Source organism: Cupriavidus sp. (genome assembly GCF_057315035.1).
Map to the genome: position 1 here is coordinate 1 of NZ_DBHKYV010000005.1, position 228600 is coordinate 228600.

General features: G+C 63.0%; 204 protein-coding genes, 2 tRNA genes, 1 other RNA gene and 1 riboswitch (1 of these 208 only partly in view). Of the genes, 116 read left to right on the forward strand and 91 right to left on the reverse strand.

What is annotated here, in order from left to right:
* Window positions 1–53: 53 nt before the first annotated feature.
* From glcF to ACO550_RS09920, 6 genes are all read right to left on the reverse strand, one after another.
* A complete protein-coding gene (gene glcF / locus ACO550_RS09895; RefSeq protein ID WP_315598419.1) occupies window positions 54–1322 on the reverse strand; it encodes a glycolate oxidase subunit GlcF in 1269 nt (422 codons plus the stop codon).
* Window positions 1323–1355: 33 nt separating this feature from the next.
* Window positions 1356–2459: a glycolate oxidase subunit GlcE gene (gene glcE, locus ACO550_RS09900; RefSeq protein WP_315598420.1), complete on the reverse strand. Its 1104-nt coding sequence runs from the start codon at window positions 2457–2459 to the stop codon at window positions 1356–1358.
* 45 nt (window positions 2460–2504) lie between these two features.
* Complete coding sequence (locus tag ACO550_RS09905) at window positions 2505–3431, reverse strand: ion transporter (protein WP_315598421.1); 927 nt, start codon at window positions 3429–3431, stop codon at window positions 2505–2507.
* Between the two features lie 60 nt (window positions 3432–3491).
* Window positions 3492–4994, reverse strand: coding sequence for an FAD-linked oxidase C-terminal domain-containing protein (locus ACO550_RS09910; RefSeq protein ID WP_315598422.1), 1503 nt, complete (start codon window positions 4992–4994; stop codon window positions 3492–3494).
* Between the two features lie 233 nt (window positions 4995–5227).
* Entirely contained in the window at window positions 5228–6118 is an 891-nt protein-coding gene (locus tag ACO550_RS09915) for a LysR substrate-binding domain-containing protein (RefSeq protein ID WP_315598423.1), read from the reverse strand.
* A 10-nt stretch (window positions 6119–6128) separates the two neighbouring features.
* A complete protein-coding gene (locus ACO550_RS09920; protein ID WP_315598424.1) occupies window positions 6129–7547 on the reverse strand; it encodes an FAD-binding oxidoreductase in 1419 nt (472 codons plus the stop codon).
* A gap of 199 nt (window positions 7548–7746) precedes the next feature.
* Here ACO550_RS09920 and ACO550_RS09925 point away from each other — a divergent pair, with 199 nt between their 5' ends.
* The 4 genes from ACO550_RS09925 to ACO550_RS09940 all read left to right on the forward strand — a co-directional run bounded on the left by ACO550_RS09925 (window position 7747) and on the right by ACO550_RS09940 (window position 13680).
* Window positions 7747–8301 (forward strand): cob(I)yrinic acid a,c-diamide adenosyltransferase, encoded by a 555-nt coding sequence (locus ACO550_RS09925; protein WP_315598425.1) that lies wholly within the window; start codon window positions 7747–7749, stop codon window positions 8299–8301.
* Window positions 8302–8472: 171 nt separating this feature from the next.
* Window positions 8473–10419: a molecular chaperone DnaK gene (dnaK, locus tag ACO550_RS09930; RefSeq protein ID WP_315598426.1), complete on the forward strand. Its 1947-nt coding sequence runs from the start codon at window positions 8473–8475 to the stop codon at window positions 10417–10419.
* Window positions 10420–10592: 173 nt separating this feature from the next.
* The gene (dnaJ, locus tag ACO550_RS09935) at window positions 10593–11732 is read left to right on the forward strand and encodes a molecular chaperone DnaJ (protein WP_315598427.1); all 1140 of its coding nucleotides are present in this window, start codon (window positions 10593–10595) and stop codon (window positions 11730–11732) included.
* 97 nt (window positions 11733–11829) lie between these two features.
* The gene (locus tag ACO550_RS09940) at window positions 11830–13680 is read left to right on the forward strand and encodes a chorismate-binding protein (RefSeq protein WP_315598428.1); all 1851 of its coding nucleotides are present in this window, start codon (window positions 11830–11832) and stop codon (window positions 13678–13680) included.
* A 166-nt stretch (window positions 13681–13846) separates the two neighbouring features.
* On the opposite strand, the gene panB is transcribed toward ACO550_RS09940, so the two are convergent.
* The 7 genes from panB to ACO550_RS09975 all read right to left on the reverse strand — a co-directional run bounded on the left by panB (window position 13847) and on the right by ACO550_RS09975 (window position 20187).
* Window positions 13847–14668 carry a 3-methyl-2-oxobutanoate hydroxymethyltransferase gene (gene panB / locus ACO550_RS09945; RefSeq protein WP_315598429.1) on the reverse strand — a complete coding sequence of 274 codons (822 nt, stop codon included), beginning with the start codon at window positions 14666–14668 and terminating at the stop codon, window positions 13847–13849.
* Window positions 14669–14778: 110 nt separating this feature from the next.
* Window positions 14779–15420, reverse strand: a complete 642-nt coding sequence (locus ACO550_RS09950) for a deoxynucleoside kinase (protein WP_315598430.1) — start codon at window positions 15418–15420, stop codon at window positions 14779–14781.
* Window positions 15421–15440: 20 nt separating this feature from the next.
* On the reverse strand, window positions 15441–15959 hold the full coding sequence (folK, locus tag ACO550_RS09955) for a 2-amino-4-hydroxy-6-hydroxymethyldihydropteridine diphosphokinase (protein ID WP_315598431.1): 519 nt from the start codon (window positions 15957–15959) through the stop codon (window positions 15441–15443).
* Between the two features lies 1 nt (window position 15960).
* A complete protein-coding gene (gene pcnB, locus ACO550_RS09960; RefSeq protein WP_315598432.1) occupies window positions 15961–17586 on the reverse strand; it encodes a polynucleotide adenylyltransferase PcnB in 1626 nt (541 codons plus the stop codon).
* Between the two features lies 1 nt (window position 17587).
* Window positions 17588–18262, reverse strand: a complete 675-nt coding sequence (locus tag ACO550_RS09965) for a histidinol-phosphatase (protein WP_315598433.1) — start codon at window positions 18260–18262, stop codon at window positions 17588–17590.
* Between the two features lie 89 nt (window positions 18263–18351).
* Window positions 18352–19065, reverse strand: coding sequence for a DnaA regulatory inactivator Hda (gene hda / locus ACO550_RS09970; protein WP_315598434.1), 714 nt, complete (start codon window positions 19063–19065; stop codon window positions 18352–18354).
* A 51-nt stretch (window positions 19066–19116) separates the two neighbouring features.
* Window positions 19117–20187, reverse strand: coding sequence for an AI-2E family transporter (locus ACO550_RS09975; protein ID WP_315598435.1), 1071 nt, complete (start codon window positions 20185–20187; stop codon window positions 19117–19119).
* Between the two features lie 204 nt (window positions 20188–20391).
* Here ACO550_RS09975 and purM point away from each other — a divergent pair, with 204 nt between their 5' ends.
* Entirely contained in the window at window positions 20392–21444 is a 1053-nt protein-coding gene (gene purM / locus ACO550_RS09980; RefSeq protein WP_315598436.1) for a phosphoribosylformylglycinamidine cyclo-ligase, read from the forward strand.
* A gap of 153 nt (window positions 21445–21597) precedes the next feature.
* On the opposite strand, the gene miaA is transcribed toward purM, so the two are convergent.
* Both miaA and mutL read right to left on the reverse strand, forming a co-directional pair.
* Window positions 21598–22551, reverse strand: a complete 954-nt coding sequence (gene miaA / locus ACO550_RS09985; RefSeq protein WP_315598437.1) for a tRNA (adenosine(37)-N6)-dimethylallyltransferase MiaA — start codon at window positions 22549–22551, stop codon at window positions 21598–21600.
* Between the two features lie 12 nt (window positions 22552–22563).
* Window positions 22564–24540: a DNA mismatch repair endonuclease MutL gene (mutL, locus tag ACO550_RS09990; protein ID WP_485994732.1), complete on the reverse strand. Its 1977-nt coding sequence runs from the start codon at window positions 24538–24540 to the stop codon at window positions 22564–22566.
* A 140-nt stretch (window positions 24541–24680) separates the two neighbouring features.
* On the opposite strand from mutL, the gene ACO550_RS09995 reads away from it, so the two are divergent.
* Window positions 24681–25322 (forward strand): VTT domain-containing protein, encoded by a 642-nt coding sequence (locus ACO550_RS09995; RefSeq protein WP_315597373.1) that lies wholly within the window; start codon window positions 24681–24683, stop codon window positions 25320–25322.
* A gap of 12 nt (window positions 25323–25334) precedes the next feature.
* Here the strand turns inward: ACO550_RS09995 and ACO550_RS10000 are convergent, their stop codons facing one another.
* Window positions 25335–26183 (reverse strand): SirB1 family protein, encoded by an 849-nt coding sequence (locus ACO550_RS10000; RefSeq protein ID WP_315597371.1) that lies wholly within the window; start codon window positions 26181–26183, stop codon window positions 25335–25337.
* Window positions 26184–26198: 15 nt separating this feature from the next.
* Window positions 26199–27749 (reverse strand): murein biosynthesis integral membrane protein MurJ, encoded by a 1551-nt coding sequence (gene murJ, locus ACO550_RS10005; protein ID WP_315597370.1) that lies wholly within the window; start codon window positions 27747–27749, stop codon window positions 26199–26201.
* A 378-nt stretch (window positions 27750–28127) separates the two neighbouring features.
* Here murJ and rpsT point away from each other — a divergent pair, with 378 nt between their 5' ends.
* Window positions 28128–28394 (forward strand): 30S ribosomal protein S20, encoded by a 267-nt coding sequence (gene rpsT, locus ACO550_RS10010; protein ID WP_315597369.1) that lies wholly within the window; start codon window positions 28128–28130, stop codon window positions 28392–28394.
* 178 nt (window positions 28395–28572) lie between these two features.
* Here the strand turns inward: rpsT and ACO550_RS10015 are convergent, their stop codons facing one another.
* Window positions 28573–28878, reverse strand: coding sequence for a DUF3579 domain-containing protein (locus ACO550_RS10015; RefSeq protein ID WP_315597368.1), 306 nt, complete (start codon window positions 28876–28878; stop codon window positions 28573–28575).
* A 468-nt stretch (window positions 28879–29346) separates the two neighbouring features.
* Here ACO550_RS10015 and argF point away from each other — a divergent pair, with 468 nt between their 5' ends.
* Together argF and ppnP are read left to right on the forward strand one after the other, a co-directional pair.
* The gene (gene argF, locus ACO550_RS10020) at window positions 29347–30270 is read left to right on the forward strand and encodes an ornithine carbamoyltransferase (RefSeq protein ID WP_315597367.1); all 924 of its coding nucleotides are present in this window, start codon (window positions 29347–29349) and stop codon (window positions 30268–30270) included.
* Between the two features lie 89 nt (window positions 30271–30359).
* Complete coding sequence (gene ppnP, locus ACO550_RS10025; RefSeq protein ID WP_315597366.1) at window positions 30360–30671, forward strand: pyrimidine/purine nucleoside phosphorylase; 312 nt, start codon at window positions 30360–30362, stop codon at window positions 30669–30671.
* Window positions 30672–30727: 56 nt separating this feature from the next.
* On the opposite strand, the gene murB is transcribed toward ppnP, so the two are convergent.
* Window positions 30728–31738: a UDP-N-acetylmuramate dehydrogenase gene (murB, locus tag ACO550_RS10030; RefSeq protein ID WP_315597365.1), complete on the reverse strand. Its 1011-nt coding sequence runs from the start codon at window positions 31736–31738 to the stop codon at window positions 30728–30730.
* Between the two features lie 108 nt (window positions 31739–31846).
* Here murB and ACO550_RS10035 point away from each other — a divergent pair, with 108 nt between their 5' ends.
* Window positions 31847–32332, forward strand: a complete 486-nt coding sequence (locus ACO550_RS10035) for a YajQ family cyclic di-GMP-binding protein (protein WP_315597364.1) — start codon at window positions 31847–31849, stop codon at window positions 32330–32332.
* A gap of 19 nt (window positions 32333–32351) precedes the next feature.
* Here the strand turns inward: ACO550_RS10035 and ACO550_RS10040 are convergent, their stop codons facing one another.
* The 3 genes from ACO550_RS10040 to ACO550_RS10050 form a co-directional block, all read right to left on the reverse strand.
* Window positions 32352–32810 (reverse strand): DUF192 domain-containing protein, encoded by a 459-nt coding sequence (locus tag ACO550_RS10040; RefSeq protein WP_315597363.1) that lies wholly within the window; start codon window positions 32808–32810, stop codon window positions 32352–32354.
* A 178-nt stretch (window positions 32811–32988) separates the two neighbouring features.
* Window positions 32989–33177 carry a hypothetical protein gene (locus tag ACO550_RS10045; protein ID WP_315597362.1) on the reverse strand — a complete coding sequence of 63 codons (189 nt, stop codon included), beginning with the start codon at window positions 33175–33177 and terminating at the stop codon, window positions 32989–32991.
* A gap of 128 nt (window positions 33178–33305) precedes the next feature.
* Window positions 33306–33917, reverse strand: a complete 612-nt coding sequence (locus tag ACO550_RS10050; RefSeq protein WP_315597361.1) for a pseudouridine synthase — start codon at window positions 33915–33917, stop codon at window positions 33306–33308.
* 120 nt (window positions 33918–34037) lie between these two features.
* Between ACO550_RS10050 and icd the strand changes: the two genes are divergently transcribed.
* Complete coding sequence (gene icd, locus ACO550_RS10055) at window positions 34038–35288, forward strand: NADP-dependent isocitrate dehydrogenase (protein WP_315597360.1); 1251 nt, start codon at window positions 34038–34040, stop codon at window positions 35286–35288.
* A 206-nt stretch (window positions 35289–35494) separates the two neighbouring features.
* On the opposite strand, the gene ACO550_RS10060 is transcribed toward icd, so the two are convergent.
* Window positions 35495–35704 carry a cold shock domain-containing protein gene (locus tag ACO550_RS10060; RefSeq protein WP_315597359.1) on the reverse strand — a complete coding sequence of 70 codons (210 nt, stop codon included), beginning with the start codon at window positions 35702–35704 and terminating at the stop codon, window positions 35495–35497.
* A 591-nt stretch (window positions 35705–36295) separates the two neighbouring features.
* On the opposite strand from ACO550_RS10060, the gene clpS reads away from it, so the two are divergent.
* The 4 genes from clpS to ACO550_RS10080 all read left to right on the forward strand — a co-directional run bounded on the left by clpS (window position 36296) and on the right by ACO550_RS10080 (window position 40909).
* A complete protein-coding gene (clpS, locus tag ACO550_RS10065; protein ID WP_049815983.1) occupies window positions 36296–36622 on the forward strand; it encodes an ATP-dependent Clp protease adapter ClpS in 327 nt (108 codons plus the stop codon).
* Window positions 36619–38916, forward strand: a complete 2298-nt coding sequence (gene clpA, locus ACO550_RS10070) for an ATP-dependent Clp protease ATP-binding subunit ClpA (protein ID WP_315597358.1) — start codon at window positions 36619–36621, stop codon at window positions 38914–38916. The genes clpS and clpA overlap by 4 nt, the downstream gene beginning before the upstream one ends.
* A 148-nt stretch (window positions 38917–39064) precedes the next feature.
* Window positions 39065–40069: a tripartite tricarboxylate transporter substrate-binding protein gene (locus ACO550_RS10075; protein ID WP_315597357.1), complete on the forward strand. Its 1005-nt coding sequence runs from the start codon at window positions 39065–39067 to the stop codon at window positions 40067–40069.
* A 3-nt stretch (window positions 40070–40072) separates the two neighbouring features.
* Window positions 40073–40909 carry a VOC family protein gene (locus ACO550_RS10080; protein ID WP_315597356.1) on the forward strand — a complete coding sequence of 279 codons (837 nt, stop codon included), beginning with the start codon at window positions 40073–40075 and terminating at the stop codon, window positions 40907–40909.
* Window positions 40910–41061: 152 nt separating this feature from the next.
* On the opposite strand, the gene dut is transcribed toward ACO550_RS10080, so the two are convergent.
* From dut to ACO550_RS10110, 6 genes are all read right to left on the reverse strand, one after another.
* Entirely contained in the window at window positions 41062–41556 is a 495-nt protein-coding gene (dut, locus tag ACO550_RS10085) for a dUTP diphosphatase (protein ID WP_315597355.1), read from the reverse strand.
* An 80-nt stretch (window positions 41557–41636) separates the two neighbouring features.
* The gene (locus ACO550_RS10090) at window positions 41637–42656 is read right to left on the reverse strand and encodes an MsnO8 family LLM class oxidoreductase (RefSeq protein WP_315597354.1); all 1020 of its coding nucleotides are present in this window, start codon (window positions 42654–42656) and stop codon (window positions 41637–41639) included.
* A gap of 18 nt (window positions 42657–42674) precedes the next feature.
* Window positions 42675–43874, reverse strand: a complete 1200-nt coding sequence (coaBC, locus tag ACO550_RS10095; protein WP_315597353.1) for a bifunctional phosphopantothenoylcysteine decarboxylase/phosphopantothenate--cysteine ligase CoaBC — start codon at window positions 43872–43874, stop codon at window positions 42675–42677.
* 126 nt (window positions 43875–44000) lie between these two features.
* Window positions 44001–44543, reverse strand: a complete 543-nt coding sequence (gene lspA / locus ACO550_RS10100) for a signal peptidase II (protein WP_315597352.1) — start codon at window positions 44541–44543, stop codon at window positions 44001–44003.
* Entirely contained in the window at window positions 44543–47422 is a 2880-nt protein-coding gene (ileS, locus tag ACO550_RS10105) for an isoleucine--tRNA ligase (protein ID WP_315597351.1), read from the reverse strand. The genes lspA and ileS overlap by 1 nt, the downstream gene beginning before the upstream one ends.
* Before the next feature lie 116 nt (window positions 47423–47538).
* Window positions 47539–48528, reverse strand: coding sequence for a bifunctional riboflavin kinase/FAD synthetase (locus ACO550_RS10110; protein ID WP_315597350.1), 990 nt, complete (start codon window positions 48526–48528; stop codon window positions 47539–47541).
* Between the two features lie 317 nt (window positions 48529–48845).
* On the opposite strand from ACO550_RS10110, the gene ACO550_RS10115 reads away from it, so the two are divergent.
* Window positions 48846–50636, forward strand: coding sequence for a hybrid sensor histidine kinase/response regulator (locus ACO550_RS10115; protein WP_315597349.1), 1791 nt, complete (start codon window positions 48846–48848; stop codon window positions 50634–50636).
* 87 nt (window positions 50637–50723) lie between these two features.
* Here the strand turns inward: ACO550_RS10115 and ACO550_RS10120 are convergent, their stop codons facing one another.
* Window positions 50724–51383, reverse strand: a complete 660-nt coding sequence (locus ACO550_RS10120) for a response regulator (protein ID WP_061952869.1) — start codon at window positions 51381–51383, stop codon at window positions 50724–50726.
* A 237-nt stretch (window positions 51384–51620) separates the two neighbouring features.
* Between ACO550_RS10120 and purN the strand changes: the two genes are divergently transcribed.
* The 6 genes from purN to nadC all read left to right on the forward strand — a co-directional run bounded on the left by purN (window position 51621) and on the right by nadC (window position 58725).
* The gene (purN, locus tag ACO550_RS10125; protein WP_315597348.1) at window positions 51621–52280 is read left to right on the forward strand and encodes a phosphoribosylglycinamide formyltransferase; all 660 of its coding nucleotides are present in this window, start codon (window positions 51621–51623) and stop codon (window positions 52278–52280) included.
* Window positions 52277–53665 carry a methyltransferase domain-containing protein gene (locus ACO550_RS10130; protein ID WP_315597347.1) on the forward strand — a complete coding sequence of 463 codons (1389 nt, stop codon included), beginning with the start codon at window positions 52277–52279 and terminating at the stop codon, window positions 53663–53665. The genes purN and ACO550_RS10130 overlap by 4 nt, the downstream gene beginning before the upstream one ends.
* Before the next feature lie 37 nt (window positions 53666–53702).
* Window positions 53703–55058: a mechanosensitive ion channel family protein gene (locus ACO550_RS10135; protein ID WP_315597346.1), complete on the forward strand. Its 1356-nt coding sequence runs from the start codon at window positions 53703–53705 to the stop codon at window positions 55056–55058.
* Between the two features lie 308 nt (window positions 55059–55366).
* Window positions 55367–56557 carry a DesA family fatty acid desaturase gene (locus tag ACO550_RS10140; RefSeq protein WP_315597345.1) on the forward strand — a complete coding sequence of 397 codons (1191 nt, stop codon included), beginning with the start codon at window positions 55367–55369 and terminating at the stop codon, window positions 56555–56557.
* A gap of 144 nt (window positions 56558–56701) precedes the next feature.
* Window positions 56702–57865, forward strand: coding sequence for a quinolinate synthase NadA (nadA, locus tag ACO550_RS10145; RefSeq protein WP_315597344.1), 1164 nt, complete (start codon window positions 56702–56704; stop codon window positions 57863–57865).
* Entirely contained in the window at window positions 57862–58725 is an 864-nt protein-coding gene (gene nadC / locus ACO550_RS10150; protein ID WP_315597343.1) for a carboxylating nicotinate-nucleotide diphosphorylase, read from the forward strand. Before nadA ends, nadC begins: the two co-directional genes overlap by 4 nt.
* A gap of 70 nt (window positions 58726–58795) precedes the next feature.
* On the opposite strand, the gene nadB is transcribed toward nadC, so the two are convergent.
* The 3 genes from nadB to rpmB form a co-directional block, all read right to left on the reverse strand.
* On the reverse strand, window positions 58796–60415 hold the full coding sequence (gene nadB, locus ACO550_RS10155; protein WP_315597342.1) for an L-aspartate oxidase: 1620 nt from the start codon (window positions 60413–60415) through the stop codon (window positions 58796–58798).
* Between the two features lie 224 nt (window positions 60416–60639).
* Window positions 60640–60810: a 50S ribosomal protein L33 gene (gene rpmG, locus ACO550_RS10160; protein ID WP_008644909.1), complete on the reverse strand. Its 171-nt coding sequence runs from the start codon at window positions 60808–60810 to the stop codon at window positions 60640–60642.
* Between the two features lie 13 nt (window positions 60811–60823).
* Window positions 60824–61057: a 50S ribosomal protein L28 gene (gene rpmB / locus ACO550_RS10165; protein ID WP_006575661.1), complete on the reverse strand. Its 234-nt coding sequence runs from the start codon at window positions 61055–61057 to the stop codon at window positions 60824–60826.
* A 384-nt stretch (window positions 61058–61441) separates the two neighbouring features.
* On the opposite strand from rpmB, the gene ACO550_RS10170 reads away from it, so the two are divergent.
* From ACO550_RS10170 to ACO550_RS10200, 7 genes are all read left to right on the forward strand, one after another.
* Complete coding sequence (locus ACO550_RS10170; RefSeq protein WP_315597341.1) at window positions 61442–61933, forward strand: FKBP-type peptidyl-prolyl cis-trans isomerase; 492 nt, start codon at window positions 61442–61444, stop codon at window positions 61931–61933.
* Window positions 61933–62925 carry a 4-hydroxy-3-methylbut-2-enyl diphosphate reductase gene (ispH, locus tag ACO550_RS10175; protein WP_315597340.1) on the forward strand — a complete coding sequence of 331 codons (993 nt, stop codon included), beginning with the start codon at window positions 61933–61935 and terminating at the stop codon, window positions 62923–62925. The genes ACO550_RS10170 and ispH overlap by 1 nt, the downstream gene beginning before the upstream one ends.
* Window positions 62926–63595: 670 nt before the next feature.
* A complete protein-coding gene (locus ACO550_RS10180) occupies window positions 63596–64801 on the forward strand; it encodes an ABC transporter substrate-binding protein (RefSeq protein WP_315597339.1) in 1206 nt (401 codons plus the stop codon).
* 219 nt (window positions 64802–65020) lie between these two features.
* Window positions 65021–65956, forward strand: a complete 936-nt coding sequence (locus ACO550_RS10185; protein ID WP_315597338.1) for an ABC transporter permease subunit — start codon at window positions 65021–65023, stop codon at window positions 65954–65956.
* Window positions 65957–65969: 13 nt separating this feature from the next.
* A complete protein-coding gene (locus tag ACO550_RS10190) occupies window positions 65970–67124 on the forward strand; it encodes an ABC transporter permease subunit (protein ID WP_315597337.1) in 1155 nt (384 codons plus the stop codon).
* A gap of 13 nt (window positions 67125–67137) precedes the next feature.
* Entirely contained in the window at window positions 67138–67914 is a 777-nt protein-coding gene (locus tag ACO550_RS10195) for an ABC transporter ATP-binding protein (protein ID WP_315597336.1), read from the forward strand.
* Window positions 67915–67940: 26 nt separating this feature from the next.
* A complete protein-coding gene (locus ACO550_RS10200) occupies window positions 67941–68657 on the forward strand; it encodes an ATP-binding cassette domain-containing protein (protein ID WP_315597335.1) in 717 nt (238 codons plus the stop codon).
* Between the two features lie 72 nt (window positions 68658–68729).
* Here ACO550_RS10200 and ACO550_RS10205 read toward each other — a convergent pair whose 3' ends face one another.
* Entirely contained in the window at window positions 68730–69917 is a 1188-nt protein-coding gene (locus ACO550_RS10205; protein WP_315597334.1) for an acetylornithine transaminase, read from the reverse strand.
* Between the two features lie 261 nt (window positions 69918–70178).
* A complete protein-coding gene (locus ACO550_RS10210) occupies window positions 70179–71234 on the reverse strand; it encodes a 2Fe-2S iron-sulfur cluster-binding protein (RefSeq protein WP_315598773.1) in 1056 nt (351 codons plus the stop codon).
* Between the two features lie 10 nt (window positions 71235–71244).
* On the opposite strand from ACO550_RS10210, the gene ACO550_RS10215 reads away from it, so the two are divergent.
* From ACO550_RS10215 to hutG, 11 genes are all read left to right on the forward strand, one after another.
* Complete coding sequence (locus ACO550_RS10215; RefSeq protein WP_315598774.1) at window positions 71245–72279, forward strand: NAD-dependent epimerase/dehydratase family protein; 1035 nt, start codon at window positions 71245–71247, stop codon at window positions 72277–72279.
* A gap of 296 nt (window positions 72280–72575) precedes the next feature.
* Complete coding sequence (locus ACO550_RS10220) at window positions 72576–73544, forward strand: ABC transporter substrate-binding protein (protein WP_315598775.1); 969 nt, start codon at window positions 72576–72578, stop codon at window positions 73542–73544.
* A 16-nt stretch (window positions 73545–73560) separates the two neighbouring features.
* Complete coding sequence (locus ACO550_RS10225) at window positions 73561–74424, forward strand: ABC transporter permease subunit (protein ID WP_315598776.1); 864 nt, start codon at window positions 73561–73563, stop codon at window positions 74422–74424.
* On the forward strand, window positions 74421–75200 hold the full coding sequence (locus ACO550_RS10230) for an ABC transporter ATP-binding protein (protein ID WP_315598777.1): 780 nt from the start codon (window positions 74421–74423) through the stop codon (window positions 75198–75200). The genes ACO550_RS10225 and ACO550_RS10230 overlap by 4 nt, the downstream gene beginning before the upstream one ends.
* Window positions 75201–75221: 21 nt before the next feature.
* On the forward strand, window positions 75222–75983 hold the full coding sequence (hutC, locus tag ACO550_RS10235; protein ID WP_315598778.1) for a histidine utilization transcriptional repressor HutC: 762 nt from the start codon (window positions 75222–75224) through the stop codon (window positions 75981–75983).
* A gap of 84 nt (window positions 75984–76067) precedes the next feature.
* Window positions 76068–77630: a histidine ammonia-lyase gene (gene hutH / locus ACO550_RS10240; RefSeq protein ID WP_315598779.1), complete on the forward strand. Its 1563-nt coding sequence runs from the start codon at window positions 76068–76070 to the stop codon at window positions 77628–77630.
* Window positions 77631–77704: 74 nt separating this feature from the next.
* A complete protein-coding gene (gene hutU / locus ACO550_RS10245; RefSeq protein ID WP_315598780.1) occupies window positions 77705–79402 on the forward strand; it encodes a urocanate hydratase in 1698 nt (565 codons plus the stop codon).
* Window positions 79402–79986 (forward strand): HutD family protein, encoded by a 585-nt coding sequence (locus ACO550_RS10250; RefSeq protein WP_315598781.1) that lies wholly within the window; start codon window positions 79402–79404, stop codon window positions 79984–79986. Before hutU ends, ACO550_RS10250 begins: the two co-directional genes overlap by 1 nt.
* A complete protein-coding gene (hutI, locus tag ACO550_RS10255; protein ID WP_485994755.1) occupies window positions 79983–81209 on the forward strand; it encodes an imidazolonepropionase in 1227 nt (408 codons plus the stop codon). The genes ACO550_RS10250 and hutI overlap by 4 nt, the downstream gene beginning before the upstream one ends.
* Complete coding sequence (locus tag ACO550_RS10260; protein ID WP_315592737.1) at window positions 81206–82612, forward strand: formimidoylglutamate deiminase; 1407 nt, start codon at window positions 81206–81208, stop codon at window positions 82610–82612. Before hutI ends, ACO550_RS10260 begins: the two co-directional genes overlap by 4 nt.
* Window positions 82613–82637: 25 nt before the next feature.
* A complete protein-coding gene (gene hutG, locus ACO550_RS10265; RefSeq protein WP_315592736.1) occupies window positions 82638–83453 on the forward strand; it encodes an N-formylglutamate deformylase in 816 nt (271 codons plus the stop codon).
* Window positions 83454–83506: 53 nt separating this feature from the next.
* Here hutG and ACO550_RS10270 read toward each other — a convergent pair whose 3' ends face one another.
* The 8 genes from ACO550_RS10270 to loiP form a co-directional block, all read right to left on the reverse strand.
* Entirely contained in the window at window positions 83507–84532 is a 1026-nt protein-coding gene (locus tag ACO550_RS10270; RefSeq protein WP_315592735.1) for a fimbrial protein, read from the reverse strand.
* 2 nt (window positions 84533–84534) lie between these two features.
* On the reverse strand, window positions 84535–87213 hold the full coding sequence (locus ACO550_RS10275; protein WP_315592734.1) for a fimbria/pilus outer membrane usher protein: 2679 nt from the start codon (window positions 87211–87213) through the stop codon (window positions 84535–84537).
* A 7-nt stretch (window positions 87214–87220) separates the two neighbouring features.
* Window positions 87221–87973 carry a fimbrial biogenesis chaperone gene (locus ACO550_RS10280; RefSeq protein WP_315592733.1) on the reverse strand — a complete coding sequence of 251 codons (753 nt, stop codon included), beginning with the start codon at window positions 87971–87973 and terminating at the stop codon, window positions 87221–87223.
* Between the two features lie 120 nt (window positions 87974–88093).
* Complete coding sequence (locus tag ACO550_RS10285; RefSeq protein ID WP_315592732.1) at window positions 88094–88627, reverse strand: fimbrial protein; 534 nt, start codon at window positions 88625–88627, stop codon at window positions 88094–88096.
* 217 nt (window positions 88628–88844) lie between these two features.
* The gene (locus ACO550_RS10290) at window positions 88845–90473 is read right to left on the reverse strand and encodes a bifunctional aspartate transaminase/aspartate 4-decarboxylase (RefSeq protein ID WP_315592731.1); all 1629 of its coding nucleotides are present in this window, start codon (window positions 90471–90473) and stop codon (window positions 88845–88847) included.
* Between the two features lie 38 nt (window positions 90474–90511).
* Entirely contained in the window at window positions 90512–92197 is a 1686-nt protein-coding gene (gene aspT / locus ACO550_RS10295; protein WP_315592730.1) for an aspartate-alanine antiporter, read from the reverse strand.
* A 79-nt stretch (window positions 92198–92276) separates the two neighbouring features.
* On the reverse strand, window positions 92277–92633 hold the full coding sequence (locus tag ACO550_RS10300) for a hypothetical protein (RefSeq protein WP_315592729.1): 357 nt from the start codon (window positions 92631–92633) through the stop codon (window positions 92277–92279).
* A 174-nt stretch (window positions 92634–92807) separates the two neighbouring features.
* Window positions 92808–93557 carry a metalloprotease LoiP gene (loiP, locus tag ACO550_RS10305; RefSeq protein ID WP_315592728.1) on the reverse strand — a complete coding sequence of 250 codons (750 nt, stop codon included), beginning with the start codon at window positions 93555–93557 and terminating at the stop codon, window positions 92808–92810.
* A 225-nt stretch (window positions 93558–93782) separates the two neighbouring features.
* Here loiP and ACO550_RS10310 point away from each other — a divergent pair, with 225 nt between their 5' ends.
* Both ACO550_RS10310 and ACO550_RS10315 read left to right on the forward strand, forming a co-directional pair.
* Window positions 93783–94142: an XRE family transcriptional regulator gene (locus ACO550_RS10310; RefSeq protein WP_315592727.1), complete on the forward strand. Its 360-nt coding sequence runs from the start codon at window positions 93783–93785 to the stop codon at window positions 94140–94142.
* 192 nt (window positions 94143–94334) lie between these two features.
* Window positions 94335–94685: an XRE family transcriptional regulator gene (locus tag ACO550_RS10315; RefSeq protein WP_315592726.1), complete on the forward strand. Its 351-nt coding sequence runs from the start codon at window positions 94335–94337 to the stop codon at window positions 94683–94685.
* 40 nt (window positions 94686–94725) lie between these two features.
* Here the strand turns inward: ACO550_RS10315 and ACO550_RS10320 are convergent.
* Window positions 94726–94810: transfer RNA gene (locus tag ACO550_RS10320), tRNA-Leu, on the reverse strand.
* A gap of 168 nt (window positions 94811–94978) precedes the next feature.
* Between ACO550_RS10320 and ACO550_RS10325 the strand changes: the two genes are divergently transcribed.
* On the forward strand, window positions 94979–95920 hold the full coding sequence (locus ACO550_RS10325; RefSeq protein WP_315592725.1) for an alpha/beta hydrolase: 942 nt from the start codon (window positions 94979–94981) through the stop codon (window positions 95918–95920).
* Between the two features lie 13 nt (window positions 95921–95933).
* Here the strand turns inward: ACO550_RS10325 and ACO550_RS10330 are convergent, their stop codons facing one another.
* From ACO550_RS10330 to ACO550_RS10340, 3 genes are read right to left on the reverse strand one after another with little or no spacing between them, the layout of a single operon-like run.
* Window positions 95934–96803: an NAD(P)-binding domain-containing protein gene (locus ACO550_RS10330; protein ID WP_315592724.1), complete on the reverse strand. Its 870-nt coding sequence runs from the start codon at window positions 96801–96803 to the stop codon at window positions 95934–95936.
* Window positions 96804–96829: 26 nt separating this feature from the next.
* Window positions 96830–97981: a class I SAM-dependent methyltransferase gene (locus tag ACO550_RS10335; RefSeq protein WP_315592723.1), complete on the reverse strand. Its 1152-nt coding sequence runs from the start codon at window positions 97979–97981 to the stop codon at window positions 96830–96832.
* Between the two features lie 26 nt (window positions 97982–98007).
* On the reverse strand, window positions 98008–98949 hold the full coding sequence (locus ACO550_RS10340) for a CysB family HTH-type transcriptional regulator (protein WP_315592722.1): 942 nt from the start codon (window positions 98947–98949) through the stop codon (window positions 98008–98010).
* 170 nt (window positions 98950–99119) lie between these two features.
* On the opposite strand from ACO550_RS10340, the gene ACO550_RS10345 reads away from it, so the two are divergent.
* Genes ACO550_RS10345 through cobA form a run of 7 tightly spaced genes read left to right on the forward strand, consistent with a single transcriptional unit; the run spans window position 99120 to window position 106141 of the window.
* Window positions 99120–99893: a TSUP family transporter gene (locus ACO550_RS10345; protein ID WP_315592721.1), complete on the forward strand. Its 774-nt coding sequence runs from the start codon at window positions 99120–99122 to the stop codon at window positions 99891–99893.
* A 31-nt stretch (window positions 99894–99924) separates the two neighbouring features.
* The gene (locus tag ACO550_RS10350; protein ID WP_315592720.1) at window positions 99925–101607 is read left to right on the forward strand and encodes a nitrite/sulfite reductase; all 1683 of its coding nucleotides are present in this window, start codon (window positions 99925–99927) and stop codon (window positions 101605–101607) included.
* 18 nt (window positions 101608–101625) lie between these two features.
* Window positions 101626–102204: a DUF934 domain-containing protein gene (locus tag ACO550_RS10355; protein ID WP_315592719.1), complete on the forward strand. Its 579-nt coding sequence runs from the start codon at window positions 101626–101628 to the stop codon at window positions 102202–102204.
* The gene (locus ACO550_RS10360) at window positions 102201–103001 is read left to right on the forward strand and encodes a phosphoadenylyl-sulfate reductase (RefSeq protein ID WP_315592718.1); all 801 of its coding nucleotides are present in this window, start codon (window positions 102201–102203) and stop codon (window positions 102999–103001) included. The genes ACO550_RS10355 and ACO550_RS10360 overlap by 4 nt, the downstream gene beginning before the upstream one ends.
* A gap of 25 nt (window positions 103002–103026) precedes the next feature.
* Entirely contained in the window at window positions 103027–103998 is a 972-nt protein-coding gene (gene cysD / locus ACO550_RS10365) for a sulfate adenylyltransferase subunit CysD (protein ID WP_315592717.1), read from the forward strand.
* A gap of 34 nt (window positions 103999–104032) precedes the next feature.
* On the forward strand, window positions 104033–105337 hold the full coding sequence (locus ACO550_RS10370) for a GTP-binding protein (RefSeq protein WP_315592716.1): 1305 nt from the start codon (window positions 104033–104035) through the stop codon (window positions 105335–105337).
* A 39-nt stretch (window positions 105338–105376) separates the two neighbouring features.
* Complete coding sequence (gene cobA / locus ACO550_RS10375) at window positions 105377–106141, forward strand: uroporphyrinogen-III C-methyltransferase (RefSeq protein WP_315592715.1); 765 nt, start codon at window positions 105377–105379, stop codon at window positions 106139–106141.
* 61 nt (window positions 106142–106202) lie between these two features.
* On the opposite strand, the gene ACO550_RS10380 is transcribed toward cobA, so the two are convergent.
* The 3 genes from ACO550_RS10380 to lptF are packed head-to-tail and all read right to left on the reverse strand — an operon-like array spanning window position 106203 to window position 108924.
* Window positions 106203–106622: a CbiX/SirB N-terminal domain-containing protein gene (locus ACO550_RS10380; protein ID WP_315592714.1), complete on the reverse strand. Its 420-nt coding sequence runs from the start codon at window positions 106620–106622 to the stop codon at window positions 106203–106205.
* A gap of 2 nt (window positions 106623–106624) precedes the next feature.
* On the reverse strand, window positions 106625–107809 hold the full coding sequence (gene lptG, locus ACO550_RS10385; RefSeq protein ID WP_315592713.1) for an LPS export ABC transporter permease LptG: 1185 nt from the start codon (window positions 107807–107809) through the stop codon (window positions 106625–106627).
* Complete coding sequence (gene lptF / locus ACO550_RS10390) at window positions 107806–108924, reverse strand: LPS export ABC transporter permease LptF (protein WP_315592712.1); 1119 nt, start codon at window positions 108922–108924, stop codon at window positions 107806–107808. Before lptF ends, lptG begins: the two co-directional genes overlap by 4 nt.
* A gap of 164 nt (window positions 108925–109088) precedes the next feature.
* Between lptF and ACO550_RS10395 the strand changes: the two genes are divergently transcribed.
* Genes ACO550_RS10395 through ACO550_RS10405 form a run of 3 tightly spaced genes read left to right on the forward strand, consistent with a single transcriptional unit; the run spans window position 109089 to window position 111540 of the window.
* Entirely contained in the window at window positions 109089–110618 is a 1530-nt protein-coding gene (locus ACO550_RS10395) for a leucyl aminopeptidase (protein ID WP_315592711.1), read from the forward strand.
* 23 nt (window positions 110619–110641) lie between these two features.
* Entirely contained in the window at window positions 110642–111076 is a 435-nt protein-coding gene (locus ACO550_RS10400) for a DNA polymerase III subunit chi (protein ID WP_315592710.1), read from the forward strand.
* Window positions 111073–111540 (forward strand): hypothetical protein, encoded by a 468-nt coding sequence (locus tag ACO550_RS10405; RefSeq protein WP_315592709.1) that lies wholly within the window; start codon window positions 111073–111075, stop codon window positions 111538–111540. The genes ACO550_RS10400 and ACO550_RS10405 overlap by 4 nt, the downstream gene beginning before the upstream one ends.
* A 159-nt stretch (window positions 111541–111699) precedes the next feature.
* Here the strand turns inward: ACO550_RS10405 and ilvD are convergent, their stop codons facing one another.
* Window positions 111700–113373 (reverse strand): dihydroxy-acid dehydratase, encoded by a 1674-nt coding sequence (gene ilvD, locus ACO550_RS10410; RefSeq protein ID WP_315592708.1) that lies wholly within the window; start codon window positions 113371–113373, stop codon window positions 111700–111702.
* 121 nt (window positions 113374–113494) lie between these two features.
* On the opposite strand from ilvD, the gene ACO550_RS10415 reads away from it, so the two are divergent.
* Both ACO550_RS10415 and lgt read left to right on the forward strand, forming a co-directional pair.
* On the forward strand, window positions 113495–114439 hold the full coding sequence (locus tag ACO550_RS10415) for a LysR substrate-binding domain-containing protein (protein WP_315592707.1): 945 nt from the start codon (window positions 113495–113497) through the stop codon (window positions 114437–114439).
* A 45-nt stretch (window positions 114440–114484) separates the two neighbouring features.
* Window positions 114485–115303 carry a prolipoprotein diacylglyceryl transferase gene (gene lgt / locus ACO550_RS10420; RefSeq protein WP_315592706.1) on the forward strand — a complete coding sequence of 273 codons (819 nt, stop codon included), beginning with the start codon at window positions 114485–114487 and terminating at the stop codon, window positions 115301–115303.
* A 5-nt stretch (window positions 115304–115308) separates the two neighbouring features.
* On the opposite strand, the gene ACO550_RS10425 is transcribed toward lgt, so the two are convergent.
* Both ACO550_RS10425 and ACO550_RS10430 read right to left on the reverse strand, forming a co-directional pair.
* On the reverse strand, window positions 115309–116334 hold the full coding sequence (locus ACO550_RS10425) for a M48 family metalloprotease (protein ID WP_315592705.1): 1026 nt from the start codon (window positions 116332–116334) through the stop codon (window positions 115309–115311).
* A 31-nt stretch (window positions 116335–116365) separates the two neighbouring features.
* Window positions 116366–117442: a DUF898 family protein gene (locus ACO550_RS10430; RefSeq protein WP_315592704.1), complete on the reverse strand. Its 1077-nt coding sequence runs from the start codon at window positions 117440–117442 to the stop codon at window positions 116366–116368.
* 834 nt (window positions 117443–118276) lie between these two features.
* Between ACO550_RS10430 and ACO550_RS10435 the strand changes: the two genes are divergently transcribed.
* The 5 genes from ACO550_RS10435 (at window position 118277) to ACO550_RS10455 (ending at window position 124002) form a co-directional block, all read left to right on the forward strand.
* A complete protein-coding gene (locus ACO550_RS10435; RefSeq protein WP_315592703.1) occupies window positions 118277–119005 on the forward strand; it encodes an FCD domain-containing protein in 729 nt (242 codons plus the stop codon).
* Entirely contained in the window at window positions 119002–120429 is a 1428-nt protein-coding gene (locus ACO550_RS10440) for a malonyl-CoA decarboxylase domain-containing protein (protein ID WP_315592702.1), read from the forward strand. Before ACO550_RS10435 ends, ACO550_RS10440 begins: the two co-directional genes overlap by 4 nt.
* Window positions 120430–120565: 136 nt before the next feature.
* Window positions 120566–121573, forward strand: coding sequence for a tripartite tricarboxylate transporter substrate-binding protein (locus ACO550_RS10445; protein ID WP_315592701.1), 1008 nt, complete (start codon window positions 120566–120568; stop codon window positions 121571–121573).
* A complete protein-coding gene (locus ACO550_RS10450) occupies window positions 121573–122355 on the forward strand; it encodes an enoyl-CoA hydratase/isomerase family protein (RefSeq protein ID WP_315592700.1) in 783 nt (260 codons plus the stop codon). Before ACO550_RS10445 ends, ACO550_RS10450 begins: the two co-directional genes overlap by 1 nt.
* A gap of 96 nt (window positions 122356–122451) precedes the next feature.
* Window positions 122452–124002, forward strand: coding sequence for an AMP-binding protein (locus tag ACO550_RS10455; protein WP_315592699.1), 1551 nt, complete (start codon window positions 122452–122454; stop codon window positions 124000–124002).
* 175 nt (window positions 124003–124177) lie between these two features.
* Here the strand turns inward: ACO550_RS10455 and ACO550_RS10460 are convergent, their stop codons facing one another.
* The 5 genes from ACO550_RS10460 to ACO550_RS10480 form a co-directional block, all read right to left on the reverse strand.
* Window positions 124178–124870, reverse strand: coding sequence for an SIMPL domain-containing protein (locus ACO550_RS10460; RefSeq protein ID WP_315592698.1), 693 nt, complete (start codon window positions 124868–124870; stop codon window positions 124178–124180).
* 90 nt (window positions 124871–124960) lie between these two features.
* Window positions 124961–125434, reverse strand: coding sequence for an EVE domain-containing protein (locus ACO550_RS10465; RefSeq protein WP_315592697.1), 474 nt, complete (start codon window positions 125432–125434; stop codon window positions 124961–124963).
* Between the two features lie 73 nt (window positions 125435–125507).
* A non-coding RNA gene (gene ssrS, locus ACO550_RS10470) (6S RNA) lies at window positions 125508–125725 on the reverse strand.
* A gap of 387 nt (window positions 125726–126112) precedes the next feature.
* A complete protein-coding gene (locus ACO550_RS10475) occupies window positions 126113–126436 on the reverse strand; it encodes a cell division protein ZapA (RefSeq protein WP_315592696.1) in 324 nt (107 codons plus the stop codon).
* Complete coding sequence (locus tag ACO550_RS10480) at window positions 126433–126756, reverse strand: hypothetical protein (protein WP_315592695.1); 324 nt, start codon at window positions 126754–126756, stop codon at window positions 126433–126435. The genes ACO550_RS10475 and ACO550_RS10480 overlap by 4 nt, the downstream gene beginning before the upstream one ends.
* A gap of 205 nt (window positions 126757–126961) precedes the next feature.
* Window positions 126962–127223, forward strand: a riboswitch (cobalamin riboswitch).
* A 74-nt stretch (window positions 127224–127297) separates the two neighbouring features.
* Here ACO550_RS10480 and ACO550_RS10485 point away from each other — a divergent pair.
* From ACO550_RS10485 to ACO550_RS10515, 7 genes are read left to right on the forward strand one after another with little or no spacing between them, the layout of a single operon-like run.
* Entirely contained in the window at window positions 127298–129259 is a 1962-nt protein-coding gene (locus ACO550_RS10485; protein WP_315592694.1) for a TonB-dependent receptor plug domain-containing protein, read from the forward strand.
* Window positions 129260–129262: 3 nt separating this feature from the next.
* Entirely contained in the window at window positions 129263–130270 is a 1008-nt protein-coding gene (locus tag ACO550_RS10490; protein WP_315592693.1) for an iron chelate uptake ABC transporter family permease subunit, read from the forward strand.
* Window positions 130267–131085 carry an ATP-binding cassette domain-containing protein gene (locus ACO550_RS10495; protein ID WP_315592692.1) on the forward strand — a complete coding sequence of 273 codons (819 nt, stop codon included), beginning with the start codon at window positions 130267–130269 and terminating at the stop codon, window positions 131083–131085. Before ACO550_RS10490 ends, ACO550_RS10495 begins: the two co-directional genes overlap by 4 nt.
* A complete protein-coding gene (cobO, locus tag ACO550_RS10500) occupies window positions 131082–131705 on the forward strand; it encodes a cob(I)yrinic acid a,c-diamide adenosyltransferase (protein ID WP_315592691.1) in 624 nt (207 codons plus the stop codon). The genes ACO550_RS10495 and cobO overlap by 4 nt, the downstream gene beginning before the upstream one ends.
* Window positions 131706–131760: 55 nt before the next feature.
* Window positions 131761–132801 (forward strand): nicotinate-nucleotide--dimethylbenzimidazole phosphoribosyltransferase, encoded by a 1041-nt coding sequence (gene cobT, locus ACO550_RS10505; protein ID WP_315592744.1) that lies wholly within the window; start codon window positions 131761–131763, stop codon window positions 132799–132801.
* 9 nt (window positions 132802–132810) lie between these two features.
* Complete coding sequence (locus ACO550_RS10510; RefSeq protein WP_315592690.1) at window positions 132811–133587, forward strand: adenosylcobinamide-GDP ribazoletransferase; 777 nt, start codon at window positions 132811–132813, stop codon at window positions 133585–133587.
* The gene (locus ACO550_RS10515) at window positions 133572–134150 is read left to right on the forward strand and encodes a histidine phosphatase family protein (RefSeq protein WP_315592689.1); all 579 of its coding nucleotides are present in this window, start codon (window positions 133572–133574) and stop codon (window positions 134148–134150) included. Before ACO550_RS10510 ends, ACO550_RS10515 begins: the two co-directional genes overlap by 16 nt.
* 151 nt (window positions 134151–134301) lie before the next feature.
* Here the strand turns inward: ACO550_RS10515 and ACO550_RS10520 are convergent, their stop codons facing one another.
* The 4 genes from ACO550_RS10520 to cobU are packed head-to-tail and all read right to left on the reverse strand — an operon-like array spanning window position 134302 to window position 137906.
* A complete protein-coding gene (locus ACO550_RS10520; protein WP_315592688.1) occupies window positions 134302–135195 on the reverse strand; it encodes a helical backbone metal receptor in 894 nt (297 codons plus the stop codon).
* A 5-nt stretch (window positions 135196–135200) separates the two neighbouring features.
* A complete protein-coding gene (gene cobD / locus ACO550_RS10525; protein ID WP_315592687.1) occupies window positions 135201–136205 on the reverse strand; it encodes a threonine-phosphate decarboxylase CobD in 1005 nt (334 codons plus the stop codon).
* Window positions 136202–137167 carry an adenosylcobinamide-phosphate synthase CbiB gene (gene cbiB, locus ACO550_RS10530; protein ID WP_315592686.1) on the reverse strand — a complete coding sequence of 322 codons (966 nt, stop codon included), beginning with the start codon at window positions 137165–137167 and terminating at the stop codon, window positions 136202–136204. The genes cobD and cbiB overlap by 4 nt, the downstream gene beginning before the upstream one ends.
* A gap of 7 nt (window positions 137168–137174) precedes the next feature.
* Window positions 137175–137906 carry a bifunctional adenosylcobinamide kinase/adenosylcobinamide-phosphate guanylyltransferase gene (gene cobU / locus ACO550_RS10535; protein ID WP_315592685.1) on the reverse strand — a complete coding sequence of 244 codons (732 nt, stop codon included), beginning with the start codon at window positions 137904–137906 and terminating at the stop codon, window positions 137175–137177.
* Window positions 137907–138065: 159 nt separating this feature from the next.
* Here cobU and ACO550_RS10540 point away from each other — a divergent pair, with 159 nt between their 5' ends.
* Window positions 138066–139547, forward strand: a complete 1482-nt coding sequence (locus tag ACO550_RS10540; RefSeq protein WP_315592743.1) for a cobyric acid synthase — start codon at window positions 138066–138068, stop codon at window positions 139545–139547.
* An 8-nt stretch (window positions 139548–139555) separates the two neighbouring features.
* On the opposite strand, the gene ACO550_RS10545 is transcribed toward ACO550_RS10540, so the two are convergent.
* Entirely contained in the window at window positions 139556–140110 is a 555-nt protein-coding gene (locus tag ACO550_RS10545) for a GNAT family N-acetyltransferase (RefSeq protein WP_315592684.1), read from the reverse strand.
* A gap of 191 nt (window positions 140111–140301) precedes the next feature.
* Between ACO550_RS10545 and ACO550_RS10550 the strand changes: the two genes are divergently transcribed.
* On the forward strand, window positions 140302–141489 hold the full coding sequence (locus ACO550_RS10550; protein ID WP_315592683.1) for a PepSY-associated TM helix domain-containing protein: 1188 nt from the start codon (window positions 140302–140304) through the stop codon (window positions 141487–141489).
* Window positions 141490–141506: 17 nt separating this feature from the next.
* Here the strand turns inward: ACO550_RS10550 and panC are convergent, their stop codons facing one another.
* From panC to ACO550_RS10565, 3 genes are all read right to left on the reverse strand, one after another.
* Window positions 141507–142349, reverse strand: a complete 843-nt coding sequence (gene panC, locus ACO550_RS10555; protein ID WP_315592682.1) for a pantoate--beta-alanine ligase — start codon at window positions 142347–142349, stop codon at window positions 141507–141509.
* Window positions 142350–142517: 168 nt separating this feature from the next.
* Complete coding sequence (locus tag ACO550_RS10560; protein WP_315592681.1) at window positions 142518–143426, reverse strand: segregation/condensation protein A; 909 nt, start codon at window positions 143424–143426, stop codon at window positions 142518–142520.
* A 26-nt stretch (window positions 143427–143452) separates the two neighbouring features.
* Window positions 143453–143644, reverse strand: coding sequence for a DUF3460 family protein (locus tag ACO550_RS10565; RefSeq protein ID WP_315592680.1), 192 nt, complete (start codon window positions 143642–143644; stop codon window positions 143453–143455).
* A 173-nt stretch (window positions 143645–143817) separates the two neighbouring features.
* Here ACO550_RS10565 and ACO550_RS10570 point away from each other — a divergent pair, with 173 nt between their 5' ends.
* The 3 genes from ACO550_RS10570 to bamE all read left to right on the forward strand — a co-directional run bounded on the left by ACO550_RS10570 (window position 143818) and on the right by bamE (window position 150472).
* Window positions 143818–145710, forward strand: coding sequence for a BamA/TamA family outer membrane protein (locus ACO550_RS10570; protein ID WP_315592679.1), 1893 nt, complete (start codon window positions 143818–143820; stop codon window positions 145708–145710).
* Window positions 145710–149858, forward strand: a complete 4149-nt coding sequence (locus tag ACO550_RS10575; protein WP_315592678.1) for a translocation/assembly module TamB domain-containing protein — start codon at window positions 145710–145712, stop codon at window positions 149856–149858. The genes ACO550_RS10570 and ACO550_RS10575 overlap by 1 nt, the downstream gene beginning before the upstream one ends.
* A 65-nt stretch (window positions 149859–149923) precedes the next feature.
* Window positions 149924–150472, forward strand: a complete 549-nt coding sequence (gene bamE / locus ACO550_RS10580) for an outer membrane protein assembly factor BamE domain-containing protein (protein ID WP_315592742.1) — start codon at window positions 149924–149926, stop codon at window positions 150470–150472.
* Here the strand turns inward: bamE and ACO550_RS10585 are convergent.
* From ACO550_RS10585 to ACO550_RS10595, 3 genes are all read right to left on the reverse strand, one after another.
* A complete protein-coding gene (locus ACO550_RS10585; RefSeq protein WP_315592677.1) occupies window positions 150469–150717 on the reverse strand; it encodes a hypothetical protein in 249 nt (82 codons plus the stop codon). The two genes, bamE and ACO550_RS10585, sit on opposite strands and share 4 nt — an antisense overlap.
* A gap of 154 nt (window positions 150718–150871) precedes the next feature.
* Window positions 150872–152938 carry a methionine--tRNA ligase gene (metG, locus tag ACO550_RS10590; RefSeq protein ID WP_315592676.1) on the reverse strand — a complete coding sequence of 689 codons (2067 nt, stop codon included), beginning with the start codon at window positions 152936–152938 and terminating at the stop codon, window positions 150872–150874.
* A gap of 304 nt (window positions 152939–153242) precedes the next feature.
* A complete protein-coding gene (locus tag ACO550_RS10595; RefSeq protein WP_315592675.1) occupies window positions 153243–153878 on the reverse strand; it encodes a YiaD family glycine zipper/OmpA-like lipoprotein in 636 nt (211 codons plus the stop codon).
* 337 nt (window positions 153879–154215) lie between these two features.
* Between ACO550_RS10595 and apbC the strand changes: the two genes are divergently transcribed.
* The 4 genes from apbC to ACO550_RS10615 all read left to right on the forward strand — a co-directional run bounded on the left by apbC (window position 154216) and on the right by ACO550_RS10615 (window position 159106).
* Entirely contained in the window at window positions 154216–155304 is a 1089-nt protein-coding gene (gene apbC, locus ACO550_RS10600) for an iron-sulfur cluster carrier protein ApbC (protein WP_315592674.1), read from the forward strand.
* A gap of 116 nt (window positions 155305–155420) precedes the next feature.
* Window positions 155421–155993, forward strand: a complete 573-nt coding sequence (locus ACO550_RS10605) for a superoxide dismutase family protein (protein ID WP_315592673.1) — start codon at window positions 155421–155423, stop codon at window positions 155991–155993.
* Between the two features lie 145 nt (window positions 155994–156138).
* Window positions 156139–156705, forward strand: a complete 567-nt coding sequence (dcd, locus tag ACO550_RS10610) for a dCTP deaminase (protein ID WP_315592672.1) — start codon at window positions 156139–156141, stop codon at window positions 156703–156705.
* A gap of 136 nt (window positions 156706–156841) precedes the next feature.
* The gene (locus ACO550_RS10615) at window positions 156842–159106 is read left to right on the forward strand and encodes an Orn/Lys/Arg family decarboxylase (protein WP_315592671.1); all 2265 of its coding nucleotides are present in this window, start codon (window positions 156842–156844) and stop codon (window positions 159104–159106) included.
* A 65-nt stretch (window positions 159107–159171) separates the two neighbouring features.
* On the opposite strand, the gene ACO550_RS10620 is transcribed toward ACO550_RS10615, so the two are convergent.
* The 4 genes from ACO550_RS10620 to ppc form a co-directional block, all read right to left on the reverse strand.
* Window positions 159172–160902 carry a TRAP transporter large permease gene (locus ACO550_RS10620; RefSeq protein WP_315592670.1) on the reverse strand — a complete coding sequence of 577 codons (1731 nt, stop codon included), beginning with the start codon at window positions 160900–160902 and terminating at the stop codon, window positions 159172–159174.
* Window positions 160902–161444 carry a TRAP transporter small permease subunit gene (locus ACO550_RS10625; protein ID WP_315592669.1) on the reverse strand — a complete coding sequence of 181 codons (543 nt, stop codon included), beginning with the start codon at window positions 161442–161444 and terminating at the stop codon, window positions 160902–160904. Before ACO550_RS10625 ends, ACO550_RS10620 begins: the two co-directional genes overlap by 1 nt.
* A gap of 161 nt (window positions 161445–161605) precedes the next feature.
* Window positions 161606–163015: an argininosuccinate lyase gene (gene argH, locus ACO550_RS10630; protein WP_315592668.1), complete on the reverse strand. Its 1410-nt coding sequence runs from the start codon at window positions 163013–163015 to the stop codon at window positions 161606–161608.
* A 208-nt stretch (window positions 163016–163223) separates the two neighbouring features.
* Window positions 163224–166244: a phosphoenolpyruvate carboxylase gene (gene ppc, locus ACO550_RS10635; protein ID WP_315592667.1), complete on the reverse strand. Its 3021-nt coding sequence runs from the start codon at window positions 166242–166244 to the stop codon at window positions 163224–163226.
* A gap of 171 nt (window positions 166245–166415) precedes the next feature.
* Between ppc and hemC the strand changes: the two genes are divergently transcribed.
* The 3 genes from hemC to ACO550_RS10650 are packed head-to-tail and all read left to right on the forward strand — an operon-like array spanning window position 166416 to window position 170745.
* Window positions 166416–167414 (forward strand): hydroxymethylbilane synthase, encoded by a 999-nt coding sequence (hemC, locus tag ACO550_RS10640; RefSeq protein ID WP_315592666.1) that lies wholly within the window; start codon window positions 166416–166418, stop codon window positions 167412–167414.
* Window positions 167415–167423: 9 nt separating this feature from the next.
* Window positions 167424–169550: a fused uroporphyrinogen-III synthase HemD/membrane protein HemX gene (gene hemDX, locus ACO550_RS10645; RefSeq protein WP_315592665.1), complete on the forward strand. Its 2127-nt coding sequence runs from the start codon at window positions 167424–167426 to the stop codon at window positions 169548–169550.
* A 4-nt stretch (window positions 169551–169554) separates the two neighbouring features.
* A complete protein-coding gene (locus ACO550_RS10650) occupies window positions 169555–170745 on the forward strand; it encodes a heme biosynthesis HemY N-terminal domain-containing protein (protein WP_315592664.1) in 1191 nt (396 codons plus the stop codon).
* Window positions 170746–170812: 67 nt separating this feature from the next.
* On the opposite strand, the gene ACO550_RS10655 is transcribed toward ACO550_RS10650, so the two are convergent.
* Window positions 170813–172366 carry a deoxyribodipyrimidine photo-lyase gene (locus ACO550_RS10655; protein WP_315592663.1) on the reverse strand — a complete coding sequence of 518 codons (1554 nt, stop codon included), beginning with the start codon at window positions 172364–172366 and terminating at the stop codon, window positions 170813–170815.
* A 51-nt stretch (window positions 172367–172417) separates the two neighbouring features.
* Between ACO550_RS10655 and ACO550_RS10660 the strand changes: the two genes are divergently transcribed.
* The 7 genes from ACO550_RS10660 (at window position 172418) to ACO550_RS10690 (ending at window position 178017) form a co-directional block, all read left to right on the forward strand.
* Entirely contained in the window at window positions 172418–173134 is a 717-nt protein-coding gene (locus ACO550_RS10660) for a pseudouridine synthase (protein ID WP_315592662.1), read from the forward strand.
* Between the two features lie 132 nt (window positions 173135–173266).
* On the forward strand, window positions 173267–173839 hold the full coding sequence (locus ACO550_RS10665) for a YqgE/AlgH family protein (protein WP_061952702.1): 573 nt from the start codon (window positions 173267–173269) through the stop codon (window positions 173837–173839).
* On the forward strand, window positions 173832–174269 hold the full coding sequence (gene ruvX, locus ACO550_RS10670) for a Holliday junction resolvase RuvX (RefSeq protein ID WP_315592661.1): 438 nt from the start codon (window positions 173832–173834) through the stop codon (window positions 174267–174269). The genes ACO550_RS10665 and ruvX overlap by 8 nt, the downstream gene beginning before the upstream one ends.
* A complete protein-coding gene (gene pyrR / locus ACO550_RS10675; protein WP_315592660.1) occupies window positions 174266–174790 on the forward strand; it encodes a bifunctional pyr operon transcriptional regulator/uracil phosphoribosyltransferase PyrR in 525 nt (174 codons plus the stop codon). The genes ruvX and pyrR overlap by 4 nt, the downstream gene beginning before the upstream one ends.
* Window positions 174791–174867: 77 nt before the next feature.
* Window positions 174868–175839, forward strand: a complete 972-nt coding sequence (locus ACO550_RS10680) for an aspartate carbamoyltransferase catalytic subunit (RefSeq protein WP_315592659.1) — start codon at window positions 174868–174870, stop codon at window positions 175837–175839.
* A 40-nt stretch (window positions 175840–175879) separates the two neighbouring features.
* Window positions 175880–177154, forward strand: coding sequence for a dihydroorotase (locus ACO550_RS10685; protein WP_315592658.1), 1275 nt, complete (start codon window positions 175880–175882; stop codon window positions 177152–177154).
* Between the two features lie 47 nt (window positions 177155–177201).
* Entirely contained in the window at window positions 177202–178017 is an 816-nt protein-coding gene (locus ACO550_RS10690; protein ID WP_315592657.1) for a lysophospholipid acyltransferase family protein, read from the forward strand.
* A gap of 37 nt (window positions 178018–178054) precedes the next feature.
* Here ACO550_RS10690 and ACO550_RS10695 read toward each other — a convergent pair whose 3' ends face one another.
* The gene (locus ACO550_RS10695; protein WP_315592741.1) at window positions 178055–178903 is read right to left on the reverse strand and encodes a symmetrical bis(5'-nucleosyl)-tetraphosphatase; all 849 of its coding nucleotides are present in this window, start codon (window positions 178901–178903) and stop codon (window positions 178055–178057) included.
* Window positions 178904–179163: 260 nt separating this feature from the next.
* Here ACO550_RS10695 and rfbB point away from each other — a divergent pair, with 260 nt between their 5' ends.
* From rfbB to ACO550_RS10790, 19 genes are all read left to right on the forward strand, one after another.
* A complete protein-coding gene (gene rfbB / locus ACO550_RS10700) occupies window positions 179164–180228 on the forward strand; it encodes a dTDP-glucose 4,6-dehydratase (RefSeq protein WP_315592656.1) in 1065 nt (354 codons plus the stop codon).
* Complete coding sequence (gene rfbD / locus ACO550_RS10705) at window positions 180218–181135, forward strand: dTDP-4-dehydrorhamnose reductase (protein WP_315592655.1); 918 nt, start codon at window positions 180218–180220, stop codon at window positions 181133–181135. Before rfbB ends, rfbD begins: the two co-directional genes overlap by 11 nt.
* Window positions 181136–181145: 10 nt before the next feature.
* Entirely contained in the window at window positions 181146–182024 is an 879-nt protein-coding gene (gene rfbA, locus ACO550_RS10710; protein WP_315592654.1) for a glucose-1-phosphate thymidylyltransferase RfbA, read from the forward strand.
* Window positions 182021–182572, forward strand: coding sequence for a dTDP-4-dehydrorhamnose 3,5-epimerase (rfbC, locus tag ACO550_RS10715; RefSeq protein ID WP_315592653.1), 552 nt, complete (start codon window positions 182021–182023; stop codon window positions 182570–182572). Before rfbA ends, rfbC begins: the two co-directional genes overlap by 4 nt.
* Before the next feature lie 71 nt (window positions 182573–182643).
* A complete protein-coding gene (locus tag ACO550_RS10720) occupies window positions 182644–183399 on the forward strand; it encodes an ABC transporter permease (RefSeq protein WP_315592652.1) in 756 nt (251 codons plus the stop codon).
* Window positions 183389–184753 carry a Wzt carbohydrate-binding domain-containing protein gene (locus ACO550_RS10725; protein WP_315592651.1) on the forward strand — a complete coding sequence of 455 codons (1365 nt, stop codon included), beginning with the start codon at window positions 183389–183391 and terminating at the stop codon, window positions 184751–184753. The genes ACO550_RS10720 and ACO550_RS10725 overlap by 11 nt, the downstream gene beginning before the upstream one ends.
* Window positions 184750–189147: a glycosyltransferase gene (locus tag ACO550_RS10730; RefSeq protein WP_315592650.1), complete on the forward strand. Its 4398-nt coding sequence runs from the start codon at window positions 184750–184752 to the stop codon at window positions 189145–189147. The genes ACO550_RS10725 and ACO550_RS10730 overlap by 4 nt, the downstream gene beginning before the upstream one ends.
* 116 nt (window positions 189148–189263) lie before the next feature.
* Window positions 189264–190823, forward strand: coding sequence for a hypothetical protein (locus ACO550_RS10735; RefSeq protein WP_315592649.1), 1560 nt, complete (start codon window positions 189264–189266; stop codon window positions 190821–190823).
* Window positions 190824–190831: 8 nt separating this feature from the next.
* Complete coding sequence (locus ACO550_RS10740) at window positions 190832–191761, forward strand: NAD-dependent epimerase/dehydratase family protein (protein ID WP_315592648.1); 930 nt, start codon at window positions 190832–190834, stop codon at window positions 191759–191761.
* Between the two features lie 11 nt (window positions 191762–191772).
* A complete protein-coding gene (locus ACO550_RS10745) occupies window positions 191773–193068 on the forward strand; it encodes an FAD-dependent oxidoreductase (protein WP_315592647.1) in 1296 nt (431 codons plus the stop codon).
* Window positions 193058–193483, forward strand: coding sequence for a GtrA family protein (locus ACO550_RS10750; RefSeq protein WP_315592646.1), 426 nt, complete (start codon window positions 193058–193060; stop codon window positions 193481–193483). The genes ACO550_RS10745 and ACO550_RS10750 overlap by 11 nt, the downstream gene beginning before the upstream one ends.
* Complete coding sequence (locus ACO550_RS10755) at window positions 193480–194388, forward strand: decaprenyl-phosphate phosphoribosyltransferase (protein ID WP_315592645.1); 909 nt, start codon at window positions 193480–193482, stop codon at window positions 194386–194388. The genes ACO550_RS10750 and ACO550_RS10755 overlap by 4 nt, the downstream gene beginning before the upstream one ends.
* Complete coding sequence (locus ACO550_RS10760; RefSeq protein WP_315592644.1) at window positions 194388–195374, forward strand: flippase-like domain-containing protein; 987 nt, start codon at window positions 194388–194390, stop codon at window positions 195372–195374. Before ACO550_RS10755 ends, ACO550_RS10760 begins: the two co-directional genes overlap by 1 nt.
* On the forward strand, window positions 195374–195997 hold the full coding sequence (locus ACO550_RS10765) for a hypothetical protein (RefSeq protein ID WP_315592643.1): 624 nt from the start codon (window positions 195374–195376) through the stop codon (window positions 195995–195997). The genes ACO550_RS10760 and ACO550_RS10765 overlap by 1 nt, the downstream gene beginning before the upstream one ends.
* Window positions 195994–197322, forward strand: a complete 1329-nt coding sequence (locus ACO550_RS10770; protein WP_315592642.1) for an FAD-binding protein — start codon at window positions 195994–195996, stop codon at window positions 197320–197322. The genes ACO550_RS10765 and ACO550_RS10770 overlap by 4 nt, the downstream gene beginning before the upstream one ends.
* A gap of 4 nt (window positions 197323–197326) precedes the next feature.
* Window positions 197327–198082, forward strand: a complete 756-nt coding sequence (locus ACO550_RS10775; RefSeq protein ID WP_315592641.1) for an SDR family NAD(P)-dependent oxidoreductase — start codon at window positions 197327–197329, stop codon at window positions 198080–198082.
* A 47-nt stretch (window positions 198083–198129) separates the two neighbouring features.
* On the forward strand, window positions 198130–199119 hold the full coding sequence (locus tag ACO550_RS10780) for a glycosyltransferase (RefSeq protein ID WP_315592640.1): 990 nt from the start codon (window positions 198130–198132) through the stop codon (window positions 199117–199119).
* Window positions 199120–199193: 74 nt separating this feature from the next.
* Window positions 199194–199931: a glycosyltransferase family 2 protein gene (locus tag ACO550_RS10785; RefSeq protein ID WP_315592639.1), complete on the forward strand. Its 738-nt coding sequence runs from the start codon at window positions 199194–199196 to the stop codon at window positions 199929–199931.
* Window positions 199931–201001: an MraY family glycosyltransferase gene (locus tag ACO550_RS10790; RefSeq protein ID WP_315592638.1), complete on the forward strand. Its 1071-nt coding sequence runs from the start codon at window positions 199931–199933 to the stop codon at window positions 200999–201001. Before ACO550_RS10785 ends, ACO550_RS10790 begins: the two co-directional genes overlap by 1 nt.
* A 230-nt stretch (window positions 201002–201231) precedes the next feature.
* Here the strand turns inward: ACO550_RS10790 and ACO550_RS10795 are convergent, their stop codons facing one another.
* Genes ACO550_RS10795 through ACO550_RS10815 form a run of 5 tightly spaced genes read right to left on the reverse strand, consistent with a single transcriptional unit; the run spans window position 201232 to window position 207218 of the window.
* A complete protein-coding gene (locus ACO550_RS10795) occupies window positions 201232–202329 on the reverse strand; it encodes a glycosyltransferase (protein ID WP_315592637.1) in 1098 nt (365 codons plus the stop codon).
* Entirely contained in the window at window positions 202326–203585 is a 1260-nt protein-coding gene (locus tag ACO550_RS10800; protein ID WP_315592636.1) for a lipopolysaccharide biosynthesis protein, read from the reverse strand. The genes ACO550_RS10795 and ACO550_RS10800 overlap by 4 nt, the downstream gene beginning before the upstream one ends.
* Window positions 203585–204715: a glycosyltransferase gene (locus tag ACO550_RS10805; RefSeq protein WP_315592635.1), complete on the reverse strand. Its 1131-nt coding sequence runs from the start codon at window positions 204713–204715 to the stop codon at window positions 203585–203587. The genes ACO550_RS10800 and ACO550_RS10805 overlap by 1 nt, the downstream gene beginning before the upstream one ends.
* A gap of 41 nt (window positions 204716–204756) precedes the next feature.
* Window positions 204757–206079 carry an exopolysaccharide biosynthesis polyprenyl glycosylphosphotransferase gene (locus tag ACO550_RS10810; RefSeq protein WP_315592634.1) on the reverse strand — a complete coding sequence of 441 codons (1323 nt, stop codon included), beginning with the start codon at window positions 206077–206079 and terminating at the stop codon, window positions 204757–204759.
* On the reverse strand, window positions 206076–207218 hold the full coding sequence (locus ACO550_RS10815) for a glycosyltransferase family 4 protein (RefSeq protein ID WP_485994789.1): 1143 nt from the start codon (window positions 207216–207218) through the stop codon (window positions 206076–206078). Before ACO550_RS10815 ends, ACO550_RS10810 begins: the two co-directional genes overlap by 4 nt.
* Window positions 207219–207497: 279 nt before the next feature.
* Here ACO550_RS10815 and ACO550_RS10820 point away from each other — a divergent pair, with 279 nt between their 5' ends.
* From ACO550_RS10820 to ACO550_RS10840, 5 genes are all read left to right on the forward strand, one after another.
* Window positions 207498–208883, forward strand: coding sequence for a phosphomannomutase/phosphoglucomutase (locus ACO550_RS10820; RefSeq protein WP_315592632.1), 1386 nt, complete (start codon window positions 207498–207500; stop codon window positions 208881–208883).
* Window positions 208864–209955 (forward strand): lipopolysaccharide heptosyltransferase I, encoded by a 1092-nt coding sequence (gene waaC / locus ACO550_RS10825; RefSeq protein WP_485994791.1) that lies wholly within the window; start codon window positions 208864–208866, stop codon window positions 209953–209955. Before ACO550_RS10820 ends, waaC begins: the two co-directional genes overlap by 20 nt.
* Window positions 209955–211229 (forward strand): lipid IV(A) 3-deoxy-D-manno-octulosonic acid transferase, encoded by a 1275-nt coding sequence (gene waaA / locus ACO550_RS10830; RefSeq protein ID WP_315592631.1) that lies wholly within the window; start codon window positions 209955–209957, stop codon window positions 211227–211229. Before waaC ends, waaA begins: the two co-directional genes overlap by 1 nt.
* 175 nt (window positions 211230–211404) lie before the next feature.
* The gene (locus ACO550_RS10835) at window positions 211405–212232 is read left to right on the forward strand and encodes a DUF4377 domain-containing protein (RefSeq protein WP_315592630.1); all 828 of its coding nucleotides are present in this window, start codon (window positions 211405–211407) and stop codon (window positions 212230–212232) included.
* Between the two features lie 89 nt (window positions 212233–212321).
* Entirely contained in the window at window positions 212322–213614 is a 1293-nt protein-coding gene (locus tag ACO550_RS10840) for an O-antigen ligase family protein (protein ID WP_315592629.1), read from the forward strand.
* A 7-nt stretch (window positions 213615–213621) separates the two neighbouring features.
* Here ACO550_RS10840 and ACO550_RS10845 read toward each other — a convergent pair whose 3' ends face one another.
* From ACO550_RS10845 to ACO550_RS10860, 4 genes are all read right to left on the reverse strand, one after another.
* Window positions 213622–215100, reverse strand: a complete 1479-nt coding sequence (locus tag ACO550_RS10845; RefSeq protein ID WP_315592628.1) for a TolC family outer membrane protein — start codon at window positions 215098–215100, stop codon at window positions 213622–213624.
* A 117-nt stretch (window positions 215101–215217) separates the two neighbouring features.
* Window positions 215218–215541 (reverse strand): rhodanese-like domain-containing protein, encoded by a 324-nt coding sequence (locus ACO550_RS10850; protein WP_315592627.1) that lies wholly within the window; start codon window positions 215539–215541, stop codon window positions 215218–215220.
* Window positions 215542–215554: 13 nt separating this feature from the next.
* Complete coding sequence (locus ACO550_RS10855; RefSeq protein WP_315592626.1) at window positions 215555–216208, reverse strand: protein-L-isoaspartate O-methyltransferase; 654 nt, start codon at window positions 216206–216208, stop codon at window positions 215555–215557.
* A 273-nt stretch (window positions 216209–216481) separates the two neighbouring features.
* Window positions 216482–217240: a TetR family transcriptional regulator gene (locus tag ACO550_RS10860; protein ID WP_315592625.1), complete on the reverse strand. Its 759-nt coding sequence runs from the start codon at window positions 217238–217240 to the stop codon at window positions 216482–216484.
* Between the two features lie 253 nt (window positions 217241–217493).
* Between ACO550_RS10860 and ACO550_RS10865 the strand changes: the two genes are divergently transcribed.
* The 3 genes from ACO550_RS10865 to ACO550_RS10875 all read left to right on the forward strand — a co-directional run bounded on the left by ACO550_RS10865 (window position 217494) and on the right by ACO550_RS10875 (window position 219340).
* Window positions 217494–217781, forward strand: a complete 288-nt coding sequence (locus ACO550_RS10865) for a YkgJ family cysteine cluster protein (RefSeq protein ID WP_315592624.1) — start codon at window positions 217494–217496, stop codon at window positions 217779–217781.
* Window positions 217782–217807: 26 nt separating this feature from the next.
* Complete coding sequence (locus ACO550_RS10870) at window positions 217808–218374, forward strand: DUF1439 domain-containing protein (RefSeq protein ID WP_315592623.1); 567 nt, start codon at window positions 217808–217810, stop codon at window positions 218372–218374.
* Window positions 218375–218458: 84 nt separating this feature from the next.
* Window positions 218459–219340: an undecaprenyl-diphosphate phosphatase gene (locus ACO550_RS10875; protein ID WP_315592622.1), complete on the forward strand. Its 882-nt coding sequence runs from the start codon at window positions 218459–218461 to the stop codon at window positions 219338–219340.
* 81 nt (window positions 219341–219421) lie between these two features.
* Here ACO550_RS10875 and trmB read toward each other — a convergent pair whose 3' ends face one another.
* From trmB to ACO550_RS10890, 3 genes are all read right to left on the reverse strand, one after another.
* Window positions 219422–220204, reverse strand: coding sequence for a tRNA (guanosine(46)-N7)-methyltransferase TrmB (trmB, locus tag ACO550_RS10880; RefSeq protein WP_315592621.1), 783 nt, complete (start codon window positions 220202–220204; stop codon window positions 219422–219424).
* 75 nt (window positions 220205–220279) lie between these two features.
* Window positions 220280–220354 (reverse strand) — tRNA-Gly (locus ACO550_RS10885).
* A gap of 44 nt (window positions 220355–220398) precedes the next feature.
* Window positions 220399–220803, reverse strand: a complete 405-nt coding sequence (locus tag ACO550_RS10890) for a hypothetical protein (RefSeq protein WP_315592620.1) — start codon at window positions 220801–220803, stop codon at window positions 220399–220401.
* A gap of 334 nt (window positions 220804–221137) precedes the next feature.
* Here ACO550_RS10890 and ACO550_RS10895 point away from each other — a divergent pair, with 334 nt between their 5' ends.
* Window positions 221138–221527 carry a DUF5594 family protein gene (locus tag ACO550_RS10895; protein WP_315592619.1) on the forward strand — a complete coding sequence of 130 codons (390 nt, stop codon included), beginning with the start codon at window positions 221138–221140 and terminating at the stop codon, window positions 221525–221527.
* A gap of 120 nt (window positions 221528–221647) precedes the next feature.
* Here ACO550_RS10895 and ACO550_RS10900 read toward each other — a convergent pair whose 3' ends face one another.
* Window positions 221648–222574 (reverse strand): aldose epimerase family protein, encoded by a 927-nt coding sequence (locus tag ACO550_RS10900; protein ID WP_315592618.1) that lies wholly within the window; start codon window positions 222572–222574, stop codon window positions 221648–221650.
* Window positions 222575–222811: 237 nt separating this feature from the next.
* Between ACO550_RS10900 and ACO550_RS10905 the strand changes: the two genes are divergently transcribed.
* Complete coding sequence (locus ACO550_RS10905; RefSeq protein ID WP_315592617.1) at window positions 222812–223297, forward strand: cupin domain-containing protein; 486 nt, start codon at window positions 222812–222814, stop codon at window positions 223295–223297.
* A gap of 33 nt (window positions 223298–223330) precedes the next feature.
* On the opposite strand, the gene ACO550_RS10910 is transcribed toward ACO550_RS10905, so the two are convergent.
* On the reverse strand, window positions 223331–224557 hold the full coding sequence (locus ACO550_RS10910) for a polyhydroxyalkanoate depolymerase (RefSeq protein WP_315592616.1): 1227 nt from the start codon (window positions 224555–224557) through the stop codon (window positions 223331–223333).
* 286 nt (window positions 224558–224843) lie between these two features.
* On the opposite strand from ACO550_RS10910, the gene ACO550_RS10915 reads away from it, so the two are divergent.
* A complete protein-coding gene (locus tag ACO550_RS10915; protein WP_315592615.1) occupies window positions 224844–225500 on the forward strand; it encodes a glutathione S-transferase N-terminal domain-containing protein in 657 nt (218 codons plus the stop codon).
* Between the two features lie 15 nt (window positions 225501–225515).
* On the opposite strand, the gene ACO550_RS10920 is transcribed toward ACO550_RS10915, so the two are convergent.
* A complete protein-coding gene (locus ACO550_RS10920) occupies window positions 225516–227516 on the reverse strand; it encodes an acetoacetate--CoA ligase (protein ID WP_315592614.1) in 2001 nt (666 codons plus the stop codon).
* Between the two features lie 106 nt (window positions 227517–227622).
* A protein-coding gene (gene ubiD / locus ACO550_RS10925; protein ID WP_315592613.1) for a 4-hydroxy-3-polyprenylbenzoate decarboxylase crosses the window boundary here: on the reverse strand, window positions 227623–228600 show its 3' portion. 540 nt of this gene lie beyond the right edge of the window; only the last 978 of its 1518 coding nucleotides appear in the window; its start codon lies off the right edge, out of view — the gene reads right to left on this strand; it ends in the stop codon at window positions 227623–227625.

A 228600-nucleotide genomic window follows, 5' to 3' on the forward strand; every position in this document is an offset into this window, starting at 1 on the left:
GCCCCTCTCCCACTTCATGGGAGAGGGGAGACAACCGTTGGAGACAGCAAACTTCACGCCGCCAAGGCCACTGCCGGTGCCAGCATCCTGTCCACCAGTTCCACCCAGTGCATCACCGGGGTTTCCGTACCGCTCTGCAGATGCGTGATGCAGCCGATATTGGCAGTGACGATCGAATCGGGCGAGGTGGCCTGCAGCTTGGCCAGCTTGTCGTCGCGCAGCCGGTAGGACAGTTCCGGTTGCAGCACCGAGTACGTGCCGGCCGATCCGCAGCACAGATGGCTGTCGGCGCACAGCCGTACATCGACGCCGAGCCGAGTCAGCAGTGCTTCCACCTTGCCGCGGATCTGCTGGCCGTGTTGCAGCGTGCAAGGCGGATGCCATGCCACGCGCCGGCCATCGCGCGGTACGGCGCCGGCCAGGCGATGCAGATCGTCGGCAAAGTCGGGCAGCAGTTCCGACAGGTCGCGGGTCAGCGCCGAAACGCGCGCCGCACGCTCCGCGTACTTGGGATCGTTGCGCAACAGGTGCCCATAGTCCTTGACCATCGCGCCGCAGCCCGATGCCGTCATCACGATGGCTTCCGCGCCGGCTTCGATATGGGGCCACCACGCATCGATATTGGCGCGCATATTGTCGAGGCCGCCATCATGGTCGCCGGTGTGGAAGCGGATTGCGCCACAACAGCCGGCCTCGCGTGCCACCACCAGTTGCACGCCAAGTTTGTCGAACACGCGTGCCGTGGCGGCATTGATGTTGGGCGACATGGCCGGCTGGACACACCCGTCGAGCAACAACATCTTGCGCGGATGCTCGTTGCGCGGCCAGGTGCCAGGGGGTGTCGGATGGGCCGGCACCTTGTTGCGCAGGGCCTGCGGCAACAGCGGACGCACGATCTGGCCAAGCTTCAGTGCCGGGCCGAACAGCGCCGGACGTGTCAGGCCTTCGCGCAGCATCCAGCGCTTGATGCGTTGCTGCGCGGGACGCTGCACGCCTTGCGCCGCCAGCCGGTCATCGACGATCTGCCGGCCAATGTCGACGAGCCGCCCATACGTGACACCCGACGGGCAGGTCGACTCGCAGTTGCGGCAGGTCAGGCAGCGATCCAGATGCAGGCGTGTGCTTTCGGTTACCGGATTGCCTTCCAGCACCTGCTTCATCAGGTAGATGCGGCCACGCGGACCGTCGAGCTCGTCGCCCAGCAACTGGTACGTCGGGCAGGTGGCGGTGCAGAAGCCGCAATGCACGCAGTTGCCAACGATCGACTTTGCCTCTTCGCCTTCAGGCGTATTGCGCAGGAATTCGGCCAGGGTGGTTTGCATGGTGGGGATCGTTATATTGGTTTGACCGGGGGATCAGAGCCCGTTGTACATGCGCTGCGGATTGAAGATGCCGGCGGGATCGAACTTGTCCTTGAGCCGCTTGTGGATCGCGGCCAGCGGTGACGACAAGGGCGTGAACACGCCCACCGACTTGTCGCCATTGCGGAACAGCGTGGCATGTCCGCCCGCGGCCTGCGCCGCGGCGCGCACCTGGTCGGCCGAGGCCGCGCTGTCGTCGGGAGCCAGCCACCAGCGCTGGCCGCCGCCCCATTCCACCAGTTGCGCGCCGGGCAGGTCGAGCGGCGCCGTCACCGTTGGTACGGCAATGCGCCACAGCGCACGGCCGGCATCGTGAGCCGGTGAGAAAAACGGATGCGTCTGCTCTCGCAATGCGGTCCACAATTGCTGTGCGTGGCTGCTGTCGACGACTTCGCCGCCGAGGCTGTCGCGTGCGGCACACACCGCCGCCGTGGCACCGCTGAGCCGTACATGCAGCGCGCCGTCATGCCATGCCGATGCCGCGATCGGCAGTGGTTTGCCGCCCCACTTGTTCAACTGGTCGATGGCCTCGGCCTGGTTCATCGCGAAGCGCAGCGTGGCATCGTCGAACGGCACTGGCAGTACCTTCAGCGAGACTTCGGTGATCAGCCCCAGCGTGCCGAGCGACCCGGCCAGCAGGCGCGAGACATCGTAGCCGGCCACGTTCTTCATGACCTGTCCGCCGAAATTGAGAATCTCTCCCTGGCTGTCCATCAACTGCGCCCCGAGCACGAAATCGCGCAATGCGCCCACCGATTGCCGGCGCGGGCCCGACAACCCCGCCGCCACGGCACCGCCCAGCGTGGCCGTGCTGGCCTGGCCTCGCGTGGCGAAGTGCGGCGGCTCGAACGCCAGCGACTGGCGACACTCGGCCAGCGCGTCCTCGATCTCGGCGAGCGGTGTGCCACAGCGCGCGGTGATCACGAGCTCGGCAGGATCGTAGTCGACGATGCCGCGATAGGCGCGCGTATCGAGTACGTTGCCAGCCAGCGCCTGGCCGTAGAAATCCTTGCTGCCGCCGCCGCGCAGGCGCAGCGGCGTGCGGCTGTCGCCGGCTTGGCGGATCGCATCGCGAAAGGCGTCGAGAGTGGCTTGCATGAGGACGTGTCGTGTTATGGAATCGGGGCGGAGACAGTAGCGGTCTCAGGGGCGTTTGCGCGGTGGCGGCGGCGCGTTGTCTAGTGCGCCTTCAAGCCGTGAATCGGACTGGTACTCGGGCAGCACCGTGCCGCAGTGCTTGCAGAACCTTGCATCGGGCTCGTGGCCTTCGGTCAGGCAGTGCTCGCAACTGCGCGTCGTCAGCGGTCGCTTGATGATGCTGGCCGCCAGCTCCGCGCCGACGATGCCGGTGGGGAACGCGATGATGCCGTAGCCGAGCAGGATCGTCAGCGACGTGATGAATTGCCCGACGGGCGTCTTGGGCACGATGTCGCCGAAGCCCGTGGTGGTCAGCGTGACAATGGCCCAGTACATGCTGAGCGGAATGCTGGTGAAGCCATGTTCGGGGCCTTCCACCACATACATCACCGTACCGAGGATCACCGTGATGATGAATACCGTGCCCAGGAATACGAAGATCTTGCGCCGGCTGTTGGACAGCGCGCGTGCCAGGATCTCGGCTTCCTCGAAGTAGACGGTCAGCTTCAGGATCCGGAACACCCGCATCAGCCGCAGCAGGCGCACATCGATCAGGAACGCCAGCTCTGGTACGAAGAACGACGCCCATGTGGGCATGATCGAGATGAAATCGATCACGCCATAGAAGCTGAACGCATAGCGCAACGGGCGCTTCACCACGCTGAGCCGCATGATGTACTCGGCCGTGAACAGCAGCGTGAACATCCATTCGAGTACCGTGAAGAACGGGCCCATCCGTTCATGGATGGACGGAATGCTGTCGAGCATCACCACGGCCACGCTGGCGACGATGGCGATCAGCAGCGCTACGTCGAACAGGCGGCCCTGGCGGGTATCGGCCTCGAAGATGATCGTGTACCAGCGCTGGCGCCAGCCCGATTCGGGTTGGCCCAGGCGCTGGCGGTTGAGTGCGTTAAGGTTGCGTTGTGGCATGTCGGACGATGTGGAGTGCAGGAGAGCGGTATGCCGTCATCCCGCAGCCATGTACGTCGATCAGAACCGCGGCAGGTCCGGATGCGGCAGCAGTCCGCGCCTGACGTGCATCTTGCCGTATTCGGCGCAGCGTGCGAGCGTGGGGATGGCCTTGTCCGGATTGAGCAGCCTGGCAGGGTCGAACGCGGCCTTCACGGCAAAGAACGCCTCGCACTCGGCGCGCGAGAACTGCACGCACATCGAGTTGAGTTTTTCCACGCCCACGCCGTGCTCGCCCGTCACGGTTCCGCCGAGTTCGACACAGGTCTCCAGGATGTCGGAGCCGAACAGCTCGGCGCGATGCCATTCATCGACATCGCCGCCATCGAACAGGATCAGCGGGTGCATGTTGCCATCGCCAGCGTGGAACACGTTGATGCATCGCAAGCCGTACTTCTGTTCCATCTGCTCGATGCGCTTGAGCAGCGTGCCGATATGCTTGCGCGGAATCGTGCCATCCATGCAGTAGTAGTCGGGCGAGATGCGGCCCGCTGCCGGAAACGCGTTCTTGCGGCCGCTCCAGAAGCGCAGCCGTTCGGCCTCGCTTTGCGACACCGTGATACGCGTGGCGCCCGACGCGCGCAGTACCTCGCTCATGCGGCCGATTTCCTCGGCCACTTCCTCGGGCGTGCCATCGGATTCGCACAGCAGGATCGCGGCGGCGTCGAGGTCATAGCCCGCCTTGACGAACTCCTCCACGGCGGCCGTGGCAGGCTTGTCCATCATTTCCAGGCCGGCCGGGATGATGCCCGCGGCGATCACGTCGGCCACCGCGTTGCCGCCTTTTTCCACATCGTCGAAGCTGGCCATGATGACCTGCGCCAGTTGCGGTTTGGGTATCAGCCTGACCGTAACCTCGGTGACCACGGCCAGCATGCCCTCGGAACCGATGACGGTGGCCAGCAGGTCCAGGCCCGGCGAGTCGGGGGCCTCGGAGCCGAACACCACCACGTCGCCCTCCATCGTCACCGCGCGCACGCGCAGCACGTTGTGCACGGTCAGACCGTACTTGAGGCAGTGCACGCCGCCGGAATTCTCGGCCACATTGCCGCCGATCGAGCAGGCGATCTGCGACGAGGGGTCGGGAGCGTAGTAGAGGTTATGCGGCGCGGCGGCGTCCGAGATGGCCAGGTTGCGCACGCCGGGCTGGACCACCGCCGTGCGCGAATAGGGATCGACCGACAGGATGCGCTTGAACTTGGCCAGCGACAGCACCAGTCCGCCGGCAACCGGCATGGCGCCACCGGACAGGCTGGTGCCGGAACCGCGCGGCACCACGGGTACGCCCAACTTGTGGCACAGGCGCAGTACCGCGCAAACCTGTTCCTCGGTATCGGGCAGCACCACGGCATCAGGTACCTGGCGGTACGCGGCCAGGCCATCGCACTCGTAAGGCACCGTGTCTTCGGCCTTCCACAGTACGGCGGACTCGGGCAGGATGCGCGCGAGTCCGGCCAGCAGCGTGGCACGGCGCGTCTCGGCGGATTCACCTGCAACAGTGTGGGCGTCTTGCGGGGCGTTCATGGCAACTCCTGTGACGGACCAGCCGCCGCGCATCGGATTCGCGCATGCAGCCGGGACGGCAGACTATAGCGCAGGCATCCCGCCAGGCGCGCTGCCGCGCACGTGAATTCGGCATGGCAACCCGATCAAAATGGTTCATGCCGGGTGCCAGTACCCAGAACACTGGAAGCCGCGGCCGGTGCCCGCTGCGGGTGCCGACAATGGTTGCCGATTCCAGCCTAGTGGCTTTGGCGCTACCAGTCCAGCCCGACCAGCCAGTCGATGAAGTAGCGTGCCTCGGGCAACAGCGGCGCGTGTTCGCGCTCGACGATGTAGTAGCCGTGCGGCGATACCGATTCGATATCGAGCAGCTTCACCATCTGTCCGGCTGCCAGCCACTGGCGCGCCATGCGCTGGCGTACCAGCCCGACCCCCTGGTTCGATACGATGGCTTCGAGCATCAGCCCGATATCGTTGAACTGTGCACCGGTCTGCGGCTCGGGCCAGTCCAGGCCGGCCGTCTCGAACCATGGGCGCCACGGTTCCAGCGGGCTGCGCAGCAGCGTCAGGTTGTGCAGGTCTTCGGCCCTGGTAATGGCGAAGCCGTTGACGCGCTCGTAGTATTCGCGTCCGCACGCCGGGAACACCGGTTCCACCAGCAGCCTGGTGGTCTTCAGGTCCGGGTAGCGGCCGGTGCCGTAGCGGATCTCGATATCGGTGTCTTCGGCCTTGACATCGAGAAACGGGACGGCCAGGTGCAATTCCAGGTCGATATGGGGATATAGCGCGCTGAACTCGGGCAGGCGCGGCACCAGGTGCTGGCGGCCGAACGTGGGCGGAATGGCCACGCGCAGCCGCGTGCGCAGCTTGTTGTACTCGGGGCGCGCGAGTTCATTGAGCGACTTCAGCGCGTCCTGCACATTGCGCTGGTAGCGCATGCCGGCCGCGGTCAGGCGCAGCGCCGCGTTCGAGCGCACGAACAGGTCTTCGCCCCACAACTCCTCGAGGTTCTTGATCCGGTGCGACACCGCGCTGGGCGTGACCGACAGTTCCTCGGCGGCGCGCGCGAAGCTGCCCAGCCGCGCCGCCGATTCGAAGGCGATCAGCAGGTGCAGGGGCGGAACGCGTTGGAAGACCGATGCCATGGCGGTGGTTTCAGCGCGTGGCGTTGAAGATCTTGCCCGGATTCAGGATGTGGTTCGGATCGAGCGCGTCCTTGATCGCCCGCATCAGGTCGAGCGCATCCTCGCCATGTTCCTGCACCAGGAAGCCCATCTTGTGCAGGCCCACGCCGTGTTCGCCGGTACAGGTGCCGCCCATCGCCAGCGCACGTTGCACGATGCGGCGGTTGATGTCCTCGGCTTCGGCCATTTCCGCTGCATTCTCCGGGTCGACCAGGATTGCCACGTGGAAATTGCCGTCGCCGACATGGCCCACGATCGGGCACGGCAGCGTCGATGCGTTGAGATCCTTTTCGGTTTCGGTCACGCAATCGGCCAGCCGCGAGATCGGTACGCAGACATCGGTGGTGACCGATTTGCAGCCCGGCTTCAGTTGCAGCATCGCAAAGTAGGCCGTGTGGCGTGCGTTCCAGAGACGCGACCGGTCTTCGGGGCGTGTGGCCCATTCGAAGCCCTGGCCGCCGTGGTCGGCCGCGATTTCCTGCACAGTCTCGGCCTGTTCGCGAACGCCGGCCTCGGTGCCGTGGAATTCGAAGAACAGGTGCGGGGTTTCCGGCAGCGTCAGATTGTCATGGCGGTTGATCGCGCGAATGGCCAGCGCATCGACAAATTCCACGCGCGCCACGGGTATCCCAAGCTGGATGGTCTGGATCGTCGCGCGCACGGCATCGCCCATGCTCGGGAACGCGCACACGGCGGCCGAGATCGCTTCGGGCTGCGGATACAGGCGTACCGTGACTTCGGTGATGATGCCCAGCGTGCCTTCGCTGCCCACGAACAGGCGCGTCAGGTCATAGCCGGCCGAGGACTTGCGTGCATGGGTGCCGGTGCGGATCACGCGGCCATCGGCGGTCACCACGGTCAGCGCCAGCACGTTCTCGCGCATCGTGCCGTAGCGCACGGCGTTGGTGCCCGAAGCACGCGTCGCGCACATGCCGCCCAGCGATGCATCGGCGCCCGGATCGATCGGGAAGAACAGGCCCGAATCCTTGATTTCCTGGTTCAGCTGCTTGCGCGTGACGCCGGGCTGGACCGTGACGGTCAGGTCCTCCGGATGCACCGCCAGTACGCGGTTCATTTGTGACAGGTCAAGGCTGACGCCGCCTGCCACGGCCAGCAGATGGCCTTCCAGCGACGAACCCGCGCCGTACGCGATCAGCGGCACGCCATGGGCGTTGCACAGCTTGGCAAGTTCGGCCACTTCCTCGGTGCTCTGGGCAAACACCACGGCATCGGGCAGGGCTGGCGGGAACGGCGATTCGTCGCGGCCATGATGTTCGCGCACGCCATTCGAGGTGGAAAAGCGCTCGCCAAAGCGGGAGGTCAGGGCATTGGCCAGCTCGGACGGAAACGGACGACGCGCCAGCGCGGCGGCAGGGGTAGGGTGGTTCATGCGGGTCTCCGGGCGGGGCCGTCTGGCTCTGTATGCAATCGAATGCCGCTATTCTACGACTGCCCCACGCCGTGCGCGTCACCTGAAGGTCTGGCTTTTTGTCGCCAACGGCCGATTAGCGGCCATGAGCGGCGTGAAGCAGTCCATAATTGCGCCACTTCGCGATCCGCGACCTGACCAGATTCCAAAGGAGACCGGCATGGGCAACCGCCTGTCCAAGATTGCCACGCGCACCGGCGATGCCGGCACCACCGGCCTCGGCGACGGCAGCCGGGTAGGCAAGAACAGCCTGCGCATCGACGCCATCGGTGATGTGGACGAGCTGAACTCCCACATCGGCCTGCTGCTGACCGAGCCGGACCTGCCGGCCGACGTGCGCGGCGCGCTGCTGCATATCCAGCATGACCTGTTCGACCTGGGCGGCGAATTGTCGATTCCGGGCTACACCCTGCTCAAGGCGCCCCAGGTGGTACAGCTTGACGACTGGCTGGCGCACTACAACGCCAGCCTGCCGCGGCTGGCCGAATTCATCCTGCCGGGCGGCAGCCGTGCTGCGGCGCAGGCCCATATCTGCCGCGTGGTGTGCCGCCGCGCCGAGCGCACGCTGGTGGAACTGGGTGCCGCGGAGGCGCTCAACGAGGCCCCGCGCCAGTACCTGAACCGGCTGTCCGACCTGATGTTCGTGCTGGCCCGCACGCTGAACCGGGCGGGCGGCGGCAGCGACGTACTGTGGCAGCGCGAACGCCAGTCCTGATTTGTGACGTTAGATTAACTTTTTACGCAAGCCTGAGCGGGGTGGCAGAAGTCGAGAAATTTACTCGGAATTGAACATTACACCCTTGAAATGGCCCGGTCCGGCCACATTTCGCACTCAGGATGAATTGCAGTCCCTGATGAGAGACAGGGCTCAATAGGAGAGAACACAATGGGTAAGATCATCGGTATCGACCTCGGTACCACCAACAGCTGCGTTTCCATTCTGGAAGGCAACACCCCGAAAGTCATCGAGAACTCGGAAGGCACGCGCACCACGCCGTCGATCATCGCCTACATGGAAGATGGCGAGATCCTGGTTGGCGCCCCGGCCAAGCGCCAGGCCGTCACCAATCCGCGTAACACGCTGTACGCGGTGAAGCGCCTGATCGGCCGCAAGTTCGAAGAGAAGGAAGTCCAGAAGGACATCGGCCTGATGCCGTACTCGATCGTCAAGGCCGACAACGGCGACGCCTGGGTTGGCGTGCGCGACCAGAAGCTGGCCCCGCCGCAGGTTTCCGCCGAAGTGCTGCGCAAGATGAAGAAGACCGCCGAGGACTACCTGGGCGAGCCGGTGACCGAGGCCGTGATCACGGTGCCGGCATACTTCAACGACTCGCAGCGCCAGGCTACCAAGGACGCTGGCCGCATCGCCGGCCTGGACGTCAAGCGCATCATCAATGAACCGACCGCTGCCGCACTGGCGTTCGGCATGGACAAGAACGAGAAGGGCGACCGCAAGATTGCCGTGTATGACCTCGGCGGCGGTACGTTCGACATCTCGATCATCGAGATCGCCGACGTGGATGGCGAGAAGCAGTTCGAAGTGCTGTCGACCAACGGCGATACGTTCCTGGGCGGCGAAGACTTCGACCAGCGCATCATCGACTACATCATCGGCGAGTTCAAGAAGGAACAGGGCGTCGACCTGTCGAAGGACGTGCTGGCCCTGCAGCGCCTGAAGGAAGCCGCTGAAAAGGCCAAGATCGAACTGTCGAGCTCGCAGCAGACCGAGATCAACCTGCCGTACATCACGGCCGATGCCTCGGGTCCGAAGCACTTGAACCTGAAGATCACGCGCGCCAAGCTGGAAGCGCTGGTGGAAGAGCTGATCACGCGCACGATCGAACCGTGCCGCACCGCGATCAAGGACGCCGGCGTCAAGGTCAGCGATATCGACGACGTGATCCTGGTGGGCGGCATGACCCGCATGCCCAAGGTGCAGGAGCAGGTCCGCGAGTTCTTCGGCAAGGAAGCGCGCAAGGACGTGAACCCTGACGAAGCCGTGGCCGTGGGTGCCGCGATCCAGGGTTCGGTGCTGTCGGGCGACCGTACCGACGTGCTGCTGCTGGACGTGACGCCGCTGTCGCTGGGCATCGAGACGCTGGGTGGCGTGATGACCAAGATGATCAACAAGAACACGACCATCCCGACCAAGCACGCCCAGGTCTTCTCGACCGCCGACGACAACCAGCCGGCCGTGACGATCAAGGTGTTCCAGGGTGAGCGCGAGATGGCCACCGGCAACAAGCTGCTGGGCGAGTTCAACCTGGAAGGCATTCCGCCGTCGCCGCGCGGCACGCCGCAGATCGAGGTCTCGTTTGACATCGACGCCAACGGCATCCTGCACGTGGGCGCCAAGGACAAGGCCACCGGCAAGGAAAACCGCATCACGATCAAGGCGAACTCGGGTCTGTCGGAAGACGAGATCCAGCGCATGGTCAAGGACGCCGAGGCCAACGCCGAGGAAGACAAGAAGGCCCGCGAGCTGGCCGATGCCCGCAACCAGGCCGATGCGCTGATCCACTCGACGCGCAAGGCGGTTACCGAGCATGGTGACAAGCTCGAGGCCGGCGAAAAGGAAAAGATCGAAGCAGCGATCAAGGAACTGGAAGACGCCGCACGCGGCGGCGACAAGACCGAGATCGATGCCAAGGTCAATGCGCTGTCCGAAGTCAGCCAGAAGCTGGGCGAGAAGGTCTACGCCGACATGCAGGCCAAGGCTGGTGAGGCCGGTGCCGCGGGTGCGGCCGGCGCAGCCGGTGGCCAGCAGCAGGCCCAGCCGCAGGATGACAACGTCGTGGACGCCGAGTTCAAGGAAGTCAACGACAAGAAGTAAGCGGGAAGGGGGGTAGCGGCGCAGGTGATGCCGGCGCCGCTACCCGTTCCCGACGCCGGGCGACGGTGGTCTGACTGACGGTGAAAACCAGGGTCGGACACCGCGCTCGGCTTTTTTGCTTATCGCGCGGCGGGTGTCATATGACCCGCCGGGCCAATCAGGTATGAGCCACCATGGCAAAACGTGACTACTACGAAGTGCTCGGGGTAGGCAAGAACGCGACCGACGACGAGATCAAGAAGGTTTATCGCAAGCTCGCGATGAAGTACCACCCGGACCGCAATCCGGACAACAAGGAAGCCGAGGAAAAATTCAAGGAGGTCAAGGAAGCATACGAGATGCTTTCCGACCCCGAGAAGAAGGCTGCCTACGATCAGTACGGCCACGCGGGCGTGGATCCCAACATGGCTGGCGGCTTCGGTGCCGGCGGTTTTGGCGGTGGCGGGTTTGCCGAGGCATTCGGCGACATCTTCGGCGACATCTTTGGCCAGCAGGCCGGCGGTGGACGTCGTGGCAACGGCCCGCAAGCCTACCGTGGCGCCGACCTGCGCTACAGCATGGAAATCTCGCTGGAGCAGGCCGCACACGGCCACGAGGCGCAGATCCGCGTACCGCACTGGGACAATTGCGAGCACTGCCACGGCAATGGCGCAGAACCCGGTTCGTCGGTGGAAACCTGCCCGACCTGTAACGGCGTGGGCCAGGTGCGTGTGTCGCAGGGTTTCTTCACGATGCAGCAGACCTGCCCGAAGTGCCACGGCAGCGGCAAGTTCATCCCGAAGCCATGTACCAAGTGCCACGGCCAGGGCAAGATCAAGTCGCAGAAGACACTCGAAGTGAAGATCCCGGCCGGTATCGACGAGGGCATGCGGATCCGTTCGTCGGGCAATGGCGAGCCGGGTATCAATGGCGGACCTCCGGGCGACCTCTACGTCGAGGTGCACATCAAGCAGCACGAGGTGTTCGAGCGCGACGGCGACGACCTGCACTGCCAGATGCCGATTTCGTTTGCCACCGCGGCGCTGGGCGGCGAACTCGAAGTGCCGACGCTGGGCGGCAAGGCGAGCTTCCCGGTGCCTGAAGGCACGCAGGCCGGCAAGACGTTCCGGCTGCGTGGCAAGGGCATCAAGGGTGTGCGCTCGGGCTATCCGGGCGACCTCTATGTTCATGTGAACGTGGAGACGCCGGTGAAGCTGACCGACGCGCAGAAAGACATGCTGCGCGAGTTCGACCGCTCGGTGCATGAAGGCGGATCGCGCCACAGCCCGCAGGAGCAATCCTGGCTCGACAAGGTGAAGAGTTTCTTCAGCTGATTTCGCGCACAGGGAAACTGAAAACGGCTACGGGGATAACGTAGCCGTTTTTTTTATGTATGGTAGGTGCTGAAAGCGTTCGACCTGCCAACCACGCATGCATCAAGTGCCCAGATCCCAAGAACCATTCGTCCTGCTCGACGACGCCCATGCGCCGGGCGTTGCCGCATCGCGCCTCTACACCGGTTACGCGCGCGAAGATGTGGTGCCCGCCGGAGCGGACGCGACGGCGCTCGACACCTTGCTGGCAAACGGTTGGCGCGAAGGCCTGCATGCGGCCATGTTTGCCCCGTACGAGTTTGGCGGATCGATAGTCGGCGCACCGGTGCATGTCGACGACGCACTGCCATTCCATGACGGTACGCTGCATCTGATGTGGTTCCGTACATTGACGATGCTCGATGCCGGTCAGGTGAGCGCGTGGATCGATGCACGCGCGTTGCCCGGTCCCGCGGGCTTGCTCGATGTCACCGGCAATCTGTCGCGCCTGGAGTATGTGGATGCCATCCGGCGCATTCACGACTATATCGAGGCTGGCGATACCTATCAGGTCAACTTCACGCAGCGGCTGCGTTTCGATGCGTTCGGTGATCCGGTAACGCTCTACGCGGCATTGCGCAATGCGCAGCCAGTACCGTTCGGGGTACTCGCGCAACTGCCTGGCGATGGCTGGGTGCTGTCACTGTCACCGGAATTGTTCGTCGCGCATGATGGCCAGGGACAATTGGTGGCGCGTCCAATGAAGGGAACCGCGCCGCGTTCGGGCGACGCGGCGCAGGACGCGCGCGCCGCGAAGATGCTGGCGGCCGATGCCAAGAATCGCGCCGAGAACGTGATGATCGTCGACCTACTGCGCAATGACCTGGGCCGCGTAGCGATACCAGGCAGCGTGACGGTGCCCGAGCGTTTCGTGGTCGAACCGTTTGGGCGCGTGTTGCAGATGACTTCGACGGTCACGGCCACGACCCAGCCAGCGACATCGTTCGGCGCGCTGATGCAGGCCTTGTTTCCCTGCGGCTCCATCACCGGCGCACCCAAACGCCGCACGATGCAGATCATCGCCGAGCTGGAGACGGCGCCACGCGGGCTCTATACGGGTTCGATCGGCTGGCTCGACGCGCCCGGCGATGGCGCGCAGCTCGGCCCCTTCGGTCTGTCCGTGGCGATCCGAACGCTGGTGCTGGGCGCCGCGGAGAACGGATTGCGCCATGGGGAAATGGGGGTCGGGGGCGGCATCGTGCATGACAGCATCGCCGACGATGAATTCGCCGAGTGCGGCTGGAAGGCACGCTTTCTTACCGCGCACGATCCGGGCTTCACATTGTTCGAGACCATGCGCGCGTGCGACGGTGTGGTACTGCATCGCGAACGACATCTGCAACGCCTCGCCGCTTCGTCACGGGCGTTTGGGTTTGCATTGGATCTGCCCGCCACACGCGCGGCGCTACAGGCTGAAGCCGCCCGCCTGGGCGATGGCGACTGGCGCCTGCGCATGAGTGTCGATAAACGCGGCGCGCTGGAATTTACCAGCGGCGTGCTGGTGCCATTGGACGAACCGGTGGTGGGCGTCGAGCTTGCCGAGGAACGCTTGGCCGTAGCCGACCCGCTGCGCCGTCACAAGCTTAGTGCGCGCGATACGTTCGACCAGGGCTGGCAAGCCGCAGTGCGTGCGGGTGCGTTTGATCGCCTGTTCTTCAACACGCGCGATCAACTACTTGAAGGTGGTCGCAGCTCGGTGTTCGTCAGGGTAAATGGCCAATGGCTGACACCGCCGTTATCGGCGGACATCCTGCCAGGTGTCATGCGTGCGGTAGTGCTGGAAGAGGGCGATGCGCTGGTCGACGGGCCTGTCAGCGAGACCGTTGTCACGCGGGCAATGGTGCTGCAAGCCGAAGCGATTGTTGTCGCGAACGCGTTGCGCGGGACGATGCAAGCGGAGTTGCGCTAGCTAATGCTGAGGGTTTGCGCCCCTCTCCCGCATGCGGGAGAGGGGCGGGGGAGAGGGCCAGCGCATCAAGACGCGACATCGGCAAATTGAACCGCATTGCCCTCTCCCCCAACCCCTCTCCCGCCTTGCGGGAGAGGGGAGCAAAACAGGTAGTCAAGCCAGACCCTCAAGCCGAAAACGTATGCTCCACGGCTGGGAAACTACCGTCCTTTACTGCTGCCACATACGCGCGTACGGCGGCCTCGATCGAGGTTTGGCCTTCCATGAAGTTGCGCACGAACTTGGCTTTGCGGCCCGGGTAGATATTGAGCATGTCCTGCAGCACCAGCACCTGGCCCGTGCAGTCGACGCCGGCGCCGATGCCGATGGTCGGCACGGTCAGTAGTGCGGTGACTTCGCCGGCCAGCTTCGCGGGTACCGCTTCCATCAGGATCACCTGCGCGCCAGCCTGCTGCAGTGCCTGTGCATCGCGCTTGAGTTGCGCCGCACCGGCTTCGGTCTTGCCCTGTACCTTGAAGCCACCGAACGCATGCACCGACTGCGGTGTCAGTCCGATATGCGCACACACCGGAATGCTGCGCTCCACCAGGAACTTCACGATGGGCACCAACCATTCGCCGCCTTCGAGCTTGACCATTTGCGCGCCGGCGCGCATCAGCGTGGCGGCGCTTTCGAAGGCCTTCTCGGGGGTGGGGTAGGTACCGAACGGCAGGTCAGCCACCAGCAGCGCGGTCTGGTTGCCGCGCGCGACGCATTCGGTGTGATAGGCCATGTGTTCGAGCGTGACGGGCAGCGTGGTCTGCTGGCCTTGCATCACGTTGCCGAGCGAATCGCCCACCAGGATCATTTCGACGCCGCAGAAATCGAGCAGTGCGGCGAAGCTCGAATCATATGCGGTCAGCATGACGATGCGTTCGCCTGCGTCGCGCATGGCCTGCAGCTTGGGAATGGTGACGGTCTTGCGGGAGGGGTCGAGAAGGTAACTCATGGCAGTGCCCGTAGGAGTGGCGGCCGTTGTTCGCACGAAAAGCTTCGGCGGCGGCCGTTGTCGTTATCGTGTGATGCTGCCCGGGGCCTTAGGCGCTTGTACGCAGCAACTCAGGACGCCGCGAGATTCAGGAAGGCCTTGCGGCCCCGCATGTTCTCGATGCGCGTCAGTAGTGTACGGAAATCAACGTCGTTGTCCACCGGATTGAAGTGGGCGGTATCGACGAACAATACCGGTGCGTCGTCGTAGCGATGGAACAGCTCGCCGTAGGCATCGTGCAGCTGCTGCAGGTACGCCTCGTCAATGCCGGTTTCACCTGGCAGGCCGCGCCGCAGGATGCGTTCGCGCAGCAGCGACGGGGTGGCCTGCAGCATGATGACAAGATCCACGCGCTGTGTCGGCACCTCGAGCTGCGCAGCCAGCGCATCGTAGAGCGCAAGCTCGTCCGCTTCGAGTGTCAGCGACGCATACAGCCGGTCTCGCGCGTACAGGAAATTGGTGATCATGCGATGGCCGGCGAGCATTGCCGCATGCCATTGGCGAAGCTGCGCCGCGCGCTGGTTCAGGCAGGCCAGCTGCATCGGCAGCGCATACCGCTGTGGTTCGCGATAGAAGCGTTCGAGGAAGGGATTGTGGCGCACGCCGTCGGGCAGTTCGCCAGCGCGCAGCGTTTGCGCCAGACGCTGCGCCAGCGATGTCTTGCCCGATCCGATCGGGCCTTCGACGACGATACGGCGCAGGTGGTCGAGCATGGATCAGATGCTCCGCGCGCTCACGCCTGCGAGCCGCCTTCCTGCAGGCGTGTGCACTTGCATGAGGAAAGCTTTTCGATGCGCTGGTTCTGTACCCCGGGCAGATGATCGGCCGCGCGGCCCCGGCCCGGGATTTCCAGCAGGGCGTCCAGCTCCACCAGCGGCACCAGCACAAACGCGCGTTCGGTGATGCGCGGGTGCGGCACCGTCAGGACTTCGGAATTGATCGACTCGCCACCAAACAGCAACAGGTCCAGGTCCAGCGTGCGCGGGGCGTTGTGAAAGGGCCGCTCGCGGCCAAACTGGTCTTCGATGTGGTGACAGATACGCAGCAGCTGCGCCGCGGTAAATGGCGTTTCCACCTTCACCACCGCGTTGACATAGTCGTTACCCGTGGCATCGACCGGTGCCGTGCGATAGAACGAAGACCTGGCAACCACCGTGATGCCGACCTGCTGGGCCAGGCACACAATGGCGTCTTTCAAAGCCTGGCGCGCATCGCCAAGATTGGCGCCGATGCCGATGAAGGCGAGCGTCATGTTATTCCTCCGGCTGGGCGCGGCGGGATTCCGGCTGCGGTTGGCCTTCGGCCGAATCTGCCTCGCTGCGGGAAGACACTGTATCTGATTTCCGCGGACCGCGCCGACGGCGCCTTTTGCGCACCGGGGCTTCGCTGCCGCCCTCGTCGCCACCGTGCTCGCCACCCTGGTCGGCCTGGTCGTCGGTGCCGTCCGCACCATCCTGGCCGCCGCCATCGTCACCCCGGGCGGCCTTGCCAGCCTTGGCGCCCTTGCCACCCTTGCCGCGCGCGGGGCGCACGGCATCGATCAGCGCTTCGCGCTCGTCGGGCGGGGAATTCTGGAAGTCGGTCCACCATTGGCCCAGCTCGGCAGGCTGTTCGCCGGCTTCGCAACGCAGTTGCAGGAAATCGTAGCCGGCCCGGAAGCGCGGTGATTCCAGCAGGCGGAACGGCATACGGCCGGTGCGCTTTTCGAAACGCGGCTGCATGCCCCAGATATCGCGCATGTCGGTGACAAAACGGCGCTGGATGGCCAACTGGCCGGTCTGCTTCTCGAGCACCATGTCCATTGCCGTATTGAGCGCGGCAATCGGGTGCTCGCCGCCTTCGCGCAGCTTGGTCCAGCGCTGCAGCACGTGATGCCATAGCAGCGATGCAAACAGGAAGCCGGGTGATACCGGCTTGCCGGCCTGGACGCGGCGATCGGTATTGTCCAGCGCCAGTTGCACGAAGCGCTGGCCCATCGGCTGTTCGATGGCCACGTCGAGCAGCGGCAGCAGGCCCTTGTGCAGGCCGGCCTTGCGCAGTTCCTGCAGCGACGCCCACGCGTGGCCCGACATCAGCAGCTTGAGCATTTCGTCGAACAGGCGCGCGCTTGGCACGTTGTGGATCAGCGGCGCCAGTTCACTGATGGGCACGCGTGTCTGTTCGTCGATACCAAAGCCGGTCTTGGCCGCGAAGCGCACCACGCGCAGCATGCGCACCGGGTCTTCACGGTAGCGCGTGACCGGATCGCCGATCATGCGCAACGTGCGTGCGCGGATGTCTTCCATGCCGTGATGGTAGTCATGCACGGTCTGGGCGGCCGGATCGTAGTACATCGCGTTGATCGTGAAGTCGCGGCGTTCCGCGTCTTCGGCCTGCGAGCCCCATACGTTGTCGCGCAGCACACGGCCGCTGGCATCGATCGCGTGGGTCTTGCTGTCGAGCTCGGCGCGCTTCAGGCGGCGGCCTTCGGGCAGCGTTTCGCTGGCCACGGCGTCAACCAGCGCGCGGAAGGTCGAGACTTCGATGATTTCCTGCTCGCGTCCGCCGTAGAACGTCACGTGCACGATCTGGAAGCGTCGTCCGATGATGCGCGAGCGGCGGAACAGGGCCTGCACCTGCTCTGGCGTGGCATTGGTGGCCACGTCGAAATCCTTCGGCTTGATGCCGAGCAGCAGGTCGCGCACCGCGCCGCCGACGATGAAGGCCTGGTAACCGGCCTGCTGCAGCGTGGCGGTGACCTTGACCGCGTTGCGCGAGATCAGCGTCGGATCGATCCGATGTTCTTCCACGCCTACCACGCGTGGGGTGTGGGCCCGGCCAGTGCGGCGCTGCTTGGGGCCCGGCTTGCCGAGCAGCCGGTTGATGAGCTTCTTGATCACGTCAGAACAGGTCCATGATGCGCCAGCCGGCCGCGGCAGCGTGGTTGCGCAGGCGGTCGTCGGGGTTGGCGGCTACCGGCTCGCTGACTTTCTCGAGCAGTGGCAGGTCGTTGGCCGAGTCGCTGTAGAACGTGGTGGTGCCAAAGTCTTCCCACTTGGCGCCCAGGCTCTTGAGCCAGCTATCCACACGCGTGATCTTGCCTTCGCGGAAGCTCGGCACACCGGCCACGTCGCCGGTGAACGCGCTGTCGGGTTTGCCGTCGATCGTCGCGGGTTCGGTCGCGATCAGGTGCTTGATGCCGAAAGCCTGGGCAATCGGCGCCGTCACGAAGCTGTTGGTGGCGGTCACCACCGCGCACAGGTCGCCGGCTTCCAGGTGCTTGTAGACCAGCGCCCTGGCTTGCGGCGTCATGACCGGCTCGATGACTTCGTGCATGAAGCGCACGCGCCATTGGTCCAGCCGGTCGCGCGGATTGGCGGCCAACGGGGCCAATGCAAAGCGCAGGAACGCCTCGATATCGAGCGTGCCAGCCTTGTATTGGCTATAGAACTCGTCGTTCTTGCGACGATACGATTCCTCGTCGACAACGCCAAGGCGGACCAGGAAGCGCCCCCATTCGTGGTCGCTATCGGTCGGGATCAGGGTGTGGTCGAGGTCAAACAGTGCCAGATTCATGGGGCGCGATTTTACATTAAGGTGCAACGGGCGGTCGGTTGGCCCGGATGAAGCGGAGCGGATTTCATGCCAGCTCCTTCAGATAGGGGCTACTCGCGGAACTCGGCAAACATCTCGCGCAGCAGTGGCAGCGTTACCGCGCGCTTGCGTTCCAGCGAATACATGTCCAACGCATCAAGCAATGCCATCAGGCTGGGCATGTCGCGATAGTGACGGGTGACAAGCCAGTGCGGGATCTCCGGTGACAGCTGCAGTCCGCGCTCGCGGGCGGCCTGGACCAGCGCGGCCATCTTGTCTTCGTCGGACAGTGACTGCAGCTGGTAGACCAGCCCCCAGCCCAGCCGAGTGCGCAGGTCTTCACGTATCGGCATGACACGCGGCGCCAGTCCGCCGGCCACCACCAGCGCGCAGCGCACGTGCGCGCGAACTTCGTTATAGAGCGAGAACACGGCAATCTGGCGCGCTTCATCGAGCAATTCCACGTCGTCCACGGTATAGAGCTGGCATGACGGGTCGAAGATGAAATCGGACAACGCGTGATGCGGGCTCAGGTAGCGGCAGTTCAGGCCGGTGTGGAATGCGGCATCGCAGACGGCATGCAGCAGGTGCGTACGGCCCGAGCCGACTTCGCCCCACAGGTAGATCAGGCGGTCGTTGGCCTGCTCGCGTGCCAGCAGGCCCGGCAGTTCGCGCAGCCGCTGCACGGGCTCGCGGTTGGCGGCCACGAAGAAATTCTCGAACGTGGAAGGCGGTGGGCTGCCCAGTTCCAGCGAGAGCTGCTTATGACTATGACGCGATGACATGACGAATCCAGTACTTGGCCTGATCTTTAGCCCGTTCTTTTGTCCGCCACATTAGTGGCGGTACAGGTCGCTAGCCAGGTAAACGCGGCGCAACTGCCGGGCGCCGACCAGCAGCACGGCACAGGTTGGCAGCGCCAGCAGCACACCGAAGAAGCCGAACAGTTGCCCAAATGCAAGTAGCGCGAAAATCACCACCAGCGGATGCAACCCGATGCGCTCGCCTACCAGGCGTGGCGTCAGATAGAAGCTTTCCACAAACTGGCCGATGCCGTACACCACGGCCACGGCGCCCAGGCCGTACCAGCTGCCAAACTGCAGCAGCGCGGCCACGATGGCCAGTGTCAGGCCAATGCCGAAGCCAATATAGGGGATGAACACGGCCAGGCCGGTAAAGATGCCCACCGGAATGCCCACGTCGAAGCCGGCGATGGTCAGGCCGATCGAGTAGATCGCGGCCAGGATCACCATGACCAGGATCTGTCCGCGCAGGTACTGCGACAGCAGGGCGTCAGTCTCGGCGGACAGTTCATGCACCTTTGGCACCCAGCGGCGCGGCACCAGGCGCTCGATACGGCGCATGACCATGTGCCAGTCCATCAGCAGGTAGAACATCAGGATCGGCACGATGAACAGCAGCCCGGCCACTTCCATCAGTGCCGAACCGGACACCTTGACGTAGTTGAACAGCACCTGCAGCAGGTCTTCGGGGCTGGCCGCGAAGCGGTCCTGCAGCATGCGGCGCAGGCCCGGGAAGTCGAATCGCACGCGCACGCCCAGGTCGGCCAGCTTCGGCGCCAGCACGCTGTTGAGCTTCTGCAACAGTAGCGGCACCTGTTCGCGCAGCTGCGGAATCTCGCGCTGGAGCACGGCGATCAGCAGCAGCGCCAGCAACACGAGGATCACACCCAGCAGGCCGATCATCAGCGCCACGCCGATAAAGCGCGGTACCCGGCGGCGCTGCAGCCAGTCCACGCCGGGATTGAGGATGTACGAAAAGATGAAGGCCACCAGGAATGGCGTCAGTACCGGTGCCAGCGCCAGGATCACGGCGAACAGCGCGGCGGCCACGACAATCCACAACAGGATGCGTTTGGTGTCTTGCGAAAGCAGGGGAGCGGTCATCGGAGGGGCCGGCGGGTCATGGGTTGGCAGTGTGGCAGGTGGAATCGTCCGCGATCACTGGTCGCCGGGAGCCTGTATCCGTTAAAATCGCGATTTTACTGGAGTCGCGCCCGTGCTCCGCGCCCGATTGGTCTCTTCGGCCCGGGAAGCGTTGCGATTGTGCTGCATTCCACACTTCACCTCCTCAAAGACAAGCAGGTTCTCATGAGCGCATCCTCGACCACCGGCCAGGCAGGCCTTTCCTACCGCGACGCCGGTGTTGACATCGAAGCCGGCGACGCACTGGTTGACCGCATCAAGCCGTTTGCCAAGCGCACCATGCGTGAAGGCGTGATGGCCGGCATCGGCGGATTCGGCGCCTTGTTCGAACTGTCGAAGAAGTTCCAGGAGCCCGTGCTGGTGTCCGGCACGGACGGCGTGGGCACCAAGCTCAAGCTGGCGTTCCAGCTGAACCGCCACGACACCGTGGGCCAGGACCTGGTGGCCATGAGCGTCAACGACATCCTGGTGCAGGGTGCCGAGCCGCTGTTCTTCCTTGATTACTTCGCCTGCGGCAAGCTGGACGTGGATACCGCCGCCACCGTGATCCAGGGCATCGCCCATGGTTGCGAACTGGCTGGCTGCGCGCTGATCGGTGGCGAAACCGCCGAAATGCCGAGCATGTACCCGGACGGTGAATACGACCTGGCCGGTTTCGCGGTTGGCGCCGTGGAAAAGAAGAAGATCATCGACGGCACCACGATCCAGCCGGGCGATGTGGTGCTGGGCCTGGCCTCGTCGGGCGCGCACTCGAACGGTTATTCGCTGGTACGCAAGATCCTCGACGTGGCCAAGCCGGACCTGAACGCCGACTTCCATGGCCAGCGCCTGCAGGACGCGATCATGGCGCCGACGCGCATCTACGTGAAGCCGCTGCTGTCGCTGATCGAGACGCTGCCGGTCAAGGGCATGGCCCACATCACCGGCGGCGGCCTGACCGAGAACGTGCCGCGCGTGCTGGCCGACAACCTGACCGCCGTGATCCAGAAGAGCGCCTGGACGTTGCCGCCGCTGTTCCAGTGGCTGCAGGCCCAAGGCAATGTGGCCGACGCCGAGATGCACCGCGTGTTCAACTGCGGTATCGGCATGGTCGTGATCGTGGCGAAGGAAGACGCCGAACGCGCGATCCGTCATCTGCAGGCGGCTGGTGAAGCCGTGTGGCAGATCGGTGAAATCAAGGAACGCGCCGAAGGTCAGGCGCAGACCGTAGTGGTCTGATACGTCGGTCCTCGCAAAAAAACCCGGTCGCACGACCGGGTTTTTTATTTTCTTCTCCCTGGTTTTCTCCCCTCTCCCGCGCGCGGGAGAGGGGCCGGGGGAGAGGGTAAGCGGTCGTTATGCCGATCCGGTATCAAGCAGGGGTTTGCACAATCACCACCCCGCAGCCCGCCCCACCTGCGCCACATAGTCCGGCGCCAGCCCATCCACACTGATGCGTTCCGGGGTGCTGCGCAGCCATGTCAATTGCCGCTTGCAGAGCTGGCGCGTGGCGGCGATGCCGCGCTCGCGCATGGTGGCGTAATCGCAGTCGCCATCGAGGTATTCCCAGACCTGCCGATAGCCGACGCAACGCATGGAAGGGAGGCCCAGATGCAGGTCGCCACGCGCGCGCAGGCGTTTGACCTCGTCGATCAGGCCGCCTTCGAGCATCGCATCGAAGCGCTCGGCAATCCGCGCGTGCAACACGGCGCGGTCCGACGGTTCGAGCGCGATCACACGGTAACGCGCGTCGGCGGCGCCAGTGAACGTGCGCGCATCGGCCTGCCGCGCCAGCAGCGCCGACATCGGCTGTCCGCTCAGGCGATGAATCTCCAGCGCGCGCTGGATGCGCTGCGCATCGTTCGGCGCCAGGCGCGCGGCGGTAACCGGATCCACCTCGGCCAGCATGGCATGCAGTGCCGGCCAGCCACGTTCGGCGGCCAGCGCATCGAGCTCGGCCCGTACCGTGGCATCTGCCTGCGGCAGGTCGTTGAGCCCCTGGGTCAGCGCCTTGTAGTACAGCATGGTGCCGCCGACGATCAGCGGCGTGCGCTGGCGTGCGCGGATTTCCCCGATCAGGCGCTGCGCGTCGGTCACGAACTGCGCGGCCGAGTAGCTGTCGAGCGGATCGATGATATCGATCAGATGGTGGGGCACGCTGGCCAGTTCATCGGCCGTGGGCTTGGCCGTGCCGATATCCATCTCGCGATAGACCAGCGCCGAATCCAGGCTGATGATCTCGACCGGCTTGCGCGCGGCCAGTTCGAGCGCGGCCGCGGTCTTGCCGGACGCGGTGGGGCCCAGCAGGCAGACGACTGGCGGGAATGCGGAAGACTGCGGTGACATCGTGTTACGTGATTACTGGCCGCGCAGGAACAGGCGGTCGAGCTCGGTCACGGTCAGCTGGACCCACGTGGGGCGGCCATGGTTGCACTGGTCGGCGCGTTCGGTCTGTTCCATCTGGCGCAGCAGCGCATTCATTTCCTCGACCGTCAGCTTGCGATTCGCACGCACCGCGCTGTGGCAAGCCAGCGTCGCGAGCAGTTCGTTCTGGCGCTCGGCCAGCACGCGCGAGCCACCGAATGCCTGCAGGTCGCGCAACACGTCGCGCGCCAGTGCCTCGGCATCGGCCTGCTTGAGCAGTGCGGGAATCGCGCGCACCGCCAGCGTGGTTGGCGAGACCGGGGCAATGTCGAAGCCAAGCAGTTGCAGCGTTTCCTGATGCTCCTCGGCTGCGCCGATTTCCACGGGATTGGCCGGCAAAGTGACCGGGATCAGCAACGGCTGCACGGCCAGGTCGCGCGCGTCGAGGCCGGCCTTGATCTGCTCGTAGAGAATGCGCTCGTGAGCCGCGTGCATGTCCACCAGCACCAGTCCGCGGGCGTTCTGCGCCAGCACGTAGATGCCATGCAACTGCGCAATCGCGTAGCCCAGCGGATGATCTGCCGAGCCGTCTTCGCCAGCGGTGCCAGGCAGTTCGGATACCCGCGCTGGCAGGCGGTCGAGCAGGCTCGGTGGCTCATCGGCGCGCGCGGCCTGCGCGTCGGCCAGCCAGGCCGGAGGCTGCGACGGTGCTTGCCATGGGCGCGGCGCATTTGATGACTGCCCACCGGTAGCGTCGCGCACCATGCCCAGATAGGCCTGGCGCGGTTGCGCAATGCCGAGCTCGGTCTGGCGCCCGGCTGAATAGTTGACCCATTGCGGCGCGGCACCGGGTACGCCTGCCGGGCGCGCGGCGGGCAGCGGTGCAATGCCGGCGCCATCGTCGGTATCGGAATGCAGGCTGTCGCCCTGTTCGCCAGCCTGGCGGGCCAGGCAGCGCTGCACTGCGTGATACACGAACTGATGCACCGCGCGCGATTCGCGAAAACGCACTTCGATCTTCGACGGATGCACGTTCACATCGACGAGTTCGGGCGGCAGGTCCAAGCACAGTACATAGGACGGGAAACGGTCGCCGTGCAGCACATCCTGATAGGCGCTGCGCACCGCGTGGTTCAGCAGCTTGTCGCGCACAAAGCGGCCGTTGACGAAGAAGTACTGCTGGTCGGGGCGTCCGCGCGAGGCGGTAGGCAGCCCGGCAAAACCGTACAGGTGCAGGGCATCGGCATCCTCGTCCAGCGGCAGCCGGGCGCGCGCAAAGTCGCTGCCGAGCACCTGCGCGGTGCGCGTGGCCACATCGCCGGCATTCCAGTGTTCGAGCGGCTTGCCGTTATGGTGGACCGAGATCGTGACATCGGGCCGGGCCAGCGCGGTGCGCCGGATCATTTCCATGCAATGACCGAGTTCGGTTTGTTCCGTTTTGAGGAACTTTCGGCGCGCTGGCGTGTTGAAGTACAGGTGCTGTACGTCAATCATCGTCCCGGTGCCGCCCGACGCCGGCTGCAGGTTGCCGGTATCGGCACTGATCTGCGTGGCATGCGTGGCGGTGGCAGTGCGGCTGGTCAGTACCAGATGCGAAACCGAGGCAATCGAGGCCAGCGCCTCGCCGCGGAAGCCGAGCGTCAGTACCGATTCGAGTTCGTCGAGCGATGCGATCTTGCTGGTGGCGTGGCGCATCAGTGCCACTGGCAGTTCGTCGGCGGGGATGCCGCAGCCGTTGTCGGTGATGACGATGCGCCGCACGCCGCCTTCCTCGAGTCGTACGCCAAGTTGCGTGGAGCCGGCGTCGAGTGCGTTTTCGAGCAGTTCCTTGACCACCGATGCCGGCCGCTCAACGACCTCTCCGGCGGCAATCTGGCTGATCAGTTGATCGGGCAACGGACGGATGGGACGACCGGGCTGGGCGGTGCGCAGGCTGGCCCGGGATTCGGGTTGTGTGGCGTCGGCAGGCATGCGGGCGATTATACGTGCGGGCGGACACGTTTTCGGCACAGCCATGGCCGGCACGTGACGGTTTGTCGTAATGGCTCTTGTATGATGAGAGCCTTCATTGAGAGGGGACTAGTTTGGATACCGCATTGCAACTGATGGACATGGTGCTTCATGTCGATAAATTCCTCGGTCAGTTCGTCCTGGACTATGGCGTCTGGGTCTACGGCATCCTGTTTGCCATCGTCTTCGCCGAAACCGGGCTCGTGGTGCTGCCATTCCTGCCCGGCGACTCGCTGCTGTTCATTGCCGGCGCCATGTGCGCGGCCGGTGCGATGAATGAATGGGTGCTCGCGGGCCTGCTGTTCGTGGCCGCCGTGACGGGCAATACGGTCAACTATTTCGTGGGTAGCTGGATCGGGCCCAAGGTGTTCGACCACCATTGGCGCTTTCTTGACCAGACTGCCTTGCGCAAGACGCATGATTTCTATGAACGCCACGGCGGCAAGACCCTGGTGATGGCGCGTTTCATCCCGATCGTGCGCACGTTTGCGCCGTTCGTGGCCGGTGTGTCGCAGATGACGTTCGCGCGCTTCCAGCTGTTCAATGTGATTGGCGCGGCTACCTGGGTGTTCGGCCTGGTGTTTGCCGGCTACTTCTTCGGCAACCTGCCGTTCATCAAACAGTACCTGAACCTGATCGTACTGGCCGGTATCGGCGCGGCCGTGGTGCCGCTGGTGCTGGGTGGCTTGTGGAAGCTGGTGCGCGGCAAGGGCCGTGCCTCGCGCGCACCGGTGGACCGGTAAGCAGCCTGGCGCTCAACTGAGGCTGCGGCTCATCATCCGCAGGGCCGGCATCCGGTCCCGGATCTGGGTGGTGTCGGCCGCATCGGGGCGGGCCTGGACATAGGCTTCCAGGTCTTCCAGCGCCGGCCGGAAGCATTCCAGGTTGGCATAGGCCAGCCCCCGGTCACGCACTTCCTCGATCGAATCGGGCAGCAGGATCACCAGGCGGTTCTGCACCGCCAGCAGCCGCTGCCAGCGTGATTCCTGCAGGTAGATCGCCTTCAGGTTGCGCAGCATGCGCGCAATGATCTCGCGGTGGCCCGCCACCTGCAGGAACAATCCCAACGGCACCTCGTTCGAACCGGTGATGCCTTCGCGTTCCAGGTAGGGATCGAGCATCTCCTGCAACGTTTCCCTGGACAACGTCTCGCCAGTCAGCGGATCGAGCACGACCTCGCCTGCGGGAATCGTCATGCGTACCAGGAAATGGTTCGGGAACGAGACGCCCTTGAGCGGCAGGCCGATCTGCTGGCCCAGTTCCATGTAGAGCACGGCCAGTGAGATCGGAATGCCACGGCGCTGCTTGAGCACCACGTTCAGGTACGAGTTGTCCGGATCGTAGTAGTCGTTCGCATTGGCGCCGAAGCCCAGGTCGCGGTAGAAAAAATGATTCAGCAGGCGCAGGCGCTGGATGGCTGGCGTGCCTTCGGCAATCCGGCGCTTGAGGCGCATGGCCAGCACGTCCAGTGCGGCCAGTTCCGCCTGCAGGTCGAGATCCGGGTAAGCATCCTGGGCGATCGCGAGCGCGGTTTCCGTCAGCGGGATTGCGTCGTCATCGGCCACGAGGCTGGCAAAGTAATCCAGGACTTTCGTGGAGGTCATGGGCGGAATTCCTGACTAGCCAGCGCGGCGGCGGAAGGCCGCATAGCGCAGGCCCATGAGCCACAGTGTACCGAAGTAGACCGCCGCCGCAAGTACCAGGCAGGCCCCCATCAGCGCGATGCGCAGGCCCGGCGTGGCACCCATGCCCACCCAGTCGAAATTGCGCGCAAGCCACAGCAGCACGCCCGCGAGGATCAGCACCGCCGCCACCAGTCGCAGCAGGAACATGCCCCAGCCCGGCTCCGGGTGATAGAAGCCACGGCGGCGTAGCCCGAAGAACAGCAGCAGGGCGTTGACCGTGGCGCCGAAACTGATCGACAGGGCCAGTCCCGCATGGGCAAACATCGGCACGAACACGTAGTTCGATGCCTGCGTGATTACCAGCACCAGCAGCGCGATCTTGACCGGGGTGCGAATGTCCTGGCGTGCATAGAAGCCCGGGGTCAGGATCTTGATCAGGATAAGGCCGAGCAGGCCGACGCCATAGGTGGCCACCGCCTGGCGCGTCATTTCCACCGCGTGCGCGTCGAACCTGCCGTAGTTGAACAGTACCGAGGTCAATGGCGTGCCGAATACGAACAGTCCCACGGCGCACGGCACGGCCAGCAGGAAGGTCAGGCGCAAGCCCCAGTCGAGCAGGCCCGAGTATTCCGCGCGGTCATCGTTGGCACTGGCACGCGACAGGCTTGGCAGCAGGATCGTGCCCAGTGCCACCCCCAGCAGTGCCGTCGGGAACTCCATCAGGCGGTCGGCATAGGTCAGGTACGAGACGCTGCCCGCGGCCAGGCGCGAGGCGATGTTCGTATTGATGATCAGGCTGATCTGGGCCACCGATACGGCCAGCAGCGCGGGCGCCATCTGCTTGACCACGCGCCGCACGCCCGGATCGGACCACGCGGCGCGCAGGTCGAGTGAAACGCGCGGCAGCACGCCGAGCTTGCGCATGGCCGGAATCTGGATGGCCAGTTGCAGCACGCCGCCCACCAGCACACCCCAGGCCTGGGCGTAGATCGGCTGGCTCATGTGAGGGCCCACGAACAGCGCGGCCACGATCAGGCAGAGATTGAGCAGCACGGGCGTGAACGCGGGTACTGCAAAGTTGCGCCACGTATTCAGGATGCCCGACGCCAGTGCCACCATCGAGATCAGGCCGATATACGGGAACATCACGCGCGTCATGAACACCGCCGCGTCATAGGTCTCGGCATCGCCACGGAAGCCGGTGGCCACCACCGTCATCACGATCGGCGCGGCAATCACGCCGATCAGCGAGACCGCCGCCAGTGCCCAGGCCATGACCGTGGCCACGGCGTCGATCAGGCGGTGCGTTTCGTCCGCGCCGCGCTTGCCGTGGTATTCGTTCAGGATCGGCACGAACGCCTGCGAGAAGGCGCCTTCGCCAAACACGCGGCGCAGCAGGTTGGGGATGCGGAACGCCACGTTGAAGGCGTCGGTCATGTCCGAGGCGCCGAACGCCCGGGCAATCAGGATTTCACGCATCAGTCCGGTGATGCGCGAAAGCATCGTCAGGCCGCTGATGGTGGCAAGCGCTTTGAGCAGGTTCAAGGTGATGAGTCGGGGTAGCTTCAGGTGCCTGGATGCCAGGTGCCCAGGATGCCGGAACGAGGCGCGGCACCGGTGGCAGACGCGGTTCAGACGCTCATGCGGTCATAAAGTTGCCGTGGCGCCACGCCTGTTGCGCGTATCGACGCCATATGTGGCGCTTATTATACGGATCGGCCGGCACGCGGAGGTCATGACGCGGGGTATACGAATCGGCCTTGCCTGCGTCGCTGGCATGTGTGTATAATCGCCGATTCGCAAGGACAGTCGCGTCCAGGATTCGTTTGTCGAAACATCCCGGGTCGCACGATGTGACTTAATTGTTGCGTCCCAATTTATTGCGTCGCCCCGGGCGCGCATTCTGAATTCAGGAAGAGATACATGGCAAATTCCGCACAAGCACGCAAGCGCGCGCGCCAAGCCGTCGCCGCGAACACCCACAACTCCAGCCTGCGCTCGCGTCTGCGCACCGCTGTCAAGGCCGTTCGCAAGGCCATCGCCGCTGGCGACAAGGCTGCCGCTGCCGAGATCTACAAGCAATCGCAAACGATCATCGACAGCATCGCTGACAAGAAGATCGTGCACAAGAACAAGGCTGCACGTCACAAGTCGCGTCTGTCGGCTGCCATCAAGGGCATGACCGCCTGATAACTGCCTCGGTCACTTCGGTGGCCCGCAGTTCAAAAAGCTCGTCTTCGGACGGGCTTTTTTGTTTTTGCAGTGCTGTGCGCGTGGCCCTCGGCGGCGGGCAGCAGCAGGCAACAAAAAACCCGGCGATCGCGCCGGGTTTTTTCATGGCATCGGTCAGCCTGGCTGTGGGGCGCGATCAATCGCCGACCGAGCAGGCCTCTACCACTTGCAGATTGTTGTCGCGCGCGAAGTTCAGCACGAAGTCCAGCGCCTTGGGCTCGATGGCGCGCAGGCGGGTATCGACCACCACGTTCTTGATGCCGGCGACGATCACCGGTCGCACATACGGCGAATAGGTCAGGCGGGGATCCCCGGTATCTCCCTCGGGGCGGAATTGGGCCATCACGCCGCAGAGTCGCTCAGCCCAGTCGCTGGGGCGGAAGGTCTTGCCTTCCGTGGTAACGCCTTGGATAAAGTATTCGCGAACTTGGGGGGTGGTCATGGGACTGCGGGGATCTGCTTTGTGACTCGACGGAAAACCCGCTGCGACGGGCAGCCCGTTTGACGTGTCGGCGGGCGATTGGTTCGCGCGCATCCGAACGTGAGCAGCGGGGCGATGGCGTCGGCGGGGGCACTTTTGATGCCGGGTGGCGGGCGGTGGCATGGGTATGCCGGGCCCCGCGTGAATCAGCAAGTATTATATCTTATATAAGACCTGCGCATATGGCGAAATCCTGTCGGGAACCTGTCAGTGGCCGCGTCCGCTCCGGCAAGAGCGGCATCCGCGCGGCCTGGCGAGCCTTTGCTACGTTATCGGCCCGGGCTCGCCAAAGCTGGAATAATCCCTTATGATCTTTGCAATTACATTGCGTAAGCGACGCGAAAGGCGACTCCGCGACACGCTCTGGCCTGACGGATGCCACCCTGGCAGACGGGCCAAGTGTCCCTGGCGAGCCGCCTTCTTTGTTTTATGAGCTCAACCCCGATCAAGCATTACCTCCAGTTCAGCGACCTCGGTGCCGACGAGTACGAGTACCTGCTGGACCGCGCGAGGATCCTGAAGGCGAAGTTCAAGAATTACGAAACATGGCACCCGCTGCACGACCGCACGCTGGCCATGATCTTCGAGAAGAATTCCACGCGTACGCGCCTGTCGTTCGAAGCCGGCGTCCACCAGCTCGGTGGCCATGCGGTGTTCCTGAACACGCGCGATTCGCAGCTGGGCCGTGGTGAGCCGATCGAGGATGCCGCGCAGGTGATCTCGCGCATGGTCGACATCATCATGATCCGCACGTATGGCCAGGACATCCTGGACCGCTTTGCCGCGCATTCGCGTGTGCCGGTGATCAACGGCCTGACCAACGAATACCACCCCTGCCAGGTGCTGGCCGATGTATTCACGTACATCGAGCAGCGCGGCAGCATTGCCGGCAAGACCGTGGCATGGATCGGCGACGCCAACAACATGGCGTACACCTGGATCCAGGCGGCCGAGCGGCTCGATTTCACCTTCCATTTCTCGGCGCCCCCGGGTTATCAGCTCGATCCAGCCATGGTGCCGGCATCGGCCGCGCCGCGTGTGAAGGTGTTCGAGAACCCGCTGGACGCATGCCAGGGCGCGCATCTGGTGACTACCGACGTGTGGACCAGCATGGGCTTCGAGGCCGAGAACGAAGCGCGCAAGCGTGCGTTCAAGGACTGGATGGTCACCACGGCGATGATGGACCGTGCCGCTGGCGACGCGCTGTTCATGCACTGCCTGCCCGCGCACCGGGGCGAGGAAGTGGAAGCCGCGGTCATCGACGGCCCGCGCAGCGTGGTCTGGGATGAAGCCGAGAACCGCCTGCACGTGCAGAAGGCGCTGATGGAATACCTGCTCTGCGGCCGCTACTGAGCCGCGTCGGAGCTAATGAAAGGGGGCCGCAAGGGCTCCCTTTTTTACGTCTTTGCGAAACCTGAACCGAACGATCCGAGGAGATTGAGATGAGCCAGTTCGACAACGTGTCTGTCGTCAAGAAGGCCAACCTGTATTTCGATGGCAAGTGCGTGAGCCACACGGTGGTGTTTGCCGACGGCACGCGCAAGACGCTGGGCGTGATCTTCCCGGCCGCGCTGACGTTCAATACCGGTGCACCGGAAATCATGGAAGTCAACGCGGGCACCTGCCGCGTACGCCTGGCCGGTTCGGACGAGTGGAAGACCTACGGCGCGGGCCAGCAGTTCGACGTGCCGGGCAATAGCAGCTTTGACATCGAAGTGACCGAGACCCTGGACTACGTCTGCCACTTCGGTTGAACTTGCCACTGTTTTTCTCCCCTCTCCCGCGCGCGGGAGAGGGGAGCGAATCCTTCCTACAAAATCACCGGCTCCGGTTCGATCCTTACCCCGAAGCGGGCCTCGACCGTATCCGCGATCCGTTGCGCCAGCTTCAGCAGCGCGGCACCCGTGCCACCGCCATGGTGTACCAGCACCAGCGCCTGCTTCCCATAGACGCCCACCGGGCCGTCGTCGACGCCCTTGAAGCCACACTGGTCGATCAGCCAGCCCGCCGCGAGCTTGTAGCGGCCATCGGGCTGTGCATAGCTGACCAGGGTCGGATGCTGCTTCAGCAAGGCATCGCGTTGCGCTGACTCGACGACCGGATTCTTGAAGAACGAGCCCGCGTTACCAATCTGCGCTGGATCGGGCAGCTTGCGAGAGCGAATGGCGATCACGGCATCGCGAATTTGCGCCGCGCTTGGAGTGGGCTGGCCCTCCAGTTCACGCGCCAGTTCGACATAGGCCAGTACTGGCTGCCAGGCCTTGGGCAGGCGCAGGGTTACGGCCGTGATGATGTAGCGATCGCGGCCGGTGTGCTTGAACAGGCTGTCCCGATAACCGAATGCGCAATCGTCCAGGTCCAGCGTGGCGAACTGGCCGGTCTGACGGTCGTAGGCGCGCAGCCGGGCGAAGCGCTCGCGCAACTCCACACCATAGGCGCCAATGTTCTGGATCGGCGCGGCGCCGGCCGTGCCGGGAATCAGGGCCAGGTTTTCGAGCCCTGGCATGCCGTCGGCCACAGTACGCCCGACCAGGGCGTGCCAGTTCTCGCCGGCGCCCGCAGTGACCAGCCAACTGGTACTGTCCTCGGCGATCTCGTAGCCGGGAATTTCCATCAACAGTACGCAGGCATCGAGGTCGCCGGTCAGCACCACATTGCTGCCGCCACCGAGCACAATGACCGGCAGGCCGCCCGCGCGCGGGTCGGACAGGGCTGAAACCAGGTCAGATTCGCTGCGGATATGCGCCGCCAGACGCGCGCGCGCATCGAAGCCGAATGTATTGTGGGTGCGCAGGGGATAAAATTCGTGGAAATCTGCCATGCAAGGACGGGGAAAGCACCCCGGACCGGGGCAGGCCCAGATTATACGTAACCGTTACGGACGGCCGCCGCATGTCGGCTACCGCCCCGCAATACCAGGAGAATCGATATGCCGTCGTTTGACGTAGTGTGTGAAGCCAATATGGTGGAAGTGAAGAACGCCGTGGAGCAGGCCAACAAGGAAATCTCCACGCGCTTCGACTTCAAGGGGTCCGATGCCCGTGTGGAGCAGAAGGAGGGCGAACTGACCATGTTTGCCGATGACAACTTCAAACTCGACCAGGTCAAGGACGTACTGATCAACAAGATGGCCAAGCGCAATGTTGATACGCGCTTCCTGGACTATGGCAAGGTCGACAAGGTCGGCGGCGACAAGGTCAAGCAGGTCATCACGATCAAGAAGGGCGTGACCGGCGACCTGTCCAAGAAAATCGTGCGCATGATCAAGGACAGCAAGATCAAGGTCCAGGCCAGCATCCAGGGCGATGCCGTGCGCGTGTCGGGCACCAAGCGCGACGACCTGCAATCGGTCATCGCGTTGCTGCGCAAGGACGTCGATGAAGCACCGCTGGACTTCAACAACTTCCGCGACTGATTCCGGCTGATTCCTTCAGCTACTGCGCCTGCCGCGGCCGCGGCAGGCCGCCAATCCTGGCGCCGGGCTTGATGCCCTTCTGCGCAAACCAGCCCTTGTTCATTTCCAGCGCGTAGCGCACGGCCGCGCGCGGACAGTGGTTATCCTCGGTCTGCGGCGCCATGTCCTCGATATTCACGATGCTGCCGTCATCGGCCAGGAAGGCGATCGACAGCGGCAGGTCCGTGTTCTTCATCCAGAAGCAATGTCCGGCCTTTTCATCGAAGATGAACAGCATGCCGGCGTTGGCGGGCATCGACTTGCGATACATCAGGCCACGTTCGCGCTGTTCGGGCGATGCGGCCACCTCGGCCTGGATCGCGTACATGCCGGCGGTCAGCGGTACGACGGGTAGCGCGGATTGGGCCTGGGCCGAACTGATCAGCGAGGCAGCCCCAATGGTGCCGATGGCGAGCAGAGACTTGAGCACGAAGTGCATGGCGGTTCTTGTCGTTGGGAGATCAACTGCAGGCGAGAGCATAGCGCAGGCGCGGCAGGCACGTGTTGCAGCGGTTGGGGGGCGGACATGAAAAAAGGCAGGACGCGCCGTGGCGTGCCTGCCTTTTCGATGCGCGCGGGCAAGCTGCCTGCGCGAACCGCCATGCCGCGAGAAAAACTTACTGTGCGGCCGGTGCCGAAGCTTCAGCCTTCTTGGCGTGCTTCTTGGTGTGCTTCTTCTTGGTGGTCTTCGCGGGCTTCGCGGCTTCCTTGGCGGCCGGCGCAGCGTCAGCAGCGGGAGCCGAAGCTTGGGCGAAGGCGCCGGTAGCGAACAGGCCAACAACCAGGGCAGCGATCAGTTTTTTCATTGCGAGTACCTCAAAGAGTTTTGTATCCAGGATCTGGAAGATCTGACGCGTATTGACGTGTCACCCGCAAAAACGGAGCGCCATCTTTTGGCGTTGACGTCATGTTTGTTGGTATTTGTAACCGGGTTTTACCTTCGCTCGCGTACTTGTATTGCGTGGCGTACAGGTGAATGGCGTGCTGAAAGTCCTAGTGCGCCGACATCGGTCTCGCACCATTGACCGGGCATCAGCCCAAGCGCCGGCAGTGACAGGTTGCCGATTGCCGCACGTATGAGGCGCAGGGTCGGAAAACCCACCGCAGCCGTCATGCGCCTGACCTGGCGATTCTTGCCCTCGCGGATTTTCAGCTCGACCCAGGTCGTGGGGATTGCCGCGCGATGGCGGATTGGCGGGTTTCGCTCCCATACCCACGCGGGCTCCGCAACGATTCGCACAATGGCCGGCAACGTGGTGAAATCTCCCAGGTCGACGCCGCCGCGCAACCGTGCCAGCGCGGCGTGGTCGGGCACGCCTTCCACCTGCGCCAGGTAGGTCTTGGTCAACTTGTGCTGCGGATCTGCGATACGCGCTTGCAGTGCGCCGTCGTCGGTCAGCAACAGCAGGCCCTCGCTGTCGGCATCGAGGCGGCCAGCCGGGTACACGCCGGGCACGTCGACGCAATCGGCGAGCGTCGGCCGCGACGGGTGCGCGGAAAACTGGCTCATCGTCTGGAAGGGCTTGTTGAGGGCAATCAGGGTCATGGGCGCGCATTATCCCCCAGTGGCGCGACGCCCGTTACAATGCCTTGGACAACACAATCGCATCGCCGGGCACCGCGTCCCGGTGCCCGTCATCACCCTGTTAGCAGTTGGAGACAAAACATGTATCAGCACATCAAGGTGCCGGCAGGCGAGAAGATCACGGTCAACGCCGATTTCTCGCTGAATGTGCCGGACAACCCGATCATTCCCTATATCGAAGGCGACGGCACGGGCGCGGACATTACGCCGGTGATGCTGAAGGTGGTAGATGCGGCCGTGGCCAAGGCCTATGCCGGCAAACGCAAGATCGCGTGGATGGAGGTTTTCGCGGGCGAAAAGTCCACCAGGGTCTACGGCCCGGACGTCTGGTTGCCCGACGAGACGCTCGACGTGGTCAAGCAGTATGTGGTCTCGATCAAGGGGCCGCTGACCACGCCAGTCGGCGGCGGTATCCGTTCGCTGAACGTCGCGCTGCGCCAGCAGCTCGACCTCTACGTCTGCCTGCGGCCGGTGCGCTATTTCAAGGGGGTGCCGTCGCCGGTGCGCGAGCCCGAAAAGATCGACATGGTGATTTTCCGTGAGAACTCGGAGGACATTTATGCCGGTATCGAATGGGAAGCGGAAAGCGAAGGGGCCAAAAAGCTGATCGCGTTCCTGCAGAACGAGATGGGCGTGAAGAAGATCCGCTTCCCGGACACCTCGGGCATTGGTGTGAAGCCCGTGTCGAAGCAGGGCACGCAACGCCTGGTGCGCAAGGCAATCCAGTACGCGATCGACAACGACAAGCCCTCGGTGACGCTGGTGCACAAGGGCAATATCATGAAGTTCACCGAGGGTGGCTTCCGCGACTGGGGCTATGAACTGGCCTTGCAGGAATTTGGCGCCGAACTGGTCGATGGCGGCCCGTGGTGCAAGTTCAAGAACCCGAAGACCGGGCGCGATATCGTGGTCAAGGATGCCATTGCCGATGCGTTCCTGCAGCAGATCCTGCTGCGCCCGGCCGAGTATTCGGTGATCGCCACGCTGAACCTCAATGGCGACTATATCTCTGACGCGCTGGCCGCACAGGTGGGCGGTATCGGGATTGCGCCGGGCGCCAACCTGTCGGATTCCGTGGCGATGTTCGAAGCCACCCATGGCACCGCGCCGAAGTATGCCGGCAAGGATTATGTGAATCCGGGTTCGGAGATCCTCTCGGCCGAAATGATGCTGCGCCACATGGGCTGGACCGAGGCAGCCGACCTGATCATTGCTTCCATGGAGAAGTCGATCCAGTCCAAGAAGGTCACGTATGACTTTGCGCGCCTGCTGGAAGGTGCGACGCAGGTGTCGTGCTCGGGCTTCGGACAGGTGATGATCGACAACATGTAAAACGCATGGTCCACCCATGAACAGAAACGCCCGGCACATGGCTGACATGTGCCGGGCGTTTTGCCGGATGCTTGGCGTACCGCTTGTGCGTGCCCCGGGCAGTCATTGCCTGCCGTGGCACAGGATCCCGTTCCGAAGGGGAGTGCATCCCCTTCACATCCGCATGGACCGACGCTGCTCTATGGCGCGTTCGGCCGCGGCGCACCTTACTGGGCAGCTTCCTGGATGTTCGTGGCTTGCTTGCCCTTCGGGCCTTGCACGACTTCGAACACCACGCGCTGGCCTTCCTTCAGCGTCTTGAATCCAGCCATCTGGATTGCCGAAAAGTGCGCAAACAGTTCTTCCTCGCCGTCGTCCGGCTTGATAAAGCCGAAACCCTTGGCGTCATTGAACCATTTGACGATACCGCTTGCCATAAACTCCCCCAACGAAAAAACTGATATCAAGCGGGGAAACCAATGGCCAGCTGAAAACCACCCAGACGGGCTTTGCATGCCGCTCCTGACGGACCGGTTGCAACAAGCGCCGCGCAAATGAAATTCGCGTGGCCAGCCATCTGGAACCCGTTCGAAAACGGGCTGCAAACAGCTGACCTACGCCGGTCGTGGGCCTCCCTGCTCACGGAAACATCCAGTCCGGCCTGTATGCTTGGCTCGCCGGCCAGGTCCGGATGTGCAAACGATTTTTCTGGCAAACCAAACTACTGTCAAGTTGGCAGATTCCCCACTCGGCGTGGGGTGTGGCAGGATTGAAACGGCAGTAAATGGTACCTTTATCGCTGTGGTGCACGGATTTCCGCGCGGCCCGCATGACGGAGGCCAATGCCGCCCCATGTCGGTCATTCACGCCCCGTGATTGACCGGGCAATGAGACGGCGTGCACCGCGAACGTGCGCCGGGCGGCCTTTGTGCGGCAGCCCACGCTAGGATTTTTCCGAAGGCTGGGCCTTGAATAAGGGCCCAGTTCCCCAAATTGCAGACTTGTGAGTAAGAGTTAGAATAAAAGCCATGGCGACACGGCTGGCGAACACCCCCCAACGCGAAGCAGGCACAGTGATCGAGCGGAAAGAGCAGCAGCTCAAGCCGCCGGCGATGTACAAGGTGCTCCTGCTCAATGACGACTACACTCCGATGGAGTTTGTAGTGATGATCCTGCAGCAGTATTTCAGCAGGGACCGGGAAACGGCGACGCAGATCATGCTCACCGTCCACCGGGAAGGTAAAGGCGTTTGTGGTATCTATACGCGGGATATTGCGGCGACCAAGGTCGAGCTTGTATCAACCCATGCGCGGCAGGCGGGCCACCCCCTGCAGTGCGTGATGGAGGAAGCATGATTGCGCAAGAATTGGAAGTAAGTCTGCATATGGCCTTTGTCGAGGCTCGCCAGGCACGCCACGAGTTCATTACCGTGGAACACCTGCTATTGGCCCTGCTCGACAACCCCACGGCAGCTGAAGTGCTGCGCGCCTGCGCGGCCAATATCGAGGACTTGCGCACCAGTCTGAAGAACTTCATTGCCGATAACACGCCCGTCGTGCCAGGCACGGACGAGGTGGACACGCAGCCCACGCTGGGATTCCAGCGGGTGATCCAGCGCGCCATCATGCACGTGCAATCGACGTCGAACGGCAAGAAGGAAGTAACCGGCGCCAACGTGCTGGTGGCGATCTTCGGCGAAAAGGACTCGCACGCGGTGTACTACCTGCAGCAGCAGGGCGTCACGCGCCTGGACGTGGTCAACTTCATCAGCCATGGCATCCGCAAGGACCAGGCCGAGCCCGCCAAGCATGGCGAAGGCAATCCCGAAGGCGAGGGCGGCGACGGCAAGGAAAGCCCGCTCGAGCAATATACGCAGAACCTGAACACGCTGGCCAAGGCGGGCAAGATCGACCCGCTGATTGGTCGCGACAGCGAGGTCGAGCGCGTGGTGCAGGTACTCTGCCGCCGCCGCAAGAACAATCCGCTGTTGACCGGTGAAGCCGGCGTGGGCAAGACCGCGATCGCCGAGGGCCTGGCCTGGCGCATTACCAAGAACGAAGTGCCCGACATCCTGGAAAAGGCGGTCGTGTACTCGCTCGACATGGGCGCGCTGCTGGCCGGCACCAAGTACCGCGGCGACTTCGAGCAACGCCTGAAGGGCGTGTTGAAGGCGCTCAAGGACAATCCGAACGCGATCCTCTTTATCGACGAAATCCACACGCTGATTGGCGCGGGCGCCGCATCGGGTGGCACGCTGGATGCGAGCAACCTGCTCAAGCCGGCGCTGTCGTCCGGCCAGCTCAAGTGCGTGGGTGCCACGACATTCACGGAGTACCGCGGCATTTTCGAGAAGGACGCGGCATTGTCGCGCCGTTTCCAGAAAATCGATGTGGTCGAACCAACCGTGGACCAGACCGTGCAGATCCTGCGCGGCCTGAAGTCGCGCTTTGAAGAGCACCATGGCGTCAAGTACGCGGCTTCGGCGCTGACTGCCGCCGCCGAGTTGTCGGCACGTTTCATCACCGATCGTCATCTGCCCGACAAGGCGATCGACGTGATCGATGAGGCAGGTGCGGCGCAACGTATCCTGCCAAAGTCGAAGCAGAAGAAGACCATTGGCAAGGGCGAGATCGAGGACATCGTCTCGCGTATCGCACGTATCCCGCCGCAAAGCGTGAACCAGGACGACCGCAGCAAGCTGCAGACGCTGGAGCGCGACCTGAAGTCGGTGGTGTTCGGGCAGGACCCGGCCATCGATGCGCTGGCGTCGGCCATCAAGATGTCGCGTGCCGGGCTGGGCAAGACGGACAAGCCGATCGGCTCGTTCCTGTTCTCGGGCCCGACCGGTGTCGGCAAGACCGAGGTGGCCAAGCAGCTCGCGTTCATCATGGGTATCGAGCTGCTGCGCTTCGACATGTCGGAATACATGGAGCGCCATGCGGTCAGCCGCCTGATCGGCGCGCCGCCGGGCTATGTCGGGTTCGACCAGGGCGGCCTGCTGACCGAGGCCGTGACCAAGAAGCCGCACTGCGTGCTGCTGCTCGACGAGATCGAAAAGGCGCATCCGGATATCTTCAATATCCTGCTGCAGGTGATGGACCACGGTTCGCTGACCGATAACAACGGTCGCCGTGCCGACTTCCGCAACGTGATCATCATCATGACCACCAATGCGGGAGCCGAGACGATGAACCGCGCCACCATCGGTTTCACGACGTCGCGCGAGCAGGGCGACGAGATGGCCGATATCAAGCGCATGTTCACGCCCGAGTTCCGCAACCGGCTCGATGCGACGATCAGCTTCCGGTCGCTGGATGAGGAGATCATCCTGCGCGTGGTGGACAAGTTCCTGATGCAACTGGAAGAGCAGTTGCACGAGAAGAAGGTGGAAGCCAGCTTCTCGGAGAAACTGCGCAAGTATCTGGCCAAGAAGGGTTTCGACCCGCTCATGGGGGCGCGGCCGATGCAGCGCCTGATCCAGGACATGATCCGCAAGGCGCTGGCCGACGAGCTGCTGTTCGGCAAGCTGGTCACGGGTGGCAAGGTGGCCGTGGATCTGGACGAGGGCGACCAGATCAAGCTGACGTTCTCGGAAGCCGATCCGGAGCCGCCCGAGGCACCGGAGAGCGAACAGCGCGCCGAGGTTTGAGCGTGCGCGCCGATTGTTCCATTTTTGGGCGATCAGCGACGGGCATTCCTGCAAGTTGAGCGATCATCGGGCAAAATACGGGGCGGCGGCATGCCGCCCCTTTCTTTTTTCGTTTGCGGCCGTGTTGGTCGCCTAGCTCCGAATCCTGATGTCTTCTCCCGAACGCATGCGGCTTCGCCGCCTGCTGCTCAAGTCGCTGCCGATGAGCGCCATGCCCGCGGCGTCGCTGGCCAGCCTTGCCCACGCCGCCGAACCTGCCACGAGCAGCCGGCCGATCTCGATGGTGCTGCCATTCCCGCCGGGAGGCAGCGTCGATATCGTCGCGCGACAACTGCAGCCGGGCCTCAAGACCAGCCTGGGCCAGACCGTGGTGGTGGACAACAAGCCCGGGGCCGGTGGCCTGATTGCCAGCAGCACCGTGGCGCGGGCCAAGCCCGACGGCAATACGCTGCTGATGGCGTTCGATACGCACGCCATCAACCCGTTCGCGTACAAGAACCTGCCGTACGACACCTTCAAGGATTTCACGCCGATTACGCAATTGGTGCGCTTCCCGCTCGTGATTGCCGCCAACCCAGCGCTATCGGCGTCTAACGTGCGCGAACTGATCGAGTTGGCCCGATCCAATCCGACGGCCGTGCGCTATGCCTCGTCCGGTATCGGCAGCCTGAACCAGCTGGCCGCCGAGGCGTTGGCCACCGAAGCCGGCGTGCATTTCCTGCATGTGCCGTACAAAGGTGGCGGTCCGGCCGTGCAGGCCGTGCTGGCGGGCGAGGTCGACCTGTTCTTCAGCAGCTACGCCGCGGTGCAGGCCCATATCGCGGCCAAGACGATCAAGGTGCTGGGTGTCACCGGCACCAGCCGCATCAGGCAACTGCCGCAGGTGCCAACCGTGGCGGAGCAGGGCTTCAAGGGTTTCGAGGCGTATTCGTGGATCGGCGTGTTCGGTCCGGCCCATATGCAGCCGGAAGCCGTGACCCGGCTGCACGACGCGCTTGCAGCATCGATCAAGCAGCCGAAGGTAGTGGAAGCGCTGATGGCCCAGGGATTCGAAATTGCCGTGGGCTCGCCAGCCGATCTGGGCAACCTGGTTCGTCACGAGCACGACAAATGGCAGGCCGTGGCCCGCAAGGCCAATATCCAGTTCGAATAAGCAATGCGTGCACTGCCTGAGCCGTTCGATCACGCGGTCATCGTCTGCGGCGACCTCGATACCGCTGTCACCCAATGGCGCGCGCTAGGTTTTACGCTGACGCCGCGCGGGTATCACACGCTGGGTTCACAGAACCACTGCATCATGCTGGCGCGCGACTATCTCGAGTTGCTGCATGTCACCGCGCCGAGCCCGAGCCGCCAGTATTACTGGGATGCCCAGCAACGCGGCGGTGGTTGCGCGGCGATGTCGTGCAAGAGCCGCGACGCTTTTGCCACGGCTGACCGGCTGCGTGCCGCCGGCTTCCAGCCTTCCGATCCGATCGAATTCTCACGCCCCGTACGGCTCGACGATGGTAGCGAGCATCCCGCCACGTTCCGCGTGACGGCGCTCGACCATGCCCCGGGCGCGCGCTACTTCGTCTGCGAACATCGCACACCGGAACTGCTATGGCGTCCGGAATGGATGACGCATGCCAATGGCGCGCAGGCGATTGCGGCAACGTATCTGGTGGTCGGGGCAGGGCAGGTGGCCAAGACGGCCGAGGCGTACGCCACGTTGACTGGGGCTGCGATGAGCGGGTCGGTGGGCGATTCGGCGACGCTCGATATCGCTGGCGCGGCATTCGTCGTGACGACGTCGCAGGCGCTGGCCGAGGCGACCGGGGTTCAAGCTGCCAAGCCTGGTTATGCGGCGATCCGGCTCGTGACCGATGATCTATCGAAAGCCCGCACGCACTGGCAGGCGCATGGTGTGCAGGCGATCGACCTGTCACCATCGATGTCGCTTGTCCCGGCTGAGCAGGCCAATGGAGTGGCGCTGATTTTCGAGCAGCGCTAACGATTCCTTGCTCCCCTCTCCCGCGTGCGGGAGAGGGGTTGGGGGAGAGGGCATGAGGTTCTGCTTGCCACCCAGCGCAATTTGAACCGCTGGCCCTCTCCCCCGCCCCTCTCCCACTGCGCGGGAGAGGGGAGAACCCCCTCAGTCGGACTTCACGCCTTCGCGTGTGCCACGCCGGTCGAGCCGAAGCCGCCGGCTCCGCGTACCGAATCTTCCGAGAACTCTTCCACTGTCGTGAACACCGGGCGCAGCACGGGCACGAACATCATCTGGGCGATGCGCTCGCCGGGCTGGATCACGATTGGCTCGGTGCCGGGCGCGTTGCGGTTCCAGACGCTGACCATGATCTGGCCCTGGTAGTCGGCATCGATCACGCCGATCGAGTTGCCCAGCACCAGGCCTTTCTTGTGGCCCAGGCCCGAACGCGGCACGATCGTCGCGCACATGAACGGATTGCCCATATGCACCGCAATGCCGGCCGGCACCAGTTGCGCGGCCGTGCCTGCCTCGATCGTCAGCGGGCCATCCACGCACGCGTGCAGGTCGATGGCGGCAGCCATGTCGCTCTGGTAGGCGGGCAGGCCCCAGTCGTTCAGGCGGGTGTCGAGCACCTTGATCTCGACGGTCGGATTCGCGGCTACGGTCATGGATTGGATTTCCTGCAATGCGTTGACGGACAAAGGCGGCATGATACCGCGCCGCCGACGCCAATCCGCCACTCGCAGGCTCACTCTTGCAGATCGAAGGCTTCCGCCAGCAACTGGTAGGTGCGCAGGCGCGCCTGGTATGAAGCGGTCACGCTCAGGACCACCAGCTCATCGGCGGCGAAGCGGTCTTTCACGGCCAGCATGCGTTCGGCTACCTGCGCGGGCGTGCCGCAGATCGTGCGTGGGCGTTCGCGCTCGATAATCAGGCGGTCGCGTTCGGTTGGGGTGAAGTCGGCCGCTTGTGACAGCGACGGAATCGGGGCGTTGACGCCATAGGCCATCTGCAGGCGGCGAATATCCACCGCGCGCTCCAGCTCTGCGGCTTCGGCTTCGGTATCGGCGCAGATGACGAAGATGGCTGCCGCGCTGTACGGGCGATCCTCATAGCCGGCTTCGAAATCCTCGCGGTATTGCTGTGCCACCGTATGCCCGCCATGCGCATTGATGAAATGCGCAAACGCAAAGCGCAGGCCGAGCCGGGCCGCCAGCGCACCGCCGAAATCGCTCGATCCCAGCACCCAGAGTTCGGGTTTGGTATCGATTGCCGGTTGCAGCAGTACCCCTTCGGCCAGATGGTCGGGCGGCACGTCGCCGCGCAGCAGGAACGACAGGTCCTGCACCTGCTGCGGAAACTGGTCGCCACGGTTGTACTGCCCCATGGCCACGGCCTGTGCCGTGCGCATGTCACCGCCGGGCGCGCGGCCCACGCCGAGGTCGATCCGGTTCGGAAACAGGCCTTCGAGCATGCGGAACTGCTCGGCCACCTTGAACGGACTGTAGTACGGCAGCATTACGCCGCCCGAACCGAGCCGAATGCGCGAAGTCACGCTGCCCAGGCGCGCCAGCATGACTTCGGGCGCCGGGTTGCAGACGCCTTGCAGGCCATGGTGTTCCGCGCACCAGTAGCGCGTATAGCCAAGGTCATCGGCCAGTTGCGCGAGTTCGACCGTGGCGGCCAGCGCGTCGCGCGCGGAGTGGCCGTGGATGACCGGGCTCTGGTCGAGAACCGAAAGACGCAACTTGGGACGGGTATCGCTCATGGCAGCAGGAACGGCGAGTTAGACAGGTTTGCGCGGCAGGCGCTGGCCGATTGCATTGACCAGCTCGCGCGCCAGCGACAGCTTGTCGGCACGCGGCAGGCGCGTCATGCCATTGGCATCGAACAGCACAATCTCGTTGTCGTCGAGGCCAAAGGTGTGATGGCCGATATTGCCCACCAGCAACGGTACGCGCTTGCGCTGGCGCTTCTGCTCGCCATACTGCTCGAGGTTCTCGCTCTCGGCCGCGAAGCCCACACAGTAGGGCGCATCGGCACGCGCGGCCACGGCGGCCAGGATGTCGGGGTTCTGCACGAACTGCAGCGTCGGCGTATCGCTGTCGTTGGCTTTCTTGAGCTTCTGCTGCGCGACTTCGGCGGGGCGCCAGTCGGCCACGGCCGCCACGGCCACAAAGACATCGACATCGCGCAGTTGCGCCATCACGGCATCATGCATCTGCTGGGCACTGCGCACGTCGGTACGCACCACGCCACGCGGCGTGGGCAATGCGGTGGGGCCAGCCACCAGCAATACGTCGGCGCCGGCCTCGCGCGCGGCGCGGGCAATCGAGAAGCCCATCTTGCCCGATGACAGATTGGTGATGCCGCGCACCGGATCGATGGCCTCGAAGGTCGGGCCGGCGGTAATCAGCACGCGCTTGCCGGTCAGCGGCTTGGGCTGGAAGAACGCGATCAGGTCTTCGACCAGTTCTTCCGGCTCCAGCATCCGGCCATCGCCGATTTCGCCGCAAGCCTGGTCGCCGGTTCCGGGCCCCAGAATTGCCACACCATCCGCGCGCAGCTGTGCGGCATTGCGCTGTGTCGGAGCCGCGGCCCACATCTGGCGATTCATCGCCGGCGCCACCAGCAGCGGACATTCACGCGCGATGCACAGCGTGGTCAGCAGGTCGTCGCAGAGGCCGTTGGCCAGCTTGGCCAGGAAATCGGTGGAAGCGGGGGCAATCAGGATGGCATCGGCCTCGCGGGAGAGGTCGATATGGGCCATGTTGTTGTCGATGCGGGCATCCCATTGCGACAGGAATACCGGGCGCCCGGACAGCGCCTGCATCGTGACTGGCGTGATGAAATGGGTTGCCGCCTCGGTCATCGCCACCTGCACGGTGGCGCCGGCCTTGGTCAGCAGCCGAACCAGCTCGGCCGACTTGTAGCAGGCGATGCCGCCGGTCAGGCCAAGGACGATATGCTTGCCGCGCAAATCCATGGGAAGGACTCTTCAGAAACTGGAGTTCCGCATGATACCGCTGGCAGGAAGGATGCGCAGGGAGGTGCGACTTGTTTGGCTCCCCTCTCCCGCAGCGCGGGAGAGGGGAGTACCGGAAGTGGTGCGTCAGTGCCGCCTTACGCGTCGCAATTCATCGACGATCAGCAGTACCGCGCCGACCGTGATCGCACAGTCCGCCACGTTGAAGGCCGGGAAGTGCGTGTTGCGCAGGTGAAAGTCCAGGAAGTCGATCACATGGCCGTGGATGATGCGATCCACGACGTTGCCAACGGCGCCGCCGAGGATCAGTGACACCGCCAGGCAAAACAGCTTCTGGCCCGTATGGCGATACAGCAGCCAGACGATGAACGCTCCCACCACCACGCCCAGCAGCGTGAAGAACCAGCGCTGCCAACCGCCCGCATCGGCCAGGAAGCTGAATGCGGCCCCCTTGTTATAGACCAGTACCAGGTTGAAGAAGCTGGTGACCGGGCGCGATTCGCCGTAGGTGAACGACCGCGTGATCACCACCTTGAAGAACTGGTCGATCATGACCACCAGCAACGCAAAGGCCATCCACAGCCACGGCGTGACGTTGCTGCTGCCCTTGCCCTTGCTCTTGCTGCGCACCGGGGTCGGGCGCGAGGAACGGGTGGAAGACGATGCCATCAGGCGTGGCTCCTGTGTTCACCGGCGCCGAACAGGTTGCTGTCGCAGCGGCCGCAAATGGTGGGGTGCTCGGGGTTGTGGCCCACGTCGGCGCGGTAGTGCCAGCAGCGCTCGCACTTGGCATGCTGCGACGGCGTGACCGTTACCAGCAGGTCGCCGCCTTCAGGCGCCGCGGTGACCTTGGCGGCCGATGTCAGCAGCACGAAGCGCAGGTCGTCGGCCAGGCTTTGCAGCGCGGCCAGTACCGGACCACCGGCGGCAATCGTGACCTCGGCCTGCAGCGACGAACCGATATCGCCTTCCACGCGCACGGCTTCCAGCTGGCGCGTGACTTCGGCGCGTACGGTACGGATCTCGTGCCACTTCTGCAGCAGGTTGTCGGCATCGTCCACCGACGGCACCTCGTAGTACGTGCTCGTGAAGATCGTGTCCGTGTGTTCGGTGCCATGGGCGAAGATCTGCCACGCTTCCTCGGCCGTGAACGACAGGAACGGCGCCATCCAGTGCAGCATCGCCTGGGTGATGTGATACAGCGCGTTCTGCGCACCGCGGCGTGCCTTCGAGTCGGCAGCGGTGGTGTACAGGCGGTCCTTCAGCACGTCCAGGTAGAAGCCGCCCAGATCTTCGGAGCAGAACGTCTGCAGCTTGGCCACTACCGGGTGGAACTCGTAGGCCTGGTAGTGCGACAGCACTTCCTTCTGCAGGCGCTCGGTCAGTGCCACCGCGTAGCGGTCGATCTCAAGCCATTCCGATGCCGGCAACGCGTGCTTGGCATGGTCGTAGTCGGCCAGGTTGGACAGCAGGAAGCGCAGCGTGTTGCGGATGCGGCGATAGCCTTCCACCACGCGCTTGAGGATCTCCTCGGAGATCGACAGTTCGCCCGAGTAGTCGGTCGACGCCACCCACAGGCGGATGATTTCCGCGCCCATCTTGTTGGAGATGTCCTGCGGTGCCACCGTGTTGCCCACCGACTTCGACATCTTGCGGCCTTCGCCGTCGACCGTGAAGCCGTGTGTCAGCAGCGCCTTGTACGGCGGCTTGCCGTACAGCATCGACGCGGTCAGCAGCGACGAGTGGAACCAGCCGCGGTGCTGGTCCGACCCTTCGAGGTACAGGTCGGCCAGGCGGCCGTCAGGCGTGTCGGCGGACGGATCATAGAGTTCGTCGCGGTGCGAGCTGCGGATCACGGTCCAGTGCGTGGTGCCCGAATCGAACCAGACGTCGAGCGTATCGCGGTTCTTCTCGTACAGCGCGGCTTCATCGCCAAGCAGTTCCTTGGGGTCCAGCGATTGCCAGGCCTCGATACCGCTTTTCTCGACGCGCTTTGCCACTTCCTCGAGCAACTCCGGCGTGCGCGGGTGCAGTGCGCCGGTTTCCTTGTGGATGAAGAAAGCCATCGGCACGCCCCATTGGCGCTGGCGCGACAGCGTCCAGTCCGGGCGGTTGGCGATCATGTTGTGCAGGCGCTGCTTGCCCCATGCGGGGTAGAACTCGGTGGCTTCGATGCCGGCCAGCGCGGATTCCCGCAGCGTCGGGCCGTTGTCGACCGGATCGACGTCCATGCCCGCGAACCACTGCGAGGTGGCGCGATAGATGATCGGCGTCTTGTGACGCCAGCAGTGCATGTAGCTGTGCTCGTACTTGTGCGAGTTGAACAGGTTGCCCGATTCGCGCAGTACTTCCACGATCTTCGGGTTTGCGGTCCAGATCGACAGGCCGCCGAACAGCGGCAGCGTGCTGGCGTAGACGCCATCGCCCATCACCGGGCTGATGATGTCGGCATCGGGCATGCCGTGCGCCTTGCACGACTGGAAGTCTTCCACGCCATAGGCAGGCGCCGAGTGAACGATGCCGGTGCCGGTGTCGGTGGTCACGTAGTCGCCCAGGTACACCGGCGAAGTGCGCGCATAGCCGGCGTCCATCTTTGCCAGCGGATGGTGGAAGCGGACTTCGGTCAGCGCATCGCCACGCGCGGTGGCCACGATCGAGCCTTCCAGCGCGTAGGTCTTGAGCTGTTCCTCGACGCGGTCCTTCGCCAGGATCAGGAAGCCGCGCGGCGTATCGACCAGCGCGTATTCCACTTCCGGGTGCATGTTCAGCGCCTGGTTCGACGGGATCGTCCACGGCGTGGTGGTCCAGATCACGATCCAGCCCGGCTTGCCTTGCAACTGCGCGAGCGGCACGTGGAACGCGTGGGCGATCTTGTCCGTCTCTGCGAACGGGAAGCCGACATCGATCGACAGGTCGACCTTGTCCTTGTACTCGACTTCCGCCTCGGCCAGCGCCGAGCCGCAATCGAAGCACCAGTTCACCGGCTTCAGGCCGCGGAACACGTAGCCCTTTTCCATGATCTTGCCCAGCGCGCGCAGCTCATCGGCTTCGTTGCTGAAGTTCATGGTCAGGTACGGATTGTCCCAGTCGCCGAGCACGCCCAGGCGTTCGAAATCCTTCTTCTGGCGGGCGATCTGCTCGGTGGCGTAGGCGCGCGCCTTGGCCTGGACTTCCTGCACCGGCAGGCCCTTGCCGAACTGCTTCTCGATCTGGATCTCGATCGGCATGCCATGGCAGTCCCAGCCCGGCACGTAGACGGCGTCGAGCCCGGTCAGGCCGCGCGCCTTGATGATCATGTCCTTGAGGACCTTGTTCACCGCATGGCCGATGTGGATATCGCCATTGGCATACGGCGGGCCGTCGTGCAGCACGAACTTCTTCGCGCCCTTGCGCGCGGCGCGGATCTTCTTGTAGAGCTGCTTGTCCTGCCACTGCTTGACCCACTGCGGCTCGCGCTTGGGCAAGTCGCCGCGCATCGGGAACGGGGTATCCAGCAGGTTGACCGGATACTTGCTTTTTTCAGGCTTGGCGCGTTTGTCGTCGGACATGTTCAATTCTCGAGGCAATTCGTTGGGCGCGGACCGGGGTAAGGGCCGCCGCGCGCGTGTCGTTTGGGGTCAGGCAGGGCGGGTTCCGGTAGTGCGCCGCGGCGCGCTACCGGCCGCTAGCTAATTCGGTCGGTGGCCGAGGTGGCAAAGTCGCGCTGTCCGCCGCGGGCATCGGGCGCAGTCAGGCCGAAGAACGCGCGGGCGTCCTCGGCATCCTTCGCAATCGCGGCGGTCAGCGCATCGAGCGAATGGAAACGCTCTTCATCGCGCAGCTTCTTCATGAATTCCACGCGCACCAGCTTGCCGTACAGGTTCTGGTTGACGTCGAACAGATGCACTTCCAGCAGCACGCGGCCCGCGTCCTCGACGGTCGGGCGTACGCCAATGCTGGCCACGCCCGGCAGCGGGTGGTCGGCAATACCATGCACCTGCACCACGAAGATGCCGTTGACGGCCGGGCGCTTGTGCGTGATCTTGAGGTTCAGTGTCGGGAAGCCGAGATTGCGGCCGAGCTTGCGGCCGTGAATCACGTGGCCGCTGATTGCGTAGCCATGGCCCAGCAGCCGGCGCGCATGTTCAAGGTCACCGTCGGCCAGGGCCTGGCGCACGGCCGAGCTTGAAATGCGGATACCGCCTTCGGATACCGAGCCCATCTGCTCCACATCGAAGCCGAACTGGCGGCCGGCCTCCTGCAGATAGGTAAAGTCCCCGGCGCGCCTGGCACCGAAGCGGAAATCGTCCCCCACCAGCACCCAACGTGCGTGCAGGCCGTGCCAGAGCACATTCTCGACGAACTGTTGCGGCGACTGGGCGGCAAAATGGGCGTTGAAATGCTCCACCACCACGCGGTCGACGCCGTTGCGGCGCAGCGCGTCGAGCTTGTCGCGCAGCAGGGCAATCCGGGTCGGCGCGTGCTCGGGCGCGAAGAATTCGCGTGGGTGTGGCTCGAATGTCATCACGCACAGCGGCAGGCCGCGTGCGTCGGCGGCAGCGCGCGCACGTGCGAGCAGCGACTGGTGGCCGCGATGCACACCGTCGAAATTACCGATGGTGAGCGCGCAGGGCGCCCGGCTTTCGGCGTTGGGCAGGCCGCGGAAGACTTTCACGAGGACGGCGGACGAGCGTTTTAGGGAAAGCGAGCATTATAAGGCGAATGGCCCCGCTTGCCGCCTGCTTGCCTGTTTTGTGGGCAGCGGCCCGGCGCCTTTGTATGCATGCTGCCCACAAACGGCGAATTTGTGCGCGATCGTGCCGCCCGGCAATGGCGCAGCGCCGCAAAAGGCGGCATGATATGCGCCATTCAGAACAAGAACCGCGCGATTCCTGCAACAGTAGCCTGTAACAGTCGCTCGCCTCGCCAGTCGCCATGAACTGGCGCAGCCGGTTGCAGCGGAATGTCGTCGCCTAACATGCCAGGCCACACTTGAACGCGCTGCTTAACAAGATCCTGCCACCCCCGGGGCCGCAACTAGATACCGAGACACGAGCCAAGCTGCTGGCCACCGTCCATCGCGTATCGCCCACCGCGATCGCCTCGTCCGTACTGCTGCCTGCCCTGACCACCTGGGCTTTCTGGAGCGAAGCGAGCCACGTTGCACTGCTGCTCTGGTGCGCAACCATGCTGCTGCTGACCGTGGGCGGTACCTGGTTCTACCTCGGCTACCAGCGCGATAGCGGCAAAATGAGCCGCTCAGCGCACACGCGCAAGTGGTGGAACAATATGCGGGCCATTGCGTTCCTGACGGGGATCACCTGGGGAAGCTCGGCGTTGCTTCATCTGTACAGCAGCTCGGTGGTGTTTTCGAGCGTGCTGTACCTTTTGACGCTGGGCGTGCTGGCCGGTGGCGCCACATCTCAGTCGCCGATTCCGTCCAACCTGGTGTTCGCCGGGGTGCCGATCCTGGTGCCGAACATCCTGCTGGCCGACTTCGCGTTTCCCAGCCATGGCGGGTTCGTGCAGTTCCTGCTGGTGGTCTATGCGCTGATGCTGGCGCGCCATTCGCTGAACCTGCGACACACGCTGGTGCGGGCGATCCAGCTCGAATCGGAAAGCCGTCGGTTGGCCAAGCAGTTCCAGGAAGAGAAGGAACGGGCACTGCATGCGAGCGAGGAAAAATCACGCTTCCTGGCGGCGGCCAGCCACGATCTGCGGCAGCCCGTGCATGCGCTGGTGATGCTGGTGGAAGCGTTGCGTGCGCGCAACCAGTCGAGCGCGCTGCATCCGCTGGTGGAGCAGGTGGCTGCGGGTACGCAGACCATCGACCTGCTGTTCCGCTCGCTGCTTGACCTGTCCAAACTCGAAGGCCGCAAGGTATTGCCAACGCTGGAGCCTTGCGAACTGAATTCGCTGATCAGTGATGTCATGAGCCAATTCGCGGCCGATGCGCGCGAAAGCGGGCTAACGCTGACGCCGCGAGTGCCCGACGAACTTTACGCAATGGCCGAACCGGTTCTGCTGCGGCGCGCACTGTTCAACCTCGTGCAGAACGCGCTGCGCTATACCAAGCGCGGCGGCATCCTGGTCACCGCGCGGCAGCGCCGCAAGCATGTGCGTGTTGAAGTCTGGGATACCGGCGCGGGCATTACCCCTGAACACCTGCCTGAGATCTTCTCGCCGTATTACCAGGTGCATAACCCGCAGCGCGATCCATCGCAGGGGCTTGGCCTCGGACTGGCCATCTTCAAGGAATGCGTGCGCCTGATGCGCGGGACCTATGGCGTGCGCTCTGTACCAGGCAAGGGTTCGGTGTTCTGGTTCGCACTGGCGCCGGTACCGAGCGAGACGGTTGCCAGCGTGCGCGCCATGCGCGCCAACGCGCAGGCCGAGGAAGCGCGGCAGGATCGCCTGCGTGGCACGGTGCTGGTGGTGGACGACGACAGCCAGATCCGCAAGGCATGGATCGCATTGATGGAAGCCTGGGGAATTCGCGTGGCATGCGCCGCGCACGGCCAGGAAGCCGATGTGCTGTTTGCCAAGGGCCTGAGGCCGGACATCATCTTCTGCGACCTGCGCTTGCCCGGTAACGAAAACGGCCTCGATCTGCTGGAACGCTGGCAGACCACGCAACCTCAGGCGCGTAGCGCGCTGCTGACCGGGGACCTGAAGTCGGCCGCGCTGCTGGCGGCCGAGGATGCCGGCTACTTCGTGCTACCCAAGCCCGTGGATCCGGCCAATCTGCGCCTGCTGCTGCGGCGCTGGCTGCCGGTGGGCTGAGCACCGCGAAAGCGGTCGGGATGTGGCCTGGAACAAATGCAAACGCCGCCCTCGGGCGGCGTTTTGCGTGTCTTGCGCTGTCTAGCGTTACTGACGCAGACGGAACCGCTCCATGCGCGACATCACCTGCATGCGCGTACGCACGCCCAGGCGTTGCAGGATCGCGGAAACATGTTCCTTGACCGTGTTTTCGGTCAGCCCAAGCTTGCGTGCGATGACCTTGTTTGGCAGGCCTTCCAGTACCAGTGCCAGCACCGAACCCTGGCGCGGCGTCAGGCCGAGTTCGGCGGGCGTGACCGGAATGCCGTGCGCGGGTCCGAAGGACTGCGAGCGGCCGGACAATGCCTCGTCTGACGGAAAGCTGGTATCGCCGGCCAGTACCTTGCGCACGGCGGCCGTGAAGGCGTTGGCATCGAGATGCTTGCCGACGAAGCCGCATGCGGACAGCGCACGTGCGCGCCCCACGATTTCAGGCGTGGCTTCGGCAGACATGAAAATGAACCGCGCGGCAGGAATCACGGTCTTGAATGCCTGCATGGCATCGAAGCCGGTTCCGTCGTTGAGCCAGATATCGAGTAGAACGATATCGGGGCGAAGTCCCTGGTTCAGCGTGTGGAGAGCTTCCTTGGCGCTGCCGGCAGCATGGACTGCGACGTCGGGCATCACCTCCGCAAGAAATGCGGTGGTGCCGGAAAGAGCCATAGGATGATCATCGACCACCAACAGAGTCGGTGCAGCGTTCGACATGCGTATTCCCGTCTAATTTCCCGTTTCGTCCTTGTTGTCACCGAGATCCTGAGATTCGGAGCGTGGACGTAGAGCCCACTCTAACAGAGCGGGGTGCGCGTCACAATCCGTCGCAATGGGGTATTTCCTGTTGCACAGATGGCTGAAAGCGTTGCGCAGTGCGCGTTTCGCGTTAATTAAGTGCCTAATGAGCACGGATTGCAAGCGTTTGGACAACAGCTTGGTAGAATCGCGGCGATGAAAAATATTGTCATATTGATTTCCGGGCGTGGCTCCAATATGGAAGCCATTGTCCGGGCCTGCGCGGCCGAGCAATGGCCGGCGCGCGTGGCCGCAGTACTGTCGAACCGGCCCGATGCGTCGGGCCTGCAGTTTGCCGCCGCACACGGTATTGCTACCGGTGTGGTGGACCACAAGCAGTTTCCCGATCGCGCGAGCTTCGATGCGGCGATGCGCGACGCCATTGATGCATATCAGCCCGACCTCGTCGTGCTGGCTGGCTTCATGCGGATCCTGACGCAGGAATTCGTTGAGCACTACGCGGGCCGGATGCTGAACATCCATCCGTCGCTGCTGCCGAGTTTTCCGGGCCTGCATACGCACCGGCAGGCGCTCGAGGCAGGCGTCAAGCTGCATGGCGCGTCCGTGCACTTTGTCACGCCCGAGCTCGACCACGGGCCTATCGTCATGCAGGCAGCACTGGATGTTCTGCCTGGCGATACTCCGGAGTCGCTGGCCGATCGTTTGCTCGATAGCGAACATGTCATATACCCGCGCGCTGTGCGCTGGTTCGTCGAAGATCGCCTGCATGTGCAGGACGGTGTCGTTCAAGTTCAACCGGCCGAACCCCAATGGTTCATGGCCATCTCGCCCGAAGCGGCAGGAAAACAGCCATGAGTCGTCATCCCGAAACCTCCCAGGACAACCGCCAACGCCCGCGCGGCAACAAAGGCAAGGCCAGTCCGATTCGCAAGGCGCGCACGCCGGGTGCCGACGGCTCCCGCACGCCGGGCGCCCTGCAGGCGTTCCATCTGCAGCATATCGACCGTCTGCTGGGCAAGGTGCTGCTGTTCGCGCGCCCGTCCGATGCGGTAGTCAGCTACTACTTCCGTGAAAATAGCAAACTTGGTCATCGTGATCGCGGAATCATCGCTGAAGCAATTTTCGCGGTGTTGCGTCGACGCGTCGAATTTGGTCAATTTGCCGAAAGCGGCACTGGTTCGACCACCCGTCGCCTTGGGTTGCTGGGCCTGGCGGCAACGCTGGGTCGCGACACGCTGACGCCATTCCTGCATCCCGATGAAGCCGAATGGCTCGATCGGCTGACCACGATCGAACGTTCGAGCCTGGCGCCACGTGTGCGCGCCAATCTGCCAGAGTGGCTCTACGACGACCTGGTAGCGCATCACGGCGAAGCCTTCACGGCAGCCATTGGCGATGCGTGGTTGCGTCCCGCACCGCTGGACCTGCGTGTGAATACCGCCAAGATGACGCGCGAAGAGGCCCTGGCTGAACTGGAGACGGCTGGCATTGCCGCCGAGCCGGCCCCGATGGTGCCCGCCGGGATTCGTCTCAAGGGCAAGCCAGCGCTGAACCAGCTGCCGCTGTTTATCAATGGCGGCGTGGAAGTGCAGGACGAAGGCAGCCAACTGCTGTGCCATTTGGTGGCGCCGCGCCGTGGCGAGATGGTGGTCGACTTCTGCGCGGGTGCCGGCGGCAAGACGCTTGCCCTGGGCGCGGCAATGCGTTCCACCGGCCGTCTCTATGCATTCGATGTGTCGGAAAAGCGCCTCGCCAACCTGAAGCCGCGCCTTGCACGCAGCGGTTTGTCCAACGTACATCCGGTGCTGATCGATTCGGAGCGCGATAGCAAGGTCAAGCGACTGGCGGGCAAGATCGATCGTGTGCTGATCGATGCACCTTGCAGCGGCCTGGGTACCCTGCGCCGCAACCCCGACCTGAAATGGCGCCAGAGCGCCGAATCGGTGGTGGAACTGAGCGCCAAGCAGGCGGCGATTCTGGAAGCTGCTTCCAAGCTCGTGAAGGGTGGCGGCCGGATCGTCTATGCCACGTGCAGCGTATTGGGTGCGGAAAACGAAGCCATCGTGAAGGATTTCCTGGCAAAGAACGAAAATTTCCGCCTGGTGCCGGTTGCGGAAGTGCTGGCCGAACAGAAGATCACCGTGCCCGATTTGCCGGCGGAAAGCGGCATGTTGGCGTTGTATCCGCACATTCACCAGACCGACGGCTTCTTTGCCGCGGTGCTGGAACGCACGCGTTGAGAGCTAATATGCGTGGATATTGGTGGAAAGCAGGCCGATGAACCCAAGTACGCTGGCAGACCTGACGCGCTCGCATTCGGTGCTGGGCAAGATGCTCGACGACCTGATTCATGACGCGGGCGGGCAGGGCTTCTTCTGGCAGGTCGGCCTGCTGGCTGTCTGCCTGCTGATTGCATGGCCGCTGGCCCGCCATGTGGTCAAACGCCTCGAAGCGCGCTACGAATCGTCAAGCTTTGCACTGCGCCTGGCCGCGGTCAGCCTGGAGCGGGCCATGTTCCCGCTGTTCGGCTGGCTGCTGGTGATGGTGGCGCGCTTTGCGCTGGCGCCGTTCGCTTCGGTCAGCGTGCTACGGCTGGCGCTCGTGCCGCTATTCGGCATTGCCTCGCTCTATATCGCGTTCTATATCCTGCGCCGCGTGATGTCCGCCAACGGGCAACTTCACGGCATGCTGGTGCTGGTGGAGAAGGTGCTCACCACGCTGGTCTGGATCGGCATGGCACTGTATGTGGTCGGGCTGCTGCCCGACGTACTGCAGTGGATGGAAGCCGTGCGCTTCCCGGTGGGCGGCAAGCATCCGATCAGCATCGCGGATGCGCTGCTGGGCGTGATCTGGATCCTGCTGACCGTGCTGGTGGCGATGTGGTTCGGTTCCTGGCTCGAGGAGCGCCTGATGCGCGCCCAGACCCTGGACTCGAACCTCAAGGTCGTACTGACGCGCATTACCAAGGCGTTGCTGCTGCTGGTATCGCTACTGCTGAGCCTGTCGCTGGTCGGCATTGACCTGACCGTGCTGTCGGTCTTCGGCGGCGCGCTGGGTGTCGGCCTGGGTCTGGGTTTGCAGAAGATCGCCAGTAACTACATCTCGGGCTTCATCATCCTGCTGGACCGCTCGGTCAAGCTGGGCGACCAAATCACCGTCGACAAGTACACGGGCATCGTGTCGCAGATTCGCACCCGCTACACCGTGGTGCGCAACGGCGACGGCGAAACGCTGGTACCAAACGAGCAACTGGTGGCGCAATCGGTGCAGAACCATTCGTTCTCCGGCACCAATGTGAGGGTAGCCGTACGCGTGCAGGCCGACTACGCCACCGACCCTGAAACCGTCATTGCGTTGTTGCAGGATTGTGTGCGCGATATTCCACGTGTGCTGCCTGAGCCGGTTCCCTCGGCGTTCCTGGTGGCCTTTGCGGACAGCGGTATCGAGTACGAAGTTGCCGTCAACATCGCCGATCCGCAGAACGGCAAGCTCGGGGTGCAATCGGCCATGAACCGTGCAATCTGGCGTACGTTCCAGCAACATGGCGTTTCAATCCCGTATCCGCAGCGTGAATTGCGCGTGCTGAACCCGGCTTCTGGTGCGTTATCGGCAACTTCCGTGGCGCAAGACTGAGTTGCTCACAAGCCACCTGCGGAACGAATCGCAAGGCAGTGTATCAAAGTCGGGGAAAAAGCGGATGTCCCTCTCGCTGCGATCCGGTAGAATGCCGGGTTGTCGTGGGTGTATACCGACTACCCGCAGCCCCACCCCAGACAACCGCCAGATTGCAGCGGTTCGTGCCTCGGCCCGGCCCCCTCAGGGTTACGCCTGCGCCAGAAAGCTATCGCAATCGTTGATTTTGCAGTCCTTTTTCTGCGCGACAGGTGCGCCGTACAGTAGTGCCGCGCTGCAACCATTCGTTTTACGACGGAGAACATAGTTTGTTCGACACAATTCTTGACTGGGCCGCCAACGGCCTTGCCAACTGGTCCTGGTGGGAGATCGTGATCTACACGCTCGTGATGACGCACATCACGATTGCCGGTGTGACGATCTTCCTGCACCGCTGCATGGCGCACCGGTCGCTGGATCTTCATCCGATCGCCCAGCATTTCTTCCGCTTCTGGCTCTGGCTGACCACGGGCATGGTGACCAAGGAATGGACCGCCATCCACCGCAAGCACCACGCCAAGTGCGAGACCGAGGACGATCCGCATAGCCCGCAGACGCGCGGTATCCGCAAGGTGCTGCTCGAAGGCGCCGAGCTGTATCGCGCCGAGTCCAAGAACAAGGAAACCATCGCCAAGTTTGGCCATGGCACGCCCAATGACTGGGTCGAGCGCAATGTGTATTCGCGCTTTGGCTGGCAGGGCGTGGGCCTGATGCTGATCATCGACCTGGCGCTGTTCGGCGTGATCGGCATGACGGTGTGGGCCGTGCAGATGCTCTGGATCCCGATCCATGCCGCCGGCATCATCAATGGCCTGGGCCACTGGTGGGGTTATCGCAACTATGACTGCGAAGACGCGTCGACCAATGTGTCGCCGTGGGGCTTCATCATCGGTGGCGAGGAACTGCACAACAATCACCATACGTATCCGACTTCGGCCAAGTTCTCGATCAAGTGGTACGAGATCGACGTGGGCTGGTGGTATATCCGCGCGATGCAGTCGGTAGGCCTGGCCAAGGTCAAGAAGACCCCGCCGAAGGCTCGCCTGATGGACGCCCGTCCGGTGGATCACAACACGCTGGAAGCAATCATCGCCAACCGCTACGACGTGATGGCGCGTTACGCCAAGGCGCTCAAGACCGCGTACAAGGATGAACTGCGCAAGCACAAGGAAGGTGGCTCGCCCGAGTACAAGAGCTACAAGCCGGCGCGCAAGTGGTTCCACCGCGAGGAAATGAAGCTGGCCGCACCGCAGCGCCAGCAACTGGCCAGCATCACCGAGCAGAACAAGATGCTGCACACGTACGTGGAAATGCGACGTGAACTGGCAGTGATCTGGGGCCGCTCGAACATGACGCGCGAGCAACTCCTGGCGCAACTGCAGGCATGGTGCCATCGTGCCGAGGCCAGCGGTATCCAGGCGCTGCAGGAGTTTTCGCTGCGCCTGCGCCGGTACGCCTGATACAATCGCCGACGCGCCCGTCATGGCTACAAAGCCCCGCCCCCGGCGGGGCTTTTCTTTTCGCTAAACTCCCCCATGTCATGGCACAGACCGCGCAATTGAGAGCGCGGCAGAGAAGCGGGTGCGCCGAGGAGTACTGCAGAGATGACCCCACAATCGACTCAATCGATCAAGACCGTCGAGTTCGAGAAACCGAACCTGGTGGATGCCGAAAATGGCGCGGGCGGCAGTTGTGTTGCCCACGCCTGGGCCAAGGTGCCGCCGGCACTCACGCCCGATGAACGCTCCGCGCTGAAGGACCGTATCCGCCGGCTGCTGAAGGAACGCAATGCGGTGCTGGTGGCGCACTACTATGTTGACGCCGACCTGCAGGACCTGGCCGAGGAAACCGGTGGTTGCGTTTCCGATTCGCTCGAGATGGCTCGCTTCGGCAGGGACCACGCGGCGCAGACGCTGGTAGTGGCCGGCGTGCGCTTCATGGGCGAGACCGCCAAGATCCTGAGCCCGGAAAAAACCATCCTGATGCCCGATCTCGATGCGACCTGTTCGCTCGATCTCGGCTGCCCAGCCGATGAGTTCACGGCGTTCTGTGATGCGCACCCCGATCGCACGGTGGTGGTCTATGCCAACACCAGTGCCGCGGTGAAGGCACGCGCGGACTGGATGGTGACATCGAGCATCGGCCTCAAGATCGTCGAGCACCTGCACGCACGCGGCGAGAAGATCCTGTGGGCGCCAGACAAGCATCTGGGCAGCTATATCCAGAAACAGACCGGCGCCGACATGCTGCTGTGGCAGGGCTCGTGCCTGGTGCACGATGAGTTCAAGGGCATCGAGCTCGACCTGCTGCGTCGCGAGCATCCCAAGGCAAAGATCCTTGTGCATCCGGAATCGCCGGCCAATGTGGTGGAGCAGGCCGACGTGGTGGGTTCCACGAGCCAGCTGATTGCCGCCGCGCAACAGCTCGACGCCAACGAGTTCATCGTGGCCACCGACAACGGCATCCTGCACAAGATGCGCATGGCCGCGCCGGGCAAGATGTTCATCGAGGCGCCCACCGCCGGCAATAGCGCTACCTGCAAGAGCTGCGCGCATTGCCCGTGGATGGCCATGAACGCCTTGACCAACCTGGCCGAGGTCCTGGAGACCGGCCGCAATGAAATTCATGTCGATGCCGATATCGGCCGTCGTGCCGTCGTCTGTATCGACCGCATGCTCGATTTCGCTGCGCAACAGAAGGCCAATGTGCGTCCCGCCGCAGACCTTGCCAAGGAAGCGGCGTTGTTCCAGGGAGTAGGTCCGGCATGAGCGTGAATCCGGTTTTCGACAGCTACGGCGCGGCGCTCAGGACCGCGCTGGAAGCCAATGTAAAAGCGGCGATCGCCGAGGATGTGGGTACTGGTGATCTGACCGGCTTGCTGGTGCCGGCCGACAAGCCCGTGCATGCGCGCGTGATCGTGCGCGAAGCAGCGGTATTGTGCGGTCGTCCGTGGTTCGAGGGCTGCATGAAGGCCGTCGACGAACGGCTGCAGGTGAAGTGGCTCAAGGAAGAGGGCGCGCGCATGGCGCCCGACGATGTGGTTTGCGAGATCACGGGCCCGGCGCGGGCGTTGTTGACCGCCGAACGTCCTTCGCTGAATTTCCTGCAACTGCTGTCCGGTGTGGCGACGGTGACCCGCCGCTATGCGGACCTGATCGCCGATACGCGTGCGCGCGTGCTCGATACGCGCAAAACGCTGCCGGGCCTGCGTCTGGCGCAGAAGTATGCAGTCAGGATCGGCGGTGGCGAGAACCAGCGGCTGGCGCTCTACGATGGCATCCTGATCAAGGAAAACCATATCGCCGCGGCAGGTAGCATCACGGCCGCCATGGAAGCTGCGCTGGCGCTGGGCACCGATGCGTCGATCCAGATCGAGGTCGAATCGATTGCCGAACTGGAAGAAGCGCTCAACGCGGGCGCGAAGTCGGTGCTGATCGACAACTTCACGCTCGAGATGATGCGTGAGGCCGTGGTTCTCAACCACGAACGTGCATTGCTCGAAGTGTCGGGTGGCGTGAACTACGAGACGATCCGCAAGTTCGCCGAGACTGGTGTCGACCGGATCTCTGTCGGCGCGCTGACCAAGGACGTGCGGGCCACCGACTACTCGCTGCGCATCATCGGTTAATCGTCGGTAACGGACGGATAACCGTCAGGCTGCCACGTGACCGGAAGCCGGCCACGTGGCAACTCGTCCGTCAGAACTCGTTCTTATGCCGACGATGGCGGGCCGCGCGGCCCGTCAGCGGTTGCAGCACGGTCGGCAGCGCCTTCGGCAACGTTTCCGGATAGTCGCGGCTGAAATGCAGGCCACGGCTTTCGTGTCTTGAGTACGCGCTATCGACGATCAGCGACGCTACTTCCACGAGGTTGCGCAGTTCCAGCAGGTCGCTGGTGACGCGGAAGTTCGCATAGTATTCGGCGATCTCCTCGCGCAGCAGGCCAATACGATGTTGCGCACGTTCCAGTCGCTTGTCGGTGCGCACGATCCCCACGTAGTTCCACATCATGCGGCGCAACTCGTCCCAGTTGTGCGAAACCACGACTTCCTCGTCCGCATCCGAGACGCGGCTCGCATCCCATGCCGGCAGCGCAATATCGGGTACGCCCGCCTTGCCTTGCGACGCAATATCGGTGGCCGCGGCCTGGCCGATCACCATGCATTCCAGCAGCGAATTCGAGGCCAGCCGGTTGGCGCCATGCAAGCCGGTGGAGCCGGTTTCGCCAACCGCATACAGGTTGCCGATGTCGGTACGACCCGCGGTATCGGTCACCACGCCACCGCATGTGTAGTGCGCGGCGGGCACCACGGGAATCGGCTGCTGCGTGATATCGATGCCCAACTCCAGGCAGCGCGCGTAGATGGTCGGGAAATGTTCCTTCAGGAACGACTCGGGCTGATGCGTGATGTCGAGATACACGCAATCGAGGCCGCGCTTCTTCATCTCGAAGTCGATGGCACGTGCCACCACGTCGCGCGGTGCCAGCTCGGCGCGGTCGTCGTGCTCGGGCATGAAACGGGTGCCGTCGGGTAGCTTCAACAGGCCGCCTTCGCCACGCACCGCTTCGGAAATCAGGAACGACTTCGCATACGGATGGTAGAGGCAGGTGGGGTGGAACTGGATGAATTCCATGTTCGACACCCGGCATCCCGCGCGCCAGGCCATGGCAATGCCGTCGCCGGTTGCGGTGTCCGGATTGGTCGTATAGAGATAGACCTTGCCCGCACCACCAGCGGCCAGCACCGTATGCGTGGCCATGATCGTGCGAACCTCGTCGGTAGCCACATCGAGCACATAGAGCCCGTAGCAGCGATTGCCCGGCAGGCCCAGCTTGGCCGACGTGATCAGGTCGATCGCGAACTGGTCTTCGAGGATCGTGATGTTCGGATGATTGCGGGCCTGTTCGGCCAGCGTGCTTACCACGGCGTGCCCCGTGGCATCGGCCGCGTGGATGATGCGGCGGCGGCTATGGCCGCCTTCGCGCGTCAGATGGAAGCCCAGTTCGGCCTGCTCGTCGCGCGTGAAAGGCACGCCGCGGTCGATCAGCCACTGGATCGCCGCGCGGCCATGCTCCACGATATAGCGCGTCGCTTCTTCATCGCAGAGCCCCGCACCGGCAATGAGCGTGTCCTGCGTATGCTCGTCATGGCTGTCACCCGAATCGAGCACGGCGGCGATTCCGCCCTGGGCCCAGTCGCTTGCCCCCGTCGTCATGGCACGTTTGCTGAGGATGACAACCCGGTGGGTGTCGGCAAGCTGCAGCGCGACCGTAAGGCCGGCCAGCCCGCTGCCGACGATCGCGACATCGAAGTTCATGGTGCAGGGGGATCGCACGGGGGCGAAAGAGCGTTGGGGGAAAGCTGGCAAGTCTACACCCGCTTGCAATACTCCTGACATCTTTCCCTTGTCCGACAAGGGTTGCAAGGGAGCGGCATTCGCGGGATGCGCCCATGACGGCGCTTGCAATCGCGTTCATCACGGCGCCAGAAAGCAAAAAGCCTCGCAAATTGCGAGGCTTTTGGCTGAAGACCGTAGATCAATTACTTGATCTTGGTTTCCTTGTAAGGCACGTGCTTACGGGCGACGGGATCGAACTTCGAGATCTCCATCTTTTCCGGCATGGTGCGCTTGTTCTTGGTGGTCGTGTAGAAATGACCCGTACCTGCGGTCGATTCCAGCTTGATCTTGTCGCGTCCGCCTTTGCTGGCCATGATGTACTCCTAATTAGACTTCGCCACGTGCGCGCAGGTCTGCGAGCACGGAGTCGATGCCTTTCTTGTCGATCAGGCGCAGACCGGCGTTCGAGACGCGCAGGCTCACCCAGCGGTTTTCCGATTCAACGAAGAAGCGGCGATTCTGCAGATTGGGCAGAAAACGGCGCTTGGTCTTGTTGTTTGCGTGGGAAACGTTGTTGCCGACCATCGGCGCTTTCCCGGTCACTTGACAGACGCGTGCCATGAAGCACTCCTAAATCTTATTCGTGGACAATGTTCGCAACAGATCAACAAAAGGCGCGCGGGCCCGGACTGCAGCGGTTGGTACTTCAGCGAAACGAGCATTATAGACCGGATTCGAGCGACGAATCAACGCCTTCCGGTAGATTCGGAAGCGGACTGTTGCGTGGTGACGCCTGCGTCACGTTGCTGCGACGCCTTGGAGGCCGGTCCTGCTCTGGGCATCGCGTGCTGCGCGATGCGGGCCACACTGTAATCGGGCGGCCCGCCGATGTCCAGCACCAGGCGGGGTGCGCGACAGTCAAAGATTTCCGACATGCCGGCGTAGCCGTCCCGGCGGCGGATGGTCCAGTCGCATACAATGGCGGCTGTTGACCGGTTGATTCCCATGACTCTGCAAAATATCGCGCCGGAAGCGGACCTCAGCGGCACGCCCACGCGCAAGACCGTCCAGGCCGATTCCTTCCTGACTCTTCATTACAGCATCTCCCTCGAGAACGGCACCGAAGTCGTGAGCACGTTCGAGGAGAAGCCCGCGACGCTGTTGCTGGGCCAGGGGCAGTTTGCTCCGACGCTCGAACAGGCGCTGCTGGGCATGCCCGAGGGTGACCGCACTACGTACCGCCTGGCCGCCGAGCATGCGTTCGGCCCGCGCAATCCTGAACTGCTGCAGTGGGTCTCGCTGGCCACGCTGCGCGAGAACAGCTCGTTCGAAGAGGAATACACGCCTGGCGATCTCGTCGAATTCAATGCGCCTGGCGGCGGCAAGTACGCCGGCGTGCTGAAGGAATACGGCGAGACCGCTGCACTCTTCGATTTCAACCACCCGCTGGCCGGACAGACGATCCTGTTTGACGTCCAGTTGATCGGAATTCTCTGATGTCTGCCGTGGCGATGGAACGCAGCATGACCGAAACTACTACCTCTGCCGAGGCCGAAATCCTGATGGCGCAGCCGCGCGGCTTCTGTGCCGGCGTCGATCGCGCGATCGAAATCGTGGAACGTGCGCTGTCGCTGTTTGGTGCGCCGATCTACGTGCGCCACGAGATCGTGCACAACGCCTATGTGGTGGCCGACCTGCGCAAGAAGGGCGCGATCTTCATCGACGAGCTCGATGAAGTGCCGGCCGGCTCCACGGTCATCTTCAGCGCGCACGGCGTGTCGAAGGAAGTGCGTGCGGATGCCACGCGGCGCGGCCTGACCGTGTTCGACGCTACCTGCCCGCTGGTGACCAAGGTTCACGTGGAAGTGGGCAAGATGCGCGCCGAGGGCTGCGAGATCATCATGATCGGCCACAAGGGGCACCCCGAGGTGGAAGGCACGATGGGCCAGTCCGAGCACGGCATGCTGCTGGTGGAGTCCGTGGACGATGTGAACCGGCTGGCCGTGGCCAATCCGGCGCAGCTGGCCTATGTCACGCAGACCACGCTGTCGGTGGACGAGACCGCCGAGATCGTGGCCGCGCTCAAGTTGCGGTTCCCGCAGATCCGCGAGCCCAAGAAGCAGGACATCTGCTATGCGACGCAGAATCGCCAGGACGCCGTGAAGTTCATGGTGCCGCAGGTGGAAGTGGTGATCGTGGTGGGGAGCCCGAACAGCTCGAATTCGAACCGCCTGCGCGAGCTGGCGGACCGTCTCGGCGTGCCGGCGTACATGGTTGACGATCCCGATCAGCTCAAGCCCGAGTGGGTGGCTGGCAAGCGCCGCATCGGCCTGACCGCCGGGGCTTCCGCGCCCGAGGCGCTGGCCCAGGCCATCGTCGAGCGCCTGCGCACGTTCGGTGTGAAGAATGTGCGCGCACTGGAAGGTGTGGAAGAGAACATGTCGTTCCCGCTGCCGCGCGGCCTGGCGAGCGTATCGGTCCAGTCCTGACCCGTTCCCGCCCTCTGCTTCACCGAACGCCGCTGGCTCCCGCCCGCGGCGTTTTCATTTGTACCCGCCCCGCGCCTCTTAAGCCGTTGCCTACGTCGCGGCACCGGTCTGGTGCCATGTGTAAATCCTGCCAGTCGCACACATTCTGTTGCGCAAACAACTACAGTCAATCTGGAACAACCGCAAAGCCGCATTTCCCTGATTATCCGCGGGGTGGCTGTACGCATACGCAGACAATATCAGGGTAATCCCGGGGAATGGGGTTTTCCCTATTATGGTGCGGCGCTACATTCTGCACATTAGAGTAAGTGCCTCGTATTTCGAATGAAATGCCTAATTAATACGAAAGCATTATAGGTGGCGCCGAAATGCCTTAATCGGTACCGCCGCGTGCCGTAAGCGCCTCTACAGGCGCAGCAGGCACGATTCTTGAAAGGGTAGCAGACGGGTCTGCCAAATGAGCGTTGATTGCCCCAATCGGTGCATTGGGGAAATTCCCTAGCTCAATTGGCGGGTAAATGGTTCAGGTTGTTGCGTCGCGTATTGCATCCGCAAAGAAAGGGGATACAATGCGCGCGTTTCAAATTGAAACTAAACAAAGGCGGTCCAGGGAATACGTCCGGGAGGCGTAGTTAATTTCCCTGTTTTTGTGAATCCTAGGAGATCACTCATGCAATTCACGTTTGCCAAGATTCTGCCGATCGCGGCCGCTGTGGCGCTGGTCGCTGCATGTGGCAAGAAGGAAGAAAAGCCGGCTGATGCGGCAGCATCCGCTCCGGCAGCCGCTGCGGCGCCCGCCGCTGCTGGTGGCGATATGGTCGTCAAGATCGGCCACGCCGCACCGCTGACCGGCGGCATCGCCCACCTTGGCAAGGACAACGAAAACGGCGCGCGCCTGGCCGTCGAGGAAGTGAACAAGACCGGTCTGGAGATCGGCGGCAAGAAGATCAAGCTGGAACTGGTTGGCGAAGACGACGCCGCCGATCCGAAGACCGGTACCTCCGTGGCCCAGAAGCTGGTGGATGCCAAGGTCGTGGCCGTCGTGGGTCACCTGAACTCGGGCGTGTCGATCCCGGCCTCGAAGATCTACAGCGATGCGGGCATCGTGCAGATCTCGCCGTCGTCGACCAACCCCGACTACACCAAGCAAGGCTTCAAGACCACGTACCGCGTGGTGGCCACCGACGCCCAGCAGGGTCCGGCACTGGCCAACTTCGCCGCCAAGAGCCTGCACGCCAAGAGCGTGGCCATCGTTGACGATGCCACCGCCTACGGCAAGGGCCTGGCCGACGAGTTCGAAAAGACCGCGAAGGCCGCTGGCGTGAACGTGGTGGCACGTGAAGCCACCAACGACAAGGCCACCGACTTCAAGGCCATTCTGACCAAGATCAAGGGCAAGAAGCCGGACGTGATCATGTACGGCGGCATGGATGCCACCGGCGGTCCGTTCGCCAAGCAGGCCAAGGAACTGGGCATCTCGTCGAAGATCGTCGGCGGTGACGGCGTCTGTACCGACAAGGTGGCCGAACTGGCTGGCGATGCAGTGAGCAACATCATCTGCTCGGAAGCTGGCCTGGCCCTGTCGAAGATGGAAACCGGCGCCGATTTCGAGAAGCGCTACCAGGCCCGTTTCAACTCGCCGGTGCAGATCTACGCACCGTTCACCTATGACGCCGTCATGGTGATCGTTGACGCCATGAAGCGCGCCAACTCGACCGAACCGGCTGCCATCCTGGCCGAAATGCCCAAGACGAACTACAAGGGCGTGATCGGCAACATCGCCTTTGACGAGAAGGGCGACATGAAGGAAGGCACCATCACGTTGTACGAGTACAAGGACAAGAAGAAGTCCGTCCTCGACGTCGTGAAGATGTAACCGGGGCTTACCGGCCCATACGAACGGCACCGTGAGCACCTTGCGGTGCCGTTCTTTTTAGTCTCGCCAACGTGTTATCAGCATCCTTACCATGGATGGAACAGGGCGGGCAGCACACCAGCAAACTGACTACCAAACTACCCGACCTATCCAACATTACCGTCCCATCCGCGGCATCCACACCATGCCGGCAGGAGCGGGGCTGAAGCAGGAGTTTTCATGGATATCTTTATCCAGCAGATCGTGAACGGTCTCGTGCTCGGCAGCATCTACGCGCTGATCGCACTGGGCTACACCATGGTCTACGGCATTCTGGGCATCATCAACTTCGCTCACGGCGACGTACTGATGATTGGCGCGCTGACCGCTTTGTCGGCAATCATGGGGCTGCAGAAATTTGCGCCCGGCCTGCCCGAATGGCTGACGCTGGTGATCGCCACGCTGATCGCCATGCCCGTCTGTGCAGTTCTCGCGTACACCATTGAACGCGTGGCTTACCGGCCGTTACGCAACGCGCCGCGCCTGGCCCCGCTGATCACCGCGATCGGTGTCTCGATCATTCTCCAGACCATGGGGATGCTGATCTGGTCGCGCAACCCGCTGACGTTCCCGCAGCTGCTGCCTTCGGAACCGATCGATATCGGCTCCACCGGCGCCACCATTACCGGCAAGGAAATGGTCATCATCGGCCTGGCCGTGATGGTCATGGCTGGCTTGCTGGCCCTGGTGAACCGCACCAAGCTCGGCCGCGCGATGCGCGCCACCGCCGAGAACCAGAAGGTGGCGGGCCTGATGGGCGTGAACCCCAACTTCGTGATTTCGGCCACGTTCATGATCGGCGCCGCGCTGGCGGCGCTGGCGGGCGTGATGATGGCCACCAACTACGGTAACGCGCACTTCTACATGGGCTTCATCCCGGGCCTGAAGGCGTTCACGGCCGCGGTGCTGGGTGGTATCGGCAACCTGGCTGGCGCCATGGTGGGCGGCATGCTGCTGGGGCTGATCGAAGCGCTGGGTGCCGGCTATATCGGCGACCTCACCAATGGTGTGTTCGGCTCGAACTACCAGGATGTGTTCGCGTTCATCGTGCTGATCACCGTACTTGTGTTCCGTCCGTCCGGCATCATGGGCGAACGCGTGGCAGACCGCGCCTGAGGAGAGCGAATCCATGAATACCCCGATTCCATCCACGGCCGTGGCCGCGCCGTCGCGCGTCCCGGCCAAGACGCTGGCCGCGCTGCTGGCCTTCCTGGTGGTGGCGCTGTGCGCGCCATTCTTCGTCCAGACCTTCGGCGGCAACTACTGGGTGCGCGTGCTCGACTTCGCGCTGCTCTACATCATGCTGGCGCTGGGCCTGAACATCGTGGTCGGCTTTGCCGGCCTGCTTGACCTGGGCTATATCGCGTTCTACGCGGTGGGTGCCTACAGCATGGCCTTGCTGGGGTCGCCGCACCTGTCCAACCAGTTCGAGTGGATTCATCAGCTGTTCCCGAACGGCATCCACCTGACGATGTGGTTGGTCCTGCCGTGCGCGATCCTGATCGCGGCCACGTTCGGTGTGCTACTGGGGGCGCCAACGCTGAAACTGCGCGGCGACTACCTGGCCATCGTGACGCTGGGCTTCGGCGAGATCATCCGGATCTTCGTGAACAACCTGGACCGCCCGCTGAACATCACCAATGGCCCCAAGGGGATCACGGCGGTGGACCCGGTGCATATCTTCGGCTTCGATTTCTCGAAATCGCACGAGATCTTCGGCATGAAGTTCACACCGGTGTTCATGTACTACTACCTGCTGGTATTTCTGGTCATCGTGATCGTGTTCGTGTGCCTGCGCCTGCAGAACTCGCGTATCGGCCGCGCCTGGGTGGCCATCCGTGAAGACGAGATCGCCGCCAAGGCGATGGGCATCAACACGCGCAACATGAAGCTGCTGGCGTTTGCCATGGGCGCTTCGTTCGGCGGCGCGTCGGGCGCGGTGTTCGGTGCGTTCCAGGGCTTCGTGTCGCCGGAATCGTTCACGCTGTGGGAATCGATCTACATCCTGGCCATCGTGGTGCTGGGCGGCATGGGCCACATCCCGGGCGTGATCCTGGGCGGCATCCTGCTGGTGGGTTTCCAGGAACTGCTGCGCGTGGTGGCGGAGCCGATGCAGACCGGCCTGTTCGGCCACGTCATCATCGATGCCGAAGTGCTGCGCCAACTGCTGTTCGGTCTGGCCCTGGTGGGCGTGATGCTGTATCGCCCGGCCGGTATCTGGCCGTCGCCACGCAAGGAAGACCGCCCGGTGGTGCGCCGCCCGGGCAGCGTGGGCCGTTTCTGAACAGGAGGACAACATGAGCAATTCCGATTTCCTCCTGTCCGTACAGGGGGTCAACAAGCGATTCGGCGGCCTGCAGGCGCTGTCCGAAGTGGGCCTGCAGATCAAGCCCGGTGAAATCTATGGCCTGATCGGCCCCAACGGCGCCGGCAAGACCACGTTCTTCAACGTGATCACGGGCCTGTACACGCCCGACTCCGGCGAGTTCGTGCTCGGTGGCCAGGCTTACGAGCCGACCGCCGTGCACGAGGTGGCCAAGACCGGCATCGCACGCACGTTCCAGAACATCCGCCTGTTTGGCGAGATGACGGCGCTCGAAAACGTGATGGTGGGCCGCCATGTGCGGACCAAGGCCGGCCTGTTCGGCGCCGTGTTCCGCCCGCCTTCGGTGCGCCGCGAGGAAGAGGGCATCGAGGACATGGCCCACGACCTGCTCGACTACGTGGGCATTGGCAAGTACGCCAACTTCACGTCGCGCAACCTGTCGTACGGCCACCAACGCCGTCTGGAGATTGCCCGCGCGCTAGCCACCGAGCCAAAGCTGCTGGCACTGGACGAACCCGCCGCTGGCATGAACGCCACCGAGAAGGTGGAACTGCGTGGCCTGCTCGAGAAGATCAAGAACGATGGCAAGACCATCCTGCTGATCGAGCACGATGTGAAGCTGGTGATGGGCCTGTGCAACCGGCTGACCGTGCTCGACTACGGCAAGGTCATCGCGCAGGGCCTGCCCCAGGAAGTCCAGAGTAATCCTGCCGTGATCGAGGCTTACCTCGGCGCGTCGGCGCACTAAGGCCAGAACGGCGGGAGCGAAGCAACATGACACAGACGATTCTTAAGATTGCGGGCCTGAAGGTGGCCTACGGCGGGATCCAGGCCGTCAAGGGCGTGGACCTGGAAATCGCCGATGGCGAACTCGTGACGCTGATCGGTGCCAACGGCGCCGGCAAGACCACCACCATGAAGGCCATCACCGGCTTGCAGGGCTGGGCCGGTGGCGACGTGCAGTACATGGGCAAGTCCATCAAGGGCGTGCCCAGCTACACGTTGCTCAAGCAGGGTCTGGCGATGGTGCCGGAAGGCCGCGGCGTGTTCGCGCGCATGACGATCACCGAAAACCTGCAGATGGGTGCGTACACGCGCAACGACGAGGCCGGCATCAAGGCCGATATCGATCGCATGTTCGAGACCTTCCCGCGCCTGAAGGAACGGGCCAACCAGCTGGCCGGCACGATGTCGGGCGGCGAGCAGCAGATGCTGGCGATGGCGCGTGCGCTGATGAGCCAGCCGAAGCTGTTGCTGCTGGACGAGCCGTCGATGGGTCTCTCGCCAATCATGGTCGAGAAGATCTTCGAAGTGGTACGTACCGTGTCAGCACAGGGCGTGACCGTACTGCTCGTGGAGCAGAACGCGCGCCTGGCGCTGCAGGCTGCGCACCGTGGCTACGTGATGGAGTCAGGGCTGATCACCATGAGTGGTGACGCCAAGCAGATGCTGGACGACCCGAAGGTGCGCGCCGCGTATCTGGGGGAATAAAGAACGCCCTCGGTGTTCGCCCCTCTCCCATGCAATGGGAGAGGGGAGCGGGTCAGCAGTATTTGAGCGGGCTTACGCCAGCTTCTTCAGCAGTTCGCGCAGCATGCCGATCATCTGGTCGATCTCTTCGCGCGTCACGTTCAGCGCCGGCATGAAACGCAGCAGGTTCGGACGCGGGGCGTTCAGCAGCAGGCCCACCGGACCCATCTCGCGCGCTTCTTCCACGATCTGCGGGCCAATGTCCTTGCCCAGCACCAGCGCGCGCAGCAAGCCTTCACCACGTTCCCCGCCGAGGCCGAATTCCGACGACAGCGCCAGCAGCTGTTCGCGCAGGTATGCACCCTTGGCCTTCACATCGTCCATGAAGCCCGGTGCGGTCAGTTGCGAAATCACCGAGCTGCCCACTGCGGTCATCAGCGGATTGCCGTTGTAGGTGCCACCCTGGTCGCCGGCCTCGAAGCTGGCCACGTCGGCCTTGCACAGCAGCGCCGACAGCGGCACGCCACCACCGATACCCTTGCCCAGCGTCATGATGTCCGGCTCCACGCCCGACAGTTCGTACGCGAACAGCGTGCCGCAGCGGCCGCAGCCGGTCTGAACTTCATCGGCAATCAGCAGCAGCTTGTGCTTGTCGGCCAGTGCACGCAGGCCCTGCATGAATTCGCGGCTGGCGGGAATCACGCCGCCTTCGCCCTGCACCGGTTCCAGCATGATGCCGACGGTCTTGTCGGTGATCAGCTTTTCCACCGAAGCCAGGTCGTTCAGTTCAGCCTTCGGGAAACCCGGCACCTGCGGCGCGAAGATGGTGTCCCAGCCGGCCTTGCCCGACGCGCTCATGGTAGCCAGCGTACGGCCATGGAAGCTGTGGTCCATGGTGATGATCTCGTACGCGCCGTTCTTGTGCTTGCGGCCCCATTTGCGCGCCAGCTTGATGGCGCCTTCGTTGGCCTCGGCGCCGCTGTTGGCGAAGAAGACCTTGTCGAAGCAGCTGTTGTCGGTCAGCTGCCTGGCCAGCTTCAGCATCGGCTCGTTGTAGAACGCCGGGCTCGGGTTCAGCAGCTTGCGGGCCTGCTGTTCCAGTGCCTCGATCATGCCTTCGTTCGAGTGGCCCAGTGCGTTGACTGCCCAGCCTTGCACGAAATCCAGATAGCGCTTGCCGTTATGGTCCGTCAGCCACGAGCCCTTGCCTTCGGTGAAGACCAGTTCGGGCCGGTTGGTGATGTACATCAGGGATTGGACGGGAAACTCAGCAAATGCCATGGCGGACTCCTGGGGTCGGCATGAAACGATGGACGGACAAAAACAAAAAGCCACGGGGGTTGCCCGTGGCTTGTTGACCTGAACAGACGCTGTCTACGGTCAGCCGCGCGGCACCCCGGAGGGGAGCAACGTACGTGCGCGGCGTCGGATCATGGCGGTGTTCATGGCGGCCAATATAAAACGCATGCGCCCGGGTGTCAAAGCGAAATATGGCGGACCCGGGTGGCATTGTTGTGTCGACGGAACGGCGGCGGGGCCAGTTCAGGCCGCGCCGGCCGGGTGCAGGTCGGCCTCGGACGTGAACGAATCGGCAAAGAATGCGTCCTCGTGCAGCTTGCACTGTGCCGTGAAATCGGTGCGTGCGGCATTGACCATGACCGGTGCGCCACAGGCGTAGACCTCGTGGTTCGACAGGTCCGGATGGTCGGCCATCACGGCCTGGTGGACGAAGCCGGTACGGCCGGTCCAGCCATCTTCGGCCTTGGCATCGGAAATCACCGGCACGTACTTGAAGTTCGGCAGGTCGCGCGACCATTGCTCGCACAGTGCGTGCATATACAGGTCGGCCGGGCGCCGGCCGCCCCAGTACAACGTCATCGGGCGCGTGATGCCGGTGTAGGCGGCATGCTCGACGATGGCCTTGATCGGCGCGAAGCCCGTACCCGAGGCCAGCAGCACGATGGGCTTGTCCGATTCCTCGCGCAGGAAGAAGCTGCCCAGCGGACCCTCGAAACGCAGGATGTCGCGCTCCTTCATGGCAGGCATGCCTTCCTTTGCGCCGAACACATAGTCGGTAAAGGCGCCGCCCGGCATATGGCGGATATGCAGTTCGATCGGGCCTTCCTCATGCGGCGGCGTGGCGATCGAGTAGCTGCGGCGCTTGCCGTCGCGCAGCAGGAATTCCACATATTGGCCGGCCAGGTACTGCATGCGCTCGGTGGCCGGCAACTGCAGCTTGATGGCGATCACGTCATCGGCCAGGCGCTCCAGCGTGCTGACACGGCACGGAATCTTCTTGATCGGGATATCGCCGGCGCCATGCACCTCACGGCATTCGATCGTGATGTCGGACGTGGCATTGGCGCAGCAGAACAGCGCACGGCCTTCGGCCTTTTCCTGTGCGGTCAGTGCCGAGGCGGCATGGTCGCCCTGCTGGATCGTACCCTCGACGACGCGGCCCTTGCAGGATCCGCACGCGCCGTTCTTGCAGCCGTAGGGCAGGCCGATGCTATGACGCAGTGCTGCGCCGAGGATGGTTTCGTCGGCAGCCACTTCGAACTTGTGGCCACTCGGCGTGACGGTAACTTGATAAGCCATAATCGGGTCTATGAACCAAATTCTGTCGCCGCAAGCGGCGTTGTCTATCCCACAGGGCATACGGCAGGGACGCCGGCTTGGCCGTCCGCGCCTGCTGATTGTCGGTTGTGGCGACGTCGGCACGCGCATCCTGCGCCTGCTGGCCACGCGCATGCGCGTGTTCGCCGTCACTTCGCAACCACTGCGTCGCGCCGAACTGCGCGACGCCGGCGCGGTGCCGCTGGTGGCCAATCTTGACCACCCCGCCACGCTGTCCCGACTGGCGCGTCTGGCGGATCGGGTCATGGACCTGGCGCCGCCGCCCGGTCAGGGTGGTGGCGATCCGCGCACGCAAGCCTTGCTTGCGGCACTGCGTCGTACGGCCTGGCGCCGCTCACGTACCACACGCTTTGGCGTCGGTTCGGGCGAGGCCGATATTCTACCCGAGCGGGGCTGGCACCGTGCGTTCGAGGCGGCGTCGCGCCATCGCTCGGTCGGGGCCTTCATCTACGCCAGTACTACCGGCGTCTATGGCGACCGGGGTGGGGCGCGCGTGCAGGAATTTCACGCGGTACGTCCGCAGACCGCCCGCGCACGGCGTCGCGTGGCAGCCGAAACAGCGGTGCGCGCATTCGGGCGCGACGCTGGATGGCGCACCAGTATCGTACGCATTCCCGGTATCTATGCCGAAGACCGCTTGCCGCTGGCGCGCCTGCGCAAGGGCACGCCGGCGCTGGCGCCGCAGGATGACGTCTACACCAGCCATATCCATGCCGATGATCTGGCGCGCGGCATGATCGCCGCGTTGTGGCGCGGCCGGCCGCAGCGCGTGGTGCACGCCAGTGACGACACCGAGCTGCGCATGGCCGACTACTTCGACCTCGTGGCGGACCGCAACGGTTTGCCGCGTCCCCCGCGTATCAGCCGCCAGCAGGCGCGCGAAACCATCGATCCTACGCTGCTCAGCTTCATGAGCGAATCGCGCCGCCTCGACAACCGCCGGCTCAAGCGCGAACTGCGGCTGCGGCTGCGCTTTCCCACCGTCAAATCGTTTTTCGACCGCTGAGCCCAGCCGGGCGCCCCGACGCCTGTCGGGGCGTCGGCGGGCACGCCCGGGCACGCCAATTGCTCGGCATTGCGGCAATCTATCCTGTCTATACAAGATCGGTGCATATGCAGCGAGCCGAGTGATGAATTGATCGTCCGCGGTGCAGCCGTCGCACCACTTCGCGGCTTCAGTGCGCTTCCACACGCGGATTCAGCAAGCTGCACATCGGCACTGGCTCAGGTAAACCCCGGGTTTGACTTGTATATACAGGCTTGCTAGATTGCCCACACCCCACGACTGATGGAGCCGACAGCATGTTGCTGCCTCGTTACGCCGTACCTCGCGCCGTCCTTGCTTCAACCCTTCTCGCCATCGCATTGGCAACCCCTGCAGCCCAGGCGCAGAACACGCCTGTCACGCTTGGCATGAGTGGCTGGACCGGCTTTGCGCCGCTGACGCTGGCAGACAAGGCGGGCATCTTCAAGAAGCACGGCCTGGACGTGGAAATCAAGATGATTCCGCAGAAGGACCGGCATCTGGCGCTGGCATCGGGCGCGATCCAGTGCGCGGCCACTACCGTGGAAACCCATGTGGCATGGAACGCCAATGGCGTGCCGATCACACAGATCGTGCAGCTCGACAAATCCTACGGGGCCGATGGCCTGGCCGTCCGTGGCGACGTGAAGACGTTTTCGGACCTGAAAGGCAAGACGATCGGCGTCGATGCGCCCGGCACCGCGCCGTACTTTGGCCTGGCCTGGATGCTGAAGAAAAACGGCATGACGCTCAAGGACGTCAAGCTGACCACGCTTTCGCCGCAGGCTGCGGCGCAGGCCTTCGTGGCGGGCCAGAACGATGGCGCTATGACCTACGAGCCATACCTGTCGACGGTGCGCGCCAACCCGGACAAGGGCAAGATCCTGGCCACCACGCTCGACTACCCGATGGTGACCGATACGCTCGGCTGCGCGCCGAAATGGCTCAAGGACAACCCCAAGGCCGCCCAGGCACTGGTCGACAGCTACTTCGAATCGCTCGAGATGATCCGCAAGGAGCCCGAGAAGTCGAACGAGATCATGGGCGCGGCGGTCAAGCAGACCGGCGAGCAATTCGCCAAATCGTCGGCCTACCTGCGTTGGCAGGACAAGGACGCCAACCGGAAATTCTTTGCGGGTGAACTGGCCAGCTTCAGCAAGGAAGCCGCCGACGTGCTCAAGGACATCGGCGTGATCCGCCAGGTGCCTGACGTCACGGCGATCTATGACGCCCGATTCCTCAAGTAAGCCGGAGGTCGCCGCCATGTCGCAAGCCACGACCACTACGCGCCCGCCCGCGCCCATCGCCGCACAGGCGTCCGATCGCGCGCCGCGCGCACGCCATCCATGGCTCTCGCCGCTGGTGCCGGTGCCTGCGCGTACGCGCTGGGTGCTCGGGCTGGCGTTCTTCGTCGCGTTCTTCGCCATCTGGGCCGTGGTCACGCTGGGCGGCTTCGTGCCGCGCACGTTCCTGGCCGATCCGTTGACGATGGCGCACGAGGGCTGGCTGCTGTTCACCGAGTATGGATTTATCGGCGATATCGGCATGACGGTATGGCGCGTGGTCGGTGGCTTCGTGCTGGCCGCGGTGCTGGCCGTGCCGCTCGGCATTTTCATGGGTAGCTACAAGGCGGCCGAAGCGTTTTTCGAACCGTTCGTGTCGTTCTGCCGCTACCTGCCGGCCTCGGCGTTTATTCCGCTGCTGATCCTGTGGGCTGGCATTGGCGAAACGCAGAAGCTGCTGGTGATCTTTATCGGCTCGTTCTTCCAGATCGTGTTGATGGTGGCCGTGACGGTCGGCGGGGCGCGCAAGGATCTGGTCGAGGCGGCCTATACGCTCGGTGCCACGCCGCGCGGCATTGTGCGGCGCGTGCTGATTCCGGGCGCGGCCCCCGAGATTGCCGAAACGCTGCGCCTGGTGCTGGGCTGGGCATGGACCTATGTGATCGTGGCGGAACTGATCGGGTCGTCCTCGGGCATCGGGCACATGATCACCGACAGCCAGGCACTGCTCAATACCGGGCAGATCATCTTCGGCATCATCGTGATTGGCTGCATCGGCCTGGTTTCCGATCTGGTATTCAAGCTGGCCAACCAGCGCCTGTTTCCGTGGAGTTCAATCAAATGAGCGCGCTGTCGATCCAGCAGGTATCCCGCACCTTCGAGAATCCGCGCGGCGGCAGCACGCAGGCATTGCTGCCGGTTGATTTCGAAGTCCGCGACAACGACTTCGTGACGATCCTCGGACCGTCCGGTTGCGGCAAATCCACGCTGCTGCGCATCGTGGCCGGGCTCGATACGCCCAGTGGCGGCCGCGTGCTGCTCGATGGCCAGCCCGTGGCCGGTCCGGGCGCCGACCGCGGCATGGTGTTCCAGTCGTACACGCTGTTTCCGTGGCTCACGATCGAGCAGAACGTGCGCTTCGGGCTGCGTGAACGTGGCATGAGCACGGCCGCGCAAAAGGAGCGCAGCGATTTCTTTATCGCCCGCGTCGGGCTGCGTGGCTTCGAACAACACTATCCAAAGCAACTGTCGGGTGGCATGCAGCAACGCACGGCCATTGCGCGCGCGCTGGCCAATGATCCGAAGATCCTGCTGCTCGACGAACCGTTTGGCGCGCTGGACAACCAGACGCGCGTGCTGATGCAGGAGTTGCTGCTCGGCATATGGGAGTCGGCGCGCAAAACGGTATTATTCGTGACGCACGATATCGACGAAGCCATCTTTATGGCCAACCGCGTGGCGGTGTTTTCCGCGCGGCCGGGTCGGATCAAGAGCGAAATCGCGGTGGATTTTCCTCATCCGCGCCACTACACGATCAAGACATCGCCCGAGTTCTCCGCGCTGAAGGCACGGCTGACCGAGGAGATTCGCGCCGAGGCCATGGCCTCGGCCGAGCATTGAACGGCAATCAGCAATCAGGTCATGAATCAGTCCGCCACACCGGCATCGTCCCCCTCCGCCGCACCCGCTGCGCTGTACCAGCAGGTCAAGGAGTACATCGCGCGCCAGATCCAGAGCGGCGCGTGGCAACCCGGTGACCGCGTACCGTCGGAGCAGGAACTGGTGAACCGCTTTTCGGTGTCGCGCATGACGGTCAACCGCGCGCTGCGCGAGCTGCAGGAGCAGGGCCGGGTGGTGCGCGTGGCCGGTGTGGGCACGTTCGTGGCCGAGCACAAGCCGCAATCGACGCTGCTGTCGGTGGTCAATCTGCAGGACGAGATTCGCATGCGTGGCCATGACTATGGCTGCGACGTGATCCTGGTCGAACGCGTGGCGGCTTCGATCGAGGTGGCCGCTGCACTGGAGTTGCGCACGGGCGAATCGGTGTTCCATTCGATCTGCATTCATCGCGAAGACGGCGTGCCGGTGCAACTTGAAGACCGCTACGTCAATCCGCGTGTCGCCCCCGATTTCATTGCACAGGATTTTGGCGATACCCAGCCTGGCGAATACCTGCTGCGCAACGTGCCATACGACCAGGTGGAACATGTGGTCGATGCCATCGCCGCCACGCTGGAACAGGCCACGCAACTGGAGATGCCGCCCACCCAGCCATGCCTGCTGCTGACGCGCCGTACCTGGACCAACGGCGTGCCCGTGACCTTTGTGCGCTGCCTGCATCCGGGCAACCGGTACCGGCTGGGCAGCCGTTTTCGCGCCGACGGCAACCCCGCCTTCGGCTAGAACTGGTACCTGAGGCCAGTCAAAAGCTGGCCATCAGGTTTTATTTTCGACTAACCTGTATAGACAGGCTCATACAACATAACGATGACTCAAGATTCCCGCTCTCTCCTGACCCTGGACCCAGGCCATGTCTCGCTGGACGACCTGCGCCGCATCTATCGTGGCGAAGTGCGCCTGGCGATGGCCGACTCGGCGTGGGCTGGTGTGCGTGCCGCGCAGGCCACCGTGCAGGACATCATCGACGCCGACGCCGTGGTCTACGGCATCAACACGGGCTTCGGCAAGCTGGCCCAGTCGCGGATCGCGCATGACAAGCTGGCCTTGCTGCAGCGCAATCTCGTGCTGTCGCACAGCGTGGGTACCGGCGCGGATCTGCCGGCCGACACCGTGCGATTGATCCTGGCCATCAAGGCGGTGAGCCTGGCGCGCGGCCATTCCGGCGTGCGCCCGGCCTTGATCGAGGCGCTGCTGGCGCTGGCCAACCACGGCGTGTCGCCGTGCATCCCGGCCAAGGGTTCGGTCGGCGCTTCGGGCGACCTGGCGCCGCTGGCCCATATGTCGTGCACGCTGATTGGCGTGGGCGATGTGATGATCGACGGCCAGCGCGTGCCGGCCGCGCAGGGCCTGGCCCATGCCGGGCTCGACGCCTTCACGCTGGGCCCGAAGGAAGGGCTGGCCCTGCTGAACGGCACACAGGTTTCCACGGCGCTTGCGCTTGCCGGCCTGTTCGCCGCCGAAGACGCATTTGCCGCAGGGCTGGTGGCCGGCGCATTGTCGCTGGAAGCGATCAAGGGTTCGGTCAAGCCGTTCGATGCACGCATTCATGAGGCGCGTGGCCAGGCTGGCCAGATCGCGGTGGCTGGCGCGGTGCGTGCGATGCTCGACGGCAGTGAGATCGTCGATTCGCACAAGGCCTGCGGTCGCGTGCAGGACCCGTATTCGATTCGTTGCCAGCCGCAGGTGATGGGCGCATGCCTCGACAACCTGGCCCACGCCGCGCGCATCCTGCGCATCGAGGCCAATGCCGCTTCCGACAATCCCCTCGTGTTTGCCGAGCAGGGCGATGTGGTCTCGGGCGGCAATTTCCACGCCGAGCCGGTGGCATTTGCCGCCGACATCATCGCGCTGGCAATTGCCGAGATCGGGGCCATTTCCGAACGGCGGCTGGCGCTGCTGCTCGATACCGGGTTGTCCGGCCTGCCGCCGTTCCTGGTGCGCGAAGGTGGCCTGAACTCGGGATTCATGATCGCGCAGGTCACGGCCGCGGCGCTGGCATCGGAGAACAAGTCGCTGGCGCATCCGTCGAGCGTCGACAGCCTGCCTACCTCGGCCAACCAGGAAGACCATGTATCGATGGCTACCTACGGTGCACGGCGCCTGGGCGACATGGCTGCGAACACGGCCGTGATCGTCGGCATCGAGGCCATGGCGGCCGCGCAGGGTATCGAGTTTCATCGACCGCTGCGGTCATCGCCGCTGGTGGAGCAGGAACTCGCGCGGATTCGCAGCCGCGTGGCATTCGTGGAATCCGACCGCTATCTGGCACCCGATATCGAGGCCATGAAGCAATGGGTGGTGCAGGGCGATGCCGGAGCAGGCTGGCCCGACGCCGTGCGGGAGATCCTGCCGACCAACGTTGCCATTTGATGCGCCAGCCCTGTCCCCTCCCGCAAGCGGGAGAGGGGAGTGAACCGACAGTACTTCAGACATACGAGACAACCATGAACGCCAACGAACACCAATTCACCGTGCGCGGCCAGCGCGAAATCCGCGCCCCGCACGGCACCGAGCTCCACTGCAAGAACTGGCTGATCGAAGCCGCGTATCGCATGATCCAGAACAACCTCGACCCCGACGTGGCCGAGCGTCCGCAGGACCTGGTGGTCTACGGCGGTATCGGCAAGGCCGCGCGCAACTGGGAGTGCTTCGATGCGATCCTCGAAAGCCTGCGCCGCCTTGGTGAGGACGAGTCGCTGCTGGTGCAATCGGGCAAGCCCGTCGGTGTGTTCCGCACGCATGCCGATGCGCCGCGCGTGCTGATTGCCAATTCCAACCTGGTACCGCACTGGGCCAACTGGGACAAGTTCAATGAACTCGACCGTGCCGGCCTGATGATGTATGGCCAGATGACGGCCGGCTCATGGATCTACATTGGCACGCAGGGCATCGTGCAGGGTACGTTCGAAACGTTTGTCGAAGCGGGCAACCAGCATTACAACGGCGACCTGACCGGCAAGTGGATTCTTACGGCTGGCCTGGGTGGGATGGGCGGCGCCCAGCCGCTGGCCGGCGTGCTGGCTGGCGCGTGCGTGCTGGCGATCGAATGCCAGGAGTCGCGCATCGACTTCCGCATCCGCACCCGCTACCTCGACAAGAAGGCCACCACGCTCGATGAAGCATTGGCAATGATCGACGCCGCCACCAAGGCCGGCGAGGCGATCTCCGTGGGTTTGCTCGGCAATGCCGCTGAAATCGTCCCGGAACTCGTGCGCCGCGCGCAGGCCGGCGGCATGCGCCCCGACATGGTCACCGACCAGACCTCGGCGCACGACCTGGTCAACGGCTACCTGCCCGAAGGCTGGACCGTGCAGCAATGGGAAGATCTGCGCCAGAGCGACCCCAAGGCCGTGGAAGCCGCGGCGCGCACATCGATCGTCAAGCATGTGGAAGCGATGCTCGCGTTCCAGCAGATGGGCGTGCCGACACTCGACTACGGCAACAACATCCGCCAGGTGGCCTTCGACGAAGGTGTGAAGAACGCGTTCGACTTCCCGGGCTTTGTGCCGGCCTATATCCGCCCGCTGTTCTGCCGCGGCAAGGGGCCGTTCCGCTGGGTTGCGCTGTCGGGCGATCCCGAGGATATCTACAAGACCGATGCCAAGATGAAGGAGCTGTTCCCCGAGGACAAGCATCTGCACCGCTGGCTCGACATGGCGCGCGACCGCATTGCATTCCAGGGCCTGCCGGCGCGTATCTGCTGGGTGGGACTCGACGAACGCCATCGCGCCGGTCTCGCATTCAACGAGATGGTGAAGTCCGGCGAACTGAAGGCACCAATCGTGATCGGGCGTGATCACCTCGATTGCGGCTCGGTGGCGTCACCGAACCGCGAGACCGAAGCGATGCGCGACGGCTCCGACGCGGTGTCCGACTGGCCGCTGCTCAATGCATTGCTCAATACGGCGGGTGGCGCCACATGGGTTAGCCTGCATCATGGTGGCGGCGTGGGCATGGGCTTCTCGCAGCATTCCGGCGTGGTCATTGTCTGCGATGGCACCGACGCGGCAGCCCGGCGTATCGAACGCGTACTCTGGAACGATCCGGCCACGGGCGTGATGCGCCATGCCGACGCGGGATACGACATCGCCATCGACTGCGCGGAGGAGAAGGGCCTGAACCTGCCGATGGTGAAACGCTGATGCCCGTGACGAAGTTCGCGCTCGATGCGATTGTGCCCACACCGTGGAAGAACGGTGGCGGCTCCACGCGCGAGATTGCCGTATGGCCGCCGGGTGCCGATATGGATAGCTTCGCGTGGCGCATCAGCGTGGCGGATATCGGCGCCGATGGGCCATTCTCGGCTTTTCCCGGCATCGACCGGCAGATCGTACTGATCGACGGCGCGGGCGTGCATCTGCAGGCCCACGACGACACGTTCTGCCACAAGCTCGTGCGTGTGGGCGAACCGTTTGCGTTTTCTGGCGATACCGCCGTGCATGCCACGCTGGTAGACGGGCCTACGCAGGATTTCAACGTGATGACGCGCCGCGACGTGTGCCGTGCCGAAGTCAGGCTGATGCGTCAGCCATTTACGGCGGTGCCCCATGACGCCACGGTGCTGCTGCTGGTGTTGCGCGGCACATGGGATACCGGCGACGGCCAGCATGTGGCAGCCGGCGAAGGCATCCTGATGTCCGCCGGCACACCGGCCATCACACTGTTCCACACCGATCTCTCCGCGCTGTGCCTGCGCGTGACCCTGAATATGGAGCGGGACCGATGAACTTCACCGACGCGCCATCTGCCGACGGCGTCTGGCATCATTGCAACCTGCTGCCCGATGCCGATCCCGCGCGGGCCATCCACGACGCTGCGCTGGTTGTGGAGCACGGACGGATCGCGTGGCTCGGCGCATGCGCGAACCTGCCGGAAGCGTATCGGCAGATGCCCAGGCACGACGCCAACGGTGCATGGATCACGCCGGGGCTGGTCGATTGCCACACCCATCTGGTCTATGGTGGCCAGCGTGCCGATGAATTCGCCATGCGGCTCGGTGGCGCGAGCTACGAGGAAATTGCGCGTGCCGGTGGCGGCATCGTGTCGACGGTGCGCGCCACGCGCGAGGCCGATGAAGCCACGCTGTTCGCGCAGTCTGCAGTACGTCTGCAAGCCTTGCTCGCGGAAGGTGTCACTGCTATCGAGATCAAGTCCGGCTACGGCCTGTCGCTCGATGCGGAACGCAAGCAGCTGCGCGTGGCGCGCCAGCTTGGCAGCGCATATGGCGTGACCGTGCACACCACGTTCCTGGGCGCGCATGCATTGCCGCCCGAGTACGCTGGACGCGCCGATGACTACATCGAACTGGTCTGCGACACGATGCTACCGGCACTGGCCGAAGAAGGCCTGGTGGATGCGGTCGACGCGTTCTGCGAAGGCATTGGCTTCTCACCCGCGCAAACCGCGCGCGTCTTTGCAGCCGCTGCGCGACATGGACTGCCGGTCAAACTGCATGCGGAACAGTTGAGCAACCTCGGGGGTGCTGCGCTGGCGGCGCGGCACAAGGCCCTGTCGGCCGATCATCTCGAACATCTGGACGAAGCCGGTGTGATTGCGATGGCCGAGGCGGGCACGGTGGCGGTATTGCTGCCGGGCGCCTACTATTTCCTGCGCGATACCCATCTGCCGCCGTTGGCGTTGCTGCGCCAGCATGGTGTGCCGATTGCAATTTCCACCGATCACAATCCCGGCACCTCGCCCACCACGTCGCTATTGTTGATGATGAATATGGCCTGCACCTTGTTCCGCATGACCGTGCCTGAAGTGCTGGCCGGGGTCACCGCGCATGCGGCGCGCGCCCTGGGCGCAGCGGATCGGCATGGACGGCTTGCCACAGGCCGTGCCGCGGATTTCGCGCTCTGGCAGGTAGCCTCGCCGGCCGAGCTGGCCTACTGGTTTGGCCGTAATCCATGCGCCGGTGTCGTGCGCCAGGGCAGGGTGTTCCGATGAGCGCCGGTCAACTGTTCGCAGCCCATGCGCTACTGCCCGAAGGCTGGGCGCGTGATGTGCTGCTGGAGTGGGACGCCCAAGGCGTCTTCACAACTGTCGCGCCGGGGACCGTTGCCTCCGCGGCCGTGCCGCTGGCGGCCGGCGCGGTGCTGCCGGGCATGCCGAACCTGCATTCGCACGCGTTCCAGCGCGGGTTTGCCGGGTTGACCGAGTACCGCAGCGTATCGCAGGGCGACGACCCGGCTGGTGGCGATTCGTTCTGGAGCTGGCGCACGCTGATGTATCGCTTCGCACTGCGCCTCTCGCCCGATGCGCTGGAAGCCATTGCGACGCAGCTCTATGTTGAGATGCTGCGCGCGGGTTACACCAGTGTGTGCGAGTTCCACTACGTGCATCACGATCCGGACGGCAAGCCGTATGCCGATCGCGCGGAGATGTCGTTACGGCTGCTGCGTGCGGCGCAGACCGCCGGCATCGGCATGACGCTGCTGCCGGTGCTGTACCAGACCGCGGGTTTTGGCGGCAAGCCGGCACAAGATGATCAGCGGCGCTTCCTCAACGATACCGACGCCATGCAGGCGCTGCTGGAAAGGCTGGCGCCACATTGCGCAGCCTATGGCGCTCGGCTGGGCCTCGCGCCGCATTCGCTGCGCGCGGTACCTCATGACGGTCTTACCAGGGCAGTCGCTGCGCTGCATGCGCTGGATGCCACGGCGCCCGTGCATATCCATATTGCCGAGCAGCAGAAAGAGGTCGACGATTGCCTGGCGTCGACCGGTGTCCGTCCCGTCGAGTGGTTGCTCGACCATGCGCCCGTGGACCAGCGCTGGTGCCTGGTGCACGCCACGCATATGGATTGGGACGAGCGACGCCGTCTGGCCCACAGCGGCGCGGTGGCTGGCATCTGCCCGACCACCGAGGCCAACCTTGGCGACGGCGTGTTCGAAGCCGCGCCATACCTGGCGCAGAAGGGCTGGTGGGGCATCGGCTCGGACAGTCATGCGAGCGTCAGCGTAGCCGAGGAGTTGCGCACCTTCGAGTACGGCCAGCGCCTGGGCCTGCAGCGGCGTAACGTGCTGGCATCGGAAACGCATGCGCAGGTAGCGGACCGGCTCTGGCTAGAAGCTGTGGCGGGCGGCGCGCGGGCGGCCGCGCGGCCGGTGGCCGGACTGGCGATCGGGCAGCGTGCCGATTTACTGGTGCTCGATGGCCAGCACCCGACGCTGGCCGGACTCGATGGCGCACGCGCGCTGGCCACTTACGTGTTCGCTAGCCACGGTCATGAGACACTAGCGGAAGTCCGCACGGGCGGCGTGTGCCGTGTGCGGCATGGCGTGCATCCACAACAGGTGGATGCGGGCCAGCGGTTTGCCGAGGCGCGTGCGCGCCTGCTTGCCGACTGACATTGAATTGCAGCCCCGAGACAAGATGTCCTTCACCACAGATACTCCCGCCTTCACCCTGCATCGCGGCACCCGTCCGTTGCTGGTGTCGATGCCGCACGTCGGCACCCATCTTCCCGCCCAACTGGCCGCACGTCTGACACCCGACGCGCGCACCGTGCCCGATACCGACTGGCACATGGATCGCCTGTACGACTTCGCGCGCGAACTCGGCGCGTCGATCCTGATGGCTACCCATTCGCGCTATGTGATCGACCTGAACCGGCCACCCGATAACGCGAACCTGTATCCGGGCCAGGACACCACGGGCCTGTGCCCCGTCGACAGCTTCGACAAGACGCCGATCTATGCCGATGGCACGAATGGTCCCGACGACGCCGAGATCGCGCTGCGACGCGACGCGATCTGGCATCCGTACCACAACGCGCTGCAGGAAGAACTCAAGCGCCTGCGCGATGCGCATGGCACGATCGCGCTGTGGGACGCGCACTCGATCCGTTCGGTGCTGCCCCGTTTCTTCGAAGGCAAGCTCACGGACTTCAACCTGGGGTCGGCCGACGGCAAGAGTTGCGATGCGGGCCTGGCCGCCGATGTCGTGGAAATTGCCAAGGCGGTGCCGCTCCATACCGCGGTGCTCAATGGCCGCTTCAAGGGCGGCTATATCACGCGCCAGTACGGCAACCCCGGTGACGGCGTGCATGCGATCCAGCTCGAACTGACCCAATCGTCGTATATGGAAGAGGTCTATCCGTTTGCCTACGACCCGGCCAAGGCCGCGAATGTGCAACCGGCGATCCGCAAGATGCTGGAAACCGTGCTGGCGTTCGTGGAAGCGCGATAACGCCTGCAACGTGATTGACGACGAGGGCCTGGTACATCGGTACCAGGCCTTTTTTACTGATAGCTCATCGTGAACGTCATCAGGCCCTGGACCGAGCCTGGCGTGACGGTGCCGGTGGCGATGTATTGAACCCTGAGCGGCATGCTCCGCGTGCTACCGGACGCGCCGACGAACCACGCATTGGTATTTCCTGCGGTGGCGGTATCGGGCCCGAAGCGGACCGGGCTGCCTGAGGCGTCCACGACGCGCAGACCGACATTGCGTGCCGTGGACGTGCTGGTGAGCGTAAGCCGGTCGGTGCGATTGCCGGGCGTGGTGGCGTCCGTCAACGTCGCGTACACATTGATGCCGGCGGGGCATGCCAGGCCGATCGAGAATGGCGTCTCGCCCGCTATCGAACCCGTAGTGCGCAGCCCGGAAAGGCTTACTGCTGGCAAGGCCACATTGATCGAAGGCGTTGTCACCCGGCAGGCATTGAACGCGATGGTCGTATTGGCAATGCCGATGGAAACCAACGGGTCGCTCTTGAGGTTGGCGCCGCGATTATGGCTCTGCAGGTCGAACATTTTCGCAACAGACGCCGGTCCCGCCTGGGTCATCTCCCCGGTCTTCACCAACTGGTAGTGCAGGATGTATGAGCGCGAGACCAGCGTCTCGGTTGTGATGTCTGGCGCGAAGTGTTGCTGGAGCCCGGCACCAATACTCGACATGCTCCTGTTGTTGAAGTATGCCGATGTCACCCGGACACCGACGCCAGGCGTTCCGGTGGCCCAGACGTCTGTGTGCCCTGGTGCCAGATCCAGTGCGGAAGTCAGCTGCAGATAGAAGCCCGCCACGGAATTGCCGTCCATTTCGAGCGAGTACGCTGCACACCTGTAGCGACCATAGGTGGACCTCCGTGGCCCGATGTTGGCACCAATGGGCAGGTTCCGCGGCACGCTGACGTTGCCAAACGAGACGCTCGTGGCACTGCTGGTGATGATGCATTGCGGATAAATCTCCTGGGCCTCTACGCGCATCGCCGCGCCAGCAAGCCATGCCATTACCGCGCTGCCGATAAAGAGTGAATGTCGTTTCATGATCAGCCGCTGAACTGTTCCATTTCCAGGTGCCGCGAGCCCGATCGCGTGCCTGGTGCAGTTCGGCTTGCGTGACAGACGGTGTCGACTTTTGGCCACGGCCGGGCATCCTGTTGCGGGGGCGGTAACCGGTAGTCCAGCGTGCATTGCTGTGCGTGGCCATGGCCCCATGCCACCGTGAGCTTGCCGGTGTCCTCAACGCCGCGGACAAAGATGCGCCCACCCTGGCCGACCATGCCAACTTCACTGGCCAGTGCATTGCGGACGATTGCACCGAATGGCAATGGCTTGCTGTCTGACCGCGTGGCGACGATCATGGCGGACCGCCCTCTACTGGCTTCGAACGGAATCATGACGACGCCGTTGGCACGAGGCGTGATCTCTGCCGAGGTGGACTTCAGTTCGACATTCATCGGCATGCCCCGGGGGTCCAGTTCGACCGTGTTGCGTGCATAGGGACTCAGGTACGGCACGACGGCGTAGCCAGCGTCATTGACGCGAACGCCGGGAGCATTGACGAGCCGCGCGCCAGCGGCGCCCTTGGCCTCGACAATGCCGATCGTGTCACCGAGAAAGTTGGCCAGCGTGACGCCACCGCGATGGGCTACGAGTGCACCGTGCAGCCCTGCCGAGTATTGCGAGTTGCCGCCGCCGCCACTGGCCGACGCCGATACCGTGGCGAACGGGCTCATGTACTGCGTATTGCCGCCGCCATTGAACGCACCGCGAGCGTGGCTGGCGTTCAGCCCGTAGCTGAGCGCATTGTCTTCCAGCGCGCTGCCGCCCAGTACGAACTGCTGCGAAGCGCCTGTCGCCTCATTGCTTGTCAGCCCCATCGACATGAGCGGCGCACGTTGCGTACGCCCGAGCGGCATCGAGACTCCTGCATGGAACTGATTGACCAGCGCGCCGGATGCACCTTGCCGCAGGCGTGAAGCAGAAAGATTGACCATCATGCTGGTATTGAACAGGCGCAACGCGTTGTTGTAGCCGATCTGGAACTGCGTCGTCGTTCCGCTATCGTTCCAGTAGTTGCGTGAGCTGCCGCTGATGTAGAGGTTGCCCCAGCGGCCCGGCAGGCTCTGGTTCAGTGTCAGTTGTAACTGGGTGCGCTGCCGTGCCACGGTACGGACATCGGAGCCGGCAGCCATGCGCTCGGTTGCAAGATAGGCATCGGGCATGGCCCAGAATCCACTCGACGAGTACCGGTAGGCCGCCACCGTCAGGTTGGTATGGGTCCGGGGCACGGACTTGGCATAGCTCACGCGAACACTCTGGCCCGTGGCGTTGTCGACCCCGGCAATATCGGCGCTTGCCTGCGTCACGTCCATGGCCAGTGTGCCGTACGACGTATTGAAGGCGGCGCCGAGCAAGCCCGCCGCATAGTTGTCGGCCACGGTTGCGCCCGCATATCCGGTCAGCAGGCTGCCGAAGCCATGTTGCACGGTGCCCTGCATCAGCTGGTATCGGCCAGTAAGCCGCGTGTCGCGCAGTTGCCCGATCGTCAGCGAATAGCGCGTGATGGCGGGACGCACGAGCTGGGATACCGATGCGTACGGTACGGTGAAGCGTTGCTCGTTGCCGTCCGCCTCGCTCACGGTGACCTCGAGGTCGCCGCCATAACCGGTGGCATAGAGGTCGCGGATATCGAATGGGCCGGGCGCCACCGTGGTCTCGTATAGACGGTTACCGTTCTGCGTGATCGACACGCGGGCATTGGAGCGTGCCACGCCGCGGATGCGCGGCGCATAGCCGCGCATGGAGTCAGGCAGCATGCGGTCATCGCTGGCCAGTTGCACGCCCCTGACACCAAAGCTGTCGAACACCGCACCATCGGTAAAAGAGTCGCCGAGCGTGAGCTGGCTGCGCAATGCGGGCGCATCACGCTGCACGAAGGTCGCGATGTTCTGGTATGCGAATCCTTTTGGCGCGGCGGGATCCCAGTTGAGGGCCGAGCGTTGCCGTACATGCCAGTTGCCGAGATTCAGGCCCGAGTCGATGCCCAGGTAAGTGCTCGTATTGCGCCAGCCGCCGCGCGTGTGCCATGTATTGAGCGTGTAGGCGAGGGTCGCGGAAGTCGTGCTGTCTTCCCAGTACTCCTGTCCGACATGATCGCGCGGTGTTTGCGCGAGCAGGGCTTGGGGAACGGTCAGGTCGAACTGGAGATCGCCAACGTCGAACGACCAGCTTACGCGGGGATCGATGCGGCCCGGATCGAGGCATTCTCCTGCCGCCGCACGGGTAAGCTCTGCAGCGCCTTGCGTGGTAAGCGCGTCCTTGTCGAGGTTCAGGTGGCGCATGAGCGAGCCCGCCGGACACGCCGTCACGAAGCCGCTGTGGTCGGTGAACCGGACCGCATGTCGTCCCAACGGCGCCCCGTTCAGGCTGACGTCGACAACGTACTCGCCGGGATGCACCGGATTGCCACGTGCGAAGCGGGCGACGTCGACAAGCCTGCCGCTGGGCCCGGCAAGCAGCGCACTGTTGAAGCGGACTTCCCGCATGCCGTCACGCACCGCGTCACGACTCCGCTCGTCTTCGATGGCAAGCGCGGGCAACGACAGCACGCCAGCGAGCAGGCCCATGATATAGCGGTAGCCGCGTGAGATCGCGTTGCCACGCGTCCATGGCGAAAGAAGGCGCAAGACCGGTGCAAGACAGGCGCAATGATCCGATGGCATGGTGCAGTCACTGCTTGTCGGCATTCTCGCGAGCCCCTTCCACGCCCGCGCCATAGTCGTTGACGAAGGTGTAGTCCACTCTGTCAGGAGACGCGTTGACGATCTCCGTTGCCGCTCCGATGTCGATGACGGCCGTCGCCCCCGGTGCCACCATGGCGCCAGCTTCGCTCTGATAGGTGGCGTCGCCGCTGCGCACGGCGATGCGCGAGAACGTGACGTGGTAAGGCGTTGGATTGGTGGCCGCCAATGCGTGGCGGCCGTTGCCGTTACGCAAGAATTGCCAGGTCACCGCTGCCGGTGCCGCAGCGGCATCTTCGGGCAGGCCGTCCGGACGATAGAACAGCTTGATGCGCGAGCGGAACGCCAATTGCAGCGAGTTGGCGCCTTCCGTGTCGGAGGATGGAGGAACCTGCAGCACATTAAGCCAGAACAGCGACTCGCGCTCGCCCGTGATTGGCTCGCCCGTATGTACGACGCGCAAGGTCTGCCCCTTGCCGGGGTCGAGTCGGAACAACGGCGGCATCGCCATGAAGGGCACGTTCGTGTCGTCGGGGATTGCGCTGGCGTCGCCGTCGTCGATCCAGGCCTGCACCAGTGCGGGGTCGGTGCCTTCGTTGCCGAGCCTGAGCGTGACCTCGCGCTCGGCGGCGGGGTAGATCACTCGGGTGCCACCGAGGACGACGGACGCCGATGCCGGTGTGGCGATGGCAGCCATGCAGGCGGTCAAGGTAATGGCGCGCCAGAGTGTGCGGAGAAGCATTGCGGAATCTTGTATGAATTAAGCGCGCAGGAAGGCTGACGCGGCACCGATGACGCGCCGCGTAGAGGACAGAAAGACTGGAAGCCGTCGAGAGTGTCGAGGACGTCGAGGACGCGGCGGTTACTGGTAGACGATCGAGTAGAGCGTCGCGGTGGTAAGGTCGCCCGCGGTGGCGGCACCGGTGGCGACATACTCGGCAAAATAGTTCAACGTTGCGCCACCGTTGTTCAATGTCACGGGGCGTGAGTTCTGCGAAGCGTGGGCGGCGCCGAGCCGAATATCGGAATAGTCGGAATTCTTCAGACCGACCTGCACGTTGCGGGCACCAGTCCGGTTCGAGTTCACGAGTCGGCCGGTGCCGATATCGACCGTTGCGCCCGGTTCGAAGTACACCATGGCATTGCCGGAATTTGGCGTGCAGCCCGACAGCGTGATGTTGAACGGGGTGCGCCCGGTGACGGCGCCGGCAGTCCTCAACGAGTTTGTCGAAACGGTAGGCAGCGTGACGGTGAAATTGTTGGCGCCGCCGTTACCACCGATCGTGCAGGTCTGGGCGGTAATTCTTCCGTTGAAGGTGACAGTGCCGTCGGCGGCGAAGGCAGCCGGGGCGAAAGCAATCAGTGCGCTGGCGGTGACAAGAAACGTGGCTCGCATGGGTGGATGAATGGATCAGGTAGAAATTTTCCGAATACTCGGAAGCCTCAACGCGAAGGGCTGCGCTGCGAATGGAATCCTAAGCACCTGAAATTTCTGGATCTACAGTCGTTCATCCAAAAGAATGTGACACGTCAGAATGTAATAACAGTTTCATGTATTCCTGCAAAAAAGAAATGCCCCGCAGTGCGGGGCATCGTAGTGCGTGCAACGGCTTTTACTTTTTCGTCACGTTCTTGTTGGCCTTGCTGCCGGTGGCCTGGTTGTAGCGCTCCACGTAGTCCTCGAACAGCTTGCGGATCGATTTGCCGATCTTGGCGTAGTCCGATTCGTTGAGGTTGGCCAGCGAGACCCGCCCCGATGGATGGCGTGTGCCGAAGCCGCGCCCCGGCAGCAGTACCACGCCAGCCTCCTCGGCCAGTCGGAACAGCAGTTCGGCCGGTTCCGCCGATGCCATGACCCATTTCACGAACTCGGGCCCGATCGCCTTGCCGCCCAGTTGTTCGATATCGAGCAGCGTGTAGTAGTCCACGACATTCGGGTCTTCCGTGTCATCCGGGGCAATACCGATTTCGCGGAACAGCGCGGCCTTGCGGCTGCGGATCAACCGCTTCATGGCCTGCTTGTATGCGTCGGGCGTGTCCATGAGCGAGAACAGCGAAAACAGCACCATCTGCACCTGCTGCGGCGTGGACAGCCCGGCCGTGTGGTTCAGCGCCACGGTGCGGCTGTCGGCCACGAGGCGGTCGATGAACTTGAGCGTATCGGGCGTGGTGGTGATCGAGTGGTAGCGCGTGTGAAGCTGCTTGCGCTGGTCCTCGGGCAATTTGGCGAGCTTTTCGTCAAAGATGTTGTCGCGGTGCGTGGCAATTACGCCCAGGCGCCAGCCCGTTGCGCCAAAGTACTTCGAGAACGAATAGACCAGGATCGTGTTGCGCGGGCAGAGCGCGAACAGCGAGACGAAGTTGTCGGCAAAGGTGCCGTAGACATCGTCGGTCAGGATGATCAGGTCCGGCCGTTCCTCGATGATCGACGCCAGGTACTCCAGGCTCTCGTCGCTCATGCGCACCGATGGCGGATTGCTCGGGTTGACCAGGAAGAACGCCTTGACGCTGGGGTCGCGCAGTTTGTCGAGTTCCTTGTTCGAATACTGCCAACGCGATTCGGGGTCCGCATCGATGTTCAGTTCGACGAGCTGGTAGTCGTTGAGTTCGGGAATCTCGATGTAGGGCGTGAAGATCGGCATGCCCAGCGCGATCTTGTCGCCAGCCTTGAGCAGGTGGTTCTCGCGCATCGAGTTGAACAGGTACGTCATGGCGGCAGTGCCGCCTTCCACCGCGAACAGGTCGAACTCGCCGATGAACGGATGCTTGCCGATCATCTCCTTGCGGATGTACTGGCCGACGATAAGCTCGCTCAACTTGAGCATGCGGTCGGGCACCGGGTAGTTGCAGGCCAGGATGCCTTCGCACATTTCATAGAGGAAATCGGCCGCGTTGAGCCCGAGCTGGTCGCGTACATACGACACCGCGCCCGCCAGGAACTTCACGCCCGGCACCTCCTGATTCTCGCGCGCGAACAGGTCGAAGCGTTCCTCGATCCCTTCGCGGCGCGGAAAGCCGCCCACACCCTCAGGCATGTACTGGAACGAGCGCTCCGATTCACGCATCGCGAACAGGCCAAGTTGCCAGAAGCCATGGCGCGGCACCGTGGCCAGGAAGTTGGGGTTGCCGCGGCCGGCGTTCAGCATCAGTCGGTCCGCGTTGCTGCTGGCCAGCTTGATCAGCTCGTCCTTGAGTTCGAACGGCGAGAGGCTGGACAGCTTGGAGAGATCCGGTTTGCTCATGACGTTACTCCTTTTGGGAATCCGATCGAAGGAATGGGTCAGACCAGGCCGACCACGAGTGGGCCAAGCAGGGTCAGCAGCACGTTGGCCAGTGCATAGGTGATGGCAAATGGCACGGTGGGCACGGGGCTCTCGGCCTTGTCGAGAATGCCGCCAAATGCGGGGTTGGCGCTGCGCGACCCGGACAGTGCGCCGGCCAGCAGCGCGGCGTTGTCGTACTTGAGTATGTAGCGGCCGAACAGCATGGTCAGGAACAGCGGCAGCAACGTGACCACGGCGCCCAGCAGAAAGATCGTCACGCCGCTTTGACGCAGGGTGTCGACCGCCTGCAGGCCGGAGTTGATGCCGACAATGGCGACGAATGCGGCCAGCCCGAAGTCCTTCAGCAACTGGCACGCCGCCGTCGGCATCGCGCCAAACATCTGATGCTTGGACCGTGCCCAGCCGAAAACGAGGCCCGATAGCAGCGCGCCGCCACCAGAACCCAGCGTCAGCGGGATCGAGCCAATGCGCACTACCAGCAGGCCGATCAGCAGGCCCACCAGCACCCCGGCGCCGAAGTAGACGAAGTCGGTCTTCTCGCTGGGTACCAGCTCATAGCCGGCGGTCTTGGCGGCGCGCTTGGTGTCGGCGGGCGTGCCGTAGAACGTGATGATGTCGCCGTGCTGGAGCTTGAGATCGGGCAGCAGCGGCAGGGGGTGGTCATAACGTTCGATCCGTTCGACATACACACCATGTCGCATCTCGCGCCCTACATCGGCCACGATCTCGGCCAGCGTCTTGTTGTTCATGCCCTTGAGCGTGAACACTGAACGGCGCGTCTGCATCACCATGCCCATGCCTTCGGCATCGGCTACTTCCTCGCCGATCAGGAGCGCCGTGGGAACCATGGCGTCGCGCCGGCCCACCAGCAGCACCAGGTCACCGGCTTCGAGCAGGGTGTCCTGCGTGAACTCGAAGGGCTTGCCACCGCGCTGGAGCTTTTCCACGGTGATCAGGTCTTCGCCGCCAACCTCGATGTCCTTGACCGTCTTGCCCGCCGCGTTGCTGACCCGGAACAGCCGGCCAACCAGGCGCGGCAGCGCGCCGGCCTGGCCCGGTCCGAACTGCGGCAGCCCCCCGTGCATGGCGGCCTCGACCTTCTTCGAGTCGGTCTTGAGGTCGGCCCCCATGAAGCGCGGCAGGATATTCACGCAGACGATGATCGCGCCGAGCGAGCCGAACACATAGGTCACCGCGTAGCCGATTGCCACATTGGCCTGCAGGGTCTTGACCTGGTCGGGCGGCAGGCCCAGCTTGGTGATGGCGTCGCCGGCGGTACCGATGATGGCGGACTGCGTCATGCCACCGGCGGCCAGCCCCGCGGCAATGCCCTTGTCGAGATGGAAGATCTTTGCCAGCACCACGACCGTGACCAGGCCGGCTACGGCCATGAACACGGCCATCGCAATCTCGCGCAACGAGCTGCGGTTCAACGAGTTGAAGAACTGCGGGCCGCTTTCATAGCCGACCGCGTAGATGAACACCGCAAACATCACGGCCTTCACGCCATTGTCGATCTCGACCCCGACCTGGCTGATGACCACGGCCGCCAGCAGCGATCCAGCCACGCCGCCGAGCTGGAACTTGCCGAACGTGATCTTGCCGATGGCATACCCGATGGCCAATGAGAGGAACAGCGCCGACTCGGGTGACTTCTGGAAGATGGTGTGCAACCAATCCATGGGACCTCCTGTAAAGCGATGACACGGGTTACGGGGGCGCGTGCCCGGATACTTGTGGTGTCCGGACACGCCGGCACAGCTACATCGGCGCCATGGCAAGCGGGCCGGGCGGCACGCCAATGCCAGGCAGCAGAAAATCGGTTCGGATGGTCGGGCTACGGGATGGCACAGTCCGGGCGCTGCGCGGTGACGTGACGGACGAGCGGGCCGCGGCAATGCCGCTGCTCGTCGCCTGCGGCGCGAACGTCACGTTCCTGAAATGGTGGTCGAGGCGGACCCCGGTCTGGCCGATCATGCGCGCGGCAATCGGGGTGCCGCATATGCCGCCCCGCCGGAATGGGCCGGCCGGGAAGGCGCCGAGCGCATGGCCAACGGCCAATGCGAGGAACGGCGCAATCTCCGGTTGACCGGCTAGCAGGGTGGAAACGGATTCCATGGCGCGGCGCGGGCCTCCCTATGGCTCATGGCAAGCCATACGGCAGATCCGCAGGCGGCGTGAGGCATTATCCGCGTGGGGCGCCCGCGCGCGTACTGAAAGCTTTTGATTGCGAATTAAACGCATTGACATCGCGAAATGCGCGATGCCTTTCGTGCACGCTCAGTTTCCCGATCACTTGCCGCTATTGAGCCGGTCCTGGATGTGCTTTGCACGGGCATCCGATCCTGGATGCGAACTCAGCAGGCTCGACTTGCCGCCATCGAGCTTGGCCAGTTTCTGGAATGCGGTCACCAGTGCCTGGCGGTTGGCGCCATTCTTCGTCAGCAGGTCGAATGAATAGTCGTCGGCCTCGCTTTCCTGTTTCTGCGAGAACTGTGCGTTGATGAACGTTTCGCCAAGTTCGCCGATTTGCGATGACGACAATGCCGTCAGCGTGGCACTGCCGGTCGAACCGAGCAGTCCACGTGCGGCGGCAGTGGTGTAGGCCACCTGCATGGCCCGCTTGGTGTGTCCCAGCGCGACGTGGCCAATTTCGTGGCCCAGCACGCCACGCACTTCATCATCGCTCATCAGATCCATCAGGCCGCTGTACACGCGCACGCAGCCATTGGCCATGGCCCATGCATTCACGTCCTTGGTCACGTAGACCTTGGCATCGAGTGGCAGCCCGGTATTCTGCAGGCCGCTCATGATTGTCACGAGCCGTTTCGCATAGGTGCTGTCGGCTGTGGCAAGCGTGTTCTTCTTGTCCATCTCGGCGCACGACTGGTCTGACAGTTGCTTGACGTTGGCGTCGCTGAGCGAGGCGGCGGAGAACAGGCTGCCGCCTGCCTGGGTCAGGCCGTCCATATTGGCACCGGCGCAGCCGGCCAGCAGTGCAGCGCAGCCAATGGCCGCCGCGGTAGCAGTAAGGCGCTTCATCTTCGTTCCCTGGATTGACTGTTGAAGTCTGTTGATGTTGTGGATGTTCTGGCGCGTCGGCATAGGGATCCCTGTTGGCAGGGCTCCCGTCACCGCAGCGTAAAAGGATAAGCAAGCGATTGGGCACTTGCCAGCGGTTTATGTCTGACACAGCCAACGGCATTACCCCAGCAGATTCAGAGTCGTCTTATGGCGTAGGGTTCGCAAGTGCGGCGCAATGGTGTGATGCCACGCAAATCCCATTCCAAACATCGTCATCCGCATGTCTCGCTGCTGACCGGCACGGGCCTGCATGTCCTCGACGAACTGCCGCTGACCGATGTCGCCAGCACGCTTGACGCGCGCACCGAACTCGCCATGTGCCTTTGTGCATTGATCGATGCGCATGCGGATAGCGCAATGCCACGCGTCATCCCCCAGACGCTGTCATTGATCCGGCGCTACCGCTTGCGGCGCTTGTCCGTCGACCACCTGATGCGTGCGCTGGTGGCGCTGGACCAATGCGTGGAGATCCTGGTGCGCGACCGCACCGATGGCGAACCGGCGGGAATTTCCGTGACGGCACAGCAGTCTGGCGAACGCTGAATTGAAGAACTTACAGACAACGGATTGCCTGATTTCGACGTCGCGTAATTCTGTTCAAACGGCAACGTGAAACGGCCGCGCGCACGGGAAACAACGCGGAAACCCGCACAGGAAGCCGTACACGATCCGATGATGCCGCCTATACTCGACGAGTAAATGCGTACTTACTACAGCGCCATTGGAGGGCAACCCATGACGCATAAGCAGACGGTGCGGTCGCGTGCCGCGCATGAAGAGTTCGTCGATCCCGCGTATCCCGTGCTCAGGCAAATGCGCCGTGAGTTGGTAATCGACCTCCGTCGCGCCATTCATGAGCGCGGCTGGAATGAGACCGAGGCCGCCGCTGCGTTGCATGTCGGGCGGCCGCGCATTGCGGCAATCAATGAGGAGCGGTGGCAGACCTTTACGCTTGAGCTGCTGCTCACGCTTGCAATCCGTGTTGGGCTGGCGCCGCGGCTGACGTATGCCCATGATCGCAATGTGGTCGCATTGCGGCAGGGTGCGCAAGGGCCCGTCAACGGACCGAAGGTCGCGCATTCGTGAACTTCACTGGTATCGAAACGGCAGGAAATCTGCGAGGAGCTGGTGCCCGGGGTCGGACTCGAACCGACACGCCTTGCGGCGGGGGATTTTGAGTCCCCTGCGTCTACCTGTTTCACCACCCGGGCATGGGCTTGGCGATGTACGAGAATGCACATCGCGCGACGATGAGCCGCAGATTATGCCGCAATTCTCTGGGCAGGACAACCACGAGGGCGTCACGGCAGTTGCGGTAGGATTACGCGCAACCGCGCCATGCGGTGTCGCCGCGCGTTTCCTGTCCGGAGCCGAGAGCCATGTCCGCCCAGCCGACCCTCGATGCCAACCCCGCCGCCAGCCTGGCCACGCTGGCCGCCTTGCCCTCGCAGGATCCTGCGTTCTATGCGCGCGCCTACAACAATCGCGCGAACGTGCCCGACAATGCAGTGCATATGGCCCGCTGGGCCGCCGATTCGGCGCTGGTGCGCGCGGGGATGGTGACGTTTTTCGAGAACCTTGCCTATGGCGATGCCGATTCGCCGCTTGCGGCAACCGAAACCCTCGACTATTTTCCTGCCGCTTCGCACGACGACGATGCGCCGCCACCGTTGCTGGTTTTCCTGCACGGTGGTTACTACCGCGCGCTGGACAAGCGCGATCACAGTTTCGTAGCCAGTATTCCCACGCGCCGTGGCGTGTCGGTGGCGGTGGTCAACTACGCGCTGTGTCCGGCCGTGACCGTGCAGACGATTGTCTGGCAGGTGATGCAGTCCGTGGCATGGCTCTATCGCGAGGCCGAGCGGCTAGGGCACGACCGCAACCGGATCTTCCTGGCCGGGCATTCGGTGGGCGGCCATCTGGTGACCATGCTGATGGCGGCGTTGTGGCCGCAGTTTGCCGCCGATTTGCCGGCGGACCTGATCAAGGGCGGCCTGTCGATCAGTGGCATCTACGACCTCGAGCCGCTGCGTCGCGCCGATTTCCTGCAGGTCGACCTGCGGCTGACTGAAGCCGATGTGGGGCGGTTGTCGCCGGCTTTCATGGTGCCGGCCACACGCGCCCCGCTGCTGACCGCCGTGGGCGAGACCGAATCAAGCGAGTACCAGCGCCAGAATGCGTTGATCCGCGCCGCATGGCCGGACAATGCACGCGAGAATATCCCGTTGCCGGGGCGTCACCATTTCAACGCGATGGATGACCTGATGCGCGACGACAGCGCACTGTCGCGAGCCTTGCTGGGAATGATCGCGGGAGTTTGAATTCCTGCGCATTTCAGTCCTTCAACTCCAGCACTTTCAGCAATGACGACGTATCGTCATTGCCCCAGCCCTGCTGCATCAGTTCGCCAAGCTGCGTTGCCGTGGCACGCATCGCAGGCAGGTCCAGTCCGATCTCGCCGGCTATATCGGCGGCCAGGCCAAAGTCCTTGGCATGCAGGCGCGACTCGATGCCGGCCGCGAAGTCCCGCGCCACCATCTTGGGCCCCATCATGTCGAGCATGCGGCTGCCGGCCATGCCGGTCGACATCGCCTGGAATACTTTGTCCGTATCGACGCCCTGTGCGCTGGCAAAGCGCATGGCTTCGGCAATGGCTTCGATATTGACCACCTGGGCGATCTGGTTGCAGAGCTTGGCTACCTGACCCGCACCGTGGTCGCCGATATGCGTGATGGTCTTGCCCAGGCATGACAGTAGCGGCCGCACCTTTTCAAGGTTCTCCGCCTTGCCGCCGACCATGATGGTCAGCGTGGCGGCCTGTGCGCCCATCGTTCCGCCCGAGACCGGGCAGTCGAGCGCCTCGATCCCGTTGGCGGCCAGCGCTTGCGCAATCTCGCGCGTGACGATCGGCGAGATCGTGCTGTGATCGACGCAGATGGTGCCCGGCGTCGCACCTTCGATCGCGCCGTCCTTGCCGAGCAGAACTTCGCGTACGTCCTCGGACGATGTCACATTGGTGAATACCACGGCTGCACCACGCGCCGCCTCGGCGGGCGTGAAAAACGGCTCGGCGCCCAGTTTGCGCGCGGCGTCGGCGGCCTCGGGGCGTCGTACGAATGCGCGCACTGTATGTCCGGCGCGAATCAGATGGCTCACCATCGGCGTGCCCATCGCGCCCAGGCCGATAAATGCCACGGTAGTCATGGATGCTTTCTTCCCGGTAAATATGGTTACTTGGCCGCGAGCCGCCACAGCGACGTGACTTCCGCCTTGCGCGCCGCGAACAGCGGGTCTTCCGCGTCGGCAGCCTTCGGATGACGCGGGCGGATATCGGAGCGGCCCAGCACCTTCAGGCCGGCCGCATCGATCCAGCCCAGCAGTTCATCACGTGAACGCAGCCCCAGATGTTCGGCGAAGTCCGACAGGATCAGCCAGCCCTGGCCAGCCGGTTCCAGATGCGCGGCCAGGCCATCCAGGAATCCGCGCAGCATGCGGCTGTCGGGATCGAATACCGCATGCTCGATCGGCGAGCTCGGCCGGGCCGGTACCCACGGCGGGTTGCAAACGATCAGCGGGGCCAGGCCCGCGGGGAACATGTCGGCGTCGATGATTTCGACCTGGTTGTCGAGGCCAAGTCGCGCAATGTTCTCGCGCGCGCAACCGAGTGCGCGCGGATCCTGGTCGGTGCCCACCACGCGCTTGACACCGCGTTGCGCCAGCAGCGCGGCCAGCACGCCGGTGCCGGCGCCAATATCGAATGCGAGCGCGGTCGAGGGCAGGGGCTCCTTGGCCACCAGTTCGATATATTCGCCACGTACCGGCGAAAACACGCCGTACCACGGATGGATACGCTCGCCGAGCACGGGAATCTCGACCCCCTTCTTGCGCCACTCGAACGCGCCGATCAGGCCCAGCAGCTCGCGCATCGATGCCACGTAGGGCACGTCGCCTGCGCCATAGACCAGTTCGCACGCCTCGTGCACGTCGGGCGCACGGCGCAGCGGCACCACATGGCCGGCCTCGAACGGCAGCAGCAGCATGCCCAGCGTGCGCGCGCGCTGCGACTGGGCCAGGCGGTGCTTGTGGAACGCTTCGGTGATGCTGCCCGGCGCCTTGCCGGCGTTACGCGACTTGCGCTGGGGTTTGCGGTCGACCCGCCGCGCCATGGCCTGCAGCAACTGGCGCGCATTCTGGAAGTCGCCGCGCCAGAGCAGGGCGGTACCTTCGCTGGCCAGACGGTAGGCGGTATCGGCAGGCGTCTGGTCGTCGGCGATCACTACGCGCTTTGGCGGCGGCAGGCCGGCCTCGGAGCGCCACAGCGCGCTGTGCTCGGCGCCGTCCTCGGTCCAGTGGATCGTCGGGAGGGATTCGTTTGCGGACATATAGTAATTAGCAGGGGCCACGTGGCTTACAGTTCGTAAGCCTCGTGGTCGCCGGACATGGCCTGTTCCACAAGCTTGCGGTTCAGCGTCGGCGAGAACAGTTCGATAAATGTATAGACAAAGCTGCGCAGATACGCGCCTTGCTTGACAGCGAGGTGGGTGACGTTGGTGCCGAACAGATGGCCGGCCGGCAGGCCGCGCAGGTTGCGGTCGCGCTCGGGATCATAAGCCAGGCCGGCCACGATGCCGACACCAAGGCCGATTTCCACGTAGGTCTTGATCACGTCGGCATCGATGGCCTCCAGCACGATGTCCGGCTGGAGCTGGCGCAACTCGAAGGCCTTGTCGATCTTGGGCCGGCCCGCGAAGTTCACGTCATAGGTGATCAGCGGAAAGGTGGCCAGGTCTTCCAGCGTCAGGTGCTTCTTTTCCAGTAGCGGGTGATCGGGTGGCGTAATCACCATATGCTGCCACTGGTAGCCCGGCAACGACACCAGGCTCTTGTCGCCTGAAATACCCTCGGTGGCGATGCCCAGGTCGGCCTGGTCATGCAGGATCATGTCGGCAATCTGCGCCGGATTGCCCTGCTGGATCGACAGCCGCACCTTCGGGTAACGCTTGGTGAACTCGCCAATCACGCGCGGCAGGGCATAGCGAGCCTGCGTGTGGGTCGTGGCAATCGTGAAGTTGCCTTGATCCTGCGCAGCGTAGTCCTTGCCGACCCGCTTCAGGCTTTCCACCTCCTGCAGGATCTTCTCGACCGATGTCAGGATGCGGCGGCCAGGTTCGGTCAGGCTGCGGATTCGCTTGCCATGACGGGTGAAGATATCGACACCCAGTTCTTCCTCGAGCTCGATAATGGCCTTGGAAACACCCGGTTGTGATGTATAGAGCGCTTTTGCGGCCTCGGTCAGGTTGAAGTTCTGACGGACGGCCTCACGCACGAAGCGAAACTGGTGGAGATTCATATAACTTCGCTCGTATAAACAAACAACTTCTTATTAGTTTGAGATATGAGGCGAGTTTATTACGATTCTCGAACTTTGTTAAACGTTCGCCTGCCCGCATTGCGTCCGCGCCCAGCCTGAAAAGGTGGAGCCGGCACCACCGGAGCAAGGCGCAGTCGAGAAACCCCCGAATGTCCCTCGCCTATACCGTTTCCGGTTTGCTGGTAGGTCTCCTGGTCGGTCTGACCGGGGTTGGCGGGGGTTCGCTCATGACGCCGCTGCTGACGCTGCTGTTCGGCTTCTCGCCGGCCACGGCGGTTGGCACCGACCTGGCGTTCGCCGCGATCACCAAGGGCTTCGGCACCATCGCGCATCGCGCGCACGGCCATGTGCAGTGGCAGGTGGTGCGCCGGCTGTGCATCGGTAGCCTGCCCGCCGCGCTGGCCGCGATCCTGGTGCTCAAGAGCGCCGGTGAGCTCAATGCGCAATGGCTCCATGCGATCCGCCTGACGATCGGCGTGTCGGTGCTGCTGACGGTGCTGTCGCTGCTGTTCCGCAAGCAGATGCTGGCGTGGCTGGAACGCAACCCGCGCTTCCAGCTCGAAGGCCGCGCGCAGGTGGTGGCAACGGTGGTGGTCGGCGCCGTGATCGGCGTGCTCGTGACCGTATCGTCGATTGGTGCCGGCGCCGTGGGCGCGACGCTGATCCTGCTGCTGTATCCCCATATGAAGCCGGCCGAAGTGGCTGGCACCGATATCGCCTATGCCGTGCCCCTCACGGCCGTGGCTGGTCTGGGCCACGTGTGGCTCGGTACCGTCGACTGGAATCTGTTGCTGGCGCTGCTGGTGGGCTCGATCCCCGGCATCTGGCTCGGTGCGCAACTGTCGCGGGCGCTGCCCGAACGGCTCGTGCGCGCCGCACTGGCGACCACGTTGACTTTAGTCGCCATCAAACTCGTTTCCTAAGCATTCAACGAATACTGAACGGACCCACACCATGTATCAGTACGATCAATACGACCAGCGCATTGTCCAGGAACGTGTCGCACAATTCCGCGACCAGGTGCGTCGCCGCCTGTCCGACGAACTGACCGAGGAAGAATTCCTGCCGCTGCGCCTGCAGAACGGCCTGTACATGCAGCGGCACGCCTACATGCTGCGCGTGGCCATTCCGTACGGCCTGCTGGCTTCGAAGCAGCTGCGCATGCTGGCCCATATCGCGCGCGAGTACGACCGCGGCTATGGCCACTTCTCGACGCGCCAGAACATCCAGTACAACTGGATGGATCTCGAGCGCGTGCCTGACGTGCTCGCCGACCTGGCCAGCGTGGAAATGCACGGCATCCAGACCTCGGGCAACTGCGTGCGCAACATCACCACCGACCAGTTTGCCGGCGTGACGCCGGACGAATCGGTGGACCCGCGCGTGCTGGCCGAACTGCTGCGCCAGTGGAGCACGTTCCAGCCCGAATTCGCGTTCCTGCCGCGCAAGTTCAAGATCGCCATTTCGGCAACCAAGGACGACCGCGCCGTGGTGCAGATGCACGATATCGGCATCTACGCGTACCAGAACGCGGAGGGCGAAACGCGCCTGCGTATCCTGGCCGGCGGTGGCCTGGGCCGCACGCCGATCCTGGGCACCATCATCAAGGAAGACCTGCCGTGGCAGCACATGCTGACCTACGTGGAGTCGGCCATCCGCGTGTACAACCGCTACGGTCGTCGCGACAACAAGTACAAGGCCCGCATCAAGATCCTGGTGAAGGCCATCGGCGCCGAGAAGTTTGCCGCCGAAGTGGAAGAAGAGTGGCAGCACAGCAAGGACGGCCCGGGCACGCTGACGCAGGTCGAGTTCGATCGCGTGGCGCAGTACTTCCAGCCGCCCGCCTATGACAAGCTGGCCGATACCGACGCCTCGTTCGAGAAGCACCTGCTGGAAAACAAGGCGTTCGCACGCTGGGTGAGCCGCAGTGTGCGCGCCCACAAGGTGCCGGGCTACGCCTCGGTCACACTGTCGACCAAGCCTGGTCCCGTGTCGCCCCCGGGTGACGCCACGGCCGAGCAGATGGATACCGTGGCCGACCTGGCCGACCGCTTTGGTTATGGCGAACTGCGCGTTGCGCACGAGCAGAACCTGGTGCTGCCCGACGTCAAGAAGCACGACCTGTTCGCGCTTTGGGAAGAAGCCAAGAAGGCTGGCCTGGCCACGGCCAATATCGGCCTGCTGACCGACATCATCGCCTGCCCGGGCGGCGACTTCTGCTCGCTGGCAAATGCCAAGTCGATTCCGATCGCGCTCGGCATCCAGGAGCGTTTCGACGATCTCGACTACGTCCATGACCTTGGCGAGATCTCGCTGAACATCTCCGGCTGCATCAACGCATGCGGTCATCACCACGTTGGCAATATCGGCGTGCTTGGCGTCGACAAGGACGGCTCCGAGTGGTACCAGGTCACGCTGGGCGGTGCCCAGGGCAACGACTCGGCCATCGGCAAGGTCATCGGCCCGTCGTTCAGCGCCGACGAAATGCCCGAGGTGGTGTCGCGCATCATCGACACTTTCGTGGCCAACCGCGCCGGCGACGAGCGCTTCATCGAAACGTTTGCACGTATTGGTATCGCCCCGTTCAAGGAACGCGTGTATGCCGACAAGCAACGTGAAGAACGCGCCGAAGCCTGAGGAACGGAGAGACTGAACATGGCAAAGATCATTCAACTGCAACGCGACGACGCGGGCCAATTCCGTCCGGTGATCGTGGAAGACAACTGGACCGTGCTGCGCGCAACCGAAGCGCAACCGCTTGACGAAGCCGCCATCGCGGCTGCGGCCCAGGGCAGCGCCGCGGTGCTGTTCCCGCTGTCGGCATGGAAGGCCAACGCGGCCCTGCTGGCCGGCCGCGACAAGGCCATCACCGGCGTGTGGCTGGCTCCCGAGGACGAACCGGGCGACGTCGAGGCGTTGCTCGAGCAGGTTTCGCTGGTGGCGGTGGACTTCCCGGTGTTCCGCGATGGCCGCGGCTTCTCGTCGGCCTATCTGCTGCGCACGCGCTACCACTGGGCCGGGCAGCTGCGCGCCATCGGCGACGTGCTGCGCGACCAGCTGAACTTCATGAAGCGCTGCGGCTTCGACGCATTCGCGGTGCGTGCGGACAAGAACATCGACGATGCACTGAAGGGCTTCACCGAATTCACGGTGGCCTACCAGGCGTCGGTGGACGAACCGCTGCCGTTGTTCCGTCGCGCACGCGCCGACGTCACGACGCAAGGCACGGCATGAGCGCCGTGATTTCCGAGATCCCCGTCGTCGACGGATCGGTATCGTCGCTGCGCCCCCCAGCGCTGTGGACGAAGCCGGTCTACACGGGCTCGGTGGAGGCGCTCGAAGCCAAGGAGCGCGCGCTGGCCGAACGTCTGTCCGGCATTGCGGCACGCTTTTTTCGTGCTCGCTTTGCCACGAGCCTGGCTGCCGAAGACATGGTGCTGACCGACGCGATCCTGCGCGGCGGCGACGCGGTGCGTACCGGCGTGCGCGTGTTCACGCTGAACACGGGTCGCCTGCATGCCGAGACGCTGGCCGTGCTGGACCAGGTGGAAGCGCACTATGGCTACACCATCGAGCAGTTCACGCCCGATCAGGAAGCGGTGGATAACTACCTGCGCAATAACGGCCTGAACGCGTTCTATGACAGCGTCGACCTGCGCAAGAGCTGCTGCGGCATCCGCAAGGTGGAGCCGCTGAACCGCGCGCTGTCGCACGCCGATGCATGGATGACGGGCCAGCGCCGCGAGCAGGCCGTGACGCGCGCCGAACTGCCGTTCGAAGAACTCGACGAAGCGCGTGGCATTCCCAAGTTCAATCCGCTCGCGGACTGGACCGAGGCCGAGGTGTGGGCCTACCTGGAGCGCCACAACGTACCGGTCAACGCGCTGCACGCCAAGGGCTACCCCAGCATTGGCTGCGAGCCGTGTACGCGGGCCGTGAAGGCTGGCGAAGACGTACGCGCGGGCCGTTGGTGGTGGGAGAGCAAGGACTCGAAAGAGTGCGGCCTCCACGAGCAGAACATCAAGCACTGAACAGAATAACTGAGGCCAGAACGACATGGGCATCATGAACGACATCGCAGAAGCAGGCGTCACCGCCAACGTGGAACACCTGCTCCAGGTCCAGAACGACCACCTCGACCGGCTCGAAGCCGAATCGATCTACATCATCCGCGAGGTGGTGGCCGAGTGCCGCAACCCGGCGCTGCTGTTTTCGGGCGGCAAGGATTCGATCGTCATGCTGCACCTGGCGCTCAAGGCATTCCGCCTGGGCGAGCGCAAGGTGGAGCTGCCGTTCCCGCTGGTTCATATCGACACCGGCCACAACTATCCGGAAGTGATCACGTTCCGCGACCAGCGCGTGGCCGAACTCGGCGCGCGCCTGGTGGTGGGTCACGTGGAAGATTCGATCAAGCGCGGTACCGTGCGCCTGCGCAAGGAAACCGATTCGCGTAACGCCGCGCAAGCGGTGACGCTGCTGGAAACCATCGAGGCCCACAAGTTCGATGCGCTGATGGGCGGTGCCCGTCGTGACGAAGAGAAGGCGCGCGCCAAGGAACGCATCTTCTCGTTCCGCGACGAATTCGGCCAATGGGATCCCAAGGCACAGCGCCCCGAGCTGTGGAGCCTGTACAACGCGCGCATGGCGCAAGGCGAGCAGATGCGCGTGTTCCCGATCTCGAACTGGACCGAGCTCGACGTGTGGCAGTACATCGCCCGCGAAAACCTGGCGCTGCCGCCGATCTACTACGCACACCAACGCGAAGTGGTGCGCAAGAACGGCCTGCTGGTGCCGGTAACGCCGATCACGCCGAAGCAGGATGGCGATGTCAGCGAAGTCCTGTCGGTCCGCTTCCGTACCGTGGGCGATATCAGCTGCACGTGCCCCGTGGCCAGTGTCGCGGCGTCGCCGGTGGAGATCATCGCCGAGACCGCGGTGACCGAGATCACCGAGCGTGGCGCCACGCGCATGGACGACCAGACCAGCGAAGCATCGATGGAACGCCGAAAGAAGGAAGGCTACTTCTAACACCGGACGCCAGGTAAAGAACAGGAAAGATCATATGTCGCACCAATCTCAACATCAGGGTCTGCTGCGTTTCATCACGGCCGGTTCCGTCGATGATGGCAAGAGCACGCTGATCGGCCGTCTGCTGTTCGACAGCAAGGCCGTGTTGTCCGACCAGCTGACCGCGCTGGCCAATGCCAAGAACAAGCGCACGGCCGGCGAGCAGATCGATTTCTCGCTGCTGACCGATGGCCTCGAAGCCGAACGCGAGCAGGGCATCACGATCGACGTGGCGTACCGCTATTTCTCGACCGCGCAGCGCAAGTTCATCATTGCCGATACGCCGGGCCACGAACAGTACACGCGCAACATGGTGACGGGCGCCTCGACGGCCCACGCCGCGATCGTGCTGGTCGATGCCACGCGCGTGACGGTGACCGATGGCCGCGCCGAACTGCTGGCCCAGACCAAGCGTCACTCGGCAATCCTGAAGCTGCTGGAACTGCAGCACGTGATCGTTGCCGTGAACAAGATGGACCTGGTCGACTACAGCGAACAGCGTTTCAACGAGATCCGCACCGCCTACACCGAGCTGGCCACGCAACTGGGCCTCAAGGACGTGACGTACGTGCCGGTCTCGGCGCTGCGCGGCGACAACATCGTGCATGCCAGCGATGCAATGCCGTGGTATCAGGGCGAGCCGCTGTTGCCGCTGCTGGAAGCGCTGCCGGTGGAAGATCCGGCGCCGGAAGGCGATGCCGCGTTGCGCTTCCCGGTGCAACTCGTGGTGCGCCAGGACGGTTCCGCAGCCGACGACTTCCGTGGCTACGCTGGCCGTGTGGAAGCCGGTACCGTACGCGTGGGCCAGAAGCTGCGCGTGCTGCCCGCCAACCGTGATGCCGTGGTGGCCGAGGTGCTGACGCCGAACGGCTCGTCCGATTCGGCCAATGCCGGCGACACGGTGACCGTGCGCCTGGCCGAAGATGTCGATGTGTCACGCGGTGATATGTTCGTGGCGGCCGATGCCACGGCCACGTCGGCCAAGAAGCTGACCGCCGACCTGTGCTGGTTTGACGATGAATCGCTGAACCCGTCGCGCAAGTACGTGCTCAAGCACACCACGGCCAGCGTGTTCGCACGCGTGTCGTCGGTGGATCGCGTGCTCGACGTGCATACGCTGTCGCACGAGACCGGTCGCCACGAGATCAACCTGAACGACATTGGTTCGGTACAGATCTCGCTGCAGAAGCCGATCGTGTGCGATACCTATGGCGATAACCCGGCCACGGGCGCATTCGTGCTGATCGACGAAGCCACCAATCATACGGTGGCGGCGGGCATGATCCGTGCGTATGCCTGATATGGTCCGGCGTGGACAGCAAGCGTAACGGTGATGCAGATGAACTCGCAAAAGGGAAAGTCGATGGGCAAGGTGTACCTGATTGGTGCAGGTCCTGGTGCGGCTGACCTCATTACGGTGCGTGGTGCACGACTGCTGGGCGAGGCCCAGGTCGTGCTGCACGATGCGCTGGTGTCTCCCGAGATGCTGGCCTGGTGTCCCCAGGCCGAACTGATCGAAGTGGGCAAGCGCTGCGGGCAGCGTTCCACCGCGCAGCTGTTCATCAATCGCCAGATCGTGGACCTGGCCACCAAGCACGAACGCGTGGTGCGCCTGAAGGGCGGCGACCCGATGCTGTTCGGCCGTGCCGACGAGGAGTTGCAGGCGCTGGAAGCCGCTGGCATCGAATACGAAGTGGTGCCCGGCATCACCGCGGCGCTGGCCGCTGCCAGCGCGATTGCACGGCCGCTGACCAAGCGTGGCGTGTCGCGCAGCGTGGCCTTTGCCACACAGGCCAAGGCCGCCGATGCGGTGGACGTGGAGGCAGACGTCAAGGCCGACACGATCGTCTACTACATGGGACGCGACCAGGCGGCGAATATCGCCGCACAGCTGATTGCTCGCGGCAAGCCGGCTTCAACCCCTGCCTGGGTGGTGGAAGCGGCAACCACCTCGAAGCAGCGCAGCCAGCAGTTCACGCTGCGCCAGATGGCGGCCGGCGAAGCTGCGCGCTGGATGGACCCGGTGCAACCAAGCCTGCTGATGATCGGCGAGGCGTTGGGAACCCGGGCGACCGAAATCGTGGAAGCGGAACGCGCCGCCTGAGGTTCGTCGACCGGAAACAAAAAGGCCAGAGTTCGCTCTGGCCTTTTTTGTTCTTGCGTTGCTAACCGGTGGTTTGCTCCCCTCGCCCGCTTGCGGGAGAGGGGCCGGGGGAGAGGGCCAGCGTGCAATATGCCGCGATGGCATCGAGCACGCTATCCACTTCACCAACCGCTGAGGAAGCGCGAATCTCGACCGAAGGGTGCTTCGCCCGGCATTCCTCGACCAGCACCGGAAAATCGCGCCGCAGGTGCCCGCCCTGGCCAAAGAACACTGGCACCACGGTGATTGCAGCCACGCCGGCGCCAGCCAGTTCGTCGATGGAATCCGCCAGCGAAGGCGTCATCAACTCCAGGAACGCCAGTCTTACCGCGCAATCGGGCAGCAGCGCCGACAGCTTGGCATGCAGCCGGTCGAACGGTTCGCGCCAGCGCGCATCGCGCGCGCCGTGGCCAAACAGGATCAGTCCCTGGCGTGCGTGCATGGTCAGTGACGGTCAACCCAGCGCAGCGCCGAAAGCGCAACGGTCAGGTAAAGCGTTCCGGGTACCAGCGCCGAGACGATAGGCGGCCAGGTATGCAGCAGGCCAACGTGCGAGAACAGCGTGTTGGACAGATGGAACGACAGGCCCAGCATGATGCCGCCGAACACCTTCACGCCCACCGCGCCGGCGCGCGCGTGCAGGTAGGCGAACGGCAGGGCCAGCGCGACCATCACGAACAGCGTCAGCGGGTAGACCACCTTCTTCCAGAATGCAATCTCGTAGCGCTGCGTGTCCTGCTTGTTGTCGCGCAGGTGGCGGATATAGCGGAACAGGTCCAGTGTCGACATCCGCTCCGGCGTGACCAGCAGCACCGACAGGATTTGTGGCGTCAACTCGGAGTGCATCACCATGTTCGGGAACGTCACCTGCTCGGCGCGGAAGTCCGGCGCCAGCGCGTCACGCGAAGCAGGCGGCTGGCCTGCCTGTGCCACCGATTTGCCGTCACGCAGTTCGATAAAGCGGGTTTCGCTTACATCATTGAGCTGCCATTGCTGCCCGCCCTGATAGCGGCCCTCCTTGGCCACGCGAATCACACGCAACTGGTAGTCGCTGTTGAATTCGTAGATCGTGATGCCACTGATCGACTGGTCGGCCTTCAGGCCCTGCACATTGACGAACCGCGTGATCTCACCCGATGCACCAGGCGTTGGATCGCGGTCGCGGTCCTTGACCCAGACGCCCGAGCGGAAACCCGACGACACCGTCGCGCCAATCGCTTCCAGCTTGATCTTCTGCGCATATTGCTCGGCCGCCGGGCCGATGAACTCGCCGAAGATGAACGTCGTGAGGGCCAGCGGCACCGCGAGCTTGAACAGCGAAAACAGTGCCTGGCGCGTATTCAGTCCCGCCACGCGGAAAATCGTGAACTCGGACTGGCTGGCCAGCTGCGAAAACACATAGATCGCGCTGATCAGCACCGCGATCGGAAGCACCTCGTAGATGCGGGTCGGTGCCTGCAGCATGACGTGGAAGAACGCCACCAGCGACGTATAGCCGCCTTGCACGCTTTCGAGTTCACTGAGCATGTCGAAGAACACGAACAGCGCCAGCACCGCGAACAGGATAAACGCGAAGACACCGTAGATCAGGCGCGCGAAGTAGCGCTCATAGACTGCCAGCACCCTCATGGCTTGCCCCCGTTGGCCTTGCGTTTCAGGCCGAACACGGCGCGCCACCCACCCAGGCTGCGGTTCTGGCGATAGCGGAACATCATCAGCGCACACACGAACACGATCAAATGGATCGGCCAGAGTGCCATCCAGAACGAAAGCGACCCCGAGCGCACCCAGGCCTGGGCCAGGTTGATCAGGTTGCTGTAGGTCAGGTAGATCAGCACGGCAAATACCAGCGGCGTATAGCGGCCCAGACGCGGGTTCACGTACGCCAGCGGGATCGCAATCATCACGAAGTTGAATGCCAGGATCGGCAGCGAGATGCGCCAGAGCAGCTCGCCAAGATTGTCACGCGTGGGGTTGCGGATCAGGTCCAGCGTGTCGCGGTTCTTGGCCGGCAGGTCGGCTTCGGTCTCGGGTGGCTTGTTGTCGACCTTGACCGCATATTTATCGAATTCGAGAATCCGATAGTTAAGCTGACCCGGTACGCCCGCGTAGCGCCGGCCGTTTTCCATCACCACGAGGCGGTCGCCATTCGGTTGCGTCTCGAACTGACCCTGGTGCGACAGCGCCACGCCGATCTTGCCCGCCTCGGAGTTTGCAACAAAAACATTGCGGGCATGCTTCATGTCGGCGTCGATGCCTTCGATGAACAGCACGTAGTTGCCGTTGGCAGGCTCGATGAATCGGCCCGAGGCGATCATCGACAGCACGCCGCGCTGCTGGAAGCGGTCGCGGAACAATGCGCTCTGCTGGTTGGCCCACGGCCAGGCGAACGTGCCCAGCAGCAGCGCCATGATGAAGAACGGCGTGGCGAACTGCATCACCGGCTTGACCAGGTCGCGCAGCGAGATGCCGGCGGAGAACCAGACCACCATCTCCGAGTCCTTGTACCAGCGGGTCAGGACAATCAGCGTCGAGATGAACAGCGTGGCCGACAGCAGGATCGACAGATAGCCGATCGTGGCCAGGCCGATCAGCATCAGCACGTCATTGGGGCTGGCCTTGCCGTTGGCGGCCATGCCCAGGATGCGGATCACGAGCGACGTCAGCATGAACGTCAGCATCACCAGGAACACCGCACCGGCGGTGTAGGCGAGTTCGCGTCGCAGGGCTTGTTGAAAAATCATGCACCAATCGCTTCCGGCTTCCGGCCGGAGCGGGCGATATACCGGGGCCGAGGGACTGGCAGGACCGCGGGCTGTCAGCTTGCAGGATCGGTGGCGGCAGATCGCGGATGAAAATCGCGGATAATAGGGGCTTTCTTTTCGACGAGCCCCTGGAAGGAAGCGCGATGGAATTTAGCACAAAAGCCCTGGATCTGAGCAAAGCCGGCCAAAATGGTTTCCTGGCCACGAAGACCGACTGCCTCGTGGTTGGGCTGTTCGAGGGCCAGAACCTGGCCGGCGTGGCCAAGGCACTGGACGTAGCCACCAAGGGGCTGGTGGCGCGCCTGGTCAAGCAGGGCGACTTCGAAGGCAAGCGCGGCAGCCAGCTGATGCTGCATGAAGTGGCCGGCATCGGTGCCGCCCGCGTGTTGCTGGTGGGACTGGGCAAGGAAGCCGAATTTACCGACAAGGCGTTTGCCGAGGCCGTACGCACCGCCATGCGTGCCCTCGGCGCCACGCGCGCCGCGACGGCTCTCTGGTGCCTGGCTCAGCAGCCGCCGCTGCAGCGCGACGTGGCCTGGGCGGTCATCACCACGATCTCGATCGTGCGCGACGCCGGCTACCGCCTGCTGGAACGCCATCCGGAACTCAAGCGCGCGCCGAAGGGCGCCGCGGCCGACAAGCCGTCGCTGCGCAAGATCGTGCTGGCTGTGGATGCCAACGACGCCAAGGCGGCCACCCAGGCCGTGGTGCGCGGTACGGCGATCGCCAACGGCATGGAACTGACGCGCGACCTGGGCAACCTGCCGTCGAACATCTGCACGCCGACCTACCTGGCCAATGTGGCGCGCGGCATTGCCAAGCGCCACAAGCTCAAGGCCGAGATCCTGGGCCGCAAGCAGATCGAGGCGCTCAATATGGGCGCGTTCCTGGCCGTGACCAAGGGCAGCGTCGAGCCGCCGCAGTTCATCGTACTGCGCTATGACGGCGGCAGCGCCAAGCAGGCGCCCGTGGTGCTGGTGGGCAAGGGCATCACGTTCGATACCGGTGGTATCTCGCTGAAGCCGGGCGAGGGCATGGACGAAATGAAGTACGACATGTGCGGCGCCGCGTCGGTGCTGGGCTCGATCCAGGCCGTGGCCGAGATGGGCCTGAAGCTCAACGTGATCGCCGTGGTACCGACCTGCGAGAACATGCCGGCCGGCAACGCCACCAAGCCGGGCGACGTGGTGGTAAGCATGTCCGGCCAGACCATCGAGATCCTGAACACGGACGCCGAAGGCCGCCTGATCCTGTGCGATGCGCTGACCTATGTGGAGCGCTTCAAGCCGGCTGCCGTGGTCGACGTGGCCACGCTGACCGGCGCCTGCATCATCGCCCTGGGCCATGTGAACAGCGGCCTGTACGCGCGCAGCGACCTGCTGGCGGACCAGTTGCTCGATGCCGGCCGCAAGGCCATGGATACCGCCTGGCGCCTGCCGCTGGACGACGAGTACCAGGACCAGCTCAAGTCCAACTTCGCCGATATGGCCAATATCGGCGGCCGTCCGGCCGGCAGCGTGACCGCGGCCTGCTTCCTGGCGCGCTACACCGAGAAGTACGACTGGGCCCACCTCGATATCGCCGGTACTGCCTGGAAGAGTGGCGCGGCCAAGGGCGCCACGGGGCGTCCGGTGCCGTTGCTGACGCAGTTCCTGATGGACCGCGCGTCGTAAGCGGTCGGGGAAGGTAGCCGGAAATGACGCGTATCGACTTCCACAGCAACGTGCCGGACACGCTGGCCTATGTCTGCCGCCTGGTTCGCAAGGCCTATGGGGCGGGGCAGAAGGTGGTGGTGTTCGGCGCGCCGCAGCAACTGTCGCAACTGGACGCGCGGCTGTGGTCGTTCTCTCCGCTCGACTTCCTGCCGCATTGCGGGCTCGACAACCCCAATGCGGCGGTGACGCCGATCATTCTGGCCGCTACGCTGGAAGGCGTGCCGCATCACCAGTTGCTGGTCAACATCGCACCTGAAGCACCACCGCAGTTTGCGAGTTTCGAACGGTTGATCGAAGTGGTCGGCGGTTCGGCCGACGCGCGCGACGCGGGTCGCGAACGTTATCGTTTCTATCGTGAGCGTGGCTATCCGCTCACGCACCACGACATCGGGCAGGCCAAAGGAGAATCGGCATGAGCGAACGCACGACATCGCGGGTGATTCCGCGGCTGGGGCCCAATGACAGCGTGCCGTTGCTGACTGAGGTGGTGGAGTTGCCCGACACCGCGTACGAGCCGGCACGGCACCATGCCACGGTCATCGATACCGCCGACATGCCTGAGTCGGGCCTGGTGACCGCGGTAGGGGATATCGAGGTGGGGCCGGAGTCGTCCTCCACCATGGTGGATCCGGCGCCGTTTATCCCCGGAGAAGACGATCTGCGGGCGGTGCGTACGGAGTTGCTGACGCGCGTGATGATGCGCTTCCGCACCGAATGGCCGCAGGTGGTGGAGGCCCATACCGAAGCCACGCTGCAGGCGCGGCTGGCGCCGCTGACCGCGCAACTGGCCAGCGAGCTGACCCAGGCGCTGGAGGCAAGACTGGTGGAGTGGCTCGACGCCACGCTGGAAGAAATCGAAAGAGATCCGGGCGGGATGTAAAAAACGACCGAGTGCCGAGTGTTTTCTCCCCTCTCCCATGAAATGGGAGAGGGGCGGGGGAGAGGGCAGCAGTTCAAATTGCGACATGTGGCAAGCAGAACCGCATTGCCCTCTCCCCCAACCCCTCTCCCGCCGTGCGGGAGAGGGGAGCACACCAACTCAATCAGTAACCGCGCCCTTGCTTGCCGTCGAGGCCAGCTTTGCGAACTTTGCCAGTACGCCACGCGTATAGCGCGGTGCCGGCTGCTTCCAGTTGGCGCGTCGCTTTGCCAGCTCTTCATCGGATACGTTCAACTGCAACATCAGTTGATGCGCATCGATCGTGATCGAGTCACCTTCCTGTACCAGGGCGATGGTGCCGCCCACATGGGCTTCCGGCGCGACGTGTCCGACCACCATGCCCCAGGTGCCACCGGAGAAGCGTCCGTCCGTGATGAAGCCCACCGATTCGCCAAGGCCCTTGCCGATGATGGCCGACGTCGGCGCCAGCATTTCCGGCATGCCCGGGCCACCCTTCGGCCCCAGGTAACGCAGCACGAGAATGTCGCCGGCCTGGATCTTATCGGCCAGGATCGCTTCCATGGCACTCGACTCATCCTCGAACACGCGCGCCGGGCCCGTGATGACCGGGTTCTTCAGGCCCGTGATCTTGGCCACCGCGCCTTCTTCGGCCAGGTTGCCCTTCAGGATGGCCAGGTGCCCTTGCTTGTACAGTGCACGGTCCAGCGGCATGATCACGTCCTGATCGGCGCGCGGCTGGTCAGGTACGTGTTCGAGTTCCTCGGCCAGCGTACGGCCCGTGATGGTCAGGCAATCGCCGTGCAGCAGGCCGGCATTGAGCAGGATCTTCATGACCTGCGGAATGCCGCCCGCGCGGTGCAGGTCGGTGGCCACGTAATCGCCCGATGGCTTGAGGTTGCAGATCACCGGCACACGCAGGCGAATGCGCTCGAAATCATCGATGGTCCATTCCACTTCGGCCGAGTGGGCGATGGCCAGGTAATGCAGCACCGCATTGGTGGAACCGCCCGTGGCCATGATCAGCGACACGGCGTTTTCGATCGATTTGCGCGTGATGATGTCGCGCGGCTTGATGTCCTTCTTGATCGCTTCCACCAGCACGCGGGCCGATTCGGCGGCGCTGTCGACCTTCTCCTGATCCGGGTTGGCCATGGTCGACGAATACAGCAGCGACATCCCGAGTGCCTCGAACGACGAACTCATCGTGTTGGCCGTGTACATGCCGCCGCACGAGCCGGTGCTCGGACACGCGTTCTTCTCCACGCCCTCGAAATCTTCCTGGCTCATGCGGCCGGCAGTGAATTCGCCCACGGCCTCGAACGAGGAAACGATGGTCAGGTCCTTGCCCTTCCAGTTGCCCGGCCGGATGGTGCCGCCATAGACGTAGATGCCCGGCACGTTGGTGCGCGCCAGCGCGATCATGCCGCCCGGCATGTTCTTGTCGCAGCCACCGATCACGACCACCCCGTCCATCCACTGGCCCTGCGCGGCGGTCTCGATGCAGTCGGCAATCACTTCACGCGAGATCAGCGAGTACTTCATGCCCTCGGTACCCATCGACATGCCGTCGGAAATGGTCGGCGTGCCGAAGATCTGCGGGTTGGCGTCCGCTGCCTTGATGGCGTCCACGGCGGCATCGGCCAGGCGCTGCAGGCCCGCATTGCAGGGCGTGATGGTCGAGTGGCCGTTGGCAATGCCCACCATCGGCTTGTCGAAGTCTTCCTTCTTGTAGCCCAGCGCGTAGTACATCGAACGGTTGGGGGAGCGCGCCACGCCTTGCGTGATGTGCTGGGAACGCTTGTTGTAAGCCATGGGAGTCTCTCCGGGGGATGTCTTTGTTGTGCGGAAGAGCATGCGCTTTGCGTTTTAGGGAGTCAAATATATTATTCGAGCGTTATTGAGTCGAAAAACATATCAGTGGAGGTCGAATACCTTGGACCTGCGTCAACTGCGCTACTTCGTCACGGTGGCCGAGGAATTGCACTTCGGCCGGGCCGCGCAACGGCTGGCGATGACGCAGCCGCCGCTGTCGCAACAGATCCAGGCGCTGGAAGAGGAAATTGGTGTCCAGTTGTTCGTCCGCACGCGGCGGTCGGTCATGCTGACCCCCGCGGGGCAGCAGTGGCTGCCCGAAGTGCGGCGCGTGCTGGCCGACGCGGCGGCGCTACCCGGACTGGCCCAGCGGCTGGCGCGTGGCGAGGTGGGATCGCTGGCGCTCGCCTTTGTCAGCACCGCCGACTACGGCATCCTGCCTGAACTGCTGCGGCGTTTTCGTGCCCGGCATCCGGAAGTCCAGCTGCAATTGCGCGAGGCCACCAGCGATGTCCAGCTCGATGCGCTGGTCGACGGCACGATCGACGCGGGGCTGGTCATCCGGCCCCAACTGGCGGTACTGCCGCATGGGGTCTCGTACCTGCCACTGGTGCGCGAACCGCTGGTGCTGGCCGTGCCCGAGGGCTGGCAGCCGCCCGGCAGCAGCGTGGTGCCGGCATCGATCTCGCTGCGCGATGCCGCGCACGAGCCGCTTATCATCTTCCCGCGCCGAAGTGCGCCAGCGTTTTATGACATCATTACGGCCTATTACGCACGCGACGGCCTGACGCCGGTGATTGCCCAGGAGGCCATCCAGATGCAGACCATTGTGAGCCTGGTGTCGGCGGGCATGGGCGTGGCACTGGTGCCTGCGTCGCTATGCAACCTGCGACGCACTGGCGTGTCCTACCTAGCGCTGCGCGATACGGCCCCGGAAATCGAAACGGGGCTGGTCTGGCGCGAGGGCGCGGCCGGTGTGGCACCGGTCCTGCAATCCTTTATCGACATCGCCATGGAACGTGCCGGCGCCATCGGGCTGACGTACAACCGTGGCATAACGGCATAGCGACTCCCGTCGTGCGCTCAACCTATCGACCCTTTTCGTAACGCCATGCTCGTTCATCCGCAATTCGACCCGGTTGCCATTCACCTGGGCCCACTGGCCATCCGCTGGTATGGCTTGATGTACCTGGCCGGTTTCATCATGTTCCTGTGGTTTGGACGCCTGCGCATCAAGCAACCGCATATCGCGGCACGCGGCTGGGTGTCGCGCGACCTCGACGACATGCTGTTCTACGGCGTGCTCGGCGTGATCCTGGGTGGCCGGCTTGGCTACGTGCTGTTCTACAAGCCCAGCTACTACCTGACCCACCCGCTCGAGATCTTCAAGGTCTGGGAGGGCGGCATGGCGTTCCATGGCGGCTTCCTGGGCGTGCTGGTGGCGATGTGGGTATTTGCCAAGGTACGGCGACGCCATTGGATGGAGGTCACCGACTTCATCGCACCAATGATTCCGTGCGGCCTGGCTGCCGGTCGCATCGGCAACTTCATCAATGGCGAACTTTGGGGGCGTCCGACCGACCTGCCGTGGGGCATGATCTTCCCGCAGGCTGGCGACAACATTCCGCGTCATCCGTCGCAGCTGTACCAGTTTGCGGGCGAGGGCGTGGCGCTGTTCATCATCCTGTGGCTGTTCTCGCGCAAGCCGCGGCCGATGGGCGCGGTGTCGGGCGTATTCCTGATTGGCTATGGTGCATTCCGCTTCCTGGCCGAATTCGCGCGCGAGCCGGACACCTTCCTGGGCTTGCTGGCGCTGCGGTTGTCGATGGGCCAATGGCTGAGCCTGCCGATGATCCTGATCGGCGTGCTGATGCTGGTATGGGCGTATCGCAGGCAGGCGAATGGGGCGGCGGCAGGGGCCGCGCGGTAGCTGGTTTAGCTCCCGCTGGACCTGATCGCCTCGATCCGCTGCTTCGTCAGCGGATGTGTCGAGAAGAATCCTTCCTCTTCGTCATCGTTGGCGGCCTGCCTCCGGCCGCCTCCATGCGCGACTTCCAGCTGTTGTAGCGCGTCCGCGAATGCCGACACCGGCAAGCGGTTGTCGCGCAGCACTTCCACTGCAAAGGCATCGGCCTCGCGCTCGTGATCGCGGGAATAGCGTAGCGAGAGCATCGCGGCCGGCACCGTGGCGAGCATCGACGAGATATCGCCAAGGAAGTACGCCGCCAGTGCTCCCACCGCGGACGCCTGGAAGATCTGCTGCAGGCCATGGCGCTGTGTCACATGGCCGGCCTCGTGCGCCAGCACGCCCATCATGCCCGTGCCGGTTCCCACCAGTTTCACGAGTTCGTCGGTGACGACAATGGTGCCGCCCGGCAGCGCCAGGGCATTGGCGCCGATGCGATCGCCCTGGCGGAACAGGATCCGGTAGTCGTGACCCGGATCGGCGGGGCGACGCAGCGCTGCGAAGTTGTCGCGGATGCGTTGCTGCTCGGCCTCGGGCAGCCTGCTTGGCTTGACCAGGCCATGGTCGAGACTGTCGAGCGTGGCGCGGCCCAACTGCAGTTCGATCGACGCCGGTATCGTGCGTGCAACCACCGCCGCGGTCCATGGCAGCAGGTAGTAATACGAGAACACCACGAACACCACCAGCCCCAGCAGCGAGAAGCCGGCCAGCCGCCAGCTGTTCTGGGCACGTGCCACCCAGCCTTCGCGATGGCCCGTGGCGGCCAGCATGGCGTCGAACGCGGCGTGGTCCGTGATCTCGCAATAGGCGCCATCGGCGAACGTCACCAGGCGCGGTCCGCGCTTGATGCGTTCGGAGACACGCAGCGACGCCAGCGGTGCGCGGCGCAACTCTTCACCGCCGGCGTCACGCAGGACCGCCTGCCCATCATCAACGATCAGCACGACTGGATGGGCACGCGACGAGCGCGTATCGAAAAATTGCGCGGCGACCATGGCGATCCGTTATCTCGTCTTGTTCTTATAGCTATAGCGCGATATCGATGTCGTACCAGTCGACCGCCGCATCGCCAAGCGCTCCGACCTGCTGCTGTTCGCCCGCTACGAACTCATCGAGCTGACCGACCGCAAGCATCGTCATGGCTTGCACGCGGTAGCGCGCCGAGCGCACGCGCGCAAACGGATAGAACAGGCCCAGTGTCAACGCGGTCAACACGAGGTTGGTGATGGTGATCAGGAGCAGGCGGCCGGCCTTCACTTCACTACGGAAGCTGTGCGGCGCCAGCGTCGTATGGTTCCAGACCAGGTTCTGCATGCGGGCCTGGAAGAATGGGCCGATCAGCATCAGGCCGGCAAACGTGCCAATGACCATCAGGCCCATGACCAGTCCGATCGCCGCCCGGGAATCGCCCACCGACGCGGCCATACCGCCACCGAGCAGCCCGCCCCCAACCAGGAAGACCAGTACCACGACAGCCGTCAGCAGGTAGACCCGATAGAACGCGCCGACCGTGGCATCGAATGCGAATGGTGCGGTACCGAAGCGCGTGTTGTTGTGCTGGTAGCGCTTGAGTCGCTGGTGCGCGGACGGCGCCAGCAGGTAAAGCGACAGTGCCGTCAGGATCGGCCAGAGCAGGAACACCGAATAGCCGTCGCGGTCAGCGCCAGTGAAAGCGAAGCGCAGTCCGCGATAGCTGGAATTGGCCATGCGAAAGCGCAGCGATCGCACCAGCAGGAACGGAAACGCGACGGCCAGCGCCAAGGCCAGCACGAGTCCCAGTGCCGCGGAAAACTGTGCGGCCAGCTGGTAGACCATGACCAGCATGAAAACGATTGCACGTCCCTTGAGGATGGCTTTCGCATTGCCGTGGTAATCGAACGTTGCGCCATCGAGCTGCGTGCTGCGATAGAAATATTGCAGCGTACGCACCTTGGCCCATGCGGAATAGACGCCGAGCGTGACGATCGTCAGTAATGTGTTGACGATCCAGATCCTGAAATACTCGGACCCCGAGCCCGTGAAAGCAAAGGCCAGGCGACGCGGCGTGGCGTCAGCAGCCGCCGAGGGGCTGGCCGTCGGCGTGGTTTGTTCTTCCCAGTTCATCAATTGACCTCTCCGGTGTATTGCCTATTGCCGCTGTTTTCCGGTCTGCTGCGCCAGTTTCATTTTTGCAACCAGTTGGCACGATGGTTTCGTGCGCCGGGCCACACATTCTCGCATTGCTGCATGGTGCAACGCGCACAAATCGAGCTGTCGGCCGCATCAGATATGAGTGGCAGCGTAACTGAAGTCGTAACGACGAAGAAACATCCTGTTACATGACTCGATTTCTGTAACAAGTCTCGAATCGTCCGCCCCAATCAAATCAATGGCTTATGGCGCTTGGCACGGTCCTCGCTATTAAGCGCGTTACAAGAAGGGTCGGGACAGCCCAAGTTTCTGTCCAACGCGGTATCACCTGGGAGGAGCGCCCGACGAGGCGCGGATGCCGCGGCAAGAACCACAAGCCGAACGGGAAAGGCACGGGAAAATCCGCATCCCTCGATGGATGCTTGAACGGGGTAGGCGCAGGGCCAGCGCCAGCAAATGATCTGACCCGCATGCGCCCGGCACATCTGGCCTGGCGCCGATGACAATACCCAATGCGGTTCTTTCACGCGCGGGCAATCTCTCTGTGGGAGGCAGGGAGATTGTCCGCCGCACCTCTCCAAGTAACGCTCGGCTAATCCCCATCAGCGAACGAATGCCGGCTTGACGCGTGCGCGCCACGGCCCCGGACAGATGCCGCTATGCAGCATCGAAACTGCTTGCGACGGTCTCGCTTATCCATAATTATGAATTATTGCGGCTTATCCGGCGCTCATGAGTCTTTCATGTCGCCTGCCGCGCGGGCATGCAGTTCTTCCGTCATACCAGTGGGCACGGCAGGGGGCAGGGATGCGAATTGTCAGGCAGGCGCTGTATCTGGAAGTGGCTGATCGGCTCCGCACGATGATCGACGAGCGCAGCCTGGCGCCGGGCGCATGGATCGACGAGGTGGCGCTGGCCGCGTCGCTCGGCACGTCGCGCACGCCAATGCGCGAGGCGCTCAAGGTGCTGGCGGCCGAAGGGCTGGTGCGGCTGGAGCCGCGCCGCGGCTGTTTTGTCAACGCGCTGACCGAGCAGGACCTGGACGAGATCTTCCCGTTGATGGCGTTGCTCGAAGGCCGCTGTGCGTTTGAGGCTGCGCGCAATGTCACGCAGGCCGACCTCGACGCGCTGGAAGGGTTGCACGCCGAACTGGCCCGCTATGCGCAGGCCGTCGATATCGACGCGTACTACGAGACCAATTACCAGATCCACGAAGCCATCCAGCGCCTGGCCGGCAATCGCTGGCTGTCGGGCGTGGTGAGCGACCTGCGCAAGGTGCTTCGCCTGTCGCGGCACAAGAGCCTGAAGCTGCCCGGACGGATTCATGAATCGTGTGCCGAGCACCTGTCGGTGTTCTCGGCACTGAAGGCCCATGATCCGGAAGGCGCAGAGGCGCTGATGAAAACCCACGTGCTGCGCCAGCGGGGCGCGTTGCGCACGCTCGATCATGCGGAACAGGTTCAGGCCGGCGTTGGTGCGGATGCCGCACCAACCGCGGCAATCATCGATCTCCACCCGAGCAGGACACCTACATGACTGCCCTCGATCCCGCAGACCAACAGAAAGTCAGTGCGCCGCTCGAAGCCAGCGAGCCCGTCGGCGACACACTGTTCTCACGCTTCGGCCGGTGGTGGGGCCGCAAGGGCGACGAGGCACCGGCGCAGAAGCCCGCGCGTGCCGTGCGTGCCGAAGAGGCGCCCACGTTGTCCACGCGTGCGATCAAGCGCCAGCGCGAGCAATTGCGCCAGTGTTTCGACGCGCGCCTGACTGACGGCGCCGCCAATGCCGCGGCGCAGGCCTGGCAGGACGAATACCAGGCCGCGTCGGAACCGCTGCGCCAGGCCATGCTGGCGGTGCTGGCCGAGGTGGCGGCCGGGCGCGATGCCGCGAGTGCCCAGGCAGGCAGTGCCTCGGGCTTGTCGCAGGCATTGTCGAACGCCCGCATCCGCTTTTTCAAGCGCTTTGCCGCGCAGCACGGCCAGCGCGGCAATAGCGCATGCGGCTTGCATTTCCTGATCCAGCTGCGTGCGGACATGCTGCGCTGGCACAAGCGCATCGACGGCCTGCGTGAACTCGATGAAGATCTCGAAGCGCTGTTCTCGAACTGGTTCGATGTGGGCCTGCTTGAGCTGCAGCCGATTACCTGGGATTCGCCCGCGTCACTGCTCGAAAAGCTGATCCGCTACGAAGCGGTGCACGAGATCTCCTCATGGAACGACATGCGCAACCGGCTCGATTCCGATCGCCGCTGCTATGCGTTCTTCCATCCGCGGATTCCGCGCGAACCGCTGATCTTCGTCGAGGTGGCGTTTGTGCCGGAGATGGCGGCCAATGTGCAGGCGCTGCTCGATGAGGCCGCACCGCTGGAAGACCTGCGTCGTGTGAAGTGGGCCATCTTCTATTCCATCTCGAATACGCAGGCAGGCCTGCGTGGCGTGAGCTTCGGCAATTTCCTGCTCAAGCGCGTGATCGAGGAACTGCAGCGCGAGTTTCCCAAGCTCAAGCAATTTGCCACGCTGTCACCGATTCCCGGGTTTGCCGACTGGCTGCGCAAACAGGATGGCGAGTCGATTGCACGCATCCTGGGTGACAAACGGTTGTCGCGCTGGAGTGAGCGCCATGGCGAGGCGCCGGCCGATGGCGCCGCATGGTTCAGCGCCTTGCCGGCCGATGCATCTGATCCCGTGATCCGCGACACCGCCCTGACGCTGGCAGCGCACTATCTGGTGCGTGAAGGCGCCAGGGGCATGCCGGCGGACCCGGTGGCGCGTTTCCATCTTGGTAATGGCGCATGTGTCGAGCGCGTGAACTGGGGCGCCGATTTGTCGCGTAAAGGCCGCGCGCAAGCGTGCGGCATGATGGTGAATTATCTTTACGTACCCGATGCGCTGGATGAGAATCTGGCACGCCTTGGCGATGGCAACCCACGCGTGAGTCGCGCGGTGGCCAAGCTCCTGTGACCCCTGGGTCGGGCACGGCATGGCGCCATGGCAAGCACTTTTGTCGGGTGGTTTTGGGGCGGGCGGCTTTTTGCTGCCTGTTCGTGTAGTACTTCGATTGACTTTCCACGCAGTGAGTAGAGAGAGGAGACAGTACATGAGTCGTCAGCGCAGTCTGACCGCGTTCGCGCGTGCATTTGCAGTAGCCGGCCTGTTTGCCGGTGCCGGGGCAAGCCTGTATGCACCGGCCGTCCAGGCCGCCGATCCGTGGCCGAACAAGCCCGTGACCGTGATCGTGCCGTTCCCGGCCGGCGGCGGTACCGACGCCTTCGCGCGTCCGTTGACCGCGCAGCTTTCCAAGCAACTGGGCAAGCAGTTCGTGATCGACAACCGTGGCGGCGCGGGTGGCACGGTGGGCGCCAGCATCGCGGCCAAGGCAGCGCCCGATGGCTACACCATCTTTATCGGCGGCGCGCACCATGCCATTGCGCCGTCGTTCTACAAGAAGCTCGACTACGACATCGAGAAGGACTTCATCCCCATTACCGTGATCGCGACACCGCCGCAGGTGGTGGTGGTCAATCCGACCAAGGTGCAGGCCAACACGTTGAAGGAACTGATTGCCTATGCCAAGGCGCATCCGGGCAAGCTCAACTATGCGTCGGCCGGTAACGGATCGGCACACCATCTGGCGGGTGAACTGTTCAAGCTGCAGACGCAGACCGACCTCGCGCATGTGCCCTACAAGGGCGCCGGTCCCGCGTTGTCGGACCTGATGGCGGGCCAGGTAGACCTGATGTTCGACGGACTTGGCTCATCGGCGCAACATATTCGTGGCGGCCGCATCAAGGCGCTGGCCGTGGCATCGAAGACGCGTTCGGCCGCATTCCCGAACGTGCCGACCGCGGCCGAGGCGGGTGTGCCGAACTACGAGGTATCGACGTGGTACGCGTTGTGGGCCCCCAAGGGCACGCCGAAGGAGATCGTCGACAAGCTCTACGCCGAGACCACCAAGGCGCTGAACAGTCCCGAGATGAAGGCCATCTGGCTGCAGAACGGCTCCGACATTCCGCAGTTCACGCAGGAGCAGTTCGCACAGTTCGAGCACGCCGAGATCAAGCGCTGGGCCGAGGTGGTGCAGCGCTCGGGCGCGAAGATCGACTGATGGGCGGCACTGTCACGTTCGCACGCGACGGGGCCACGGCCCTGGTCACGCTGTCCCATCCGGGCAAGCTCAATGCGATCTCGACCGGCATGTGGCAGGCGCTGGCCAGCGGATTTGCCGCGTTGTCGGCGGATACGTCGCTGCGCTGCGTGGTGGTGCGCGGTGCCGACGGCAATTTTGCCGCCGGGGCCGATATTGCCGAGTTTCCGGCGGTGCGCGGCGACGCGGCATCGGTGCGCAGCTATCACACGGAAACCATCGCACCGGCGCTGCAGGCCATTGCCGAATGCCTGCATCCGACACTGGCGGCCATCGAAGGCGTGTGCGTGGGAGGCGGACTAGAGATCGCGTGTCATTGCGACCTGCGCATCGCCGCCGCGGGCAGCCGTTTCGGCGTGCCAATCAACCGGCTAGGTTTTCCGATGGCGCCCGGCGAACTGCGTGGACTGCTGGCGCTGGCAGGCCGTGCGGTGGCGCTGGAGATCCTGCTGGAAGGGCGCGTATTCGACGCCGCCGAGGCGGATCGCAAGGGATTGCTGACGCGCGTAGTACCTGAAGCGGCGTTGCATGACGAGGTGGCCGCCACGGTGCAGCGCCTGTGCGCGGGCGCGCCGCTGGCGGCCCGCATCAACAAGGCCACCATCCGGCGCCTGTCGCCCGAACCGGCTGCATTGACCGCGGCCGAGCTCGACGCGCATTTCGCCTATGCCACCAGCCGCGACCATGCCGAAGGCGTGGCGGCTTTCCTCGCGCATCGGCCTCCGGATTTCACCGGGGAGTAATATGTCGGCCGGCCGGGTATCATGGCCGGCTGCACTGCCTTGGCACGTGCGCCATGCCTGTCATTTCCGGCGCGCCATTCCCTCTTGCTCAGTACCATGAACGCCAATCTGTTCGCCCTGTTCGAATCCCGTTTTCCCGCCGATCGCAGCGCGTGCTGCATCGAAACGCACGATGGCCTCTACTACACGTGGGACGATCTCGATCGCGCCACGGCCAAAATCGCCAACCTGCTGGCCGCGCTGAAGCTGCCGGCCGGTGCCCGCGTGGCGGTACAGGTCGAGAAGTCGCCCGAGGCGCTGTTCCTGTACCTGGCCACGCTACGTGCGGGCTATGTGTACCTGCCGCTGAATACGGCGTACCAGGAAGCCGAGATCGACTACTTCGTCGGCAATGCCGAACCGGCGGTGGTGGTTTGCAGCAGCAACAATTTCGGCTGGGTGTCGAAGGTCGCGTTTGCCCATGGCACCGCGCACGTGTTCACGCTCGATGAGAATCGCACGGGCTCGCTGCTGCAGCGCGCGGCGGCGCAGCCGGACACGTTCGAGACCGTGCAGCGCGCCGACGACGACCTGGCCGCGATCCTGTACACGTCAGGCACTACCGGCCGCAGCAAGGGCGCGATGCTGACGCACCGCAACCTGGCATCGAACGCGCTGACGCTGCATGAATACTGGGGCTGGCGCAGCGACGACGTGCTGCTGCATATGCTGCCGATCTTCCACGTGCATGGCCTGTTTGTCGCGTCGCATGGCGCGCTGCTGGCAGGTGCCAAGATGATCTGGGCACCGAAGCTCGACATGGGCCAGATCCTGAAATTCATTCCCCGTACCACGGTGATGATGGGCGTGCCCACGTACTACGTGCGCATGGTGCAGGAAGCGCGTTTCGACAAGGAAGCCTGCCGCAATATGCGGTTGTTCGTGTCGGGCTCGGCGCCGCTGCTGCTGGAGACGTTCGATGCGTTCCGCGAGCGCACGGGCCACACGATCCTGGAGCGCTATGGCATGAGCGAGACCGTGATGCTGGTGTCGAATCCGTACGATCCGGCGCAGGGTGAGCGCATTGGCGGCACCGTAGGCATGCCGTTGCCGGGTGTGTCGGTACGTGTGATGGATGGCGAGGGCAAGCCGTGCACGCCGGGTGTGATCGGCAATGTCGAGGTCAAGGGCCCGAACGTGTTCAAGGGCTACTGGCGCATGCCGGAAAAGACCGCCGAGGAATTTACCGCCGACGGCTGGTTCAAGACCGGCGACGTGGGCCGCTTTGGTGGCGCCATCGCCAGCCAGGCCGGCGAGCGCCAGGTGCCGGACAGCTACCTGACCATCGTTGGCCGCAGCAAGGACCTGATCATCTCGGGCGGCTACAACGTCTACCCGAAGGAAATCGAGAGCTTTATCGACGAGATGCCCGGCGTGGTGGAATCTGCCGTGATCGGCGTGCCCCATGCGGATTTCGGCGAGGCCGTAGTGGCCGTGGTGGTACGCAAGCCCGGCGCGGAAATCGATGAAGCAAACATGATCGGCACGCTCAAGGGCCGCATCGCCAATTTCAAGGTGCCCAAGCGCGTGCACGTGGTGGACGAACTGCCGCGCAATACGATGGGCAAGGTCCAGAAAAACGTACTGCGCCAGCAGTTCGGACTGTAGCCTGAAATCCCGATGGGGTTGCTTTGCTCCCCTCTCCCGCATGGCGGGAGAGGGGTTGGGGGAGAGGGCCGGAGGTTCAAATCGCCACGAGTGGCAAGCAGCACCGCCATGCCCTCACCCCCAACCCCTCTCCCACGTTGTGGGAGAGGGGAGAAAACACAGTCAGAGCCCGTTTTTACTTCACCATCTGCACCGACCCGTTGACCGATACGGTCACCTGGGCCTTGCCGCCTTCCACGGGAATCGGTGCGCCGGCATCGGCCGACATGGCCTTGGCTGCGTACATGCGCGGCATCGGCGGCATGACGCCACCCGATTCATTGACCGAGACTTCGCGGATCGTATAGCCGTTGTAGCCAAACAGCTTCGTCGTTGCTTGCGCCTTGTCGCGGAACGCGGTCACAGCCTGGTCTTCCAGCTTCTGTTCGGCTGCCTGGCGAGCTTCGCGCGACAGCGAGAACGAGATGTTCTGCACCTGCATCTGGTTAGCCAGTTCACCGGCGAGCTTCGATACCGCGGCAAAGTCCTTTGACTTGAGCACGATTTCCGAGCGTCCGCGCCATGTGCTGATCTTGCCGTTGCGGTCGGTGTTCGGATGAATCGTAAAGCCGCCCGACTGCGCTTCCACGCCCGATACACGCTTGGCCTGCGCCAGTGCGGCCTGTGTGCGCGTGGACAGTGCGTTGGAAATGGCGGAAGGCTCCGGGCCTTCCTGTTCGGCGGCCAGCGTCAGCTGAACCACGTCGGTCGGCACTTCGGTCACGGCCTGCGCCGACAGCGACAAGACGCCGGAGGGCGGCGGTACGGTCTGGGCCGAAGCCATGGCGGCAGTAGTGCTCAGCAGCGAGGCGGCCAGCAGTTTCTTCATATGGTTCTCCCGATCGAATGTGATGGCTATCAGATGCGCAACCGCGCATTTCGTTCCATACGGCCATGCGCGCGGGTGAAACCGCGGCGGCTACTTCATCAGCTTGTCGGTGATGAAACGCCATTCGGCCGGCGTGACCGGCGTGATGGACAGCCGGTTGCCGCGGCGAAGCACCACCATGTCCGCCAGCGCGTCATGCTCGCGCAAGGCCGGCAATGGAATCAGCGCGCTCTTGTTCACGAAACGCACATCCACCAGCGACCAGCGCGGCTCTTCCTGCTTCGAGGCGCGGTCGTAGTAGTTGCTCTTCGGATCGAACTGCGTGGGATCGGGGTAGGGCTGCGAGCAGACTTCGGCAATGCCGGCGATGCCGGGCTCGGGACATGACGAGTGATAGAACAGTACGCCATCGCCGATGCGCATCTGGTCGCGCATGAAATTGCGTGCCTGGTAATTGCGCACGCCAGTCCAGGGCAGGGTGCCCTCGCGTGCCAGATCGTCGATGCTGGCCTCGTCCGGTTCGGACTTCATCAGCCAGTACTGCCGCGCTCGCTTCTCGGACATGTATGACAGATTCGACGTTGAAATGAAAAAAGGCGGTGGTTCATTGAAACCACCGCCTCTTCACCACTTGAAGGGGGTCCCCGCCTTGGCCGCTGGATCGGCATCCTGAACCCAAGTGAGGTTCAGAGTGGCTGCGGAAGTCGCATTTTGGGTACATCACCCACTCAGGGAGTCCAAGCTGGGCCCAGACTGTGAATGCGGTGACGCGCTCGCCCACACGACATAATCCCGCACCATGCAATGCATATCGGTTCAAGGAGTTTATGATCCTCACGAACCAGGCAGGGAAACTGTCAAACGTCTGACTTTGATTCCTGTGCGTGCAACACGCTTGGGATGTCAGACGTTTGCCGTTTCAAACAAAGATGGGATGGAAACGGCGGCCGGGCACGATAACCCAACCATTCAACTGTGCTGGTTGCTTGCGCCGCACAGTGGCTCCACTATACACCGCGATGTCAGCCATACCAAGTCGGACATGCCGTGTCGTTACATTTTCCACCACAGTGTTGTCGCGGTGCCGCCTCAGCGCCGTCACAGCGACTAACACGCAACCCATGCACGGCTAACGCGCGGCACAGGCTTCACATGCATGTGATATGTGGTCACGGCCACGCAATTCAAGCATGCGTAGCAGGGTTTTTTATGCGTGCCCGCCTGCCACGCACCTGTGCGTACTTAGCGCGTACCCACGTGTGCGTACTGGCGCAGCGCCTCGTCGGCACGCTCGTTGAGCTCGCGAATGCGTGCACGTACCGCGTCGACGGGAATCGTGCCGTCTTCTTCCTGCTTGCGTCGCGCGGCCAGGAAGTCAGACGCAATACTGATTGCGGCCATTACCGCCACGCGTTCCACGCCCTTGGCCGATACGCTGCCCTTGAGCTTGTTCATCTTGTCATCCACCAGCGCCACGGCTTCCAGCAGCGCGGCCTCATTGTCCGGCGCGATCGCGAAGCGGTAGGACTGGCCGGCGATGATCACTTCGACTTGCTTGTTGCTCATGCGTGTTCTCCGGGGGCTTGCTGCGAGCCTTCCGATGCGGCGCGCGGGGTGCCGTCACCGAGCAGGTCGAGCTGGCGCGCATCGCTGGCCGTGGGCAGCTTGTCCAGGATGGACTGGATGCGCAGCTGGGCTTCCTCGATCTTGATATTGAGCAGTTCGCGGTCGGCCGCCATGGCTTCGCGGTCCGCACGCAACTGGCTCGCCTCGGCCTGCAGGCGGTCGATCTCCGCGCGCAGTCGCTGGTTCTCCGCCGCTAGGGTGTCTGCATGATGCAGCACGCGCCCGATCTTGGCGGCCAGTTGTTCGAGTTCGTTGAGCATAGTGCCTGTCGTGTCCGGTAGGAATTGGTGTCAGGTTTCGGGATTCTAGCCGATGCACGCGCGGGAGCTACCGCCAACGTGCCCGATGAGACTAGGGTGTCGACCGGAAGTTGCATCGATCTGCGCCGATCGGCACGATTCCACGTGCCAAACAACGGTTATCGGCAACTTGATCGGTCGCATTGACGCCAACTTTGAAACTGCCTACACTCGCGCCGTTCCAGGTGCTCGCGGCCTCCACACGTAGGGGTCGCAGTTCAACGGGAAACAGGGAGCCAGGGCGCCGACGTCATGTCGGGGCAGGCCAACCTGTGCTGCCCCCGCAACGGTAAGCGATCGCGAATCCGCCAGTTTGTTTTTCGGTGTCATTCGCAGGGCCGGCCAAGCGCCACTGATCCGTGTCGATCGGGAAGGCGGCCTGCCTGATGTCGTCAGCCCGGATACCGGCCTGTAGAACGCGGGCGTCCGCCCCCACGCGGCACGCCTCATCGCCATATGGTCCGCGGGGGAACGGGCCAGGCCGTTCTTATCCATCCTGCTCATGCGTTCCACGCTATCCAGGTCGACCGTCGCGGTGAAGCCGCCGGTTCGCCCGTCCGTGCCCGCCATCATGGCGGCCGTTGCCGTTTTTTCCGCATCCCATGTGTCGGCGTTCGCGCAAACCGCGCCCGCTGAAGACACCCCGGCCCAGTCCGAACAGTCCACCCAGCCAGCCCAGACGCTGGCACCGGTAGTCGTCACCGCATCGCGCACTGCCCAACGCGTGACCGAGGCGCTGCCGCATACCACGGTAGTGACCCAGGACGACATCGTCAACTCGCAGGCGCCCGACCTGCGCTCGCTGTTGCGCGGCAAGGCCGGGGTCGAGTTTGCCACCAATGGCGGCATGGGGGCCAATACCTCGCTGTTCATGCGTGGCGCCAACTCCAATCAGGTGCTGATCCTGGTAGATGGGGTGCGCATTGCCGGGGTCAGCGGCGGCACGGCACAGCTCGCGAATATCCTGCCCGACCAGATCGACCATATCGAGGTGGTACGCGGCAACGTGTCGGCCCTGTATGGTTCGGATGCAATTGGCGGCGTGGTGCAGATCTTTACCAAGAACGGCGTCGGCCAGGCGCCGGCCGCGAACGCGCAGGTCGAGTACGGCAGCAACAATACACGCCAGGGCACGGTGGGCTATGGCGGCCAGATTGGCGATACCTCGTTCAACCTGACGGGCTCCATCTTCAAGACTGACGGGTTCTCGTCGATCAACTACAACCAGTGGGCGGCAGCCAACGCTGCCAGCGTAAGACGCGGCGCGGGTCCGAACCCGGGCGACAACCCCTACGAGAACAAGAGCGTTTCAGGTCAGGTCCGGCACAAGTTCACGCAGGACTGGCATGCCGGCTTTGCGGCGTACTATTCCAACAGCCAGCTCTCCTACGACAGCACCAGCGGCAAGCCGACCGACGACTTTCGCATGGACAGCGAGCTCTACACGCTGTCCGCATTCGCCAACGGCAGGGTGACATCGAACTGGACCACGCACTTCAAGGTCGCGCAGAGCGAGGATCGCTCCGAGGGCACCAAGAACGGCCTGTTCGACAGCCTGTTCAGCACGCGCAACCGCCAGTTCAACTGGCAGAACGAGTATGCGCTGACACCCGATCACAAGCTGCTGTTCGGTACCGACTGGCTGCAGCAGGAACTGACGTCGAGTTCGTACAACGCCCCTTCGCGCAACGTGTTCTCGGTCTATGGTGGATATGAAGGCCGGATCGGTCGCCACCAGTTGCAGATCAATGCGCGCAACGACCATTACTCCGACTTCGGCAACCAGGGCACCTTCTTCGCCGGGTACGGCTTCAACGTGACCGAGCAGGTCAAGCTGATCGCCAACATCAGCAATGCGTTCCGCGCGCCGACGTTCAACGAACTGTACTATCCGGGCTTTGGCCAGCCGAACCTGCAACCCGAGCGCGCCAAGTCCGCAGAAGCGGGCGTGCAGGTCGATACCGCCAGCGCCGGACTGTTGCGCGTGACCGCGTTCGAAACGCGCTATGACGACCTGATCGTGTCGACGCAGGTATCGCCGGGCATCTACCTGGCGCAAAACGTGAACAAGGCCAAGGTGCAGGGTATCGAGGCCACTTGGCGTGCCACGGTATGGGGTACCGACCTTGGCGCCAACGTGACCTTCCAGAACCCGGTCGACGAGGCGAACAACACGCAATTGCTGCGCCGCGCGCGCCGCTATGCATCGTTCGACGTGGGTCGCAATTTCGGCAACTGGCGCTTCGGTGGCCAATGGCTGGTATCGTCGTCGCGACTCGATTCCGGCTCGCGTACGCTGGGCGGATACGGTATTGTCAACCTCAACGCCCGCTACAACATCGACAAGCAATGGTTCGTCGCCGCCCGTGTGGAAAACCTGTTCGACAAGAACTACATGCTCGCCTTCCCGTACAACACGCAGGGTCGGGCCGGGTTCATCACGCTGGGGTGGCGCCAGAAGTAAGCCATGTCTGAGTTGCGGCGCGCGCTGACCGTCTGGAGCGTCCTGGCCATCGCCGGGGCGGCGGTGTTCGCACTGTCGCTGGCGGCGGGCAGCGTGTCGCTCGATGCCGCGCAACTCTGGCAGGCGCTGACTGGCGCGGACACCGGCACGGCAGGCGCGATCGTGCGCGAGTTGCGCCTGCCGCGCGCGGCGGCGGCGTTTGCATGCGGGGGGCTGCTGGCACTATCGGGTGCCCTGATGCAGGTGCTGTTACGCAATCCGCTGGCCGAGCCCTATGTGCTCGGCGTGTCTGGCGGTGCTTCCACCGGTGCGCTGCTGGCGATGCTGTTCATGCTGCCGTACTGGTGGGTGCAGGTTGGTGCCGCCGGCGGTGCGCTGTGTTCAATGTTGCTGGTGGCCACGCTTGCGCGACGCGACCTGCTGCATCCGCAAGTCCAGGGTGGTCATCATGAGGCCGGTGCGCGGCTATTGCTGACGGGCGTGATCCTGGCGGCCGGCTGGGGTGCCGTGATTACATTGATCCTGGCCGTCGCGCCCGAGTCGCGCCTGCGCGGCATGCTGTTCTGGCTGACCGGCGATCTCAGCGGCACCGGCAGCTATGGTTGGGCGCTGGCGACGCTGGGCGTGGCACTGGTGCTGGCCATGCCGATGGCACGCGCGCTGAATGTGATGCTGCTCGGCGAAACCGTGGCGCAATCGCTGGGCGTGCGCGTGGGTCGCGTGCGGCTGGCCACGTTCCTGATTGCATCGTTCGCGATTGCCGCCGCGATCACCACGGCCGGGTCGATCGGTTTTGTCGGCCTGGTGGTGCCACATATGGTGCGGCTGGCGTGGGGCAACGACCAGCGCCAGCTGCTGCCCGCGTCGGTGTTGCTGGGCGGCACGCTGCTGATGGCGGCCGACCTGATCGCGCGCACGATCATTGCCCCGGCGCAGTTGCCGGTGGGCGTGATCACGGCATTGCTCGGCGTGCCGACCTTCCTTTATCTGTTGCTGCGGAGACCGCGATGAGTCCGGTCAGCCAATGGTTCGAACCGCTCGCCGAATGTCCGCGGCTGTCCCTGCACGATGTACGGCTGCGCGCCGGCAACCGCGTGCTGGTGGATGGCCTCTCGCTGTCGATCGGCGCTGGCCAGCTGTGGTGCATCGTTGGCCCGAACGGCGTGGGCAAGTCCACGTTGATGGGGGTGCTGGCTGGCCTGCGCACGCCCGATGGCGGTACGGTGCAGGTCGATGGCACGGTGGCCAGCCGGGTGGCTCCGGCCACGCTGGCTCGCCAGCGCGCCTACCTGCCACAGGCCGTGCACGACACGTTCTCGATGGTGGTCGAGGACGCAGTGCGTATCGGCCGCCATCCACACCTTAGTGGCTGGGGTTGGGGCCAGCGCGACGACGACCGCATCGTGCGCGACGTGATTCACGAACTGGACCTCGATGCGCTGGCCACGCGCGATGTTTTGACGCTGTCCGGTGGCGAACGTCAGCGGGTTTCGCTGGCCGCCGCACTGGCGCAGCAGGCACCATTGCTGATGCTCGACGAACCGGTCGCGCATCTGGACCTGCGCCATCAGATCGTGGTGCTCGATCTGCTGCGCAGGCTGACCCACGCGGGTCGCCATGCCGCCGTGGTGATCCTGCACGACCTGACACTGGCACGCCGCTATGCCAGCCATGCGTTGCTGATGGCCGAGGATGGCCATGCATTGCATGGTCCCGCGCAAGACGTATTGACTCCCGCGCAGTGCTCACGCGCACTGCGTACCCCGATTATCAGTATCAGCGACGGTACCCATACCGCGCTGATCCCCGACGGAAATCCGCGATGAGCGACACCCAGAACCAGGACGAAGGCCGCGACGAGCGCCACCGCGCGCGCATGGCGCGCAAGAAGGAAGTAGTCGATGCAAAGATCGCCTCGGCCCAGGCCGAGCGTGGCGTAATCGTGATCACCACCGGCAACGGCAAGGGCAAGTCGAGCTCGGGCTTTGGCATGGTGGTGCGCGCGATGGGGCACGGCATGCACACGGGCGTGGTCCAGTTCATCAAGGGCGCGATTCCGAGCGGCGAGGAAATGTTCCTGCAGCGTTTTCACGATCAATGCGAGTTCCATGTGATGGGCGAAGGCTATACGTGGGAAACACAGGACCGCAGCCGCGACGTGGCCAAGGCCGAGGCCGCCTGGGAAGTGGCGCGCCGCATGCTGCGCGATCCGTCGTTCGGACTGGTGCTGCTCGATGAACTCAATATCGCGCTGAAATTGCACTATCTTGATGTCGACACTGTGATTGCCGATCTGCGCGCGCGCCCACCGATGCAACACGTGGTCATCACTGGCCGTGGTGCGCCACCGGCACTCGTGGAAGCGGCCGATACGGTAACGGACATGACGCCGGTCAAGCACGCGTTCCAGCAAGGCATCAAGGCCCAGCGCGGCGTTGAAATGTAATTGAGATCAGTAGTTAAGTAGCCACGTAGCCATGACCCAGATTTCCGAATTCGCCATGACCCTGCCGCCGATTGCGCCGCTCGACGAAACGCTGCGCGCCGTGCTGCAGGCTGCCATCGACGACAAGACCAAGCCGCCCGGTTCGCTGGGCCGGCTCGAAGCGCTGGCCATGCAGATCGGCCTGATCCGTGGCGAAACCGTGCCTGAGCTCAAGCGTCCCGCGATCATCGTGTTCGCGGGCGACCACGGCGTGGCCGATGCCGGTGTCAGCGCATTCCCGGCCGAGGTGACGGCGCAGATGGTGCTGAACTTCCTCGGCGGCGGCGCCGCCATCAATGTGTTCACGCGCCTGCACGGCTTGGCGCTCGAGGTGGTGGACGTGGGCGTACGCGCGCCGCTGCCTGCGTCGCCCGGTCTGGTCAACTGCCGGGTGGCCAACGGCACGCGCAATTTCGTCGAGCAGCCGGCCATGACCCCGGCCGAGACCGGGGCCGCCATCAATGCCGGCATCGCACGCGTGCTGCGTCATGCGCAGCAGGGCACCAATGTAATCGGCTTCGGCGAGATGGGCATTGCCAATACTTCCGCAGCCGCTTGCGTGATGAGCAGGCTGACCGGCCTGCCGCTGGAAACGTGCACAGGCCGCGGCACGGGGCTTGACGACGCTGGCGTGGCCCGCAAGCGCGAGATCCTGGCGCGCGCGCTGGCGCAGCACCCCGAAGTTTCGGATCCGCTCGATGTGCTGGCCACGTTCGGCGGCTTCGAGATCGCGGCGATGACCGGGGCCTATCTGGCCGCAGCGGCCAGTCGCATGGTGATCCTCGTGGATGGTTTTATTGCTTCGGCGGCGTTGCTGGTTGCCGCGCGGATCGATCCGAACGTACTGCAGTACTGCGTGTTCTCGCATTGCTCGCATGAGCAGGGTCATCGTGCATTGCTGGCCGAGTTCAAGGCCGAGCCCTTGCTGGCGCTGGACCTGCGCCTGGGCGAGGGTACTGGCGCCGCGCTGGCATGGCCGCTGGTGGCGTCGGCTGCGGCCTTCCTGCGCGAGATGGCTACCTTCAGTGGTGCCGGTGTCAGCAACGCCTCGGCATAGTGAGTCGCCATGGCTGACGAACTCCGTTTCTTCCTGACCGCCGTTGGCTATTTCACGCGCGTGCCGTTGCCGCAGCGGCTGGCAGGCTGGGTGGGGTTCGCACCGCATTACCTGAACGCCGCCGCCCGCTATTTTCCGCTGGTGGGCCTGCTGGTCGGCGTGATGGGCGCACTGGTGACGTGGGGCGCATGGCAGTTGTGGTCGCCGTCGGTGGCCATCGTGCTGGGCATCGCGGCCACGCTGTTGCTGACCGGTGCGTTTCATGAAGATGGGCTGGCCGATTGCGTCGATGCTTTCGGCGGCGGATATCGCCGTGAAGACGTGCTGGAGATCATGCACGATTCGCGTGTGGGCGCGTTTGGGGCCATCGCCATCGTGGTGGCGCTGCTGCTGAAGTGGCAGTTGCTGGTGTCGGTGGGTGAGACGGGCGGCGTAGAGATCCTGCTGGCCATCCTGATTGCCGCGCACGGTGCCAGCCGCGCCATGGCGATCACGTTCCTGGCCACGCACGAGTATGTGCGGCCTGAAGGCAAGGCCAAGCCGGTGGCGCAGCGACTGGCTGGCACGGGCCTGTTGTTCGCGCTGGCTTGCGGCGTGTTGCCGCTGTTGTGGATTTCGCCACTGTTTGCGGGTGTGACGATCCTGGTACTGGCGGCACTGCGCACTGCATTGGGTGCGTACTTTGTGCGCCGGCTTGGTGGTTATACCGGCGATTGCCTGGGCATGGCGCAGCAACTGGCCGAGTTGTCGATCTACCTCGTGGCGGCCGCATGGAAGTGGTACTAATCCGCCACGCCCAACCCCAGGTGGCGCCAGGCGTCTGCTATGGCAGCCTGGACCTCGCGCTGGTGCAGCCCGTGACACCGGCACCTGCCGATATCGTGGCAGGTCTGGCACATCCGCATCGCATCGTGACCAGCCCCGCGACGCGTGCACGCGAGACCGCTGCGCTGTTCGATGCCTGCGTGGAAGGCCTGCCGCGCAGCGAGGTGGAACCGCGTTTGCGCGAAATGGATTTTGGTAGCTGGGAGGGCCAGCGCTGGGATGATATTCCGCGCGCCGCGCTGGACCAGTGGGCGGCCGACCTGATGGATGCGCGACCCCACGGCGGCGAGAATCCGGCGCAGGTCATGTCACGCATTGGCGCGTGGGCCGATGCGCTCGATATTGAAGCGGATCAACGAATTTGGGTGGTTACCCATGCCGGGCCGATGCGCATGCTGGCCGCGCATTGGCTGGGCCTGACGCTGGCGCAGACGCTGCAGTGGTCGCTGGGATTTGGCGCGACGTGCAAGTTCCGGCTCGGTGGCGGGCCGGCACGACTGGGGTGGTGGAATCGCGTCGGTTGATGCGAAGGGTTTCTCCCCTCTCCCGCACGCGGGAGAGGGGCGGGGGAGAGGGCCAGCGCATCAAGACGCGATATCGGCAAATTGAACCGCATTGCCCTCTCCCCCAACCCCTCTCCCGCCATGCGGGAGAGGGGAGCAAACCGGGGGAATGTCAATTCCCGCGCCGCGACCGTGCGATATCGAGATCCTTGCAGATTTCCGCCGCGCCCTTGACCACGCGTGGCCCGGCACGGTTGACCAGATCGCCGTCGATGATGAACAGGTTGTTGCGTGCCACGGCGGTGACCTGCTTCCACTTCTCCCACATCGAGAAATCGGCGAGCGGTTTGTCCGGGCGCGTGGCACCCATGCCCGCCGTCAGCATTGCCTCGGGATTGCCGGCCACCACGGCCTCTACCGAAACCGTAGGTACCAGCGGGGCTTCCTTGGCAAACAGGTTGCGACCGCCACACAGCGCCAGCAGATCGCTGACCAGGTGCTGCCCGTTCAGCGTCATCAATGGCTGCTGCCAGACCTGGTAGAACACGGTTACGGGCGGCCGGCTGGCGTAGGTCTTGCGCAGGGTGTCCACCTGCTGGCGGAAATCGCTGGCGGCACGGTTGGCCACGGGCTCGGTGCCCATCAGTGCGCCAAGCTTTTCAAGGTTTTCGGGGATCGATTCAAGCCTGCGCGGTTCGCTGAAAAATAGCGGCATGCCCAGCGCACGCAGCCGGTCGGTCTGCTTTTGCGCATTGCCATGGCGCCAGACCACGATCAGGTCGGGCTTGAGCGCCGCGATGCGTTCCAGGTCCAACGCCTTGTTGTCGCCCACCCGCGGGATATCGCGCGCCTGCGGCGGATAGTCGCTATAGCTGACCGTGCCGACGATGCGATCGCCACCACCGGCCGCATAGATCAGTTCGGTGACATGCGGCGCCAGCGAGACGATGCGTCGCGCGGGCTGGTTCAGCGTGATGGTCTGGCCGGCGTCATCGACGGCGGTTACGGCGGCATGTGCAGCAGTGCTTGCAAGCAGCGCGACAGCCAGCAGGGAAAGAGCCTTCATCGGTGTCAGGTAAGGATGTGGTTCAGCGCGGCATCGAGCCGCTGCCATGCAGATTCGGTGTCGGGCGGCAGGCCCAGGCGCAGGCTGGCCGGGCAGCCGCCGGCCGCATCGAACAGGCGCGTCCAGATGCCTTGCTGCGCCAGTGCTTCGTGCAACGTGGCCGCCCGGTCGTCAGGCACCCAACTGAACAGCGGTTGCGACACGCCTTGCAGACCATGGCCACGCAACAACATCGCCAACCGCTTGCCTTGCCGATCCAGTGCAATGCGGGTGGCAGCCTGCCATGCGGTGTCGGTCAGTGCGCTACGGGCAACCGCGCGCGCCGGGCCTGACACCGACCAGTGCCCCAGTCGCAATGACAGCGCATCGAGCAGGGCGGGCGCGGCCAGCACGAAGCCACAGCGGATGCCGGCCAGTCCGTAGAACTTGCCGATCGAGCGCAGTACTACCAGGCCCGTTTGGTCGGTGTGCGCGGCCAGCGAGGCGGCCGACGTAGCGTCAAGAAATGCTTCATCGACGATCAGCGTGCGCAAGCGCGCGTGCCAGCGCAGCAGCGTGTCGGCCGATAGCAGTCGTGCGGTTGGATTGTTCGGATTGACGACCACCAGGTGGTCGAGGCCAGCCGGCAGGTCGTCGCGCGCGAAATCGGCTTCGTCGAGCGGCACCACGGTGTGCCCGGCTTGCGCAAAGGCCGGCGCATACTCGCTATAGCCGAGCGCGGCGATGCCCACGCGCCCCAGCGGCAACAGCGCGGGCAGGTTGCGGATGGCGGCCTGTGAACCGGCCACCGGCAACGCGCGCGGCGCGCCGTAGGCGTGGGCGGCGATTTCCGCCAGGCCATCCTCGTCCTGAGGCAAACGCTGCCAGACCTCGACCGGCAAAGCCGGCACCGGATAGCTGGCAGGATTGATCCCGGTGGACAGGTCGAGCCAGTCTGCAACCGGTCGCTGATAGCGCTGCACGGCTGCCAGCAGGTTGCCGCCATGGCGGATTGGAGCCATCGCGCTCATGCGTGTTCCAGCATCGCAACCAGCGGCACGCTCAGCATCGCCACACCAAGCCACAGCCACAAGGTCCGTTGCACGAGCCGCAGGCAGGCATGCACGTGCGCGGCGGCCGGTGTTTCGCCAATGCCCAGTGGCGGGCGCTCTTCCCATTCACCGTGATAGCGTGCGCCACCACCCAGCGCGACACCCACCGCACCCGCGCCGGCTGCCATCACCGGACCGGCGTTCGGGCTCGACCATGCCGGGGCTTGTGTGCGCCAGCAATGCAGCGCCTGCGTGGTGGCACCCAGCAACGCATACGAAAGCGCAGTCAGGCGCGCGGGAATCAGGTTCAACGCATCGTCGATGCGTGCCGCAGCCCAGCCGAACATGGCCCAGCGCGGCGTGCGATAGCCCCACATCGCGTCGAGCGTGTTGGCCAGGCGAAACACGATCACGGCCGGCGCACCGCCGACCAGAAACCAGAACAGCGCGCCGAAGATCGCATCGTTGCCGTTTTCAAGCGCCGATTCACACGCGGCACGTGCCAGCGCTTCGGCGTCGGCATCGGCCGTATCGCGCGATACGATGCGCGCGGTCAGCGAGCGTGCGGCGTCGAGGTCATTGCGTGTCAGTGCCGCGGCAATTGGCGCGATATGTTGCGCGAGGCTGCACGCACCGAGCGCGAAATACAGCGCCAACACATGCAGCACCCATGCCAGCGCGGGGTGGATGGCAGCGGCAACGGCAATCAGCCACATCGCGGCGGCAGCGGGCCCGAGCACGACCGTCGTCCATGCCAGCAGGCCCGCCATGCGTTGGCGCAGTGCGCCGCTTGCGGGACGATTCAGGCGGTTGGCCACGGCGGTGGCGATACGGCCGAAGCCTATCAGCGGGTGCCAGCGGCGCGGTTCGCCGAGCCAGCGGTCCAGCAGCACGCCGGCAAGCGCGGCGGCCACGCAGGCCGGCCAGGACAACGCGATCATCGGCTGCTCATCGCGTGGCGCTGCCGCGCGGGGCGGGGTCCTTGATCGAGACCGGGATACCTGCCACCAGCAGGCGTACGCGATCGGCAGCGGCGGCCAGCTTCTGGTTCAGGCGGCCCAGTTCGTCGACATAGAAGCGCGTGATGGCGCCCATCGGTACCACGCCAAAGCCGATTTCATTCGAGACCAGGATCACATGGCCCGGCAGCATTGGCAGCGCCGTCATCAGCGCATCGATTTCCTCGGTAAAGGCCGGGGGCGGGGTGATCACGCCATGCTCGGGGTACTCGCGCTGGTCACCGAAGATCAGGTTGTTGAGCCACAGCGTTGCGCAGTCCACCAGGATGCAGCCGTCATGACGCGCGTGCGCATACAGCGCATCTGCCAGGTGTATCGGTTCTTCAACCAGCGTCCAGTCGGCCGGACGGCGCGCACGATGCAGCGCAATGCGCAGTTCCATCTCTTCGTCGGCCGGTTCGGCATCGTGACGTGCCGTGGCGATATAGGTGACCGGGCCGCGCGTCAACGCTGCATGATCGGTGGCCAGTTGCTCGGCGAAATGGCTCTTGCCCGAGCGCGCACCACCCAAAACGAGGGTCAGCTCGCGCGGCGCCGCGCTGCCTTGCTGGGGTTGCGGCGAGGTTTCCGTCGCCGGCTCGCTGGCCGTGGCCGCGCCTGCCGATGCGGGATCGACGGTGGCCGCGAGATTCAGCGCCTGGGTGGTGGCGTGGGTCTTCATGCGGCGTATTGTAGCCGTCGCATCAGGTGCCCGCATGCATGGATCTTGCAGACCGGTGCCCCGATGCACCAGCCGTGCTGCGATAATCGCGCGATGCGAAATGATCCCTCCGCCAATCCCGTCGATCCTTTTGCCGCGCGCAACCTGCGCGGCACCCTGATGGTCCAGGGCACCACGTCCGACGCCGGCAAAAGTACCGTGGTGGCTGGCCTGTGCCGCATCCTGGCGCGCGCTGGCGTGCCCGTGGCGCCATTCAAGCCGCAGAACATGGCGCTGAACAGCGCGGTGACCGTCGATGGTGGCGAGATCGGCCGCGCACAGGCCCTGCAGGCCCAGGCCGCAGGGCTGGCGCCGCATACCGACATGAATCCGGTGCTGCTCAAGCCCAGCAGCGACATTGGCGCGCAGGTCATCATCCATGGCCGCGCGCGCATGGATCTCGATGCCCGTGCCTACCACGCGTACAAGCCCCAGGCGATGGCCGCCGTGCTGGAAAGCCATGAACGGCTGAAGCAGGCGTACCACGTGGTGGTGGTGGAGGGCGCCGGCAGCCCCGCCGAAGTGAATCTGCGCGATCGCGATATCGCCAATATGGGCTTTGCCGAACGGGTCGATTGTCCCGTGGTGCTGGTGGCCGACATCGATCGTGGTGGCGTGTTCGCGCATCTGGTTGGCACGCTCGACTGCCTGTCGGAGAGCGAACGCGCGCGCGTGACCGGTTTCATCATCAACCGTTTCCGTGGCGATATCGGGCTGCTGCAGCCAGGCCTGGACTGGCTCACCGCACGTACCGGCAAACCTGTGTTCGGGGTGCTGCCGTATCTGCATGGCCTGCATCTCGATGCCGAGGATGCGATCGCCAGTGCCCAGGTAACGGGATCAGGCAGCGAGCAAGGTGGCGAGGTGCTACGGGTGATCGTGCCGGTGCTGCCACGGATCTCGAACCATACCGATTTCGATGCGCTGCGTGCCCATCCCAATGTCGACCTGCGCTTTGTTGGCCCGGGCATGCCGATTCCGGCTGCCGATCTGGTGATCTTGCCCGGCAGCAAGAGCGTCCGTGCAGACCTGGCCTTCCTGCGTGCCAACGGCTGGGATCGGGCGCTGCTGCGCCACCTGCGCTACGGCGGCAAGCTCATGGGCATCTGCGGCGGCATGCAGATGCTGGGACACTGCATTCACGATCCCGACGGCCGCGAAGGGCCGGCCGGTTCCAGCGAGGGCTTGGGTTTGCTTGATTTCGAGACCACGCTGGCCCCGGAAAAGCAGTTGCGCCGTGTGACCGGGCGGCTGGGCCTGGACGATGCGCCGGTCACGGGCTACGAGATCCATCTGGGCGTAACCGAAGGGCCCGACCTGTCGCGGCCCGCGCTATGGCTCGACGACAACCATGGCGGCCGCCGCCCCGACGGCGCGGTGTCGCCCGACGACCAGGTGCTGGCCACCTATGTCCACGGCGTATTCGACGATCCGGCCGCCTGTGGTGCGCTGCTGCGCTGGGCGGGACTGGCTCGGGCCGACGGCATCGATCTCGACGCATTGCGCGAAGCTTCAATCGACCGGCTGGCCGGCAGCATGGCCGACCACCTCGACCTTGCGGCCTTGTTTGCGCCGCTATTCGCGCCGCTGCAGTCCCGCTAGCGTGCGTGCTAAGGACCGGGCGCCAGCCGGCTGACCAGTGCGTCCACATCGTCCCACGTCACGCGACGCACGGTCACCATCAGGTCGGTGCCCGGGAACGGATCCTGGAAACTGTCCGATTCCACGCCGCCGAGACGCCGGTAGAACTCGCGCGCCTGTGCATTGCCATCGAGCACATACAGGAACAGCGGCTTGCCCGGCCATTGGCTCGCCACGCGGCAGGCGCAGTGCGCCATCAGCTGCTTGCCGTAGCCTTTCCCGTGATACGCATGCAGCACATGCAGGTTGTCGAGATAGATGCCGTAGCCGGGCTCGGCCAGCGGCATCAGGCACGAGAAGCCGGCGGCCTGACCATTGATACGCAGGATGGTGGCTTCGAACGGAGCTTCGGCGCCTTCGAGCATGCGCGCGCGCCAGGTGGCTTGCCGCTCGTTCAGTGCATAGGTTTCAAGCCAGGTGGCGGGAATCAGGCCGGCATAGGAATGACGCCAGCTATCGGCGTGCATGGCGGCGAGCAGGTCGGCATCGGCCGGCGTGGCGGGAACCAGTTCGATCAGGGGCATGGCAGGACAAGACGGCACCGTGTGATGTGGGTGGGAGTGGTGCCGGCTCCGATCTTAACGTCACGCTGCTAGAATCGCGAATTCTTCGCATTTGCGTTTGCGGGTTGCCGCACAGATGCGATTCCAAACGCACGTATCCAATACGTATCAGGTGCCGTATGCGCCGCGTCTCTTAATAAAAAGTCTCCCGCATGGTCTCCGGTCGTCTCCGCACCATTCTCGTCAAGCTCCATCTCTATATCGGGCTGGTCTTCGGCCTGCTGTTCGTCATGATGGGCCTGACCGGCACCGTGATCTCGTGGCGCGATGAAATCGACACGTGGCTCAATCCCGACCTGTTGCAGGCCACTTCGGCCACGCGCATCCCGGTGGGCGCCGCCACGGTCGAGTCGGTGACGGCCAAGCTGATGGCCGATCCGCAGTATGGCAAGCCCAACCTGCTGATGTTGCCGACCGATGAGCACGACGTGTTCATTGCCTATTACCCGATCCAGGGCCCGCAGGCCATGCCCGGCCGCTCTCGGCAGGTGATGATCGACCCGATCACGCTGGCCGTGAAGGGAGAGCGTCTGTTTGGCGTGCCCGGCGTCTCGCGCCAGCAAATCATGCCGACCATCTTTCACCTGCATCGCTACCTGCTGTCTGGCGATACGGGCAAGACCATCACTGGCGTGACCGGGATGATGCTGTTCTTTACCGTGCTGATGGGCGTGGTGCTGTGGTGGCCCAAGCTCAAGCTGCGCGCGCTGAAGCAGTCGGTGCGGATCACGCATGGGGGATCGTGGTCGCGCTTCATCTACACCTTCCATCGTGCGGGCGGCATCTTCGTGGCGCCGGTTCTGGCCACCATCGCATTTTCGGGGTGGTATCTGAACCTGCCGAAATGGGTCACGCCGATCATCAGTACGGTGATGACGGTCAGCCCGCCCGCCAAGCACCAGTCAGAAACACCGCCGGCGGGTACCCATGCCATTACGCCGGCCCAGGCGATGACGGCCGCGCAGCAGCAGTTTCCCGGTGCGCAGGTGACGCGCATCAGCCTGCCGCGCAAGCCCGGCGACGCCTATGAAATCCGCTTGCGACAGGAGGGCGAAGTCCGGGCCGACAGCGGTGCTACAAGGTTGTGGCTGGACGCCTATACCGGCCGCCCACTCGGCGTGCGCGATCCGCGCGATGCGCCATCGGGCGATACCTTTATCAACTGGCTGTTCCCGCTGCATACGGGTGAGGCGTTTGGCGTGTACGGCCGTGCGTTCATCACCGTGTTCGGATTGATCCCGCTGGCCTTCGCGGTCACCGGCGTGCTGATCTGGTGGAAACGCCGCAGCGGCCATCGGCGGCATCTGGAACGCGAAAAGGCGCGCCTGAAGCGCGCCTGAACTGAACCCTTGCCCGCTCAGATTTCCAGATTGTCGATCAGTCGCGTGTTGCCGAGCTTGGCCGCTGTCAGTACCACCAACGGCTCGCCGGCCGCGAATTCTTCGCGGGTCGGGGGCTGCAGGTTGTCGCGCTTGCGGATCGAAACATAGTCGGGCTGCCAGCCGCGTGCCTGCAGGCGTGCCAGCGCATCGGCCTCGACCGCCAGCAGGTCCACATTGCCATTGCCCAGCACGGTGTCGCGCACCTCATGCAACGTCTTGTAGAGGATCGGCGCTTCGGCACGCTCGGCTTCGGCAAGGTAGCGGTTGCGCGACGACAGCGCCAGGCCGTCCTCGGCGCGCACGGTCTCGGCCGGAATGATGTCCACCGGCAGTGCGAACTGCTTGGCCATGCGGCGCACGATCATCAGTTGCTGGTAGTCCTTCTTGCCGAACACGGCGACGCGCGGTTGCACGCAGCAGAACAGCTTCATCACCACCGTGCACACGCCCTTGAAGAACCCGGGGCGGAATTCGCCTTCGAGGATGTCGCCGAGGTCATGCGGCGGTTCCACGCGATATTCCTGCGGTACCGGGTACATGTCGCGCTCGGTCGGCGCAAACAGCACGTACACGCCTTCGCTCTGCAGTTTCTCGATGTCATCCTGCAGCGTGCGCGGGTACTTGTCGAAATCCTCGTTCGGGCCGAACTGCAGCCGGTTGACGAAGATCGACGCCACCACGGGGTCGCCATGCTGGCGCGCCAGCCGCATCAGCGACAGGTGGCCTTCATGCAGGTTGCCCATGGTAGGGACGAACGCCACGCGATTCTGGCCGCGCAACTGGTCCCGCAACTCCTGGATGGAGGAAATGACTTTCATGAATGTGGTGTGCGGTCGTGGTAGGAGCGTCCCGGCTGCCGTGATTCGGGATGGCGCCGGATGCGCCGGACTCTATGAACGTCGATGGGCCGGCTGTCGGCGGATTGTAGAGCATCCGCGCCGGTTCGGGCCTGATCGGCCCGGGAAGTGTCCCGCCAGGCGGAAGGATCAGGCTGGCGTGTACGCCAATCGCACATAAACCGGTGCGAAAGGCTCGGCCTGGGTGATCTCGACCAGCGATTCGCGCGCCAGTTCGAGCATGGCGATAAAGTTCACCACCACCACGGGCACGCCCTTGCCCGAGCGGATCGCGTCCTCGAACAGTTCGCTGAACTCCATGAACCGGGCATGTTGCAGCCGGCGCAGGATCTGGCTCATATGCTCGCGCACGGACAGTTCCTCGCGCGAGATCTTGTGGTGCTGGTTCAGCTTGGCGCGTTTGAGCACGTCGGCCCAGGCCGATTGCAGGTCCAGCGTTTCCACATCGGGGAAGCGCGGCGCCAGGCTTTGTTCGATGAACACCTGCGAGCGCAGGAAGTCCCGGCCCAGTTGCGGCACGGTGTCCAGCCGCTGCGCGGCCAGCTTCATCTGCTCGTATTCGAGCAGGCGGCGCACCAGTTCGGCGCGCGGATCCTCGGCTTCGTCATCGCTGTCGGCCTTCTTGACCGGCAGCAGCATGCGCGACTTGATTTCGATCAGCATCGCCGCCATGAGCAGGTATTCAGCCGCCAGCTCAAGGTTGGTCTTGCGGATCTGCTCGATATACAGGAGATACTGACGCGTCACCTGGGCCATCGGGATGTCCAGGACGTTGAAGTTCTGCTTGCGGATCAGGTACAGCAGCAGGTCGAGCGGGCCTTCGAACGCTTCCAGGAAGACTTCGAGCGCATCGGGCGGGATATACAGGTCCTGCGGCAGCTTGAACAGCGGCTCGCCGTACAGGCGCGCAAACGCCATGCCGTCGACCATATCGGCGGGATTGGCGCCGCCACCGGTCGATGGCGCCACGCTGGGCAACTCCACGGGCAGCTTCAGCTTGTCCTGCGGGTTGGACTCCAGCGGATCGCTCGAATGCATTGGATGGGTCCGGAGGCCGGGGCCGATCAGTTGTCGGACGAGTAAACGTACGGCTTCTGGGCCACGCGCGACGCGTCGGCACGTGCACGCTCGTCGAGGTCGATCGGCGTCTTGTCCCACAGCAGGTTACGGCCCTGGCGTTGTTCCGCTTCCAGCGACGGGTGCTCCTGCTTGAGCGTTTTCAGGAACTGGGTGATATCCGATTCGTACATGGCCATGGCGAAACCTATGCCCTTTGGGCGGCGTTGGGGGTAACGGGGCAGGATTTTACCGTATTGGCGAGGCGAGCTGCCGCCGGGCAGGCCGTGGATCCTGAATTTTGGCGACATGTTGGCCTTGTGCCGCCGGTGGTGTGGTCAAATAGCGACTTGATTCGGGACGACCAGCACGGATGACGATTGTTTGGGGCCAGATGGCCGGACAGATCGCCGCAGGCAAGGCGCAGCGCACCCTCACCGGTGTCGGACGACTCGCGCGCGCAGCCGGTCTGGCCCCGCTATTGGCCCCGCTGTTGACCCCACTGCTGGTCCTGCTGCTGGCCGTGCTGTGCGCGATGGCCGCGCCGGCCCACGCAGCCAAGGCAGCCTACAAGGTCGAGATCGACGCGCCCAAGGCCCTCAAGGACATCCTCGAGGAGCATCTCGACCTGTCGCGCTATACCACGCGTACCGATATTTCCGACGACCAGTTCAAGTACATGGTGGAGACCGTGGGCGACCAGGTGCGCCAGTTCGCGTCCACCGAAGGCTGGTTCGATCCGCAGACCAAGGCCACGGTGGAGGGCGAAGGTGACCAGCGCGTGGTGAAGATCACGGTCGACGCCGGTGCCCGGACCATGATCCGGCGCGTGGATGTCGACGTGACCGGCCCGGCCGCCACGCAGTCGCCCGAGCAGGTAGCAGAGATGCGCAAGAAATGGGGCCTGCCGGTCGGCAACCCGTTCCGCCAGGCAGACTGGGACAAGGCCAAGGAAGACGCGCTGGTCCAGCTGCAGAGCCACACCTACTATGGCGCGAAACTCGCTGCGTCGCGGGCGCTCGTGGAGCCCGACGAGCAGGCCGCCGATCTGTCGGCCAAATATGAAAGCGGACCGGCCTATGTACTGGGGCCGATCGAAATCGAGGGTACGCGCCGTTATCCGGAGCAGATCGTCCGCAATGTGAATCCGCTGCGCGAAGGCGAGCCGTATCGCGTGGAGCGGCTGCTGGAACTGCAGCGGGCGATCCAGAACCAGCCATATTTCTCGAACGTGCAGGTCGACCTGGAGGAGCCGCCGGCTGCCGCGTCGGCAGAGGCTGCCGCGCAGCAGCAGACCGTGACGGCTCCGGTGCGCGTGAGGGTGCGTGAATATCCGACCCACCGGCTCAGCTCCGGCGTGGGCTACACGACCGATACCGGCGCACAGGTGGAAGGGCGCTATTCGTACTACAACCTGTTCAACCGCGCCTGGGTCTTCGATTCGCAGGCCCGCATCGAGCAGAAGCGCCAGTATGCGTTCCTGGAGACGGCCATGCCGCCCGATACGCGTACCTATCGCAACAGTATCTACGGCAGCTACGAGCGCACCATCGATATCGAGAGCACCGACCTGACCAGTTGGCGCGCCGGCCTCAAGCGTTCGCGTTCGCGCGAGAAATACGACACCACGCTGTCGCTCGATTTCTACTACGACAACCTGATTCCGTATGGCCAACCGGCGCAGATTTCCAAGGCGCTGGTGCCGGCGTTCGCGTGGACGCGCCGCGACGTCGACAACCCCGTGTTCCCGCGCCGTGGCAATGTGATCAACACGCAGATCGGTGTGGCCGCCAAGGGCGTGCTCAGCGATGCCACGTTCCTGCGCATGTACGGACGCATTCGCCAGTACGTGCCGGTGGGCAACCGCGACCTGTTCGTGGCGCGGCTGGAACTGGGCGCGAACATGACGTCGAACGATCCGGCGCTGATTCCGGCTTCGCTGCGCTTCCGCGCGGGCGGCACCGATTCGATCCGCGGCTACAGCTACCAGTCGATCGGCACGCCAAGCGGGGCCAGCGTGCTGCCCGCGCGCTACCTGGGCACGGGCAGCCTCGAGTACCAGTACTGGTTCAAGCCGGACTGGGGTGCGGCAGTGTTCTGGGACATGGGCACGGCCACCAACAATCTCGACGGCATCAAGATCTATCACGGCGTGGGCGTGGGCGCGCGCTGGCGCAGCCCGGTAGGGCCGGTGCAGCTCGATATCGCCTACGGCATCCAGCAGAACCAGTTCCGTCCGCATATCTCGCTCGGGGTCGCGTTCTGATGAACATGCCCGACATGCCGCCGGTGCCGCGCGAAGATCCCAATACACCGCACGAGCCGCGCCAGCCACGCAAGCCTCGGCGCAGGATCTGGAAGGTGCTGGCCTGGCTGACAGGCGTGTTGCTGGTGCTGCTGCTGGCCATTGCCGTCACGGCAGTGATGGCCTTGCGCACCGAAGCCGGCACGCGCCAGCTGTGGAACGTGGCCACGCGGCTGGCCGGCGGCATGCTCGCGGGCCAATTCGATGGCGGGACCGTGGCCAGTGGACTGCGTCTGCACGATGTGGTGTTCGCCAGCGGCGACACGCGCGTGACCATCGACCGTATCGACGGCAAGTGGGCGATGTCGTGGTCGCCCACGCGGCTTCATGTGGAATGGCTGAAGCTGGGCAAGATCGATGCACGATTACCAGCCTCGCCGCCGAGTACCGAGCCCGCGAAGATGCCCACGTCGCTGGAGCTGCCGCTGGCGGTCGATGTCGACACACTGACGATTGGCGAGCTCTCGGTGCTGCAGGGGCCGCCGGCCACGTCGAGTCCGCTGGTGCTGTCTGACTTGTCCGGCGCGCTGCATAGCGATGGCCAGCGGCACCGCGTGGTGGTGGACAAGCTCGTCACACCGTATGGCAAGCTGCAGGCCAATGCGCAGATCGCCGGCAAGACCCCGTTCGCGCTGACCGCCGAAGCGTTGCTGGAGGGGCGCTGGAAGGAAGAAACCTACGCGGTGTCGGCCACGGCCAGCGGGTCGCTCGAGACCTTGCGTGCCGAACTCGAAGCCAATGGCGACCGCATCCGGGCGCGCGCCAATGCCGATGTGACACCGTTCGGCAAGGTGCCGTTCACGCACCTGATGGTCGACGGCGAACGCATCAACCCGCGCCTGTTCAGCCCGACCGCGCCGCAAGCCAACCTGACCGTGCATGCGGAACTGCGCCCGGTGGAAGCGGTGGCGCCGCCGCCCGAGGTGGCCAAACCGAAACCCGGTGAGTCGACCGCGAGCGCGGTCGCGGCAGCGTCGGCGGCGTCCGCATCGGCCCCGGTGCCAAAGCCCGTGGCACCCACGCCGAATCCGCTGGCGGTGGCTGGCGAAGTATCGGTGCGCAATCTCGACCCCGGGCCAATCGACAAGGAGCGCCTGCCTGTGCACAGCGTGCAGGCGCGCGTGGAGTTGAGCGAGCAGACGCAGACACTGCGCGACCTGCGCATCGCGCTGCCGGGCCGGGCTGAAGTGGTCGGCCAGGGGACCCTGCGCGAAGGACGAGGCGGGTTCGATCTCGATGTGCGGCGTCTGGACGCCGCCGCGCTGCACACGGGCCTGGTGCCGACCAACCTGTCCGGGCCAGTGATCCTGCGGCTGGAACCGGGCCGCCAGAGCGTGGCGCTGGATGTGGCTGGTGGCGAGATCAAGCTGTTTGCCGATGCGCGGATCGACGAAGATGCCGTCACGCTGGCAGCGCTGCGTGCCGGCCTGGGTAGCGGCACGCTGACCGCCGAAGGCAAGCTCGGCCTCAAGGACGACCAGGCATTCGATTTCAAGGGCAAGCTGTCCAACTTCGATCCATCGCGCCTGGCCAAGGTGGCACCGGGCCGCATCAACGCGGATTTCTCCACCCGGGGTTCGCTGGCGAAGGTGCTGCGCGTGGCGCTGGACTTCGCGCTGGGCGAAAGCGAGTACGCCGGTTTGCCGATGACCGGCAACGGCAAGGTGCGGCTTGAAGGCGAGCGGCTGTTGCCAAGCGAGGCCTCGCTGCTGATGGCGGGCAACCAGGTGAACCTGAAGGGCAGCTTCGGCGCACGCGGCGACCGGCTCAAGGTCAATGTCGACGCGCCGCAACTGGACCGGCTCAAGTTCGGCGTCGGCGGCCGCGCAAAGGTCGATGCCGAGATTACCGGCACGCTCAAACGCCCCGAGGTGGTGGGCGACTACAGCGCGCAGTCGCTGGTGATCGGCCCGCACAAGGTGGCCAGCGCCAGTGGCCATGTGGAATTGCGCGGCGGGCTTGACGGCACGCTGTCGGCCCAACTGGCCGCGCGCGACTACCAGGGGCCGCAGGCCACGATCCGCACGCTCGATGCCAACCTGAGCGGCACGCAGGCCAATCACACCTTCGATGCCAAGGCCGCCGGCACCATGCATGGCCGGCAACTGCAACTGGCCCTGTCGGGGCAGGGCGCATGGCGCGGCGACCAGGGATGGAACGGCACGATCCGCACGCTGGAAGAAAGCAGCGCGATCAAGCTGCGATTGGTCGCTCCCACACAGCTGATGGTGGCCGACCAGCACATCAAGCTGGGCCAGACCCGCCTGCAGTTCGAGCGCGCGACGATGAGCATCGATGGCCTCGACTTCGATCACGGGCGGATCCGCACGCAGGGCAATTTCAATGGCGTGGAAGTGGCCAACATCATCAAGCTGCTGGAGACGCTCACCGGCGAGACGCAGCCGGTGCGTTCCGACCTGGTGCTCGACGGGCAGTGGAACCTGAACCTTGCCGAGACCGCCACCGGGTTTGCCGAGATCCGGCGCCGCAGCGGCGACGCCTCGGTCAATGCCGGCCGTGGCTGGACCACGCTGGGCCTGAGCGAGACCGCGCTGCGCGCGGAGTTCGGCGGCAATCGCGTGACGCTGCGCGGCGGCACCACGTCCGAGCGCATTGGCAAGCTGGTGGTCGATGCCTCGGCGGGGCTGGTCAACGAGCAGGGCCTGCTGACGGTCGGGCCCGCCTCGACGCTCGGCGGTACCGTGTCGGCCGATATCCCGCGCCTGAAATCGCTGGAGGCGCTCAGCGGGCCGCAGTATGCGCTTGAAGGCAAGTTGGCGGCGTCGCTGCAGTTGGCTGGCACCGTGGGCAAACCGCTGCTGACCGGCTCGATCAATGGCAGCGGAATCGGCATCACGCTCTACGACCTGGGCATCCGCCTGACCGATGGCGTGGTGCAGGTGGTGCTCGACCAGAACACGGTGGAGCTCAAACAGGTGCACTTCCGCGGCGGCGATGGCACGTTGACCGCTACCGGTGCGGTCAAGCTCGGCGAAACCGATCCCAACCTGACCGGCCGGATCGTGGCCGACAAGCTGCAGCTGTTTGCGAGCCCCGAGCGCACCCTGATCGTGTCTGGCGAAGCGGGCATTGCCAACGAGAACAAGCAGATCGCGATTCGCGGCAAGTTCCGCGTGGATCGTGGCCTGTTCGATCTGCCCAAGGCTGGCGCGCCGGTACTGGGCGATGACGTGGTAGTGGTGCGCCGGAGCGACCAGCGCGAAGTGAAAACCGCAGCCACGCCCGTGGTGCCCGAGGCAAAGCCGGCGAGCCGCTTCAGTCCGCTGATCGATATCCTGATCGATCTGGGCGACAACTTCCGCTTTCGTGGCGCTGGCGCCGATATCCTGCTGGGCGGCCAGCTTGGCATCAAGAGCGAGCCGCTGGCACCGATGCGGGCCACCGGCACGGTACGCGTGGTCGATGGTACGTACGAGGCGTTCGGCCGCAAGCTCGACATCGAGCGCGGCATCATCAATTTCAATGGCCCGGTTGATAACCCGAACATCAATATCCGCGCATTGCGCCGCAACCAGGAGGTGGAAGCGGGCGTCGAGGTGACCGGCACGGTGCGCCTGCCGCGCGTGCGGCTGGTATCGGAGCCGAATGTACCCGACGAGGACAAGCTGTCGTGGCTGATGTTCGGCTACGGCGCCGAAAGCGCGGGATCGGGCCAGCAGCGCCAGCTCAGCGGTGGCGCGCTGGGCGGTGCGGCACTGGGCATGATCGGGGGCAAGGCGGGCAAGAACGTGGTGTCGCACTTTGGCATCGACGAATTCTCGATCGGGCCCAGTACCGCCGGCCTGAACGACCAGCAGGTGGTCAGCATTGGCAAGTCGGTGACGGACAAGATCTCGGTCGGTTACGAGCAGAGCCTGACATCGGCATCGAACGTGGTGAAGCTGACCTATGCAATCTCGCGACGCTGGTCGCTGATTGCCAAGGGCGGATCGATCAATGGCTTGTCAGTACTGTTCAACCGCCGCTTCAATAACTGGAGTACGCTGTTTTCGGGCAGTTCGAACCGGCGCACCGCCGCCGAAGCCGATGCCGCGGTGGAAGGCGCCAGCGCCCCTGCCGGGGATCCGGTCGAAGCGATCAAACGATAGGGGTGACGACACCGATGAAGCCGATGACCACATTCCATACCGCGTCGCGCAGACGCCTTGCCGCCATGGGACTGATTGCCAGCCTGCTTGCCCTGTTTGGTTGCGACCAGCAGAAAGTCGACGAAGCCATGAAAAAGGCCAAATCGGTGGCAACCGATACGTGGAACAGCGTGAAGCCCGACAGCCAGCTGTTCAAGGGCATCGAGACCGGCAAGTCCACCGAGGACGATGTACGCCGCCAGGCCGGCAAGCCCGAGATTGTCTGGGAAGAACCGGACGGCGGACGCCGGCTCGAGTATCCGCGCGGCCCGGAGGGTGCCACCACATGGATGGTGGTCACCAATGCCGATGGCACCGTGCGTTCGATCGAACAGGTGCTGACCGCCGAGAACTTCGCCAAGGTGCGGCCCGGCATGAACAAGGACCAGATCCGCCGCATGCTGGGCAAGCCCACCAAGGTGGAGGCATTCCGGCTCAAGCAGGAAGAGGTCTGGGGCTATCGCTGGTTCGAAAGCCCGACCGACCGGGCCTTCTTCAACGTGCATTTCAACAATGACGGCACCGTGACCACCACGTCGCGCAGCGACGATCCGTCGAAGCGACAGGGCGGCTAGCCTTGGCTGCGGTGCCTGTTGCCTGCCGCCGCGTGCAAGCCATGCGGATGCATCGCGCCATGGCGCGCCGATGCGGCGTGCGCGACCGCAGTGGCAACCGGTAGCGGCGCCGCGTACCAGCGTGACAGATTTACCTGGACGAATATTGCAAGGGCCGGTGCCGCCAGCAGAAAGACCACGAGGTATCTGCCGCAGCGGCAGGGCAGGCTGATGGCACAGGAAACGGCGAGCGCTATCTTGATCATCGCGTGAATCCTCCTGTCAGTTAGCAGCGCATGATTCACGCTACTGCGTACCGGTGAGCGACAGAATGGCTGTTACGCGAAACTGGAAAAATGCTTGGGGAGATTGTCGGCGATCAGAGCGATCGCCGACGACGGGAACAAAACCAGGTGAAGCTTAGCGAATCCGCATGCCCGGCACCGCGCCGCTGTGCGGTTCCAGGATATACAGGCCTGGGTTGGCCTTTTCATCGGCGGCCGAGGCGGCCAGCACCATGCCTTCGGACATGCCGAACTTCATCTTGCGCGGTGCCAGGTTGGCCACCACCACGGTCAGCTTGCCCACCAGCTGCTCCGGCGTGTAGGCCGACTGGATACCCGAGAACACGTTGCGCGTCTGGCCTTCGCCAAGATCCAGCGTCAGCTGCAGCAGCTTGTTCGAGCCTTCCACCTTGACGCACTCGACGATCTTCGCCACGCGCAGGTCTACCTTCGCGAAATCGTCGATCGTGATCGTGTCGGCGACCGGTTCGATCGCGGAGGCGCCGGCTTCGGCTGCCGCGGGAGCGGCGGCGGCCAGCGAGTCCTTGTTCGCGGCCAGCAGCGCGTCGATCTGCTTGGTATCGACACGCGTCATCAGGTGCTGGTAAGCCTGGATCGGACGATCGGCGGACAGTTGCTTGTCGATCGCGCGCCAGTCGAACGGCTCCACGTTCAGGAAGCTTTCCACGCCAGCTGCCAGGGTCGGTACCACCGGCTTCAGGAACACCGTCAGCAAGCGGAATGCCTCGAGCGAGACCGAGCAGGCCGCATGCAGCGCATCGCGCTTGCTTTCGTCGCGGGCCAGTTCCCACGGCTTGTTGGTGTCGACGAACGCGTTCACCGTGTCGGTCAGTTCCATCACCAGGCGCAGGGCCTTGCTGTACTCGCGGCCTTCATAGTACGCGGCGATCTGCGGCGCGGCCTGGCGCAGCTGTTCCAGCAGCGGGTTGGCCAGCGCGGCCTCGTTGACCTTGCCGTCGAAGCGCTTGACCAGGAAGCCGGCCGCACGGCTGGCGATGTTCACGTACTTGCCGATCAGGTCGCTGTTCACACGTGCGACAAAGTCGTCGAGGTTCAGGTCCAGGTCTTCCATGCTCGCATTGAGCTTGGCGGCAAAGTAGTAACGCAGCCATTCCGGGTTCATGCCGGTGTCGATGTAGCTCTGCGCGGTAATGAACGTGCCGCGCGACTTGCTCATCTTGGCGCCATCCACGGTCAGGAAGCCGTGCGCGAACACATTGGTCGGGGTGCGATAGCCCGAGAACCTGAGCATTGCCGGCCAGAACAGCGTGTGGAAGTACAGGATGTCCTTGCCGATGAAGTGGTATTGCTCGGCCGTGGAATGCGGACCTACCCATGCGTCGAAATCGATGCCACGCTTTTGCGCCAGGTTCTTGAAGCTTGCGTAGTAGCCGATCGGGGCGTCCAGCCAGACGTAGAAGTACTTGCCCGGGGCGCCCGGGATCTCGAAGCCGAAGTAGGGCGCGTCACGCGAGATGTCCCAGTCGGACAGCGTCGAGGCCTCGCCTTCGGCGCCAAGCCATTCCTGCATCTTGTTGCTGGCTTCAGGCTGGGCCAGGTCGGCCACCCACTCGCGCAGGAACGTTTCGCAGCGCGGATCGGACAGCTTGAAGAAAAAGTGCGTCGACGACTTGCGTACCGGCGTGGCGCCCGAGACGACCGAGTACGGGTTCTTCAGGTCGGTGGGCACATAGGTCGTGCCGCATACTTCACACGAATCGCCGTACTGGTCCTTGGCGCCGCACTTCGGGCATTCGCCCTTGATGAAGCGGTCCGGCAGGAACATGTTCTTGACCGGGTCGAAGAACTGCTCCACATCGCGCTCGGCAATCAGGTCCTGGCCTTTGAGCGACAGGTAGATCTTCTCGCAGAGCTCGCGGTTTTCTTCGGCGTCGGTGCTGTAGTAGTTGTCGAACGACACCAGGAAGCTGTCGAAATCGCGCTTGTGCTCGGTCCAGACGCGGTCGATCAGCTGCTTGGGCGTGATGCCTTCCTTCTCCGCGCGCAGCATGACCGGCGTGCCGTGGGTGTCATCGGCGCCGACGTAGTAGACCTCGTTGCCCATCATGCGCTGGAAACGCACCCAGATGTCGGTCTGGATGTACTCCACCAGATGGCCGATATGGATCTGGCCGTTGGCATACGGCAGGGCAGAGGTAACGAGGATGCGGCGTGCGGTCATGAAGTGAGCCGTTCAGAGAAGCGAGCGTGAAATGCGGGTCCGGCGGCTGCCGGACCGAGGAACCGGCTATTTTAGCAATTGCCCGGCCAGATTGCTCGGTTTGGGGTCGAACTGGCCACAATCTCGTCGAAATCGCAGTTGAGATGCGCGATGCGCAAGTGAAACGGGCAAAAAAAAGCGCCGGTTAGTCACCGGCGCAGCTTTCCACAACGGAAAAGGAGGAGAAATCAGGTACCGCCCGGGAGGTCAGCCACCCATCGCGAGCCAGCAACGGTGGCAAGCGGTACCTGCACTGTATGACTGGTCACCCCGAAATTGGTTTCAAGAAAATTTCGACTCGACGATTTTGTGCGCGGCCGGCCTCGGAAGCGTTGTCCGCCACGGGCTGGGTCTGGCCGCGTCCCTCGGCCGCCAGGCGGTTGCGGGAAACGCCGTGATCACCCAGGTAGCTGGCCACGCTCTGGGCGCGGCGCTGCGACAACTGCATGTTGTAGCTCGGGTTGCCGGTGCTGTCGGTATGGCCCACCACGCTGGCCGCCACGTCCTGATGCTGGCCGAGCGTCTGGGCTACCTGGTCCAGCACGCTGCGGAACGACGGCTTGATGGTCGAGCTGTCCGTATCGAACGTCACCTGGCTCGGAATATTGACCTTCAGCGAGCCGTCTGGCTGCTCGGTGATCTGGGTGCCGGTGCCGGCGGTGTCCTTGTTCAGCTTGCCGCGGATGGCGTTCCAGTTGTAACCGGTGGTGCCGCCCAGCGCGCCGCCCACGGCCGCGCCGACCAGCGTGCCCGTGGTGTTGCCGCCGATCAGGTTGCCCAGTCCAGCGCCCACGGCTGCGCCAACTCCGGTGCCTACCGCGGTATTGGTCTGCTGTTCGGTGGCGCAACCCGCCAGGGCCGCTACGGCGGCAATCGAGACGGTGACGAGCTTGAGGTTCATGCGTTCTCCTTCTGGTGATACCCGAAAATGTTTTGCCAACGGCATGTCGCATGGTAACGCCTGCCGTACGAGGGCGCGCGCGCCGCGACAATTTTCAGCATTGCGTTTGAAAACGCTCAGGGCGTTGCCCGCGATGACCCGAATGGCGTGCGGGCTGCCCGAGGTTGGCGCACTACAATAGGCACATGGCAGCACCTGCACAAGCCTGAGAATGTGAGAGATGTAAATGTCTGTAATTCCTTACTTGCTGCAGGGACATGCCCGCGCCAGCCATCCGGCATGCGACTTTGCTACATTACGCGCCTGTCCCCACTACATTTCCTAAGCGGAGTCTGTCTTGAGCCTCACCATTGAACAGGTAACCGAAGCCCTGCGTACCGTGATCGACCCCAATACGGGCCGCGACCTCGTTTCTACGCGGTCGGCGCGCAACGTACGCGTCGATGGCGGCGATGTCTCCCTGGAAGTGGAGCTTGGGTATCCTGGCAAAAGCCAGTTCGAACTGATCCGCAAGCTCGTCATCGATGCCGTGCGCGGCCTGGATGGCGTTGGCAATGTCAGCGTGGCGGTATCGATGAAGATCGTTGCCCACGCGGTCCAGCGCGGCGTGAAGCTGTTGCCCGGCGTGCGCAACGTGATTGCCGTGGCCTCGGGCAAGGGCGGGGTGGGCAAGTCCACCACGGCCGTGAACCTGGCGCTGGCGCTGGCCGCCGAGGGTGCGCGCGTGGGCATGCTCGACGCCGATATCTACGGGCCCAGCCTGCCGATGATGCTTGGCATCAGCGGCCGCCCCGAGTCGACCGACGGCCAGACCATGACGCCGCTGGAAGGCCATGGCCTGCAGGCCAATTCGATCGGTTTCCTGATCGAGCAGGACAACCCGATGGTGTGGCGCGGCCCGATGGTGACCTCGGCGCTGGAACAACTGCTGCGCCAGACCAACTGGACCGACCTGGACTACCTGATCGTCGACATGCCCCCGGGCACCGGCGATATCCAGCTGACGCTGTCGCAGAAGGTGCCGGTCACCGGCGCGGTGATCGTGACCACGCCGCAGGACATCGCGCTGCTCGACGCCCGCAAGGGCCTGAAGATGTTCGAGAAGGTCGGCATCCCGATCCTCGGCATTGTCGAGAACATGGCGGTCTACTGCTGCCCGAACTGCGGCCATACCGAGCATATCTTCGGCGCCGGCGGTGCCGCGAAGATGAGCGCTGACTACGGTGTGGACGTGCTGGGCAGCCTGCCGCTGAACCTCTCGATCCGCGAGCAGGCCGACTCGGGCCACCCGACCGTGGTGGCCGATCCCGATGGCGCGATTGCCGCGATCTACCGCGAAGTGGCGCGCAAGGTGGCAATCAAGGTTGCCGACAAGGCGCGCGACATGACCAACAAGTTCCCGAGCATCGTCGTCCAGAACACCTGATTGGCTGCGCCGCGACAAAAAATGGGATGTCGTCCGACATTAAGATGCCGGGCGACTGTCCTACAATCCACACGGCAGGCGGTGCATTCTTAACAAGCAAGAAGAGGAGGAACGGCATGAAACGTGTACTTTTCGGTCTGGCCATGGGTGCTGCCGCAGTGCTGGCAGCGGGATGCGCGGGTACGGACAAGGGTCCCACCGCGGCACCGGCAGGCGCGGCCGCCATGGCGGCGCCTGGCGCGACCAAGGCCGCCGCACCGTTGCAGTCCAAGAGTGGCACCAATACCGCGGGCCGGGTCACGTTTGACCAGCAGGCCGGCGGGGTGATGGTGGTGGTGTCGGTGACTGGCCTGCCGCCGGGTACCACGCACGGCTTCCATATCCATGAGAAGGGCGACTGCTCGGCACCGGACGCCATGAGCGCCGGCGGCCATTTCAACCCGTCGGCCAAGCCGCACGGGCAGATCTCGATGCCGGACCACCATGCCGGTGACATGAACAACCTGACCGCCGACTCGGCCGGCAATGCACGCGCGCAGTTCCTGATGCAGGACGTGACCGTGGGGGCCGGCCCGAACAGCGTGGTGGGCCGTGCGGTCGTGGTCCACAAGGATCCGGACGACTATCGCACCCAGCCCACCGGGAACGCGGGCGGCCGCATTGCCTGCGGCGTGATCGCGGCCTCGTAAGCCGAGGAATTCTTCCCTTTCCCGCAGCGCGGGAGAGGGAAGGGAAACCGGAGGCGGGGGGTATGGCGATTGGTTGTACAATGCGCCCCAATCAAGCGGCGCCGGGTTTGGCCGGCCTGCTGTCCGTCCATCCTGCCACGTCATTATGAGCATCAAATCCGACAAGTGGATCCGCCGCATGGCGGAGCAGCACGGCATGATCGAACCGTTCGAGCCCGGCCAGGTACGGGAATCGGAGGGTCGCAAGATCGTGTCCTACGGCACGTCGAGCTACGGCTACGACATCCGCTGCGCCGACGAATTCAAGATCTTCACGAACATCAACAGCACCATCGTCGATCCGAAGAACTTCGACGAGAAGTCGTTCGTCGACTTCAAGGGCGATGTCTGCATCATCCCGCCGAACTCGTTCGCGCTGGCCCGAACGATGGAGTACTTCCGCATTCCGCGCAGCGTGCTGACGATCTGCCTGGGCAAGAGTACCTATGCGCGCTGCGGCATCATTGTCAACGTGACGCCGTTCGAGCCCGAGTGGGAAGGCTATGTGACGCTGGAGTTCTCGAATACCACCCCGTTGCCGGCCAAGATCTACGCCGGCGAGGGCTGTGCCCAGGTGCTGTTCTTCGAAAGCGACGAGATCTGCGAGACCTCGTACGCCGACCGCGGCGGCAAGTACCAGGGCCAGCACGGTGTCACACTGCCGAAAACCTGATCGCATTACAATTCCGGCGTCCAATGCCAGGCGCCTGACCTGATACGAACGAGCCACATGCAGCTGCCGCGGGAAACCGCCCGCCAGCCATGTGGCTCAAGTCTTTCCAAGCTCGCTCATCAAGGGATCCAGTCCGATGAAATTCCGCTTCCCCGTCATCATCATCGATGAAGACTTCCGCTCCGAGAACATTTCCGGCTCGGGTATTCGCGCACTGGCCGAGGCCATCGAGCGTGAAGGCATGGAAGTGATGGGCCTGACCAGCTATGGCGACCTGACGTCGTTCGCCCAGCAGTCCAGTCGGGCTTCCACGTTTATCGTGTCGATCGACGACGACGAGTTCGTACGTGCCGACGACCAGCCCGAGGCCGCGGCCATCGAGAAACTGCGCGCGTTCGTGAACGAAGTGCGCCGCCGCAATACGGACCTGCCGATCTTCCTGTACGGCGAGACGCGCACGTCGCGCCATATCCCGAACGACATCCTGCGCGAGCTGCACGGCTTCATCCACATGTTCGAGGACACCCCCGAATTCGTGGCGCGCCATATCATCCGCGAAGCCAAGGTCTACCTCGATACGCTGGCCCCGCCGTTCTTCAAGGCCCTGATCGACTACGCGCAGGACAGCTCGTACTCGTGGCACTGCCCGGGCCACTCGGGCGGCGTGGCATTCCTGAAGAGCCCGGTGGGCCAGGTGTTCCACCAGTTCTTCGGTGAGAACATGCTGCGCGCCGACGTCTGCAATGCCGTGGAAGAACTGGGCCAGCTGCTGGACCACACCGGCCCGGTGGCCGCGTCCGAGCGCAATGCCGCGCGCATCTTCAACTCGGACCACATGTTCTTCGTCACCAACGGTACGTCGACGTCGAACAAGATGGTGTGGCACGCCAACGTGGCGCCGGGCGATATCGTGGTGGTGGACCGCAACTGCCACAAGTCGATCCTGCACGCGATCATGATGACGGGCGCGATCCCGGTGTTCCTGATGCCGACGCGCAACCACTACGGCATCATCGGTCCGATCCCGAAGAGCGAATTCGATCCGGAAACGATCCGCCGGAAGATCGAGGCGCATCCGTTCGCGAGCAAGGCCAAGAACCAGAAGCCGCGCATCCTGACGATCACGCAGGGTACCTACGACGGCGTGCTCTATAACGCCGAGCAGATCAAGGAAATGCTCGCGTCGGAAATCGACACGCTGCACTTTGACGAAGCCTGGTTGCCGCACGCGGCATTCCACGAGCTGTATCGCGACATGCACGCGATTGGCCGCGACCGTCCGCGCAGCAAGGACGCGCTGGTGTTTGCCACGCAGTCCACCCACAAGCTGCTGGCTGGCCTGTCGCAGGCATCGCAGATCCTGGTGCAGGATTCCGAGACGCGCAAGCTGGACCGCTATCGTTTCAACGAGGCGTACCTGATGCACACCTCGACGAGCCCGCAGTACTCGATCATTGCCTCGTGCGACGTGGCCGCGGCCATGATGGAAGCGCCGGGCGGCACCGCGCTGGTCGAGGAAAGCATCCAGGAAGCGCTCGATTTCCGCCGTGCCGTGCGCAAGGTGGAAGCCGACTACGACGTGGCCAACAACGGCGACTGGTGGTTCAAGGTCTGGGGCCCCGATAACCTGGCCGAAGACGGCATGGCCGAGCGTGACGAGTGGATGCTCAAGGCCAACGAGCGCTGGCACGGCTTTGGCGATCTGGCCGATGGTTTCAACCTGCTGGACCCGATCAAGGCGACCATCATCACCCCGGGTCTCGACGTGGACGGCGAGTTCAGCGAGCGCGGCATTCCCGCGGCGATCGTCACCAAGTACCTGGCTGAACACGGCATCATCATCGAGAAGACGGGTCTGTACTCGTTCTTCATCATGTTCACGATCGGCATTACCAAGGGCCGCTGGAACTCGCTGGTGACCGAGCTGCAGCAGTTCAAGGACGACTACGACCAGAACCAGCCGCTCTGGCGCGTGCTGCCCGAGTTCGTCGGCAAGTATCCGCAATACGAACGGATGGGCCTGCGCGACCTGTGCGATGCGATCCACAGCGTCTACAAGGCCAACGACGTGGCGCGCGTGACCACCGAGATGTACCTGTCGGACATGGAACCGGCCATGAAGCCGTCGGATGCGTGGGCGATGATGGCGCACCGCGAGATCGAGCGCGTGCCCGTGGACGAACTGGAAGGCCGCGTCACCGCCATCCTGCTGACGCCTTACCCGCCGGGTATTCCGCTGCTGATTCCGGGCGAACGCTTCAACCGCATCATCGTGCAGTACCTGAAGTTCGCACGCGAGTTCAACAAGCTGTTCCCGGGCTTCGAGACCGATATCCACGGTCTGGTGGAAGACGAGATCGACGGCGTGACGGCGTACTTCGTGGACTGCGTGAAGCAGTAAGGTTCACCAGGGCAACAAAAAACCCCCGCACGAATCGTTGTGCGGGGGTTTTTTGTTTGCATCAACTACTTGCTCTTCTCGAACTGGAACTGCGGTGCCGCAGGCTCGGCCGACTCACTGGAGCCCGGCAATTCCAGCGTGCCCGGCGTCGATGCCGCGCCACCAGGCTTGCTGTCGGCATCCTGTCCCCCAAGCGGGATACTGACCTCCGCCGCGTTGCTGTGCTTGAGCGAGCCCTTGTCGAGCAAGCCGGTCACCATGCCCGGCCAGAACATCACCAGCAGCACCATCACCATCTGCAGGCCCACCCAGGGCAGCGCACCCCAGTAGATATCCGAGCTCTTGACCTCTTTCGGGGCAATGCCGCGCAGGTAGAACAGCGCGAAGCCGAACGGCGGGTGCATGAACGAAGTCTGCATGTTCACGCACAGCATCACGCCGAACCAGACCAGCGCAGCCGTTGCCGCTGCCTCGGGGTTGCCGCCCATCGAATCGAGCACTACCGGCGTCAGAACCTTGACCGCCACGGGCGCCAGCATCGGCACCACGATAAACGCGATCTCGAAGAAATCGAGGAAGAACGCCAGGAAGAAGATGAACAGGTTCACCACGATCAGGAAGCCGATCCAGCCGCCCGGCAGCGAGGTGAACAGATGCTCGACCCAGGCTCCGCCGTCCACACCCTGGAACACCACCGAGAAGCAGGTGGAGCCGATCAGGATGAACACCACCATCGCGGTCAGCCGGGCGGTGGACTGGTAGGCCTCGACGATCAGCCGGCGCAGATCGGTCAGCTGGCCGGCGCGGATCAGCAGCCACAGCACCACCAGGTAGGCCACGGCCAGCGGAATCCGGAACGCGTGCGAGCCGAATGCAAACACGCCCACCGCAGCGGCCACCAGCGTGGCGGCAAGTCCCACGCGGTAGATATTGCGGTCGATCCTGTTGAAGCCCTTGTCGCGGATCACGGCCAGCACCAGCGCGCCTACCGCGCCCATGGCGCCGGATTCGGTCGGCGTGGCAATACCGAGCATGATCGTGCCGAGCACCAGGAAGATCAGCACCGCGCAGGGCACGATGCCGCGCAGGCATTTGCGCCACAGTGCCCAGCCGCTCAACGTGCGCGCTTCGGCCGGCACCGGCGGCAGCCAGTCGGGCTTGATGCGGGTCAGCACGAACGTGTAGAGCGCGAACAGCGCGATCTGCACCACCGACGGGCCCCAGGCGCCCAGGTACATGCTGCCCACGTCGGCGCTGCCGGCTGGCGTCTTGAGCTGGTCGGCCAGCACCACCAGCACCAGCGACGGCGGCACCAGTTGCGTGATGGTGCCCGATGCGGCCAGTACGCCCGTGGCGTACTTCATGTTGTAGCGGTAACGCATCATCACTGGCAGCGAGATCATCGCCATGGCGATCACCTGTGCCGCCACCGTGCCGGTGATCGCGCCCAGGATAAAGCCGACGATGATCACCGAGTAGCCAAGCCCGCCGCGCACCGGGCCGAACAGCTGGCCCATCGAATCGAGCATGTCTTCCGCGAGCCCGCATTTCTCGAGGATCGCACCCATGAAGGTGAAGAACGGAATCGCCAGCAGCAGTTCGTTGGCCAGCACGCTGCCGAACACGCGCGTGGGCACGGCTTGCAGGAACTGCAGCGGGAAGTAGCCCCATTCGATGGCCAGGAAGCCAAACGCGAGGCCCACCGCCGACAGCGAAAATGCGACCGGGAACCCGATCAGCATGAATACCACCAGGCCGCCAAACATCAGCGGCGGCATATATTCCAACGGGATCATTATTGCACCGGCCTTTCGTATTTTGATTCGATGCGCACCAGGCCCTTCAGGGCAGCGAAGCGCTTGATCAGTTCGGAAATCCCCTGCAGCGTGAGCAGGGCAAAGCCGAGCGGCACCACGAGCTTGATCGGATACCGGGGCAGGCCGCCCGAGTTGCCCGACTGCTCAAGAATGCGCCACGAAGGCAGGAACAATGAGTCCCACGACAGCCACGTGAACAGGATCGTGGACGGCAGCAGGAAAAAGATGATGCCGAAAATGTCGATCCAGTGCTGCGCGCGTTCGGACACGTTGCCGTAGATCAGGTCCACGCGCACGTGCTCGTTGCGCTGGAACGTATACGACGTGCCAAACATCACGGCAATGGCAAACATGTACCACTGCAATTCCAGCGGCCAGTTATCGCTCAAGTTGAAGCCGTACCGCAGCAGGGCGTTTCCTGCGCTGATCAGGCACGACAGCAGGATCATGATGTTTGCAAGCCTGCCCGTGTGCTGATTCAACCTGTCGATCTGCCGTGACAGACCAAGCAAGTAATTCATGGGTGTCTCCCCCGTTTTATGCGCCGTAAGTGTATCTGTAACAATTTTTAAGGGCGCTAGGGGATTCTCCTAGAAGGGGGCGCCTGGCCAATAAAAAAGCCGCCGGGCGATAACCCAGCGGCTTTTTTACGACAAAGACTTACGCGAAACTTACAGCGAAATCACAGTTCCTTGCGCGCAGCGGCGATGGCCGCACGAACCTGGTTAGGGGCGGTGCCACCGATATGGTCGCGCGAGGCAACCGAGCCTTCAAGCGTCAGCACGCCATGTACGTCTTCGCCGATCAGCGATGCCTGGTCGCCCAGACCCGAGACTTCGCGCAGTTGTTCCACGGTCAGGTCGGCCAGGTCGCACTGGCGGTCGTCGCAGGCACGCACGGCGTGGGCCACGGCTTCGTGGGCATCGCGGAACGGCAGGCCTTGCTTGACCAGGTAGTCGGCCAGATCGGTGGCGGTGGCGTAGCCCTGCAGCGCGGCGGCACGCATCGCATCGGGCTTGACGCTGATGCCCGGCACCATGTCGGCGAAGATGCGCAGCGTATCGACGATGGTATCCACTGTATCGAACAGCGGTTCCTTGTCTTCCTGGTTGTCCTTGTTGTAGGCCAGCGGCTGGCCCTTCATCAGTACCAGCAGGCCGTTCAGGTGGCCATACACGCGGCCGGTCTTGCCACGCGCCAGTTCCGGAACGTCCGGGTTCTTCTTCTGCGGCATGATCGAGCTGCCCGTGCAGAAGCGGTCGGCGATATCGATAAAGCCGACGCGCGGGCTCATCCAGATCACCAGTTCTTCACTGAAGCGCGAGATATGGGTCATCACCAGCGACGCGGCGGCCACGAATTCGATCGCGAAATCGCGGTCGGAAACGGCGTCCAGCGAGTTGCGGCACACGCCATCGAAGCCCAGTTGCGCGGCCACGAACTCGCGGTCGATCGGGTAGCTTGTGCCGGCCAGCGCGGCGGCGCCCAGCGGCAGACGGTTCACGCGGCGGCGGCAGTCGGCCATGCGTTCGGCGTCGCGCGTGAACATTTCCACGTAGGCCATCAGGTGATGGCCGAACGTTACCGGCTGTGCCACCTGCAGGTGCGTAAAGCCCGGCAGGATCGTATCGGCGTTCTGGTCGGCCAGGTCCAGCAGCGCGCGGCGCAGGTCGCCCAGCAGGCCGATGATGTTGTCGATTTCGCTGCGCAGCCACAGGCGGATATCGGTGGCCACCTGGTCGTTACGCGAGCGGCCCGTGTGCAGGCGCTTGCCGGCGGCGCCGACCAGCGCGGTAAGGCGCGCTTCGATATTGAGGTGGACGTCTTCCAGATCGAGCTTCCACTCGAACGTGCCGGCTTCGATTTCACCGCGGATCTGCGCCATGCCGCGCTCGATCTCGCCTTGGTCGGCGGCGGCGATGATGCCCTGCTTTGCCAGCATGGCCGCATGGGCCAGCGAGCCCTGGATGTCGAACAGCGCCAGGCGCTTGTCGAAGTTGACCGACGCGGTGTAACGCTTCACCAGATCGGACATCGGTTCGGAGAAGCGGGCGGACCAGGCTTCGCCTTTCTTGGCAAGTTGGGAGGTCATGACAGGGGCAGGGCGGAAAATCGGAAACGGCGATTATATCGCCTGAAGGCGGAGTCAATTACCGCTGGTTGGTTCCCCTCTCTCGCGAGCGGGAGAGGGGCTAGGGGAGAGGGCGGGCGTCTCGAGATGAGAAAGTGGCAAATAGAACCGCCTTGCCCTCTCCCCCGACCCCTCTCCCGCAGGCGGGGGAGGGGAGCAAGCATCACAATCAACCGCTGTTACGCAGGCCGGCCGCCACGCCGTTGATCGTCAAGTGGATCCCGCGTCGCACGCGAACATCGTCGGCATCCTTGCCGGCGCGGTAGCGCTTGAGCAGTTCCACCTGCAAGTGGTTCAGCGGATCCAGGTACGCAAAGCGGTTCTTGATCGAGCGCGCCAGCAGCGGGTTCTCGGCCAGGCGTTCCGCGCGGCCCGTGATCAGGCTAAGCATGTCGCAGGTCAGGTGCCATTCGGCACTGATGCGCGAGAACACGGTCTTGCGCAGCGCCGCATCGTCGCACAGCCCGGCATAGCGCGAGGCCACGGCCAGGTCGGTCTTGGCCAGCACCATGTCCATGTTCGACATCAGCGTGCGGAAGAACGGCCAGGTCTTGATCATGCGCTTGAGCGTGGCGATCGTCGCCTTGCGTGCCTTCTCGTCCGGTGCCTCGTCCAGCAGCGCCTGCACCGCACTGCCAAAGCCGAACCAGCCCGGCAGCAGCAGGCGGCACTGGCCCCATGAGAAGCCCCACGGAATCGCGCGCAGATCCTCGATCTTGCGGTTCTTCTTGTCCATCAGCTTGCGCGAGGCCGGACGCGAACCGAGGTTCAGGTCGGCGATCTCGGTGATCGGCGTGGTGGCGAAGAAATAGTCCTTGAAGCCCGCGGTCTCATAGACTAGATGCCGGTAGGCGCGGAACGCGCGATCCGACAGCTGTTGCATCACGCCTTCGAACGCGGCCAGCCCGGTCGGCGCATTCTGCGTGGGCAGCAGCGAGGCTTCCAGCGTGGCCGCGATCACCGTTTCCAGGTTGCGCCGGCCGATCTCGGAGTTGGCGAACTTGCTGTTGATGATTTCGCCCTGTTCGGTCAGACGGATCTGCCCGTTCACGGTGCCCGGCGGCTGCGACAGGATGGCGTCGTAGGTCGGGCCACCGCCACGACCCACGGTGCCGCCGCGGCCGTGGAACAGGCGCAGCTTCACGCGGCGCTCCTCGAACAGCTTCACCAGCGCCAGCTCGGCCTTGTAGAGCTCCCAGTTCGACGTCAGGAAGCCGCCGTCCTTGTTCGAATCCGAATAGCCGAGCATCACTTCCTGCTCTACGCCATGGTGCTTGATCACCGAGTCGAAGCCGGGCAGGTCCAGCAGCGACTCCATGATGCCGGCCGCGTTGCGCAAGTCCTCGATGGTTTCGAACAGCGGAATGACCATCAGCTCCATGCGGGCCGGATCGCTCTTGCTGCCGAGCGTGCCGCGCAGCATGCCGGCTTCCTTCTGCAGCAGCATCACTTCGATCAGGTCGGACAACGACTCGGTGTGCGAGATGATGTAGTTGCGGGCCACGCGGTTGCCGTAGCGTGCGCGCAGCTCGCGTGCCATGTTGAAGATGGCCAGCTCGTTGCGTGTCTGCTCGGAATAGTCGTGCCACGGCAGCGACAACAGGCGCGGCTGGCGCAGCTCGCCCAGCAGCAGTTCGAGCTTGCGCTCCTCGGTCAGCGCGGCGTAGTTGGCTTCGATGCCGGCGGCCTTGAACAGCTCGGTGACCACGGCCTCGTGCACATCAGACACCTGGCGCATGTCCACCGACGCCAGATGGAAGCCGAAGATTGCAATGGCACGGACCAGCGCGTCGATGCGCCCGCGCGCCAACGCCTCGCCATGGTGCGAGCGCAGCGAATCGAGCACGATCTGCACGTCGGCCGCGAAGGCCTCGGCATTGTCGTACGGGGCAACATCGGCCACCGGATGGCGCTGGGCCACATGGCCGGTCAGGCGTTCCGTGGTGGCGGCCAGGCGCGCGTAGATACCAATCAGCGCGCGGCGATAGGGCTCGTCGGCACGGTGCTCGGAATGGTCGGGCGAGGCTTCGGCAAGTGCCAGCAGTTCGGGGCTGGCGTCGACCATCAGCGACGACAGCGGCAGTTCGGCGCCCAATGCGTGGACCTCGTCGAGGTACCACTGCATGATCAGCGTCGACTGTTGCTGCGCGGCGTGCTCCAGCGTTTCGGCGGTCACGTTCGGATTGCCGTCACGGTCGCCGCCGATCCACGAACCCATCTGCAGGAACGGCGCCAGCGGCGCCGGGGTGGTGCCGGCCTTGCTCTTGCGCGGGAAGACTTCGGCGATGTCCTCTTCCATATCGGCCATCAGCCGCGGAATGCCGTGCAGGAACGTGGTGCGGTAATAGGAGAGCGCGTTCTCGATCTCGTCGACCACCATCAGGCGCGTATTGCGCAGCATCCGGGTCTGCCACAGCGTGGTCACGCGGGCGCGCAGTTGCGCGGTGTTGTGATCGCGTTCGCGCGCGGTCATCGGCAGGTCGCGTTCGGCCAGCAGGCGGGCGATTTCGCGCTCGGCGTCCAGGATCGACTTGCGCTGGACTTCGGTCGGGTGCGCGGTCAGCACCGGCATGATCAGCGCGTTGTCCAGGAAGTCGCGCAGTTGCTTGCCGGTTACGCCGGCGGCGTCGATGGCCTGCAGCGCGCGCGCCATGCTGCCCGGCTGCGGCGGCGAGCCGGCCAGCGCATGCACGCGGCGGCGCCGGTTATGGTGCTGGTCCTCGGCAATATTGGCCAGGTGCGAGAAGTAGCTGAAGGCCCGCACCACGGAATTGGTCTGGTCGCGCGACAGCCGTTTCAGCAGGCGGTCGAGTTCGGTGCCGGCGGCGCGGTCGTTTTCGCGGCGGAAGCGCACGGCGGTCTGGCGGATGGTTTCCACCAGTTCGAACGCGGCGTCGCCTTCCTGCTCGCGCACGCAGTCGCCCAGCAGGCGGCCCAGGAAGCGGATGTCGTCACGCAGCGGCAGGTCCTTGTCCGCCGCGCGGCGCGCAGGCGCGGCAGGGGCAGTGGTATTGCCGTCGGGCGTGACCACGGCCAGCTTTGGCTTGCCGGTGACCTTGGCGTTGCGTGCGGGGGTTTTGGTGGACTTCGGGGTGGCGCCGTTGGCGTCATGCTGGCCTGAGGCTGGCGTAACTGACTTGCGGCCGGTGGAACGTGGACGGCCGGTGGGGCGCGCAGCAGGCTGCGTCATCAACTATCTCCTCGTATTTCGTTATCTATCTATGTATCGAACACCAGACAGGTAAAGCCGGCAGCCCTGGGTTCGACCGACATCAACCGCTTGCCGGAAACGCGCTTCTGGTTCTGGTGAATCGGCCAGTTTGACGCCTGAATCCAAAAGGGTGCGTGCTAACATGCGCGCATGCAAGCACCCGCCCAACCATTGTCTTCATCCGCTGCAGTATCGCGCAGCCTACCAGGCAAGCTCGTCATCGCGTCTCGCGAAAGTCGGCTGGCGCTGTGGCAGGCTGAACATGTTCGTGCTGCGTTGCAACAATACTATCCCCTGTGCGATGTGTCCATTCTCGGCATGACGACAAGGGGTGATCAAATTCTCGACAAGACATTGTCCAAGGTAGGTGGCAAGGGTCTGTTCGTGAAGGAGCTCGAGGTTGCCATGGCCGAAGGCCGTGCCGACCTGGCCGTGCATTCGCTCAAGGATGTGCCGATGGAGCTGCCCGAAGGGTTTGCGCTGACGGCGGTAATGGAGCGCGAGGATCCGCGCGATGCGCTGGTATCGGCGCAATTCGCGTCGCTCGATGACATGCCGCCCGGTACTGTGGTGGGCACCTCGAGCCTGCGTCGCGAAGCTGCGCTGCGCAGCCGTTATCCGCATCTGGTGATCAAGCCGCTGCGCGGCAACCTGGACACCCGCCTGGGCAAGCTCGACCGCGGTGAATATGGCGCGATCATCCTCGCAGCCGCCGGTCTCAAGCGGCTGGGCCTGGGTGACCGTATCCGCGCACTGATCGAACCGGAAAGCTCGTTGCCTGCCGCGGGGCAGGGCGCACTGGGGATCGAGATCCGCTCGGATCGTCCCGAACTGGCCGAATGGCTGGCCCCGCTCAATCACCTGCCGACGCTGCTGGCGGTTTCGGCCGAACGCGCGGTGTCGCGCCGCCTGGGTGGCTCATGCCAGGTGCCGCTGGCCGCCCACGCGCGCTGGCATGGCGGTACGCTTCAGCTCGACGCATTCGTCGGCATGCCGGATGGCACGCGCAATGTGCGCGCCCATGCCACCGCCGCCCAGGTGGATTCGGTGCATGCGGCCGAGCAGCTTGGCGCCGCCGTGGCTGGCGACCTGCTGGGCCAGGGGGCCGATGCCGTGCTGGCCGCGCTGTCCACGGCCGGACCTGCCTGAGGAAACCCGATGCCCCGCCCGACCGTCGTAGTGACGCGACCCGCCGGGCAGTCCCGGCAACTGACCGAGGCGTTGCAAGCGGCCGGTCTCGATGTGCTGGGCTTCCCGCTGCTGGCCATCGGTCCTGCCGCCGACGATACGCCGCTACGCACCGCGCTGGGCCGGCTGGCCGACTATGCGCTAGTAGTGTTCGTAAGCCCGAATGCCGTGTCATTCGCGCTCGATGCGCTGGCGCAGATCCAGAACACGGCAGGTACCGCGCAATGGCCGGCTGGCGTGCCGGTGGCCGTGGTCGGCCCGTCGAGCGTGTTGGCACTGGCCGAGCGCGGCATCGCGGCGCCGACACACCGGGTCATCGCACCCGCCGGGGCGCAGGCGGACACTGAAACAAACGGCGAAACCCCGCGCTTCGATTCCGAGGCGCTCTGGTCCGAACTCGATACTGCGCCTGGCGCGTTCGCTGGCCGCAGCGTGCTGATCATCCGCGGCAATGGCGGGCGTGACTGGCTGGGCGACCGCCTGCGCGAGGCCGGTGCAACCGTGGACGCCGTCGAGGCATACAGCCGGACACTGCCTGAGCCGACCACCATGCAATGGCAGGCCGTGCGCGATAGCCTCAAGCCCGGGGCGCCGCCTTATGCATGGCTGCTGACCAGTTCCGAAGCGGTGCGCAACCTGGACGCGCTGGCGCGGTTGCACCTGTCGCCCCAGGAACACGAGCGCCTGAAGCAGATGCAGTGCATTGCGCCGCATGCGAGAATTGCCGCGCAGGCTCAGGCACTGGGCTTTGCGCACGTACTGCCCGCCGCGCCCGGCGATACCGGCCTGCTGGCTGCGTGCACACAGTGGGGTAATGCCCATGCCGGGCCCGCGGCGCCAATTGCGGTGCCCGTAGCGGCGCCTGCCCCCGCGCCAGTGCCCGTGGCACCGATACCTGCCAATGCGGAGCCGGCGCCAACGCCGGCTGCCATGGAATCAACAGGATCCTCCGGATCCACGACAACGAAGGTCGAACGCGTGACGCCAGACAGCACGTCCCCCTCGTCGAGCAGTGCCGCATCATCCGGTGCTGGCGGCACCAACTTCACCATGCACGCCCCCGCGATGCAGCCGGACAACCGTCGCAACATGGCGGTCTGGTGGCTGGTTGCAGTCATCGTGTTGCTGGCCATCGCCGGTGGTTTCTTCTGGCTGCAGATGCGCGTGGAACACCTGACCCAGGAACTGGCCCGTCGCCAGCAGAGCAATGACGCCCTGGTGCAGGAAACGCGCGTGTTGTCGAAGAACGCCCAGGACACGGTCAAGGAATTGCAGGGCAAGGTCGGTGCGCTCGACGGGCAGGTGGTGGAAGCCCGCGACAAGCAGGCCGCGCTGGAACAGGTCTACCAGGACCTGATGCGCAACCGCGATGACTGGGAAATTGCCGAGATCCAGCAACTGCTGACCAACGCCGGCCAGCAGTTGCAGCTGACCGGCAACGTGCAGGTGGCGCTGGCCGCGCTGCAAAGCGCCGATGCCCGCCTGGCGCGCGCCGACAAGCCGCAGTACAACCAGTTGCGCCGTGCGCTGGCACGCGACATTGCCCGCATGAAGGCCGTGCCGGACACCGACCTGACCGGCGCGGCGATCAAGCTCGACGAATCGATCAACCAGATCGACTCGTTGCCGTTGCTGTCGGGCGAGCGCATGCTGGACCGCGCGCCGGGCGAGGCAGACAAGCCGGCCCAACCGGGTGCCAAGGGTGCCGCGGCGTCCGCCGCTGCCGCGCCCACCGGCAACGTGGTGACCCGCGTGTGGGACTACGTGCTTGGCGAACTCGGCCAGGTGATCCGCGTGCGCAAGGTGGAAGACACCAATGCGCTGCTGTTGTCCGGCGACCAGGGCTGGTTCCTGCGCGAGAACGTCAAGCTGCGGCTGCTCAACGCGCGTCTGGCGCTGCTGTCGCGCAACGAGCCGGTGTTCCGTAACGATCTGGCGGCGGCACAGGCCATGATCGGGCGCTATTTCGATACCCGCTCGCGCCGCGTGCAGGGCGTGCTGACCCTGCTCAAGCAGGCCCAGGCCAGCGCGGTCAGCGTATCGCTGCCGACCATGGCGGAAAGTCTTGGCGCGCTGCGTGCCCTGAAGAAGGAGTAGCCGAATGCGACTGCTTTTCTGGGTAGCCGTACTGTTCGGCGGCGCGGTCGGGCTGGCGCTGTTCACGCAGTTCAACCATAGCAATGTGGTGCTGTTCTATCCGCCTTATCGGGTGGAGATGTCGCTGAACCTGGCGCTGGCGCTGCTGTTGCTGATCTTCTTCGTGGTCTGGACCATCATGTCCACGGTGCGCCATCTGGGCGAGATGCCGCGCCGCGCCGCGGCGTATCGCGAGCGCAGCCGCATGAGCAAGGCGCAGGCCGCGCTGCGCGAATCGATCGAGAACCTGTTTGCCGGTCGCTTCGCTCGCGCGGAACGCGCCGCCAAGGAGGCCCAGGCCTGGCCCGAGCAGGCGCAGACCGCAGCGCTGGTGGGTGCGCGTGCCGCGCACCGGATGCAGGAGTCGGAACGCCGCGATGCATGGATGGCGCAGGTCACGGACCCGGAACGCGAACAGGCCCGGCTGGTGTCGATGGCCGAACTGCTGGTCGATGCGCGCGATCCGGAAGGGGCGCTCGAAACCATCGCCCAGTTGCAGGAAAAAGGCGGTCGCCAGATTCATGTGCAACGGATTGCATTGCGTGCGCACCAGCATCTGAAGAACTGGAACGAGGTGTTGCGCCTGGCGCGGTCACTGGAAAAGCGCAATGCATTGCATCCGGTGCTGGCGTTGCGGCTCAAGCAGATGGCCGTGGAGGCCATGCTCGAGGAGCGCCGCCACGACGCCGAATCGCTCTACCATTTCTGGCGCTCGCTGTCGGCCGATGAACGCCATGCGGTACGCATCGCCGAGCAGGCCGCGCGTTATTTCTCGGCGCTGAACCGCCAGAACGAGGCCCGCCGCATCATCGAGGAAGCGCTCAAGGTCAACTGGGACAGCCGGCTGGTACAGCGCTATGCCGATTGCGCGGAACCGGGCAAGGCCCTGCCGCAAATCCAGCAGGCCGAGAAATGGCTGGCCGAACATCCGAACGATGCCGACCTCTATTACACGCTGGGTGTGCTGTGCCTTGGCGAACAACTCTGGGGCAAGGCGCAGTCGAACTTCGAACGCGCCTTGAAGTACGCCGATCGCGATGCGCAACGCCGCATCTGCGTACGCGCGCACCTGGCGCTGGCGCGCCTGTTCGAGGAAACCGAGCGTCCCGATGATGCGCAAAGGCATTATCGTGAAAGCGCAATGCTGGCGGCTTAAACGCTTGAAATCCTGACGGTTTGCTCCCCTCTCCCGCACAGCGGGAGAGGGGAGCCAAAAGAACCAATCAGTCCACCTTCGCTTTCGACCCCTTTACTGCCGCATATCTTTCCAGCGCTTCCATCCGTGCCACCTTGTGTTGCACGATTGGCCGTGGATAGTTGTCTCCAAGCCTGACTCCCGCCGAAGCCAGCACGTCGTCCGGCGCAGTCCATGGTGCATGGATGTATTTATCAGGCAGCGCCGCCAGCATGGGCAGGTACTTGCGGATAAAGCGTCCCTGCGGATCAAACCTCTCTGACTGCGGCACCGGATTGAAGATGCGGAAGTACGGCTGCGCGTCGCAGCCCGTGGACGCTGCCCATTGCCAGCCGCCATTGTTGGCCGAGAAGTCGAAATCGTTGAGCTGGTCGGCAAAGTACTGCTCGCCATGGCGCCAGTCCACCCCGAGGTCTTTCACGAGGAAGCTCGCGGTGACCATGCGCAGGCGGTTGTGCATATAGCCGCTCTGGTTGATCTGCAGCATCGCGGCGTCGACCAGTGGATAACCGGTCTGCGCGTCGCACCATGCCTTGAAGTACTGGTTGCCGGTAGTCCGGTCAACCCAGCGGATCGCATCGTATTCCGGGTGGAACGACTTGCCTTCGGCCACGCGCGGATGATGGTGCAGGATCATGAAATAGAAATCGCGCCAGATCAGCTCGGACAACCATACCGCCGCGCCGGTGCTTGCGGCGCCCCCTCTTGTCACGGCCTCGTGCGCGGTGCGCGCGAGCGTGCGGATCGAGATCGTGCCGAAGCGCAGGTGCACGGACAGGTAGCTTGGCCCGCGCACGGCCGGGAAGTCGCGCCGGTTGCCATAGTCGCCCATGCGCTCGACGAACTCGTCGAACAGGGCCTGCGCGCCGTCGCTGCCCGTGGGCATGGCGATTTCCGGCAAGTTGCTGGGCGTGAATCCCAGCGATTCGAGCGAGGGCAACGCCTTGTGGTAGCGGGCTGGCACCGGTGCCAGCGCCGCAAGATACTGGTCGACCGGATAGGGGCGCAGGTCGAAAGGGCGTACCTCGCGCAGCCAGGCATTTTTGTACGGCGTGAAGACACTGAATGGCTGGCCCTGGCCGGTCAGGATCTCGTCGGCCTCGAAGATGACCTGGTCCTTGAAGGTGAACAGCACGCGCGAGTCGGCGGCCAGCGCCTGGCGCACGTGGGTATCGCGCGCGTTGGCGGCCGGTTCATAGTCGTGGTTCGTGAATACCGCCTCGGCATCGAGCTCGGCCGCGAGCTCGGGAATGACCTTGCGCGCCGCGCCGTCGAGCACGATCAGTCCGCCGCCGGCGTCACCTAGCGTACGCCGCAACGGCTCCAGCGACTTCAGGATGAATTCGATGCGCCGGTCGGCCTTGAGCCCGCGCTCCAGCAGCGGATCAAGGATGTCGCGGTCGAAAACGAACACGCACCATACCTGTTGGCAGTGCTTGAGGGCATAATGCAGCGCCGCGTGGTCGGCCGTGCGCAGGTCGCGCCGGAACCATACCAGGCCGCGCGCGAATTCCCGGTCGATCCGGTAGGGCAGGCGTCCGGTGGCGGCTGGCTCGGGCGCCGGGGAGGATGATCTTGGCATCGCCGTAACCTAACATAGCCACCAGCAATTCCCTATCAGACAAGCACGTACATGGCCACCACTCTCGACCGCATCCTGCAATCCCAAGGCTTCGGCACGCGCCGCTATTGTGGCGACCTGGTCGAGGCCGGGCTCGTCGAGGTCAATGGCGAACTCTGCGAAGACCCGGGTGCACGCTTCGACGTGGACGGCCTGCGCCTGACCGTCGATGGCGAGGAATGGCTGGCCTGCACCAAGGCCTACCTGATGCTGAACAAGCCCACCGGCTACGAGTGTTCGCAGCGTCCGCGCCATCATCCAAGCGTCTACAACCTGCTGCCCGTGCCGCTGCGCCAGCGCGAAGTACAGGCCGTGGGGCGGCTCGATCACGACACCACCGGGTTGTTGCTGCTGACCGACGACGGCCAGTTCATCCACGCCCAGACTTCGCCCAAGAAGCAGGTACCCAAGATCTATGAGGTCACCACGTTCGATCCGGTCACGCCGGAACAGGTGGAAGCGCTGCGCACCGGCGTGAAGCTCGACGACGAGCCGGCCCCGATTGCCGCCGATGGCTGCGAGGCCACCGGCGAGCGCAGCCTGCGCCTGACGCTACTCCAGGGTAAATATCACCAGGTCAAGCGCATGGTGGCGGCTGTGGGCAACCATGTGACGGCGCTGCATCGCAGCGCCATTGGCGGCCTGGTACTGGATCCGGCGCTGGCCCCGGGCGAATGGCGCTGGCTGACTCCCGAGGACCTGGCCGCACTCAAGCCCGGCGGCGCCTGAGTCGCGCCTGAACCACCCCTGAACCGCCCCTGACCCGGCGGCCGGGCCGGGTGCCGCAAGCATGCTATCGGGCAAGGAAGGACACAGAACTTTTACGCAGCACCCGGGGTGCGATTTGGTAGAATGCAAGCCATGGCGACGCCCGAAGCATCTATCAATCTCACCAATCAGTTCCTGATTGCCATGCCAGGCATGGCTGATCCGACCTTTTCGGGTTCCGTTGTCTACCTCTGCGAGCATAACGAGCGTGGTGCGCTTGGCCTGGTGATCAACCGGCCGATCGACATCGACATGGCCACGCTCTTCGACAAGATCGATCTCAAGCTCGAAATCCAGCCAGTTGCCCACCAGCCGGTCTACTTCGGCGGCCCGGTGCAGACCGAGCGCGGCTTTGTGCTGCATGACCCGGTCGGCATCTATGTGTCGTCGCTGGCGGTGCCCGGTGGGCTGGAAATGACGACCTCCAAGGATGTGCTCGAAGCCGTGGCCAATGGCAGCGGCCCGCACCGCTTCCTGCTCACGCTCGGCTACGCGGGCTGGGGTGCCGGTCAGCTCGAGGAAGAGCTGAGCCGCAATGGCTGGTTGACCGTCCAGGCCGACCCGGAAATCATCTTCAGCGTGCCCCCCGAAGAGCGCTTCGCCGCGGCCGTGCGCCTGCTGGGCATCGATGTGGCGATGCTGTCGGGCGAGGCCGGGCATGCCTGAGCTGCCGGGGCGCGAGACGCCCCGCGACGGCACGGTGCTCGCCTTCGACTATGGCGAGAAAAAAATTGGCGTGGCACTCGGTAATTTCATCACCCGGCAAGCCCGCGCCCTCACCATTCTTCCCAATATCACGGTCGAAGCCCGCTTCGAGGCCGTTGGCGCGCTGATCCAGGCCTGGTCACCGGTGCAACTGGTGGTCGGCATGCCGGTCAACCCGGACGCCGGTCCCGATGACGAGGATCAGGCTTCGATGCGGCTTGCGCGCCGCTTCGGCAACCAGTTGAACGGGCGTTTCAACCTGCCAGTGGAATGGGTGGACGAACGCTACTCCTCGCGCGCCGCCTCCATGGCCGGTGCAAAGCGCGGAGCGCTCGACGCCGAAGCTGCCCGGATCATCCTGCAACAGTATTTCGACGAAATCCCGCTATGACCCAGACCTCTACTCCCGACGCTGAAGCGCTGTACCACGCGCTGCGCGACCAGGCCCAGGCCCTGATGCCATCGAGCGACCGCGCGCGCTGGTCGGTGGCGGGTATCCACTCGGGTGGTGCCTGGATTGCCGAGCGCCTGGCGGCGGACCTGAAACTGGGCGAGCACGGCGTGATCAACGTGGCCTTCCATCGTGACGACTATGCCAAGAAGGGCCTGCACAGCCAGGCCCAGTCGACCACGCTGCCGTTCGATGTGCAGGACCGCAACATCCTGCTGATCGACGATGTGCTGGCCACGGGCCGCACGATCCGGGCTGCAGTCAACGAACTGTTCGACTATGGCCGCCCGGCGCGCGTGGCGCTGGCCGTGCTGGCCGACCGCGGAGGCCGCGAGTTGCCGTTTGCAGCCGACTACGCCGCCGCCACGCTCGATTTGCCGCTGGACAAGACGCTGGTGCTATCGCGCCAGGGTGAGGGCGCCGCCACGCGATTCACCTTCGCCACTGAAGCCCGCGCCTGAGTGTCAACCCGCATCGCCCCCTGAGCGTCAAGCCCCCCAGACATACCAAGACCGAACCCGCGCCCGAACCACCTGCCATGACCAAGACGTTCCGTAACCCGCAGCTCACCAAGAACGGCGAACTGAAACACCTGCTGTCCATCGAGGGCCTGTCGCGTGACATGGTCACGCACATTCTGGACACCGCCAGCCAGTTCGTATCGCTGTCCGACTCCGACCGCGACGTCAAGAAGGTGCCCTTGCTGCGCGGCAAGAGCGTGTTCAACCTGTTCTTCGAGAACTCCACGCGCACGCGCACCACGTTCGAGATTGCCGCCAAGCGCCTGTCGGCGGACGTGCTGAACCTGAACATCAATGCATCGTCGACCAGCAAGGGCGAATCGCTGCTGGATACGATCAACAACCTGTCGGCGATGTCGGCCGACATGTTCGTGGTGCGCCACGCCAGCTCGGGCGCGCCGTACCTGATTGCGGAACACGTGGCACCGCACGTGCACGTGATCAATGCCGGCGATGGTCGTCATGCGCACCCGACGCAGGGCCTGCTGGACATGTACACGATCCGGCATTTCAAGAAGGATTTCACCAACCTGACGGTGGCGATTGTCGGCGACATCCTGCACTCGCGCGTGGCCCGTTCGGATATCCACGCCCTGACCACACTGGGCGTGCCCGAAGTGCGCGCGATTGGTCCGCGCACGCTGTTGCCGTCCGGGCTGGAGCAGATGGGTGTGCGCGTCTTCCACAATATGGAAGAAGGCCTGAAGGGCGTGGACGTGGTGATCATGCTGCGCCTGCAGAACGAGCGCATGAGCGGCGCGCTGCTGCCCTCGGCACAGGAATACTTCAAGGCCTATGGCCTGACGCCGGAGCGCATGGCACTGGCAAAGCCCGACGCCATCGTGATGCACCCTGGCCCGATGAACCGCGGCGTGGAAATCGATTCCGCGGTGGCCGATGGCCCGCAATCGGTGATCCTGAACCAGGTGACCTTCGGCATCGCCGTACGCATGGCCGTGATGGGCATTGTTGCAGGCAACAATGATTGAGCCGCATCCGGATACTACGAACAGCACACAGCGACAGAATATGAAGATTCACATCCAGGGTGGCCGCCTGATCGATCCGGCCGCAAACGTCGACGCCGAGCAGGACCTGTATATCGCCGCCGGCAAGGTGGTGGGCGTGGGCCACGCACCCGCCGATTTCAACGCCAACAAGACCATCGACGCACGCGGCATGATCGTGTGCCCGGGCCTGGTCGACCTGTCCGCGCGCCTGCGCGAACCCGGCTACGAATACAAGGCCACGCTCGAATCCGAAGTGGCTGCCGCCACGGCCGGTGGCGTGACGAGCCTGGTCTGCCCGCCCGATACCGACCCGGTACTCGACGAACCGGGCCTGGTTGAAATGCTCAAGTTCCGTGCGCGCACGCTGAACCAGACCCATGTATACCCGCTGGGCGCGCTGACGGTAGGCCTGAAGGGCGAGGCGCTGACCGAGATGGGCCAGTTGACCGAGGCCGGCTGCGTCGGCTTCAGCCAGGCCGAGTACGCGATCAGGGACACCAAGGTACTGCAACGCGCGATGCAATACGCGCAGACCTTTGGCTTCACGCTGTGGCTGCGTCCCGAGGACCCGTTCCTGGGCGGCGGCGTGGCCGCCAGCGGCGCCGTGGCCTCGCGCCTGGGCCTGTCCGGCGTATCGGTGATTGCCGAGACGGTGCGCCTGCATACGATTTTCGAACTGATGCGGACCACCGGCGCTCGCGTGCACCTGTGCCGCCTGTCGTCGGCGGCCGGGCTCGAACTGGTGCGCCAGGCGCGCAAGGAAGGCCTGCCGGTGACGTGCGACGTGAACATCCATCACGTGTCGCTGACCGATATGGATATCGGCTTCTTCAACAGCCAGATGCGCTTCACGCCGCCGCTGCGCGGTGCGCGCGACCGCGACGCCATCGTGGCTGCGCTGGCCGATGGCACGATCGACGCGTTGTGCTCCGACCACACCCCGGTGGACGACGACGAGAAGCTGCTGCCGTTTGCCGAAGCCACGCCGGGCGCCACCGGCCTGGAGCTGCTGCTGCCGCTGACGCTGCGCTGGGCCAACGAACACAAGGTGCCGCTGGTCAAGGCGCTGGCACGCATCACCAGCGAACCCGCGCGCGTGATTGGCCTGCATGCCGGTGCGCTGACCACCGGAAGCGCTGCCGACGTCTGCGTGTACGATCCGAAGCAGGTCTGGAAGGTGGAGCGTAGCGCGCTCAAGAGCCAGGGCAAGAACACGCCATGGCTCGGCTACGAGATGGAAGGGCGCGTACGCACGACACTGGTCGCCGGCCAGGTCGTGTACGAGCAGCGCTGAGCGGCCGTCTGGCTGCGGATTGGCGGCAACGCTACCGGGATTTCACGATGATCTGGTTACGCAAGGCGCGGCTCGTGGTGCATATGTTGCGCGGGATGCTTTTCTGCGCCACGGTTTTCCCATGGGCCAGCGCCCACCTGCGCGAACGCCTGATCCGCGGCTGGTCGCGCAAGCTGCTGGCCATCTGCGGCATCGAGGTTGAAGTGCAGGGCCTGGCGCCGGGCCAGGCGGCCCCGCGTGGCGCGATGCTGGTGTCGAACCATATCTCGTGGCTCGACATCTACGTCATCCACGCCTGGCAGCCGGTACGCTTCGTCGCCAAGTCCGAGATCCGCAGCTGGCCGGTGGTCGGCTGGCTGTGCGACAAGACCGGCACGATCTTTATCGAGCGGGCCCGCAAGCGCGACGCGCACCGCGTGCTACATCACATCACCGAGGTCATGCAACAGGGCGACCTGGTCTGTGTGTTCCCCGAAGGCACCACTACCGATGGCAGCAAGGTCCTGCCATTCCACGCCAACCTGATGCAGGCGCCAGTGGCCGGCAAGCTGCCGGTGCAACCGATGGGCCTGAGCTATCTGGACGCAGCCACCGGCAAGCCAACGCTGGCGCCGGCCTATATCGACGATCTCTCGTTGTTGCAGTGCCTGGACGCCATCCTGAAGTCGCCACCGATCACGGCCCGGCTGACGCTGGGGCCGCAACTGCTGGCCGGGTCGGCCGGACGCCGGGAGCTGGCGGAGTCGGCGCGGGAGGTGGTCATGCATCTATGTGCGGGCGCTCAGGATGCCGCCGCAACCGTGGCGAACCGGCTGCAACAGCCGCCTCTGGCCGATCCGCAGCCCGTCGCTGCCACTTCCTGACGGATTCGTCGTCCCCGCTCGCGCGGGGATGCCTGCCCTAGGCAAGCGGGTCAGAATACTGCGGGCAATCGACCTGGATGACCGTTCGCGCATCCGGATCACGCGCCAACCTGGCAGCGGTCAGCTTGCCTCCCCAGACACAGCCGGTATCGAGCGCCAGCAGATCAGAGCGCACGACCAGGCCCAGCGTCGACCAGTGTCCGCACACCATGGTGATGTCGGCGGTGCGTCGGCCCGGAACATCAAACCACGGCATGACGCCGGCCGGCACCTTGCCGATCCCGTCCTTGGTCTTGAGGTCCATCACGCCGTCTGCGGAGCAAAACCGTAGCCGGGTCAGCGCGTTCACGACCACCCGGTGCCGCTCGATGCCACGCAGATCATCGCGCCAGCGGTCCGCCGCGTTGCCGAACACGTCCGCCAGGAACCCTTGCCAGTTTGACCCCTGAAGTTCCGCTTCAACCTCCTGCGCCAGGTCAATGACCTCGCTGGCGGTCCATTGCGGCAGGACGCCGGCATGCACGATCAGGAAGTCATCCTCGCGGATGGCAAGCGGTTGATGGCGTAGCCATGTGAGTAATTCAGCACAATCAGGCGCATCAAGGATGTCGTCGAGCGTGTCCGACTTGCCTTTCTTGCGCACGCCGGCAGCCACCGCGAGCAGGTGGATGTCGTGGTTGCCAAGCACGGTGCGGGCTTGCGGACCCATCGATTTGATGGTGCGCAGGGTACCGAGCGAGTCCGGGCCGCGGTTGACGAGGTCGCCGACAAAGCGCAGCGGGGCAGCGGGTGGAAGTTGGGCCAGGAGATCGCGCAGGGACGGGGCGCAGCCCTGGAGATCGCCAATGGCGAACGGGGTTTCAGACTGAGGCTGATTAACAGGCATCGAAAAAAGCCAGATATATGTGGATCGAGCGGAAAGTGCCAGAACGGGCATTCTGGCGCTTCCCCTTAATCGATTTGGCGAATCGTTACAAGACGCTACAAAAAGTTGGGAGGCGTACCAAGGATGGGGTCTGTGGTCAGATAGAATACCGCCACTTCCATAAGGACTTAGAAAAACCGCCATCCCCCCACTGGATCAGGCGGCCACCCGACTTTTGTCGGGCACTCGAGACATATCGAATAGGTAAGGGAGCACAAGTTTTGTCGCACATTCTAGTCACAGGCGGTGCAGGTTTTATCGGCGCCAATTTTGTCCTCAACTGGCTCGCACAGCCGGGCGCGGACAGCGTTGTTAACGTCGATAAGCTGACGTATGCCGGCAACCTCAAGACACTGGCTTCGCTGGAAGGTGATAGCCGGCATGTCTTCTCGCAAACCGATATTTGCGACCGCGCTGCCCTGGACCGTCTGCTGAACGAATACAAGCCGCGCGCCGTGGTGCACTTTGCTGCGGAAAGTCACGTGGACCGCTCGATCCACGGGCCGGCAGAGTTCATCCAGACCAACATCGTAGGCACGTTCACGCTGCTTGAGGCAGTGCGCGCCTACTGGAATGCGCTGGAAGGCGAGGCGAAGGGCACCTTCCGCCTGCTTCATGTCTCCACCGACGAGGTATTCGGTTCCCTGAGTGCGACCGATCCTCAGTTCTCCGAAACCACGCCATACGCGCCAAATAGCCCGTACTCGGCGTCCAAGGCCGCCTCTGACCATCTGGTGCGTGCGTACCACCATACGTACGGATTGCCGGTCGTCACGACCAACTGCTCCAACAACTACGGCCCGTATCACTTCCCCGAGAAGCTGATCCCGCTGATCATCACCAATGCGCTGTCAGGCAAGGCGCTGCCCGTATACGGCGACGGTCAGAACGTGCGCGACTGGCTCTACGTGGGCGACCATTGCAGCGCCATTCGTGAAGTCCTGGCGCGCGGCCGCCTGGCAGAGACTTACAACGTAGGTGGCTGGAACGAGAAGACCAACCTGGACGTGGTGCATACGCTGTGCGATCTGCTCGATGAGCTGAAGCCGAAAGCCACAGGGTCCTATCGTGACCAGATCACGTTCGTAAAGGATCGCCCCGGCCACGACCGCCGCTATGCCATCGATGCCCGCAAACTGGAGCGGGAACTGGGCTGGAAGCCGTCTGAGACATTCGAAACCGGCATGCGCAAGACTGTGCAGTGGTATCTGGACAACCAGGCATGGGTGCAAGACGTAGTCTCGGGTGAGTACCGAAACTGGGTGGCGAAGCAATATGAATCTTAAGTCGCCTGCCATCCCCACCATTCTTGTAACAGGAAGCAACGGTCAGGTCGGATTCGAACTGCGCCGCAGCTTGGCTCCGCTCGGGCAGGTAGTGGCACTCGACCGCGCCGCGTGCGATTTGGCGAATCCGGATGCACTGCGCGAAATCGTGCGTCGTGTGCGACCCGACGTGATCGTTAATCCGGCGGCTTATACGGCTGTTGACAAGGCTGAGACCGAAGTGGACCTGGCCTTCGCAGTCAACGGCGTTGCGCCAGGCGTGCTGGCACAAGAAGCGCGCGCACTGGGCAGCCTGTTGGTTCATTACTCGACCGATTACGTGTTTGCCGGCACCGGCGACACGCCTTACCAGGAATCGGATCCGGTAGCCCCACTATCCGTGTACGGTAAGAGCAAGTTGGCCGGGGAGCAGGCCATTGCGGAAGCGGGCGGCTCTTCAATCGTGTTGCGCACGTGTTGGGTGGCTGGCGCTCATGGCGGAAATTTCGCCAAGACGATGCTCAAGCTCGGTCGGGAACGCGACAGCCTGCGCGTAATCGCCGACCAGTTCGGCGCGCCGACCACGGCCGCCCTGATCGCCGATGTGACGGCGCATATCGTCGACCGTGCCTGGTTGCATGGCAAGCAAGAGGACTTCCCGGCGGGCGTCTATCACCTGGCCGCCGCTGGAGAGACCTCCTGGCACGGCTATGCGACTGAAGTTCTACGCTATGCGAGCAGCAAGGGTGTCGACCTGAAAGTCAACCCCGATGCCATCGAGGCAATTCCCGCCACGGCTTACCCGCTGCCTGCCCCGCGGCCGGCCAATTCGCGGTTGGACACGCGCAAGCTGCGCGATACGTTCGACATCCATCTTCCGGAATGGCAGCAGGGTGTGCACTACCTGCTTGACCAGATCCTGTCCTGATACCGACATCATGCGCAAAGGCATTATCCTGGCCGGGGGTTCCGGCACACGGCTTTACCCGATTACCCGTTCGGTGTCGAAACAGCTTCTGCCGGTTTACGACAAGCCGATGATCTACTATCCGCTGTCCACGCTGATGCTGGCAGGGATTCGTGACATCCTGATTATTTCGACGCCGGAAGATACGCCGCGCTTTTCCGAGATGCTCGGCGATGGCAGCAAGTGGGGTATCAATCTCCAGTATGCGGTGCAGCCTTCGCCGGACGGTCTGGCGCAGGCATTCATCATCGGCCGCGATTTTGTCGGCAATGACCCGTCTACGTTGATCCTTGGCGATAACATCTTCCACGGCCATGACCTTGTGGCACAGCTGAACCGTGCCGCGAAGCAATCGGAAGGCGCCACCGTTTTCGCATATCACGTGCACGATCCTGAGCGATATGGCGTGGTGGAGTTTGACGATAGTTTTCGTGCGTTGTCGCTGGAAGAGAAGCCGGCGAAGCCACGCTCAAACTATGCCGTTACGGGCCTGTACTTCTATGACAGCCAAGTATGCGACATTGCCGCGGACATCAAGCCGTCCCCGCGCGGGGAGCTCGAAATCACCGACGTGAACAAGCGCTATCTCGAAATGGCGCAACTTGATGTCGAGATCATGGGGCGCGGCTATGCGTGGTTGGATACCGGTACGCACGACTCGCTGCTTGAGGCTGCGACTTTCATTGCTACGCTGCAAAACCGCCAGGGCTTGATGGTGGCATGCCCTGAGGAAATTGCGTATCGCAGCAAGTGGATTGATGCTGAGCAGGTATCGAAATTGGCATCCCCCCTTGCCAAGAATGCTTATGGTAAGTACCTGCAGCAGATTATTTCGGAAGCGATCAAATGAATTTGAATGTCATTCGTACGGAAATTCCGGAGGTGATGATCATTGAGCCGAAGGTATTTGGTGATGATCGTGGATTCTTCTTCGAGAGTTTCAATGCAAAGCACTTCGAAGAGGCTACAGGCGTGCAGCGTATGTTTGTGCAAGACAATCATTCGCGTTCGGCGCAAAACGTGTTGCGCGGTTTGCACTACCAAATCCAACATCCTCAAGGAAAACTCGTGCGCGTAGTGGCGGGCGAAGTGTTCGACGTGGCCGTAGACCTACGTCGCAGTTCGCCCAGTTTTGGTAAGTGGGTTGGGGTAGTGCTTTCTGCCGAAAATAAGCGTCAGCTTTGGGTGCCTGAAGGTTTTGCCCACGGATTTGTCGTGACATCGGCGTCTGCAGAGTTTTTATACAAGACTACCGACTATTGGTATCCGGAGCACGAACGCTCCCTGCTTTGGAATGATACGGCACTCGGAATACAGTGGCCAGTGACTGCAGATGCCATGCTGTCAAAAAAGGATGCGAATGGAACGCCGCTGGCCCAAGCCGAGGTGTTTCAGTGAATCCTCATGCGCCACAACCCACCCATCCCATGGCCGTTGTTCGCAGCTTGTTGACACACCGCCAGCTTGTCATGCAACTGATTGGACGTGAAGTACTTGGGCGCTATCGTGGGTCGATTCTTGGTCTTGCATGGTCCTTCTTTAACCCGCTCTTGATGCTGACAATTTACACGTTTGTCTTCTCGGTGGTGTTCAAGGCGCGGTGGGGCAATGATCAAGGCCAATCGCATGCTGAATTTGCTTTGATCCTGTTCTCCGGCTTGATCATGCATTCTATGCTGAGTGAATGTGCGATGCGCGCACCCATGCTGGTATTGTCAAATGCCAACTATGTAAAGAAAGTGGTGTTCCCTCTCGAGGTGCTTTGCTGGGTCAATCTGGGCTCCGCTTTGTTTCATACGGCGATCAGTTTGACGGTGCTGATGTTAGCCACGTTGGCGGTCAATCACACAGTTCCATGGACAGTGCTTTTGATGCCGCTGATCTTGATACCTTTCGCGTTGGGTGTGCTCGGAGTTAGCTGGGCGCTGGCTGCGCTGGGCGTGTATATCCGCGATGTCGGTCAGATTATGGGGATGCTTATGACGATCCTGATGTTCCTGACGCCTATCTTCTATCCAGTGACGGCATTGCCAGAAAGCTTCCAGGTGCTTGTATATCTTAATCCCCTGACTTGGGTGGTGGAACAGGCTCGCAATGTCATGATTTTTGGTACGGCCCCGGCATGGGGCACTCTATTGCAAAGTCTGGTAGTTGCAAGTGGTCTGGCGTGGTTTGGTTTCTGGATTTTCCAGCGTCTACGCAAAGGTTTTGCCGATGTCCTCTGACTTTGCGATTCGGGTCAAGAATCTGTCCAAGTGCTTTCATATCTACGACAAACCGCGCGATCGGCTCAAGCAGGCGCTGCTGCCGCGCGCGCGTCGAGTATTTGGCAAGGCGTCACGTGCGTACCATCGCGACTTCTGGGCACTGAAGGATGTCAATCTTGAAATCCAGCGGGGCGAAACGTTTGGTGTGATCGGCCGCAACGGCTCGGGTAAGTCCACACTGCTTCAAATGTTATGCGGCACGTTGACGCCCACATCGGGTGAGATTGAAGTCAATGGAAAGGTGGCGGCGCTACTTGAGTTGGGTGCCGGATTTAACCCCGAATTCACGGGTCGCGAGAACGTATTCCTGAGCGCGTCGTTCTATGGTCTGTCCCGTGAAGAGACGGCCCGCCGCTTTGAGGCCATCGCAGCATTTGCCGATATCGGCGACCATATCGAGCAACCCGTCAAAACGTATTCTAGTGGGATGTTTGTGCGACTGGCTTTTGCCGTGATTGCACACGTGGACGCCGATATTCTGATTGTCGACGAAGCGCTTTCGGTGGGCGATGCAGTCTTCACACAAAAGTGTATGCGTTTCATCCGCTCGTTTCAGGAGCACGGAACGCTGCTGTTCGTCAGTCACGACATGCCGTCCGTCATTAACCTTTGCCGTAGCGCCATCTGGTTGGGTGCAGGTCATGTGAAACAGGTGGGCCCGTCGAAGATCGTTGCCGAAGCCTACTTGAAGGAAACATTGCAAGAGGTGTACGGCGACGAGGCGTTGTTACGTTCAACTCATTCAGATTCCGTTGCGTGCGTCCCGGACACAACGGAATGCGTGCCAGAATCCGATCCATCTGTTCTTGACTACGGCTCCACCGCTACCGTCATCGACAATCTCAATGCAGCCAATGGGTGGAAGTCGGGCGGAGGGGAAGTGCAAGCGGTACATATCGAGACATTGTCGTCCCCCGACGCTGCGGTGGATGGTGTGTTGCGGGGAGGAGAAACCGTCCGAATGTGTATTCGTGCGCGTGCCAATAAGGCGATGCGGGAACCTATTCTTGGCTTTATGGTTCGCGACAGGCTTGGTCAAGATTTATTTGGTGAGAACACATTGGCCTTTACGCATCTGATGCCTACACCTGTCGACGAAAATGAAGAGTTCGAGGCGGAGTTTGTATTTCGCATGCCTATGTTGCCGAACGGCCAATATGCCGTAATGGCCTCTGTGGCGGAAGGCACACTGACCAATAATATCCAGCACCATTATTTGCACGATGCGCTGATTATTAACGTTTCCTCGAGCGATGTGCGCTGGGGGCTCGTAGGTGTGCATTTTGAAAATGCAATGATGACCCGCAAATGATGAAATCACTGCGACAACTCTATGCCGAACACCACGGCAAGGTTTCTGATAAATGGACATTGTATCTCGATGAGTATGACCGCTTGTTTGCGCCATATCGCGAGCGGCCACTGAGGCTTCTTGAGATTGGAATTCAGAACGGTGGGTCACTTGAGATCTGGTCGAAGTTTTTCCCTCAGGCCCAGCGGCTTGTCGGTTGTGACATCAATCCTGATTGTGCTCGTCTGACTTACGATGACGCGCGTATCCAAGTTATCGTTGGTGATGCCAATGCCCCGCAAATCGCGGCGCAGGTCATGTCATGCTCGCCGGCGTTCGATGTAATCATCGACGATGGATCCCACAAATCGAGCGACATCATCAAGTCTTTTCTGCTTTATTTCCCACAGATCGAGAATGGGGGGATCTTTGTCGCAGAAGATTTGCATTGCAGCTATTGGGATGCCTTTGAAGGCGGCCTTTACGACCCCTATTCGTCGATTGCGTTCTTCAAACGGCTGGCGGATGTTATCAATCATGAGCATTGGGGAGTGGCGCGACAGCCTTCCATCGTCATTGACGGGATCCTGAGACATTTTGAATGTGCGCCCGATCGCGCTGTGCTCGCCGAACTGCTTGCAAGCGTCCATTCGATTGAATTCATTAATTCGATCTGTGTAGTACGCAAAGCCAGCGCTTCAAATAATGTACTGGGCACACGGTTCATTGCGGGGCAGGACGAGCTGGTGGTGTCCGACCATCACCGTCTTCACGGCCGAACGATGACGCCGTCGGACGAGCGGTTCAACCGCTGGGCGCTATTCGACGTGGCGCCCGACGAGGCGCACGATTTCGAAATGGCGGAGCGCGATGCGCTGCTGGCGGAGCGTGACGCGATGATAAATCAGCAGGGGGAGGTTCTCCGCCGGAAGGACGAAGAAATTGCAGCTGCGCTGCACCACCGGGAAATGGAGATGTCGCGCCTATTGCACAAGGCCCAAGAGCATCAGGAGCAAATTGGCGCCTACCACCATGCCGTTATGGAACGCGATGCGATTGTCTCCGCGATGCAACGCTCACGTAGTTGGCGTCTAACTGCGCCGCTGCGCGCGGTTAGCGCGCTTGTTCCGAGAATGCGTTATCGGCTGGTTGGCGTGCATGGCTTGATCAAGCGTGATGGTTTAACTGCGTTAATCGGCAAGACGTGGGGTATGTATCGCCGATACGGTGTTGCCGGATTGCGCGAACGGGTGGCGATGTCGCTCCGGGGATACCACGCCGCAGTCGCCGCGCAGAACCAGACGGTGACGTTGCGACCGATGGCTGACTACTTGCCTGTGAGCTCAACCACGCTGGAATCAGTGCCGCAGGTTGGCGTCGACGTCATAATTCCTGTGTACCGCGGACTCCAGGAAACGCGCAATTGCATCGAATCGGTGCTACGAGCCACTTGCACCATACGGGCACGTGTGGTCATCATCGACGATTGCAGCCCTGAGCCGGAAGTTTCTGCATATTTGTGCTCGCTCCCGCAATCTGCCGATTTTGTCGTTTTGCGCAATGATGAGAATCTCGGTTTTGTTCGCACCGTTAATCGTGGCATGCGTCTCGAGCCATCCAGCGACGTTGTGCTGCTCAACAGTGACACCGAGGTAAGTGATGGCTGGTTGGACCGGTTGGTCAGGCATGGTTATCGGTCGGACAGAGTAGCGTCGGTAACGCCGTTTTCAAATAACGCCACCATTTGCAGCTATCCTTGCCTTGAAGGTACGCGAAGGCTGCCCTCCGGGGAATCTCTGGCTTCCCTAAACAAGGCATTCTGGGTTGCCAACGCAGGGCGTTCAGCCGTGTTGCCAACGGCCATCGGCTTCTGTATGTTTATCCGTCGGGCCTGTCTCGATGAAATCGGCCTTTTCGACGAAGAGGCGTTCGGTAAGGGGTACGGCGAAGAGAACGATTTCTGCCTGCGTGCGATCGCAAAGGGATGGCATCACCTTCTTGCGGCCGATACCTTTGTATTCCACGCGGGGGAAGTTAGTTTCCAGGATTCCAGTTCACCCGGCAAGGCGCGGGCTATGGAGATCCTCCGAATGCGCTATCCCGAATACGAACGCAGCGTGGCCGATCACGTGCAGCTTGGCGAGGCGGAGCCATTCAGAATTGCAGCGACCGCCGCGCGCTTTCGGTTGAGTGGTTTGCCGGTGTTCTTGATGATCGGACACCATCTTGGGGGCGGGACCGAGAAGCACATGTTCGAGTTGGTCGAACGTCTCGGCGGGCGTGCCCATTGCCTCATTCTTTCACCGAAAAAGAATGGCAATGGGCTGGTTTCGCTGGTGTCGGGCGATCCCGCCGACGGTCTGTCACTCGATCTGATGTTGCCTACGCATGCTCATTTCCTCGTCGAGATTCTCAAATCGTTCGGTCTATCTCGCATTCACGTCCACCACGTATTGGGAATGCCTCATGTCCTTCAGGAAATTGTCACGCGTCTAGGAACACCATTCGACTTTACGGTACACGATTATTTTGCCGTGTGCCCGCAGATTAATTTAGCAATCGATGGAGTTTATTGCGGCGAGCCGGATGCAGGGGGCTGCAATCGTTGCATCGCAGATCGTCCAGTGCATGGGGCCAAGGACATCGTTTGGTGGCGCCAGCAACATGCATGGTTGCTTGACGACGCGGACCGCGTGATCTGTCCGAGCCACGACGTCGCAAATCGGGTGCTCCGCTATCGCCCGGCGGCTTCAATCGTGGTTGCCAGCCACGAAGTGATCGCTTCATCTACCATGGCCGTTCCCGCGTTGCGGCAGGGGGAGCCGCTACGCGTTGTGTTGCTAGGCTGGCTCGCTAAGCATAAGGGCGCGCCGCTGGTGGCTGAATGCGTCAAGCTTGCGCAGCAACGAGGCAACAACGCCGTGCATTTTTATTTGATCGGCCGCTCCATCGACGAAATAGAGCAGAGCCAGGTCTATCGAGAGAGTGGCGAGTATGACGACAGTCAACTCTCCCAACTGATTGATGAGGCCAACCCGCATGTAGTGTGGTTGGCGTCGACGTGGCCCGAAACATATAGCTACACGCTCAGTGCCGTATTAAGCGCCGGCCGCGCGGTTGTGGTTCCGGATATAGGCGCATTTCCGGAACGCGTTTCTGGCCGTCCGTGGAGTTGGGTGGCGCCCTGGAACCAAGGTGCGGGCGCATTCTTGGATATGTTCACGAGCATGCGAGCCAACTTCGAAGACAATATCCCCCCAGCTCTTCCCTCCCGAGGCGAGCCACCTGCAGAGGGCTTTTATGACGATGGGTATTTCATTCCCAGCGCCGCGGCGACTGCAAGCAGTGCTATCGATTTGCGGCGACCGGGCCTGACCACAGTGTTAGCCGTCGTCGAGTTCTTAACCGTTCTCCCGAGCCCGTGTGCGTATATTCGTGTGCTGCTGCCACTGACCGCAGCGAATAAGAACATCAATGTGCGCATCGTGAATGCTGTCGATGTCACTCACTATATTGCGGATGTCGTTTATACCCATCGCATTGCCATGCATGGCTCAGAGATTCAAGCGGCTGTGGAACACTGCCGCCGGCATGGCATGCAGCTCATCTATGATCTCGATGACGATCTGCTAGCTATCGCAGAAAGCGAACACCCGGAGCGAGAATACTACGCTGCTTACGCTCCAAGCATCCGATTGCTAACGCAAGAGGCTGATGAGGTACGCGTGTCGACAAATGCGCTCAAGGAACGGTTGTCCGCTCTCAATGGAAATGTCAGGCTGGTGCAGAACGCTCTTGACGCGGAAACGTGGATGCTCAATAAGCCGGAACAGCCGCGCATCCAGGATGCGAAAATATCAATTCTCTATATGGGCACGTTGACGCATGGCGCAGATTTCGATTTGGTCAAGGAAGCGTTAAAAGCGATCAAGGCTAAGTTTGGGGAGCGTGTCAGTGTCAATATCGTAGGTGTGACCGCTGATCGAGATGAGCTCGCATGGTGCGACTTTGTGGATGTGCCTCCTCAAGCAGGGGGATCGTATCCGGCATTCGCAAAGTGGATTGCGACGGAGTGCGCGTTTGACGTAGGTATTGCACCACTAGTCGATTCGAGCTTCAACCGAGGTAAGAGTGGCATCAAATTTTATGACTACGCTGCTTTGGGCCTCGCTTGTGTGTGTTCAGACGTCGAGGCGTACCGTAGCGTAGTGCGTCATGGGGAAAACGGGTTGCTGGTGGCCAATCGCACCCAAGCTTGGATTGATGCGCTTGAGCGGTTGGTAACCGATCACACATATAGAGAAGCACTAGCAGCGTGCGCGCGGCAGGACTTGCTGTCTGCGCACACTTTGCAAAGCGAGAGCGGCGGCGCGCCGTTTAGGGTGCAACCGCTTGCACTGGGAGAGGCTGCGTGACTGGCAGCAGCAAATCGCCCGCGTCGCGGACTATGGCAGTTGTTGGCGGTTTGACTCGCGGGCAATTGCCTAGCCCGCAACTAAACCGTCTTGGGTTCGGCGAGCAGAGCATTTGGATGTTCGGCATTGCCGCAGCGGCGCTGATCATTTATTTGTTACGCGCGCAGTATCAGTTTGCGAATCCGCAATTCTGGGCGGAGGATGCCACGATATTTTTCGCCGATTCGCCGTGGCAAGCAGTACTGAATATCGTGAAGCCATACGCTGGATATTTCCACATTGGTCCACGTACGCTTGCGTTGATCAGCGCGTTTTTCCCTGGCAACGTGGCGCCGACTGCGATGCTTTGGGCGGCTTGCGCAAGTGCGGTGATTTGCGCATGCGTGCAGTATGCTTTAGCCGATTTTTTACCACTACCAAACCGCGTGCTGTTTGCGCTAGCGCCGCTGTTGGCATTGCCAGGCGGTGAGATCTACGGCAATGCAACAAACTCACAGTGGTTTTTTGGAGCGTTGCTTGGCGCACTCATTCTTTGTTTCCGTCAAGGCAGGTTTTCATCGTGGCGTTGGATGGCACTGGCTGCCTTTCTCTCGCTTACAGGACCTTTCTCGGTTTTCCTGTTTCCAGTACTGTGTTGCTGGGCGCTGTTGCTGGGCGAATTGCGCACAAATCGTCGGCTTCTTGTGATTGTCGGCGGGTGTGCACTGATCCAAACGGGCGTGTTGATAAGTGTCGGCGCCAATAAGTACGGTAGCGGCATTGCACCACCGTTGGTGTGGCTCCAAGCGTTGCAAAAGTTCGCCGAGACCTTCACGCACAGTAAGGGCGCCTGGGCAATGCTTGCCATGCTGCCGGTACTCGGGCTCCCGTTTGCTACTGTGATCTGTAATCGGCACAAGCTGTGGCTGACGAGGGATCGTTTGCTGCCTTTGGCATTTGTGATGGTGGCCGGATTGACATTGCTAGTCGGTCTGACGACGCACAAGCATCAACCTGATTTGCTGGGCGCCCTGGGCCCGGGCGAGCGCTATTTCCTGCAGCCAATTGCGTTCTTGTTGATGGCGTTGGCGTGCGCGGTGCGTGTGGACGCGCCAAAATGGAACTGGATTGGAGTGGTTCTGGTCGTGGCACTAATTATGACATGGGGTAGTCGGCTTAAAATTCCACGCCAACCAGATTTGCATTGGCAGGACTATTTTGCACTCTCTCGCATCGTTGACGATGCGGTAGCACCGATTCTGCCAAACTGGTCGCTTAGCTTATACCGACGCTCAGGCGATCGGAAACTTGATTCCAGTGTGTTTCGGCAAGATGTTGAGATTGACGCGGCATTAAGCCAGAATCTCTCATTTCGTCGGGTGTCGGGAGTGTTGGAGGCGGTGCCTGGCAGCGCGGATCCTCAGCTGTTCTTGGACATGCCTCAGCCCTGCCGTGGGATGAAATATCGGTTCCTGCGTATGGGGGCGCTAACGGCTATTCATGCACAATTATATTTGCCGAAATCTTCATCGGGCGACTTCAGTGAGCTCCTCTCTCAACAGTTCGACATCGGTGCGGGGGAGCATCGCTATTTCGATGTACCCAAGGGGCACGATGTAGGTGCTGTCCGATTAGATATCAACAACAACGACGCTGTGGTCCGCGCGCCAGAAGTGGCATGGACCTGCTTTGATTAGGATTCTTGATGAAAATTGTGCTTCCTGGCGGTGCGGGACTGGTTGGCCAGAATCTCGTGGTTCGCCTTAAGCAACAGGGTATTACCAATCTGGTGGTGTTGGACAAGCATCGCAAGAATTTAGAAGTCATGCGGCGTTTGCACCCGGATCTGGTGATCGAGTATGCGGACCTCGCAGAACCAGGTGATTGGGAAAGCCATTTCAAAAGTGCCGATGCAGTAGTTATGTTGCAGGCTCAGATTGGGGCGAAGGAGCTTGAACCATTCACCCGTAACAACATTGACTCGACGAAACAGATCCTTCGCGTCATCAAGTCTAACCAGACTCCCTATACGGTCCATATTAGTTCGTCTGTCGTAAATTCGGTTGCCAAGGATTACTACACGGATACGAAGCGCGAGCAAGAAGAAATCGTCATCGCCAGCGCAATTCCGGGCATCGTGTTGCGTCCGACGTTGATGTTTGGATGGTTCGATCGCAAACATCTCGGCTGGTTGGCTCGTTTCATGAAGTCGGTACCAGTGTTCCCGATCCCAGGGCACGGGCGCTATATGCGGCAGCCGCTGTATGTTGGTGATTTCAGTAATATTATTGTGAGTTGCCTGAAGAGGCGACAAACCGGCGGCGTATACAATATTTCGGGATTGGAGCGGGTGAATTACATTGATATTATTCGCACGATCCGAAAAGTTACCGGTGCCAACACGCGCATAATGCGAATTCCCTACGGATTGTTCGCGGTCCTGCTGCGTATTTGGGCTGTATTTGACAAAAATCCGCCGTTTACCGCAGATCAGTTAAAGGCCTTGACGGCAGGTGATGAATTCGAAGTTATCGATTGGCCGGGTATCTTTGGCGTTCAGCCAACGCGCTTCGAGCAGGCGGTAAATGAAACCTTCACTGATCCCGTGTATGGGGCAGTGGAACTTGAATTCTGACAGAACATAGTATGGTAAACAAGAAAACGGCGGTAATCGGCGCAGGCCCGATGGGTCTGATCGTGGCGCTTGAGCTCTTGAAGCAAGGCCGCCAAGTGGATATTTATGAGCATGACGATCGTATCGGTGGCATGTCTGCGTCGTTTGACTTTGACGGGCTACTAATTGAGCGCTATTACCACTTCATTTGTGGGCCGGATGAACCGATGTTTGCGCTGCTACGCGAGATGGGCTTGATCGAGAACCTTAAATGGGTCGATACGAAGATGGGCTATTTCTTCGATGGTAAGCTTTATCCTTGGGGCACCCCGCAAAGCCTATTGCGCTTTCCAAAGCTCGATATGCTTACCAAGCTGCGCTATGCTGCGATGGTCATGAAGACAAAGGGCATTAGTGACTGGAAGGAATTGGATAAGGTCAACGTCATTGATTGGCTAAAGGGTTGGCTTGGCGAACGCGGCTATAACATTCTTTGGAAAAGTCTGTTTGAGCTCAAGTTCCACGAGTTCACCAACTCAATTTCGGCAGCGTGGCTTGGGACGCGCATCAAGCGCGTTGGCTTGTCTCGGCGTAGCCTATTTCAAGAGTCTCTAGGCTATCTTGAAGGCGGATCGGAAGTGTTGCTGCGACGTATGGAGGAAAAGATCCTTGCGCTTGGTGGCCGCATTCACTTGCGCACGCCAGTCCGCCAGGTATTAGTGGAGGAGGAGCGGGTGACCGGTGTGCGGACCGCCGAAGGAGACCACGACTATAGCACTGTGATCTCAACAGTGCCGATTCAGTATGTTCCCCGTTTGGTGCCGAACATGCCGGCAGCATTCCGGAACAAAATCGATGCCATAGACAACATTGCGGTGGCATGCGTCATTCTAAAACTAAAGAACCAGATTACTCCAAACTTTTGGGTGAATATCAATGACCCTGCTATCCAGATTCCCGGGATAATCGAGTATTCAAACCTGAATCCGATGGGTGGCGAACACATTGTATATGCACCATTTTATATGCCCGCGTCGCATCCAAAGTATCGTGAAGATGATGTCAAATTGCTAGCGGAAGTCAAATCGTATTTAGCACGCATCAACCCGAAGTTTCGTGAGGATTGGGTCCTTAGTAGTAAGGTTTCGCGCTATGAATATGCGCAGACGGTTTGCCCGCCCGGCTTTTTCGACATGCTGCCTGGGATGAGGACACCGGTCGCAGGTTTCTGGATGGCGGACACGTCCTACTACTATCCGGAAGACCGGTCAATCTGCGAAAGCGTCCGTTGTGGGAAACAGCTGGCGGAGTCGGTCTGTGCAGCCTGAGCGTGGGCCAAGTGCCACATTTATTCGGTTCCTGATCGCAGGTGGCATTGCTGCGGCTGTGAATGTCGGCTCGCGCATCATCTACGGATGTTTCATGCCATACCTTCATTCGGTGTCGGCGGCGTACTTGACGGGCATGGTAACGGCGTTCGTCCTGAGCCGCTATCTCGTCTTCAATGGCCGGCATGGCAAGGCGACACATCAGTTTCTTGCTTTCGCGCTCGTCAATGTTGCAGCGATCGCACAAACACTCGGCTTCAGTTGGCTATTCGGAGTCTGGCTACTGCCACGTTTTGTCGCTGATGCCGCTGTGGCAGAAACAGCCGGACATATTATTGGAGTCATGGTGCCGGTGTTCACGAGCTATTTTGGACACAAGCATTTTTCCTTTCGGCCATGGGCGGGGCAGAAATGAATGGGGTTTCCGGTACGTATGGTACCGCCAACAAGTTACGTGGATACGCCAAGCTGTTGCGCCCACACCAGTGGATCAAGAATGGCTTCGTCTTGATTGGCGTTCTTTTCGGACACCAGCTGCACGGCCCTAAGCTGATCTCTGCATTGATTTTGCTGGTGGCATTCTGTGCAACGGCAAGCGCTGTATACACGCTTAACGATTTGCTAGATGTCGAGTCCGACCGGTTGCATCCGAAAAAACGCTCTCGGCCCATCGCTAGCGGAGTGATTGGACGGTCTGAGGCGTTCCTGATCTTTACGTGCCTTGCGGGTGCAGGTCTAGGGTTATCGGGATACGTCGGATGGACCGCCATGGCCATGGTGGCGGCTTATCTGACGTTAAATGGCTTTTACTCAGTGTGGCTTAAACATATCGCCATTCTCGACGTATTTTGCATTGCTGCTGGCTTTATGTTGCGGATATTGGCCGGAACGCTAGGCATTGGTCTCAATGTGTCGAACTGGCTGCTAATGTGTAGCATGATGGTTACGCTATTTCTTGGTTTTACCAAGCGCCGCGCGGAATTGCTGATGCATGAGGAAAGCAATGAGTTAGCGGGAACAACGAGGCGAGTATTGAAAAACTACGTGGCAGCGCAGTTGGATCAGTACATCGGAATTTGCGCTACGGGGACGGCCTTGTCCTATGGGTTGTATACCGTAAGTCCGGAGACCATTCAGTTACATGGCACGCCGAACCTGATTTACACCGTACCTTTCCTTCTGTATGGCTTGTTTCGCTATCTATATTTGCTATATGGCGCGGGCCAGGGCAGCGATACGGCTCGGGATCTTCTGGTCGACCGCCATTTGCTAGTAACGGTATTGCTTTGGGCTTTTTCCACGGCTTGGATACTGTCCTGATGGTTGAAGAATTTCAGGGGCTGGGAAGGCAACTGCGCAATGCGCTGTGGTGTGTACTGTTCGCCGCAGTGCTCTATGTGACGGCGGCCCTATACGCGGGGCGCACGGAGTTTTTTGCTGCACTTGAGAAGGTTGGGGTTGCCGGCGTTGGATTCGCGCTGATGATGTCCAGTGCGAATTATTTACTCCGCTTTGTGCGTTGGCGTTTGTACATGCATGCGCTGCAATTGCGAGTGCCAGTGGGGCCATCCGCATGGATTTATGCTGCGGGATTTGCGTTGTCGGCTACCCCTGGGAAGGCGGGCGAAATGGTGCGTGGCGTCTTTCTCCTTCGCTATGCCGTGCCATTTGCGCGCAATGCGGCATTGTTTGTTGCCGAGCGGCTCTCTGATCTGACTGCTGTGCTGTTGCTGGCGCTGCCCGGCGTGGCTCGCATTCAAGGAGGGAGTCGAGTGGCAACAATCGGTGCAGCCCTGATGGCAATTGCATATTTTGGTCTGTGCATTGTCCCGTGGAGGATTGCGGGGCGCAAGTGCGAAAAGGCCGAGAGCCGGCTTGGAAGGTTTTGGGGGCATATCTGCCAGATTGCTATCGATGCGCGTTGCTGCTTGCAAGTTGGCCCACTTGCCGGCGGCTTACTGCTGGCTGCGCTCGCATGGACTGCCGAAGCCTGGGCCTTGCATTGCGTGCTGTCTTGGCAAGGGCACGAAATGGCGCTGTCGAGCGTATTCATGATCTATGCTCTGAGCCGCTTGGTTGGCGTGTTGAGCTTCATGCCAGGTGGGATTGGCAGTACGGAATTTGTCATGGTGGCGATGTTAGTGCAGGCGGGTGTTCCAATGGGCGATGCCGTGGCGACGACGCTGGTGAATCGCTTTACTACGCTGTGGTATGTGGTTTCCTTGGGTATGTTCGCCTTATTTCGGCTTTTGCGTGCAGGGGAGCGCAATCGTCTCGCCCATACAAGCGGCGGGGTGGAAAGATAATGGAAAAGTACGAATTGACTAAGGTGCATGCGAACACCCGTTATGCTGCGGACGGCTGCACCACGGTGACGCTTTGTGTGGATCTTGATGGCACGCTTATCAAAGGCGATACCCTAATTTACTCCGTGTACAGGCTCGCACTCCGTTCGCCTTGGTGGCTGCCGCTGCTGCCGGTGTGGTTGCTCAAGGGGAAGGCCAATCTGAAAGCACAGATCGCCGCGCGTCAGATTCCGTCGCCTGAGCGTTTGCCGTATGACGTCGAGTTTCTCGCTTGGATTAAGGGGCAGGTGGGTAGGCGTCCGATTGTGCTAGCTACGGCAGCTGACTATCGCATAGCGGAAGCGGTAGCTGAGCACCTGGGCTGCTTTGATCGAGTCATTGCCACACGCGGGACCAATCTGTCCGGGCGCATCAAGGCAGATGCGCTTGTAACGCAATTCGGCGCCGCCAACTTTGATTATGCTGGCAATGCCCGTGAAGATCTGTCTGTCTGGCGTGTGGCGCGCGGCGCGATTGTTGTAGATGCGCCCAGGGCGGTTGAGCGTGAAGCGATGGAGCTATGTACGGTCCTCCGCGTCTATCGACGCGGGATTTGTGTTTTTCTCGCAGGGAGCAAGGAGTGAGCAAGGTCTTTCTGCGCTCCTGGGGATTGCCTGGGCCGTACGAGCATGAAGTCGTCCAGCTTGACCGCTATACCAATGGGCGATTGGAACCTCAGCTATTGGATACGCCGCAATCACTGCTTGCCATTGGGAACGGCCGCAGCTATGGCGATGTCGGCTTGAATTGCGGCGAAGGCGCCGTTCTGGCGCGGGAATGGGATCGTCTAATCGAGTTCGACGCCGAGCGCGGACTTGTGACGTGCGATAGCGGTGTGACGTTAGACCGGCTGATCACGACCTATATGCCATATGGATGGTTTCCAGCCGTAGTTCCTGGGACGCGCTTTGTAACCATCGGTGGTGCCATAGCCAACGATGTTCATGGCAAGAACCACCATCGCTGCGGATCGTTTGGGGACCATGTGGAATGGATTGATCTCTGGCGTACGGATCGCGGCATGATCCGATGCTCGGAAGATGCGCATTCTGATCTATTTCGTGCCACGATCGGTGGATTGGGTCTGACCGGAATCATCGTGCGCGCATGCTTGCGTCTGAGGCCCGTGAATACCGGCTACATGCGCGTGGTAACCACGCGATTTGCAACCATCGACGAGTTCCAGGCGTTGGATACGGATGCGGAGGCAAAGCACGAATACACAGTGGCGTGGCTGGATTGCTTGAGTCACGGCGGCAAGATCGGTAGGGGTATCTTCTATGCAGGTGATCATTTGCAGGAAATATCACCAGGCAAAATTCGCTGGCCTGAAGTACCCGCGCCGAAATCCGTGCCTATCACTCCGCCTGTGCCACTCGTGAATCGCGCCTCTCTAGCCGTCTTCAATCAGCTGTATTGGTGGCGTGGCAAGGAGGGCACAAGCGAGCAATCGATACACCCATATTTCTTCCCTCTGGACAGCGTGCTGTCGTGGAATCGAATTTATGGCAGGTCGGGGTTCTATCAGTTTCAATGTGTGCTGCCATCGTCGGCTGGAGCTGACGGCATCTCCGCGATCCTCGATATCATCGCGCGATCCGGTCAGGGATCGTTCCTTGCAGTACTCAAGAAATTTGGCATGCGTCCGACCCCCGGGCTGCTTAGTTTTCCGCGGGCGGGCATCACGTTGGCCTTGGATTTTCCCAACCTCGGTCAGACGACACACCGGCTTTGCAGTGCGCTCAATCGTATTGTCGCCGACAGCGGTGGCGCACTGTACCCAGCAAAAGACGCACTTATGCCGGCGGCATTATTCCAGTCCGCCTATCCCGCATGGCGCCAACTCGAGGCGCTACGCGACCCCCGGTTGAATTCCACTTTCTGGCGGCGCGTCACCGCGCCGGTCTGACACCATGAATATTTTGATACTCGGCGCGGGGTCCCGCATTGCAGAACACACGGCTCGAAGCCTGATCGGCACATTTCGGAACGAATCATTGAGATTTCTGCTCGTAGGGCGAAATGCCACCCAACTGGACGCAATTGCTGCGGATTTGACGGCTTCGGGTGCCGGGCGTGTAGTTGCGGACACCTTTATCGCCGATCTTGCAGATACCTCCAGCGCTGGCCGTCAAGTGGCGCAGTGCCAAGTTCGGCTGGGCACAATTGATCTTGCATTGATTGCGCACGGATCCCTGCCAGATCAGGCACAGGCGGAAAAGGATGAACGACTGGCCTCTGAGACGCTTGTGGTAAATGGGTTGTCGCCGGTTCTATTGGCGGAACGGATTGTCGATCAAATGGTAAGCAGGGGTAGTGGTACGCTAGTCGTCATTGGATCGGTGGCCGGCGATCGCGGGCGCCGTTCTAACTACCTTTACGGGGCCGCGAAAGGATTGGTGGACCGCCATGTCGAAGGCCTTCGGCACCGTTTGTATGGTAGTGGCGTCCACGCGATGCTCGTTAAGCCCGGTCCGACTAAGACACCGATGACAGCCGATCTAGGTGTTCCTGAAAGCCGTCTTGCTTCCGCGGAAAAAGTTGCCATGGATATCGTTCACGGTATTAGGCGAAAGAGAAGCGTGGTATATGCTCCGGGTAAATGGCGTCTCATCATGCTGATTATCAGGCACTTACCCGAGTTTGTGTTCAACAGACTATCGATCTGAAAATGGTTACAGAACAACACGGCGGAATGCCGGAACAAGATAGTCAGATGCCCCTGTCCAGCGGGGTGGCAATGTGCACATGCAATGCCGGTGTCTTTCTGCAGGCACAGCTGGAGTCTATCGCCAATCAAACCGTCCTACCAACGCAGGTGGTCGTAAGCGATGATCGCTCGGATGACGGGACATGGGAGCAATTGGTGGCGTGGGCGGAGCGCGTACACGCGCAGCAGCTATTCCGCGTGTCTTTGATGCGCAACGACAATCGGCTTGGCGTTACCAAGAATTTTGAGCAAGCCATAGGTGCTTTGACAACCGACCTAATCTTCCTGGCAGACCAAGACGATATCTGGGTAAATACCAAGGTTGCGAGCATGGTGGGCATTTTTACCGCAAATGAGCGGGCATTGTTGGTCCACTCCGATGCGCGGCTGATTGATGAGCACGACGCCGACCTACGTAAATCGCTATTCGAGGCCCTGCGCCTGTCGCATCACGAATGGGAATTGGCACGCCAGAAACGCTTTTTTGAGATCTACTGCAGGCGCAATCTCGTGACTGGTACCACGGCAGCTTTTCGGAGTTCGCTGCTGAACCTCGCGTCACCTTTCCCTGCGGACTGGATCCATGATGAGTGGTTGGCTATGTGTGCTGCCATCGCGGGGGAAGTCGTCATGCTGGACACAAAGCTGACGGACTACCGGCAGCACAATACCAATGTCATAGGAGTTCCGTTGACTCAGTTGTCTCGCATTGCCAAGTACGCAATGAAGGTGGCGAAGTCTCCGCGGGACGAGCATCTTGAATATAAGATCCGCCGACTAGATGCCTTGCTTGGAAGATTGCGTGGGTTGGGCCGTGTCGAACATGAGAAGGTCGCGCTTCTGGAAGAAGCTAGGGGACACTTTGCGCGTCGTTTGAACTTTGGACGCTCGATTTTTCAACGTATTGCTTGTGTCGTTCACGAATCCCGATCGCAAGGATACCGGCGATTTGCCGATGGCTTTGCTGGGATGGTGCGAGACTTAATTCATCTCTAATCTTGATGGTTGCTTCCTTTTCGTGTGCACCGATTGTGTCTGTGTCAGTTGTCAGCCATGGCCAGGGCGAACTGATGACGCCGCTTCTCAAGCAATTGCGTGAACTTTCAACTCGTTTGCCGATGCAGGTTATTGTGACGCTAAACCTGCCGGAGGCGCGCCCACAGATTGAAGCGGGTCCGAACTTCTCGATAATTTGGATAGAGAACTACCATCCGAAGGGTTTCGCCGAAAATCACAATGCGGCATTCGAATGTTGTTCAGCCTTGTATTTTTGTGTGATGAACCCTGACGTGAGAGTGGATGAATCCAGCCTGGCGCCGCTCATCGATAGTGTTCAACGCAGGCCCGGTGTCGCCGGGCCCCGTGTGCTAGCCCCTAACGGATGGCTCGAAGATAGCGCTCGCTTGGCGCCCTCGCCGATTCGTCTGCTCTTCCGACGTCTCCGGCGTCGTCGCGAACCCGATTACTCCTGTACTTTTCCGGAACAGCAGGTGGACTGGCTTGCGGGAATGTGCTTGTTGTTCGACTACGACACGTATCGGCTGCTTGGCGGGTTTGATACTAAGTTTAGACTGTATTGTGAAGACACAGACATTTGTCTACGCATACACTTGCTCGGCTGCTCAGTCACTTGGGTGCAGCACGCCATAGTGATTCACGAGGCTCGCCGCGCCAGCCATCGGAACTGGACTTACTTGCGCTGGCATATAGGCAGTCTAGTGCGCTTGATGACATCCGTCACATATTGGCGATTTCGTTTTGAGTCATCCCAATTGCGCTGCAAATCGCAAAACCGTGCTTCCGTCTGATGTTCGATTTCTTCTGGGTACCTGGCGCTATTGCTGTCATCTCCATGCTTGCCGTGCTGGCGCTGCGCCCCCTTGCCGCCGCCGCAGGGCTGGTCGACCGGCCTGACGCGCGCAAGCGTCACGTCGGCGAAGTTCCTTTGGTTGGCGGTATTGCCATTACGTTTTCGGTGTGGATTGGGGCGCTGCTCTTTATGCGCCAGCAGGGTTACTACGTGGCATTGCTTGGTGGGTTGTCTCTTTTGGCGGTCGTCGGCGTCCTCGACGACATGCGTAACATGACGCCCGTCTCGAAGCTATTGTTCCAGATTTTTGCGGGCATTCTGATGACGTCGTGGGGCGGGGTCTACCTGATGTCTTTAGGTGATCTGCTTGGCAGGCGTGAGATCGATCTCATCAATTGGGGAATTCCCCTGACGCTCTTTGCGGTGGTCGCGGTGGTCAATGCCATGAACATGAGTGACGGGCTTGATGGGCTTTGCGGCGGTCTCGCTTTCGTGATTTTTGCGTGGTATGCCTATGTGGCAGGCGAAGTCGGGAACAACGCGGCGCAACGCATTTGTGTAGTGTTCTGCGGGGCCTTGTTCGGCTTTCTTATTTTCAATATGCGCAATCCGTTGCGCGGCAAATTGCGCGTCTTCCTTGGCGATGCAGGGAGCCTGATGCTCGGGTTCGGCATCGCATGGTTTGCGGTGGAACTCTCGCAGCGCCCCTATAACCTTGGCAATCGGGTGCCGCCAGTCGTCATGCTGTGGATTGTCGGTTTTGTCCTGATTGATCTCTTGGCTGTGGTAACGCGACGCGTTTTGAAGGGGCGCAATCCGCTTGCCGCTGACCGGACGCACTTGCATCACATTTTATTGCGTCTAAGGTTGGGGCCGGATGCCATCGTTTGGATCATCCTATTAAGCAACGCGCTCATGGGGCTAATTGGCGTAGCGGGGTGGAAGCTCGGGGTACCGGAGCAGTGGCTGTTCGCTTTGTTTCTTGCATTGGCGACAGTGCATCTTTTGGTGATGCGCAATGCATGGCGATTCATTCGATTTGGCCGGAAGGTATTGCGCCGGCGGTGAATCCGCGCGCTGACAGAATCGGCACCCATTGCGAGCAATCCGTCTATACACAATAATTGCGCAAGTTTCGCTCGGCGTTGAATCTAAGTAAGATTGGATCAATGCCGACTAGATTTGCTAGTTGATCAGCGCAAGAACCACTACGGGATGTCCAGTGCGCTGGTATGCTCTACCGGTTTTCGATTGTACGGTGAGGTTGCAGCTTCGTATATTGTCCCGCGACATCTTATCTACGTGGTCCAGCCGCTCTCAACCTTCAACAGCCCTTGCCACAACTCATCAACCGCTGCGCCCGTATACTTCCCTGCCAGCTGCCGCCCACCCAATGCATTGGCCATCCGGGACGTTTCGTCTTCCATTATCTTCTGCAATGCTGCGGCCGTTGACTGAACGTCATCTACCGGCACCGTCGGTATCGCGTTCTGGTCGGCAAGGAGTTCTCGCGGACCTGCTTCGCAGTTGGTAGACACAACAGCGAGACCATGAGCCATGGCTTCTATCAGAACCATGCCGAATCCCTCGTATCGGGAAGTCATGCACAGTATCGACGCCGATTGATAGCTAGACTCGATATTGGCAGACGTTCCGGGCATGGAAACCGAACTGGCAATTCCGAGTCTTTCGGCCTGGGCCTCAAGTCGTTCGCGTTCCTCACCCTCGCCCACGATCTTCAAGGTCCATTCGGGCGCATGCGCTTGGACGATTGCCCAGGCATCGAGAAGGACATCGAAGCCCTTTACCGCGGTAAGTCTGCCAACCGCTAGAACTGACTTCGCGTCTCCGGAAACCGCTTGTGCAGGGTAGGGGAACGGCAAGGGGTTGGGTATGACGTGGATTGGAATTCGGGGAGACAGGGCCTGTTGCCATCGCTGCCTGTCCCGTTCGGTCAATACCACGATGGCGCTGTTTGTCAGGGCCGCCAGCCTGCGAGCCACTCTGCGCGCCTTCTTTCCAAGATCCTCGTCAAAATGACAATGCTCCCAAGCGATGCGGCGTGTTGGCAAGCCTAGCGCAGCAGGAACAGTAAAAAGCGAGAGCATTGTGTCGACCTCGACCAATACGTCGATGCGATGCTCTCGCAAGTACTTGCGAATGCCAAGCGTTGTAGCCAGGTACTTGTGTTCGAATGACGGGCGGCTCTCAAAAAGCGAGTGGTGCGCAACACGCTCGTCCAGTGGGAAGCAACTACGTCGATCCCAAAGGCTCAAGACGTGTACGCGGAACCCTAGTGCCGTGAGTCGATTTGCAATGACAGCGGTCATGCGCTCGGCCCCAGCGAAGGCATTCAATGTGCCCGTGAGGAAACAGACGCTGACTGCTGCTGTCATGCGGCAACCGTCTCACGGTTTCCCCTGAGTGCGCGCGCGCGGAGCAGCATGCCGATGCCAAAAGCTACGGTGAGGAGGTTGGCTACGCAGTAGCCCAGGATTGCGCCACGGGCACCGAGCTTTGGGATGGCGATGATGTCGATGGCGACGGTACTTGCAAACACGAATCCCCATTTGATTGCCACTAGTTTGGGGCGACGCAAATAGATAGCCAGCAGGGTGAGCCCTACGTCCGCAAACAACAAGGTCGATGCCAAGGCTGAAAGACGAAGCAGGTCCGCGGCCGACGCATACGCCGAGCCGTACAGCAGGTGAATGATCCAGTGCGAGCATGCGGCGATGATCACGCCGCCAGTCAAGCCGATGCCGAACATGAATACCGCAATCCTGGCGATGTTCCGCCGCGCCTGTTCAATGGTGGGCTGAGCGTACACGTACATCGGCGCGATGCCTGCTGCAAGAATGCCAGCGAGCATGGTGAAGTTGTCGAGAATCTGCATCGAGGCGGCATACGCGCCGAACTCCGGCAGACTCACGAACGGTTTGAGAATGAGTTGGTCAATGCGGCGTGAAGCCATCATCAGCATGAAGCTGGCCCAGAACAGCGCACCATCGGTGAACAGTTGCCGGATCAGGCTTGGCTCGATGACGATATGTACGCGCGGCGCTCGTGCAAGGTAATACTGAGACAGAAGTACCGCCGCAACGATCGGTTCGAAGGCAAATAGCGCGGCGTACGCCAACACGTTACTGCTGCCCATCCAGAACAGGATGCCTACGCCCGCTGCCTTGACGGTCAGGGACGACACGTTGAACACGGCGTTTGGACGCGCATGGGTACGCGCCTGCATCCAGGCCGTTACCACGCCGAATGGTTCGCGAAGCATGACCGGGGCGCAAATCACGAGGGTAATGGTCCAGATGGCTCGGTCCTGTCCCGTGATCAGCAGGAATACGCACATCAGCAAGTATGCCAGCAGGCCCGCACCCAGGCGCAGGACAAAGACGTGCATCACCAGCCGATGTTGCTCGGCCGGATTCGTATTGGACACCAGTCGCGGGATGACCACCTCTCCGCCGCAGATAAGCGTGATGGATGCCGCGATATATGCAACAGCCTGAGCATACTGAAAATGGGCGAAACCTTCGGTCCCTAGCCCGCGCGCAAGCATGGCAACTATGGCAATGCCACCGGCCACCTGCAAGCCGCGTTCTGCCAGCATCCAGACGAGGTTGCTTGCAACCTTGCTCTTCATCAGGCTGTCTCCACGATTGAGTTGTGGTGGTGCGAAGTAATCAATTGCCGATAACAGGCGATCCACTGCCCTGTTATGGCTGTGAGGCTGAAACGTTCCACTATCCACTGGCGGCGTGCCGACTCATCTTCGCGCGAGCCCCGGGCATTTGCCAGTGTTCGGGCCAGTGCCGCAGCCAACGCAACCGTGTCGCCGCGTTTGACGATGGTGCCGAAGGTGCCAAGCAACTCCTGTACACCTGCCGCATCGGTGGCAACAATCGGGCATCCGGTAGCCAGGGCCTCGCCGATCACGAGCGGCATGCCTTCCACATTTGAAGACAGCGCGAAGGCGTCCGCTGCATTGAGCAGCGCAGGCACATCGTGGCGCAGGCCAAGCAATGTCACCGATGCGCCAAGCCCAAGCTTGTCAATTTGCGCTTGCAAGCGCGGGCGCGCGGGTCCCTCGCCAACGATCAACAGCTTGGCATCGAGAGGCCGCACGCTTTGCAGCGTGTTTGCAAACGCGTCGATAAGGACGTCCTGTGCCTTTTCCTCGACCAGCCGGCCTACGGTGATCAGTAGTCGAGTGTCCGGCCCGATCTCCAAGGTTCTCCGCACTTTGTCGCGGCAGTCCCGATCGAGCCAGAATTTTTGGGTATCGATGCCGTTTGGCATAACCCGGATCCTGGATGGAGGCACGGCACCCGCCGTGACCATGGCCTGTTTGCCGGCCTGGCTGACTTGCGTTGTCATGTCAGACCACCTGTCAGTCAGTCGATAGGCCAGCATTCGCAGTGAACCACCCTCGCGCGCGCTGTGGGCTGAACAGATGACTGGAGGCACGCCGCCAACCGCTGCCAGCAATCTGGCGAAAAGATTGGCGTGCACCATATGTGCATGGATCACGTCCGGTTGCCAGTCGCGAACAAATCGGCGAAGTCGACAGAACGCGGCCGCAAAAGACAGCGCGGTTTTGCGCATGCCAAGATTGACTATCGTTGCTTCCGAGGGTAGTTCCACTTCCTGATCAGCGGTCAGACTCACAATGGCCACAGCATGGCCCTCGATCAGGAATTGCTTCGCCAACCCCACAATCTGCTGTTCCGCGCCGCCCATACCGAGGCCAGTACTCAGCAAGATGATGCGCATCGGCGAAGGCCCGTAGGCATTCCCGGGGAAGAATTGCTCAGTCACCGTGCCCCATACCCCGTCACAAGCGTTCGCAAGGTCTTCACGCCAATCAGCAAATCCAGCGCAAACGAACAATGCTTGACGTAATACAGGTCGTAGCTGAGCTTAGTCACGGTTTCCTCGTGCGAACCCACATACCCTTGCCGCACTTGCGCCCATCCAGACAGCCCCGGCCGCACCAGATGACGGTAAGGGTAGTAGGGGATCGATTCCGTAAAGGATTCCACCATCGGCACCTGTTCGGGGCGCGGGCCAATAAAGCTCATGTCGCCCACCAATACATTCCACAGCTGCGGAATTTCATCAAGCCTGTACTTCCGAATAATGCGGCCGACACGGGTCACGCGCGGATCGCGGCGTGCTGCGAACTGCGCAGGCGAATGCTTGTCTACGCCCATGCTGCGGAACTTCAGCATGGTGAACTGTTTGCCGAACAGACCCACGCGGCGCTGCCGAAACAATGCGCCACCGTCGGTTTCCATGCTCACCGCCAGTGCCACGGTAACGCCTGCTGGCAATGCAATCGGCGCCAGCGCGATCACGCCGACGATATCGATCAGCCGCTTGACGTAGCCATAGAGGTAGTGGTCTGCATAGTCGTCGAAGAAATTCTCGTCGATGTGGTCCAGCCCGACGCGGCCCGTGAGCATCTCGCCGATTCGTTCCACCGAATACATGCGTACGTGGCCCAGTTTGTATTGGGTAAGTAGACGCGTGCGCGCGGAGTCGGCCGTCAAGCCGCGTTCCACCATGATGCCATCGCAATGCATGGCGTCCTGCATCGAGCGAATCAGTTCAAAGCGCGTCACACTCGGCGGGTTTGCGCCCGGCATTGCAATGATGCGGTCGAGTTGGCGCATGGTTTCCGGATCCATGTACCCGAATACCGGGACGTACTTCTGCACATAGCGGCGGTAACCGAACCAGATCCAGGCCAGCGTGGTGCTATAGCTGACCAGCACGGCGCCACGCGAGTATTCGATATGGAAGCCTGCGTAGACAATCAGCAAAAACGCAAAGGGCAGGGTGGTCGCCAGGCCAACGATGCTGCTGCCTTCCATTGCAGGTAGATGGAGCGAACGGTGGAGCAGCACGAACGCTGCCAGGTATGGCAACGCGCACCAGAGCAGCGTGCGGGGAAACACGTGCGTGACAAAACCGGCTTGATGGGCGACTTCGGACAGGGCGGCATTGATGCCGAACAGGATGAGTCCGATTGCCGCCCAACCGATCATGCGGCTGGCGCGGCGGATCGTTTCTGACCGCGCGGAGTGAGAGCCGGGGCCGTGCCGACGAAGGGGTTGCGTTTGAATGGAACTCATGGTGAGGTGACTCGGGTATCGACGATGCGACGATTGACCAGGGCCTTCTGATAGACGGCCCATGTTGCGCGCACCATTGGATCCAGGCCGAAGAGTGTCTCCCAACGCGCGCGGGCGGCCTTGGCCAGCGTAACGCGTTGGCTGGCATCTGACGCCAGAGTATCGAGCGCCTTGGTGAATGGCAGCGGGTCGTTGCCGTTCACCAGTACGCCGCACTGCCCGCCGCCCAGTTGCTCGCGAATCCCGGGAAGGTCAGTTGCAATCACAGGTAGGCCGGCGCGCATGGCTTCCAGGATCGAGATCGGGAAACCTTCATGGTCAGAGGCCAGTACAAAAATATGTGCACCGGCCAGCAGATCAGGAACGTTGCCAACACTGCCGGCAAAACGCACGCGTCCGGGTGCCAACTGATGCGCCAGTTGCTCCAGCTCGTTACGTTGTGGGCCGTCTCCAGCGATGACGAGTTCGCAATCGGGCAATCGTGCCGCTGCGAAAGCGTGGATCAGGGTATCCGCGCGCTTTGGCGCTGCCAGGCGCATGACCGTCATGACGCGTTGCACCGGGCGAGCTGCGTCGGCGCGTGCGGAGCTGTCGGCAATGCCATTCGGAATCACGGTGACGCGGTCAACGCCAATCGGCAGGCTGCGCGCCATGGCCCCTTCGGCCTCCGACACGCAGATGACATGACTCGTGAACGGTGCCAGCAGCCACTCGGCGATCCGGCCCACGAACCGCTGCTTCCACGGGGCGGCCGGTTTGAATGCAAAGCCATGCACCGTGTAGACGACAGGTATGCCCAGAAGCCGCCCAGCAATGCGACCCAGCGCGCTGGCCTTGGCACTATGGGTATGGAGAATGTCTGGCGCGGCCTGGCGCAGCGCAGCCATCAGCTCTCGCAACGCCATGACCGCCTTGAACGGCGACAGGGCATTGTCCATGGTCGCCAACCGGACGGATGGAATGCCGAGTTCATTTGCCAGGTCGAACAGTGGCCCGTCCCCGCCGGCAAGCAGCGTGACATCGGCCTGCCCGCGCATGGCGCGCAGCAGGTCGGCAACATGGGTCTGGGCGCCGCCGGTCTCCGAATTGGTGATGAGATAGGCGATGCGCGGCCGGTTTGGCAACGTAGGCAAGGGCAATGGCGGAACAATCGATAAGGAAACCCGGATCGAAGCGACGGGCCTCCGTCAACCGCCTGCCTGATTGGACCAGATGTGTAACAAAACGTGCGAGGGCAGACCGAAACCAGGCCAAAAGGGCTGCAAAAATCCCCTGGGTGGGCGGCAGGTGGGGATTATAGCGCCTGCGCCACGCGCAATCCGGCACAATACGTGTTTTTGGCGCCCTGCCCGCGCCCCGTCCTGTGGCATGTTGCCCGGGGCGGATTCGCATGATGAACATTGTCTCCAGGAAGCCACATGCAAATTGATCCCTCGATCTTCAAGGCCTATGACATCCGCGGCATCGTCGGCAAGACGCTGACCCCGGAAGTGGCCCGTTTCATCGGCCTGTCCTTCGGTTCGGCCGCCGTCGAGCTTGGCGAGAAAGCCGTCGTGGTGGGCCGTGATGGCCGTCTGTCCGGTCCCGACCTCCTTGGCGGACTGGTCGAAGGCCTGCGCGCCGCGGGCCTGGACGTGATCGACGTCGGCATGGTTGCCACGCCGATGGTCTATTTCGGCACCAATATCGAACTGGACGGACAGCGCGCCACGTCGGGCATCATGGTGACCGGCAGCCACAATCCGCCCGACTACAACGGCTTCAAGATGGTGCTGGGTGGCAAGGCCATCTATGGCGAGCAGATCCAGGGGCTGCACCAGCGCATCGTGGCCGGCAAGTTCACGCAGGGCAGCGGCAGCTACAAGCTGGTTGATATCCGTCAGCAATATCTTGATCGGATCCTTGGCGACGTGAAGCTGGCCCGCCCGATGAAGATCGCGCTCGACGCCGGCAACGGCGTGGCTGGTGCGTTCGTGGGCGACCTGTTCCGTGGCCTCGGCTGCGAGGTGGTCGAGCTGTTCTGCGATGTGGACGGCCATTTCCCGAACCACCATCCGGACCCCGCACACGTTGAGAACCTGCAGGACCTGATGAAGTGCCTGCGCGACACGGACTGCGAGCTGGGCCTGGCCTTCGACGGCGATGGCGACCGGCTTGGCGTGGTGACCAAGGACGGCGAGGTCATCTTCCCGGACCGGCAACTGATGTTGTTTGCCGAGGAGATCCTGTCGCGCAATCCGGGCCAGCAGATCATCTACGACGTGAAGTGCACGGGCAAGCTGGCACCGTGGATCCGTGAACATGGCGGCGAGCCGCTGATGTGGAAGACCGGCCATTCGCTGGTCAAGGCCAAGCTCAAGGAAACCGGCGCGCCGATCGCCGGCGAGATGAGTGGACATGTGTTCTTCAAGGACCGCTGGTACGGCTTCGACGATGGCCTGTACACCGGTGCGCGCCTGCTGGAAATCCTGTCGCGCCACGCCGACCCGAGCGCCGTGCTCAACGCGCTGCCGAATTCGAACTGCACGCCCGAATTGCAGCTGAAGGTCGCGGAAGGCGAGGCATTCACGCTGCTCGACAAGATCCGCGCCAATGCGAAATTCGACGGCGCGCGGGAAGTGATCACGATCGATGGCGTACGCGTGGAGTATCCCGACGGCTTTGGCCTGGCGCGTCCCTCGAATACCACGCCGGTGGTGGTGATGCGCTTCGAGGCTGACAACGACGCCGCGCTGGCCCGCATCCAGGCCGAGTTCAAGCGCGTGATCCTCGCAGAAAAGCCGGATGCAAAGCTCCCGTTCTGAGTCCGTGCAGCCGTCCGCTGTGACGACACCGGCGCCGTTGGCGGCGGTGTCGTCGTTTGCCATGCCGGCTCGCCCGCGCATCCTGATCGTCAAGGTGTCATCGCTGGGCGATGTCGTGCACAACATGCCGCTGGTGCACGACCTGCGCGCACGCTGGCCCGAGGCCGAGATCGACTGGGTGGTGGAAGAAGGCTATGTCGAGCTGGTAAAGCTGTTGCCCGAAGTACGCCGCGTGATTCCATTTGCGTTGCGACGCTGGCGCAAGCGGTTCTGGCAGGGCCAGACCTGGTCCGAAGTGGGCGCCTTGCGCGCGGCGATTCGCGAGCACGCGTACGACGCGGTGCTCGAAACGCAGGGGTTGCTCAAGACCGCCATCGTGGCGCGCACAGCCACGCGTGCTGCCGGTGCGCCAGTGATCGGACTGGGCAATGCCACCCAGGGCTCGGGCTACGAGCCCGCCGCGCGGCTGTTCTACACGGCACCGGTCAAGGTGCCGCGCCAGACCCACTCGGTTCGGCGTTCGCGCTTGCTTGGGGCGGCGTTGACCGGTGTCACGCCACCCGAGCCGCCGCGATTCTTCGGTCCGGCAGCTAGTACGCTCCATGTCGATGATCCGCTCTGGAATGGATTGCCGGCACGTTATGCGGTCTGCTTTCATGCCACGGCGGGTGCCAAGAAGCGCTGGCCGGTTGCGAACTGGCATGCGTTGGGCCACAAGCTGCATGCGGAAGGGCTGACCGTGTTGTTGCCGTGGGGCAATGAAGCGGAGCGTCGCGATGCCGAAGAGCTGGCTGCCGGTATGCCCGGCGCGCAGGTGTTGCCGCGTTTCTCGGTGATGCAGGGCTTTGGGCTGATCAACCGGGCCGAGGTGGTGATCGGCGTCGATACCGGGTTGGTGCATATTGCCGCGGCGCTATGCCGACCCACCGTGGAAATCTATACCGCCACATGGCGCTGGAAGACCGAAGGCTACTGGTCGGACCGCATCGCCAATGTGGGCGACGACGGCATCGTGCCGAGCGTCGATGAGGTTTATGCCGCCGCGCGGCGCGTGCGCGGGGTGCCGGTCTGATGCTTCGTTTCGTTTATACCTTGTTGTGGCTGGTGATCCTGCCACTGGCACTGTTGCGCCTGGTCTGGCGCTCGCGCAAGGAACCCGGCTATATCCAGCATGTTGGCGAGCGGCTCGGGCAGTATGGCGATCTGCCATCTGCCGGTCCGTGGCTCTGGGTACATGCGGTATCGGTCGGTGAAACGCGCGCGGCGCAGCCGTTGATCGATGCGCTGCTGGGCGCCTATCCGCAGCATCGCCTGTTGCTGACGCATATGACACCGACCGGGCGTCAGACCGGTGCGCAACTGTACGGCGCCAATCCGCGCGTGCAGCAGTGCTATTTGCCGTACGACATGCCCTGGCTGGTGCGCCGTTTCCTGTCGTACTTCCGCCCCGACGCGGGACTGATCATGGAAACCGAGGTGTGGCCAAACCTGGTGCATGTGACGCGCCGCGTGGGCGTACCACTGTTCCTGGTCAACGCGCGCCTGTCGCCTCGCAGCTATCGGCGGACGGCGCGCTTTGGTCATGCGGCTGCTGCCTTGTACAACGATTTCACGATGGTACTGGCGCAGACGGCAGGAGACGCAGAACGCTACCGCGCGCTGGGAGTAAAGTCGGTGCAGATCACCGGCAACCTCAAGTTCGACATGCAGCCCCCCGAGGCTGGCGTGGCGCGTGGGCAGACCCTGCGGCGCGCGTTTGGCGATCGACATGTGCTGGCTGCTGCCAGCACGCGAGAGGGCGAAGAGCCGCTGATTCTTGAAGCGTTCTCGCGTTGGCCCGGTGCCGCGCGTCCGGCGCTGCTGCTGGTGCCGCGTCATCCGCAACGCTTCGATGAAGTGGCGGCCATGGCAACGCGTGCAGGTTTCACAGTCCAGCGCCGCAGTGCACTCGATATCGACCAGATCGGCGCGCCGATTACCGCTGACATCGTGCTGGGCGATTCGATGGGCGAGATGGCGATGTACTACGCGGCGTCTGATATTGCCTATATCGGCGGCAGCCTGATTCCGCTCGGCGGACAGAACCTGATCGAAGCCTGCGCGGTGGGCACGCCGGTGCTGATGGGACTGCATACGTTCAATTTTGCGCAGGCCACCGAGGATGCGATTGCCGCGGGCGCATGTGAACGCGTAGCTGATGCCGATGGCCTGATGGCGGCGGCAGCAGCGGTGCTCGATGATCCGGCGCGGCTGGCCGATATGCGCGCCCATGCATTGACCTTTGCCGGTTTGCATCGCGGGGCGACGGCTCGGACACTTGCTGCGCTCGCACCAGTGTTGCGCTGACATACAAAGGCTACTTCCCCGGCTAGACTGAATGGCATTAGTGGTCTTTGCGCCGCTTGCCCTCTCCTCCAGATTTGTTTTCTCCCCTCTCCCGCGCGCGGGAGAGGGGCCGGGGGAGAGGGCAAGCGGTGAATCCGCGACGACACCTGACAAAAAATGGAAGGAGCCAATCCATATGCCCCGACACCAATCATTCCGTCTTCTTGCCGCCGCCATGGCATTGGGAGCAACCGTCATGATTTCCGCCTGCGCCACCGGCCAGCCGCCGGACAATCCTTCGGCCAGCGCCAGCCTCAATGAAACACGTTCCAGCGGGCCGAGCCGCTGGGAACTGGTGCGCTGGCAACGCGCCGACGGTTCGTTGCGGGACATTCCGCACGGCGACAACGGTGAACCCATTGTCTTCAATTTCAGCGACGGCATCGATTCATCGCAAGGCACGGTCAGTGGCACCAGCGGCTGCAACCGCTTTACCGGGAGCTATGGCAAGACCGGCACCGGCATTAAATTCGACCGCGTCGCCGGTACGCGCATGGCTTGCCCGGGTCCGCGCATGGAGCTGGAATCTGCGCTGCTCAAGGCAATGCAGACGCCGTTCACAACCGTGGGCACGCAGCCGTCTGCAGGCTCCACTGGCCGCCAGGTGATCTGGAAAACCGCCGACGGCGAACTGCTGCAGTTCGTTGAGCGGGAAGGGGTGGGCCGCCGCGGCGACAAGGTAGACCCGGCTACTGGCAGTACCGGCGGCAAGGAGAAAATCGTCTATATCGACTCGCAGCGCGTGGCGTGTACTGGCGTCGGCAAGATGCAGTGCTACCGCTGGCGCGAGTCCGCCGACGCACCGTGGCAGCTGTGGTACGGCCCGATCGAAGGTCTCGATTTCGAGTCAGGCGTCAGCTACAAGCTGCGTGTGCGCGAATATCAGGTACCGAACCCGCCGGCCGACGCGTCGGCCATTCGTTGGCAATTGCTGGACGTGGTGGAGCGCAAGCGCGGGGGGTAAATCGTCGATCGTTTAGAATGCGGGCCTGATTTGATATCCGCCAGGTGATGTGTTGTCATCTGGCGGATTCGTGACTATCCAGCCCGACCATGACCGTCAGCAACAACCGGCTATCCACGATGGCCGATGCCCTTGTCTTTGCCTTCCCCATCCTGATCCTCTGCGTGCCGCGCGGGGCAGGGGTGTTTCTGGCGGGCGTTGGTGTTCTGCTTCTTATTGGGGGCCGAGGTCTTGGGCGCGAGTGGAGAAAGCACTCCGACGTTCTGGTGCCGCTGGCCATCAGCGTGGTGGCATTTCTGGCCGTCTACGTGGCGTCGAAGTTTTACCACCACACACCATGGAACGTGATCGACAACCCATCACGAGCGTTATTGGCAGTGGTGACCTGCTGGATGATCGTGCGCACAGCGCCGAATCCGGAGCGACTCTGGAGCGGGATCACAGTGGGATTGTTTCTCGCATTGCTGATCGTCACCTACCAGTTCACCGTACTCGCCGACGGTCGTCCTGCGGCATGGGTACAGCCAATTGCGTTCGCGAACATGGTTGCAGCACTCGCGCTGGTTGGTTTTGCTCGGTCTGGGGATAGCTTTCGCACACACGCTGCAGCCTGGTTCAACATTCTTTGCGCCGTACCGATCCTTATCATGAACGGTACGCGCGGCGGCATGGTGGCCATGCTCGTGACGTTGTTCCCATTGCTCTTGATTCGTTATCGAGGGTTCAGCGTACGCATGTTCCTGGCGGCATCTGCAGGACTTGTTGCGCTGGTTGTCGGCTTGTACTTGCTACCCGGAAGCCCGGTAGCCCCGCGCGTAGATAAGGCCGTGCTTGAAGTGCATCAGTTTCAGCAGGGCAATGCGGAATCATCTGTTGGCGCGCGGCTGCAGATCTGGGAAATTGGCATGCACTATTTCGCAGACCATCCATGGATGGGTGTCGGCGTCGGGCAATTCGCTCGAATCTTGCACGATGCGCCGTATTGTGAGAATCGCACGGAATCTGTGGCTTGCGTACTTGAGCATGCCCATAACGATATTGTCGAGGCTGCCTCTACCACAGGTGTGCCGGGGTTGTTGACCATGTTGGGACTGTTCCTGGTGCCTGCTGCAATGTTCTGGCGCGCTCTGAGGGCATGCCGTGCAGCTGGCAACGCCCGTGGTGAGAGCCTCGGCGGTGCGGGCTTGGCGGTAGTAATGGCGTCGCTTTTGTCTGGTTTGACCCAGGTCACGATGGCGCACCAAGCCAACATGGTGTTCTACGCGGGGGTGATCGGACTGCTATTGGGACTGGCAGTCCGAGAAATGCGAGCTTCAGCGAGTGTGGCGACTGTCTCGGCGCGGAAGCGCAAGCACACGGCTTGTGCAACGCGCGGGGTTTGATTCGCAGTTATGACCGAGGTGCGGCACCCGGCAAAGTGTTTTCTCGGCGGCCGTTGCTTCGCACCGGCTTCGTCCCCGACGCCGCCCCCACACTCGTCTTCCCCGGCAGCTTGTACAACGCCCCCGGCGCCGATGTCAGCAGCGTATTGATCTGCACCACATCGGCTTCCGACAACACGCCTGTCGATGCCTTGAGTCGCATGCCGTTCATGATCGTGTCGTAGCGGGCCTTGGCCAGGTCGCGGCGCGTGGAGAACAACTGTGCCTCGGCGTTCAGCACGTCGATATTGATCCGCACGCCCACCTCATAGCCGAGCTGGTTCGATTCCACCGCGCTTTGCGCCGAGCGTTCGGCCGCTTCCAGTGCCTTGACCTGTGCCAGGCCGTTGAACACACCCGAGTAGGTTTGACGTGCCGATTGCGCGGCGGTGCGGCGCGCGAATTCCAGATCGCTTGCCGCCTTGTCCGCCAGCGCCAGCGTCTCGCGCACGCGTGACTGGATCAGGCCGCCCGAATAGATCGGGATGCTCAGTTGCACGCCCACCACGCCCGAGTTATAGCGGCTGCCGACGTTGCTGAGCTGCGTGGCGGTGCCTTGGGCATTGGTATAGCCGTACGACGCGACCAGATCGACCGAAGGCAGATGGCCGGCCTTGGCCTTGTTGGTTTCGCGCTGCGCGGTTTCGAGGTTGTAGCCGGCAATGCCGACCTGCGGATTGCTCTGCTCCGCTTGCGCGGCCCACGCGTTCACATCGGCCGGCATGGGACCGGGGATTGCTGATTCGGGGCGCAGACCCATCAGTTCGTCGGTCGGCTTGCCGGTGATCTGCTGCAGCGTGGCACGCGTCACTTCGAGCGCGCTCTGGGCTGCAATTTCGGTGGACGTGGCCAGGTCAAAGCGTGCCTGGGCATCATTGGCATCGGTGATGGTGGCCGTGCCCACCTCGAAATTGCGCTTGGCCTGTTCCAGCTGCTCGCCAATGGCTTTCTTCTGCGCGCCGGCCAGGTAGAGATTGTCCTGCGCGGCCAGTACGTCGAAATAGGCTTGCGACGAGCGCGTGATCAGGTCCAGTTGTGCCTGCTGGAACGTGACTTCACCGGCCAGCGATGCGAGCTCGCCCTGTTTGTAGGTTTCCCAGCGATCCCAACGGAACAAAGGCTGCGTCAGCTGCAAGGCCCAGGTGTTGGCATTGAAGTAGCGTCTAACGTCGACCGGCGAACTGTAGTCGGCCATGGTGCGCTGGACGCCGGCCGTGCCGGCCACCTGCGGCAGAAGGCCCGCGCGACCCTGCGGCAGCTTCTCGCGCGTGGCCAGCAACTGGGCGCGGGCGCTAGCAAACTGGGCGTCATTGGCTTGCGCATCGCGATACACCTGCAGCAGGTCTGCCGCCAATGCGGACGGCATGTGCAGCCAGGTCAGCAGGGCAGCCGCGAACGCCAGGGATTTCCTGGCCGTAACGGGCACGGCGGAAAGCGCAAAACTCATTTCATCTCCAACTTGCCGCACGACACGCGCGGCCAACGTTCGGTTACTGCGACGGGTAGTACGGCAAGGACGAGATACGACGGGTACTGCGGGTACTGCGGGTACTGCGGGCGCTGGTCAGTATTGCGGAACTGACGGGTCCACCTGGGTTGACCAGGCATGGATGCCGCCGGTCAGGTTGTAGACCTTGGCGTATCCCTGGCGCTCCAGGAAGCTCGCTACCTGCATGCTGCGTGCACCGTGGTGGCAGATGCAGACGATCTCGGCGTCTTCGTCGATCTCGTTCAGGCGGGCCGGAATCTGGCCCATCGGGATATGCGTGATGCCGGGCATTGCGGCCGTGCGGATCTCAAGATCCTCGCGCACGTCCAGCAGCACTGGTTTGGCGCGGCCGGCGTCGGCCAGCCATTGCGCCAGTTCGGGGGCGGTAATTACCTGCATGGCCAACTCCGGATCAGAACTTGAAACGCGACGGCTGGGCGGCGCCTTGCAGCGGCTTGACCAGCGTCTCGAACAGGTTCACCACCTGGTATTCGGTTTCCGAAACGCGCGTCACGATGCGCGCTTCCATCACGGGCGCCGTGCCGACGATGGCGGCGATGCGGCCACCCACCTTGACTTGCGACAGGATCGATTGCGGGATTTCCGGCACCGAAGCCGAAATGCAGATCACGTCGTACGGAGCGGCCACGGCCCAGCCTTCGGCAGCATTGCCCTCGGCAACCTCGGCGTTGTGCACCCCGGCCGCGGACAGGTTCTGGCGAGCCAGCGAAACCAGTTCGGGGCGGATATCGACGGTCAGCACGTGGCGCGCGCGGTTGGCCAGCAGGGCGGCCATATAGCCAGAGCCGGCGCCGATTTCGAGCACGTTCTCATGCTTGCGCACGTTCAGGTCCTGCAGCAGGCGGGCTTCCACGCGCGGGGGCAGCATGTTCTCGCCGGCCGGCAGCGGAATCTCCATGTCGACGAAAGCCAGTGCGGCATAGGCTTGCGGCACGAACTGCTCACGCTTGACCACGGCCAGCAGGTCCAGGATTTCCTGGTCCAGCACGTCCCATGGGCGGATTTGCTGTTCGATCATGTTGAATCGGGCTTTTTCGAGATCCATCTTGCCTTTCCTTGCAGATACTTGCGGGGGTGCGCCGCCGGTCGGGGAGTTGCCTCGCCGTCAGCGCTATCGTTTCGGTTGATGCCGCGGGCGCCACGACCCGGCCGGGGCCGAAGCCGCCACCCGCCGGGAAGTTACGCAAAAGCCCGCCATTTTACCTCCGCGAACCGCGCTGGCATGTTTACAAACGATTAGCGCGCGGTTGTCGCACAGCTTTGTTGCGCTGTGGCACAGGGATGGGTATGTAAAGTGCGGCATGGTCATGCTTGCTGCCTATGCTTCGTCCTGGCCGGCCTGTGCCGCGGCGCGTTCGGCCATGAATTCGTCACGGATGCGCTCCCAGACAAAAGGGCCTTGCGGCGCGGGCAGCGGGGTATCGCGGGCGGGGCCCGTGGTCAGGCCGAACAGCAATACTTGCAACAACTGGTCGACGAACGCATCGGGGTCGATAGCCGGAATATTCACCTGGCTGAACGCGCTGCGCCACAGCATCAGGAAGACCAGCGGCGCGCAAAACAGCGTCGTCGTCGGGTTGCTGGGCGCATTGCGGAATTCTCCGCGTGCCACGCCTCGCGCCAGCACGCGGGCGAACAGTTCATCGCCGGGACCCATGACTTCGTCCTGGTAAAACTGCGCGATGTCCGGGAAATTGCCCGATTCGGCGATGATCAGCTTGGTGAGTCCGGCCACGCGTGTGGAGCCGATCAGGCCCCACCATCCCAGCAGCAGCTCGCGCAGAAGCTCTGGCGTGGACCCTTCGAACGTATCGACCAGGTCGGTACCCTTGGTCAGGGCCGGGACCATGTTCTCGCGCACCACGGTCTTGAACAGCTCTTCCTTGTTGGCGAAGTAGAGGTAGACCGTGCCTTTGGACACGCCGGCTGCCGCCGCAACATCGTCGAGCCGCGTGGCGGCATAGCCGCGCTCGACAAACAGCTCCAGCGCGGCGGCCACCAGCTCCTGTGGGCGCGCGGCCTTGCGCCGGTTCCAGCGCGGTGTATCGGAATCTTTCTTGGGCAGGGCGGGGTTCACAGGCCAGGCAAGTCGTGCGCGATGCGCCGAACGTTAATAACTCTTCGGTCAGTAATGTAGTGGACCGATGTTGCACGGTCAAGCCGTGTTCGAAACATGGTCAGCATATGCTTGGAAACTACCATGAGTGCTGAATAGTACCCATGTTGCCCTTTGTTTCAGGTCCGGCGACTCGTGTCAGGCACAATGCAGCATTGCGGCGCGTTGGCGCTGCGCACACAGTATTGTCGGCATTTGCCGCTGAACCTTCACCATGTCTTGCCAGTCTGAACCGACCTGCCGCGCGGGTTGCGGTGCTTGTTGCATTGCGCCGTCCATCACGTCGCCGTTGCCCGGGATGCCCGATGGCAAGGCGGCCGGGCAGCGTTGCGCGCAATTGTTGCCCGATATGCGCTGTGCCGTATTCGGCCTGCCGGAGCGCCCGGGCTTCTGCGGCGGCCTGCGGCCTTCGGCCGAGATGTGTGGCGACTCGCGTGACGCGGCCATGGTCTGGCTGGCCCGGCTGGAGCGGGAGACGGCTCCGGCTGTCGCGCCGGCCTGACCGTACTGTTTGAAGGAGATCGATGCATGATCGCAATGACGCGCCGGCGCTGGCTGGCCGCCGCCGGAGTGGCCACGCTGGCGGCCACGGGCTGGCTGACGGGCTGCAGCGCATTCCGCAGTGAGTACACGTTTTCGCAAAGCCAGTTGCAGGAGGCATTGCAGAAAAAGTTTCCGTTCAACAAGCGCTACATGGAGTTGTTCGACATCCAGCTTGCCAATCCGCAACTGGCGCTTGATTCCACCCGCAATCGTGTGACGGTGAGCTTCGATGCCACCGTCGATAACCGCCTGTTCTTCAGGCAGCCGCTGACCGGCCGTTTCGCGCTGGACAGTGCGCTGCGCTACGACTCGCCCACGCATGCGCTGGTGTTGCAGGACCCCGAGGTCAGGCAATTCGATGTGCAAGGCCTGCCAAGCCAGTTTTCACGCCAGTTGACCGCATTGGGTGGGATACTGTCCGAGCAACTGTTGCAGAACTATCCGCTCTATACGTTCAAGCCTGAGCAGTTGAGGCTTGCCGGCACCAGCGTGGAGCCCGGTACAATCACCGTGCTTCCCGACGGTATCAACGTCAAGATTAATCGGCCGTAAATCCAGATCAACAATAATGCGATGCCTTGCGCATCGCGGGCGGGCCTTGGCCTACCTTTTTCGCGCCTACTTTTTTGAGTCCATATGGATATTGCACTGGCCCTCAAGGCCGTCATTCTCGGCATCGTCGAAGGATTGACGGAGTTTCTGCCCATCTCCAGTACCGGCCACCTGATCCTGGCCGGTCAGTTGCTGGATTTTAACGACGAGAAGGGCAAGATCTTCGAGATCGTGATCCAGTTTGGCGCGATCCTGGCGGTCTGCTGGGAGTTCCGCCGTCGCATTGGCGCGGTGCTCGGTGGCCTCGTGTCGGAGCCCAAGGCACAACGGTTCGCCATCAATGTGATCGTGGCCACCGTGCCGGCCATCGTGCTGGCGCTGGTGTTCGGCAAATGGATCAAGGCCCATCTGTTCAACCCGATCACGGTGGCGCTGGCATTTATCGTTGGCGGCGTGGTGATCCTGTGGGCCGAATGGCGCGAGGCGCGTCGTGGCACGGTATCGCACCCGCAAGGCAATGCGCTGCTGGAAGCCGCCAAGGCCGGTGCGCCGCGTATCGAATCGATCGATGACCTGAACTGGCGCGATGCGCTCAAGGTCGGGCTTGCGCAGTGCGCCGCGCTAGTGCCGGGTACTTCGCGCTCGGGAGCCACGATTATCGGCGGCATGCTGTTCGGCCTGTCGCGCCAGGTGGCCACGGAATTTTCGTTCTTCCTGGCCATTCCCGTGATTTTTGGCGCCACGGTCTATGAACTATACAAGGCGCGCGCGCTGCTATCCGCCGACGACCTCGGCATCTTTGGCATCGGCTTTGTATTTGCGTTCCTGTCGGCGTTCCTGTGCGTTCGCTGGCTGCTGCGCTTCGTGGCCACGCACGACTTCAAGCCGTTCGCCTGGTACCGGATCGTCTTCGGGATCATCGTGCTGCTGACCGCTTGGACGGGTATCGTTTCCTGGCACGCATAAACATCAGTCGGCCAAGAATGCAAAGAGGGGCAACCGCCCCTCTTTTTTGTTTCCTGCCTGATTTTCTGCTGACCGTTCGGCTTACTTCTTGCGGAACACCACGTCCCACACACCGTGCCCCAGGCGCAAGCCGCGCTTCTCGAACTTGGTCACCGGCCGGTAGTCCGGCCGCTCGGCAAAACCGCCCTCGGCCTGCGAGGTATTTTCCAGCGCTGGTTCGCCACTGAGTACTTCCACCATCTGGTGTGCATACTCTTCCCAGTCGGTCGCGCAGTGGAGATAGCCGCCCGTCTTCAGGCGGCTGGCCAGCAACTTGACCAACGGCGGTTGCACCAGTCGGCGCTTGTTATGGCGCTTCTTGTGCCACGGATCGGGAAAGAAGATATGCACGCCATCGAGTGAACCTTCCGTCAGCATGTGGGCGATGACTTCGACCGCGTCGTGGTTCATGATCCGCACGTTCTGCAGGTCACGTTCACCAATCAGCTTGAGCAGTGCGCCCACGCCCGGCTCATGTACCTCGCAGCCCAGGAAATTGTCCTGAGGACGAATTCCGGCAATATGCGCGGTCGTCTCGCCCATGCCGCAACCGATTTCCAGGATCGCCGGCGCCTCGCGCCCAAATGTCGCCAGCAAGTCCAGCGGCTCAGGCTTGTAGGGCACGATGAACTTCGGGCCCAGATCGTCGATGGCGCGCTGTTGACCGGTAGAGGTGCGGCCGGCCCGCCTCACGAACGAGCGGATGCGGCGCGGATGCGCGACTTCATCGCCCGGCTTGGCGTTGGCAGTATCTGAGGCTTGTCCGTTTTCGCCGTCGACGTTATCGTCCGGCAGCGTATCGGTATTGGTGTCTTGGGGAAGCATGGCAACAAAAAACCGCCGGGCGGATCGCCGATCGTACATCGACCGGGTGCCAGAGGCGGCTTGTCAGGTGAGAAGTGGAGCGGGCGATGGGAATCGAACCCACGTCTTTAGCTTGGGAAGCTAAGGTAATGGCCATTATACGACGCCCGCTAAGGCTTACTGGGGGCGGATTGTAGCATGGCTTGGCCACGTCTTTAATGGACGTAGCGGGCGATATAGTACGTTGCCGCCACAAGGGCCGCGGCCGCTGTGATCATGCGCCAGGTTTGCGCGGATATGGCTTGATACAGTTCTGTCCTGATGCTCTCAAGATCTGCCCGGGTTGCGGTAGCGTCAAGGCGCACCTCGACCCTGTCGAGTTGTTTTTCGACCTTATCGAGCCGGGTGTCGACCTTATCGAGCCGGATTTCAACCTTGTCCAGTCGACTCTCGACATTATCAAGCCGGCTCCCTACCTCGATGAACTGGTCGCGCATGTCGCCAATTTTCCCTTCCAGGCTTTCGAACCGGCGGCTAACCGTTTCCACGAAAGCCTGGGAGACAAGCGGAAGCCGGTTGCCGACAGTTCCGTCTTCGCCCCATTCCGTTGCCACTCTCATCGCTTTCCTCCAGTTTCCAGTACGGTGGCACGCTGGCGCCGTTGTTCGCCTGTGCCGCTAATCAATCCAGCGCAACTAGTATTCGTTACACGCAACAAGAAACGCCGCGCTAACGAGCGCAGCCTCCAATGCCGCCAGGAAAATGACCAGTCGCTTCGTCTGAGCCGCAAACGCCCGATGTAGCGCTGCCGCGGTCAGGGGTTCATCTTTCGACATATCGACCTTGCCGACGGAGCCTTGGCCCCCTACATGCTCCTGCCCCATCAAACGCTTCTCCATCGACGCCAACCCGGCGCACAATAGCCGCTACCCCAATCACGAGACGCCCCCGCCCGTGCACCCCGTTCCTGCCGAACGCTTTACCGCCGAACTGTTGCCGCGCATCGCCGAGCGCATCGCCCGATTCAGTCGCGGCACACTGCATGCCGAAATAGTGCCGCCGCTCACGCCGGGCCAGCCTGCGCGCCTGCGCGTGAGGGCATCGGTCCATCCCGAGGGTGGCCGATATGGCTATCCGCTCGACATCACGCTGTCGTGGGACGGCATCGAAGTCGACCGGCTGTTTGCCTCGGGCGGCGAAACGAGGTTTGCGGAATATCTCGATGCATTGCCGGCCAAGCTCAATGCCTGGCAGGAGCCTCGACAGATCGATCTCAATTCGCGCACGCAGGCCGATCGGGCCGTGCTGATTGGCGGGCTCGACTTCGAACACCTGATACGCTAGCCGCTGCAATGCGCGTGCCGTAATTGTCGCGCGGTTCCGCAACGAGAGTTGTTAAATCAGGTGTCCGAATTGTGGCGAAAGTGTGGAAGTTGAGGTAGACGTTAGCGAAGTCGCGAGCGGCTAGCTGACCGTGAGCCTGCAGACCGCGTATTCTTCCGCGCCGGCCTCGATCCAGCGCAACCCGTGCCCATGTTCAATGGCATTGGGCAGGCCAAGCCATGGCTCCACGCAATAGAAATCTGAATCGTCGCGTTCGGTCCAGGTTGTGACCGCATACCACGGCACTGAGCCCGCAGAGTCGAGTGCGATGTCGATCCTGCGCGCGGGCAGTTCAAGTTGCACCGCGCCTGTGCCCTGCACAACGTGGAAGGTGTCTTGCAAGCGCGGATCGTCGAGCGGATATTCAGGATCGCCGTGCCCTGATGGGGCCACGCTGCCATCGGCCTGTTGGCGCATGCGCAATGCCGCAGGCATGGACACGCGGCTTTGCGCGCGCTGGTCATGCGGCAGGGCGAAATAGAAATGATGTCCGGCGTAGTAGGGCAGCGGTGGCATACCGCTTGCGCCGTCATTGCGTGTGCGCAAGGTGACTTCGAGCCCGTCCGGCAGCAGCCGATAGGTGACCGTAAAGACGAACGCAAACGGATAGCCTGTAAGTGTCGCGGCCGACGATGCCAGCGTCAGGCTCACGGCAGTCTCGGAGACTTCGGAGACCACAAACGGCAGGTCACGTGCAAAACCGTGTTGAGGCAGGTCATGGATCGCGCCTGCGCTATCGCGCCACTTGCCGGGTTCGCCATCGACAAAATGCCGGCCGATAAACGGGAACAGCAGAGGGTTGCCGCCACGTATCTTGGCAACGCGCGTCCAGTCGGCGTTGGCATCCGCGGGCCAGTACAGGATGTCTTGCCCGCGACAGACCCATCGCACCAGCCGTCCGCCATGCGCAGGCGCCAGCAGAATATAGTTGTCATCGCTGCCGATCCGTACCAGGTCCTGGCCCTGGAACTGCTGAGTGGTCATCGTGCCCGTCATCGTGTCTTTCATCGAAGCGTCTGAAGTCCGAAGCGTAGCGCAAGTCGGGCCACCGTCATGGGGCGCGCTGCCTCATTTCGGCGCTGCCTGACGTACGCTCGACGTGCACCCGGCGCGCGCATGGCACCGTGGCGCAATGCCTGCGGCACTTTCTCCCCAAAATCGCCCGGCGCGAATGTTGCTGCGCGAATCGGGCCATGGCTTCTTGCATAACCCATGGCCATCCCCACGCTGAACAAGGAGTGCTCCATGTCCCAGCTACCCCCGCTCCAGCCCGTCTCGCTGGCATCCGACACGCGCTTTTCCCATGTCCGGCCGGGCGACACCGGGTTCGTCGACCAGGGCTTGCGCGATTTCTTCCTGTATCGCGATCTCGGCATTGCCGATGCCACGCACGGCAAGCTGCTGGTGCAACTGGTCAAGGCCAACTTACCGCCCGAGCAGGGTACCGGTTGGCATCGCCATGTGGCTGACTTTCATGTCGTGCTGATGCTCAAGGGCTGGGCGCGCTTCATGTACGAGGATCAGGAAACGCTGGTGGCTACCGGTGACTGCGTGCATCAGCGCCCGGGCATCGTGCATTACCTGTTCGATTACTCGCCGGACATGGAGTACCTGGAGATTGTCGGGCCGGCCGATTTCAAGACAATCGATGCCGCGGCGCCGTGCGAGGTACCACCGGTTACGCCCTGGACGCAGACCGCGCAGCAGGCCTGGCGCGACGTGGCCGTGTAGCGGTGTAGCTGCACGGCGCGGCCGGCATATCGCCTAGCGGCGTATTTCGTCGCTCATGTGGATGGTTTCGCGTACCAGCGGATAGACCTGGGCTTCCCAGCGCTTGCCGTTGAATACGCCATAGTGGCCGACGCCGGTCTGGATATGGTGCATGCGCATGTATGGGCGCAGGCTCGAACACAGATCCTGTGCTGCCATGGTCTGCCCGATTGCGCAGATGTCGTCGCGCTCGCCTTCGACGGTAAGCAGCGCGGTGCGCTGGATGGCGCGCGTCGATACACGGCGTCCGCCCACGTCGAGCAATCCCTGCGCCAGCAGGAAGCGCTGGAACACCAGGCTGACCGTTTCCAGGTAGAACTCCGCCGTCAGGTCCATGGTGGCGAAATACTCGGTGTAGAAGGTCTGGATCGCATCGGCCTTGTCGTGCTCGCCATGCGCACGCAGTTCGTACAGGTCGCGTAGCGCCTGCTCGTGACGTTCACGGTTCATGCTCATGAACGCAATCAGTTGCACGAAGCCGGGATACACGCGCCGCATCGCCCCGGAGAAGCGCCATGGCACATAGCCGATCAGTGTGCTCTCGAACCACTCGATCGGGCGGCTCATGGCCAGTTCGTTGACCTTGGTCGGATTCACGCGTGCGTCGATCGGCCCGGCCATCAGGGTCAGGCTTGGCGGCTGCATGGGGTCGCCATCTTCCGCCATCAATGCCACCGCGGCCAGTGCTGCCACCGTGGGTTGGCACACCGCCACCACATGGGTATTGCCACCCAGCGCATGCAGGAACGTGATCAGGTGCTGCACGAATTCGTCGAAGCCAAAGCGGCCGAATGCCACCGGCACGTCGCGCGGGTTGTGCCAGTCTGTAATGTAGACGTCATGGTCGCGGAGCATGGTTTCCACGGTGCCACGCAACAGCGTGGCAAAGTGTCCGGACATCGGTGCCACCAGCAGCACACGTGGCTGCTGCGGCACGCCTTCGCGCCGAAAGCGCAGCAATGAACAGAAAGGCGTACGCGTGACCACTTCCTCTACCACGGGTACCGTTGCGCCATTGACGCGCACGCTGTCGATACCGAATGGCGGGCGATAGTGTGTGAGCCGCGCCAGCGCCAACACTTCGCATCCGCCGCGCAGCGCGCGCAGCGGCTCGCAATGGTCGGCGCGACGGAGCGCGGCGAGCAGCGTGGCCGTGATGTCGGCCAGCGAGCACGCTGGCTGCATCATGTCTGCGTAGGTCTGGTAGGCCTGATAGAGCATGGCTCGGTTCCTCTCTGTGGCGAGCCCGATAGCCGCAATATATATGCCATCGGCACCAATGTTGGCATGCCGTTTGCAAATTGCATCTGAGTTACGTGCGCGCGAACACGCAAGGTGCGCGAGGTGGCGCATGGACCGCGCGGCGAGCGGTTCGCGCGGGCCGGCAGCCTCGCACTGGTGCCGGGCATCTCAACCTTGCGCACCGCGCAGGTGCGTACTGGCGAAACGCTTCGGCTACGCCGATACTGCAAGCGAACATCACGCCCCGGGGGGCGGAGGAGGCAAGATGGCCAAGACAACGCTGACCATCAGCAGCAAGACCTATTCATCGTGGTCACTGCGCGGCTGGCTGCTGGCGCGCTTTGCCGGACTCGAGTTCGAGGAGGTGCTGGTGCCGCCCGATGATCCCGCGGCGCGTGCGGAAATCCTGCTGCTGTCGCCGTCGATCCTGGTGCCATGCCTGCGCCATCAGGGCGTGACCGTATGGGATACGCTCGCGATTGCCGAGTACCTCAACGAGATTCGCCCCAAGGCCAAGCTCTTGCCCGATGAACTGGCGGCGCGCGCGCATTGCCGTGCGATCTGTGGCGAGATGCATTCCGGTTTTGCCGCGATGCGCGCCGCATTGCCGATGAATCTCAAAGGGCACTTTCCCGGGCTCAAGGTGTGGTCGCGCGCGCAGGCCGATATCGATCGCATTACCGCCATCTGGGACGAATGCCTGACGCGCTATGGCGGACCGTTCCTGTTCGGCAAGCATCGCACCATGGCCGATGCGATGTACGCGCCGGTGGTCACGCGATTTGTTACCTACGGTGTCAAGCTCGACGCGCCGCTGGTGGAGTTCTGCAAGACCATCCTGGCCATGCCCGAGATGCAGGAATGGATCCACGCAGCGCGCGAGGAACCCGACGAGATCAGCGAGCTCGACGTCGAGTTCTGAGCTCCAGCAACAGCTTCAAGCCACGCGCGGCTGGCGTGCGAGATAGTCGGCCGCGTAGGCGAAGTACCAGCTCAAACAATCGGGGTTGGCCATTGCGTCAGGGTTGGCGATCTGCTCGCGCGCATGGCCGAGCAGCAGCTTCTTGATGGGCACTTCCATCTTCTTGCCGGAAAGCGTGCGCGGCACGCCAGGTACCTGCACGATCTCGTTCGGCACATGCCTGGAGGACAGGGCGGTGCGGATGCGGGCACGCATCGTATCCCGCAACGCCTCGTCAAGCTGCACGCCTTCGCGCAACACTACAAACAGCGGCATATACGATTCACGGCCCAGATACTCGAGATCGACGACCATGCTGTCGAGTACCTCGGGCAACTCCTCGACCACGCGATAGAGCTCGCTGGTACCCATGCGAATGCCGTGGCGGTTGATCGTGGCATCCGAGCGCCCATAGATGATGGCGCCGCCGCGTGGCGTGATGCGGATCCAGTCGCCATGACGCCATGCGTTCGGATATGTATCGAAATAGCTGTCGCGATAGCGCTTGCCGTCGGCGTCGCCCCACAGGAACAGCGGCATCGACGGCATTGGCTCGGTACAGACCAGTTCGCCCACCGCGTCGATCAATGCGCGGCCATCATCGTCGAATGCTTCGACCTTCGCACCCAGGCAGCGACATTGCATCTCGCCGGCGTGTACCGGCAACAGCGGACATCCCGCGACGAATGAGCCAGCAAAGTCAGTGCCGCCGGACATCGGCGCCAGCCAGACGTCATCGCGCACATGTTCGTAGATCCATGCGTAGGCATCTTCCGATAGTGGCGAGCCGGTCGAGCCGATGCCGCGCAGGCGCGCAACATCGGCGATCTGTGTCGGTTCCACGCCAGCCTTCATGCAGTTGGTGAAGAACGCCGCACCAGCGCCAAACATCGTCACGCGCGCATCGTCCACGAAGCGCCACAGCACGCCGGCATCGGGCCAGGCGGGGTTGCCATCGTAGAGCGCGATGGTCGTTCCGAGCAGCAGGCCTGCCACCTGCGCATTCCACATGATCCAGCCGCTGCTGCTGTACCAGTGGAAGACATCGTCGCTGCCGAGGTTGTTGTGGAATGCCATCAGCTTGAGCTGTTCGATCACGATACCGCCGTGGCCGTGCACGATCGGCTTTGGCATGCCCGTGGTGCCCGACGAGTACACGATCCACAGCGGGTGATCGAACGGTACCGGGTCGATCTGCAACGCCACGTCATGGGCCAGCACCTCGGCCCAGGCGTGGCGGCGCACGCGCGCATCCACTGCAACATGGCTGCCAAGCGACGGCACGATGACGAGATCGGTCAGCGAGGGCAGGGCGGCCACCAGGTCTGCAATCACCGGTGCACGGTCATAGGCCTTGCCGCCATAGCGGTAGCCGTCGACGGCAATCAGCACCTTGGGTTCGATCTGGCGGAAGCGGTCGATCACGGCCACCTGGCCCATGTCGGGCGCGCAGCCGGACCAGATGGCGCCGACGCTGGCCGTGGCCAGGAATGCCACGACAGTGGCCGGAATGTTAGGCAGGTAGCCGGCCACGCGATCGCCGCGACCGATGCCCATCTGGCGCAGCGCATGGGCCAGCGATGCCACCTGCTTTTCGAGTTCGTTCCAGCTGATATCGGCTAATGGCTGCGCCTCGCCGGCGTGGCGGATGGCTGCGCGCTCGCGCGCCATTCCGGCGCCGGCATGGCGGAAGACCTGTTGCACATAATTGAGCGAGGCGCCTTCGAACCAGCGCGCGCCGGGCATGGTGCGTTGGGCCAGCACAGCCTTCGGCTGCGTGTCGAAACGCACGTCGAAGTAGTCGACGATGGCCTGCCAGAACGCTTCGATATCGGTGACCGACCATTGCCAGAGACTGGCGTAGTCGTGGAAATCGAGCCCGCGTTCAACGCGCAGCCACTGCATGAATGCGGCGAGCTGGCTGCCATCGGCGAACGCCGCGCTGGGCGTCCACAACAGCTTTCCTGCAACGGTCATCTGGTCTCCTCCGCAGCCTGTCTGACGCAGGCCATTAGAGCTTGAAGAGTTTCAAGTGATGGATAGTCCGCAGATGATAGCGGACTACCGGGCACCTCGCCGGCGGCTAGCGGCCGGCCTCGAACAGCGTGCCCCAGATCTCGTCGACACGCGTCTTCACCGCTGGGTCCATGGCGATCGGGGTCCCCCATTCGCGCGTGGTTTCGCCGGGCCACTTGTCGGTGGCGTCGATGCCCATCTTCGAGCCCAGGCCCGAGACTGGCGACGCGAAGTCCAGATAGTCGATGGGCGTGTTGTCGACCATGACCGTGTCGCGGCTCGGATCCACGCGCGTGGTGATGGCCCAGATCACTTCCTTCCAGTCGCGTGCGTCGATGTCGTCGTCCACCACGATGATGAACTTGGTGTACATGAACTGGCGCAGAAAGCTCCAGACACCAAACATCACGCGCTTGGCGTGGCCCGCGTACTGCTTCTTCATGCGCACTACCGCCATGCGGTAGCTGCAGCCTTCTGGTGGCAGATAGAAGTCGGTGATCTCGGGAAACTGCTTCTGCAGCAGCGGCACGAACACTTCATTGAGCGCCACGCCCAGCACCGCCGGCTCATCGGGCGGCTTGCCGGTGTAGGTGGAGTGGTAGATCGGGTCGCGCCGCATGGTAATGCGGTCGATCGTGAAGACCGGAAACCAGTCCTGCTCGTTGTAGTAGCCGGTATGGTCGCCGTACGGGCCTTCCAGCGCGTGCTGGTAGCCGGACGGATGATTCGGATCAGGCTGGATATGTCCTTCGAGCACGAACTCGGCGGATGCCGGCACTGACAGTTCAGACAATGTCGGCGTGACGCAACTGGCCAGCGCCGTGCGGCTGCCGCGCAGCAGGCCGGCGAACTGGTATTCGGAGAGCGTGTCGGGTACCGGCGTGACGGCACCGAGGATCGTGGCGGGGTCGGCGCCGAGCGCCACGGCGATCGGGAATGGCTTGCCCGGGTTGGCCAGCGCGTGCTCCCTAAAATCGAGTGCGCCGCCACGATGGGCCAGCCAGCGCATGATCACCTGATTGCGGCTGATCACCTGCTGGCGGTA

Bases quoted from the DNA above. Each gene is read 5' to 3' on its own strand.
- ileS (WP_315597351.1), bottom strand. From the start codon at position 47,422: ATGTCCGACGACAAACGCGCCAAGCCTGAAAAAAGCAAGTATCCGGTC.
- ACO550_RS10720 (WP_315592652.1), top strand. From the start codon at position 182,644: ATGCAACTGATTGGACGTGAAGTACTTGGGCGCTATCGTGGGTCGATT.
- ACO550_RS10345 (WP_315592721.1), top strand. From the start codon at position 99,120: ATGTCCCTCGCCTATACCGTTTCCGGTTTGCTGGTAGGTCTCCTGGTC.
- lspA (WP_315597352.1), bottom strand. From the start codon at position 44,543: ATGGCATCGTCTTCCACCCGTTCCTCGCGCCCGACCCCGGTGCGCAGC.
- ACO550_RS10585 (WP_315592677.1), bottom strand. From the start codon at position 150,717: ATGATCAAGATAGCGCTCGCCGTTTCCTGTGCCATCAGCCTGCCCTGC.
- ACO550_RS10310 (WP_315592727.1), top strand. From the start codon at position 93,783: ATGCCACGCAAATCCCATTCCAAACATCGTCATCCGCATGTCTCGCTG.
- ACO550_RS10130 (WP_315597347.1), top strand. From the start codon at position 52,277: ATGAGTCGTCATCCCGAAACCTCCCAGGACAACCGCCAACGCCCGCGC.
- metG (WP_315592676.1), bottom strand. From the start codon at position 152,938: ATGACCGCACGCCGCATCCTCGTTACCTCTGCCCTGCCGTATGCCAAC.
- cobT (WP_315592744.1), top strand. From the start codon at position 131,761: ATGACCCTGCCGCCGATTGCGCCGCTCGACGAAACGCTGCGCGCCGTG.
- ACO550_RS10355 (WP_315592719.1), top strand. From the start codon at position 101,626: ATGGCAAAGATCATTCAACTGCAACGCGACGACGCGGGCCAATTCCGT.
- ACO550_RS10800 (WP_315592636.1), bottom strand. From the start codon at position 203,585: ATGAAGAGCAAGGTTGCAAGCAACCTCGTCTGGATGCTGGCAGAACGC.
- ACO550_RS10615 (WP_315592671.1), top strand. From the start codon at position 156,842: ATGAAATTCCGCTTCCCCGTCATCATCATCGATGAAGACTTCCGCTCC.
- ACO550_RS10405 (WP_315592709.1), top strand. From the start codon at position 111,073: ATGAGCGAACGCACGACATCGCGGGTGATTCCGCGGCTGGGGCCCAAT.
- ACO550_RS10915 (WP_315592615.1), top strand. From the start codon at position 224,844: ATGGCCAAGACAACGCTGACCATCAGCAGCAAGACCTATTCATCGTGG.
- ppnP (WP_315597366.1), top strand. From the start codon at position 30,360: ATGAGCCAGTTCGACAACGTGTCTGTCGTCAAGAAGGCCAACCTGTAT.
- ACO550_RS10490 (WP_315592693.1), top strand. From the start codon at position 129,263: ATGTCTGAGTTGCGGCGCGCGCTGACCGTCTGGAGCGTCCTGGCCATC.
- trmB (WP_315592621.1), bottom strand. From the start codon at position 220,204: ATGCTTCCCCAAGACACCAATACCGATACGCTGCCGGACGATAACGTC.
- miaA (WP_315598437.1), bottom strand. From the start codon at position 22,551: ATGTCACCGCAGTCTTCCGCATTCCCGCCAGTCGTCTGCCTGCTGGGC.
- ACO550_RS10225 (WP_315598776.1), top strand. From the start codon at position 73,561: ATGTCGCAAGCCACGACCACTACGCGCCCGCCCGCGCCCATCGCCGCA.
- ACO550_RS10495 (WP_315592692.1), top strand. From the start codon at position 130,267: ATGAGTCCGGTCAGCCAATGGTTCGAACCGCTCGCCGAATGTCCGCGG.
- ACO550_RS10180 (WP_315597339.1), top strand. From the start codon at position 63,596: ATGCAATTCACGTTTGCCAAGATTCTGCCGATCGCGGCCGCTGTGGCG.
- ACO550_RS10480 (WP_315592695.1), bottom strand. From the start codon at position 126,756: ATGCTCAACGAACTCGAACAACTGGCCGCCAAGATCGGGCGCGTGCTG.
- ACO550_RS10325 (WP_315592725.1), top strand. From the start codon at position 94,979: ATGTCCGCCCAGCCGACCCTCGATGCCAACCCCGCCGCCAGCCTGGCC.
- dnaK (WP_315598426.1), top strand. From the start codon at position 8,473: ATGGGTAAGATCATCGGTATCGACCTCGGTACCACCAACAGCTGCGTT.
- ACO550_RS10400 (WP_315592710.1), top strand. From the start codon at position 110,642: ATGACGCGTATCGACTTCCACAGCAACGTGCCGGACACGCTGGCCTAT.
- ACO550_RS10425 (WP_315592705.1), bottom strand. From the start codon at position 116,334: ATGGTCGCCGCGCAATTTTTCGATACGCGCTCGTCGCGTGCCCATCCA.
- ACO550_RS10000 (WP_315597371.1), bottom strand. From the start codon at position 26,183: ATGACCTCCACGAAAGTCCTGGATTACTTTGCCAGCCTCGTGGCCGAT.
- ACO550_RS10230 (WP_315598777.1), top strand. From the start codon at position 74,421: ATGAGCGCGCTGTCGATCCAGCAGGTATCCCGCACCTTCGAGAATCCG.
- hutH (WP_315598779.1), top strand. From the start codon at position 76,068: ATGACTCAAGATTCCCGCTCTCTCCTGACCCTGGACCCAGGCCATGTC.
- ACO550_RS10060 (WP_315597359.1), bottom strand. From the start codon at position 35,704: ATGGCAAGCGGTATCGTCAAATGGTTCAATGACGCCAAGGGTTTCGGC.
- glcE (WP_315598420.1), bottom strand. From the start codon at position 2,459: ATGCAAGCCACTCTCGACGCCTTTCGCGATGCGATCCGCCAAGCCGGC.
- ACO550_RS10185 (WP_315597338.1), top strand. From the start codon at position 65,021: ATGGATATCTTTATCCAGCAGATCGTGAACGGTCTCGTGCTCGGCAGC.
- ACO550_RS10565 (WP_315592680.1), bottom strand. From the start codon at position 143,644: ATGGCCATGTACGAATCGGATATCACCCAGTTCCTGAAAACGCTCAAG.
- ACO550_RS10350 (WP_315592720.1), top strand. From the start codon at position 99,925: ATGTATCAGTACGATCAATACGACCAGCGCATTGTCCAGGAACGTGTC.
- hemC (WP_315592666.1), top strand. From the start codon at position 166,416: ATGCAAGCACCCGCCCAACCATTGTCTTCATCCGCTGCAGTATCGCGC.
- waaC (WP_485994791.1), top strand. From the start codon at position 208,864: ATGCAAAGCTCCCGTTCTGAGTCCGTGCAGCCGTCCGCTGTGACGACA.
- hda (WP_315598434.1), bottom strand. From the start codon at position 19,065: ATGTCATCGCGTCATAGTCATAAGCAGCTCTCGCTGGAACTGGGCAGC.
- ACO550_RS10475 (WP_315592696.1), bottom strand. From the start codon at position 126,436: ATGAGCAACAAGCAAGTCGAAGTGATCATCGCCGGCCAGTCCTACCGC.
- ACO550_RS10575 (WP_315592678.1), top strand. From the start codon at position 145,710: ATGAACATGCCCGACATGCCGCCGGTGCCGCGCGAAGATCCCAATACA.
- ACO550_RS09995 (WP_315597373.1), top strand. From the start codon at position 24,681: ATGGTGCTTCATGTCGATAAATTCCTCGGTCAGTTCGTCCTGGACTAT.
- ACO550_RS10510 (WP_315592690.1), top strand. From the start codon at position 132,811: ATGGCTGACGAACTCCGTTTCTTCCTGACCGCCGTTGGCTATTTCACG.
- ACO550_RS10850 (WP_315592627.1), bottom strand. From the start codon at position 215,541: ATGCAGGTAATTACCGCCCCCGAACTGGCGCAATGGCTGGCCGACGCC.
- ACO550_RS10840 (WP_315592629.1), top strand. From the start codon at position 212,322: ATGACCGTCAGCAACAACCGGCTATCCACGATGGCCGATGCCCTTGTC.
- dcd (WP_315592672.1), top strand. From the start codon at position 156,139: ATGAGCATCAAATCCGACAAGTGGATCCGCCGCATGGCGGAGCAGCAC.
- ACO550_RS10875 (WP_315592622.1), top strand. From the start codon at position 218,459: ATGGATATTGCACTGGCCCTCAAGGCCGTCATTCTCGGCATCGTCGAA.
- aspT (WP_315592730.1), bottom strand. From the start codon at position 92,197: ATGGATTGGTTGCACACCATCTTCCAGAAGTCACCCGAGTCGGCGCTG.
- ilvD (WP_315592708.1), bottom strand. From the start codon at position 113,373: ATGGCTTACAACAAGCGTTCCCAGCACATCACGCAAGGCGTGGCGCGC.
- rpmB (WP_006575661.1), bottom strand. From the start codon at position 61,057: ATGGCACGCGTCTGTCAAGTGACCGGGAAAGCGCCGATGGTCGGCAAC.
- ACO550_RS10835 (WP_315592630.1), top strand. From the start codon at position 211,405: ATGCCCCGACACCAATCATTCCGTCTTCTTGCCGCCGCCATGGCATTG.
- ACO550_RS10900 (WP_315592618.1), bottom strand. From the start codon at position 222,574: ATGAAAGACACGATGACGGGCACGATGACCACTCAGCAGTTCCAGGGC.
- ACO550_RS10435 (WP_315592703.1), top strand. From the start codon at position 118,277: ATGCGAATTGTCAGGCAGGCGCTGTATCTGGAAGTGGCTGATCGGCTC.
- ACO550_RS10455 (WP_315592699.1), top strand. From the start codon at position 122,452: ATGAACGCCAATCTGTTCGCCCTGTTCGAATCCCGTTTTCCCGCCGAT.
- ACO550_RS10460 (WP_315592698.1), bottom strand. From the start codon at position 124,870: ATGAAGAAACTGCTGGCCGCCTCGCTGCTGAGCACTACTGCCGCCATG.
- ACO550_RS10865 (WP_315592624.1), top strand. From the start codon at position 217,494: ATGTCTTGCCAGTCTGAACCGACCTGCCGCGCGGGTTGCGGTGCTTGT.
- ppc (WP_315592667.1), bottom strand. From the start codon at position 166,244: ATGACGCAGCCTGCTGCGCGCCCCACCGGCCGTCCACGTTCCACCGGC.
- ACO550_RS10370 (WP_315592716.1), top strand. From the start codon at position 104,033: ATGTCGCACCAATCTCAACATCAGGGTCTGCTGCGTTTCATCACGGCC.
- waaA (WP_315592631.1), top strand. From the start codon at position 209,955: ATGCTTCGTTTCGTTTATACCTTGTTGTGGCTGGTGATCCTGCCACTG.
- ACO550_RS10755 (WP_315592645.1), top strand. From the start codon at position 193,480: ATGAATGGGGTTTCCGGTACGTATGGTACCGCCAACAAGTTACGTGGA.
- cbiB (WP_315592686.1), bottom strand. From the start codon at position 137,167: ATGATCGCGTTGTCCTGGCCGGCCTGCGTGGCCGCCGCGCTTGCCGGC.
- clpA (WP_315597358.1), top strand. From the start codon at position 36,619: ATGATTGCGCAAGAATTGGAAGTAAGTCTGCATATGGCCTTTGTCGAG.
- clpS (WP_049815983.1), top strand. From the start codon at position 36,296: ATGGCGACACGGCTGGCGAACACCCCCCAACGCGAAGCAGGCACAGTG.
- ACO550_RS10730 (WP_315592650.1), top strand. From the start codon at position 184,750: ATGATGAAATCACTGCGACAACTCTATGCCGAACACCACGGCAAGGTT.
- ACO550_RS10280 (WP_315592733.1), bottom strand. From the start codon at position 87,973: ATGCTTCTCCGCACACTCTGGCGCGCCATTACCTTGACCGCCTGCATG.
- ACO550_RS10445 (WP_315592701.1), top strand. From the start codon at position 120,566: ATGAGTCGTCAGCGCAGTCTGACCGCGTTCGCGCGTGCATTTGCAGTA.
- ACO550_RS10870 (WP_315592623.1), top strand. From the start codon at position 217,808: ATGATCGCAATGACGCGCCGGCGCTGGCTGGCCGCCGCCGGAGTGGCC.
- ACO550_RS10195 (WP_315597336.1), top strand. From the start codon at position 67,138: ATGAGCAATTCCGATTTCCTCCTGTCCGTACAGGGGGTCAACAAGCGA.
- hemDX (WP_315592665.1), top strand. From the start codon at position 167,424: ATGCCCCGCCCGACCGTCGTAGTGACGCGACCCGCCGGGCAGTCCCGG.
- ACO550_RS10045 (WP_315597362.1), bottom strand. From the start codon at position 33,177: ATGAAAAAACTGATCGCTGCCCTGGTTGTTGGCCTGTTCGCTACCGGC.
- ACO550_RS10075 (WP_315597357.1), top strand. From the start codon at position 39,065: ATGTCTTCTCCCGAACGCATGCGGCTTCGCCGCCTGCTGCTCAAGTCG.
- ACO550_RS09940 (WP_315598428.1), top strand. From the start codon at position 11,830: ATGCATCAAGTGCCCAGATCCCAAGAACCATTCGTCCTGCTCGACGAC.
- ACO550_RS10760 (WP_315592644.1), top strand. From the start codon at position 194,388: ATGGTTGAAGAATTTCAGGGGCTGGGAAGGCAACTGCGCAATGCGCTG.
- ACO550_RS10210 (WP_315598773.1), bottom strand. From the start codon at position 71,234: ATGGCTTATCAAGTTACCGTCACGCCGAGTGGCCACAAGTTCGAAGTG.
- panC (WP_315592682.1), bottom strand. From the start codon at position 142,349: ATGAAAGTCATTTCCTCCATCCAGGAGTTGCGGGACCAGTTGCGCGGC.
- ACO550_RS10805 (WP_315592635.1), bottom strand. From the start codon at position 204,715: ATGCGCATCATCTTGCTGAGTACTGGCCTCGGTATGGGCGGCGCGGAA.
- rpmG (WP_008644909.1), bottom strand. From the start codon at position 60,810: ATGGCCAGCAAAGGCGGACGCGACAAGATCAAGCTGGAATCGACCGCA.
- ACO550_RS10595 (WP_315592675.1), bottom strand. From the start codon at position 153,878: ATGAACCTCAAGCTCGTCACCGTCTCGATTGCCGCCGTAGCGGCCCTG.
- ACO550_RS10735 (WP_315592649.1), top strand. From the start codon at position 189,264: ATGTTCGGCATTGCCGCAGCGGCGCTGATCATTTATTTGTTACGCGCG.
- pyrR (WP_315592660.1), top strand. From the start codon at position 174,266: ATGACCCAGACCTCTACTCCCGACGCTGAAGCGCTGTACCACGCGCTG.
- hutI (WP_485994755.1), top strand. From the start codon at position 79,983: ATGAACTTCACCGACGCGCCATCTGCCGACGGCGTCTGGCATCATTGC.
- ACO550_RS10740 (WP_315592648.1), top strand. From the start codon at position 190,832: ATGAAAATTGTGCTTCCTGGCGGTGCGGGACTGGTTGGCCAGAATCTC.
- ACO550_RS10820 (WP_315592632.1), top strand. From the start codon at position 207,498: ATGCAAATTGATCCCTCGATCTTCAAGGCCTATGACATCCGCGGCATC.
- rpsT (WP_315597369.1), top strand. From the start codon at position 28,128: ATGGCAAATTCCGCACAAGCACGCAAGCGCGCGCGCCAAGCCGTCGCC.
- ACO550_RS10040 (WP_315597363.1), bottom strand. From the start codon at position 32,810: ATGCACTTCGTGCTCAAGTCTCTGCTCGCCATCGGCACCATTGGGGCT.
- ACO550_RS10285 (WP_315592732.1), bottom strand. From the start codon at position 88,627: ATGCGAGCCACGTTTCTTGTCACCGCCAGCGCACTGATTGCTTTCGCC.
- ispH (WP_315597340.1), top strand. From the start codon at position 61,933: ATGTCTGCCGTGGCGATGGAACGCAGCATGACCGAAACTACTACCTCT.
- ACO550_RS10550 (WP_315592683.1), top strand. From the start codon at position 140,302: ATGGTCTCCGGTCGTCTCCGCACCATTCTCGTCAAGCTCCATCTCTAT.
- ACO550_RS10465 (WP_315592697.1), bottom strand. From the start codon at position 125,434: ATGTCCGAGAAGCGAGCGCGGCAGTACTGGCTGATGAAGTCCGAACCG.
- ACO550_RS10780 (WP_315592640.1), top strand. From the start codon at position 198,130: ATGCCCCTGTCCAGCGGGGTGGCAATGTGCACATGCAATGCCGGTGTC.
- ACO550_RS10745 (WP_315592647.1), top strand. From the start codon at position 191,773: ATGGTAAACAAGAAAACGGCGGTAATCGGCGCAGGCCCGATGGGTCTG.
- ACO550_RS10690 (WP_315592657.1), top strand. From the start codon at position 177,202: ATGATCTGGTTACGCAAGGCGCGGCTCGTGGTGCATATGTTGCGCGGG.
- ACO550_RS10570 (WP_315592679.1), top strand. From the start codon at position 143,818: ATGACGATTGTTTGGGGCCAGATGGCCGGACAGATCGCCGCAGGCAAG.
- loiP (WP_315592728.1), bottom strand. From the start codon at position 93,557: ATGAAGCGCCTTACTGCTACCGCGGCGGCCATTGGCTGCGCTGCACTG.
- ACO550_RS10080 (WP_315597356.1), top strand. From the start codon at position 40,073: ATGCGTGCACTGCCTGAGCCGTTCGATCACGCGGTCATCGTCTGCGGC.
- cysD (WP_315592717.1), top strand. From the start codon at position 103,027: ATGGGCATCATGAACGACATCGCAGAAGCAGGCGTCACCGCCAACGTG.
- ACO550_RS10015 (WP_315597368.1), bottom strand. From the start codon at position 28,878: ATGACCACCCCCCAAGTTCGCGAATACTTTATCCAAGGCGTTACCACG.
- ACO550_RS10215 (WP_315598774.1), top strand. From the start codon at position 71,245: ATGAACCAAATTCTGTCGCCGCAAGCGGCGTTGTCTATCCCACAGGGC.
- ACO550_RS10650 (WP_315592664.1), top strand. From the start codon at position 169,555: ATGCGACTGCTTTTCTGGGTAGCCGTACTGTTCGGCGGCGCGGTCGGG.
- ACO550_RS10545 (WP_315592684.1), bottom strand. From the start codon at position 140,110: ATGCCCCTGATCGAACTGGTTCCCGCCACGCCGGCCGATGCCGACCTG.
- nadB (WP_315597342.1), bottom strand. From the start codon at position 60,415: ATGAACTTCGATGTCGCGATCGTCGGCAGCGGGCTGGCCGGCCTTACG.
- ACO550_RS10360 (WP_315592718.1), top strand. From the start codon at position 102,201: ATGAGCGCCGTGATTTCCGAGATCCCCGTCGTCGACGGATCGGTATCG.
- argF (WP_315597367.1), top strand. From the start codon at position 29,347: ATGAGCTCAACCCCGATCAAGCATTACCTCCAGTTCAGCGACCTCGGT.
- ACO550_RS09910 (WP_315598422.1), bottom strand. From the start codon at position 4,994: ATGAACGCCCCGCAAGACGCCCACACTGTTGCAGGTGAATCCGCCGAG.
- ACO550_RS10050 (WP_315597361.1), bottom strand. From the start codon at position 33,917: ATGACCCTGATTGCCCTCAACAAGCCCTTCCAGACGATGAGCCAGTTT.
- ACO550_RS10905 (WP_315592617.1), top strand. From the start codon at position 222,812: ATGTCCCAGCTACCCCCGCTCCAGCCCGTCTCGCTGGCATCCGACACG.
- ACO550_RS10260 (WP_315592737.1), top strand. From the start codon at position 81,206: ATGAGCGCCGGTCAACTGTTCGCAGCCCATGCGCTACTGCCCGAAGGC.
- nadA (WP_315597344.1), top strand. From the start codon at position 56,702: ATGACCCCACAATCGACTCAATCGATCAAGACCGTCGAGTTCGAGAAA.
- ACO550_RS10205 (WP_315597334.1), bottom strand. From the start codon at position 69,917: ATGGCATTTGCTGAGTTTCCCGTCCAATCCCTGATGTACATCACCAAC.
- rfbD (WP_315592655.1), top strand. From the start codon at position 180,218: ATGAATCTTAAGTCGCCTGCCATCCCCACCATTCTTGTAACAGGAAGC.
- ACO550_RS10665 (WP_061952702.1), top strand. From the start codon at position 173,267: ATGGCGACGCCCGAAGCATCTATCAATCTCACCAATCAGTTCCTGATT.
- ACO550_RS10395 (WP_315592711.1), top strand. From the start codon at position 109,089: ATGGAATTTAGCACAAAAGCCCTGGATCTGAGCAAAGCCGGCCAAAAT.
- dnaJ (WP_315598427.1), top strand. From the start codon at position 10,593: ATGGCAAAACGTGACTACTACGAAGTGCTCGGGGTAGGCAAGAACGCG.
- purM (WP_315598436.1), top strand. From the start codon at position 20,392: ATGAGCGCATCCTCGACCACCGGCCAGGCAGGCCTTTCCTACCGCGAC.
- ACO550_RS10200 (WP_315597335.1), top strand. From the start codon at position 67,941: ATGACACAGACGATTCTTAAGATTGCGGGCCTGAAGGTGGCCTACGGC.
- ACO550_RS09965 (WP_315598433.1), bottom strand. From the start codon at position 18,262: ATGAATCTGGCACTGTTTGACCTCGACCACACCCTGATCCCGACCGAT.
- ACO550_RS10330 (WP_315592724.1), bottom strand. From the start codon at position 96,803: ATGACTACCGTGGCATTTATCGGCCTGGGCGCGATGGGCACGCCGATG.
- rfbC (WP_315592653.1), top strand. From the start codon at position 182,021: ATGAATTTGAATGTCATTCGTACGGAAATTCCGGAGGTGATGATCATT.
- ACO550_RS10515 (WP_315592689.1), top strand. From the start codon at position 133,572: ATGGAAGTGGTACTAATCCGCCACGCCCAACCCCAGGTGGCGCCAGGC.
- ruvX (WP_315592661.1), top strand. From the start codon at position 173,832: ATGCCTGAGCTGCCGGGGCGCGAGACGCCCCGCGACGGCACGGTGCTC.
- ACO550_RS10855 (WP_315592626.1), bottom strand. From the start codon at position 216,208: ATGGATCTCGAAAAAGCCCGATTCAACATGATCGAACAGCAAATCCGC.
- ACO550_RS10290 (WP_315592731.1), bottom strand. From the start codon at position 90,473: ATGAGCAAACCGGATCTCTCCAAGCTGTCCAGCCTCTCGCCGTTCGAA.
- ACO550_RS10680 (WP_315592659.1), top strand. From the start codon at position 174,868: ATGACCAAGACGTTCCGTAACCCGCAGCTCACCAAGAACGGCGAACTG.
- dut (WP_315597355.1), bottom strand. From the start codon at position 41,556: ATGACCGTAGCCGCGAATCCGACCGTCGAGATCAAGGTGCTCGACACC.
- ACO550_RS10335 (WP_315592723.1), bottom strand. From the start codon at position 97,981: ATGTCCGCAAACGAATCCCTCCCGACGATCCACTGGACCGAGGACGGC.
- rfbA (WP_315592654.1), top strand. From the start codon at position 181,146: ATGCGCAAAGGCATTATCCTGGCCGGGGGTTCCGGCACACGGCTTTAC.
- hutG (WP_315592736.1), top strand. From the start codon at position 82,638: ATGTCCTTCACCACAGATACTCCCGCCTTCACCCTGCATCGCGGCACC.
- ACO550_RS10275 (WP_315592734.1), bottom strand. From the start codon at position 87,213: ATGCCATCGGATCATTGCGCCTGTCTTGCACCGGTCTTGCGCCTTCTT.
- ACO550_RS10910 (WP_315592616.1), bottom strand. From the start codon at position 224,557: ATGCTCTATCAGGCCTACCAGACCTACGCAGACATGATGCAGCCAGCG.
- ACO550_RS10625 (WP_315592669.1), bottom strand. From the start codon at position 161,444: ATGAATTACTTGCTTGGTCTGTCACGGCAGATCGACAGGTTGAATCAG.
- ACO550_RS10300 (WP_315592729.1), bottom strand. From the start codon at position 92,633: ATGGAATCCGTTTCCACCCTGCTAGCCGGTCAACCGGAGATTGCGCCG.
- ACO550_RS10190 (WP_315597337.1), top strand. From the start codon at position 65,970: ATGAATACCCCGATTCCATCCACGGCCGTGGCCGCGCCGTCGCGCGTC.
- ACO550_RS10765 (WP_315592643.1), top strand. From the start codon at position 195,374: ATGGAAAAGTACGAATTGACTAAGGTGCATGCGAACACCCGTTATGCT.
- folK (WP_315598431.1), bottom strand. From the start codon at position 15,959: ATGACGCTCGCCTTCATCGGCATCGGCGCCAATCTTGGCGATGCGCGC.
- ACO550_RS10450 (WP_315592700.1), top strand. From the start codon at position 121,573: ATGGGCGGCACTGTCACGTTCGCACGCGACGGGGCCACGGCCCTGGTC.
- ACO550_RS10090 (WP_315597354.1), bottom strand. From the start codon at position 42,656: ATGAGCGATACCCGTCCCAAGTTGCGTCTTTCGGTTCTCGACCAGAGC.
- glcF (WP_315598419.1), bottom strand. From the start codon at position 1,322: ATGCAAACCACCCTGGCCGAATTCCTGCGCAATACGCCTGAAGGCGAA.
- panB (WP_315598429.1), bottom strand. From the start codon at position 14,668: ATGAGTTACCTTCTCGACCCCTCCCGCAAGACCGTCACCATTCCCAAG.
- ACO550_RS09975 (WP_315598435.1), bottom strand. From the start codon at position 20,187: ATGACCGCTCCCCTGCTTTCGCAAGACACCAAACGCATCCTGTTGTGG.
- ACO550_RS10270 (WP_315592735.1), bottom strand. From the start codon at position 84,532: ATGAAACGACATTCACTCTTTATCGGCAGCGCGGTAATGGCATGGCTT.
- hutC (WP_315598778.1), top strand. From the start codon at position 75,222: ATGAATCAGTCCGCCACACCGGCATCGTCCCCCTCCGCCGCACCCGCT.
- ACO550_RS10775 (WP_315592641.1), top strand. From the start codon at position 197,327: ATGAATATTTTGATACTCGGCGCGGGGTCCCGCATTGCAGAACACACG.
- hutU (WP_315598780.1), top strand. From the start codon at position 77,705: ATGAACGCCAACGAACACCAATTCACCGTGCGCGGCCAGCGCGAAATC.
- ACO550_RS10810 (WP_315592634.1), bottom strand. From the start codon at position 206,079: ATGAGTTCCATTCAAACGCAACCCCTTCGTCGGCACGGCCCCGGCTCT.
- ACO550_RS10430 (WP_315592704.1), bottom strand. From the start codon at position 117,442: ATGAACTGGGAAGAACAAACCACGCCGACGGCCAGCCCCTCGGCGGCT.
- ACO550_RS10380 (WP_315592714.1), bottom strand. From the start codon at position 106,622: ATGCACGCACGCCAGGGACTGATCCTGTTTGGCCACGGCGCGCGCGAT.
- ACO550_RS10220 (WP_315598775.1), top strand. From the start codon at position 72,576: ATGTTGCTGCCTCGTTACGCCGTACCTCGCGCCGTCCTTGCTTCAACC.
- ACO550_RS09925 (WP_315598425.1), top strand. From the start codon at position 7,747: ATGGGCAACCGCCTGTCCAAGATTGCCACGCGCACCGGCGATGCCGGC.
- cobO (WP_315592691.1), top strand. From the start codon at position 131,082: ATGAGCGACACCCAGAACCAGGACGAAGGCCGCGACGAGCGCCACCGC.
- ACO550_RS10170 (WP_315597341.1), top strand. From the start codon at position 61,442: ATGACTCTGCAAAATATCGCGCCGGAAGCGGACCTCAGCGGCACGCCC.
- ACO550_RS10620 (WP_315592670.1), bottom strand. From the start codon at position 160,902: ATGATCCCGTTGGAATATATGCCGCCGCTGATGTTTGGCGGCCTGGTG.
- nadC (WP_315597343.1), top strand. From the start codon at position 57,862: ATGAGCGTGAATCCGGTTTTCGACAGCTACGGCGCGGCGCTCAGGACC.
- lptG (WP_315592713.1), bottom strand. From the start codon at position 107,809: ATGAGGGTGCTGGCAGTCTATGAGCGCTACTTCGCGCGCCTGATCTAC.
- ACO550_RS09915 (WP_315598423.1), bottom strand. From the start codon at position 6,118: ATGGCATCGGTCTTCCAACGCGTTCCGCCCCTGCACCTGCTGATCGCC.
- ACO550_RS10120 (WP_061952869.1), bottom strand. From the start codon at position 51,383: ATGTCGAACGCTGCACCGACTCTGTTGGTGGTCGATGATCATCCTATG.
- ACO550_RS10920 (WP_315592614.1), bottom strand. From the start codon at position 227,516: ATGACCGTTGCAGGAAAGCTGTTGTGGACGCCCAGCGCGGCGTTCGCC.
- ACO550_RS10795 (WP_315592637.1), bottom strand. From the start codon at position 202,329: ATGACAGCAGCAGTCAGCGTCTGTTTCCTCACGGGCACATTGAATGCC.
- ACO550_RS10785 (WP_315592639.1), top strand. From the start codon at position 199,194: ATGACGCCGCTTCTCAAGCAATTGCGTGAACTTTCAACTCGTTTGCCG.
- ACO550_RS10560 (WP_315592681.1), bottom strand. From the start codon at position 143,426: ATGCATTCGAGCGATCCGCTGGAGTCCAACCCGCAGGACAAGCTGAAG.
- ACO550_RS10685 (WP_315592658.1), top strand. From the start codon at position 175,880: ATGAAGATTCACATCCAGGGTGGCCGCCTGATCGATCCGGCCGCAAAC.
- ACO550_RS10340 (WP_315592722.1), bottom strand. From the start codon at position 98,949: ATGAATCTCCACCAGTTTCGCTTCGTGCGTGAGGCCGTCCGTCAGAAC.
- ACO550_RS10440 (WP_315592702.1), top strand. From the start codon at position 119,002: ATGACTGCCCTCGATCCCGCAGACCAACAGAAAGTCAGTGCGCCGCTC.
- coaBC (WP_315597353.1), bottom strand. From the start codon at position 43,874: ATGGATTTGCGCGGCAAGCATATCGTCCTTGGCCTGACCGGCGGCATC.
- lgt (WP_315592706.1), top strand. From the start codon at position 114,485: ATGCTCGTTCATCCGCAATTCGACCCGGTTGCCATTCACCTGGGCCCA.
- ACO550_RS10520 (WP_315592688.1), bottom strand. From the start codon at position 135,195: ATGAAGGCTCTTTCCCTGCTGGCTGTCGCGCTGCTTGCAAGCACTGCT.
- ACO550_RS10485 (WP_315592694.1), top strand. From the start codon at position 127,298: ATGCGTTCCACGCTATCCAGGTCGACCGTCGCGGTGAAGCCGCCGGTT.
- icd (WP_315597360.1), top strand. From the start codon at position 34,038: ATGTATCAGCACATCAAGGTGCCGGCAGGCGAGAAGATCACGGTCAAC.
- ACO550_RS10540 (WP_315592743.1), top strand. From the start codon at position 138,066: ATGGTCCAGGGCACCACGTCCGACGCCGGCAAAAGTACCGTGGTGGCT.
- lptF (WP_315592712.1), bottom strand. From the start codon at position 108,924: ATGATTTTTCAACAAGCCCTGCGACGCGAACTCGCCTACACCGCCGGT.
- ACO550_RS10135 (WP_315597346.1), top strand. From the start codon at position 53,703: ATGAACCCAAGTACGCTGGCAGACCTGACGCGCTCGCATTCGGTGCTG.
- ACO550_RS10315 (WP_315592726.1), top strand. From the start codon at position 94,335: ATGACGCATAAGCAGACGGTGCGGTCGCGTGCCGCGCATGAAGAGTTC.
- ACO550_RS09950 (WP_315598430.1), bottom strand. From the start codon at position 15,420: ATGCTCGACCACCTGCGCCGTATCGTCGTCGAAGGCCCGATCGGATCG.
- cobD (WP_315592687.1), bottom strand. From the start codon at position 136,205: ATGAGCGCGATGGCTCCAATCCGCCATGGCGGCAACCTGCTGGCAGCC.
- ACO550_RS10725 (WP_315592651.1), top strand. From the start codon at position 183,389: ATGTCCTCTGACTTTGCGATTCGGGTCAAGAATCTGTCCAAGTGCTTT.
- ACO550_RS09920 (WP_315598424.1), bottom strand. From the start codon at position 7,547: ATGAACCACCCTACCCCTGCCGCCGCGCTGGCGCGTCGTCCGTTTCCG.
- ACO550_RS09905 (WP_315598421.1), bottom strand. From the start codon at position 3,431: ATGCCACAACGCAACCTTAACGCACTCAACCGCCAGCGCCTGGGCCAA.
- ACO550_RS10790 (WP_315592638.1), top strand. From the start codon at position 199,931: ATGTTCGATTTCTTCTGGGTACCTGGCGCTATTGCTGTCATCTCCATG.
- ACO550_RS10250 (WP_315598781.1), top strand. From the start codon at position 79,402: ATGCCCGTGACGAAGTTCGCGCTCGATGCGATTGTGCCCACACCGTGG.
- ACO550_RS10890 (WP_315592620.1), bottom strand. From the start codon at position 220,803: ATGAGAGTGGCAACGGAATGGGGCGAAGACGGAACTGTCGGCAACCGG.
- mutL (WP_485994732.1), bottom strand. From the start codon at position 24,540: ATGCCTGCCGACGCCACACAACCCGAATCCCGGGCCAGCCTGCGCACC.
- ACO550_RS10695 (WP_315592741.1), bottom strand. From the start codon at position 178,903: ATGCCTGTTAATCAGCCTCAGTCTGAAACCCCGTTCGCCATTGGCGAT.
- argH (WP_315592668.1), bottom strand. From the start codon at position 163,015: ATGACCTCCCAACTTGCCAAGAAAGGCGAAGCCTGGTCCGCCCGCTTC.
- murB (WP_315597365.1), bottom strand. From the start codon at position 31,738: ATGGCAGATTTCCACGAATTTTATCCCCTGCGCACCCACAATACATTC.
- bamE (WP_315592742.1), top strand. From the start codon at position 149,924: ATGGGACTGATTGCCAGCCTGCTTGCCCTGTTTGGTTGCGACCAGCAG.
- ACO550_RS10605 (WP_315592673.1), top strand. From the start codon at position 155,421: ATGAAACGTGTACTTTTCGGTCTGGCCATGGGTGCTGCCGCAGTGCTG.
- ACO550_RS10655 (WP_315592663.1), bottom strand. From the start codon at position 172,366: ATGCCAAGATCATCCTCCCCGGCGCCCGAGCCAGCCGCCACCGGACGC.
- purN (WP_315597348.1), top strand. From the start codon at position 51,621: ATGAAAAATATTGTCATATTGATTTCCGGGCGTGGCTCCAATATGGAA.
- cobU (WP_315592685.1), bottom strand. From the start codon at position 137,906: ATGAAGACCCACGCCACCACCCAGGCGCTGAATCTCGCGGCCACCGTC.
- ACO550_RS10845 (WP_315592628.1), bottom strand. From the start codon at position 215,100: ATGAGTTTTGCGCTTTCCGCCGTGCCCGTTACGGCCAGGAAATCCCTG.
- ACO550_RS10660 (WP_315592662.1), top strand. From the start codon at position 172,418: ATGGCCACCACTCTCGACCGCATCCTGCAATCCCAAGGCTTCGGCACG.
- ACO550_RS10035 (WP_315597364.1), top strand. From the start codon at position 31,847: ATGCCGTCGTTTGACGTAGTGTGTGAAGCCAATATGGTGGAAGTGAAG.
- cobA (WP_315592715.1), top strand. From the start codon at position 105,377: ATGAACTCGCAAAAGGGAAAGTCGATGGGCAAGGTGTACCTGATTGGT.